This window comes from Rhizobium sp. CNPSo 3670, assembly GCF_057784555.1.
Window position 1 is genome coordinate 113542 of sequence record NZ_JBXSOL010000001.1, and the last position, 222925, is coordinate 336466.

Here is a 222925-nt window from a genome sequence, read left to right on the forward strand (position 1 = left end):
GGCGAGATGATAGGAGCCGCAGAAGGTCTTCGAACGGCCGATCGGCCAGGTAATCGGCGCCGTATCCAGCGCCAGCTTCTCTTCGACCTCATCGAGGATCTCGAAGGGATCGCGGCTTTCCCTGTCCATCTTATTGATGAAGGTGATGATCGGGATATCGCGCATGCGGCAGACTTCGAAGAGCTTCAGCGTGCGCGGCTCGATGCCCTTGGCGGCATCGATGACCATGACGGCGGCGTCGACGGCCGTCAGCGTGCGATAGGTGTCGTCGGCGAAATCCTCGTGGCCGGGTGTATCGAGGATGTTGAAGACATTGTCGTTATATTCGAAGGTCATCACCGAGGTGACGACCGAGATGCCGCGCTCGCGCTCGATCTTCATCCAGTCGGAGCGCGTCTGCATGCGATCCTTCTTCGCCTTGACTTCGCCGGCAAGCTGGATGGCGCCGCCGAACAGCAGCAGCTTTTCGGTGAGTGTCGTCTTGCCCGCGTCCGGATGGGCGATAATAGCGAATGTGCGGCGGCGGGAGACCGCCTCGGAGAGGCTTTCGGCCATGATGTGAATCCTGTGGAATTGCGGCTTAACTAGCGATTAAAGGCCGAGATTGCAATTGACCCCGGCCGCTCACGCGCAAAGTAATGGGCCATGATCATTCATCACGACCTCAGCCCGACGCTGAACCTCATCCGCCTGGCCAACGGCGAGGGCCTCGACCTGCCCGCCTATGAAAGCAAGGGGGCGGCCGGCATGGACCTGCGCGCCGCCGTCGCCGGCGGCGAACCGCTGACGTTGCTACCTGGCAAGCGGGCGCTGGTGCCAACCGGCTTCATCTTTGAAATTCCGGAAGGCTTCGAGGGGCAGGTGCGGCCGCGCTCCGGCCTAGCCTTCAAACACGGCATCACCTGCCTGAATTCGCCCGGCACCGTCGACAGCGACTATCGCGGCGAGGTGAAGGTGCTGCTCGCCAATCTCGGCGAGGAAGCCTTCGTCGTCGAGCGCGGCATGCGCATCGCCCAGATGGTGATCGCGCCGGTCACCCAGGCGCGGATTGCCGAGATCACCGAGGCGAGCGAGACGGCGCGCGGCGCGGGCGGCTTCGGCTCCACCGGCGTTTGATGGCAAAGCGCCTCGACAGCACGGGCTTAACCTTCCGACAAGGTTATTTCGGAGACCCCGCTGGTTGGGCAGCGCTGGTGCGCCTGCTTCAGGATATTTTCGGCATTGACATCGGCGCGCTGCAGCATCTCGGCGGACCCGACCCCACCAGCATGCCCTTCGGCTGGTTCGACGCCACAGGCGAGCTTGCTGCCAATATCTCCGCCTTTGCGCTGCCCTTCGTCATCAATGGCAGGGTCGTCCGTGCCGCCGGCCTGCAATCCGGCGCGGTGCGGCCGCAGTGGCGCGGCTGCGGGCTCTATCGCGACCTGACGGTGAAAGCGCTCGACTGGTGCGAGCAGCAGGGTTTCGAGGCTGTCATCCTCTATACCGACAAGCCATCGCTCTACGAACCCTACGGTTTCCGCTCGATACCGCTGCACCGGTACGAAGGGGCGGCCCCTGCTCCGTCGACACCCACAGCACCGGCCCTGCCGCTTTCGCCGACGAATGCGGACGATCTTGCCCTGCTGCAAGCGCTGCTGAAAACGCGCAGCCCCGTTTCGACGACGCTCTCGGTGACTACAAATGCGGCGATGTTTCTCATCAATACGCAGATCGATCCCGAGATCCGCGTCAGCTTCCTCGAAGACCAGCAAGCAGTCATCGCCTGGAAAATGGATGCGGCGGGTCGCTTCAGCCTTCTCGACGTCGTCGCGAGCGAGATCCCATCACTTTCCGCTATCCTCGGCGGACTCGACATCGCCTCCGCCGCCATTGACGTGTTTTTCCGTCCGGAGAAACTGGACTGGGTGGGCACTCCACAGCCTTTGGAAAGCACCACAACACTGATGCTGCTTGGGCTCGGCGATGTCACCCCGCATTTTCCGGCCATGCTCTCGCCACTGGCGGATTTCTGACCGTTTCAGCGATCCTGTTTCCCGCGTGAGAGCGGCGGCAGGCGACGTTTGACAGGCGACGATTTGATCATCGAGGTGTTGGTTTCCGCCCGTTCGGCGACCTTGTCCAGAATGCCGTCGAGCTCTGCCATCGAGCGCACCACGAGGCGAGCGATAAAACAATCCTCGCCCGTCACCTTGTCGCATTCGACGATTTCGGGAATGTCCTGGATGATGCGCTCGACAATGTGCAGCTGTCCCGGCAGCGGCCGCACCCGCACGATCGCCTGCAGGGGATAGCCGACTGCGGCTGGGTCGAGATCGATGGTGAAGGCCTTGATGACGCCGCGCTCCTCCAGCCGGCGCAGGCGCTCGGCGGCACTCGGCGAAGACAGCCCGACCTCCTGCGCCAGCTCCTTCAGCGAGATCCGCGCATTGCCGGCCAGCGCCTCCAGAATGGCCTGATCGATTTCGTCGAGCGGCTGCATCTCATTAGCCATATCAGTCACATTCCCTATTATTATTAGGCAAGATAGCCAATGATCCTTACACTTCTTATATAAAATGGCGGGACCGCGCAATATCCTGATACCATCATAAACGGAGGCGATCATGGGCAGCGACATCAAGCGAGGTTCGGCGGAAATGACGGCAGCGATGCTGATCTCGGGGACGATCGGCTGGTTCGTCGTCATGTCGGGCCAGCCCGTCAGCGGCGTCGTCTTCTGGCGCTGCCTGTTCGGCGCACTGACCCTGCTCGTCATCTGCGGCGGCCTCGGGCTGCTGCGGCCCGGCATCATCACGCTGCGCGCCTTCGCCATCGCCGTCATCGGCGGCATTGCCATCGTCGTCAACTGGCTGCTGCTCTTCGCTTCCTATTCGCATGCGACGATCTCGATCGCCACGACGGTCTACAACACCCAGCCCTTCATGCTGCTGGTGCTCGGGGCGCTGTTCCTCGGCGAGAAGATCACCGCCGCGAAACTGTTCTGGCTGACGCTCGCATTTGCAGGCATGGCGGCGATCGTCGAGGCAAAGCCTCAAGCCGGCGGAGGAACGGATGGCTACGGCCTCGGCATCCTGATGGCGCTCGGCGCGGCCTTCTTCTACGCGCTGGCAGCCTTAGCCGCGAAATGGCTGAAAGGCACGCCGCCGCATCTGATCGCGCTGATCCAGGTCACAACCGGCATGCTGATGCTGGCGCCGATGACGGAGTTTTCGCAGCTGCCCGACGATGCCGGCGGCTGGGCGATCCTGGTGACCATCGGCGTCGTCCATACCGGGCTGATGTATGTACTGCTCTACGGTGCGATCCAGCGGCTGCCGACCCATCTGACGGGGGCGCTGTCCTTCCTCTATCCAATCGCCGCGATCCTCGTCGACCGGCTGGCCTTCGGCCACGCGCTGCAGCCGATGCAGATCGCAGGCGCGGCAATCATCCTGCTGGCCGCTGCCGGCATGAATCTCGGCTGGAGCCCAAGATGGCTGCGGCCGAGGGTGCTTCAGAGCTGAGGGAGCGGCAGGCACGCGGCGGCAGGCATTCCTTCTGGTGATGCATCCATCAGCGCCGGCGGATTGATGGCAAGGCCCTGCAGATATAAAACGCAGGGGAAGAGGAGATACACATGAGCCTTGCCGCCTTGCTTACCTATGCCGGAGCGTTGTTCATCGCCGCGGCCATCCCCGGCCCGGGCATCACCGCCATCGTCGCCCGTGCGCTCGGCTCGAATTTCCGCGAGACCTTCTTCATGGGTCTCGGCCTGGTGCTCGGCGATATGACCTATCTCACCGCGGTCATTCTGGGCTTGGCTTTCGTGGCGCAGACTTTCACCGAAGTCTTCCTCATCATCAAGATCGCCGGCGCCCTTTATCTCGGCTACATCGCCTGGAGACTGTGGACGGCAGGGCTGCTGCCGCAGGATATTGCCGCGAAAAAATCCGGCAATGTCGGCCTGTCCTTCCTCTCTGGCCTGCTGGTGACGCTCGGCAATCCGAAGACGATGCTGTTTTATGTCGCGCTGGCGCCGACGCTGATCGATATCGGCAATATCACCCTGCGTGATTATGCGCTGCTGCTCGCCGTCACCTTCGTGGTGCTGATCACCGTGCTGGTGCCCTATATGCTGCTTGCCTCGCGCGCCCGCACCATGTTGAAACAGCCGCGCGCCCTGCAGGCGCTGAACCGGGTTGCGGCCGGCATTCTCGCGGGCACGGCAGCCTTCATCGCCACCCGGGCTGCGTGAAATAAACATCCGTCAAGGAACGGTTTTCAAAGCTTATTTTTTCTCCGCCACCCCAGCCCGGGACGAACGGGCTCTGGTCTCATTCCGTCTTTGACCCTATTCTCCTCCTCGATTTCAGGGACCGAAGTCCAACGGGAGAGCACCATGTCGCACAAACCCGGCCGCGGCCGCATTTATTCCTCGATCACCGAGACCATCGGCGACACGCCGCTGGTGCGCTTCGACAAGCTGGCGCGGGAAAAGGGCGTGGTGGCAAACCTGCTCGGCAAGCTCGAATTCTTCAATCCGATCGCCTCGGTCAAGGACCGCATCGGTGTGGCAATGGTCGAAAGCCTGGAATCGCAGGGCAAGATCACATCCGGCAAGACGGTGCTGATCGAGCCAACCTCGGGCAACACAGGCATCGCACTCGCCTTTGCCGCCGCCGCCAAGGGGTATCGGCTGATCCTCACCATGCCGGAAACGATGTCGGTCGAACGGCGCAAGATGCTGGCGCTGCTCGGCGCCGAGCTGGTGCTGACCGAAGGCGCGAAAGGCATGAAGGGCGCCATCGCTAAGGCGGAGGAGCTGGCAGCGTCGCTTCCCGACGCCATCATTCCGCAGCAGTTCGAAAACCCGGCCAACCCCGAGATCCACCGCAAGACGACGGCCGAGGAAATCTGGAACGATACCGAGGGCAAGGTCGACATCGTCGTCTCGGGCATCGGCACCGGCGGCACGATCACCGGCGTCGGCCAGGTGCTGAAAAGCCATAAGCCGGAGATCCAGATCATTGCCGTCGAGCCCGCCGATTCGCCGGTGCTCTCAGGCGGCAATCCCGGCCCGCACAAGATCCAGGGCATCGGCGCAGGCTTCGCGCCGAAGATCCTCGATACCGGCATCTATGACGAGGTCGTCACCGTCACCAACGACGAGGCCTTCGAACAGGCCCGCCTCATCGCCCGGCTCGAAGGCGTGCCGGTCGGCATCTCCTCAGGCGCGGCGCTGACGGCCGCGATCAAGGTCGGCAGCCGGCCGGAAAATGCCGGCAAAAACATCGTCATCATCATTCCGTCTTTTGCGGAGCGGTATCTCTCGACGGCGCTGTTTGAGGGGTTGGGGAGCTGAATAGCGAATAGCGAATAGCGAATAGGATGTGGGACGGATTGGCGTGAGGCAAGCAATTAGCTAGCTATTCGCTATTCGCCACTCCCTATTCGCTTCTACCTCACGCCGCCGCCGTCAACCTCTCACCAGCGATGCGGTAAGAAATCGCTTCGGCGAGATGCAGACGCCCGACGGTCGGTTTGTCATCGAGATCGGCCAATGTGCGGGCAACCTTGAGGACGCGGTGGTAGCCGCGGGCGGAGAATTTCATTTTTTCGGCGGCATCGCGCAGGAGCTGCAGGCCGCTGGCATCGGGTTCGGCGAGCTTTTCGATCATCGCGGTGGAGCAGCGGGCGTTGGTGCCGATATCCCTGGCGCCGGCGCTTTCGAAGCGCTCCTGCCGGATTTCGCGGGCGCGGGCGACGCGGCGGGCGACGTCGGCGCTGGCCTCGGCCGCCGTCGGCCGGATGAGATCGGCGGCGGAGACGGCCGGCACGTCGATGCGGATATCGATGCGGTCCATCAGCGGCCCGGAGATGCGCGCCTGGTAATCGCTCATGCAGCGCGGGCCGCGGGCGCAGGTATGACCCGGCTCACCGGCCATGCCGCACCGGCAGGGGTTCATCGCCGCGATCAGCTGGAATTTCGCCGGATAGGAGACGCGGTGGTTGGCCCGGGCAATGACGCATTCGCCGCCTTCGAGCGGCTGGCGCAGCGCGTCCAGCGCCTGCGGCGTGAACTCGGGAAATTCGTCGAGGAACAGCACGCCGTGATGGGCAAGCGAGGCCTCGCCCGGACGGGCGCGCAGCCCGCCGCCGACAAGGGCGGCCATGGTGGCGGAATGATGCGGGGTACGGAAGGGCCGGCGGTCGGACAGCTTGCCGCCGGTGAGCTGGCCGGCGATCGAATGAACCATCGACACTTCAAGCAGTTCGGCCGGCGAAAGCGGCGGCAGGATCGACGGCAGGCGCGACGCCAGCATCGACTTGCCGGAGCCGGGAGGCCCGACCATCAGGAGATTGTGGCCGCCGGCAGCGGCCACCTCGAGCGCGCGTTTGGCGCTTTCCTGACCCTTGATCTCGGCAAGGTCAGGCAGGTTGGCGGCATTGGCGCGGATCGACGGTTCCGGCCTGGACAGTACCTGCGTGCCGCGGAAATGATTGGCAAGGGCAATCAGGCTGCGCGGGGCGAGAATATCGACCTCGGCGCCGGCCCAGGCGGCTTCCGCGCCGCTTTCGGCCGGGCAGATCAGCCCCTTGCCGAGCGCATTGGCGCCGATCGCGGCCGGCAGCGCGCCAGCGATCGCGGCGATCGTTCCGTCGAGGTTGAGTTCGCCGACGACGACAAAATCCGACAGCGCATCGGCGGGAATGGCGCCGAGGGCGGCCATTAGCGCGAGTGCGATCGGCAGATCAAAATGCGAGCCTTCCTTCGGCAGATCGGCTGGCGCCAGGTTGACGGTCACCCGTTTGCCCGGCAGCGCCAGGCCGGAGGCATGAAGGGCGGCCTGCACGCGCTCGCGGCTTTCGGCCACCGCCTTGTCGGGCAGGCCGACGATCTGCATGCCGACCTTGCCGGGCGCGATCATGACCTGAACCTCGACCGGAACGCCTTCGATGCCCTGGAATGCTACCGTACTGACACGCGCGACCATATGCCCACCCTTGTCCCGCAAACTCTTAGAGACCGCCCCTTTGGCCGTGAAAGCCAGCGGTTGCAATCTGGCACGGAAGCAGGACTAAAACAAGAACAATAAAAGAACGCAGGCAGATAATCAGTGGCGGGCGCGGTTGTACCCGATCGCAGCCTCAGCCGCGCTTGCGCTCGATCGCGTCCCAGAGCAAGCTTGCTATATCGGCGCCGCCAAACTTCCTGACCTCGCGGATGCCTGTCGGCGAGGTGACGTTGATCTCGGTCATGTAATCGCCGATCACGTCGATGCCGACGAGCAGGAAGCCGCGCTCCCTCAGCGCCGGGCCGATGCGGGCGCAGATTTCCTGCTCGCGCGCCGTCAGTTCGGTCGCCTCGGCGCGGCCGCCGACATGCATGTTGGAGCGGCTGTCATGTTCGGCCGGCACGCGGTTGATCGCGCCGGCGAACTCGCCGTCGACGAGGATGATGCGCTTGTCGCCCTTGCGCACGTCGGGCAGATATTGCTGGGCGATGAAAGGCTCGCGGAAAAGCTGGCCGAACATTTCCAAGAGCGAGGAGAGATTGCGGTCGTCGCGGGTGGAATGGAAGACGCCGGCGCCGCCATTTCCGTAGAGCGGCTTCAGGATGATGTCGCCCATCTCATCGCGGAAGCGGCGGATTTCGGCCGGATCCTTGGTGATCAGCGTCTTCGGCATCAGGTCGGAGAATTCGGTGACGAAGATCTTCTCCGGCGAATTGCGCACCCAGGCCGGATCGTTGACGACGAGCGTCTTCGGGTGGATGCGCTCGAGGAGATGCGTCGAGGTGATATAGGCCATGTCGAAGGGCGGATCCTGGCGCAGCAGCACTACGTCCATGGTCGAGAGATCGACGCGCTCGGGCGCGCCAAGCTCGAAGTGATCGCCCTTGACGTCGCGCAGCACCATCGGCTCGACGCTCGCAAAGAGCTTGCCGTCGCGGAAGCTCAGGCGCTCGGGGGTGTAATGGAAGAGCCTGTAGCCGCGCGCCTGCGCTTCCAGGCTCATGGCGAAGGTGGAGTCACCTGCAATATTGATGCCGGCGACATGATCCATCTGGACCGCTACATTGGTGATCTTGGCCATTTCCGTCCCTCGCTGAATGCCGGACAGATGTAGGTCGGCCCGGCATTAAACGCAACGGTCATCAAGGGCTTCGGGCGTTCGCAACTTTCAGGCGGCAATGCCTTGGCTACCGCCGTTGCGCAGCATGTTGCGCAGACGGTAGGCGATCGCCAAAGGCTTCGGGAAAGGCTTGCGCAGGAAGGCGACCTTGCGGACGTAGGTGTCGACCCGCCAGCTCGCCCAGGTTCCACCGGCGAAAAAGGCGACGTCGCCGGTGCGCAAGGTTCGTTCCGTGCCATCCTCGGCGGTGATATGGACCTCGCCTTCGAGGATCATCACGGTCTCGTCCCAGCCGAAATACCAGCGGAATTCGCCCGCCGTGCAATCCCAGATTGCCGTCAGCGACGCCTCGTCATGTCCGCGCGAATGTTCGGCGGTCCGGGCTTCAGGATTGCCGCTGATGATCCAGTCGGGATTGATCGGCGTCGATTTCAGCGGCAGATGATCGCTCGCATGGGCGACGAAGGATTTTCCGGCCGGCTTCAGCGCGATATACGGCACCGAGCGCGCCGCCATGGCGACCGCGCTTGCAAACATCATCTTCCAGGCCACGCAACAACCCCCAAATCTCAACCCCTATTGCGACGGTGGGTAGCAGAGAGAGGTAAGGAGCTCGTTCAACGGGGGACTAAAATTTTAACAATCCGGAATCTCGACCGGGCTGAAAGCGCTCAGAAGGCGTCCGGAAAGTGCCGCGGCAGCCGGCCGGGCATGACCGCGACGATATCGTAGCGCTGGGAAAGGCGGGCCTGATCGGCCTGGCGGGCGAGCCACAGATCGCTTGCCGCCCGGATCCGCTTCTGAGCGGCGACGGAGACGGCGTCGATAGCCGCAGCCTCGCCATGGCGGGCCTTGACCTCGACGAAGACGGCGAGGTCGCCCTTGCGGGCGACGATATCGATCTCGCCGAGCCTGGTGCGGTGGCGCAGCGCCAGGATACGGTATCCCTTCAGCATCAGGAAAGCGGCGGCGACATATTCCGACATGCGGCCGCGGCGCAGCGCCTTCCTTTTTACGGCGGTGAGGTCTTTATCACCCATTGCCGCCCTTCATCTCCAGCAGGCGCTGGTAGAGCGCCTTGCGCGGCAGGCCGGTGAGACGAGCGGCCTCGGTCGCAGCCTTTGCTGTCGGCATCGACATCGACAGATCGGCAAGCACGGCTTCGACATCGGCCTCGGAGGTTTCTACCGGCTGCGGCGGACCGACGACGAGGACGATCTCGCCCCTGACGTTTTCCACCTGCTGGTAATGGGCGGCGAGTTCGGCCAGCGTGCCGCGGCGGAATTCTTCATAGGTCTTGGTCAACTCACGGCAGACGCAGGCCGGCCGGGCCGGGCCGAGCACATCGGCGGCGGCAAGAAGCGCGGCAGCGATGCGATGGGGCGATTCAAAAAAGATCAGCGTCGCCGGGGCTGCGGCAAATTCACCGAGACGATCGCGGCGGGCCTTATCCTTGGCCGGAAGAAAGCCGGCAAAGAGGAAGGCGTCGTTCGGCAGGCCGGAACCAACAAGGGCGGCGAGCGGCGCCGAGGCGCCTGGAATGGGAATGACGCGGTAACCGGCGGCAATCGCCTGCCGGGCCAGCCGGTAGCCGGGATCGGAGACGAGCGGCGTGCCGGCATCGGAGACGAGCGCCACCGAGCGCCCGGCTTCGAGCGCCTGGATGAGCCGCGGGCCGGCTTCGTCGGCATTGTGCTCATGATACGCGAAGGGGCGGTTCTGGATGCCGTAGCGGTCGAGCAGAACGCGGGTGACACGCGTATCCTCGCAGGCGAGCACGTCGGCGCCGGCCAGCGTTTCCAATGCGCGCAGCGTGATGTCGCCAAGATTGCCGATGGGAGTGGCGACCAGATAGAGCGCCGGCTCCAGCGGCCGCGCCGGCACCGCCATGTTGTGCAGGCGGAAGCTTCGCCTCGTGGCGTCCTCGCCTGTGGTTTGCTCGTTCATGCCCTTTGCCTTCGTGCCGCCGGCGCCTTGCCGGTTCATCGGCCTTTATGGGCGAGCGCTGCGGCTTCGGCAAGGGTTGGGGATTTCTGTGAGCATTGCTCCGGAAAACCTGAAATGCGAGGGCTCAGCCGTCCATGCCTCTTGCCATCCAATGCTGAAGTCTGCCATTTTGCCCGTCCACTCCCCCGACCTAAATCGGGAAAGCATTCTTCGGGCCTTCGATGCGCCCGGGCAGTCACGGTCGAAAGCGGTAGCATCCCATGCGTATTACTATTGAGCGGTCAAACCTTCTGAAATCGCTGAACCACGTCCACCGTGTGGTCGAACGTCGCAACACGATCCCGATCCTGTCCAACGTACTGCTCAAGGCCGATGGCCAGAACCTCGACATGAAGGCGACCGACCTCGACCTGGAAATCACCGAGGCGACGCCGGCAAGCGTCGAACAGGCCGGCGCTACCACCGTTCCGGCCCATCTTCTTTACGATATCGTGCGCAAGCTTCCAGATGGCGCCGAAGTGCTGCTGGCGACCAGCACCGACGGCGGCTCGATGACCGTCCAGTCCGGACGCTCGAAGTTCTCGCTGCAGTGCCTCCCGGAATCCGATTTCCCGGATCTGACCGCCGGCACCTTCACGCATTCCTTCAAGCTCAAGGCGACCGATCTGAAGATGCTGATCGACCGCACCCAGTTCGCGATCTCGACGGAAGAAACGCGTTATTATCTGAACGGCATCTTCTTCCACACGATCGAGAGCAATGGTGAGCTGAAGCTCAGGGCGGTCGCGACCGACGGCCACCGGCTGGCCCGCGCCGATGTCGACGCGCCGTCGGGCTCCGAGGGCATGCCCGGCATCATCATTCCACGCAAGACCGTCGGGGAACTGCAGAAGCTGGTCGACAATCCGGAAGCGATCGTCACCGTCGAGGTTTCCGACGCCAAGATCCGCATGACGATCGGCTCGATCGTCCTGACCTCGAAACTGATCGACGGCACATTCCCGGATTACCAGCGCGTCATCCCCACCGGCAACGACAAGGAAATGCGTGTCGATTGCACGACCTTCGCCCAGGCAGTCGACCGCGTCTCGACGATCTCCTCCGAGCGCGGCCGGGCCGTGAAGCTCGCGCTGTCCGAGGGCCAGCTGATGCTGACCGTCAATAACCCCGATTCCGGCAGCGCGACGGAGGAAGTCGCCGTCGGCTACGACACGGATGCGATGGAAATCGGCTTCAACGCCAAATATCTGCTCGACATCACCGCGCAGCTTTCCGGCGAGGAAGCGATCTTCCTGCTGGCCGATGCCGGCTCGCCGACACTGATCCGCGACACCGCCGGTGACGACGCGCTCTACGTCTTGATGCCGATGCGCGTCTGAACGGAACGAAGGCGGCCGCTTTCGGTTTTCCTCCTGTCGAACAGGAGGGCCCAGGATGAAAAAGACGGGAGCGGTGCGCATCGGCATTTCGGGCTGGACCTATGCGCCCTGGCGCGGGCAATTCTATCCGGAGGGACTGCCGCAGAAGCAGGAGCTTTCCTACGCCGCCCGTCACTTCCGTTCGATCGAGATCAACGGCACCTTCTACGGATTGCAGAAGCCCGAAAGCTTCGGCCGCTGGCGGGACGAAACGCCTGATGATTTCGTCTTTGCGGTCAAGGGGCCGCGCTTCCTCACCCATGTGCGGCGACTGAAGGAGATCGAGGCGCCGCTTGCCAATTTCTTCGCCTCGGGTCTGCTGAGGCTTGGCCCCAAGCTCGGGCCGATCCTCTGGCAATTCCCGGCCAACATGGCCTTCGATCCCGATCGTTTCGAAAATTTCCTGTCGCTGCTGCCGCATGATCACGATGCGGCGATAACGCTTGCCAAGCGGCATGACGAGCGCCTCAAACAAGCCTGGCTCACAAGCGACGGACACCAGCCGATCCGCCATGCGTTCGAAATCCGTAACGACAGCTTCCGCTCAGTTGAGTTCATCGAGATGCTCCGGCGACACAAGGCCGCGCTGGTCTGCGCCGATACGGTGAAATGGCCGTTGCTGATGGATATCACCGCCGACTTCATCTATTGCCGTCTGCATGGGTCCGAACAGCTCTATGTCAGCGGCTATGAAGACGAAGCGCTCGATCTATGGGCGGAACGCATCCGCGCCTGGACAAGCGGCCGAGAGCCTGACGATGCGACGCGCGTTCTGGAACCTTTGCCGGCACGCGCCAGGGGCCGCGACGTCTATCTTTATTTCGACAATACCGACAAGAAGCTGCGCGCGCCCATCGACGCCCAACACCTGGCCGAGCGGCTTGCCGATCTGATGCCTGATTCCCACCGAAAGGCCGCATGAACTGTTGATGCCGATGTTCTTGTTGCGAAAATCCTTGTCCAAGCAGCGACAAGCGGCATATTAAGACAGTCGATCAACATGCGGATGGGTGGAGAATGCGCTTACGGGTCAAGGTGAAGGAACACCTCGGGAAGAGATTTGATGAGGAAATCCGTTTCTTCCGGGGCATGATGCAGGGGCCGAAGACGGTGGGCTCGATCGTGCCGACCTCTTCGATTACCGCCAAGCGCATGGCCAGCGTCATCGATATGCATTCGGGGCTGCCAGTGCTGGAACTCGGCCCGGGCACTGGTGCCATCACCAAGGCCATCCTCGGCCGGGGCGTGAAACCGGAAAATCTGGTCGCAATCGAATATTCGACGGACTTCCACCAGCATCTGCTGCGGACTTATCCCGGCGTGCATTTCATCAACGGCGATGCCTTCGATCTCAAGACCACGCTTGGCGCATTCGGCGAGCAGACGTTCGATTGCGTCATCTCCTGCATTCCGCTCTTGAATTTTCCGATGGCGATGCGCGTCTCTCTGCTGGAAAGCCTGCTCGACCGCCTGCCGGCCGGCCGGCCTGTGGTGCAAATCTCCTATGGCGCGATTTCGCCGATCGCCGCCAATCCCGATCGTTACCACATTCAGCACTTCGACTTCGTCATGCGCAACATCCCTCCGGCGCAGCTCTGGATCTACCGCCGCGGCTGAGATGTTCGGACTTTATATCACCCACCCGCAAATCAAGATCGATGCGAATGTTCCCGTGCCCAAATGGGGCCTTTCCGATGTCGGGGCTGCGCGCGCCCGCAAAGCTGCCGAGAGCGGCTGGGCCAAACGGCTGACCCGCATCGTCTCCAGCGACGAGACGAAGGCGATCGAGACGGCCGAAATTCTGGCGGCCGCCTCCGGTATCAGCATCGAGATCGTGCATGGCATGCACGAGAACGACCGGTCGGCGACCGGCTTCCTGCCGCCGCCGCAATTCGAAGAGGCGGCCAACTGGTTCTTTGCCCATCCGGAAAAAAGCTTCCAAGGCTGGGAGCGTGCCGTCGACGCGCAGGCTCGCATCGTGGCGGCGGTCAAGGCCGTTCTCGCCACGCATGATCCGGCCGCACCGATCGCCTTTGTCGGTCATGGCGGCGTCGGCACGCTGCTCAAATGCCATCTGGCGGCGCGGCCGATTGCCCGCGACCGCGACCAGCCGGGGGGCGGCGGCAATCTCTATGCTTTCGGCCTTGCGGATCTCGGCCTAACATGCGACTGGACGCCCATCGAAGACTGGCGGGGGTGACTTCACATGGATGCACGTGAGCGGTTGATCGTCGGCCTGGATGTTCCAACGATCGGCGAGGCGGAAAGACTGGTTTCCACGCTCGGCGACGACATTCTCTTTTATAAGATCGGCTATCAGCTGGTCTTTGCCGGCGGCCTGGAATTCGCCCGCGACCTTGCCGCCAGCGGCAAGAAGATCTTTCTCGACATGAAACTGCTCGACATCGACAACACAGTCGCGTCGGGCGTCGAGAATATCGCCAAGATGGGCATGTCGATGCTGACGCTGCATGCATATCCGAAGGCGATGAGAGCGGCGGTGGAGGCCGCGGCCGGCTCCGGCCTCTGCCTGCTCGGCGTCACCGTGCTGACCTCGATGGATGCCGAGGATCTTGCCGAGGCCGGTTATAACCAAGACCCGCACAGCCTGGTGCTCAGCCGCGCCGGCCAGGCGCGCGCCGCCGGCATGGGCGGCATCGTCTGCTCGGCGGCGGAGGCGGCCGAGGTGCGCGAGGTCGTCGGCCCCGACATGGCGATCGTCACCCCCGGCATTCGCCCGGCCGGCAGCGACAAGGGCGACCAAAAGCGGGTGATGACGCCTTTCGACGCGCTGAAAGCGGGATCAACCCATCTCGTCGTCGGCCGGCCGATCGTCAAGGCACCCGACCCGAGAGAGGCGGCCCGCGCCGTCCTCAACGAGATGGTGACGGCGCTCTGGCCTGCAAACCGCTGAATTCAAAAAAGGCAAAAGGGAGACGATCATGGCCAAGGCATACTGGATCGCTCGCGTCGATGTTCGCGATGCCGAGCGCTACAAGGATTACGTGGCGGCGGCCAAACCGGCTTTCGAAAAATATGGCGCAAATTTCCTGGCGCGCGGCGGCGCCATCACCGAACTCGAAGGCAAGGCGCGCGCCCGCAACGTGGTGATCGAATTCCCTTCGATGCAGCATGCGGTGGATTGCTACAATTCGCCGGAGTACCAGATCGCCGCCAAGATCCGCCAGGAAGTGGCGGATGCGGAAATGGTCGTCGTCGAAGGCGTCTAAGCTGCGCGCATAGCCAAAAACGCGATAGGCCTTCCCGTCGCCTCGGGATTGGGCTAATACGGTGCCGACAAAGCATCCCCAAGCCTTTCGAGGAACCTGCCATGACCCTTGCCAACCTGCCGCCGCTCGTCACCGTGTTCGGAGGGTCCGGTTTCGTGGGCAGGCACGTGGTGCGGGCGCTCGCCAAGCGCGGCTATCGCATCCGCGTCGCCGTGCGCCGGCCCGATCTCGCCGGCTTCCTGCAGCCGCTCGGCAATGTCGGCCAGATTTCCTTCGTGCAGGCGAACCTGCGCTATCGCAACTCGATTGACCGTGCCGTCGAGGGCGCCAGCCACGTCGTCAACTGCGTCGGTATTCTGCATGAGACCGGCCGCAACACTTTCGACGCCGTACAGGAGTTCGGCGCCCGCGCGGTTGCCGAAGCGGCGCGCAATGCCGGCGCGACCCTCACCCATATTTCGGCCATCGGCGCCAATGCCAACTCCGACTCGGATTACGGCCGCACCAAAGGCCGCGCGGAAGCGGCCATCCTCTCCATCAAGCCGGATGCGGTGATCTTCCGTCCATCGATCGTCTTCGGGCCGGAGGACAGCTTTTTCAACAAGTTTGCCGACATGGCGCGCATGTCGCCCGTCCTGCCGCTGGTCGGCGGCGGCAAGACGAAATTTCAGCCTGTTTATGTCGAGGACGTCGCCGAGGCGGTTGCCCGCGCCGTCGATGGCAAGGTTGCCGGCGGCAAGATCTATGAGCTCGGCGGACCCGAGGTGCTGAGCTTCCGCGAATGTCTCGAGACGGTGCTGAAGGTGACGTGCCGCAAGAATCCGCTGGTGTCCCTGCCCTTCGGCCTGGCTTCGCTGATCGGCAGCATCGCCTCGCTGATCCCCTTCGTGACGCCGCCGATCACGCCCGACCAGGTGCGCCTGCTCAAGCGCGACAACGTCGTTTCCCCAGAAGCCGAGGCGGAAGGCCGCACGCTGAAGGGACTCGGCATCACACCCACAATGCCGGCATCGGTGCTCGGCTCCTATCTCGTGCAGTACCGTCCGCACGGCCAGTATACCGGCTCCGGCAAGGCCGCCTGACCATCTTTGCCGAGAAACGATAACGCCGTCGCCGGTCCCGCGGGCGGCGTTTGCTTTGCCGCAGCATGGCGTTCTTTGCGCGTCCTGAACAGCGTGCGGCTCTGCCATGCCGGCGCAAACTCGGCATGTTTTCCTGCCGGCCATATCGAGCAGCGTTGCATAAAAGGCGCAGCGGAAATTTTGTGGAATTAACGTCAAATTTAGCAGGAACGTTTATTGCTATTTGTCATTCCACTGACTACCAAACCCCGCGCCTCCCAACGGACTCAACGTCTGCGAAGGCGTGCGACAATCACTGTGAAAGGCATTTCTCGATGGGCAAGTCAATCGCGCTCCTTTTTGCGTGTGCGGCGCTGATTATCATGGCAGGTTCCTTCGTTGCGCCCGGTTCGGTCGCGGCGGTCAAGGGCGACTGCTCGCCGGCTTACGGCGTCGATCCTTGCTCGACGGCTTCGATCAGCCATTGACGAAAAGGCCGGCGCCTTGCGCCGGCATCCAAAAGACAATCCGTCGGGAACGCCGAACAAGGCGTTTCGCAATGACGGCTCGACATTGCCTGCTTCAAAGCGGCGACGAGCGTCCTTCCTCTCAAGATGTTCTGAAAACTCGACGCTTGCAGGCGAGCGGGTATCGTGCGCCAAATTCCGACAGCGCAATGCATTCGCGCCGGGAGTTGCGCGAATGCAGTTGCAGGTTGCTCAGGCGATGAAGCCGGTTGTGGCCATACCGAGCAGCAAGACACCGAGAATGATGCGGTAGATGGCAAACAGCGTGAAGCGGTTGCTCCTTATATAGGCGAGCAGCCATTTGACGGCGATGAAAGCGACGATCGTGGAGACCACGAAGGCGATGGCGAGCGCCGTCCAGTCTTCACCTGCCGCGCCGCCGTCCTTGAAGGTCTTCAGCAGTTCATAGCCGCTTGCGGCATACATTGTGGGAATGCCGACGAGAAAGGCAAATTCGGTCGCCGCGGCGCGATTGCCGGTGCCGGCCAGCAAGGCGACGAAAATGGTGGCGCCGGAGCGTGACGTGCCCGGAAAGACGCCGGCAACGATCTGGGCGATGCCGACCAGGATGGCGACGAGCCAGGTGATCTTTTTATGCGGCGGCCGGCGCGCGGCGGCCCATTCGGCAAAGATCATCCAGATGCCGCCGATGATGAGCGCCCAGGCGATCGGCGTCGCGGTCTCGGGAAGTTCGAAGCCGAGCTTCTTGACGACGAGGCCGAGAATTGCGGTGATGAGAAATGCGACGATCAGCTTGGCGGCATAGTCCCGATTCTCAGGCTCGCGCCAGCCGAGCACCAGATCCAGCAGACGGCGCCAGTAGATGATGGTGACGGCGAGGATGGCGCCCGCCTGAATGACGATATTGAACATGTCCGACCGATGGCCGAGCCATTGCTCTGCAATGATGAGATGGCCGGTGCTCGAGATCGGCAGAAACTCGGTGATCCCTTCTATGACACCGAGAATGGCGGCATTGATATAGTCCATAAATTATCTCCGGTTTAAAGGTCGTTCGGATCGATCGTTTCCTGCTGGAAATTCTCTGAGCTGCGTCTGAGCCGATCAGGCAGCCGTTATCCTCGTAGGCAACACGTGTGTTTTGTCCCTTGTCAGATGGCGTGAAAGCCGATTCGCTTGTATTGGCCGGGCCAAGCTCCTATAGCTTCAACCAATGAGTCATGACTAAGGCGCTATAAACGAGCTGCCACACAGTCCTGTAACAGCAATCATAAAGCCCGAGTATCGATGCCCACGCTTTATCATCATCCCATGTCCTCCGCATCTCGCTTCGTCCGGCTGATCCTGGCGGAATACGGCTATCAGGCGGATCTGATCGAGGAGCAGACATGGGAGAAGCGCCGCGATTTCCTGGCGCTCAACCCGGCCGGTACGCTGCCGGTCTATGTCGACGACAGCATGCGCGCGCTCTCTGGCGCCAGCGTCATTTCCGAATATCTCGACGAGACGCACGGGGTCTTGAAGCGCGACCGGCGGCTGCTCGCCGAGGATCCATTCCAACGGGCGGAAATCCGCCGGCTGACCGAATGGTTCATGCAGAAGATGGAAAACGACGTGACAAAGCCGCTCGCACGTGAGCGTGTCTACAAGTTGCAGATGACCGCCGATCAGGGCGGCGGAGCGCCGGATTCGAAGATTTTGCGCACGGCCCGCGCGAATATCCGCCAGCATATGCGTTATCTCACCTGGCTTGCCGGCTCGCGCCAATGGCTGGCGGGAGAGCGGATGAGCTATGCCGATCTTGCCGCCGCCGCCTCGATCTCGATCCTCGATTATCTCGGCGAGATCGAGTGGGCCGAAGCCCCCGTCGTCAAGGAGTGGTATCAGCGGCTGAAATCACGTCCCTCCTTCCGGCCGATGCTGACCGAGCGCGTGCGCGGCCTGACCCCCGTTTCACACTATGCCGATCTGGATTTCTGACGAGGGCTCTTCATGCCCGAAGCTTATAGAGACAACAAAGAGCGGCGGCGCCGCGACAATTTGACCGACTTCGTTCGGGCGGAATCGGTCGCCAAGGGCTTCGATCTCTGCCGCATCACGCGCCCTGACGCGATCCCCGAGGCCAAACGGCGTCTCGGTGAGTTCATCGATGCCGGGCGGCACGGCACGATGGAGTGGATGGCGGAGACGCGCGAGCGGCGCGGCGATCCGCTGACCCTCTGGAGCGAGGTGCGCTCCGTCGTCGTCTTCGGCCTCAACTACGCCCCGGAAGAAGATCCGCGCGGCATCCTCGACAAGCCCGACAAAGCGGCGATCTCCGTCTATGCCCGCAACCGCGATTATCACGACCTCATCAAAGGCCGGTTGAAGGAGATCGCCACCCGCTTTGCGGCGCGGGCCGGCGCCGATGTGAAGGTGTTCGTCGATACCGCGCCGGTCATGGAAAAGCCGTTGGCGGCGGCGGCCGGTATCGGCTGGCAGGGCAAACACACCAATCTCGTCAGCCGCACGCATGGTTCGTGGCTGTTTCTCGGCACGATGTTCACCACCGCCGATCTTGCCGTCGATGCGCCGGAAATCGATCATTGCGGCTCCTGCCGCGCCTGTCTCGACATCTGTCCGACCGCCGCCTTTCCGGCGCCTTACCAGATCGACGCGCGGCGCTGCATCTCCTATCTCACCATCGAACACAAGGGGCCAATCGACCCCGAGCTGCGGGTGCTGATCGGCAACCGCATCTATGGCTGCGACGACTGTCTCGCCGCCTGCCCCTGGAACAAATTCGCAAGCTCCGCCTCCGAAATTAAGCTGCAGGCGCGCGAAGAGCTGAAGGAGCCGTCGATCGCCTTTCTGCTGACGCTCGACGACGCCGCCTTCCGCTCCTTTTTCAGCGGCTCGCCGGTCAAGCGGATCGGCCGCGACCGTTTCATCCGCAACGTGCTGATCGCTGCCGGCAATTCCCGCGAGAGGGCGCTCATCCCGCAATGCCGCCTACTCGCCGACGACGCCTCGCCGGTGGTGCGGGGGATGGCGGTCTGGGCGCTTTCAAGGCTGATGAAGGCTGACGAATTCTCGGCCTTTGCCGGGCAAAGGGTTGATGAAAGCGATGACGAGGTACGCAACGAATGGCGCCTGGCGGGAGTGAACTGATGCATGTGATGATCTTCGGCTGCGGCTTTTCCGGTACGGCGATCGCCAAGGCCTTCGCCGGCGACGGCGTGCGCGTGTCCGGAACGACCCGTTCGGCAGAGAAGATGGAAGCGCTCCGCCGCGCCGGCATCGAGGCATTCCTGTTCGATGGCGAAACCTTGGAAGAGCAGCTCGTCCAGGCTTTGGCCGATGTCACCCATCTCGTGCAGTCGATCGCGCCTGGAAAGGCCGATCCACTGCTGCGACCGCTCGATAAGGACGGCGCGAGCCTGCTGCCGAGGCTCGAATGGATCGGCTATCTCTCCACCGTCGGCGTCTATGGCGATCACAAGGGCGCATGGGTCGACGAGGAAACACCATGCGTGCCTGTCTCCGGACGGTCGAAGGAGCGGCTCGAGGCAGAAGAGGGCTGGCTGGCAATGGGCGCGAGGCGCGGCGTGCCGGCGGCCGTGCTGCGGCTTTCCGGGATTTACGGGCCGGGCCGCAATGCCTTCTGCAACCTGGAAAAAGGCACGGCGCGGCGGCTGATCAAGAAGGACCAGGTCTTCAACCGCATCCGCGTCGAGGATATAGGCGCGGCGGCGCGCTTCCTGTCGGAGCGCGGGCTCGGCGGCATCTATAATGTCACCGACGACCAGCCTGGGCCGCCGCAGGATGTGATCGTCGAGGCGGCACGGCTGATGGGCGTCGAGCCGCCTCCGGAACAGGCTTTCGAAACCGCCGAACTGACGCCGATGGCGCGTTCTTTCTACGGCGAGAACAAGCGGGTTTCCAATGCGAAACTGAAGGCGGCCGGTTTCCGATTTTCCTTCCCGAACTATCCGATGTCGCTCGCTCAATTGTGGCAGGACGGGCGCTGGCGCGGGTAAATCCGGGCCGCTTGAGGTGACCGGGGGTTATCACCCAAATTGAGTAGGAAATTCCTACTTTGCACAGTTGGCAGAACAATTCTCGCCGCATATCATGGTTAACAGCCTTTGAATTTGCGCAAATGTGGCGGGAAATATGGCGAAGTCAGAAAAAATATTCCGTGATTTTTGTGAGGGCCGCGAAGTTTAAGGCCTCCTCGGAAAAATCATTTGAATTTTAGCTGATTTCATTGCGTTTTTTTTGTCATCCTGCCATACGCGGCAAATTCTCATATTTTATCAATGGCCTGGGAAATATTACAGAATGTAATATTCCGTGATCGCATGCGGCACTTTTCTGCCATTTTTCGACGGATTTAAGCCCCGCCGCCTGCAAGGGCGTCGAGTTCAATAGTTGAGGGATACACCGTTTTGAAGAAAATCAGCCGTTCTATTATCGCTGCCGCAACTATTGCAGCCTGCTCTTCCATGCTTCCGGCGGAAGGTTTTGCTGCTAATGGCTGTGGCGGTGCTTCGTGGTACGCTCTTCACTCCAAAACTGCTTCCGGAGAACGTATGAACCCCGCCGTCTTGACTGCCGCGCATCGTTCGCTTGCATTCGGCACCAAGGTCAAGGTCACCAACCGCAACAATGGCCGCACCGTCGTCGTCCGCATCAATGATCGCGGCCCGTTCATCCGCGGCCGTGTGCTCGATCTGTCGCGCGCCGCCGCACAGAATATCGGCATGGTGAGCTCCGGCACGGCGAAGGTCTGCTACCAAGTGATCAGCTAAGTCCGGAGCTTGCAACCGGCTGCACCGTCAGCGGCGCTTGCTCTTGCCGCCAATCGCGGTTACCACGCGATCGAAACCTGTAAACAATCCGCCCGACCTCTGGGTGCGGATCGTTCGCACGGTACGGCAACAGGAGATATGTAAATGCGTCTGGGCGGCCGCCTCGAAGGGGCGATTTCTGTGCTCGCGGACATCGATGCCCGCAAGCGACCCGTCGCCGACGCCCTCAAGGACTGGGGCCTTGCCCATCGCTTCGCCGGTTCCGGCGATCGTGCCGCGATCGGCAACATCGTCTACGACGCCCTGCGCATGCGGCTTTCGCATGCCTGGCTGATGGATGACGACAGCGCTGTGGCCATTGCCCACGGCGTCATGTTCCGTCAATGGCGTTTCACGCCCGAAAGCCTTGCCGCCGAGCTGGCCGACGACAAATTCGCGCCGGCGCCACTTTCACCCGAAGCCCTTGCCGCCTTTAGCAGCCGCTCGCTCGAAGACGCGCCGCCGCATATCCGCGGCGATATTCCCGAATGGGTTCAACCCTCCTTCGAACAGGCCTTCGGCGCCGACTGGCTCGCCGAGGCACAGGCGCTCGCCGCCCGCCCGACGCTCGATCTGCGCGCCAACATCCTCAAAGCCTCGCGCGACAAGGCCGTCAAAGCGCTCGAAAGAGCCGGCGCCCATGCCGCGAAGATCGCCCGCTACGGCATACGGATTGCCGCAGGCGAAGGCGCCTCGCGTCTTCCTAACGTGACGGCCGAGCTTTCGTTCCAGAAAGGCTGGTTCGAGGTCCAGGACGAGGGTTCGCAGATCGTCGCCGATCTGGTGCTGGCGCGCGATAGCGAACAGATCCTCGATTATTGCGCCGGCGGCGGCGGCAAGACGCTCGCCATGGCCGCCGCCATGCAAAACAAGGGCCAGGTTCATGCCTATGACGCCGATCGCAAACGGCTGGCGCCGATCATCGAGCGGCTGAAGCGGGCGGGCACGCGCAATGTCCAGGTGCATGACGACGCCAGGGGGCTTTCGGGCCTTGCCAAGCGCTGCGACAAGGTGTTGGTCGATGCGCCCTGTACCGGCACCGGCACATGGCGCCGCCGCCCCGATACGAAATGGCGCTTGACGGCGAAGAACCTCGACGAACGCACCGCCCAGCAGCAGGACGCGCTGGCGCAGGCAAGCGGCTTCGTCAAACCGGGCGGTGAGCTGATCTATGTCACCTGCTCGGTGCTGCCTCAGGAAAATGAGGAGCAGGTGCGCCGCTTTACGGCGGGGAATGCTGATTTTGAGATCGTCGGCGCCCTGCCCGCCTGGGATGCGCTCTTCGGCAAGGACGCGCCGCGTCCGCATTCCTCCGATGGCCTGACGGTGACGCTGACACCGGCTTCCACCGATACGGACGGCTTCTTCTTCTGCCGCATGCAGCGCAAGGGCTGATACCCCACGACAGCCGCAGACTGGGCTGCCATTTCGGTAAAGTGACGGTGCTGTCTTCTGGCCGAATGCAGCCGGATGAGCGGGTTTTCCCGGTCGCGCCGTGCTTAAAATCATTCCAAACTAGAGCGTTTGACACCAGTTTACTTTTGCGCGAAGAGACAGAGCCCGACGGAAGATCCGTCACAGGAGAGGATTATGAAGCTCAACAGCAAATTCCGCGCAGCCGTGCTGGCGATTGCTCCCGCCGCTCTGCTCGCCCTTCCCGCGCAGGCCGAGATCGATGCTAGCGCCGTGGTGAAACATTATGCCGAAGTGGCGCATGCCAAATACGAGGACTCGCTGACGACGGCCAAGGCGCTCGACGCCGCCATCGACGCCTTCCTGAAGGCGCCGACCGATGAGACGCTGAAGGCCGCCAGGGATGCCTGGGTCAGGGCGCGCGTGCCCTACCAGCAGACGGAAGTCTATCGCTTCGGCAATCCGATCGTCGACGACTGGGAAGGCAAGGTCAATGCGTGGCCTCTCGACGAGGGCCTGATCGATTATGTCGATGCCGCCTACGGGACCGAGAGCGACGAAAACTCGCTCTATGTGGCCAATGTCATCGCCAACAAGACGATCAAGATCGACGGCAAGGATGTCGACGCCTCGAAGCTGACGCCTGATTTCCTCTCCGGCACGCTCGCCGAAGCCGCCGGCATCGAAGCCAATGTGGCGACCGGTTACCACGCCATCGAATTCCTTCTCTGGGGCCAGGATCTGAACGGCACCGGTCCGGGCGCCGGCAACCGCCCGGCCACTGATTACGACCTCAAGAACTGCACGCACGGCAATTGCGACCGGCGCGCCGAATATCTGAAGTCCGCCTCCACCCTGCTTGTTTCCGACCTGCAGGAAATGACCGACAACTGGAAGCCGGACGGGGTTGCGACGAAGAACGTCGAAGCCGATCCGAAGGCCGGTCTTGTCGCCATCCTGACCGGCATGGGCTCGCTCTCCTACGGCGAACTTGCCGGCGAGCGCATGAAACTCGGCCTGCTGCTGCACGACCCGGAAGAAGAGCATGATTGCTTCTCCGACAATACCTACAATTCGCATCTCAACGACGCGATCGGCATCGCCGCCGCCTATACCGGCAACTATACCCGCGTCGACGGCACCAAGCTCAGTGGCCCGTCGCTGCACGACCTCGTCGCCGCCAAGGACAAGGCGCTCGATGCCGAGCTGGAAGGCAAGCTCAACAAGACGCTCGATGCGATGAATGCCATGGCCAAGCGTGGCGAGACGGTCGAGAAGTATGACCAGATGATCGCCGAGGGCAACAAGGAAGGCAATGCCGTCGTCCAGGCCGCCATCGACGGGCTGATCGACCAGACGAAGTCGATTCAGCGCGTTATTGCCGCACTCGATCTCGGCACGGTTCAGCTTGAAGGTTCCGACAGCTTGGATAATCCTAACGCCGTCTTCAAATAAGCAAAAAGGCGGGCCGCCTCGACAGCCGGAGCGGCCCGGACTCTTGAAATGTCGCATGCCCCGGCCCGCCGATTGATCGCCAGCGCAGCGCTCTGCGCCATGTTTGCCGGATTTTCCGCAGCCATCGCCGGCGGTTTCGACCTGCCAACCAAACGCACCGACCTCTCCGAGACCGATCTCAAACGCGTCGCCGACATCACGCGGCCGACGGCGGATTTTTCCAAGGCCGAGCAATATGAAGCGATGCAGGCGGGGGCCGCGACCTCGATCGATCCCGTCACTGAAGACAGCTTCTCGCATATTTCCGCCAACATCCCCTTCGAGGAAGAGCAGAATTTCAAGCTCGGCAATGCGCTCTTTCGCAAGCTCTGGGTTTCCGCTCCTTCCTCGACGCAGGCCTCCGACGGCCTCGGGCCGCTCTTCAACGCCCGCTCCTGCATGAGCTGCCATGTCAATGACGGCCGGGGCAGACCGCCGGAGGGGGCCACAAGCGCCACCTCGATGTTCCTGCGTCTGGCACACGCGGCGACCACGCCGGAGGAAGAAAAGGCGATCGCCAATGCCGACGTGGTGAACTTTCCCGATCCGGTCTATGGCCATCAACTGCAGGACCTTGCCGTCCCCGGCCTTGCCGCAGAAGGCCGGATGGCGATCACTTATGATGTCGAGACGGTGACGCTCGGCGACGGTGAAAAAGTATCGCTTCGCCGGCCGCATTATACGGCGACGAACCTCGCTTACGGGCCGCTCGACACGGCGACGACCATTTCGGCGCGCGTGGCGCCGGCGATGATCGGCCTTGGGCTGATCGAAGCCATTCCGGAAGCGGACATTCTTGCCCATGCCGATCCTGATGATGCAGACGGCGACGGCATTTCGGGCAAGGCGGCGATCGTGCGCGACCATCGCAGCGGCAAGATCGCACTCGGTCGTTTCGGCTGGAAGGCGCAAAACGCCACTGTGCGCGATCAGAGCGCCGATGCCTTCACCAACGATATCGGCATCTCGACGCCCGACCAGCCGGACGCAGATGGCGATTGCACCAAGCCGGAAGAAAAATGCCTTGAGATGCCGACAGGGGTGCAGAAACGGCTGGGTGCAGAAGAAGCCCCAGGCCCCGTTCTCGACCTCGTGACCTTCTATTCCGAAAATCTCGCCGTGCCGGCGCGGCGCAAGGCGAGCTTTCCCGAGACACTGCGGGGCAAGCGGATTTTTTACGAAACCGGCTGCATTTCCTGCCATGTGCCGAAATTCGTCACCCGCCGGGATGCAGCCGAAAAGGCGCAATCCTTCCAGCTGATCTGGCCCTATTCCGACTTTCTCCTGCACGACATGGGCGAGGGTCTGGCCGATGGGCAACAGGTCGGGCTTGCAAGCGGACGTGAATGGCGCACGCCGCCGCTATGGGGTATAGGACTGACCCGGACTGTCAGCGGACACAGCTTTTTCCTGCATGACGGCCGTGCGCGAAACGTCACCGAGGCGATTCTCTGGCATGGCGGCGAAGCTGAAAAGGCCCGCAACGCTTTCTCCTTCCTGTCGAAAGACGACCGGGCGGCCCTGATTACATTCCTGGAGTCACTTTGATGCGCCTTTGGCACCCCCTGCTCTGCCTCACTCTGATCGGCCTCGCCACATCGGCGGCCGCTGAGACCGCCGCTCCTCCGGCAGGGCTGAATGAGGATGCCGTTCCCGCCGTCATGCAGCGCGCCGTCGATGAGGTGATCCGCCCCGGCTATCGCAACATGCAGCAATCGGCCGCCCGGCTGACGACGGCGATGAAGGATCTCTGTGACGGCGGCACGCAACAGACGCTCGACAGGGCGAAATCGGCTTTCGACGACACGATCCGCTACTGGTCGATCATCGAGATCGTCCAGACAGGGCCCGTCATCCAGGACAATCTCTTCGAGCACATCCTGTTCTATCCCGACCGCAAGGGTGTCGGCCTGAAGCAGGTGCAAGCGCTGATCGCCAAGGCGGATCCTAAGGACGCGACCGTCGATGCGATCGCCGGCAAGAGTGTGGCGCTGCAGGGCCTGACGGCGCTGGAATATGTGCTCTATGGCAACGGCTCCGACGATCTCCTCGAGCAGAAGGGCGGATTCCGCTGCCTTTACGGTGCCGCGGTCGCCGGCAATATCCAACGTGAGGCAGGCGAAGTCGTCGCGGCCTGGGAAAAACCCGATGGCGTGCAGGCGAGCTGGAAACATCCGGGCCCGCAGAGCAATGATTTCATGGACAACAAGGAAGCCGTGACTGCGCTGCTCGGCATTCTCGTCCACGGCGCAGAGAATGTCCGCGACCAGCGGCTGGAGCAGTTCTACAAGGGCAAGGACACCACGCCGCGCCCGCGCATGGCCATCTACTGGCGTTCGAAGAACACCTGGAAATCGATGGCTGCCAATCTGGAAGGCCTGCGCACGCTCTGGCAGAAGGCCGGCATGGCCGAGCTTCTGCCGACGGACAAGCGGTCGGTCGCCGCCTCGATCGACGCGGATTTCAAATCGCTGCTCGACAGCGTGCCGAAGCTCAATCCCGACATTGACGTCGCCGTGAGCGATGCCGAGAAGGCCAAACTCGAAGCGTTGCTCGCCGACAGCCGCCAGCTGATTACCAGAATCAGCGACGAATATGGCTCGGCCATCGGCCTTTCGGCCGGCTTTTCCTTTTCGGACGGAGACTGAAGCGATGATACGAAGCACCACGATCGATCGACGCAGCTTCGTCAAGGCGGCAGGGATTGGCTTCCTTGCGGCCTTGACGCCAAGATCGCTGATGGCGTTGGAGCGGTCGGACGCCGTCTATGCCTCGGGCATTCGCGCCGCCGACGGCTCCTTTGCCATCGCGACGGTGACGGAGCGCGGCGAGATCGTCGATCAGGTGGCGCTTCCCGCCCGAGCTCACGGCATGGCCTTCAGCGCCGCCACCGGCAAGACCGCCGCCTTTGCGCGCCGGCCCGGCACCTATGCGATGATCTTCGATCCACGGAATAAGGGTCAGCCGATCGTCATCAGCTCCCGGGAAGACCGGCATTTCTACGGCCACGGCGTGTTCTCGCCCGATGGCCGCATTCTCTACGCCAGTGAGAACGATTTCGACGGCAATCGCGGCATGATCGGCATCTACGATGCGACCGACCGCTTCACCCGCATCGGCGAATTCGAGACCTATGGCATCGGCCCGCACGACATGACCGTGTCCGATGACGGACGCCTTCTCATTGTCGCCAATGGCGGCATCGAGACCCATCCCGACTTCGGCCGCACCAAGCTCAATCTCCGGGTGATGCAGCCGTCGCTGGTCCTGATCGATGCGGCCACGGGCGCGTTGATCGAAAAACATGTGCTGCCGGCCGAATGGTCGCAGCTGTCGACCCGCCACGTCGACCTTGACGGCGAGGGCCGCATCTGGTTCGCCTGCCAGTACGAGGGCCACCGCAAGGATCTGCCGCCGCTCGTCGGCCATTTCGCCAAGGGCGAGGATCTTTCCTTCGTCGATCTGCCGGAGGAGACGACGCGCAGGCTTGCCAATTACATCGGGGCGATCGCCGTCAATCGCAGCGAAGGCCTCGTCGGCATCACCTCCCCGAAAGGCGGCGCCTCGGTGACGATCGACGCGAGGACGGGCAAGGTGCTGGCCGAGACGGCAATTGCGGATGCCGCGGGCATCGCGCCGGCAAAAGAGGGCTTTGCCGTCTCCTCCTATGATGGCGACTTCCTGTCGACCCGCAGCGACGTCGCCTGGGATCAGCACATCGTTCGGATCTCTCAGCCGACGCGCGCATAGGCCTTCTGCTCGGCACTGATCGCCGACGCCGCAGCCCTTGCCGCTTGATGCAGCCATTCGCTCCCGCGCACCCGTAGGTCCTCCAGGATCGCCGTGGCCGCCGCCGGATCGTCGGAATGGCAGTTGGCGATCTCGAAGCCCATCAGCTCGAGCATCGTCGGCGCAAGCAGGATTTCCGGGTGCTTGTCGATCTCGATCTTGCGGCTATTCGGCGAGAGCCGGCGCACGAGGATACGCCCGGAGACTTGATAGTGGGGATCGGCCGAGCGCATCCGCCCTCCGGCAATCTTGCCTGCATTGATCGTCCCATGCTGCAGCCCGTGGCAAAGCGACCAGGCCGAGGGCACCAACGCCTTCGCCTCGCGCAGAACCGGCCCGCCTTGCCATTCGCTATAGGCGATAAAACGCGGCCGACCGAGACTGCCGGTGCCGGCGCGATGCGGCTTCGCCACGAAGCCGCCTGAGCCGGGCGGCAATGCACCGGTAAGCGCCTTGATATAGGCGGAAGGCACCGGTTTCTTGCCGGGACGCAGCGTCTCGTATTTCTGCCAAAATTCCCGGCGTTTGGCATTCGGCCGCACCAATGCCTTGCGCAGCCATTTGTGGTCGCGCTCGAGGATGACAGGCAGCGGATTTTCAAGGCCCCTGCGATAGCCGGTGAGGATCAGTTCACCGATCCTGCGAACGGACGGGCCGTTGTCGCCGCGCGCCAGGATGGCGCTTGCCGCCAGACGAACGAGGTCGAGCGCATAAGGCATGACCGCCGCGTCGTCGAAATCATTGACGCCCCAGACGAGCCGGCCCTCGACGTCGCGCCAGGTGCCGAAATTTTCCAGATGCGTATCGCCGATCGCCAGCACTTCAGGCGCGCCTGCGAGGTCCTGGCAGATGTCGAGGATGGTTTCGCACCAGCGCCAATAGGTGGCGCGCAGAAAGACGAACGCGTTGCTGCGCATCTTCTTATGCTTTTCCCGCAGGTCCTGTTTGACGAGATCGTCGCCAAGCTCACCGGCCAGCCAGTTCTCGAAATTCCGGACCGATTGCGATATCGTCGTCATGCCGCTGATGCTCCGTCATTTCGAGTTTCGATGCGAGAATACCCGTCTCGCGCGAAGCTACAATCACCATTGCACGGGGCGGGCGGCACTGACGAAGCAGGCTTGTGCAACGACGCACGGCGAAAGGTTGCCCCGGCGACACGGTTTGCGGTTTCCGGCAGCCTCGCGGCCGATTTCGGTAACGTCCAGCTTGTCGAATCCGGCTCGTCATGCCACTTTCCCGGCTTGGAGAGGGGTAGCCATGAGCGAGACTGACAGGGGCGATTTCCGCGCGCGAATCCGCCGCAATTTTGCGCGCCAGGCGGCGATGCAGACGATCGGCGCAGAGCTGACGCGCGTCGAGCACGGCGTCGTCGAGATTGAGCTTCCCTTCGACGTCAAACTGACACAGCAGCACGGCATCCTGCATGCGGGCATCATTTCGGCGGCGCTGGATTCGGCCTGCGGCTTTGCCGCCTACAGCGTCATCGACCCTGAAGCCTCGATCCTGACAATCGAGTTCAAGGTCAATCTCATGTCGCCGGGGCGTGGCGAGCGCTTCCTGTTTCGCGGGGAAATCACCAAACCCGGCTCCACCATTATCGTCGCCGACGGGCGAGGCTACGCGATCAGCGACGGGCCGGCGAAACTCATCGCCTCCATGACCGGAACAATGATGGTCATCCGCGGGAGAGAAGGAATTACAGGATGAAGTTCGAGCTGAAGTCGGTCGCAGGCAAATCCATGCTTTTCGTCATGGCGGCGGAGGCCGAATACGGCTCCTTCCTGCGTTCGCGCATCGAACCCTTGATGACAGGCGTCGGCCCGGTCGAGGCGGCAGTCGCGCTGACCAAAACCCTGGCGCGGCTGGATGCGGCCGACGACCTGCCGGATCTCGTGGTATCGCTCGGGTCGGCCGGTTCGGCGAAACTGGAGCAGACCGAAGTCTATCAGGTGAGCTCGGTCTCCTATCGCGATATGGACGCCTCGCCGCTCGGTTTCGAAAAGGGTAGGACGCCGTTTCTCGATCTGCCCGCTGCGCTCGAGTTGCCGCTGCGCATCCCCGGCATTCCCGAGGCAAGCCTTTCCACCGGCGGCAACGTCATCTCGGGTACCGCCTATAGCGACATCGACGCCGACATGGTCGACATGGAAACCTATGCGGTGCTGCGCGCCTGCCAGGGCTACAAGCTGCCGCTGATCGGCCTGCGCGGCATTTCCGACGGCGCGGTCGAACTGCAGCATATCTCCGGCTGGACGGAATATCTGCACATCGTCGACCGCAAGCTCTCCTACGGCGTCGACAGCCTGTTCACGGCGCTGGAGGACGGGGTTTTCTGGTTCTAGCCGTCGAATATACTGCGCGTCTTTCAAAGGCGTGGGGACAATCGGAACAATAAAAACCCGATGCTGCCGATTTCCCGGATTGCCAGGCGAAGCGCTTTTCTTTAAAGCCTCGCCATGACCCAGACAGCACATCCCGACTCCGTTCTCATCGTCGATTTCGGCAGCCAGGTGACGCAGCTCATCGCACGGCGCGTGCGCGAGGCCGGCGTCTATTGCGAGATCGTCCCCTTTCAATCCGCCGAAGAAGGCTTCAAGCGCCTGCAGCCGAAGGCCGTGATCCTCTCCGGCAGCCCGGCTTCCACCGTGGACGAGGGATCGCCGCGAGCGCCCCAGATCATCTTCGATAGCGGCCTGCCGGTCTTTGGCATCTGCTACGGTCAGCAGACGATGTGCATGCAGCTCGGCGGCAAGGTCGAAAGCGGCCATCACCGTGAATTCGGCCGCGCCTTTCTCGATGTCGACAAGGATTGCCAGCTGTTCGAAGGCCTCTGGTCCTCCGGCTCGCGCCATCAGGTATGGATGAGCCATGGCGACCGCGTCACGGCGCTGCCGGATGGTTTCGAGGTGGTCGCCACCTCTTCCAACGCGCCCTTCGCCTTCATAGCCGACGAGAAGCGCAAATATTACGGCGTACAGTTCCACCCCGAGGTCGTGCATACGCCCGACGGCGCCAAGCTGATCGGCAACTTCATCCACAATGTCGCCGGCATCAAGGGCGACTGGTCGATGTCTGCTTATCGCCAAAAAGCGGTCGACGAGATCCGCAAGCAGGTCGGTGACAAGCGCGTCATCTGCGCGCTTTCAGGTGGCGTCGACAGCTCTGTCGCGGCACTCCTGATCCACGAGGCGGTCGGCGACCAGCTGACCTGCATCCTCGTCGACCACGGACTGATGCGCAAGGACGAGGCGGCCAATGTCGTCGCCATGTTCCGCGAGCACTACAATCTGCATCTGCTGCACGTCGATGCCTCAGACCGTTTTATCGGCGAACTCGAAGGCGTCAGCGACCCGGAGACCAAGCGCAAGATCATTGGCCGGCTCTTCATCGAAACCTTCGAGGAAGAGGCGAAGAAACTCGGCGGCGCCGATTTCCTCGGCCAGGGCACGCTCTATCCCGACGTTATCGAGAGCGTTTCCTTCACCGGCGGCCCGTCGGTGACGATCAAGTCGCACCACAATGTCGGCGGCCTGCCGGAGCGGATGAACATGCAGCTCGTCGAGCCGCTGCGCGAACTGTTCAAGGACGAGGTGCGCGCGCTCGGCCGCGAGCTCGGCCTGCCCGACAGCTTCATCGGCCGCCACCCCTTCCCCGGCCCTGGCCTCGCGATCCGCTGCCCCGGCGGCATCACACGCGAGAAGCTCGAGATCCTGCGCGAAGCCGATGCGATCTATCTCGACGAAATCCGCAAGGCCGGCCTCTACGACGCGATCTGGCAGGCCTTCGCCGTGCTGCTTCCCGTCCAGACTGTCGGTGTGATGGGCGACGGGCGCACGTATGAATTCGTCTGTGCGCTGCGCGCCGTCACCTCGGTCGACGGCATGACGGCGGATTTCTACCACTACGACATGGAATTCCTCGGCCGCGCCGCCACCCGTATCATCAACGAGGTGCGCGGCATCAACCGGGTTGTCTACGACGTCACGTCGAAGCCGCCCGGCACGATCGAGTGGGAGTGAGGGCAGAAGCCGCCCTCCGAGGTAGCTAATTGAGCGGCAGAAGCACCTCCGCCAGCGCCTCATGCTGCGGCACTTCAAGAAGCTAAGCCGCTGGCATTGGGAAGTCGCGTCACGCGGAGCGTCCGCCAGGGATCTCGCCGGCCTTAATCGCTTCTCCATTTGCCTCGATCGGTCGGTCGACCAACACAAGCTCGCCGAAGGCGAGACGAAGTGGGGCTGAGACTGCCGGTGCATCGCTGATGTAAGCGGATCGATGCTCGATGAAGCGCCTGCCCCGATCATTTCGGACGGGCGTTCGAGTTCACCCAAAACCAATTGCAAAATAAAATCAGTTTGCCTAACTTACTCCCGCTACGCAGCCGAACTCACGCACATACTTTGTTCAAGAAGGAAGTTGGCATGGCTAAGCTCGTCTTCGGGATGAACCAGTCGCTGGACGGTTACGTCGACCACACAGCCTTCGGGCCAAGTCCCACCCTCTTCCGCCACTTCGTCGAGCAGGCTCAGAGGCAGGCGGGCAGCGTCTACGGCCGCCGGATGTACGAGGTCATGCGTTATTGGGATGAGGATCATCCCGAATGGGATACCGAGCAGCGAGCCTTCGCAGCGGCGTGGCGGAAGCAGCCGAAATGGGTGGTCTCGCGCTCGTTGACGTCGGTCGGCCCCAACGCCGGGATTGTTGGGAATGATCTCGAGGGCGCGATGCGCGCGCTAAAGGCCGAGCGTGACGGGGAGATCGAAGTTGCCGGGCCGGACTTGGCGCAAAGCCTTACCGGACTCGGGCTGATCGATGAATATCACATCTACCTGCATCCCGTCGTGCTTGGCCACGGCAAACCCTATTTCGCCGGGCCCCGGCCGCCGCTTCGTCTTGTGAGCCATGATCTGATCGACGAGAATGTGATCAAGCTGACCTATGTTCCTGCCTAGTCCAAGGAGCCGCAAGTAAACTTGTCCGATCGTGGGCGGCGCGCACCTCTCACGCCTGCAGTTATGAGCGCGGCCTTCTCCAACCTCCCTCATGCTGAGGTGCGAAGCCCATAGGCGTAGCGTCGAAGCACGCCGCAACATTGCTTCTTGCATCCCTCTGATGCCGCCTGCGCTTGCCTCAGCGCACGGACCGGCCGAGGTTTAGTCACCAGGGCCGGTCTTTGGTATGCAAGGATGTTGCGGCTCCAGAGCCGGCTTCAGCGGCCGTAAGTGACCTCGATCGAGGCCTTGTCGAGCGTGTTGGCCCTGACATAGAAGCCGACCATGGCGCCCGGCGCCGTCTCGGGAAGCGGAAGCTTGTCCACCTTGAGCGCGTAGACGGTGAACTGGTAGCGGTGCGGCTTATCGCCGGCCGGTGGGCATGCGCCGCCATATCCGGAGGTGCCGAAATCTGTATGGCCTTCCACGGCGCCTGCGGGAAGCTTCTTGTCACCGCTCGCGCCAGCGGCAATCTCCGAAGTCTTTGCCGGGATGTTGAACACCGTCCAATGCCACCAGCCGGAACCCGTGGGCGCATCCGGATCGTACGCCATGACGGCGAAGCTCTTGGTTCCCTCGGGTGCGCCCGACCAGGCCAGTTCCGGCGAGATGTTCTTGCCCGAGCAACCGAAGCCGTTGAAGACCTGCGCATCGGCCATGGCCTTGCCGGCGGTCAGATCCTTCGAGGTGAGCTTCATTTCGGCATGGGCGGCCGTGGCGCCGAAGACGGAGGCGGCCATAAGTGCTGCTGTGATCAATCGCATTGCTATTCTCCTGTGGTTGACGATGCCGGGAAACTATCGTCACCGCGCCAGCGCATCTGCCCCGCTCTGCTCAATTTCTGCCCCGATCCGCTCAAATTGTTCGGGTCCGCTGCGTACATGGCGTGGGCTGACGCCAAACCGCTCCTTGAAGCGCGCGGAAAATTGCGAAGGCGAATCGTAACCGACCTCCAGCGCAACCTGCGCCATCGGCAATGTCGTGGTCTGAATGAGCGCCAGAGCACGGTTCATCCGGGTATCGCTCAAGATCTCGCTGAAGGCTGTATTCTCGGCGGAGAGCCTGCGCCGCAGCGTCGCCTCGCTCATGTTGAACAAGCCCGCAGCATGCGCCAGCGTCCAGGCGCCGGCCGGATCAGCTTCGATCATCTGCCTCAGCCGGTCCTCAAGCCGGGGGCTTTCGCATCGGCCGAGAACCGCCCCGCAGAGCGCGAACCAGGTGACGAGTTCCATCAGACGGGCCTTGGCGATGGCGCCCGGAAGCCGCGCCAGATTGCCCGGCTGACTGCAATATTCGAACAATGCAGCAGCTTCCTCCGGCAGCCTCGAGGTGCTGGCCGGAAGAGGCCGTGATGGCACGGCGACCGATCCCATCCTATCATAAGCGTCCTCGAAAAGCTTTCGCGGAATTGCAAGCGCCAGGGTCTGATACTTCTGAGGCGCCTTGGGAATGTTCTCCATCGTCAACGGCCGGTAGTCGGGCAACAGACCGTAATCGCCCGCCTCGAGGCGCAAAGGCTTGTCATCCGACATGACGATCTTCGTTCCAGACTGGACCTGGATCAGCAGCGGGCTGGTAGTGACGAGGCGATGGAAGCAGGCTCGACCACCCTGGCGGATCACTGCCCTGGTCGGAATGGGAAAGACGTCGTCGAGCATATGTTCTCCGCCAGCGGGATGGTCAGAACGGCGACCGGAGCAGCCAGCATGACGTCGCCCGCTTCACCATCCAACTGAAGGCTCGAAATACCAAAACCACATGCTCGCAGCAACCATGCCGGCGGCACGGCACTTGAGTAGGTCTAGCGACCGGCCGACCGGCGCACATGGTCGACCAGCGCGCGCAGTTTCACTGGCTGCCTCTGGCGCCTGGGATAGTAGAGGTAGAAACCAGGAAAGGGCGGGCAGAAATCCTCCAGCAGCCGGATGAGCTCGCCGCGATCGACATAGGGCGCGAAGGTTTCCACCATGCCGAAGGTGATCCCGGCCCCGGCGCAGGCCATGCGGATCATTATTCCCATGTCATTGGTCGTGACCACGGGATCGACGGCGACATCGAAGTCGCGGTCATTTTCGGTGAATTCCCAGCGATAGGGCGCGGTATCCGGGCGCGGCCGCCATCCGATGCAGGCGTGGTTCTGCAGGTCGCGGGGATGGTGAGGCGAACCGTGACGCTCGAGATAGCTTGGCGATGCGGCGGCGCATTGTCTCTGTTGAGACGAGACCGGTACCGCGATCATGTCCTGCTCGATCACCTCGCCCAGTCTCACACCAGCATCGAAGCCGGCTTCGACGATGTCGAATTCGTCATCGGTGATGGTGATATCGAGTTTGATGCCGGGGCAGGCCTGCATGAAGCCGGCGAGCAAAGTCCCGGATAGGAAGCGCTCGGCGATGGAGGAAACAGTGACCCGCAGCAGGCCGCTCGGGCGCGCTTGCATGTCGCGCACCGTCTGCATCGCATCGCTGACCTGGCGCATCGAGGGACGAACCGCCTCAAGGAAGACTTCGCCGGCCTCGGTCAGGCTGACGCTGCGCGTCGTGCGCTGAACCAGGGGCGCACCAAGCCGGTCCTCAAGGCGCTGCAAGGCCTGGCTGACGGCGGAACGGGTCACGCCGAGGCGCTCGCCGGCGAGCCGGAAATTCCGCGCCTCCGCTATGGCGAGAAAGACTGAAATGCCTTCGAGATCATTAGCCATTGGTTAGCAATGCTAACCAAGCCATTCGGCATTGGCAACTTAATCGCGCGGCTCGCCAAGATTATGTTCTGTCGAGGGCTAGGCATGAGCTAGCCCCGAGTGCTGCCCGCGTCGAAAGGAAGAGCGATGCCAAAGTTTTACCGCAGCCCAGTTCTGCATCTCTTCACCGCAATCATTCTAACTGGCACGGCGCTCCCCACGTAGCCCGCTGACGCCTCGAACGAGCGAAAATCCAAGTTCCAACAGCCAAGCGAGAACACCATGCAGCAGCATCCCTATGTCGGAATGTGGGTCACCGACGACGGCCGCGTCCGACACGAACTCCTGCCCCACAATCGTTACGACGAGGCCCGCGGACGCCGGGAGAGCGCCTATCGCGGACGCTACGAAGTCACCGGAACACATATCGAGTATTGGGACGATACCGGCTTCACCGCCGATGGCGATTTCGTCGACGACAATACGCTCCATCATGGCGGCATGGTGCTTCGCCGTAAATGACCCCCGCACACCGAAAAGGCCGCATAGGACGGCTGGAAAGGATGAAAACCATGTCCTCCACCACACCCATCTGGTTCATTACCGGCGCATCATCCGGCCTCGGCCGGGCACTCGCCGAAGCGGTTCTGGCGCGCGGCTGGCGCGCTGCCATTACGGCGCGCAAACCCGAAACACTCGGCGACCTCACGGCAGCACATGGCGAGCGGGCGTTGGCCCTCGCCCTCGACGTAACCGACGGCCGCTCTATCGCTGCGGCGGTCCGTGAAGCCGAGGCGCAGTTCGGCGCCATCGATGTCCTCGTCAACAATGCCGGCTATGGCTATCTCTCGGCAATCGAAGAGGGCGAGGATGCCGAGATCCGCGCCCAATTCGAGACCAATGTCTTCGGCTTGATCGCCGTGACCAAACAAGTTCTGCCTGGCATGCGCTCACGCCGGCGGGGGCATATCTTCAACGTCTCCTCGCTCGGCGGGCTCGTCGCCTTCGCTGCAACCGGCTACTACCATGCCACCAAGTTTGCGGTGGAAGGCCTGTCGGAGTCGCTGGCTCATGAGGTCGGTCCGCTTGGCATCCGTGTGACGATCCTGGAGCCCGGCGGCTTCCGCACCGATTGGGCCGGCCGCTCGATGGTCGAATCCAGCACGATCCTCGAAAACTATGCGGAGACCGCGGGCAAGCGGCGCCAGGCCACCCGCGCGGTCTCCGGCAAGCAGCCGGGCGATCCCGCACGCGCGGCAAGCGCAATCATATCGGCCTTCGAGGCGGGCGAGCCGCCGCTGCGGCTGCTGCTCGGGGCAGCTTCCCTGAAGATCGCCCGCGAACGGCTCGACACGCTACGCGCCAATTTCGATGCCTGGGCTGACACGACGCTCAGCGCCGATTTCCCGAACCGATCGCCACAACAACCCTCAACCTGCACATGGAGTGTGAAATGTCTGACATCGAAGGAAAGGTCATCGCCATCACCGGAGCCAGCAGCGGCATTGGAGAGGCCACGGCAAAAGTGCTGGCCGCGGCGGGCGCCCGGATCGTGATCGGCGCGCGCCGCAGCGACCGACTGGAGGCGCTCGCCGGCGAAATCGAAGCTGGAGGTGGAACGGTGCGTCTGCGCAAGCTCGACGTCACCGACCGTGCCCAGGTGGAAGCCTTTGCCGGCTTCGCCAAGTCCGAATTCGGCCGCCTCGATGTCATCGTCAACAATGCCGGCATCATGCCGCTCTCGCCGCTCGACGCACTCAAGGTCGACGAGTGGGACCGAATGGTCGACGTCAATATTAAGGGCGTTCTCTACGGCATAGCGGCCGCTCTTCCGATCATGAAGGCACAGGGATCGGGGCAGATCATCAACCTGTCCTCGATCGGCGGCCACAGCGTCTCGCCGACTGCCGCCGTCTATTGCGCGACGAAATTCGCGGTGCGGGCAATCTCGGATGGATTGCGTCAGGAGACAGATCGTATCCGCGTCACCGTCGTCTCTCCCGGAACCACGACATCGGAACTCGCCGACACGATCACCGACCCGACGGCTCGTGACGCCATGCGGGCCTTCAGGGCCGTCACGATTAGTCCCGAGGCGGTCGCCAATTCAATCCTCTATGCCATCAGCCAGCCCGATGACGTCGATGTCAGCGAGATCGTCATCAGGCCGACGGCCAGCCCGCATTGAACGGCCACTTCCCGTGGAAATCGCGCCGCCGCTCAAAAGCCCAGCGACTGTTGGGCGGGCGGCGGCGGGGCGAGGCTAACGCCTTCAAGCTCCAGCATGCGGGCCTTCGATGACGAACCGCCGGGCGCGGAGAAGCCGCCGATCTTGCCGCCGGCGGCCAGCACCCGATGGCAGGGAATGATCAGGGCGACTGGGTTTTTCGCCATCGCCTGACCAACATCGCGGGCCGCTTCCGGCCCGACGCCAAGCTCCTTCGCCAGCGCGCCATAGGTGGTCGTGCGGCCCCAGCCGACACGCCGTGCCGCCGCATAAATATCCCGGAAGAAGTCGTTCTGGCCGGCAAGATCGAGTGGGACGCCGGAGAAATCGGTTTCCTCCCCTTGGAAATAGCGTTTCACCGCTGCGACGGTCTCGAACACCTGAGGCGTCGGCGCGCCGGGCGCACCATCGGGCAGTCGGCGCAGAAGCAGCCGCTCGGTAGCCTCCGCGGTTTTCGTCGGCAGCTGGAAACGGACGATGCCGGCGTCGCTCCAGGCGATGCCGCAGAAGCCGCCCGCGGTTTCGAAGATGAGATAGTGGTGCCTTGTCTCAGCCATGACCTAGCCTCCGCGTTTTCGATGTCCCAAAGGATCGTATGGAGCTGCCGCTGTTTCAACCCGTTTCTTGCCTAGATCGTTCTTTTTTTGTTCCTAGAGGCTTGGAAGCCGATTAAGCAGGCACTTTCGATGTTTCGTGCATTATCTCGACGGCGAGGCAAGATCAATCATAACGGCAACCTGCTTTTCTTCGGGCCTCGGTGAGGCAAGGGTAGCGGTGAGGCTTGCGCTCGCCGGTTTTCAGCGCATAAAGCTGGTCGGGCTGGTGAATGCGGAGCAAGGACAGCATGGACGTTTCGGAGATCATCATCCCAGGCGATACGCCGGGAACGGCGTGGCGGCTGCCGGTGCTGCGTTTTGCTGGCCGTGATCCGAAGGCGCCGAAGGCCTACATTCAGGCGGCGCTTCACGCCGGTGAGCTGCCGGGAACGGCGCTCCTGCATTTCCTCTCGGAGCGGCTGCGTCGGGCGGAAAGCGAAGGCGCGGTCGCAGGCGACATCACCATCGTACCGCAGGCCAACCCCATCGGCGCGGCGCAATCGCATTTCGGCGAATTGCAGGGTCGCTTCGATCTCGGTTCCCGCACCAATTTCAACCGGGATTTTCCGCTGATAAGCGTCACCGATCGGGCAATGCTGACGGAAGATTTCAACGATTATCCGGCTACCGACCAGCTGAAGCGGCGGCTTCTGCACATGGCGCTCGGGGCCGACCTCGTCCTCGATCTGCACTGCGACGACGAATCACTGCAATATGCCTATATCGATGAGGCCTTCTGGCCGGAGGCGGCCGACCTTGCCGCCGCGCTCGACATGGAGGCCGTGCTGCTTTCGGATGGCGAAAGCTCGGCCTTCGAGGAGGCCGTCGGTTTTGCATGGAAATATGCGGTTCCAGGCGAACGACAATCCCGACTGCCGGGCAAGCTTTCGGTCACCGTCGAGCTGCGCGGCAAGCGCGACGTCGATCCGCTGCTGGCGAAGCGGGATGCGGACGGGCTCTGGCGTTTTCTCGCCGCACGGGGGATCGTGAGCGACGACAGAATGGCGCCGGCCATGTTTGTCGGTCCCGCCGTGCCGCTCGACAATGTGGAGATCATCCGCGCTCCCGAAGGCGGCGCCGTGCTCTTCCATCGCACGATCGGTGACAGGATTGCAGAGGGCGAACTTCTGGCGACGATCGTCACCCGGCCGGGTCAGCCTGACGGCAGCATCGACCTGCATGCGCCGCAGGATGGGCTGGTCCTGACCCGAACCTCGGATCGGCTGGTGCGCCGGCGCGGCGACCTGATGAAGATCGTCTGCGCCAGGCCGAGCAAGGCCACACGCAAGGCCGGCACGCTGGAGAGTTGAGCAGGCGCTGCCCGGGACAAATGCCCGGGCGGCATTTGCGCCGGCTGTCGCGCATGCTATCCCGTTGCCATCACAGGGAGATCGATCGGGCATGGCCGTCACCATCTATGGCATCAAGAATTGCGACACGATGAAGAAAGCCCGTAGTTGGCTGGAAGAACACGGCGTCGCTTATGAGTTTCACGATTACAAGGCACTCGGCATCGACCGCGCCCATCTCGAAGCCTGGATCGACGAAGCCGGCCTCGATACGGTGCTCAACCGCGCCGGCACCACCTTTCGAAAACTGCTCGATGCCGAGCGCGAGAACCTGAGCCGGGAGAAGGCGATCGCGCTGATGCTCGACCAGCCGTCGATGATCAAGCGGCCGGTGCTGGAGACGGAAGGCAAGCTCTTGATCGGCTTCAGGCCGGAGAATTATTCGGATCTGTTCGGGCGCTGAGCAATGTCCAAGACCACGCGCGCGACACAGATTCTCTCCCAGGCGGGTGTCGCCTTTACCATTCACACCTATGATTATGATCCGGACGCGGAGCGCGTCGGGCTGCAGGCGGCGGAAGCCTTAGGCGAGGCGCCGCAGCGCGTGCTGAAAACGCTGATGGCGGAGGTGGACGGCAAGCCCGTCTGCGTTGTCGTGCCGTCGGATCGCGAAGTCAGCATGAAAAAACTCGCCAGCGCCTTTCGCGGTAAATCCGCCAATATGATGAAGCCTGCCGATGCCGAACGGCTAACGGGCTACCATGTCGGCGGCATCAGCCCCTTCGGCCAGAGGAAGACCGTGCCGACGGCAATCGAGGAGATCGCTCTCGCCGAGCCGCTCGTCTATATCAATGGCGGACAGCGCGGACTGCAGGTGCGGCTTGATCCGAAGGATGCACTGAAGGTGGTTAAAGCCGTCGGCGCGCCATTGGTCGCCTGATCAGAGGAAACGAGCGAGCAGACCGGAAATCGCCTTCGCCTCGTCTTCGGCAAGCTTGCTGCCGACATGGGTCTCGATCGCTGCGGCATAGACAGTCCACATCCGCGTGCGAAGCGTTCGGCCGGCATCGGTGATCAGAACCCAGCGCCCGCGGCCATCCTCGGCGAAGACCTCACGCCGGACCAAGCCCCCTCTTTCCAGCCGGTCGATCAGCCGGGAAAGATTATACTGGGCCAGCAATGTCCGCTCCTCTATCTCGTAGGGCCGCAGCTTGCCGTCGTTCGCGCGCGCCAGTTCCCACAGCACGTCATACCAGGCAAGCGGCGGCATGCCGGCCGCTTTCAGATCGGCTTCGATCGCGGCGAGCAGCCGTTCGCGAGCGCGCATGATGCTGGTCCAGGCAGAGGTGGCGGTTTCGCTCGGCTTCGGCATCTTTTCCATGATAGATGCAGATACATTTATCTTGCGCAAAGCCGCAAGCACTATTATATGCAAATGCATCTATTGAAACTGCGAGGAGACGTTCATGAGCAGGCTTACCCTCATCAGCCACCATCTCTGCCCCTATGTGCAACGCGCCGCCATCGCGCTTCACGAAAAGGGTGTTCCCTTCGAGCGCGTCAACATCGACCTTGCCAACAAGCCGGACTGGTTCCTGCAGATCTCGCCGCTCGGAAAGGTGCCGCTGCTGAGGATCGAGGAAGAGGATGGCAGCGAGGCCGTCCTCTTCGAAAGCAGCGTCATCTGCGAATATCTGGAGGAGACGCAGGCGGGACCTGCCCTGCATCCTGCCGATCCGCTTGCCCGCGCCCGCCATCGCGGCTGGATGGAGTTCGGCTCGTCCGTGCTTTCCGATCTCTGGGGCTATGAAACGGCCACGGAGGTGGAACAGCTGGAGGCCAAGCGCAAGGCGCTGATCGCCAAGTTCACGACGCTCGAAGGAGCGCTCGCGGATGGACCTTATTTTTCCGGCAGCAGCTTCAGCCTCGTCGATGCCGTCTTCGCGCCGATCTTTCGATATTTCGATGTTTTCGACAGGCTGGGGGATAGCGGCATCTTCGAGGGGCTCGAGCGGGTGACGCGCTGGCGGAGCGCGCTCGGCGAACGGCGGAGCGTGAAAGACGCCGTCGGCGAGGATTATCCGCAGCGGCTGATGGAATTCCTCGACAAGCACAAGTCGATCCTGCTCAGGCTGCCCATCGCGGCCTGAGGCGTGATGCTGAAACCGGTCGGGCATGGCGCCGGCCGGTTTCAAATCGGCGTCGGCGCGCTTCATTTTCGCCGCAAACGGGTCTAAGTCTTTCAGCCTCCTGGACCGGTTCAGCTTTTCACGGAAGCGCAGAATCGCTCTAATCTTTTGAATTACGCAATTCCCGGCAAAAGCGCTTCGCGCTTTGCCTGAGAAAACCGCTTCGCACTTTTCCTGGAATTGCTCTAGCGTCGATGACAGAAGGCAGGTTGAACCATGACTTTCATGCCCCAGAGCCAGAACACCGTTGATCCCGTCAAGCTCGATAAGCTTGCGGAAGTCGCCGTCAAGGTCGGGCTGCAGCTGCAGAAGGGCCAGGACCTGGTGATCACCGCGCCTGTTGTGGCGCTGCCGCTTGTTCGCCTGATCACCAAACACGCGTATCAGGCCGGCGCCGGTCTGGTAAGCACCTTCTACTCCGACGAGGAAACGACGCTGGCGCGTTATCAGTACGGCAGCGACGAGAGCTTCGACCGCGCCTCCGACTGGCTCTACGAGGGCATGGCCAAGGCCTATGCCAACGGGGCGGCCCGTCTGGCGGTCGCCGGCGACAATCCAATGCTGCTTTCCGAGCAGGAGGCCGGCAAGGTCGGCCGCGCCAATCGCGCCACATCAACCGCCTATAAGCCGGCCTTGGAAAAGATCTCGAATTTTGACATCAACTGGAACATCGTCTCCTATCCCAACCCCTCCTGGGCCAAGGTGGTCTTCCCCGACGACCCGGAACCGATCGCAATCGCCAAGCTCGCCAAGGCGATCTTTGCCGCCTCGCGCGTCGATGTCAGCGACCCCGTCGCCGCCTGGGCGGAGCACAATGCCAATCTCGCCAAGCGCTCAGCCTGGCTGAACGGCGAGCGTTTTGCCTCGCTGCATTTCAAGGGGCCGGGCACCGATCTGACGGTCGGTCTTGCCGACGGGCATGAGTGGCATGGCGGCGCCTCCACCGCCAAGAACGGCATTACCTGCAATCCGAATATTCCGACTGAAGAGGTGTTCACGACGCCGCATGCTTTGCGGGTCGAAGGCCATGTCTCGAGCACCAAACCGCTCTCGCACCAGGGCACGCTGATCGACAATATCCAGGTGCGCTTCGAGGGTGGGCGGATCGTCGAAGCCAAGGCGTCACGCGGCGAAGAAGTGTTGAATAAGGTGCTTGATACCGACGAGGGCGCGCGCCGGCTCGGCGAAGTGGCGCTCGTGCCGCATTCCTCGCCGATCTCAGCGAGCGGCATTCTGTTCTACAACACGCTGTTCGACGAAAACGCCTCCTGCCACATCGCGCTCGGCCAGTGCTATTCCAAGTGCTTCCTCGATGGCGCTTCACTGAGCCAGGAGCAGATCAAGGCGCAGGGCGGCAATTCCAGCCTGATCCACATCGACTGGATGATCGGCTCCGACAAGGTCGATATCGACGGCATCACACCGGACGGTGGGCGGGTTCCGGTGATGCGGCAGGGCGAGTGGGCCTGAGCGGCATCACCGTGCGCTGGCTGAGCCAGACGCTGGCAAGGACCATGGCGAAGCCGGCAAGCTGCGCCGGCGTCAGGCTCTCGCCGAGCGCCAGCCAGCCGAGAAGAGTGGCAACGACGGGGCTCAGGAAGCCGAGCGACGCCGCAGCCGAGGGCTCGATGCGGGACAGACCGCGAAACCACAGCAGATAGGTAAAGGCCGCTCCGATCAGGCCAAGCCAGGCGATTCCGAGAATATTGGCGGCCGTCGGCACCGGTAGCGCCGGCTCAAGCAGCAAGGCGACGGGCACGAGCAGGATACCGCCCGCGGTCAATTGCCATGACGTAAAGGTAAGGCTGGAAACAGGCGGCTGCCAGTGACGGGTCAGCACGGTGCCGAAGGCCATGGAGACGGCGCCGGCAAGGCCAGCCGCAACGCCCAGAGGATCGAGCGCCGCATTCGGCGTCAGCACCAGCAGCGCGACGCCTGCCATACCGATCAGGCCGGCGACGACGGCAAGGAAGCGGATCGGCTTGCCGAGGAATAGGCGCGACAAGGCGATGACAATCAGCGGCTGAACGGCGCCGACCGTGGCCGCGACGCCGCCCGGCAGGCGATAGGCCGAAACAAAGAGCATTGTCCAGAAGAACGAGAAGTTCAGCGCGCCGAGAATGAAGGCGCGGCCCCACCAGACCCCCGTCGGCAGCTTCCGGACAATGAGCAGGAGAAGCAGGCCGGCCGGCAAAGCACGCAGCATGGCGACAGACAGCGGATACCCCTGGGGCAGGAAGGACGTCGTGACGAAATAGGTGCTGCCCCAGATGGCGGGGGCGATAGCGGTCGTCAACACGTCGGCGATATGGCGGGAATTTGTCTTCATATCAAGAATCTCTATATCAAGATAAATTCAGCATAGTCCATTTTATCTTGACGTCAAGATATCCACTGCTATCGATGTGACATGAGTGAAGAGAAGCAAGATCACGTCGACCGAGTCCTGGCGCAATGGAGGCGCGAGCGGCCCGACCTCGACGTCGAACCGATGGGCATCCTCGGGCGCCTGAAGCGCCTCGGCACCCATCTCGGCCGCGAGGTCGAAGCCGTGCTCATGAAGCACGGGCTTTCCACGCCGGCCTTCGACGTCCTAGCCACACTTCGCCGTTCAGGCGCGCCGCACCGGCTTTCGCCGGGCGAGCTTCTGGAGATGACGATGGTGAGCTCCGGCACGATGACGAACCGGATCGACCAGTTGGAGAAAGCGGGATTCGTCGAGCGCATCGTCAATCCGCAGGACAGGCGCAGCGTGCTGATTGCGCTGACCGACAAGGGACTTGCGACCGTCGAAGAGGCGGTCGGCGCCCATGTCGCCAATCAGCAGCGGCTGACGTGCAATCTGACACCCGAGGAAAGGGCCACGTTCGACCGGTTGCTCAAGAAGTTCCTGTCGGACTTCGAATAGTCAGACTGCGGCGAGCAACTTACGGACGCGCTCCAAATGCGCCTTGCGCCTGGCATCAGTCGCGCGGTCCATGTCGTGCAGGCTCAGCATTCGGAAGACGAGCTTCTTCGCGCAGAATGCGGCAATGCCGCGCTTCAGCAGGCGGCGGACGGGATCGCCCATATAAAGATGCACCAGCCACCAGGGCGAGCCCGTCGTCGTCAACGCATAGAGCAGCCGGATATTGGTAAGCTCGGGCACGATGCGGCCGCCGGCGGCATCGTGCGTGAAGGCCACGCCGGGCGCGAAGATGCGATCGAAGAACCCTTTCAGCACGGCTGGAAAATTGAACCACCATTGCGGAAAGACGAGGACGAGACCTTCAGCCGCCTTCAGGCGGCCAACGATGCCGGCAACGGCCGAAGTGTCGTAGGGCATATCGAAGTAACCGCGGCGCTCGGCTTCGGAAAGGCGCGGATCAAAATCCTCAGCGTAGAGATCGATGAGATCGACAACATGCCCGGATGCTTCCAGTACCTCGCGCGCCGTGCGCGCCACCGAGGCGGCGAAACTTTCCGGCAGCGGATGGGCAAGCACCAGCAGGATCCGCATCGTCAGAACAAGCTTCCTTGCTTCGGCGTCTCGGCAGGTTTCGCGCCCCGCTTCTTCGCCCCGGCGGGCGGTACGCCGCCTTCTGTGGTCATGGCGCCGACCCGGCCGTCGGCAAATTCTATGGCGATGCCCATGCCGGGGGAGAGTGCCGCCGCCTGCGAAACCGGCCTGTTGTCCTCATCGCGAATGACGGCGTAGCCGCGCTTCAGCACATTCTTGTAGGAGAGCGACTGCAGCACGCGGTCCTGAGCGGAAAGTTCGGCGCGGGCGCGCGTCAGCTGATGGCGGATCGCCGTATCGGCATGGCGCGAAAGGTTGCCGAGCCGCTCACGACTGCGGTCTGTCTGGGTCTTCAGCCGCGCCGGCAGCGAAGCGAGGATGGCCTCGGCGCGGTCAATGCGGGATTTCGAGCGATCGAGCAGACGCTCGATTGTGCGCTCGGCCCGCGCCATGCGCTCGCTCAGAAGCTGGCGTCGCTCGGCGATGCGATTGGAGAGCACATCGGGGCGCAGATGCGAGGCCATACGCTCGAAGCCGCGACGCTTGTTGATGGTGTTGAGTTCCAGCCCGCGGCCAAGACCGACGGCCGCTTCATCGAAACGGCGGCGCGGCAAGGCGAGAAGCTGATCGAGCGAGGGCAATGCCCGCATCAGACTACGGACGGACTGGCGGCGCTGATCCATCTGCCGGTTCATGCAGCCCTGCAGGCGGGCGGCAAGCGCCGCAGCCTGCGCCTCGAGCTCCGCCTTGACGGGCACGGCCATTTCCGCCGCCCCCGTCGGGGTCGGAGCGCGGACATCGGCGGCATAGTCGATCAGCGTCCAGTCGGTCTCGTGGCCGACGGCCGAGATCAGCGGTATGCGGCTTTCGGCAGCGGCGCGCACGACGATCTCGTCGTTGAAACTCCAGAGATCTTCCAGGCTGCCGCCGCCGCGCGCGACGATCAGCACATCCGGGCGGGGGATGGCGCCGGCGGGCCCCAGCGCGTTGAAGCCGCGGATGGCGTTCGCCACCTCCTCGCCGGATCCCTCCCCCTGGACCTTCACCGGCCAGACGAGGACATGCACGGGAAACCGATCGGAGATGCGGTGAAGGATATCGCGGATGACGGCGCCGGTCGGCGAAGTGACGACGCCGATCACATGTGGCATGAAGGGCAGCCGCTTCTTGCGGGCGGCGTCGAACAAACCCTCGGCGCCGAGCCTGCGCTTGCGCTCCTCGATCAGCGCCATCAGCGCGCCGGCGCCTGCCGGCTCCAGCGTCTCGATGACGATCTGATATTTTGAGGAGCCCGGAAAAGTGGTGACCTTGCCGGTGGCGATCACCTCCATGCCTTCCTCCGGGCGGAACTTCAGCCGCGAGAACGTGCCCTTCCAGATCACGGCGTCGATGCGGGCGCGATCATCCTTCAGTGCGAAATAAGCGTGGCCGGAGGAGTGCGGACCGCGATAACCGGATATTTCCCCGCGCACGCGAACCTGATCGAAGGCGGTTTCGACGGTGCGCTTGATCGAGCCGGAAAGCTCCGAAACCGAATATTCGGCAAGGTTGGTCGGCGAATCGCTGTCGAAGAGGTTGCTCATCCCTCCTTTCTATTTCCATTGGCGGGAAACAGGAAGGTCCGCGACCGCCGGAGAGACCCGTTTTCCCGGCGGCTGAACCGTTAGCGTGGCAGAGTCGACGCCGTTCTATCAAGACTCATGCTATGGGCATTGCGTGCATGCGGTCGTTGCAGCAGAAAAAAATGACAAGAAAAACGGGAAAATCCCCTTCGCCGCGGAACGCATAGATAAAAAGCGCGTTTTACCCGAAAGGGATTGCTAACCACCGCAATACAAAGGATTTTCAGCCGAGAGAGCCGGTAAATCTTTGTTAGTTGGCGCTTCCTATTCTTCCCCTCGTTCTCTCTGGGAAGGTGCTGAAATGATTATTCTCACAGCAGCAGCATTGGGCATCAGCGCCGGGTTAATGCGCTCGGCCGCCGGGATCGCGTTGGTGGCCGCGTTGATCGGAATGAGCTTCACCCTGGCGGCGATAACCTCGCCGGGGCCAGTGTCACTTCTGGCGCTTGTTTATGCCATTCTCGGCTATAATGGCGGTCTTATCCTCTTTGTGCTCGGGCTTTATGCCAGCGACCGTCTGCGGGCCGTCCGCACGTCTCACTGACGTCAGCGCAACATAAAGGCTGCCGGCGTCAATTCGCCGTCGGCCGGTAGCGGAAGAACTGGACGCCCGTATCCGGCACTTTTGCAAGTGGTTCCAGATAGGGCGGAATATTCCCCTTGCCGAGTTCGGCATAGAGCCCATCCGGCTTCATTTTGGCAAGTTCGCGCGTCTGCAGGTCCTTCGGGCAGAAAGCAAGCGCCGTCACACCGGCTCCCTTCAAAAAGGCTTCCGCCTCCTGCGGCTTTGCCAGGCCGATATGCATTTCCGTCAGCATGCCGCCCTGATCTCGGTGATAGGGGGCGGCGAGAACCCGATTTTGAGTGAATCGGAGGATCGGCACACCCATTTCCGATGGCGCGGAGACCAGGCCGGGCGGTAGTTCGCCAAGCGGTGCCAGCGCCTCTTTCGATGTGCAGGAAAGCGCTTTTGCCGGCTCCGCCGCTTTGTTCTGCGCATCGTTCTCCATCTGCATTGAAACAAGCCCGCCGCCGACGGCCCAGACCGCCGGAACGCTTGCGAGAACACTCGTCACATAGACAAGGGCGGCAGCGACATTCTCGCTGTCGCTGTTGGAGATGCGCCTGACATCGATAATCAGCAGGGCGAGCGGCAGGATCGAAAGCAGGTTCGAGAAGGAAGAGCCGCGCACCTGGACCAGCGCGATCGCCCAGCTCGTGGCAAGCAGGAAGAGCAGGATAAGGTGGATCTGCACGCGATCGCTCTGAATGAGGCGAAAGATGCAGACGGCAATGCCGAGCAGACCTGCCGCATAGAAGGCTCCGACCAAGGTGGGATCGGTGCGCGCCAGCGCCAGGAGCGACTGGGCTTCTGAAATATGGCGCAGCCAGAGTTCGACCAGCATCGGATCGAGACTGCCCAACGGATCGCTCAGGCATTGCGGTGCGATGACGATCGCCGCACCAAAAACGCCGGCGCCGACAAAGGCGAGCGCGATAAAGCGCAAGGGTCGACGCAAGCCGCTCGCAAAAATGGCCGAAAACAACAGGAGGCCGCTGCCGATCGCCGCCAGACTGTAGTAGCCGAGCGAGAGATTATCGCAGGTAACCATCGAATAGAGCCGGGGCGGAACCGTTGCGAAGAAAAGAATGTTGATCGCAATCGTCAGCGACAGCCCGAAGGCCCGGGCCGCAGCGCAAAAATTCTCGCCTTCCCATGCCCAGAGCAGCGCGACCGTGAGGCAGACGGCAGCGACGAAAGGAGTGGTCTCGGCGCCGATGGCGATGGCGACAGCCGCCGCAACGCCGGCGACCGCGTAGCTCCAACCGCGACGCGCGGGATCCATGAGCATGGCCACCATCGTCGCGACCAGCGCCAGCTGCGCATTGTGATGATCGATGGCGCCAGGGGCGAAGCGGTTTCCGATGTAGATCGCCGGTGCAGTGAGACCGAGGGCGATATGCATACCCGCAATGCCGCCGATCCGCCGGCCGGCAACGCCCATGGCGAGCATGGCAGGAAAGATGAGCGATACGGGCCAGACGGCCAACGCCAGCGCCTCGGCGGTTTCACGCGGCGCAAACAGGTCGAAGAACCAGATCAGCGAAGCGATCGGCAGATCGATTAAACGCGACCAATGCATCAGCGTACCGCCGGCGAGGCCGAGACGATATTGCATCAGATCGAACCAGCCCTGACCGGCAAGAAAATCGCGAACCTCGACGAGACGCATGCCATCGTCATTGTCGGGACCGACATAATCCGTGGCGCCGGAGAGCTTGGTAACAAGGATGACGGCGGCGAGGATGACACTATAGGCGATGACGGCGGGCCAGAGACGCGTCAGCAGCGCCCCGAGCCGGCTCCTGCGGGCGGCGGTCACGGTCGACGCATTGGCGATCGGCTGCACGGCATTCATCGTGGTTAGCAACTCGTTTCCAGATCGCCGAACCTTAGCGGGCGCCGATCAAGAAAGTGTAAAGCCGTTTGCGCAGGCAGCCGATTTTGCCTCGGTCATAGGGTCTTATTAACGCTGCATGATTTAAGCTGTTGGCGGCTTTTCAGTGTAACGAGTAGAGTCATGGCCCGAACGCGTTCCCATCACCCGGACATTGCCGTCCTGCTTCCCTGCTATAATGAAGCTGCGACGATCGGCTCCGTGGTGCAGGGCTTCCGGGCGACGCTGCCGGATGCCGCAATCCACGTCTACGACAATAATTCCACCGACGGCACCGCGCTGCAGGCGATGCTGGCCGGAGCGCATGTCGTGCGCGAGCGGCGGCAAGGCAAGGGACATGTCGTGCGCCGCATGTTCGCCGACATCGAGGCCGACATCTACATCATCGCCGACGGCGACGGAACCTATGCACCCGGCGATGCCGAGGAGCTGGTGCGGACGCTTCTGACCGAACGCGCCGACATGGTTGTGGGAACCCGGCGCGGCGTGCATGCCGACGCCGGCCGTCAGGGCCATGCGCTTGGCAACCGGCTTTTCAACCTGCTCTACCGGACGATCTTCGGCCCCGACTTCACCGATATTTTTTCGGGCTACCGCGCTTTCTCGCGCCGCTTCGTCAAGAGCTTCCCGGCAGTATCCGGCGGCTTCGAGATCGAAACCGAGATGTCGGTGCATGCCTCCCGGCTGAAACTTCCGGTCAGCGAGCTGGAGCTCGATTATGGCCGCCGCCCGGAAGGTTCGCACTCCAAGCTTTCGACGTTCCGCGACGGCGGAAAAATCCTCTGGATGTTCGCGATGCTGATGAAGGAAACGCGACCCTTCGCCTTCTTCAGCGCGATCAGCGCCGCCTTCATGCTGACGAGCCTCGGCTTCATGACGCCGGTCCTGGCGGAATATTTCGACACGGGCCTCGTCAGCCGCATGCCGACCTGGGTGCTGTCGATGGCGCTGATGATGATCTCCTTCATGCTTTTTACCGCCGGCGTCATCCTGGATTCCGTGGCCCGGGCCCGGGCCGAGCAGCTTCGCATCCATTATATGAGCCTGGAGACCGCCAGCGCGGCCAAGGCGCCGCTCGCCGACGCAAAACCGGCATCGCGTGAACGTCCCGGAAAGGCGGATGCGGCATGAGAAAGCTCGTCCGCTTCGCGATCGGCGGCGGCATCGGCTTCCTTGTCGATGCCGGCATGCTGGCGGCGCTGCTCCATCTGACGCCGCTCGGCCCATTTCTGGCGCGGCTCGTCGCCATCGGGGTGGCAATGGCGACCACCTGGGCCTTCAATCGCAGCTTCACCTTCGATCGTTCCGGGCGGTCGCTTGCTGCCGAGGGTTTCCGCTACGGCTCGGTCGGCGTGACGGCGGCGCTTGTCAATTACGGGCTTTACTCTGCGCTGCTGCTTTCGCTGCCCACGCTCCAGCCGCTGGCGGCCATGGTGATCGCCAGCGTCGCCTCGATGGTCTTCAGCTTCTTCGGCTATTCGCGCTTCGTCTTCCGTCCGGAATGAGCGGAATGATCAGACTGGCTCCCAGCCGTCCTTCTCGCTGGCGCGGTAGATCGCATCGATCACCTTCTGGTTCAGCTTCGAGTTTTCGAGCGTGACGATCTCTTCCTTGCCGTTCTTTACCGCCCGAGCGAAGGCCTCGACCTCGCGCCTGTATTGGCGGCTGTCCTGATAGCGGAAGATGCGCGATTCATTGTGGCTGCGATCGGCCAGTTCGATCTCTTCCGGTCCCCAGCGATTGGCGTTGAAGGGCGACTTGACCTCGATGTAACCTTCGGTGCCATGGAAGACCATGACCTGGCGGTTGGCCATCTGCGTAGAGACATAGAAACTCAGCTCGAAATCGCCAAAATCAGCCTTGACGCTCGAATAGATGTCCGTGCCGAAATCCGCATCGCGCTCGGTGATCGCCTGGATCCGGAGCGGCTCCTTGCCGGTGGAAAAGCGGGTGCTCATGACGGGGTAGACGCCGATATCGGGAAGGCCGCCGCCGCCGAGTTCAGGAATATTGCGCATGTTGGCGGGGTCGCGGTTGAAATAGGTGAAGGCGCCCTGAACATGCCGGAGCGAACCGATCGCACCCTCCGCGATCAGCGAACGCACCTTCTGCCAGACGGGGGCATAGGTGACCATATAGGCTTCGGTCACCACCACCCGATTCCGGTCGCGGGCGGCGATCACCTCGTCGATATCGGCTGCTTTCAATGCCAGCGGCTTCTCACAGAGCACATGCTTGCCGGCATCGGCCGCCTTGATCGCCCATTCGATGTGCTGCGAGGTCGGCAGCGGAATGTAGACAGCGTCGATGACGTCGGAGGCGAGCATCTCCTCGTAGGAGCCGAAGGCATGCGGCACGGAAAAGCGGTCGGCCATCTCTCTCGCGCGCGCGAGATCGCGGCTTGCGATTGCGGTGACGACGCAGTTTTCCGCGTCCTGAATTGCTGGAACGACGTTGTCGCGGCCGATCTTCGCCGTTGATATGATACCGAAACGCAACATGATTCAATCTCCCAAAGCTGATTTTCCGCGAACCATATGCAGGCCTCTGCTGCGGCGCAATGGCACAAGCTGAAATCACGGAAACTTGGCTTCCCTCCCGCCCGGATCGCGCTAGGTTAGGCGAAACAACAAGCATGATGACTCCGAAAATCGTTCGCACTTTTCGGCATCATGCTCCGGGCCGGCGCCCTGCCGTATCCGCGGTTTCAATCAAATTATTCATTTTGGAGAGCGTCATGAACATGCGCCGGCTTGGGAAAACAGGTCTTTCGGTGTCGCCGATCGTCTTCGGCGGCAATGTCTTCGGCTGGACGGCTGACGAGAAAACATCTTTCGCCATTCTCGACGCTTTCTTCGACGCGGGGCTCAACACCATCGACACGGCGGATGTCTATTCCGCGTGGGTTCCCGGCAACAAGGGCGGCGATTCCGAGGAGATCATCGGGCGGTGGCTGAAGCAGGCGCGAATTTCCCGCGACAAGGCCGTTATCATTACCAAAGTCGGCTCGGACATGGGACAGGGAAAGACCCTCAAGGAGGCATACATCCTGAAGGCGGTGGAGGATTCGCTGCGCCGGCTGCAGACGGACTATATCGATCTCTATCTCGCGCACTGGCCGGATGCCGATACGCCGCACGAGGAAACGCTCGGCGCCTTCGCCAAGCTGAAGCAGCAGGGCAAGGTCCGCGCCATCGGCTGCTCGAACTATGATGCGAATCTGCTGCAGGCGTCGTTCGACGCAGCCGAGAAGGCCGGCCTGCCGCGATACGACGTGCTGCAGCCGGAATATAATCTTTACGAGCGCGCGAGCTTCGAGGGGCCACTGGCCGAACTCTGCATCAAGCAAGACATCGGCGTCATCACCTATTTCAGCCTCGCGGCCGGCTTCCTCACCGGCAAATACCGCACTAAGGCCGATACGGAAGGCCGCGCTCGGGAAGGCCGGGTTTCGCAATATCTCGATGCCAAGGGCCTGCGCATCCTCGCCGCGCTTGATCAGGTTTCGGCCGAGACCGGCGCCAAACCCGCGGAAATCTCGCTCGCCTGGCTGTTGCGCAAGAAGGGCGTGACGGCACCGATCGCGAGCGCAACCAGTCTATCGCAGCTTGAAAGCCTGGTGAAATCAGCGACACTTGCACTTTCTGAAGAAGCAATGGCGCTGCTCGACGAAGCCGGTGCCTGAAACAGGAAAGCCCATGACCGTAACGATACGCGATGCCAGCCCCGAGGACGAAGCCCGTTGGCGTGAACTCTGGGCGGCCTATCTGGCTTTTTACGAAGTGACGGTCGATGCCGACATCACCGATCACACGTGGCGCCGGGTCTTCGATCCCGCCTCGGCGATCGCGATGCGCGTCGCCGAAGTCGATGGCCGGGTGATCGGATTTGCGCTCTATCTCACCCATGAAGGCACGTGGATCCGCGGTAGAGACTGCTACCTCGAAGACCTGTTCGTCGACTCCGACGCACGGGGAAAAGGCGTCGGGCGGGCGCTGATGGACGATCTCGTCGCGCTCGGCAAGGCCAAGGGCTGGTCGCGGCTTTACTGGCATACGAGCGAAGGAAACAGGGCCGCTCGAGCGCTCTACGACAGCTATGTCGAAAGCGACGGTCATATCCGCTACCGTATCAGTTTCTGAGTGCGGGAAATCCCTCATACCATCCGGAATGGTCGCCTTCCCAGTTCGCCATGCCCTGCTTGGTGAGGATGCCGCGCGGCCTGATATAACTCTGGATCACCCGCTTCGGCCGTTCGTGCCACTGGATGTTGAAGGCCCAGAGCTTGGGGAAAAAACAAAGCGAGGCATAAGGGAGGTGATCGTGGATCCACCAGGCAAGTCGCTGCCAATCTCTTTCGTCGCGGTAATGATCAATCATCCACGGCACGACGATGCAGGCGGTCGCGCCCATGCAGCCATCGAAATCGAGCATGTCCCAGATATGATCCGCTGATGTGGCGGCATTGGTCGAACAGTTGAGATTGTTCTCGTTGCCGAACTTGTTCACCTCAGGCGAACGATAGCCGGAGCGGATGTGCAGGCGTCCGAACGTCGTCTGCAGCGGCTCCAGCAAATCGTCGCAAAGTCTTCTGCCGGCCTCGATCGCAAGGTCGGGATTCTCAGGAATATTGGGAATGCGGTAGAAATCGGCGATTTCGGAATGGAGGAAATCGCGGAAGAAGAAGTTTTGCGACAGCCGTACGCGGCCGAGATCCTCCAGACCTTTCATCGAACCCGGCTTTCGCATGAGCTTTTCTTCCTCCACATCGGCGGCAGGATGATTGCCCGGTGCGGTTTTCCAGTCCACCCGAAATCGGTCGGGAACAAATTGCGCGATCTTTGCTTCTTAGTGTGTCGCCGCGTTCGCGGCCTTTCCCAAAACAAGGATCGAGAAAATGGCCAAGGAAAAGACGTTGGAAGATCTCTTCTACGACACGCTCAAGGACATCTATTTTGCCGAGCGGCAGATATTGCGCGCCCTGCCGAAGATGGCGCGCGCCGCCCAGTCCTCCGAACTGAAGGCCGGTTTCCAGAAGCATCTCGAGGAAACCGAAGCCCAGGTCGAGCGCCTGCAGCAGGTTTTTGAAAAGATCGGCAAGCGCGCCCAGGGCAAGACCTGCGAGGCGATCCAGGGCATTATCGCCGAGGGCGAAGAGATCATGGAAGAATTCAAGGGCACACCGGCGCTGGATGCCGGGCTGATCTCCGCCGCCCAGGCGGTCGAGCACTATGAAATCGCCCGTTACGGCACACTGAAGACCTGGGCCGCAACGATCGGCCTGAAGGATGTCGTCGCCCTGCTCGACCAGACGCTGCAGGAGGAAACGGCCACCGACAAGATCCTTACCAAGCTCGCCACGACGGCGGCAAACCAGAAGGCAAAAGCCGCCTGACGAAACGAGGCAAACCGAGCGGCGGCCCTCACCGGCCGCCCGCATCCCTCTCCACATACCTGAAGAAATCGATAAAGGCGCGCAGCGCCGGCCGCATCTGCCGCCGGCTCGGATAATAGACAAACGGCCCGGGATAGGGCGCACACCAATCCTCCAGCACCCGCACCAGCCTGCCGGCCGACAGTTCAGTATGCACCCGCATATCGAAGAGATAGGCAAGACCGGCGCCGTTCAGCGCCGCAAGAAGGGCCAGCCGGTCCTCGCTGACGACAAGCGGCCCGTCGACCGCGACGATCAGTTCCTGCCCGTCCTTTTCGAATTCCCAACGATAGATGGAGCCGTTGGTGAAGCGTCGCTTGATGCAGCGATGATGGACAAGATCGCGCGGGTGCTGCGGCTTCGGATAGCGTTCGAAATATTCGGGCGAGGCCGCAATCACTGTCGTCAGATTGGGCGAGATTCTGACGGCGATCATATCGGCCTCCAGGCTCTCCTCCAGCCGGATGCCCGCGTCGAAACCCTCCTTGACGATATCGGTGAAGCCGTCCTCATTGGCGATCTCCAGCGTGATATCGGGATAGAGATTGAGGAAATCGCCAAGGCGCGGGGCGAGCAGAATATCGGAGGCGAAGCGCGGCGCTGTGATGCGCAGGTTTCCGGCCGGTTTGCCGCGCGTATCGTTGACCGCCTCCAATGCGATACCGATTTCCTCGAGCGCCGGACGCAACCTTTCGAGAAGCAGCCGGCCTTCCTCCGTTGGCGCGACACTGCGGGTCGTGCGCGCCAGGAGCCTGACGCCGAGACTTTCCTCCAGGCTAGATATGGCGTGGCTGACCGCCGACGGCGCGACGAGCAGTTCCTTGGCCGCGGCTCGGAAACTGCGATGTTCCGAGACGGCGGCGAGAACGGCGAGTTGAGAGAGTTGCCTTCTGTTCATTGATCTAAATTATAGAACAGGTTGTTAGAAACTGCATGCATTTTTTGATTGATACGGCGCCGATATAGTCTGGCCGTACCGCAATGATCTCCCAACCGGTTCGACGTCAGCTCAGAAAAGGAGCGCATCATGAAAACCAGAAAACTCGGAAACGATCTCACGGTCTCTGCCGTCGGCCTCGGCTGCATGGGCATGAGCTTTGCCTATGGCGCCAGCGACGAAGCGGAATCGGTCAAGACGCTGCACCGCGCCGTCGATCTCGGCGTCACCTTCTTCGACACGGCCGAAGTCTATGGTCCCTTCACCAACGAGGTTCTTCTCGGAAGAGCGCTGAAGCCCTTCCGCGAGCGCGTGGTGATCGCCACCAAATTCGGCTTCAAGATCGATACCAGCCAGGCCGGCGCTGCCGCCATCGCCGGTGTCGACAGCCGTCCTGAACATGTGCGTGCGGTTGCCGAAGCCTCACTGAAGCGTTTGGGCATCGAGACCATCGATCTCTTCTACCAGCACCGGGTCGACCCCAACGTGCCGATCGAGGAGACGGTCGGTGCCATGGCCCAGCTTGTGAAGGAAGGGAAAGTCCGCGCCCTCGGCCTCTCGGAAGCCGGCAGCGCCACGATCCGCCGCGCGCATGCGGTCCATCCGATCGCAGCGCTTCAGAGCGAATATTCGCTGTGGACGCGCGATCCCGAAGAGGATGTGCTTGCCACCTGCCGCGAACTCGGCATCGGCTTCGTGCCCTACAGCCCGCTCGGGCGCGGTTTCCTGACAGGAGCGATCCGCAAGGCCGACGACCTTGCCGACGACGATTTCCGCCGGCAGGTACCGCGTTTCCAAGCGGAGAATTTCGACGCCAATGCCGCGCTTGTCGCAACGCTCGAAAAGCTTGCCGCCGCAAAAGGCGTGACCGCGGCGCAGCTGGCACTGGCCTGGGTGCTGAACCAGGGCGACGACATCGTGCCGATCCCCGGCGCGCGCAAGCTTCACCACCTCGAACAAAACGTCGCCGCTGCCGATATCACGCTCAGCGCGGAGGAGCTCGATCAACTCGGCGAGGCGATCCCAGCGGCACAGGTGGCGGGCAAGCGCTATTCGGATGCCTCGCTTGCCATGACGAATATTTGAGAACGGACAAGCCCGGCCGGTCGCACAGGTCGGGCTTGCCTTCGCGGCCGGCGAAACTATCTAACGCCATCTTGGAGAACGGGATGGAAACATGTCGGACAGACAGGCAGTCGAGCAGACGGTTCACCTCTATGTCGAAGGCATGGCTTTCGCCAATGCGGCAGCCTTGAAGAAGGCTTTCCACCCGAAAAGCTCGATCATCGGCTATTACCAGAATGCCGTCGAATGGCTGACGCGGGACGAATTCATCGCCGCAATCCTGGCCGAGGAGCCGGCCCCTCCCGGCACGCAGCCTTTCATGGACATCCAGAACGTTGATGTCGAGGGTGACGCGGCAAGCGTGAAGGTCACCGACGATTTCGCCGGAATGCGCTTCACCGACTATCTATCGCTGCTGAAGATCGAAGGCCGATGGGTGATCGTCAGCAAACTCTATCATTTGCACACATGAAAAGACCGGCCGCTCGCGCGACCGGTCCAATCTATCTTCTGCAGATGAAGCTCAGCTTCTGAGGACGCCGCCGGTGAATTTCGTGACGCTGGCCACGATCTTCTGCGTCAGCGCCTCGAAATCCTCGTCCGTCAGCGTGCGATCGACCGGCTGGATCTGGACCTCGATCGCTACCGACTTCTTGCCCTCGCCGACCGATGCGCCCTCGAAGATGTCGAAGACGGTGACGCCGGTGACGAGCTTACGGTCGGCGCCGGTCGCAGCCTTGACGATCGCGCCCGATTCCACCGTCTTGTCGACGACGAAGGCGAAGTCGCGCTTGACGGCCTGGAAAGGCGACAGATCGAGCGCCGGCTTGGTGCGGGTCGCCTTCTTTTTCGGCTCCGCCATGGCATCGAGATAGACTTCGAAGCCGCAGAGAGCGCCGGAGACATCGAGGGCTTCCAGCGTCAGCGGATGGAATTCACCGAAATAGCCGAGCACGATCTTCGGCCCCATCTTGATCGTGCCGGAGCGGCCGGGATGGTACCATTCGGGGCCGCCCTGCTCGATCTGGATATTGCCCATCGGCAGGCCGCAGGCTTCGATGACGGCGAGCGCATCGGCCTTGGCGTCGAAGACGTCGACCGGCTTGCCACCGCCCTTGGCTGTATTGGACCACATGCGGCCGGCGCCGGCGAGCGATGCCGTGCCGCGGCGGATGCCGCCGGCGACGCGGCGCTGGCCTTCCGGCCGGTCGTTTTCATAGGTGCCGGAGACTTCGAAGATGGCGACGTCGGCGTAACCCTTATCGGCATTGCGCTGAGCCGCCGTCAGCAGACCCGGCAGCAAAGACGGGCGCATGTCCGACATTTCAGCGGCGATCGGATTGGCAAGCTTGAGGGCCAGCGAACCGCCGCCGAACAGCTTTGCCTGATCCTCTGGAATGAAGGACCAGGTCACGGCCTCCAGCATTCCGCGTGCGGCGAGCGCCCGCTTCGCCGTGCGGGTGCGGATCTGCAGCGTCGTCAGGATCTTGCCGTTGACGGCGGCATGGCTTTCGAGGGGCGCCGGCTTGATATTGTCGACGCCGTGGATGCGCATGACCTCCTCGACGAGATCGGCCTTGCCGTCCACATCCGGGCGCCAGGAGGGAACGGCGACGGAGACGCGCTCGCCGGAGCCGGAGACCACAAAACCGAGACGCGCCAGGATCGTGTTGCTTTCCTCATTCGAGACTTCGAGGCCCGTCAGGCGCTTGACCTCCGAATAGGGAAAATCGACAACCTTCGGTTCGTAGCCGCGATAACCGACAATCTCGGCCCTGGCAGCGGTGCCGCCGCAGAGTTCCAGCACCAGTTCGGTCGTGCGTTCGAGACCGGGAACCATATATTCCGGATCGACGCCGCGTTCGAATCGGTAGCGTGCGTCGGTGATGATGCCGAGGCTGCGGCCCGACTTGGCAATGTTCATCGGGTCCCAGAGAGCGGATTCGATCAGCACGTCGACGGTGTTGTCGTCGCAGCCGGAATGTTCGCCGCCCATGATGCCGCCGATCGATTCGATGCCGTCCTCGTCTGATATGACGACGTTGTTCGGGCCGAGCTTGTATTCGCGCTGGTCGAGCGCCAGTACGGTCTCACCTTCCCTCGCGCGGCGGACAGTTAGATTGCCCTTGATCTTGGCGGCATCGAAGACATGGATCGGCCGGCCCTGATCGAAAGTCATGTAATTGGTGACGTCAACCAGCGCATTGATCGGGCGCAGGCCGATGGCTGTGAGCCGCTGCTGCATCCAGCGCGGGCTCGGGCCGTTCTTGACGCCGCGCACAAGTCGTAACGCGAAACCGGGGCAGAGCCTGGGATCATCGAGATCGAGGGTCAGCTTGACCGGCGTCTCGCCTTCGACGGCAAAGGACGGCGCGGGGCGCATCTTCAGCCTGCCGAGACCAGAGGCGGCAAGATCGCGGGCAATGCCGTGGATGGAGGTGCAATCCGGCCGGTTCGGCGTCAGGTTGATCTCGATGACCGGATCGTCGAGATTGATATAGGCGGCGTAACTCTGGCCGACCGGCGCATCCTCGGGCAGTTCGATGATGCCGTCATGACTGTCGGAGATCTGCAGCTCCTTTTCGGAGCACATCATGCCGCGGCTTTCGACGCCGCGAATATTGCCGACGGCAAGCGTGACGTCGATGCCGGGAACGTAGGTGCCGGGTGCGGCGAAGGCACCGACAAGGCCGGCGCGCGCATTCGGGGCGCCGCAGACGACCTGTACCGGCGCGCCGGTTCCGGTATCGACCATCAGCACCTTCAGGCGATCGGCCTGGGGATGTTTTTCCGCCGAGAGGACCTTGGCGATAACGAAGGGCTTGAACGCCGCTTTGTCGTCCACATCTTCAACTTCCAACCCGATCTCGGTGAGGCGGGCGCAGATTTCATCCAGCGTGGCATCCGTTTCGAGATGTTCTTTCAGCCAGGAGAGCGTGAATTTCATCGTCCCAGATCTCCGTTCAAGCGCTCAGACCGCCGAACAGTGTCGGCATGTCGAGCGGGCGGAAGCCGTAATGCGTCATCCAGCGGACGTCGGCATTGAAGAAGTCGCGCAGGTCGGGCATGCCGTATTTCAGCATGGCGATGCGATCGAGACCCATGCCCCAGGCAAAACCCAGATATTCGTCCGGATCTAGCCCGCCATAGCGCAGCACGTTCGGGTGGACCATGCCGCAGCCGAGAATCTCCATCCAATCGGTGCCTTCGCCGAACTTGACGATCGGGCCGGAGCGGTCGCACTGGATATCGACCTCGAAGGAGGGCTCGGTGAAGGGGAAGAAGGACGGGCGGAAACGCATCGTCACGCTTTCGACCTCGAAGAAGGTCTTGCAGAATTCTTCCAGCACCCAGCGGATGTTGGCGACATTGGCCTTCTTGTCGATGACGAGGCCTTCGACCTGATGGAACATCGGCGAATGCGTGGCATCCGAGTCCTGGCGATAGGTCTTGCCGGGAATGATGATGCGGATCGGCGGCTGCTGCGCTTCCATGGTGCGCACCTGCACCGGCGAGGTATGGGTGCGCAGCACCTTGCGCTCGCCGTTCTCATCCGGATTGAAGAAGAAGGTGTCGTGCATCTCGCGGGCCGGATGGCCTTCGGGAAAATTCAGCGCGGTGAAATTGTAGTAGTCGGTCTCGATATCGGGACCTTCGGCGATCGAGAAACCCATATCGGCGAAGATCGCGGTGATCTCGTCGACGATCTGGCTGATTGGATGGATGCGGCCGCGCTCGGCGGGCGAGGAGCGCACCGGAAGGCTGACATCGACCGTCTCAGCCTTCAGACGGGCATTGACCGCCGCCATTTTCAGCACCGACTTCCGCTCGGCAATGGCGTCCGTCACCGCATTCTTCAGGGCGTTGATCGCAGCCCCCCGCGTCTGGCGCTCCTCCGGCGTCATGGCGCCGAGCGTCTTCAGGAGTTCGGAGACAGAGCCCTTTTTGCCGAGGGCGGACACGCGCACGGCCTCGAGCGCGGGCTCATCACCGGCGGCGGAAATTTCGGCAAGCAAGGTGGATTTGAGCTGGTCGATATCTGACATTGTCACTTCTTTCCGTCCAGTATCAGGCGGGGGATCGGGAGGCAGGCAGCGCCGACGGGGCGCAAGGAGTATAGAGAAAGAAAAACCCGCGCTAGCCCAAACCAGCGCGGGTTTCCCAAAATTCAATAGAGCATAGAGCCTGGGAAGCGCTGGTTACCGAACCGCGCCTTCAAACTCGTTCGCTGTGCCCGTTTCCTTGAGATATTCAAGGGCCTTCTTGGCGGCAGCAACCAGGGCGCCGAATGCTTCCGGCTCGTGGATTGCCATGTCGGAGAGAACCTTACGGTCGACTTCGATGCCGGCCTTGTTCAGGCCGTCGATGAAGCGGCCATAGGTCAGGCCGAATTCGCGGACGGCAGCGTTGATACGCTGAATCCAGAGGGCGCGGAAGTTGCGCTTGTTGACCTTGCGGTCGCGATAGGCGTACTGCTTGGCGCGATCGACGGCGGCCTTGGCGGTACGGATGGTGTTCTTGCGGCGGCCGTAGAAGCCCTTCGCCTGCTTCAGAACCTTCTTATGCTTGGCGTGGGCTGCGACGCCTCTCTTTACACGTGCCATTTCATGATCTCCTTAATCTAACGCGTTACCGGAATAGTCTCAGAGACCGTTCGGCAGATAGTTCTTCACGACCTTGCGGCCATCGGGTTCTGCGAGAACCATCGTGCCGCGTGCATCGCGAATGAACTTGTTCGTGCGCTTGATCATGCCATGGCGCTTGCCGGCGGCAGCCGCCTTGACCTTGCCGGATGCGGTGATCTTGAACCGCTTCTTGGCAGCGGACTTCGTCTTCATCTTGGGCATTTTGCTACTCCTTCTGTCCTCCCTGCGCGCTTCATCAAAAAGCCCTCCTCGCGAAGTCCGGTTCTCCGGCCGTCGCAACAAGGTGCGGGAGCGTTTGTTGTTGATCTGCGGCATCGGCGACGAACCGTTCCGCAAGCATTCGAAACTGCCACGGCATGCCCTGCCGGTCAGTTCGGACGCGCGCTTATAACCGCAGCGTCACGAAAGTGCAACGGGGCCGCGGAGGAATCTTCGGCTATGCATGTCGCGCGGAAGTGTGCGGCGGTTCCGGGATAACGACATGCATAAAACAAAGGGGCCGAAGACAGGGTGGCCGAACGCACAAAAGCCGCCCTTGCGGACGGCCTTGGGCAAAAAGTGACTGGCGCTTACTTCGGCGCCAGCACCATCATCATCTGGCGGCCTTCGAGCTTGGGCTCGGCTTCCACCTTGGCGATCTCGGTCGTATCCGCCTTGACCTGCTGCAGAAGCTTCATGCCGAGTTCCTGGTGAGCCATTTCGCGGCCGCGGAATTTCAGCGTCACCTTGACCTTGTCGCCCTCGTCGAAGAAGCGGCCCATCGCCTTCATCTTCACCTCATAATCATGGGTGTCGATGTTCGGGCGCATCTTGATCTCTTTGACTTCGACGATCTTCTGCTTCTTGCGCGCCTCGGCAGCCTTCTTCTGGTTGGCATATTTCAGCTTGCCCAGATCGAGGATCTTACACACCGGCGGTTCGGCATTGGGGGAAATTTCGACAAGATCGAGGCCGGCTTCTTCCGCCATTCTCAAGGCCTGGTCGGTGGGCACGACGCCCATATTCTGTCCGTCAGCCGCGATCAGCTGAACTTTGGGAATGCGGATTTCACGATTCGAGCGCGGTCCGTCCTTCACGGGCGCATCGGTCTTAAAAGGTCTGCGAATGGTCGTATTCTCCTCGCGTTGTTTCGGAACGTTGCAGCCGCGCGCTCCCGATCATCAGGGGCGCAAACCTATCTCGTTATCGCTGCAACGGAGTCAATATCACCCTATAGCGGAAAAATCACCCGCTGTCAGCCTGACAAGAATCTGTTTTATAGACCAAAACAACAGGAGTTTCGCTGATGTCCGATCCGATGGCCAATACCCAACCCCAGTTCATGACGGTCGGTGAAGGCGAGGCGGCGCGTGAAATCGCCATGCTCGTCCGCCCCGCCCAAGCCGGCAATACCGTCCCGTCTCTCGTTTGGCTATCCGGCTACCGTTCGGACATGAGCGGCACCAAAGCCCTGGAGCTCGACGGGCTGGCGGGCGAACTCGGGGCCGCCTGCATCCGCTTCGACTATTCAGGCCACGGTCTTTCCGGCGGCAGCTTCCGCGACGGCACGATCTCGCGCTGGCTGGAGGAAGCGCTTGCCGTCATTCGTCATCTTGCGCCAGACAGGATCATTCTGGTCGGTTCCTCGATGGGAGCCTGGATCGCGCTCCGGCTGGCGCAGGAACTCGCCCGACAGGGTGGTCTGAAGCTCGCCGGTATGGTGCTGATCGCGCCGGCGCCCGATTTCACGTCGGAACTGATCGAGCCGAACCTTAAGGCCAAGGAGCGCAAGTCGCTGGCGGAGCGCGGCTATTTCGAAGAGCGCTCGCAATACAGCCCCGAACCGAACATCTATACGCAGGCACTGATCGAGGACGGGCGCAAGAACCGGGTGCTCGACGGTATGATCGAGACGGGCTGCCCGGTGCATATCCTTCAGGGCATGAAAGATCCCGACGTGCCGCATGCGCACGCAATGAAGCTTCTGGAGCACCTTCCCGCCGACGACGTGGTGCTGACCTTCATCCGCGATGGCGACCACCGCCTTTCCCGCCCTGGCGATATCGCCCTTCTCCTTAGCGCCGTCAAAGGCATCGTTCGTTCATCAACAAATATGCAGATGCCCATTTGAACAGCACCGACCGAGAAATTCCCCTAACGCAAGCCGCCAACCCGTTGCATTTTAACCATGTTGGCGCGTCGCAACACTCTCCCAAGAAGTAACGATTGACTCTTCTCGGCCCTCTCCATTAACAATTTGTTAATAATTTAAGGGGCGATCGAGGAAAGGGCGGGCGTGCGATTCAAGGGTATCTTTGTGGCCATGACGGCCGTATTTGCGATGGCGACTGCCGCCATCCCAGCTCCAAGCAGAAATGCTTCCATGGTAACAGGCAACGCCACCTCTCAGCCGATCGGCCATTATGATTTCTGTCAGACCCACAGCAGTGAGTGCGGCGCGAACCGCAATGCGGGTCCGGTCGAGATGACGCCTGCGAAGTGGTCGCTCGTCCGCTCGGTCAACGCTACGGTCAACAGCACGATCAAACCGATGACCGACAAGGAAATCTACGGCAAGGACGAGGTCTGGGCCTATCCGACGACCGCCGGCGACTGCGAGGATTTCGCGCTCTTGAAGCGCCGCATGCTGATCCAGCGCGGCTTTTCGGCCGCCGACCTGCTGATGACCGTCGTGCGCAAGCCTGACGGTGAAGGCCATGCCGTCCTGACGCTGCGCGCAGCCGACGGCGACTTCGTGCTCGATAATCTCGCAGCCGACGTGAAGCCCTGGTTTGCGACGCCCTACACCTTCGTCAAGCGCCAGTCGAGCTACAATGCCGGCCGTTGGGTCACCATCGAGAACGGCCGCGACCTTCTGGTCGGCGCTCTTCGCTAAGAATTTTCGAAGGGGATGCGGGGGGAAAAGGCCGGCGAAAGCCGGCCTTTTGCTTTTTGGAGATTGGAGACGCGTCGTCGTTAGCTTTCGCAGTCCTCGTCCTTCGAGGTTCGTGCTGTGCACCTCATTGAGGGCTGATCGTCTGCGTGCCGCCGGAGATGAGGTGTTGATATGCCGCACCGTCTCCCGGCCCCTCGCTTTGGCTCAGGGCGTTCGTCGCTGCAATCGATTCACTGGATCGATTGCTCGGCTTCCGACCGCTCCTCACCCATTCCCGATCAAAATACCGGCGGCGAGAACCAGGCCGCCGCCGAGCACGACCTGAAAGGCGGCGCGCAGGAAGGGGGTTTCCATGTAGCGGTTCTGGATGAAGGCGATTGCCCAGAGCTCGAAGAAGACGATGATGGCGGCGGTGATCGTTGCCGTCCAGAAATGCGGGATCAGATAGGGCAGCGCATGGCCAAGGCCGCCGAGCGCCGTCATGATGCCGCAGGCAAGGCCACGCTTGACCGGCGAGCCCCGGCCGGAGATTTTCCCGTCGTCATGGGCGGCTTCGGTGAAGCCCATTGAGATGCCGGCGCCGACGGAGGCGGAAAGACCGACGAGGAAGGTCTGCCATGTGTCCTGGGTAGCGAAGGCTGCGGCAAAGATCGGCGCCAGCGTCGAGACCGAGCCGTCCATCAAGCCGGCAAGGCCCGGCTGCACATAGGTCAGCACGAATTGCCGGTGCGCCGTCTCGTCCTCGTCGCGCCTGATATCCTCAGGCGTATGTTTGTCGCCAAGCATGCGGGCGATGTCTTCGTGCCCCTGTTCGGCGAGTGCGAGGTCGCCGAGCAGCTCACGCGTCGAGGCGTCGGTGGTGCGCTTTGCCGCCTCGACATAAAATCGATAGGCCTGCTCCTCCATCGCCTCGGTCTCCTGCCGCATCGCATCGAGCGACAGGTTGGCTCGCAGCCAGTCCGGCTTGCGTTCGTAAAAGCCCTGCACATGCTCGCGCCGAATCAGCGGGATGCGCTCGCCGAAACGTTGACGATGGATTTCGAACAGCGATTTGCGGTGCGTATCCTCGACCTCGGCCATATCTTCAAAGACCTTGGCCGAAGCCGGAAATTCAGGGCGCAGCTTGTCGGCATAGGCGAGATAGATGCGGGCGTCATCTTCCTCGGAGGCAATCGCAAGGGCGAGAATCTCCTGCTCGGAGAGCGAATCAAAGGATCGTTTCGGCGACCTGAAAAAACGCGCCAGCATAAACTTCTCCAAAAAATTTAGAATAATTCTAAACCTAAGCAAGGAAGCGATGGTGGTCAAGTGGCCGAGGCGGACCGGCTGACAGATTGCCGCAATCCGCACGAGCGGCTTTGGTTCGCTGAGGTAAAGACTTATATGAGAGACGCCGCATCATGCGGCGCCGGGGTTTATGATGAACAATGACTTTCACGGCCGCCCTGCCCATGTCGCGGCGATCCGCGAAAAGGCGGAGGCCGAGATGCGGACGATAGGGGTCGACGAGGCCTTTATCGGCAGGCTGGTCGAGACTTTCTACGGGCGCGTGCTGAAACATCCCGATCTCGGCCCGGTATTCGATGCGCGGCTTTCCGGCCGCTGGCCGGAGCACATAGAGAAGATGAAGAGCTTCTGGTCGGCCGTTGCCTTCCGCAGCGGCGCCTATGGCGGCAAGCCGGTGCAGGCGCATACCGACGTTCAGAACCTGACGCCCGATCTTTTTCCGAAGTGGCTGTCGCTGTTCGCCGCCACGCTTGACGATATCGCCCCCTCGTCGGAAGCCAAGGTCTGGTTCATGGCGACCGCCGAGCGGATTGCCAAAAGCCTGACGCTGTCGCTGTTCTACAATCCCGCTCTCGACGATCCGGCGAAAAAGGCGGGCTGATCACTGCCGAGCGGAAAAGGTCGCGCCGGCACTTGCGGCGACCACCAAGGCAGTTCCGGCCATCTGCAGCAGCGTCATCGGCTGGGCCAGAATGACGAAACCGGCGAGTGCCGCGATGGCCGGCTCGAGGCTCATGAGAATGCCGAAAGATGCCGTCGGCATGCGCCGCAAGGCGATCAGCTCCAGCGTGTAGGGAAGCAGCGGCACAAGAATGGCAAGGCCGACCATTTCAACAAGGCCGTAAGCATCGAGCTTCGGGATGGCGCCGGCGATGCCGAAGGGTGTCGCGACAAGAGCGGCGGCCATCAGCGATATGGAAAGCCCCTCCAGCCCCTTGAAGCTCGCGCCGATCTTTTTTGTCAGGACGATATAGATCGCCCATCCGGTTCCGGCGCCGAGTGCAAAAAGAATGCCCTCGATATTGCCGACCCAGCCTTCACCGTCATGAGCAAGCGCCAGAACGCCAAATGCTGCAATGAGAGGCCAGAGGAGACGCCGGCTGAGTCCATAGCCGATGGTCGCAACGGAGAGCGGGCCGAGAAAATCGATCGCTACGGCAAGACCGAGGGGAATGCGCTCGATCGCCGCGAAGAAGCTCATGGTCATCAGCGCTGTGGCCGCGCCGAGGACCAGAGCGCTCGTCCATTGCGCCCTGGTGTAGCTGGCGATGCGCGGCCGCACGACAAGGGCGAGAATGATGGCCGCAAAAGCCAGGCGCAGCCAAGAGGCGCCGGCCGGCCCATAGGTTGAGATGGCTGAGGATGAGAGTGCGGCGCCGAACTGGATCGACGACATGGATAGGAGGCACATTAGCCCGCCAGTCGCCACCCCGCCAAATGCTGTTGACGCCTCTGCGGTCAGCGTGCCCGCGCCGACATTTGCTCTTTCTTCCATACCCGCCCCCTCGCCGATTGTGCGCTGTTCTTACGAAGACGGTCTGCGAGCGACAAATTCAAACTTCTGATCCGGCCAGTAAAAGGCCTTATGCAAGATCAGAGACGGCAGGCCAGGATGACCTCTTCGGCATCCTCCAAACTCATGTCGAACACCTTCCTGCCGATGTCGAAGCTGAAGCCGTTGCGGGCGAAGGCTGAAAGCTCTTTGGCCTTTCGCTTTTCGTCAAGCTCGACGCGGCGGAAGGGGCCGAAGGCGCGTTTGCGGGCAAATATCGCAGCAGCATAGAGATCGTCAGCGTCCTTAAGGGCGGCCTCTACCTTATCACCAGCGACGCCCTTGGCCGCAAGTTTCCGGGCGATGGCGCGCTTCGATTTGCCGCCGCGTAGCTGGTAACGCGTGCTGATCTCGGCATAGGCGCCATCATCGAGCGCCTTGTTGTCATAGGCGAACCTGACGGCGAAATCGGCAAGGGCCTTGAGTTGCGCCGCACCGATATCCTCGAACTTCTCTTTCGCCTTGCGGGTGATCGCGTCAAACAGCTGCTTTTCGGTCATCATCCGCCGCTCCAAGCGATAGATGGCGGAGTTGCGGGCCCAGCTCAGCATGCGAGGCGTCGGAATGTCGGATGGAACGATCTCGTCGGTCATATCAAGCAATCAGGCTTCCAGGCCCTTGAGGACATTGGCGACGTTGAGGCCAATTTCCGGCACGCCGTAACCGCCCTCCATGCAGGTGACGACGGGCAGGCCGGCGGCGGAGATCATCTCTCCCATGCGAATGAAGTCTTCCGACTTCAGCTGGAAAAAGGAGATCGGGTCGCGCTCGAAGGTATCGACGCCGAGCGCCACAACGATCGCCTCGGCGCCGAAAGCCTTGATGCGGGCGAGCGCATCGGCAAGGGCCGAAGACCAGACCTGCCAGGGCGTGTGCGGCGGCATCGGATAGTTGCGGTTGCTGCCCGTACCCTGCCCTTCTCCTTCCTCGTCGGCATGGCCGAGGAAATAGGGAAAGGCAAACATCGGATCGCCATGCAGCGAGGCGGTGAAGACATCGCCTCTGTGATAGAAGAGGTCCTGCGTGCCGTTGCCGTGATGGAAATCGACATCGAGCACGGCGACCTTCTTCGCGCCGTGATCGATGAGCCGCTGGGCCGCGACGCCCGCATTGTTGATGAAGCAATAGCCGCCGAAGAGATCGATGCCGGCATGATGGCCGGGCGGACGGCAAAGCGCAAAGGCGAACCGGTTGCCGGCATTCAGCCAATCCGCTCCGGTGATGGCGCAACGCATGGAGGCGATCGCCGCTTCATAAGAGCCCTTGGTGATGGAGGTGTCGGCGGCATTGGCATAATGGCCGATCGCTCCGACGATATTGTCGGGGACGCGATGGCTGGTGCGACGAACCGGGAATGCATTGGCGATCGCTTCGCCTTCGAAACCGGCCGCCACCCAGCGATCCCAGACGGTGGCGAGAAAATCGAGATAGGCGGGGTCATGCACCTTTCGGGCCGCTTCCAGCCCATGCGCGTCCGGCGCTGCGACATCGGCAAAACCCGCTTCCTTGACCGCCGCCAGGATCCACTCGGCCCGAAACGGCGCCTCGAAGGGCGTCACCAGCTGGCCGGCATAGAGCTCGGTCCTGGCGTCACGCAGCTTATGGTCTTCGGAATAGATGACGCGCATTTCGGATCCGTCCTTGATTGGAATTCGAGATTTACATGGGTCGGCCGCGACAAAAAAGCCGGCGCGGCGCCCTTGATCGCCAAAGTGAATGACTTCACCCTTCGCGATGTTTTGAGTCCGAAGGAAACTGCCGCATGAAAGTGCTGATGGTCGATGTCGACGGCGTGCTCATCCATGGCCGCCCGGCCGACGGGCTGCCCCACTTCACCTATCTCGAGCGCGATCTCGGCCTGCGACCCGATCTGCTGCAGCAGGAGTTTTTCCAGGTTCACTGGGGCGCCATCATCATCGGCCGCGAAGCACTGGAGCCAACGCTCGCCGGCGTGCTCGCAAAGATCGCGCCCCATCTCAGCGCCGCGGCGCTGATCGACTACTGGTTCGAAAACGATACCCGGCTCGACCGCAATCTGCTGGCGGATCTCGCCGCTCTCAGGCGAAGCGGTATCACTCTCTTCCTGGCGACCAACCAGGAGCACAGGCGGGCGCATTATCTGATGGAAGAGCTGGGGCTTGGCGCGCATTTCGACGGCATCATCTATTCCGCAGCACTCGGACACAGCAAACCGTCGCCCGATTTCTTCCGGCTGGCGACCGAACGTGCGGGGGTCCTGGCCGCTGAGATCGCCTTCATTGACGATATGGCGGCGAATGTCGAAACGGCGCGGCAGTTCGGCTGGAACGCGGCGCAATGGACGGCGGGGGCGACGTTGGCCGGGGTGCTTCCCATGTTTGCAAGGTGGGCATGAGCAGCACTGGTGCAATCAGGCGAGCCGCTTGTAGAACAAGGTGGTGTCGCAAAAGCCGCCTTCCGGCCACAGCGCATAATCGGGGATGACGCCGACGCGCTGCCAGCCGAGGCGGGGATAGATCGCCTCGGCATCGCTGCCGGTTGCCGTATCGAGCACGAGCAGGGTCTTACCGCGGGCGGCCGCTTCGCGTTCGGCAGCTTCCATCAACAGGCGTGCGAGACCCTTGCCGCGAGCGGAGCGATGCACCAGGAGCTTTTTCAGGTCGCCGCGATGCGGCTGGTTCGGCATCTGCGCGGCACCCACCTGCACCGTGCCGACGATCCGGCCATCGAGTTTGGCGACCAGCAGTAGACTGCTGCCGGCGGCGACTGCATCTGCAACGTCCAGCCAATAGGGCTCGGCATCTTCCGGTCCATAGGGCTGCATGAAGCCGACGGAAGCGCCGCCCGTGACGCAATCGGCAAGTACCTCCGAGAGGGCCGGAATTGCAGCGCGGGCCTCCGCGGCAGAAAGGATGCGAATGTCAGGCATGGTCTTCTCCTGAAATGAAGGTCGTCATCGGCCGCCGCGATCGAGCACGACGCAATAGCGCGCCGGGGCATTGCCGGGATTATGGAAGGAATGGCCCTCGCCGACGGGCATGAACAGGCAGTCGCCTGGACGCAGCCGGTAGACCGTCTCACCCGCAGTCATCTCCAGCTCGCCATCGAAGAGCCAGACATGCTGCGTCATGTCATGGGATGCCGCATGCGGTGGGAAGCTGACGTGGGCGCCGGGTGGAAATTCGACTTCGACGATATCGACGGCGGAGCCGGTGCCGGGCGCCGATACCGCGCGCCTGAGATAACCGGTTTCCGGATCGCGCCAGACCTGCTGCTCCTGCCGCCGCGCCAGCGGCGAGGCTTGCTGCCCCTCCTCTGCAAAGAAGGCTGAGAGCGACAGGCCGAGCGCGGCGCAGACCCTTGCCAACAGCGAGGCGGTCGGGCTCGCCTCCGCCCGCTCTATGCGCGAAATCATCGCGCGGCTGACGCCAGACGCCTCGGAAAGCTCATCCAGCGTCAGGCCCTTTTCCAGCCGCAAGGTGCGAATGCGGCTGCCGATCGCCTGTTCGAGTTCCTGTTCCATCGCCGATCCAAGATTCTACTATAAGAGAAATACCTTATCTCATCATGGAATCAAGCGTCTTTTTGATGCGTCGTCGCGCTTGCCTTCACCGCCGTGCCGCCGATATATGGCAGCGGCGCTTGGAGAGCGGAGGACATCATGGACGGCAGCTTGCAGAACATCGAAATCACAGGAAACTTCACGGCCGCCGCCTGGGACCGGATCAAGCCTCTCATGGCCGAGATCGAGCGATTGCCGCTCCTGGAACGGCTTTCGGGCGGCACGCTGCCGCCGGAGGTTTTCCGTCACTACATCCTGCAGGACGCAATCTATCTGAAGCATTATGCCCGGTGCCTCGCCATCGTCGCGGCAAAGGCGCCCGACAATGCGCAGGTGCTGCGCTTCCTCGGTTCGGCGCAGAAGGCGATCACCGTCGAGCAGGGCCTGCATGCAGGCTTCCTCTCGAAATTCGGCATTTCGAGCGCAGATGTGACGGCCGCGGAGCCCTCGCCTTCCTGCTTCGCCTATACGAATTTCCTTCTGGCGACCGCCTATCATAGGTCCTATGCTGTTGCGCTTTCGGCCATCCTGCCCTGCTTCTGGATCTACATGCATGTCGGCGAAGGCATCAAAGGCAGACCCGCGATCGAAGGCAATGTTTATCAGGCCTGGATCAACACCTATGGCGATCCGCAATTCGCCGCCGGCGCCCGCGAAGTGATCGCACTGACCGATATCGCCGCCCGCGCCGCATCGGAGACGGAGCGCGCCGAAATGATGGACGTTTTCGTGCGCGCCTCGCAATATGAATGGATGTTCTGGGATTCGGCCTGGCGGCTGGAGAGCTGGCCGGTCTGACGCACGCCGGGCAGACCCGCAAAATAGCGTAAACTCCCGATTAATTACCGCTTTGCGGCAGGGGGCGGCGCTGCTATATGGCGCGCATGAGCACCAATTCGACCACTCCGCTGTCCCATATCCGCAACTTCTCGATCGTGGCCCATATCGACCACGGCAAATCGACGCTGGCCGACCGCCTGATCCAGACGACGGGCGGACTTGCCGAGCGCGAAATGTCCGAGCAGGTGCTCGACAATATGGAGATCGAGCGCGAACGCGGCATCACCATCAAGGCCCAGACCGTGCGCCTGCACTATCAGGCAAACAATGGCGAGAAATACATTCTCAACCTGATCGACACGCCCGGCCACGTCGATTTCGCCTATGAAGTCTCGCGGTCGCTGTCGGCCTGTGAGGGCTCGCTGCTGGTCGTCGACGCCAGCCAGGGCGTGGAAGCGCAGACGCTCGCCAATGTCTACCAGGCGATCGACAACAACCACGAGCTCGTCACCGTGCTCAACAAGATCGACCTGCCGGCCGCAGAGCCCGACCGTATCAAGGAACAGATCGAGGAAGTGATCGGCATCGACGCTTCCGAGGCCGTGTTGATTTCGGCCAAGACCGGCCTCGGCATTCCCGACGTGCTGGAAGCGATCGTCCACAAGCTGCCGGCGCCGAAGAGCCCGGGCGGCGAGAAGGCGCCGCTGAAGGCGCTGCTGGTCGACAGCTGGTACGACACCTACCTCGGCGTCATGGTTCTCGTGCGCGTCATCGACGGCGTGCTGACCAAGGGCCAGACGATCCGCATGATGGGCACCGACGCGAAATACCAGGTTGAACGGGTCGGCGTGCTGACGCCGAAGATGGTCAATGTCGACAGCCTTGGCCCCGGCGAGATCGGCTTCATCACCGCCTCGATCAAGGAAGTGGCCGATACACGCGTCGGCGATACGATCACCGAAGACAAGCGCCCGACCGCCGAAGCCCTGCCGGGCTTCAAGCCGGCGCAGCCGGTCGTCTTCTGCGGCCTCTTCCCTGTCGATGCCGCCGATTTCGAAGACTTGCGCGCCGCCATGGGCAAGCTTCGCCTCAACGACGCGTCCTTCTCCTTCGAAATGGAATCGTCGGCAGCCCTCGGCTTCGGCTTCCGCTGCGGCTTCCTCGGCCTGCTGCATCTCGAAATTATCCAGGAGCGCCTGGAGCGCGAGTTCGACCTCGACCTCATCGCAACAGCGCCTTCAGTCGTCTATCAGCTGACGATGACCGACGGCAGCGAGCGCGAACTGCACAATCCGGCCGACATGCCCGATGTCGTCAAGATTGCCGAAATCCGCGAGCCGTGGATCAAGGCGACAATCATGACGCCGGACGATTATCTCGGCGGCATCCTTAAACTCTGCCAGGATCGCCGCGGCATCCAGACCGAGCTGACCTATGTCGGCACCCGGGCGATGGTGACCTATGAACTGCCGCTGAACGAAGTGGTCTTCGACTTCTACGACCGGCTGAAATCGATCTCCAAGGGCTATGCATCCTTCGATTATCACCTCGAAGGCTACCGCGCAGGCAACCTCGTGAAGATGTCGATCCTCGTCAATGGCGAGCCGGTCGATGCACTCTCGATGCTTGTGCATCGCATGGCAGCTGAAAAGCGCGGCCGCGACATGTGCGAGCGGCTGAAGGAGCTTATTCCGAAGCACATGTTCAAGATCCCAATCCAGGCGGCGATCGGCGGCAACGTGATTGCCCGCGAAACCATCTCGGCGCTGCGCAAGGACGTGACGGCCAAGTGCTATGGCGGCGACGCCACTCGCAAGCGCAAACTGCTCGACAAGCAGAAGGAAGGCAAGAAGCGCATGCGCCAGTTCGGCAAGGTGGAGATTCCGCAGGAAGCCTTCATCGCCGCGCTGAAGATGGGCGACGAATAACGCTTCTCAATGACGTCTTATGCGCATATGATTTGCGCATAAGACGAGGAGATCGTTATGGGTCATCAGGCGAGAAAAGCAGCGAACCTTTCACTCGATGAAGGCCTCGTTTCCCAGGCCCGCGAGCTCAAGATCAACATATCCAGGGCGGCGGAAGACGGTATCGCGAAAGCGATAAAGACGGAACGCGAGCGGTTGTGGCGGATCGAGAACGCCGAGGCTATCGCCGCTTCCAATGCTTATGTCGAGAAGCACGGCCTGCCGTTTCAGAAATATCGACAGTTCTGATGGCTCGGTTTCATGTCTACAATCTGATCCATAGCGATGCGCTCGCCCTCGATCTGCAGTCAGACCTACACGGCGAGCTGACGACGCGAATCATGGCACCGATGCTTCCGCTGGAAGCTCTTCCCAAGATCATGCGTCAGCTCAATCCGCAATTCGTCATCAATGACGTGCCATATGTGATGGCGACCCAGTTTATCGGTGCGGTTTCCATGAAAGAGATCGGCGTCGCAGCCGCGGATCTCACCTCCGACAGCGATCGCATCGTCGCTGCCGTCGATTTTCTTTTCCAAGGCTTCTAAGTCCTCACCCCCTGCTCATATACTCCTTCACCAACCCCTCATAGGCGTCCATCTCGGGTAGCGCTTCGTAACTATACACCGCGCCGGTTTCAGCAAACGACAGCTTCTCGCTCGTCCATGTCTCGATGAACGGCGTGAACCAGCTCGGGTCGTCGAGCATGGTGACGCGCAGATTGACGAACCAGTCCATGCCTTCTGGCCGGGTGAACATCCAGCTCATGCAGTGCGGACAGAAAAAATGCTTGGTGGCGCCGTGCAGGCCGCCGATAACAGGCTCGCCCTTGGTAACCTCGAAACCTTCGCTGGGGATGGCGGCACTCAGCGAATAGGCGCTCGCCGTCATCCTCTGGCAGCCTGTGCAATGGCAGGCCATGGCCAGCAGCGGCGGAGCGCCGATCTTCAAGCGCACCCAGCCGCAGCGGCAGCCGCCTTGCATGGGAAAATTCGGTGATGTCATGATATCTCTCCCCTTCCGTCCTCTGATCTAGAGGAGGCGGCGTCATTGTCGAGGGAGCGCACCGGTGCAAATCTCAAAAGCGGTTTATCGAACGCGCGGGATTGCCGATCACCGTTGCGCCCGCCGGCACATCCTTGGTGACGACGGCGCCCGCACCCACGATCGCACCATCGCCGATCGTCACGCCGCCGAGGATGATGGCGCCACCACCGACCCAGACATCGCTGCCGATTGCGACCGGCCGGGCGATCTCGATTCCCCTACTGCGAAGCGCCGAATCCTTGTGATGCTCGGCGCAATAAATCTGCACGCCCGGTCCGAACATGGTGCGATCGCCGATCGTCACGCTGCCGGAATCGAGGATGGCGCAGCCGGAGTTGATATAGACGCGCTCGCCGAGGGTGATGTTGAAGCCGTAGGAACAATGAAACGGCGCTTCGATAAAGATATCGGGGGCGGCCCGTGCAAAAAGCACCCTGAGGGCGGGGGCTGCGGCGCCGCGCTCGTCCGGCGGCAGCGTATTGTGGGCGTGGACGGCGAGCCGCGCCTGCCGGCGAAGGTGATCGAGTTCGTCGTCAAGGCAGCAATACCACTCACCCGCCGCCATCTTCTCGCGTTCGCTTGCCGTCATCGCATCGCTCTTCAAGCCGGGACCTGCGACGGCATCTCGACCTCTTGCCGTTCGATCTGCCCGACCCAGGCGCGGGCGATGGCAAGGCCGGCGGCATCGGCAGCACCAGCATGCCGCGCAGCCAGTTCGGCATAGCTTTCCAGCCAACCAGGCGCGATGCGTTCTATCGTGTCAGGGAATTCCGCCTTCCATTGCTCAACCACCCTTCTATCAGCCTCGAAATGAAACTGCGTGCCGTATACGGCGCGGCCGATGCGGAAAGCCTGATTTTCGGCGACAGGGCTGGTCGCGAGACGAACGGCGCCTATCGGCAGGGAAAAGGTGTCGGCATGCCATTCGAAGATGGTGAATTCGCCGCCAAGCGCCGAGAGCAGCGGATCGGAGCGGCCTTCATCAGTGACGCCGATGCTGTGCCAGCCGAATTCGCGGGCGGCTCCGAGATGGTTGTCGGCGCCATAGGCGCGGGCAAGAATCTGGCTGCCGAGGCAGATGCCAAGCACGGCCTTGCCGGCATCGCCGAAGCGGCGCGCGAGCCGGGCGAGCTCCGGCAGATAGGGATGCGTCTCGTCATCCAGCGCGCTCTGCTCGCCGCCGAGAACGACCAGCGCGTCATGACCAGATATGTCCGGCGGCAGGATGCCATCCCGCCAGACCCGGAACCACTCGATCTCAGCACCCGCCTCGTCGAGCGCCGTGGCAAGCGCGCCGAGGCCGGTGTTGCGCATATTTTCGACGACTGCGACTCGCATAGGTTCTCCCCGGTGGTCGGCAGTTAGAAACCATGTCGAAGAACGGCGCGCAAGATGCTTGCGCGTGCGCGATTGCGTCTGCACGCCGCAAGCGCTTAAATCACGCCAAACGAAAGGAAAATGCCATGACCGAAAAAGCCCGCGTCTCGATCCTCTACTGCACCCAGTGCAACTGGCTGCTGCGCGCCGCCTGGATGGCGCAGGAGCTGCTCAGCACCTTTTCCGACAGTCTCGGCGAGGTGACGTTGATCCCCGGCACCGGCGGTAATTTCGAAATCCGCGTCAATGGGGATCTCATCTGGGAGCGTAAGCGCGACGGCGGCTTTCCCGGGCCGAAGGAGCTGAAGCAACGCGTCCGCGACATCATCGAGCCCGACCGCGATCTCGGCCATGTCGACCGCGTCTCGCACGAAAGCTGATGAAGCCCGCTCAGCGATAGGGCGAGCGGCAGACCCTGTAGACGCCTTCATAGGTGAGGAAGTGATCCGTCCGCGGATTATAGGAACGGTATTCATTGGTGCACCAGGCGATGTGCTTGTTCATATCCCGTGCCGGCTGCACCTGGCGCACCGGCGGCGGGTCATAGGTCAGCTGCGGCCGTCCCGCCGCGCCCGGCAGGTAATAGGTCGGCCCCGCGCCGCGCGGACGGTAATTCGGCTGGACATAAGCCGGGCGATGCCATTGCTGCGGCCCAAAACCGAAACAGCCGCGAAAATCGCAGAGCGTCGATCCCGTGTTGACCGGCCCGAGACCCGGCTTCGGCGAATCAGCGCCGGCCATGACAGGCGTGAAAACGGCAAAAAGGCCGGCGAGCAGAAGCGTGCGGGCAGCAGGCATGAGGCATTCCTTTCGAGACCCCCTCTATATAGGGCGCCCGGAGCGAAGCGCTATGGCTCCCCTCCGGCCGCTCCCTCGCATGTGATCGGCTGTTTTTTGCAGACTGTCAGGAAAACTTCAAAAACCCAGTTGACAGTCACGAGCCACCCCCTTACATCGCTCTCCGTCGCCCAGATGGCGGAATTGGTAGACGCGCAGGTTTCAGGTACCTGTGCCGCGAGGCGTGGAGGTTCGAGTCCTCTTCTGGGCACCATTTCCTTTTGATCGCTGCCAAGATCAAACATTCAAATCTTTCCAAAATTGCGCACTTGGCCCTGTTGACAGAGGCCATCGACCTGCTTGTCTGGATACCGGTTCCAAGAGTTGGCGCAGGTTGAAGGCCTGTCACGCCGCCATGTGGGATGTCGTCTTGCCGCTACCCGATACGACCGACAAAGCGGTAATGCCGGCTTCCCTGGCGGCGCGAAGAAGCAATTCCCTCAATTCCTCCATCCCGGCCTCTCCCGCGACGGCATCATCGCAAGCCTTCACGGCCGCGACATATTCCTCTCCATCGTCGAATGGCCAATCCATTATCAGCACTTCGGCTGCGTCTCGGAGCGTCTTGACGACCCTACGCTGACCGCCAAGAAAGAGGACAAGAGGTGCAAAATTTGGTGATGCGTTCCATTGCATGACACTTTCTCCCCAAAGGTTAGAATATCAGTAATAATGCAAGAAGCATGCCGGGGAGCGGAAGGCGCGTTCGTTGCCCGATAGAGCAGCGCTTCATGAATGATTTCGGCAAGAGATGAAATTTTCCGAGGCTCGGCGCCAAGACGGCCGAACTGCATGTCTTCGAGAAAGGCGATTGGCCTCACCGCACCGGCTGGTAATGGCCGCGGAGCGGAACCTTTTCGCCCATGGTGACGAAGCCGTCGCGGTCGCAGACATACATCAGCGTCGGCATGCCGCCGGAGCGGAAGATTTCGTCATAGCGGCGGCGGATCTGGACGGTCTCGGTGCGGCAATTATAGGATTCCTCTTCTTTCTTGTCCGGCTGCGCCTTGACGCCGGGAAGGCCCTTGTAGGGATAGAGGGGTTGAACAGTAGAATCCATGGATTTCGTCCAGTCGACAGCGAAGGCTGGCGCCGGGGCGAGGCCGGACAGGACGCCGAGTGATATCAGAAGCATCATCAACAGCCGCATGGGAATTCTCCTGCCGGCGACAAACCGCTTCTTCCGCATGTAGGAAAATCGACGGCCCGCATCAAGCCGCCGCGGCGGGCGATTTCCTGAAATAGCCTCTGATGACGGGGTGGCCGAAGAGACCGACTAGGATGGCAAAAGCAGCGCCCAGGAAGAACCCGGCGAGGAAGCCGCCGATGATGCCGGCGACCATCAGGATCTTCTTTCCCGGCCCATCGGCCTTGACCGGCGGTTCGGCCGGCGAGATGACGCGGATGTTGCTCTGGCTGAGGTTCTGCTCCTCACTCGTCTGGCTCGAGCGCTTGAGCACCGTCTCGTAGATATCGCGCGCCGCCGTCGCCTTGCGCTGCAATTCGTTCAATTCCACCTGCTTGTCCGAGGTCGTCGCCTGCAGCGCCTTCTGAACGGCGAGCTCCTTGGCGACGCTGTCCTCGGCAGCCTTGGCCTGCTCGTATTCGCCCTTTGCCGAGGTGGCGAGGCGCTGCAATTCGCCCCTGATTTCGCCTGCTATGCTCTGCAGCGAGGAGCGCGCCGCCTGCAGGCGCGGATGACGCGTTCCCATCTGGCTTTCAAGGCTGCCGACGGCGGCGGCTTGGGCGGCATATTGCTGACGCAAGCTGACGAGCGGCGAGGTGACGCCGCCTTCCGCCTGGTTGCCGGCAACGATGTCTTCGACGCGCAGATTGGCGACGGCATCGGCGCGGGCCTTCGCCTGGATGGTCTTTTCCTGCGCCGTCACCAAGAGCGTGTTCAGCGAGACGAGACGCTGGTCGGAGATCAGATTGCCTTCGGTCGCGGCCATGTCGTTGTCGGCCCGGAAAGTTTCGACCGCCTGCTCGGCCTCCAGCACCTTCTGGCGCAGATCGGCAAGGCGTCCGTCCAGCGTCGAGGAGGTGTTTTCGTAGAGGCCGTTCGAGGCGCTGTTTTCCTCCTCGGTAAAGGAGGTGACCACCTGGTTGGCAAGCTTCGCGGATTTCTCGGGGTCGTTCGTCGTCGCGGCGAGCGAAACGACATAGGTGCCGGTCTGGCGGGTGATGACAAGCGCCTTCTGCAGGGCGCCGATCACGGCCGCGCCATCCGTCCTGCCGCCGTTGAATTCCGGATCCTGGTCGAGCTTCATCGACTCGACGACGCGGCGCAGCACATTGCCCGAGGTCAGGATCTGCACCTGGCTGTCGATCAGCGCCGAGATCATCTCCGGCGATGGGCCTGAAGATTGCGCGCCGGCCTCGGCAAGGCCGATCTGGCGCGGATCGAAATAAAGGCTGCTGACGGCGGTGAATTTCTGGCCGATCAACGGCGCCACCACGCCGCCCCCGACGGCTCCAAAGAGGGCCAGCACAAACACCAGCAGCCGGCGGCTCCAGATCGCCGCGATGCTGGAGCGGAGGTCGAGAAGCGCGGCGGCGGGCGCGGATGTGTTCTGCAGCGGCACATTGGCCACAGGCGGTTCTAGGGCCGCAGGCGGTTCGGCGGCAGCGGCGGACGGCGGCTTGGATCGACGGATATCTGCAACCCGTGCCGACGGTGGCACGAAAGGCGGTGCGGCTGGCTTGGGCTCGGGACGGGCGAAATCATCCGGACGAATAACGGGACTGCGCAGGCGCACGCCTTCCGACGCAGTCGGAGACGGCTCGTAACTACGCCAGCCGGGCAGCCGGCTTACCCTGTTCCTGTCATATTGACTCATACGCGCACTCGTGTCCCGCCCAGCGTGAAAGACTGAAGCCGAGGTGCTGCGACTTTAGAAATTCTTAGCTAACGGACCGTTAAGATAGGCGCAGCGACGTCGATGTTGCGATTTGCCGTGATTGCGAGGATAGCTATGAGGACGACACGACATCTGGCGGCGCTGCTGCTTGCGGCCGCCCTTATGCCGTCGCCGGCCTTTGCGGCCGGCGCGCCGTGTTACCGCGGCGTCAATCTTTCCGGCGGCGAATATGGCGAGCGCGGCGCCATCTACGGTACGAACTACATCTATCCGAGCAAGCAGACGATCCGCTATTTCGCCGAAAAGGGCATGACGATCATTCGGCTGCCCTTCCGCTGGGAGCGGCTGCAGCCGGCGCTCGGCGGGCGGCTGGACGAGGACGAACTCAAGCGGATCAATGATACGGTCGGCCTGATCCGAAAGCAGGGCATGGCCGTTCTGCTCGACCCGCATAACTTCGGCTATTACGATAAGGCGCAGATCGGCACCGCGCCGGCGACGGACGCCGCATTCGCCGACTTCTGGGCAAGGCTCGCGGTCGAATTCGCCAATGAGGACGGCATTCTCTTCGGCCTGATGAACGAGCCGCACGACATCAAGGCCACCGACTGGCTCGATGCCGCCAACGCGGCGATCCGCGCCATTCGCGCCGTCGGCGCTCGCAACCTTATCCTGGTGCCGGGCACCGCCTGGAGCGGCGCTCACAGCTGGGAAGAGGATGTGATCGGCGGTGCCAACGGTACTGTCATGCTCGGCGTGCGCGACCCGCTCGATTTCTACGCTTATGAGGTCCATCAATATCTCGACGTCGATTCGTCGGGAACCCATCCCACCTGCGAAGGCGCCGCCACCGCGGTCGAGGCCATCACCGGCGTCACCGCCTGGCTGAAGCGGAACCATAAACGCGGTTTTCTTGGCGAATTCGGCGGTTCCGCCGACAAGGACTGCATGAGCGGCCTGACCAAGATCTACGCCACCATGTCCGGCAATAGCGATGTCTGGCTCGGCTGGTCCTATTGGGCGGCGGGCGAATGGTGGCCGGCGGACGAACCTTTCAACGTTCAGCCGGGCAAGAGCCCTGAGCGACCGCAGATGCGGCTTCTCGCCGCGTCGGCGAAAGCGGACGCCGGCGCCTGCACCGCCGTCAAGCCTGCGGGGAATTGAACGTGGCGACAGTCGATCAGAAGGCAGCGACTTTCACGGTGTCGGGCAACCGCCTCGACGCGGCCGGGGGGGCGTCTCGCGTCGATCATGCGGTGCTCTGGCTTGGCCTGCTTTCGATGCTCTATAACGGCATTCTTGCCTTCATCAACCACAACATCATGCCGCTGTCGATGACGCATGTCGCCGCCAGCGAAGGCCTGATTCTGGCAAGCGCCATCATCTACATCCTTCATAAGGGGATCTACGAGACGGATCTGCCGGGCTTCCTGTTCCTGCTGTTCACGCTTGTCGTGACTATCTATGTCAGCGTGCTCAACCGCATGCCGTTCGTCGATCATTTCCGCAACGTGCTGATCATCTTCTGCTTTACCGGCCTCGGCGGCTGGAGCAATGAGAAAACGATGAAGCTGGCCTTCCGCTGGGCAAGCCTTGCGGTGCTGATCTTCCTGATCTTCGAGATCATCAGCGTGCCCTTCTATGTCAGCATCGTGCATCCGTCCGATTATTTCGCCAATACCCGCGGGCTGCTGCCGCTGAGCTACAACACGACAGGCCTGTTCCAGAACGCTCTCGGCTTTCCCGAGCGCTTTTCCTTCGGCATTATCGACCATCGCTCGTCGTCGATTTTTCTCGAACAAGTGTCGCTTGCCAATTTTTGCGGCGTGATCGCGATCTACCTGATTTCCATGTGGGAAAGACTGGGGCGCTGGGACCGGCTGCTCTTCATCAGCACGGCGGTGCTGATCCTGGTGACGAACGATACGCGCACAATGCTGATCTTCTGTTTTGCCTGTATCGTCGGCTATTTCGTCTTTCCGAAGATCCCGAGGAATTTCAATCTGGCGCTAATGCCGCTGATCGTCGCCGCGGGGTTCGTCGTCTATACCCTCAAACCCAATGCGACGGGCGACAATTTCACCGGCCGCATCAACCTGACGATGAAGAAGATCATGGAGCTCGATCCTCTCGCCGTACTCGGGCTTTCGGTCGACAGGGTCGCCGAGTTCGCCGACAGCGGCTACGTCTACCTGATCTACGCGGCGACGATCTTCGGCGTCATCGCGCTCTGGCTGTTCGTCTGCCTCTTCCCCGCCGGCCGTACGGCGGCGCAGCGGCGATGCGCCCATTCACTTTCTCTTTTCATTTTTCTGAATATGATGATCGGGGGTACCGCCGTTTTCTCGATGAAGATTGCCGGCCTCTTGTGGTTCGTCGTCGGATATATGCGCTTCCACGACAGCCCGCGCATCCGGCAGGGTCGTGCGGCAGATGTACTGAGTTGACCGTAGCGGCACGGTGGAAATCGGCGTCCGCGAGCCCGAGGAGCAAGACGCTTCGATGCTTGTCCAGCTTCAATATCTGCGCGCTGTTGCGGCGCTGATGGTCGTTTATTTCCATGCGATATTGCAGCTTGCCAAGGTCAATCCCGCCGTCGACGCCACGGCTTTTCTTTATGGCGAAACCGGCGTCGACATCTTCTTCGTGCTGAGCGGTTTCGTGATGTGGCTGACGACGAGCGGGCGCGCGATGAGCCCCAGCGATTTCGCCCGCCGCCGCATCAGGAGGATCGTCCCGCTCTATTGGCTGGCAACCTTGTTTTCGGCGGCCGTGGCGCTGGTGGCGCCTTCACTGCTGAAATCCACGGTGTTCGACCTTCCGCATCTCATCGCCTCGCTGATGTTTCTGCCATGGGCCAATGCCGCCGATCCAAGCACGATCACCCCTGTCGTCGTGCCGGGCTGGACGCTGAATTACGAAATGTTCTTCTATTTTGTGTTTGCGTTGCTGCTGCCGCTGTCGGAAGCCCGCCGGATTCCAGCGATGTTCGCCGTCTTTGCCGTGATCCTGATTGCCTGCCGGCTGCTGCCGGAAACGACGGCCACCCGGTTCTACGGTCAGCCGATCATGCTGGAGTTCCTCGCCGGCGTCGTGCTCGGCTGGCTTTACGGGCAGAAGGTGCTTCTGCCGAACCGCTGGGCATGGGCGGCACTGGCCACGGGTTTTGTGTTCCTCTTCGTCAACGAAGCGCTGATGCCGCCGGAGAGCCGATTCTACGCCTGGGGAATCCCGGCGATCTTCATCATCTGCGGCGCAGTTTCCATCGACTTTTCCCGGCTGCCGGTTCTGGGATGGCTGAACTATCTCGGCGACTGCTCCTACAGCATCTACATCACCCACGCCTTCACACTCGCTTTCCTGAGGGTGGCTTCGGACCGCCTGCCGATCGGCATCCTGCAGCAGCCGCTGCTCTTCGTGGTCCTGGCGCTGGTGCTTTCGTCGGTCGGCGGAGCAATCGTCCACGAAATCACCACGCCGCGCCGGAAAGTGGCGGCCGTGAGCCGTCCGCCTGCCTAACCCTTCGGAATCACTTCCCGTCCTTCACATCCTTGGTTTCCCGCCTCTCGATGTCGCAAATTGCTCATCAGCTTTCAGCGACATGCTTTAGTTTCATTCACTGAAGGCGAGAATACACATCCGTGCGGCGCTGGCGGCACAGCGTTTTGAGCAACTTCTCCTAAGCTGATGTCGCGATGAGAGAACTTGCAGGAACGTGATGGTTTATCTTGCAATTTGTCGCATAAATGAAAGTGCGCCGGCCTATTCGCGGCACGGGCTTTGATCTAAGCACGGGCTGCGGCCTTCAAGAGGGAAGAGGGAGAGACATGAAAAGCTATGTATTGACGGTATCCTGCAAGTCGACGCGCGGCATCGTTGCGGCGATTTCGAGCTATCTGGCCGACAAGGGCTGCAACATCATCGACAGCTCGCAGTTCGACGATCTCGATACCGGCAGGTTCTTCATGCGCGTCAGCTTCATTTCCGAGGAAGGACTTTCCGGTTCCGCGATCAGCGCCGATTTTGCCGCCGTCGCCGCGCCCTTCGAGATGGAATACGACTTCCACGACAGCGAGAGCCGCATGAAGGTGCTGTTGATGGTGTCACGCTTCGGCCATTGCCTCAACGACCTGCTCTACCGCTGGAAGATCGGCGCCCTGCCGATCGACATCGTCGGCGTCGTCTCCAACCATTTCGACTACCAGAAGGTCGTGGTCAATCACGACATCCCCTTCCACCACATCAAGGTGACGAAGGAGAACAAGCCGCAGGCCGAAGCACAGCTCGTCGACCTCGTCGAGCAGACCGGCACCGAACTGATCGTGCTTGCCCGCTACATGCAGGTCCTCTCCGACCAGCTCTGCAAGCAGATGTCGGGCAAGATCATCAACATCCACCACTCCTTCCTGCCGAGCTTCAAGGGCGCCAATCCCTACAAGCAGGCCTACAGCCGCGGCGTCAAGCTGATCGGCGCAACCGCCCATTACGTCACCGCCGACCTCGACGAAGGCCCGATCATCGAGCAGGACACCGCCCGCATCACCCATGCGCAGTCGCCCGACGACTATGTCTCGATCGGCCGCGACGTCGAAAGCCAGGTGCTGGCGCGCGCCATTCACGCCCATATCCATCACCGCACCTTCATCAACGGCAATCGCACAGTCGTCTTCCCGGCCAGCCCCGGAAGCTACGCCTCAGAACGCATGGGGTGAGTCGGCCGAAGCCGCGCATCTCTTTTGCTGGCGGACAACAATCTCCCGTTGCCTGCCAGCGGCAAGTATTTGATTATCGCGCTTAAGGGGTAATCGAATCATGCTGCGGGAGGGGTGTCATGACCGACGAGGCGCTTGTTGATCGCATGACGCTGCCGCGTCCCGACGTTACCGTTGGTGACGCGGAAGAAATCCTTCTTGCCCATTATAGCCTATCCGGCATTCTCTCCGAACTCGGCAGCCAGCAGGATCGGAACTACCGCCTCGACAGTGATCGCGGTCGATACGTCCTGAAGATCTGCCACGCCGCCTACGAGGCCCGCGAGCTCGAGGCGCAGAATGCCGCGCTCCATCATCTCAAGAGCCGGCAGGACGCGCCACGTGTTCCGAAGGTGATCGCCACGAATGACGGGCGGGAAATTGTCGTCCTTACGGTGCGCGGGCGGGACTATCAGGTCCGGCTGCTGGAATATCTGGAAGGCCAGGGACTGACGGAGATGAGATATGTGGCGCCGGCGTCCGTCGCGGCGCTTGGCGCGCTCTGCGCGAGACTGGCGCAGGCGCTTGCCGATTTCGACCATCCCGGCCTCGACCGTAGCCTGCAGTGGGATTTGCGACGCGCCGGCCCTGTCGCCGTACAGCTGCTGTCCGCCATCACCGACAGCGCTGCCCGCGACCGGATCGCGAAAACCATGGTGATGGCCGTTCGCCGCATCCAGCCCTTGGCGCCGTCGCTTCGGCTTCAGGCCGTCCATCACGACGTCACCGGCGACAATGTCGTCGGCCATCGCGACGCCCGTGGCCACACGATCCCTGATGGCGTGATCGATTTCGGCGACATCATCCGCGGCTGGCTGGTCGGCGATCTTGCCGTCACCTGCGCTTCGCTGCTGCATCAGGCGAATGGCGATCCGTTTCATATCCTGCCCGCCGTCACCGCCTATCAGGCGATCTATCCGCTGACCGACGAAGAACTGAAAGCACTGTGGCCGTTGATCGTCGCACGCGCGGTCATCCTCGTCGCCAGCAGCGAACAGCAGATGTCGATCGATCCCGATAACGATTATGTCCGCAGCAATCTCGACCGCGAGCGGGCGATCTTCGATACGGCAATGTCGGTTCCTTTCGAACTCATGGAAGCTGCGATCCTCAAGGCGGCCGGCGCGGATGTCGCCGCCCCGTCGGCACCAGAATGGCTTCCCCTGCTGCCCGATATCGACCCCACCACGATCGCCTATGTCGACCTTGGCGTAGGAAGTGCCCATTTTTCCGCAGGCAACTGGCTGGACGCCGACATGGATTGGCGGCTGCTTGCCCGGGCTGCAACCGAAAACGGGACGGCGGCGACGCGCTATGGTGAATATCGGCTTTCCCGCGCTGCCCTCGGAAACACGAGGGCACAGGCGACCTTCGCCCTGCATGTCGACATCTGCCTTGCTGCAGGAAGTGCGGTCGCAGCGCCCTTTGCCGGCCGCATCGGCTGGAAGGACCACCATCTGACACTGACGGACGAGAGCATGACCTTGCACCTCGATGGGCTCGCCCCCTTTATCGAGGGTGGGGTCGAGGATGGCACCGTGCTTGCCGCCGGCGATCCGCTCGGTTCGGTTTTCGGAGAGACTTCGTCGCTCGGTGGCCTGCGCCTCCAGCTCTGCAGCGTCGTGGGCCTCGAACCGCCGCTCTTTTCCACGCCGCGCGAGGCAGCGGCCTGGTCGGTGCTCTGCCCTTCGCCTTCATCCCTTCTCAGCCCGGGAGCGGATGCGCCGCAACCGGAGACCGCCGAACTGCTCGTCAGGCGGCAGGCCCATCTTGCCGGCGCCCAGAAGAACTATTATGCCGCGCCGCCGCAGGTCGAGCGCGGCTGGAGGGAACATCTGTTCGATGTCGAGGGCCGCGCCTATCTCGACATGGTCAACAATGTCACGATTGTCGGCCACGGCCATCCCAGATTGGCGGCGGCAATCAACGCCCAATGGCTGCGGCTCAATACGAATTCACGCTTCCACTATGCGGCGATTGCGGAGTTTTCCGAGCGTCTCGCGGCGCTCGCGCCTGATGGCCTCGACGCGGTCTTCCTCGTCAACAGCGGTTCCGAGGCGAACGATCTGGCGATTCAACTGGCACAGGCCCATAGCGGCGCCCGCAACATGCTCTGCCTGCTCGAGGCCTATCATGGCTGGTCGGCGGCGAGCGACGCCGTCTCCACTTCGATCGCCGACAATCCGCTGGCGCTGACCACCCGACCGGATTGGGTGCATGCGGCCGTTTCGCCGAATACCTATCGCGGCGCGTTTCGCGGACCCGACACGGCGGCGAGCTACCTGGCCGCCGTCAAGCCGATACTCGAGACGATCGACGCCGGCGGCGAAGGCCTTGCGGGCTTCATCTGCGAATCGGTCTACGGCAATGCCGGCGGCATTCCGTTGCCGGAAGGGTACCTGAAGGAGATCTACGCCGAGGTGCGCGCCCGCGGCGGGCTCTGCATCGCCGACGAGGTGCAGGTCGGTTACGGCAGGCTCGGCCATTATTTCTGGGGCTTCGAACAGCAAGGGGTCGTGCCCGATATCATCACTATTGCCAAGGGCATGGGCAATGGCCATCCGCTCGGCGCCGTCATCACCAGACGGGAGATTGCGCAGTCGCTGGAGAAGCAAGGGCCTTTCTTCTCCTCCACCGGCGGCAGCCCGGTCAGCTGCGTCGCCGGCATGACGGTGCTCGATATCATGGCTGAGGAGAAGCTGCAGGAAAATGTCCGCACGGTCGGCGATCATCTGAAGGCGCGGCTTGCCGCGCTGATCGATCGGCACGCGATCGCCGGCGCCGTCCACGGAATGGGTCTCTATCTCGGCCTGGAATTCGTCCGCGACAGAACGACGCTTGAGCCGGCGACGGAAGAGACGGCGGCGATCTGCGACCGGCTTCTCGAGCTCGGTATCGTCATGCAGCCGACCGGCGATCACCAAAATGTGCTGAAGATCAAGCCGCCGCTCTGCCTCAGTATCGAAAGCGCGGATTTCTTCGCAGACATGCTGGAAAAGGTGCTCCAGGAAGGCTGGTGATCCATGCTTTCGGACGTTAACCAAATCGGCCATTTCGAGGCATCTCGATTTTTAACGATGAGGCCCATTGCCGGAATCAGACAGACTTCCTATTTCTGCTGCGGCGTCGAAAGAGTTTCGATTCTGTCATGCGAATTTTACGAAGAGCTGATATGTTTCCTTCTGTAAGTTCGGGCCAGGATGGAATGAATTTTTTCGGATCGTCGATATTTTGACACGTTTCGGAATATGTTTCCGACAGCCTGTCGGGTAATCTCTACTAAGTTAGTAGATATTGAAGACAGCAATCACCGGCCCCGGGCTCTTCCGGGACCATCGAGCGCAACGCCAACGAAAGGAACGAGACATGATAGATATCGAAATTCTCGCCACTCTCCTTGGGCGATCTGTGCTTGGCAATGACCGTCCGGGCGCCCTCTCCCGCCCGAACTGTCGAATGTGACGTTCGTCCTCCTTTCAACGGTACCAGACAAGTCAATTCGCCATGGCTGCGCATGCCCGCGCGGCAGGAGTTCTATCTATGAAGAAGCAAGTTATCGAATACGCAGGCGTTCCCGTCGGCATCGTTATCCCCGACGAAGATCGGCTGAAGTTCATCGCCGTGAAATTCCATGTCCACGACCTCGATGAGCAGCGGTTCGGTTCGCCCGACGAGGTGCGGCTGGCCATCCACGACCTGATGACCCGCCGTCATCCGAAGCCGCTTCATGCCTGACGGCATGCGGCCGCTACCGACTTTCGCGGCTTTTCCGATGTGACCGGTCCTGCCAAAAGGGCCGGTCTTGTTTTTTGAGGGCAATTGCAGTCCTATCGGCTGTATCAGCGCCACCAGGATCAGCCCTTGCCCGATCTTCTCAATCTGCTCACCGACATCAAAGGCGTTTCCGTCGGCCATGCGACCGACCTCGTGCTGGGATCCGGCGTCACGGTCATCGTCTTCGACGAGCCGGCGGTTGCCTCCGGCGCGGTGCTCGGCGGCGCGCCGGGCGGACGTGACACCGGCCTGCTCGACCCGTCGATGACCGTCAGTGCCGTCGATGCCTTCGTACTCTCGGGCGGCTCGGCCTTCGGGCTCGATGCGGCCGGCGGCGTGCAGGCGGGCTTGCGCGAAGCCGGCCGCGGCTTTTCAGTCGGGCCAGTCAGGATTCCGATCGTACCGCAAGCGATCCTGATGGACCTGCTGAACGGGGGCGACAAGGATTGGGGCCTTCACTCACCCTATCGTGAGATGGGCTATGCGGCACTGAAGGCCGCGACCAAGGGTGAATTTGCGCTCGGCACCGCCGGCGCCGGCACAGGGGCGACGACGGCCACTTTCAAGGGCGGGCTCGGCTCGGCCAGTGCGGTCAGCAGCGCCGGTCACCGCATCGGTGCGATCGTCGCCGTCAATGCGCTCGGTTCGGCAACGATCGCCGACGGGCCGCATTTCTGGGCGGCACCCTTCGAGAAAGACGGCGAGTTCGGCGGGCTCGGCATGCCTGCGACGACCGATCACCGAATGCGGCTCAAGGGAATGAGCACGCCGGCAACGACGATCGGCGCTGTCGTGACCGACGCGCAGCTGACGAAGGCGGAAGCGCATCGGCTTTCACTTGCCGGTCATGACGGCCTTGCCCGGGCGCTGCTGCCGGCACATCTGCCGCTCGACGGCGATACCGTCTTTGCCGCTTCGACCGCCAGACATTCCAGAAACGACATGGCAAGCCTGGTGGAACTTTGCCACCTCGCCACGATCGTGATGGCGCGGGCAATCGCGCGCGGCGTCTATATGGCAAGCGCCCTTCCAGCCGAAGGCGGACAAATAGCATGGCGAGACCGCTATGCTGAACGCCATTGATTGAATAGGGTCGCAACCTGATAGAATGGCGGAGACACGTGAATGCAGATCCTGGCGCTGATGTATTTTCGACGAGCTGGTGAGAACCGAATCATGTGCCGGGGGATATGATGAACAAGGTTTCGTTTGCGTCTTCGGGGTGCTTCATCAAGCGGCTTTCCCTCGGTGCTGCGTTGTCGGCCGGTCTCGTAGTGACGGCAATGACACCGGCTGAAGCGGCCAAGACCGCCCTCAATCTCGGCATGAGCGTCGAACCAACCGGCCTCGACCCGACGATCGCCGCACCGGTTGCGATCGGCCAGGTCACCTGGCAGAATGTGTTCGAGGGGCTGGTGACGATTGATCAGACCGGCAAGGTCCAGCCGCAGCTGGCGAAAAGCTGGGAAATCTCGGCCGATGGCCTGATCTATACGTTCAAGCTGCGGACCGGCGTCAAATTTCATGACGGCGAAGCATTCGATGCCGCTGCCGCCAAGTTTTCGCTGGACCGCGCCCGCGGGGCGGATTCGGTAAACCCGCAGAAGCGCTTCTTCACCTCGATCGCCTCGATAGAGACGCCAGACGCAGAAACGCTGGTGCTGCATCTCTCGGCGCCGACCGGCAGCCTGATCTACTGGCTCGGCTGGCCGGCATCCGTCATGGTCGCCGCGAAGACGGCCGACAACGACAAAGTGACGCCGATCGGCACCGGTCCCTTCAAATTCGCCAGCTGGACGAAGGGCGACAGGGTCGAACTCGTCAGGAATGGCGACTACTGGAACAAGGATGCGGTTGCCAAGCTCGAGAAGGTGACCTTCCGCTTCATCGCCGATCCGCAGGCGCAGGCGGCCGCGCTGAAATCCGGCGATCTCGACGCCTTTCCGGAATTTGCCGCGCCTGAGCTGATGAGTTCCTTCGACGGCGATACCAGACTCATCACCAAGGTCGGCAATACCGAACTCAAGGTCGTCGCCGGCATGAACAATGCGAAGAAGCCCTTCGACGACAAGCGCGTCCGCCAGGCGCTGATGATGGCGATCGACCGCCAGACGGTGATCGACGGGGCGTGGTCCGGCCTCGGCACGCCGATCGGCAGCCACTACACGCCGAACGATCCGGGCTATAAGGACATGACCGGCGTGCTGCCCTATGATGTCGAAAAGGCAAAGGCGCTGCTTACTGAGGCCGGCTACGCCAACGGCTTCACCTTCACGATCAAATCGCCGCAGATGGCCTATGCGCCGCGCAGCGCCCAAGTGATGCAGGCGATGTTTGCCGAGATCGGCGTGACGATGAACATCGAGCCGACGGAATTTCCGGCGAAATGGGTTCAGGACGTGATGAAGGATCGCAATTTCGACATGACGATCGTCGCCCATGCCGAACCGCTCGACATCGACATCTATGCGCGCGATCCTTATTATTTCAATTACAGGAACCCGGCCTTCGACGCGCTGATGAAGAAGGTCCAGGAGACCGCCGATCCTGCCGCGCAGAATGCAATCTATGGCGAGGCGCAGAAGATTCTGGCCGAAGACGTGCCGGCGCTCTACCTTTTCGTCATGCCGAAACTCGGTGTCTGGGACAGGAAGTTGAAGGGGCTATGGGAGAACGAGCCGATTCCCTCCAATGTGCTTTCCGGTGTTTCCTGGGACGAGTGAGCGGTAGGCTCGGTAGGGGTGCGATGAGGTGATGGCCTTGGAGAGATCCGATATACATTTGGCCGATATGGCACGCAGCCCTCACCCTCCCTCACCAGGCCAGTTCAGTCCGGGCCGGCATTGTTTGGTTTTGTTGACGTATGGTATTCCTGGCATGGGCATCTGCTCGCTGATTGCCTCCTCCCGCCAGCCTCACGCTCCGTCATGCTCGGGCTTGACCCGAGCATCCACACCACATCCATCAACAGCAGTGGCATGGATCCCAGGCTCAAGGTCGGGGACGGAAAGTGAGGTTGGCGTTCTCGCCAAACTCGCCGCCGGCGCGTCTGGTGCTCCGCGTGAGGGCAAAAGGGGCGTGCCGCGTCCCGCCGCAGCCGCTCTCGACCCCATATGATCACCCTCCTCGCCCGCCGCTTCGCCGGCCTGTTCCTAACACTTCTCATCGTCTCGCTGCTGATCTTCGCGGCCATGGATCTTCTGCCGGGCGACCCCGCCTCGATCATGCTCGGCACCTCGGCAAGTCCGGAAACGCTGGCGGCGTTGCGCCACGAGCTCGGCCTCGACCAGCCGCTCATCCTGCGTTACAGCCAATGGCTCGCCGGCGTGCTGTCGGGCAATCTCGGCCAATCCTACACCTACGGCGTCCCGGTCGCCGGATTGATCGTCGAGCGGCTGGCGGTGACGCTGCCGCTGGCGCTGATGGCAATCGTGCTGTCGGTGGCGATTGCCCTACCGCTCGGCGCGCTGGCGGCTTCGCGCCGCGGCGGTGTCTTCGCCATCATCGCAACGCTCTTTTCGCAGATCAGCATCGCCGTGCCCGCCTTCTGGGTGGCGCTGCTCATGATCATCCTGTTTTCGACGCTGCTCGGACTGATGCCGGCGGGCGGCTTTCCTGGCTGGCACGAGGGGTTTCTGCCGGCATTGCAGGCGCTCGTCATGCCGACCGTCGCGCTGGCGATGCCGCAGGCGGGGGTGTTGACGCGCGTCGCACGTTCGGCGGTGCTCGAGGCGATGCATGAGGATTTTGCCCGCACCGCGGTGGCCAAGGGGCTGTCGAGCAGTGCGGTGCTGTGGCGGCATATCGTGCCGAATGCGCTGATCCCGATTCTGACGATGATCGGGCTGCAATTCACCTTTCTGGTCGCGGGCGCGGTGCTGGTGGAAAACGTCTTCAACCTGCCGGGGCTCGGGCGGCTTGCGCTTCAGGCACTCTCCCAGCGCGACGTCATCGTCATGCAGGATGTCGTGCTGTTCTTCGCAGGCTTGGTCATCGTGGTGAATTTCGTCGTCGATCTCTCCTATCTGGCGATCGACCCCAGGATGAGAAAGGCGGTCTGAAAGATGGCCCAGATCGTATCCCCCGCCATCGCCTGCCGCCGAAGAACTGCCAGAGTTAGCCGGCGAATGAACCTCATCGCGGGCACTGTCATCATTGGCTTGCTGGTCGCCGTTGCGCTGCTATCGCTCGTCTGGACGCCGCTGCCGCCGGCGAAGATGCAGATCATCCATAAACTGCAGCCGCCGCTTGCCTTCGGCTTGCTCGGCACGGATCAGTTCGGCCGCGACGTGGCATCGATGCTGATGGCCGGATGCTGGAACTCCCTGTCGATCGCCATCACCGCGGTTGCGATCGGCGGGACGCTCGGCTCGATATCAGGCATTTCCGCAGCGGCGATCCGCGGTCCAGCCGAAGCGCTGCTGATGCGCATCTGCGACGTCATCTTCGCCTTGCCGCCGATCCTGTCGGCCATGGTGCTCGGCGCCTTTCTCGGGCCGGGGCGGTTCACCGCAATCACGGCGATCGCCGTCTTCATGATTCCGGTCTTTGCACGGGTGACGCTGGCAACCTCGCTGCAGGCCTGGAGCCGCGATTATGTGACGGCGGCACGCGCGATCGGCAATACGCGCCTGACCATTTCGCTGCGCCATGTGCTGCCGAACATCATCAGCCAGATCATCGTGCATGGGACAATCCAGCTCGGACTGGCGATCCTGACCGAGGCCGGCCTCAGCTTTCTCGGGCTCGGCATGGCGCCGCCGGCGCCGACATGGGGCCGAATGCTTGCGGATGCGCAAACCTACCTGGCGTTGGCCCCCTGGCTGGCGGTCCTGCCCGGCCTTGCCATCGCGCTCACCGTGCTCGGCTTCAACATGCTCGGCGACGGCTTGCGCGATCTCCTCGATCCACGCGAGGCGAGCCGCTGATGGCCGAAACCGACCTTACCATCCGTGAACTCAGGCGACGCTTCGCCGATAAGAGCCTCTCGCCGCTCGAATACTGGCTCTCCCTCGAAGACCATATCGCCGCCTGGGAGCCGTCGATCTCAGCACTCTACCTCTACGACCCGGAGGCCGCGCGCGTGCAGGCGAAAGCTTCGACGGAGCGCTGGGCGAAGGGACGAGCGCTCGGCACGCTCGACGGCATCCCGGCAACGCTGAAAGAACTGATCGCGACGAAGGGCCAGCCGGTGCCCCTCGGCACGAAGGCGATGGAGCTGAAGCCGGCGGAGGCTGACGCGCCGGCTGCCGCGCGGTTGCGCGAGGATGGCGCGGTGATCTTCGCCAAAACCACCTGCCCGGATTACGGCATGCTCTCCTCCGGCCTGTCGAGCTTCCACCCTCTCAGTCGCAATCCCTGGGACGTGACGCAGAATCCCGGCGGATCGAGCGCCGGCGCCGCGGCCGCGGCGGCGGCCGGTTACGGGCCGCTGCACATCGGCACGGATATCGGCGGTTCGGTGCGGCTTCCTGCCGGTTGGACCGGCATCTTCGGCTTCAAGCCGAGCCACGGGCGCATTCCGGCCGATCCCTATTATGTCGGGCGCTGTCTCGGCCCGATGACGCGCACTGTCGAGGACGCCGCTTTTTCCATGGCGACATTGTCACGGCCCGACTGGCGCGACGGGACCAGCCTGCCGTCCAATGATTTCGACTGGATGGATTTCGTTGTTGACATGTCAGGCATGAAAATCGGCCTGATGCTCGATGCCGGCTGCGGGTTTGCTGTCGATGATGAGATCAGGGTCGCGGTCGAATCGGCAGCGAAACGTTTCGAGAAAGCCGGCGCGACCATCATTTCCGTTCAACCGGTGCTAACGCGCGCGATGCTTGACGGGCTCGACACGTTCTGGCGCGCCCGCCTGTGGAGCGATATCGCAGGGCTCAACGAAGAGCGGCGCGATAGCATCCTGCCCTATATCGGAGATTGGGCGAAGGCCGGCGCCGATATTAGCGGCGTCGATGCAGTCAGAGGCTTCAATCAGACGATCGAAATGCGCAGGAGTTGCGGACGGCTGTTCACCACGGTCGACGCCCTGCTTTCGCCGACCAACCCCATCATCTCCTATCCGGCCGAGTGGGCATCGCCGACCAATGATCCGACGAGACCGTTCGAACATATCGCCTTTACCGTACCGTGGAATATGTCGGAGCAGCCGGCCGCGTCGATCAATTGCGGCTTCTCCCGGTCGGGCATGCCGATCGGGCTGCAGATCGTCGGACCGCGTTTCGACGACATGCGGGTGCTGAGACTATCGAAAGCTTTCGAGGATTGGACCGGCGGCGTGAGCATCTGGCCGCAGCGGCCGATCACTTAGCCAAACGGGCGGCGATAGCCCGTCGGCCGTTGGTACAGCGAGCCGATGCGCTCGACGGCCGCCTCGAAATTCTCACGCGCCACCGTCATGCTATGGCCGTTGGCGTGGAGAATGGTTTGGGGATCTTCGAATATCGCGACATGGCCTTTCCAGAACACCAGGTCGCCGCGGCGGATCTCCGAGCGGTCGATCGGTTCGCCGAGTCCGGCCGCCTGCATGTCGGTGTCACGCGGCGCCAGTCTACCCACCATCAGCATCGCCAGCTGGATGAGGCCGGAGCAATCGATGCCAAGGCCGGATCGGCCGCCCCAGAGATAGGGCGTCTCGAGGAAACGGGCGGCGATCGCAACATAATCGACACCGTCGAGAGCGCCGATCGGTTGCACGTGCCTGGCGAAGATTGCCGTGCCGTCCGGCAGCACGACGTAGCGGTTGCCGCGCACTTCTGCCTCGCCGGTGATGTGAACGCGGCTTCCCATTGACAGAATGGCTTGGTGCGGCTTGCGCAGCTCCGGCTCCGGATAGAGGAAGGTGCGCTGGACGGTGACGATGTGGGTTGGCGCCGGCCCGGTTTGCGAGAGCGCCTCTGCCTTGAGATAGCCGACATAGCCGTCGGAGGCAGCTTTTACCCAGCACCAGCCGTCGGCGCGATCGAAAACGGTCACCTCCTCGCCAAGGAGCAGTTCCGTATCGATGCCGCGGGCAAGTTCCGGCTCTGGGCGCAGGGCAACGACGGGAACGGCAACACGCGCTGCGGCGCCTTCCACGAAGCGCGATGCCTCCACCTTGCCCTTGAGCCCCGCTTCCGCGAGATCCGGCCGATAGGCATGCAGGCGGCGGTCGAGCATCATCATTTATGTCCCTTTCAGATCGCCCTTTTAGATCGGTAGCCGCCGGCCCTGATCCCGGACGAGATCGCCGAGCTTTTCCAGGTAAAGCGCACCGCCGACGGTACGTTTGATGATCACATTACGACGGTCGGCATCGTCGCGCACGCGATCAACCAGGCCCATCTCACCCATCGTATCCAAGGCGCGAGTAATGACCGGCTTGGTGACGTTGAGCGTGGCGGCAAGCCCGCGCACAGTGTGGGGCGGCGGCACGAGGTAAATATGCAGGAGGATCGCCATCTGGCGCAATGTCAAATCGCGGTCGTCATGACGAACCTGGTCGAGCGCCACGCCATGCCAGAGCCCCAGCGCCTGCGAGGCGGTCAGTTCGATCGGCACGGCCCCTCCGGAAATCGTTACGCTAGCGTTTCATTTTCCGGCAGTTGCCGTGGACATTCAAGTGGTGGCGGGAACTGCCGCCCGGCAGGGTGAATAAAATTTTAACGATCGGCCGCCAGGCGCAGTGCGTAACAGAGTCGTGCAAATGCGCCTTAGCATTATCCAGGAGGCGTCAGCGCAGGCTGGTGCGGATATGGTGAAAGAGCGCGCGGATCGCCTGTGCCTCGCCGCCGCCTGGCGAATGTGGCCGTTCGGCCTGAGCCCAACCGTAAATATCGAAATGCGCCCAGCTCTTGGTCTTGCTAACGAAGCGCTTGAGGAAAAGCGCGGCGGTGATCGACCCCGCCATGCCGCCGGCCGGGGCATTCGTCAGGTCGGCGAATTTGGCGCGGACATCTTTTTCGTAGCCGGCATAGAGCGGCAGGCGCCAGATCGGATCATCCGTCTCCAGGCTTGCTTCGGTCAGGTCATGGGCCAGATTGGCATCATCGGTGAAGAAGGGCGGAAGATCCGGACCGAGGGCAACGCGGGCAGCCCCCGTCAGCGTCGCCATGTCGATCAAAAGTTCGGGCTCTTCCTCGTCGGCATAGGCAAGCGCATCGGCCAGGATCAAACGGCCTTCGGCGTCAGTATTGTCGATCTGGACGGTCAGGCCCTTTCGGCTGCGGTAAATGTCACCGGGGCGGAAGGCATTGGAGGAGATGGCGTTTTCGACGACCGGTACGATGACGCGCAGATCGACCTTCAGCTTGGCGTCCATGATCATCAGGGCCAGTCCCATGACATTTGCCGCGCCGCCCATATCCTTCTTCATCAGCAGCATCGAGGCGGCAGGCTTGATGTCGAGACCGCCGGTATCGAAGCAGACGCCCTTGCCGACGAGCGTTACCTTGCGATGACCCTTCTTGCCCCAGCGCAGCTCAAGAAGACGCGGCGCATCGGCGCTGGCGCGGCCGACGGTGTGAACCAGCGGGAAATTTTGGGTGAGCAGTTCATCGCCGGTGATGACCGATAGTTCCGCCTTGTAATGTCCGGCCAGGGCGCGGAAAGCGGCCTCGAGCTGGTCCGGTCCCATGTCGTTTGTCGGCGTATTGATGAGGTCGCGGGCAAGAAAGACGCCGGCGAGCTGGCGCTTGATATCGGCGCCGTCGGCATCGCGGGGGATCATCAAGGTCGCTGCCGACGACTTTTCCGATTTGTAGCGATCGAAACGGTAGCTGCCGAGCCCGAAGCCGAGGGCGAGGCGATTTGCCGTCAGCGGCGCGGTCTCAATGTGCCAGTCGCCGGCGGGCAGCGCACGGGCCAGCCTGCCGGTGATGTAGGGCTGTTCGGACGGGTTGGTCCCCAGGCCGAAAAGCGCACCGCCGAGCTGGCCGTCGGCAGTCGGGATCAGCAAGAGCGAGCCGCTTTCGGCCTTGTAGCCTGCCTTACGCGCCCAATCGAGCGCAATCGGATCGATCGTGCCGGTCTCGATATGGGCAGGGGTGACGGCAAAGATCGGCAGCGTCGAGCCGCCCTTCGTGTTGAAGGGAGTTGGTCTTTCGATGAACTGATAGGGGGCCATGATTGTCCTTCGGCGGTCGTCAGGAATCGCTCCTTAACGGTCTGTTAGGGTTAACAGACTATTGCTGGAGCGAAGATTGCGTCAAACCTTTCCCTGTTCCGCTTCGAGGTCAGGCGCCGATTTCGGAATCAGGAACGCAACATGCCTGCCTCGCGCATCACCATATCCACCAACCGTATCCTGCAGGGCGCAGCAGCTTCGCTGATCATCCTCACTCTTGCCGGCTGCTCGACGACGGCCAAGGACCGGATGACGACAGGCTCGGTGCCGAAGCTTACCAAGCCGGTCGAAGAGATGGATGCGACCGAGCTGCGCTCAGCGACGGACCGGATCGGCCAGGCCTATGAAAAAAACCCGCGCGATCCCGTCAACGGCGTCAACTACGCCAACCTGCTGCGCATGAGCGGCCGCGACGCGCAAGCGCTCGCCGTCATGCAGCAGGTGGCGATCGCCAATCCGGGCGACCGCAATGTGCTGGCCGCTTATGGCAAGGCGCAGGCGGCGGCCGGGCAGTTCCAGCAGGCGCTCGACACGATCGGCCGCGCCCAGACACCGGATCGTCCCGACTGGAGGCTGATCTCGGCCGAAGGCGCAATCCTCGACCAGATGGGCCGGGCGAGCGAGGCCCGGCAACGCTACCGCGACGCGCTCGACATTCAGCCGAACGAACCTTCCATCCTTTCCAACCTCGGCATGTCCTATGTGCTGACCGGCGATCTGCGCACGGCCGAAACCTATCTGCGCTCCGCCGCCGGGCAGCCGACCGCCGACAGCCGCGTCCGGCAGAATCTTGCCCTCGTCGTCGGCTTGCAAGGGCGTTTTGCAGAAGCCGAACAGATCGCGCGGCGAGAGCTTTCGCCGCAGCAGGCCGATGCCAACGTGGCCTATCTCAAGGGTATGCTCTCGCAGCAGAATTCCTGGCAGAAGCTCGCTGCCAAGGACAAGGCGCCGGGCGCCGCCGGTGACAGCAACACCAACTGACCTCGTCATTTTGCCGGAGGACCAGCCCTTCTCCGCCTGAGTTACCTGACGCTGAGGCCCGAAAGAATGAGCCGCAGACCAAGACCGCCCATCACCGCACCGGCGGCCCGGTCGATCCAGCCCTTGGCATGGAGATAGAGCCGCCGCGGGTGGCGGGCCGAAAAGGCGAGCGCCACGATCGAATACCAACCCGCCTCCACCGCGAAGACGCCGACCGGCAATGCGACGAGAAGATCGAGCGGCACCGTCCGCGGCAGAAGCGCCGCAAAAAGGCTGGCGTAGACGATGATGGTCTTCGGGTTGCTGAGCTGCGTCAGCAATGCGGTCATGAAGCTGCGCACGGGTGCACGATGGCCATTGACGGCATGGGAAAGCTCGATCGGCTTTGCGGCGCCTCGCCAGATATTGACGGCGATGTAGAGGAGATAAGCACCGCCCGCCACCTTGAGCAGCACATAGAGCCATTCGAATTGCGACAGCAATGCTGTCAGACCGGCGAGCGCCAGACCGGCGAAAACGACGCCGCCGGCGCCCATGCCGAATGCCGCCGCAAGTCCATCCAGCCGCGAACGCGAGATGGCGATCCTGGAGACGACGACGAAGCTCGGGCCGGGGCTCATCGCGCCGACGACCAAGGCTGCCATGATGCTGATGAAAATGCCTGCGGAAGACATCGGAACCTCTCCTTCGGAATCGGATTGCGCTGGGACGGTCACTTCCGTGCTCCCGACACCATCCCGTTTACCAGCTATGCCAGCGCCGGTCACGCGGGTCGAAGTGGCCCCTTGCGGTTCAGAACCTATCCGCGACCTGTATGCCGGCCGGGCCGAGAATGACCGCGATCAGCACCGGCAGGAAGAACAGGATCATTGGCACAGTCAGTTTCGGCGGCAGGGCGGCCGCCTTCTTTTCCGCTTCGTTCATCCGCTCGTCGCGTCCTTCCTGGGCGAGAACGCGCAGAGCCTGCGCAACCGGCGTGCCATAGCGGTCCGCCTGGATCAGCGCCTGGGTCACCGAACGCACCAGCTCGAGCTGTGTGCGCGCGGCGAGATTATCGAGCGCCACGCGACGATCCGGCAGGAAGGAGAGTTCGGCGGTGGTCAACACCATCTCCTCGGCAAGCGGCGGCGACTGCTCGCCGAGCTCCTCCGACACGCGACGCATCGCCGCCTCCATCGAGATGCCGGATTCGACGCAGATCAGCATCAGGTCCAGCGCATCCGGCCAGGCGCGCTTGATCGAGTGCTGACGCTTGCTCATGCGGTTGGAGATATAGATATTCGGCGCATAAAAGCCGAGATAGGCGATGCCGATGACGGCGAGCATTCGCATCGGCATGCCGCGCTCCGCAAGGCCGCCGAGACCGAAGACCCAGAAGGCGGCGAGCGCGAGGAAGAGAAATGGCAGCAGGAAGCGCGCGACGAGAAAGGTATTCAGCGCATTTTCCGAGCGAAAACCCGCGGCACGCAGCTTGTTGACCGTGTTTTCGTCGACAAGCGCCTTACGCAGATTGAAGCGTTCGACAATCTGGCGGACCGACCGGTTGTTCTGATTTCTGAGCGAAGCCTTGCCGGCGCCCGGTTCGGTGTTCATGCGGGCGCGTTCGCGGGCGCGGATCTGCTCGCGTTCGGTCGAGACAGCTTTCATGCGCTTGCTGAGATCGCCGCGCTCGAAGAAGGGGATGGCGATCGTGTAGAGAGTCGCGAAGACGGCGATCGCGACGAAAACAGCGATCAGCATGCTCGGATTGGTCAGCGTTGCGGCAAGATCCTGCGACATGGTGCTTCTCTCCCGCTAGATGTCGAAATTGACCATGTTGCGCATGACGAGGATGCCGATCGACATCCAGACCGCCGAGGCGCCCATGATGAAATGGCCGCGCGGATCGGTGAAAAGGACGATCATGTAGTTCGGCGAGGTGAGGTAAACCAGGGTCGCGACGATGAACGGCAGAGCACCGATGATGACGGCGGACGCCTTGGCTTCCATCGACAGCGCCGAGACCTTGGCCTTCATCTTCCTGCGCTCGCGCAGCACCTTTGACAGGTTGCCGATCGCCTCGGAGAGATTGCCGCCGGCCTGCGACTGGATAGCGATGACGATCGCGAAGAAGTTGACTTCCTGGAGCGGCATCTGGAGCGTCATGCGGGCGCAGGCGTCGGGAATGCTGAGGCCAACTTGCTGGGCTTCGATCACCCGGCGGAATTCGCTCTTCACCGGCTCAGTGCCTTCGGTCGCGATAAGGCGGATCGCATCGTTGAGCGGCAATCCCGATTTGATCGAGCGGGTGATGACATCGAGCGCATTGGGGAACTCGTTGAGGAACTTGTTCTGGCGGCGCTTGATCAGGAAACCGATGACCCAACGCGGCAGGCCGAGTCCGGCCACGAAAGCGATGCCGATCATGACCATCCACGACGCGCCGATGATGAAGGCCATGAGCAGCAGCACCGAAGCGAAGATGGCGCTGAAGAGATAGAACTGCGTCAGCGTGACCGCCAGACCGGCCTGCACCAGCCGCGATTTCATCGACAAGGTCTTCTTGGTCTTTTCGTTCTGGCGCTTTTCCAGATCCTTCAGGTTATCCTGCACCGATTTGCGCCGCTTCGACATTTCCTGCACCCGGTCGCGGGCAGCCTTGACCTTGGCGCGGTCGACCTCAGCCGATTTGACACGGTTGATGCGGCTTGCCGATTTCTTGTCGGCCTCGATCCGGGAAAACAACAGGACATAGGCGACCGCCGCAGCGGATACAGCGGCGAGGACGACGATTGCCAGGACTAGCGGATCGAATCCGAACATCACCCTATTCCTTCGATTTCGCTTCCATCGCGTCGAGGGCAGCGGCCAGGCGCTTTTCCTCGTTGAAGTAACGAGCCCGATCCCAGAAATGCGGTTTGCCGACGCCGGTCGACATGTGCCGGCCGATCAGTCGGCCGCCCGCATCCTCGCCCTCGATCTCGTAGCGCATCAGATCCTGGGTGATGATGACGTCGCCTTCCATGCCGATCACCTCGGTAATCTGTGTGATGCGACGCGAACCGTCGCGCAGGCGTGCCGCCTGGATGATGACGTCGACGGAGGTGGAGATGATCTCGCGGACCGTCTTTGCCGGCAGCGTGAAGCCGCCCATCGCGATCATCGATTCGATACGGCTCAGGCATTCGCGCGGCGTGTTGGCGTGGATCGTGCCCATCGAGCCGTCATGACCGGTGTTCATCGCCTGCAAGAGGTCGAAGACTTCAGGTCCGCGCACTTCGCCGACGATGATGCGTTCGGGACGCATGCGCAGGCAGTTCTTGACCAGATCGCGCATGGTGATCTCGCCCTCGCCTTCGATATTCGGCGGACGCGTTTCCAAACGCACGACATGCGGCTGCTGCAGCTGCAGTTCGGCCGTGTCCTCGCAGGTGATGACGCGCTCATCCCGGTCGATATAGTTGGTAAGGCAGTTCAGGAGGGTCGTTTTACCGGAGCCCGTGCCGCCCGAGATGATGACGTTGCAGCGCACGCGCCCGATGATCTGCAGCACGGTCGCGCCTTCCGGCGTGATCGCGCCGAAACGGACGAGCTGATCGAGCGTCAGCTTGTCCTTCTTGAACTTGCGGATGGTGAGCGCCGGCCCGTCGATCGACAGCGGCGGCGCGATGACGTTGACGCGCGAGCCATCGGGCAGGCGCGCATCGCAGATCGGGCTCGATTCATCGACGCGACGGCCGACCTGGCTGACAATGCGCTGGCAGATGGACAGAAGCTGCGCATTATCGCGGAAGCGGATTTCCGATTCGATCGTCTTGCCGCCAACTTCGATGAAGGTCTGGCCGGCGCCGTTGACCATGATGTCGGCGATGTCGTCGCGCGCCAGCAAGGGCTCCAGCGGACCGTAGCCCAGAACGTCATTGCAGATATCCTCGAGCAGTTCTTCCTGCTCGGAGATCGACATCGCGAAATTCTTGATGGTGATGATGTCGTTGACGATGTCGCGGATTTCCTCGCGCGCGCTTTCGCCATCGAGCTTGGAAAGCTGCGAGAGATCGATCGTGTCGATCAGCGCGGAAAATACCTGCTGTTTGGTATCATAATATTCGTCGGTGCGAACGGGCCGCTTGCGCTGCGGCGCCTGAGTCGGGGGCGGCGTCATCTGCTGGCGCAAGGGTTCGCGCTGGGGTTCGACGAGGACGGCAGGAGAAGAAGCCACGGGGGCGGCGGCCGGGGCCGGCGGCGGCGGAGGAGCTATTGCGCCTCCGGCCTTTCCGAAACCTTCGTTTCCGCGTTTTCCAAACATGCCGCTTAATCCGATCTCTTCATTCTACATCTACTTCCGCTTCAGGAGGCCGAGCAGGCCGCCCTTCTTCGCCTTCTTGATGGCGACCCGGCCGGTGACGATGTGCGATATCTGCGAAAAGGTTTCGGCCGTCGGCGACTTCGGATCGACTTCCGAGATCATCCGGCCGCTGTTGGCGGCGTTGCCGAAGAGATTGATGTCAAAGGGAATGATCGCGATCGGATCGATCTCCAGCGGCTCACAGAAATCCGACGGCGATATCTCCGGACGTTTCGGCATGCCGACCTGATTGAGGATCAGATGCGGCGGCTTGTCATTCGGCCGCATCTTGCGCAGCGCGTCCAGCATGTTTTTGGTGTTGCGCAGGTTGGCAAGGTCGGGAACCGCGGTGATGACCACCTCGTCGACACTCGCCAAAACCGTGCGCGTCCACTCCGACCACGCGTGCGGAACGTCGAGCACGGTGACGGGCGCGCTGCGCTGCAGGACATCGAGCACCGGCTGGAAAGCCTGGCCATCGAAATCATAGGCGCGGTCGAGCAGCGAGGGTGCGGCAAGCAGGGAAAGGTGTTCTGAGCATTTCGTCAGCAGGCGGTCGAGGAAGACCTCGTCGAGCCGATCGGGCGCAAAGACCGCTTCGGCTATGCCCTGTGCCGGATCCTGATCGAAGTCGATATTGGCCGTGCCATAGGGCAGGTCGAGATCGGCGAGGATCGTCTCGGTGGAGAAAAGATTGGAAATACCAAAGGCGCAATTATGCGCAACGGTCGAGGCGCCGGTGCCGCCTTTCGAGCCGATGAAGGCTATGCTGCGGCCGAGCGGCTCGGCTTCCGGATCGACGAAGATCGAGGCCATTGCCGCCAGAATGTCGGGCATGGCAACCGGCTGAACCATATATTCGGAAATGCCGTTGCGGATGAGTTCGCGATAGAGCCCAATATCATTGTAGTAGCCGACGATCACGACCTTGGTCGTCGGATCGCAGACGGCGGCGAGCGGCGCAAGTTCGCCCAGCAGGCTTCCGGAATTGGCTTTGGTCTCGAGGATGATCAGGTTCGGCGTCGGAGCGCCGGCAAACATGTTGGCGGCAGCGGCTATGCCGCCGCTGGTGATGCGCATGCTCACCTTCGCCATGCGCCGATCATTGGCGCAGCGTTCCATGACATGCTGCAGGGCCTCGCTTTCGCAAAAAGCGTGAACCGAGATGCGCGGCAACGGCCGCATATTTTCCAGATCCGCCATCCGCACGGCCTCTTCGGCGTGGCGAAGTTCGCTGGGGTTCCTGATTTCGTATTCGATTGCGCTCATCGTCCCGTTCCGCCTCAGAATCCGCTATCGCTGGCATCTTCGATCGTCGTCGACGTCGTCCGGTATTCTTGGATGGCGTTGTTGCGCCGCTGTGCATCGATCGGCGTCATGCCGCGGGGCGCCACCAGGTCCTCCGGATTGGCGATCTGGGCGGCAAGGTTGTTCTGAGAGGCGCAGCCGAAGTTATAGTAGTTCTGGTTGGCGAAATCGTTGGAGATATCCTTCGGCCATTGGCCGCATTGCGTCGTGACCGCGGTCGTGCCGGTAAAGCTCAACCGGATCGGCGCCGCATCGCCGGCACCGGCAGCGGCATAGGACGTATTGATGATTTTCGAGCTTGCGATCCCTCTCGCCGCCAGCTCGGCGCGGACCTGGTTGCGCAGTTGATAGGCTGCTGCGGAATTGGGCGAACCTTCCGGCGACAGGACGTAAACCAGGCCCGAGGCGCGTGATATGTAGTTTGCAGCAAAGCCGCGGATGAGGTCGCGCTGCGCGATGGTCAGGCGGCGGTCGGTCGAGGCGACGGGTATATCCACCGTCTGCTCGGCCTCCGTAACGATGATCGGATGGCGGGCGCGGTAGTCGTCAGGGATCCCGCCTGTCGTCAGCTGGTCATGCGGACCGGCGCATCCGGACAGGATCGCCACCGACATGACGGCCGCGGCAAAAAGCGCCCTGGAGTAACCGAGGCGGTGTGTCGTCGCATTGATATGGGCCATCGCCTGATCTCTGTTCTGTGCCATTGCTGCCGACCGTGCCCCGCTCATTTGTAGATGAACCCGATCGAGCCGTGGAACTGCGCGTCGGCGACAGGCGCCTCGCGGCGGCCATAGACCTTGTTCACACGGTTGAGGAAGAAAGTTGCACCGTCATTCTCAGGGCTGAAATTGTCATCCGGCCGGTTGAGCTGATTGCGCGCCACCGGACGCACCAGGTAGGGTGTCGCGATGATCACAAGTTCGGTTTCCTGACGTTCGAAACCTTTCTGGCGGAACAGCGTGCCGAGAAGCGGGATCTTGGAGACGCCGGGCGTGCCGCCCATCGTCTGGGAAACATTGTCGCGGATGAGGCCGGCCAGGGCGATCGAGCCGCCCGAGGGCAGTTCCACCGAAGTCTCCGCCGAACGGCGCTGATAGGTGGCGTTGCCGCTGCCGGCCACCGGCTCGGAGACGTTCGTCTTGATCTCCAGGCTGATGCGCCCGGACGACAGCACGACCGGTTTGAAGGCAAGGTTGATACCGTAGTTGAAGGGAACGACAGTGACGTTGCCGTCGTTGTCGGTCGTCGAATACAGCTGCTGGCCGCCGGAATTGAAGGTCGCCGCCTGGCCGGATATCGCCGTCAACGTAGGCTCTGCAAGCGTCCTGACGACCTTGGCCTGCTCCAGGGCGTTAAGATAAGTCGAAATGTCGTATTTGCCGATCGAGCTTTTGAAGAGCGCCGCCAGGCCGCCGCCGACGGTGGCTGTGGCGCTGTCGGCGCTCGGAGCGCCAAGCTGAGCGACAGTCATGCCGGAGGAATTGGAGACGAGGTTGTCGAAGCCGAGCTGCTTCAGCACCTCGCGGCGAACCTCGGCGATCGTCACCTTGAGGGTGACCTGGTCCTCACCCTGGATCTGCAGCAGGTTGACGACCTGCGACGTCTGGCGGCCTTCGGCGAAGAGCGCCACCGAGCTGTCGCCGCCGGTGCCGGATGCCGTCTCGGTTCTCGTCGTCGCTTCGCCGCCCTTCAGGAAGACCTGCGCCAGATCGGCCGCTTGCGTCGCGTCCTGCGGCGTGCGAACGGTGCCGGTCAGCACAATATTGTCGGAGACGATTTCGACCTTGATGTTGGAGTCGGGAATGAAACGGCGGAGATTGGTTTCAAGGCCCGAGACATCGCGCTCGATCTCGATATCGAGATTGACGATCTCCTGCCCGCCGGCGCCGAAGACAAAGATATTCGTCTGGCCGACCTTCTTGCCGAACAGGTAGATGCGCCGCGAAGTGCGGGTCACGGCATCGGCCATGGTCGGATCGGAGACGAGGATATCATGGGCATCCTCCGGCAGATCGACGACGACGGCCTTGTTGAGCCCGAGCTTCAGCCGGCGATGGGCCTCGGGGCCGGTCTGCGAGATACGCACAAGGCTTTCCGCGGCACGCGCCTCACTGACAGCAAGAAGGGGCCCGAAAGAGGCCGGCGCCATGCCGGTCGCGCCGATTGCCAGCGACAGGCAGCCTGTCAGGAGAAGCTTGGCGCGCCGCGTTGAATTACCCATTTGCACGTCCTTTACTCCGCCTTCGGCGCCGCGCCGGCATCCGTCACGATGGAGCCCGACTTGATGACCTGAATGATCGCGCTGCCGTTGTCGCCGCTCAGCAGATAGTCCGCCGCACTGGTATCCTGCTCCTGCGCATCGGCGACGGAGCGCAGAGCGAGCGAAAGCCGGTCAGCCATCTGCTGGGCAACGGCGAGAACTTTCGTCTGGTCTGGGGTCAGTTCCAGCGTTGCGGTCGTGCCGACCACGGTCTTGGATCCGTCATCCTTTTCCTGGATCTGCTGGTCGATGGCGAGAACGCGTACATTGCTCAGCACGGTCTCGGTGATGAGCTTGTTGGCCTCGGTGCCCTTGCGGACCATGATGACATCGACGCGATCGTTCGGCAGGATGAAACCACCGGCGCCCGTTGCCACAGATATCTCAGTCGCGACGGCGCGTTTGCCGGCCGGCAACAGCGAGGACAGGATGCGGCTGCTGGAATCGGCGACTTTTTCGGGCCGAATCGGCTCGCCTTCGAAGATCGGCAGACGCACGACGGCGCCCTGCAGGTCCTTGATAGCATCCGGCTTGTCGGCTTCGGTGATGAAGCCTTGAACGACGCCTTCTTTCGGCCAGGCCATCCAATGCACCGTGTCGTCGCCCAGTCTCGCTCCGACCGGCAGATTTTTGCTCGATACGAGGATGTTGACGGTGGGTTCTTTCTCGATGACCGACTGCACCTGCGTGACGACGCCACCGCTGCCGGCCATGCGCATTGCCAGGAGCCCGGCTAGGCCGGCTGCCACCAAGGCGACAGCTAGAATTATAAGGCGGGCCGGTTTCATCGATCATTCCTCAAGGCACGATATGTTCGCCCTGCAGAATGCTCAGGAATTGGTATAATTATGGTTAATGGAATGCTTACATTTTAAGTTAATGGGCATTTAAAATGCCGTTATTTCAAGCTTTCCAGCGCAGCGATGAAGAGCGGCGAGGACGGGAAGGCCATGAAGCCGCCGATCGCGATGGCGATGCCGTAGGGGATCTTCTTGGCGAGCAGCAAAGAGTTGGGCACCGGCAGGCCGATCGCAAGGATGGTATTCGACTGCGCCCTCACCAGCAGGATGAGCAGGGTGATGAGCCCGCCGATAATGGCAACATCGGTCATCAGGAAAAGCAGGGATTCGTTCACGCCGAACCAGAGGGCGGTGGCGCTCAACAGCTTTGCGTCTCCACCGCCCATCACATTGAAGGCAAACAGAGCGAAGCATGCCGTAAAGACGATAGCGCCGGCGGCAAGATGCATGCCGATTGCCTGCAGGCCGAGACCGCAAAGTGGTGCGAGAATGAAGAAAGAGGCGATGAGGATCAGGGAAACACGGTTCGGGATCGTCATGGTGAACAGATCCGAGAAGGCCGCGAAGGCGAGGCAGAGTGGCAATATCACAAAGACTGCGGCTGTGATCATGCTTAAACCCGATCCTGACATGATGCGAAAAGGCTCACGGCCGTTCAGCCTGTGAGCCCGCTCGATGTATCAACCAATCAAAAGGCCGTTATTATGCGGGTGCCGTTGGGCGGCACTCGGTCTCAGCCGCCGCTCGCAGTTTCGGCATTGCCCATCTTGGTGCTCAAGCCGTTGAACGTGTTGCCGATCTTCTGGCCGAGGGTCGTCGCGCCGGCGATGAGTGCTACGGAAATGAGGGCTGCGATCAGACCGTATTCGATTGCGGTCGCGCCGGATTCGTCCTTCAGAAAACGGCTAAAAAGCTTGGTCATGGGTACTCCTAACTCCAGTTGATGTTCAGCACGTCCGCCAACTGTTGCCGTTGATCGGATGAACCGCAATCTAATGAATGGCCGTTTCCATCGGCTTAAGAAAAAGAGTTAACAGCGTGTGAAGGGCGCCGGAGGCTCCCGCAGGGTAAGCTTTACCTTATTCATTTAGTTCAATATTTAATGATATTCAGAGGTTAACAACTGGATTTATCTGGAAATAGTACAGGCACCGCATCCAGCCGCAACCTACACCGCCCGGCGCCAGTGCCAAATCAGGTCATCCTGCTTCACCGCGAAACAGGATGGTGAGCTTAAGGCTTCGTTCACCATTTTTTTCCATTCTATGCGCTATTGCGCTGTGATCGTGAAAGAGGACCCAATGTCATCGAGCGGCAAAACCATTTTCTTTGCCGGCATGATCGCCGTTTCCGGTGTTTCGGGAATTTCCTCGGCCGCAGACGATGACATGCTGCGCGTCTATATGGATCATGCGCGCGTCTTGAAGCTCGACCGCCCCGTCAGCAAGGTCATCGTCGGCAATGCCCAGGTCGCAGACGCGACCGTGGCCGATGCCAAGACCATCGTGCTGACAGGGCGCAGCTTCGGCACCACCAATCTGGTTCTTCTGGATGCCGACGGCAACGCGATCCTGGACGAGCGCATCCTTGTATCGATAGACGAGGGCAACACGGTGCGCGTCTACCGGCAGACCGAGCGCTCCGTGCTGTCCTGCACACCCAATTGCGAGCAGCATGCGCAGCAAGCGGCCGCCGGCGCCACATCACCCTGATCGGTCCGGCTTCGGATCTTCTACCATTCGTTAAAATCGTCGTATCGGCCTGAAACGGAAAATCAACGAACGGACCCTAGTGTGGCAGGCAGAGATGTCGCTCGGGTCCAGGCAATGACGGTAGTTGATCAGAAGACGGATAGGGAGCGCGCCTTCGCGCCGTACCGTTTCTCCATGTTTCGCGCTGTCGCCCGCTCGCGCGATGGCGCAGCGGCGATCGAATTTGCCTTGCTTGCCATCCCATACTTCCTGGTGATCTTCGCGATCCTTGAAACCTTCATCGCCTTCGCCGCCGAAGAACTTGTCTCCAACGCCGTCGATACGATGAGCCGCCGGATGCGGACCGGGCAGATCACTTACAATCTCGGCCGTACGACCGATATGAGCCAGACGCAATTCCGCCAGGCGTTCTGCAACGAGATCTCGATCCTGATCAGCTGCTCGACCAGCGAAGCCGCCACGCCGAGCAAGCTTTACGTGGATGTGCAGACGTTCAGCTCCTTCTCGGCCATTCCGACGACGATCCCCAAAGTTTCCAGTGATCGATATGCCGACATCAACACCGCGGCCTTCAAATATACGCCTGGCGGTGCCGGCACAATCAACATGCTGCGCGCCTACTATCGATGGGAAATCATCACGGATCTGATCCGGCCCTATATCACGACGATCCGTCCGTCCGACGGTTCGATGCCGACGCAATATCTGATTATCGCCACCTCGGTCTTCCAGAACGAGCAGTATCCATAATGGCGTTGCGCAACCCGTTCTCCAGACTGGTACAGCAGGCGCGTCGGCTGGCGCGAGAGCGCAATGGCGCCGGAGCGATCGAATTCGCAATCCTCTTTCCCGTGCTCATCATGCTCTACATCGGCGCTTTCGAGATCACGATCGGCCTCAGCGTCAGCAAGCGTGCGACACGAGCCGCTGGTGCGATCGCCGACCTCGTCACCCAGCAGCAATCCGTCACGAAGAGCGCGCTTGCGCAAATGCCATCGGTGGCAACCGGGATGTTCGTACCTTACAACACGACATCGCTGACACTGAAAATCACCGGAATTTCAATCGACGCCAGTGCCAATGCGAAAGTGCTCTGGTCCTGGGCCCAGGATGGCACGACGCCTTACGCCAAGAATGTGACGGTGAGCGACGTGCCGGCCGACATGAAGACGGCAAATAGCTTCCTCGTTCGGACCGAACTCAGCATCCCCTATAGGATGTTCCTGTTCGCGCCGAACTTCATGCCGGATGGGATGCGCACGATCACCATCAGCCGCAGTTTCTTCTACCGCCAGCGGCAAGGCGACTCGATACCCTGCGGCGACTGCTGACCCCTTCCCCATCTCGAATTTGCCAAGCCAGACGCGGCGCTATATGCGTGGGCTTCAGCCTCCGACGGTTCGGAGGCCGGCGATCGGTCCTTTCGGGGGTAAAATGGCGCGCGCCTTTCTTTTCGTTCTCGATTCCTTCGGCGTCGGCGGGGCGCCTGATGCGGCAGCCTATGGCGACGAGGGCGCCGACACACTCGGCCATATCGCCGAATTCTGCGCGGCCGGTGCCGGAGACCGCGCCGGGCTGCGCAGCGGGCCGCTTTCCCTGCCTAACATGTCGGAACTCGGGCTTCTGCACATCGCCCGGGCGGCCTCCGGCCAATTTCCGGCCGGCATGCCCCTGCCGGAAAAGGTCTACGGCATTTATGGCGCGGCCAGCGAAATCTCCCGCGGCAAGGACACGCCATCGGGCCATTGGGAGATCGCGGGGACACCTGTCAGTTTCGATTGGGGATATTTTCCGACGGAAGGCGATGCCTTTCCCCCGGAGCTGATCGAGACATTATGCCGGGAGGGCGACATTCCCGGCATTCTCGGTAATTGCCACGCCTCGGGAACGGAAATCATCTCCAGGCTCGGCGAAGAACATATCCGCACCGGCAAGCCGATCTGCTATACGTCCTCGGATTCGGTCTTTCAGGTCGCGGCGCACGAAGCGCATTTCGGCCTGGACCGGCTGCTTGCCTTCTGCCGCACGGCTCGCGCCCTTCTCGATTCCTACAATATCGGCCGCGTCATCGCCCGGCCCTTCATCGGCCAATCCGCCTCCACCTTCCAGCGCACCGGAAACCGGCGCGACTTTTCCGTTCTGCCGCCGGAGCCGACGCTGCTCGACCGGCTGGTCGAGCACAACAGGCACGTACATGCCGTGGGAAAGATCGGCGACATCTTCGCCCATCAAGGCATTTCCAAGGTCATCAAGGCCAGCGGCAACGAGGCTCTGATGGATGCGTCGCTCTCGGCAATCGACGCGGCCGAGGACGGCGATCTCGTCTTCACCAATTTTGTCGATTTCGACATGATCTACGGCCATCGTCGCGACGTGCCCGGTTACGCGGCAGCGCTCGAAGCCTTCGATGCCCGTCTGCCTGAGGTCCACAAAAAGTTGAAACCCGGCGACCTCGTCGTGCTGACCGCCGACCATGGCTGCGACCCCACCTGGCGCGGCACGGATCATACGCGCGAGCGCGTGCCGATCATTGCCTACGGCCCCGGCATCCGGTCGCGTTCCATCGGCGTTCGTCGCACATATGCCGATATCGGCGAAAGCATTGCGCGCCACCTCGGCATCCCCGGCGGAGCGCATGGAAGGAGTTTTTTGTGACATCGCATTTGAAGAAGGTCGAGCTGCACTGCCATCTGGAGGGTGCGGCACCGCCTGTGTTGACAGAGGCGCAGGCGCGGAAATACGGCGTCGACATCAGCGGCGAGCTTCGCGACGGCGCCTATGTCTGGCACGATTTCGCAAGTTTTCTCGAGTGTTACGACAAGGTTTCCGAGGTCTACAGGACGGAGGAGGATTATGCGCTTCTGACGGAAACCTATCTCGACGAACTTGCAGGCATCAATACCATCTACAGCGAACTCATCGTGTCGCCCGACCACGGCAAGCGCATCGGGCTCGGCGCAGACGCCTATATATCAGGCGTCTGTGAAGGCATCCGGCGGGCCAAGGCCAAAAGCGGCATCGAGGCTCGGCTGATCGTCACCGGGGAACGGCACTTCGGTCCCGAAAGCGTGATCGGTGCGGCGGAATATGCGGCAAAAGCTGGCAACCCTTTGATATCAGGCTTCAATCTCGCCGGCGAGGAGCGCATGGGCCGTGTGGCCGATTATATCAGAGCTTTCGACATCGCCCGCGATGCCGGCCTGGGATTGACCATCCATGCCGGCGAAGTCTGCGGCGCCTTCAGCGTTGCCGACGCGCTCGATGCCGTGCGGCCCGCGCGCATCGGCCATGGCGTGCGCGCCATAGAGGATACCGATCTGGTGAAGCGGCTTGCCGATCTCGGTACCGTGCTTGAAGTCTGCCCGGGGTCCAACATCGCACTCAGGGTCTTTCCCGACTTCACTTCGCATCCGCTGCGGCGCTTGAAGGAAGCGGGTGTGCGGGTGACGATCAGCTCCGACGACCCGCCGTTTTTCCATACATCGCTGAAGCGGGAATACGAGCTTGCCGCCGATGTTTTCGGATTCGCCGATGCGGAAATCAACGCCATGACGCGCACTGCAATCGAGGCTGCCTTCGTCGACGATGAGACGCGCAAGGCGCTGCTTGCCCGCCTTTAAGGCGAGAGGCTGGGGAAGACCGACGCAAATTCGGCTCCACTCTTGCGGTCGAGCCGATTTCCGTGAAAGAAACATTCGATAGAAAGAATGAAAGGCTTCCCCATGGACGGCGTCACGGTCATCGATCACCCGCTTGTGCAGCACAAGCTCACCATCATGCGGCGCAAGGAGACATCGACGGGAAGTTTCCGGCGCCTGCTGCGCGAAATCTCCACGCTGCTCTGTTACGAGGTCACCCGCGATCTCGAATTGACGATGGCGACGATCGAGACGCCGCTGCAGACGATGGACTCGCCGATCCTCGAGGGCAAGAAGCTGGTCTTCGCCTCGATCCTGCGCGCCGGCAACGGACTGCTCGAAGGCATGCTCGACCTCGTGCCATCCGCGCGCGTCTCGCATATCGGCGTCTACCGCGATCACGAGACGCTGCAGCCGGTCGAATATTATTTCAAGGCGCCGGAAGACGTGGCCGAGCGCCTGATCATCGTCGTCGACCCGATGCTGGCGACCGGCAATTCGTCGATTGCGGCAATTGACAAGCTCAAAGAACGCGGCGCCCACAATATACGCTTCCTCTGCCTGCTTGCCGCTCCGGAAGGCATCCGCAACTTCCGCGCCGCGCATCCCGATGTTCCGGTCTTCACCGCAGCGATCGACAGCCATCTCAACGAGAAGGGTTACATCATGCCCGGCCTCGGCGATGCCGGCGACCGCATGTACGGCACCAAATAATTTCAGCCTTCCTATACCAAATCGAAAGGCTTTATGGCCCGGACGGTTCGCTCCGGGCCTTTTTGTTATCCATATTAGCAACTTATCAGGATTTGAGGCTTAGCAAGCTGGAAGCATGAGGCCCTGCATGAAGCGGGGTTTATACAGGAAGGATTTCTGTTTCATGCTCGTGCGTACCGTCATATTCGCCAGCATCGCCGCGGTGCTGGCCACGCAGGTACCTTCTCTCGTTGGAAGCGTCAGCCAGCAACCTGCCGACGTTCTCTCCGCCAATTACGTATCTGCCGACGCCCGCCAGTCCGCGGCACCGGCGCCCGCTTCCGGCAATAGTACGATCCGCCTGCAGGCGGATGCGCAGGGCCACTATACCGGCAGCTTCAAGATCAACGGCAAGCCTGTGCTAGGGCTGATCGATACCGGCGCCACCTACGTCGCCCTCAACGAGACACTCGCCCGCCGGCTCGGCTATACCGCAAACCAGCTCGACTTTCGCTATGGTGTCAACACGGCAAACGGCCAGACGAAGGCCGCGCATTTGACCCTCGATCGGGTCGAAATCGGCGGCATCCGCGTCCGGAATGTCGAGGCCTTCGTGCTCAGGGACGACGCGCTCACGACCACCCTGGTCGGCATGAGCTTTCTGCAGAAACTCGCCTCCTATTCCGTCGCCGACGGCTCGCTCAGCCTCAAACAGTAAACCGCATCAGACCCGGCCTGCAATGACGGGGGCCAGTTCCGGCCTGTCGTCAGCAATCCGATAATGCACGGCAAGGGCCGCAGCAGCTTTTCCCGCCGCGGCTTCGTCGGCAGCGTGAACGACAGCGATCGGATCGCCCGCATTGACTCGGGTGCCAAGCGGCAGGAGGCCGGAGAAGCCGACGCGGTGATCGATTCGATCTGCCGGGTGCCGGCGGCCGCCGCCGAGATCGATGACGCTGATGCCGATACCGCGCGCGTCGCAGGCGGCAAGCCAGCCCGATCGGGCGGCCGGGACTTCTTTTTCGACCGGCGCCCTCGCCAGGTATCTATCCGAATTCTCGACGAGATCGGCCGGTCCGCCGAGCATGGATACCATACGCCCGAAGCTTTCGGCCGCCTCGCCCGATGACAGCGCTCGGCGCGCCATCCCATTGGCTTCTTCAGAGGAGGCGGAAATGCCCGATTTCAACAGCATCTCGGCGGCGAAGGCAAAAACCACGGTCTCAAGCCGCGTGCCGCTCTTCCTGCCCGCCAGGAACTCCAAACAGTTGCGCATCTCGACCGCATTGCCGGCGCAATCGGCGAGCGGCTCATTCATGTCGGTGATCAGGGCGGAGGTCTTCACGCCGGCGCCGTTGGCCACCTCGACCAGGGAACGCGCCAGCATCTCCGCCTGACGGCGATCAGCCATGAAGGCGCCGTTGCCGAGCTTGACATCGAGCACCAGCGTCTCAAGCCCGGCCGCGAGCTTCTTCGACAGGATGGAGGCAGTGATGAGCGGAATGGAATCGACGGTGGCGGTCACATCGCGCACGGCATAGAGCCTGCCGTCGGCAGGAGCCAAGGTTCCGGTCTGGCCTATGATGGCGCATCCCGCCTCCTTCACCACCCTGCCGAAGAGCTCCGCATCAGGGGTGATCGCATAGCCGGGAATGGATTCGAGCTTATCCAGCGTGCCGCCGGTATGGCCGAGGCCGCGCCCTGAAATCATCGGGACGGCGAGGCCGCAGGCAGCGGCGATCGGCGCCAGCATCAGCGAGACATTATCGCCGACGCCACCGGTCGAATGTTTGTCGGCGATCGGACGGTCGATGCCAGCCCATTGCAGCTTGTCGCCGGAATTGGCCATCGCCAGCGTCAGCGCCACGATTTCCTCGCGTGACATGCCTTTGAACCAGACGGCCATGGAGAAGGCGCCGATCTGGCCTTCGGACAGCTGCCCGGCGGCGAGTGCCGCGATGAAGGAGCTGATATCGGCGGCGTCGAGTTCCTCGCCATCGCGTTTACGCCGGATGATCTCCTGCGGAATCATCTCAATAGCTCGACGCCGCAGCCGCTGCCGGCTGCGCTCCGCTCAGAACGGCCAGTATGTCGTCGAGCAGGCCGGAAGCGCCGAAGCGGAAGGTCGAGGGCATAGCCCAGTCCGGCGCCATGATCGTTTCAGCAAGGCTGAGATAGAGCGCCGCATCCGTCACCGAGCCGATGCCGCCAGCCGGCTTGAAGCCGACCTTGCGTCCGCTCTCACGAATGGCCCGGATCATGATGTCGGCGGCTTCGAGCGTCGCGTTGACGGCGACCTTGCCGGTCGAGGTCTTGATGAAATCAGCGCCGGCTTCAATAGCCAGTTCGGAGGCACGGCGGATCAAGGCCGCATCCTTCAACTCGCCAGTCTCGATGATCACCTTCAGCAGGACGGGGCCGGCGCATTCGGCGCGCACCGCCTTGACCATGTCAGTCACCGCCTTCTCATCGCCTGATATGAGCTTGCGGTAGGGGATGACCAAATCGATCTCATCTGCGCCATCGGCAATCGCCTCACGGGTTTCGGCGGCGACATCGGCCACTTCCATATCGCCTGCTGGGAAATTGACGACCGTTGCGATCCGCACGGCATGGCCGGCGCCGAGGATGTTGCGGGCATGGGCGACGAAACGCGGCCAGATGCAGATCGCGGCGCTGTTACCGTAGGGCGTCTGCGCGCGGGCGCAGAGCGTATCGATCTGCGCCTCGGTGCAATCGTCCTTCAGATTGGTGAGGTCGAGAAGGGAAAGGGCGACCGCCGCCGTTTCCCGGATTGAATGGCTATTCATTTTCGCTTTCTCCCGCAATCATCTCTTTCAATATGGCGGCGAGACGGGCGCCGCCGACGGGCGCCATGTCCTTGGTTTCTTCATGGCTGAGCTCATTGCCGGTCATGCCTGCTCCATAGTTGGTGATAACGGAAGCGGCCGCAACCCGCAGACCCAGCATTCTTGCGATGATCACCTCCGGCACCGTCGACATGCCGACGGCATCGGCGCCGAGGATGCGCGCCATGCGGATTTCGGCCGGCGTTTCGAAGCTCGGACCGGAAAACCACATATAGACGCCCTGCCCCAGCTCGATCTTGAGTTTTGCCGCCGCCTTCCGCATTGCCGCGGCGAGGCCGGCGTCATAGGCATTGGTCATGCCGACGAAGCGATGGTCGCTTTCCTCGCCGATCAGCGGGTTCATGCCGGAATAGTTGATGTGATCGGTAATCTGCATCACCGAACCAGGCGGCATGTTGTCGCGCAGCGATCCGGCCGAATTGGTCAGGATCAGCGCCTCGACGCCGAGCGCCTTCAAGACCTCGATCGGCAGGCGCATGGCGTTGGCATCGCCCTTCTCATAATAATGGACGCGGCCGGAGAGCATGATGACCGGCTTTCCACCGAGGCGGCCGGCGACAACTTCGCCGGCGTGGCCGGAGACGGCGCTGACGGGAAAGCCCGGCAGATCGCGATAGGGAATACGGACGGCGCCTTCCAACTGGCCAACGAGGGAGCCGAGACCAGAGCCGAGCACGATGCCATGGCGCGGCTTGATCGCCCCGAGCAATGCGGCGAGCAGGTCGACCGTCGTCCTCATCCGAGTTCCGTCTCGAAGCTGAAGGGAAGAAGCTCTTCCATTGTCATGGTCTTCTTCACGCCCGCCTCATCGCAGAGATAGATCTTCGTGTCCTTGGCGGCGAATTCGGAGATCTTCTGGCGGCAGCCGCCGCAGGGCGGGCAGAGTGGCAGCTTCTCGGCGATCACGGCCATTTCGACGATCTTCCTGGCGCCACCCATGATCATGGCACTGATCGCGGTCGGCTCGGCGCACCATCCTTGCGGGAAGGAGAGGTTTTCGATGTTTGCGCCGGTATAGACCTTGCCGTCCTCGGCGCGGATCGCCGCACCGACCGGGAATTTCGAATAGGGCGCATGCGCAAAGGCCATAGCGCCGCGAGCGGCCTCGAACAGGTCGTGGGACATGATCAACGCTCCTTCGTATAGGGCACGCCGCCGGCCTTCGGCGGGATTGCGACGCCGATGAAGCCGGCAAGGAGGATGCAGGTCAGGATATAGGGCAGCGCCTGGAAAACCTGGACCGGCACCTCACCGACCAATGGTACCTGCTTGCCCTGCATGAAGTTCGCCAAAGCATCGAGGAAGCCGAAGAGCAGACAGGCAAACATCACCGGTACCGGCTTCCACTTGGCGAAGACCAGCGCCGCCAGCGCGATATAACCCTTGCCGGCCGACATGTCCTTGATGAAGGCGGCGGACTGGGCGATCGCGAGATAGGTGCCGGAAAAGCCGCAGAGGATGCCGGCGCACATGACGGCGCGGTAGCGCAGCCAGGCAACCGAAATGCCTGCCGTATCGACTGCGCCCGGATTTTCGCCGACGGCGCGCAGCCTGAGGCCGAAACGCGTGCGATAAAGGACCCACCAGGAGAAAGGCACGGCGAGGAAGGCAAGATAGGTGAGGATATTGTTGCCCGATATCACGCTTGCATAGAGCGGGCCGATGATCGGTATGTCGTGGACGGCATTGGCGCCCGGCAGGATGATCGGCGCGAAGCGGGATTCAGGCGCCAGCTGCGGCGTGCGTCCGCCCTGGCCGAACCAGGCTTGGCCGAGCACGATGGTAATGCCGGCGATGAAGAAGTTGATCGCCACACCCGAGACGATCTGGTTGCCGCGGTTGGTGATCGAGGCGAAGCCATGCACCAGGCTGAGCGCCACCGAGCAGACGACGCCCGCGCCGAGCCCTAGCCAGGCCGAACCAGTGAGATAGGCCACGCAGGCGGCGGCGAAGGCCGAGCCCAGCATCTTGCCTTCCAGGCCGATATCGAAGATGCCGGCGCGCTCCGAAAACAGTCCTGCGAGCGCAGTAAAGATCAGCGGAATAGACAGCCTGACCGTCGAGCTCAGGACGTTGATGAAGATTTCGTAGTAATCCATCGTCCGTTCCTCAGGCTCGTTTGAATTGCTGGTAAATGTGCACCATTGCCGGCCGGAACATGTATTCCAGCGCGCCGGCAAAGAGGATCACCAGTCCCTGAATGACCAGGATCATTTCGCGGGTGATATTCGGCATCTCGAAAGAGATCCAGTCGCCGCCCTGGTAAAGGGTGCCGAAAAGGATTGCGGAAAAGATGATGCCGAGCGGATGGTTGCGGCCCATCAGCGACACTGCAATACCGACGAAGCCGGCGCCACCCACGAATTCAACCTGCAGACGGGCGGAAGAGCCCATGACCGGATTGAGCGCCATCATGCCGGCGAGCGCGCCTGAAATCAGCATGGCGATGATGACGATGCGTGCATAGGGTATGCCGGCATAGGCAGCGGCTGTCGAGCTCACGCCGAGTGTACGCATCTCAAAGCCGAGCTTAGTGCGCCAGATGAGGATCCAGACAAACCAGGCGGCAAGGAGGGCGATGATGAAGGAGACGTTGAAGGGTGCTGCACCCAATTTGGCTCCGAAAATGCTCATGATCCAGCCAAGCTTCGGAAGCTGCCCACCCTCGAGAAAGGTGCGGGTTTCCGGCGCCATCTTGCCCGGCACGATCAGCACGTGCACCAGCAGATAGACCATGAGAGCGGCTGCGATGTAATTGAACATGATCGTCGTGATAACGATATGGCTGCCGCGTTTGGCCTGCAGGAAAGCGGGAATGAAGGCCCATGCCGCACCGAATATCCCGGCGCCGACAATGGCGATCGGCATCGTCACATACCAGGGCACGTAATTGTCGAGCGCAAGCGCTACCAGCGCACAGCCGAGACCGCCAATATAGGCCTGACCTTCGGAGCCGATGTTAAAGAGACCGGCGTGGATGGCGACTGCTACGGAAAGGCCAGTGAAGATGAAACTCGTTGCATAGTAGAGTGTGAAGCCTATGCCTTCGCCGCTGCCGAAGGCACCCTCGATCAGCAGCGAAAGAGCGGCAAGCGGGCTTTCGCCGATCAGCCAGACGACGAAACCCGAGATCAAGAAGGCAACGACGAGATTTAAAAGCGGGATCAGACCGTAATTGATCCATCTCGGAAGCGGAACGGAAGCAGTGCTCATAAAGGCCTCACGCGGCAATGCCGGCCATCATCAGGCCGAGGGTCTGTTCACCGGCATCGGGCGTCTTCTCACCGACGACATGGCCGGCGAACATGACAAGGATACGGTCGGAAAGGGCGCGGATCTCATCGAGCTCGACGGAGACGAGCAGGATCGCCTTGCCCGCGTCGCGCATCTCGATGATCCGGCGGTGAATGAATTCGATGGCGCCGATATCGACGCCGCGCGTCGGCTGGCCGATGATCAGCATCTTCGGATCGCGTTCGATTTCGCGCGCGACGACGATCTTCTGCTGGTTGCCGCCGGAGAAATTGGCCGTCTTCAGCCGCGGATTCGGCGGGCGGATGTCGTATTTTTCGATCTTCTCCATGGCATCCTGGCGGATCGCGTCGAGATCGAGCAGCGGCCCTTTGCTGTAGCCCGGACGGCGGTGATAGCCGAGGACGGAGTTTTCGTATTCCTCGAATTTCAGCACCAGCCCCATATGGTGCCGGTCCTCGGGAATATGGGCAAGCCCGAGGTCGCGCAGGCGGGCGGGATCGGCCTTGTCGATCGTCTGGCCGTCGAGAAGGATTTCGCCGGAGACGGGCTTGCGGATACCGGCGATCGCCTCCAGCAATTCGGACTGGCCGTTGCCGGCGACACCGGCGATGCCGACGATCTCGCCGGCACGCACCTCGAAGGAGACATTATCGACCATGGTGACGCCGCGATTGTCCCTGACCGTCAGGTTGCGGACAGAGAGCACGGCGGCGCCCGGATTGGCTTCGCCCTTCTGCACGCGCAGCAGCACGCGACGGCCGACCATCAACTCGGCAAGCTCCTCCACCGTCGTTTCCGCAGTCTTGCGGGTGGCGACCATCTCGCCGCGGCGCATGACGGAGACCGTATCGGTGATCGCCATGATCTCGCGCAGCTTATGGGTGATGAGGATGATCGTCTTGCCCTGGTCGCGCAGCACCTTGAGGATGCGGAAGAGGTGGTCGGCTTCAGCCGGCGTCAGCACGCCTGTAGGTTCGTCGAGGATCAGGATCTCGGCGCCGCGATACATGGCTTTCAGGATTTCGACGCGCTGCTGCAGGCCGACCGGGAGCTCTTCGATCAGTGCGTCCGGATCGACCTCGAGGCCGTATTCGGTTTCCAGTCGCTTGAGCTCGGCGCGGGCCGATGCGACGCCTCTGGCCAGTAGCGATCCACCTTCGGCGCCGAGCATGACGTTCTCGAGCACCGTGAAATTATCGACCAGCATGAAATGCTGGTGCACCATGCCGATGCCGGCGGCGATCGCCGCCTGGCTGTCACGGATGGTGACCGGATTGCCGTTGACGCGGATCTCGCCGCTGTCGGCGTGGTAGAAACCATAGATGATCGACATCAACGTCGATTTGCCGGCGCCGTTTTCACCGATGATGCCGTGGATCGTTCCCTTGGCAACGGTGAGATTAATGTCCTTGTTGGCATGGACGGCACCGAATTTCTTATCGATGCCGACAAGCTCGATAGCGGGCTTATCTGTCACTGCAGGCTCCAAATAAGAAAAGGGCGTATGGCGAAAATCCCTCCGCCATACGCCCGATCTCGATATTACATCAGGGCGCTGATCACTTCGGGCAAGCGTTGTCCGAGGTGTAATCGTGAACCTTGACGGTTCCGGCGATGATATCGGCCTTGGCCTTGTCGACCGCAGCCTGCATTTCCGGCGTGATCAGCGACTTGTTGTTGTCGTCGATCGCGGCGCCAACACCATCTTCCTTGACGCCGAGGGCCTGAACGCCCGCGGTGAACTTGTCGTTCTTGGTATCGGTGTAGGCGTTGTAGACGGCGAGGTCGACGCGCTTGACCATCGAGGTCAGGACCGAGCCCGGATGAAGATGGTTCTGGTTGGAGTCGACGCCGATCGACAGCTTCTTGTTGTCGGCGGCGGTCTGCAGAACACCAAGGCCGGTGGCGCCGGCTGCCGCGTAAATAACATCCGCGCCCTGGTCGATCTGGTTCTTGGTGAGCTCACCGCCACGAACCGGATCGTTCCAGGCAGCACCGGTGGTGCCGGTCATGTTCTGGAACACCTCGATATCGGCCTTGGCGGCACGCGCGCCTTGCTCATAGCCGCATTCGAATTTGCGGATCAGCGGAATGTCCATGCCGCCGACGAAGCCGACCTTGCCGGTCTTGGAGGCCATGCCGGCGAGAATGCCGACGAGGTAGGAGCCTTCTTCTTCCTTGTAGACGACCGAGCGGACGTTCGGCTTGTCGACGACGGAGTCGACGATGATGAATTTGGTATCCGGGAATTCGGCTGCGACCTTCTCGATAGCCGAGGTCCAGGCGAAGGACACGGCGACCACCGGGTTGAAACCGCGGCTTGCGAAGTTGCGGATGGCCTGTTCGCCCTGGGTGTCGCCGGTCGGCTCGAAATCGCGATAGGCGATGCCGGTCTCGGCCTTGAACTTCTCGGCGCCGTTATAGGCCGCTTCGTTGAAAGACTTATCGAACTTCCCGCCGGTGCCGTAAACCAGCGCCGGCTTGACATCGGCGGCAAGCGCCGTCGTCGACATGGCAGCCACGGCAAGGAGAGTGAGAAGGGATTTTTTCATTGTGCAGCCCTGTTGTTGCTATTCATTAGGGGTCCTCCCGCAAGCCCTTTTGGGCATGTCTGCGGAACCACCGACCTCCCCCCGGAGGCCTGGCTGCGCGCATCCTTGCATGGCTCACAGAAAAATTCACCAGAAATTTTTCAGGCGGTAAAGATTTGCAGCGATTGCTGAAAATCAGTTCTCTCGGGCTGATTTTTGGACATTTCCGCTGCCGGGATGCAAAATTTCCCGGCAATCCGACAGCCATGTCGGGGTCACGGAAAGACCGGCGGCGACCGAATCTTCGGCCGAGCCGCAGCGGCAAGACCAACTTGCCTATGCCGTAAAACGGCCGGCCACCGGCGGCTTCTTGTAGCCGACCATCCAAAGAAGCAGCGCGATCACAAGAAAAACCGCAAAGGCCGGCTGGAGCATCAGCCACTGAAAGATGAAGGCATAGAAGCGCGGGTGGATATAGTAGGAAAGCGCGGATTGCAGCGACGTCAGTGTGTCCGGGCTCACATCCTGCCAGGCATCCGACATCGGCGTCATGATCACGGCGGAGGCGGCAACCGATTGGATCGAATCGATGGTCCCGGCAATAACGGCTGCCGCAAGTGCGACAAGACTCGCCAGACGCAACAGGAAACGCATCAATCCCTCCGACGCTTCGATATGCCGGACAATTCCGGCGAGCCCGCGCCATTCTCCACCTTGAGAATTACATAGTCATCGCTGAGGTGAAGCACAATGGGATGGGCCGAGCGGAGTTTTATCGGAAGAAGTCAAAAAACTGTTAGATTTGGGTTGATCGGCAAAAATTCATCGGTATATATCGCGCCGTTCCGACGATTTGCTCCTATCCGGGCGCGAACGCCAAAGGACAGGTGGCCGAGTGGTTTAAGGCGCACGCCTGGAACGCGTGTGTACGTGAAAGCGTACCGAGGGTTCGAATCCCTCTCTGTCCGCCATTTTCGTTAAAAACCGTTGCTGCTTTCTCTTTAGCAGGCCGTCAAGTCTCGCGAGAATCCAATTGCATGCGGTGCAGCCGAGACTGCGTGCCCGCCGACATCCACCGCGATGAACTACCCGTAGCTTGGGCGTCGGAAGAGACCCATTCCCTCCCAACCACGGCCTGATCGACACCAGACCGGAAGTTGGCAGGCACTTGAGCAGCCGAACCTATGTAGTTGTACGGTCGCCGATGCTGCCGACGAAGGGATCAGCGTGATGATAGCCAGACTCTATTCGAATATCTCCGAGACGTTTGTCGCTGGGACTGTCCCCGCTTGAGGTCCTCCTTCGGACATCTGAAATTTGTGAGCCAGAACCGTGGAGGCATAGCAGATTCCAAATGTCTGCGTGCTTTGCGAAACAATAAGGAGCGCCAATGTAATGAGGCTTATTTTACCACCCTGAAAGACAGCATCCGCTTCGTATGACATCGACGCCGCTATGGCTATCAATAGAAACGAAACAATGGGAGGAAGAATCATCCCCGCAAACAGGCGCAAAAAGGTTGGAAGGAAATTACGCCGCCCCCCGGCAAAGGCCTCTGCAAGCCCGCTAGTTGAGCCCGCTATTCCAGCAGTCGGCCAAGTTCCGACAAGAGCGAGGAGCAACGGATAGAAAATTGCGAACAGCCCGCCGCATAGCAGTACCAATGCACCCCTCGAGAAAGAAACAGCGCCGAATGCAAGAGGAACGCCGATTCCGATACCTATTACGACAAGCAGGATAAGAATATTTTTCCAGATGTAGCTGCCAAACCCGGCCATGCCCCGGTTGAGTTGCACTCGCCCGGTTCCGCTCAATATCGCATTTTGGACACAAAATCCTGTATATAACGCAATAAAGAACTGAGTAGAACCAACACCACTACTTTCGTTGTACTCTGAAAATAATATTATTCCGCAGCTTATTGTGACAAATAAACAAACGAGAAATAAATTATATCTTATGAAGGAAATCGTTTCACGTAGCATTATCACCCCTGCCATCCGCCGTCGCTGCTGAGTCGAAGATATCGTCATCAAAATATACGGCTGTCAAATGCGGGACGGTCATCAAACGTGCTGGGGAACCAGGAATATGTCGGAGGTTGACAGCACACCGCAAGATTCCTGTTTTTTTACCATGCGAATTCACCGCGTCTTTGCACGTTTGGGTTTAGGGTCTGCCAAACCAAAAAACAGAGGTAAAACAGGTGGAAGAACTTTCGGTACAGTCGAAGATCATCAAATCCGTCTATTTCAGCCAGGAAGACGGGCGGCTGAGGATTTGCTTCAAGAACGGCGAGGAGCGTCTGTTCGAAGGCGTGCCCTCTTCGGAAGCCCATGCGATGACGGCGGCGTCATCTCCCGGACATTATTATCTCGACCGGATCAGGACGCGGTTTCGCAGACTGGCTGCCTGACACCGTCGGCCCGGCCGGATTGCGTCGGATTGAGACAGTGCCGGTGGATATTAATCCCCGGTTAACTCTCGCCTTCATCACAGTTGGATCAGCCCGAGCAGAAAGCGGCACTCTATCAGTGCTGCCGCTTTCAGAGATTCGGTCAGCCGGGAGGCTTGGTGGCGGACCCCAGCCAGGAAGCCGAGCCTCCCCGTCACCCCATCCGTTTCGCCGGATCGATCCGACGTCGGGCTGTAATCGCCTCGAAATAGCCAATTGGGGCTAATCCTGTGAAAAACCGGAATGCTCACATCCGGACTCGACAATGCTTCATTAGCATGATTGCATAAACCCATGGAACGGGAGGCCGGGGTCATGATGTTCGAGAATCTGCTTGAGATGCAGGAGCGCGGCGTGCGCGACCGTGCTCGTGGCCGCAGCCTGGCCGACAATCCGATGTCGAAGCCGGATGTGCTGCCGATCACCGATTTTCAGGAATGGTATTCGATGTTCGACGCCTGGCGCTTCGGCTGGTCGATCGAGGATGCGATGGCGGGGCACATCGAGGTACCCCGTGATGGCCGCGCTTCACCTCGAGCCTATACCAGGACGGTCTGATCGACCCTATCTTCGGCGCCGAAGAATTTCAGGTAGCGTTCGACTTCGGCCGGCTCGCCCGTCGCCTTCTGCGGGTTGTCGGAGAGTTTCACCGCCGGGCGGCCGTTGGCGTCGCTGACCTTGCAGACGATCGAGATCGGATTGAGGCCTGAGATTTCCGTCGGCGCACAGCCGGCAAAATCATTCGTCAGGTTGGTGCCCCAGCCGAAGCTCATGCGCACGCGGCCTTCGAAATGCCGGTAGGTATCGATGATGGCGTCGACATCGAGGCCGTCGGAAAAGATCAACAACTTCTGGCGCGGATCGCGGCCCATCTTCTTCCACCAGTCGATGATCTTTTCACCGCCTTCGATCGGCGGCGCGCTGTCCGGACGGAAGCCGGTCCAGTCGGCGACCCATTCGGGGGCGTCGCGCAGGAAGGCCGCGGTGCCGAAGGCGTCCGGCAGGACGATCAGCAGGTTGCCGCCATAGAGCTTGTTCCAGTCGCGCAGGATTTTGTAAGGGGCGTTGCGCAGCTGCTCATCGGTTTGCGCCAGGGCGGCTGCCACCATCGGCAGCTCGTGGGCATTGGTGCCGACCGCCTCGAGATCGGAATCCATCGCCAGCAAGACATTGCTGGTGCCGGTGAAGGCCGGACCGATACCTTCCTTCAGCGCCTCGACGCACCAGCGCTGCCAGAGAAAACTGTGACGGCGGCGAGTGCCGAAATCGGAGATGCGCAGGCCCGGCAATTCCTTCAGCCGTTCTACCTTCGACCACATCTTTGCCTTGGCACGCGCATAGAGCACATCGAGGGTAAAGGGACCGAGCGCCCTCATCGCCGAGCGCGAACGCAGCTCGTTGACGATGGCAAGCGCCGGGATCTCCCACATGGTGGTTTCCTTCCAGGACCCATGGAAGTCCAGCACATATTGCCCCTCCTTCTTCGATAGCTCGTATTCGGGAAGTTGGAAGTTGGACAGCCAGGCAAGGAATTCCGGCTCGAAGATCTGCGCGCGGCCGTAGAAACTATTACCCGCCAGCCATATCATCTCCTTCTTGGAGAGCCGCAGCGTGCGGGCGTGGTCGAGCTGTTCGCGTAGTTCGCCTTCATCGATCTCTTCGGCGAGATGCACGCGCTTGGTGCGGTTGATGAGGGTGAAGGAGGCGTTCACATCAGGATAGAGCTTCCAGATCATCTGGAGCATCAGCAGCTTATAGAAGTCGGTATCGATCAGGCTGCGGATGATCGGGTCGAGTTTCCAGGCGTGATTGTAGACGCGTCTCGCGATATCGGTCTTGGCCATGAGATTCCTGCCCTGTCCACTCCGGTCAGGTGCTGCCAAGTTCCGGGCCGGCGCACGAAACCGGCTCGTGCGCCTTCTTATCGAAAAATCGGCAGAGAAAGTCCAGACAAAACATAAACATCCCGCCGCAGCGTGGCGGCGGGATGCGGGAGATCGTCTGCCAAAGGCCTATTGGGCCGGTGCCGCAGGCTGGGTCGGTGCCGCAGGCGCGCTAGGGGCAGGCGCCGTTGCCGGCGTCTCGGTTGGACCCGCATTGCCATTCTGCATCGTCGGCGCGGGTGCTGCGTCGGATTGCTGCTGCTGGAGCTGTTGGCCGGGCTGCTGCGGCGCCACCTCGTTCGCCTCGCGGCGGCCCCAGATCTCGACTGGAATCCAGACCACGAAGGCAAGGATCAGCGCCACGAGCAGCACGGTCAGGATACGGTAACCCATACGCCCCTGCTTTGCCTTGACCGGCGGGATTTGCTGTTCCTTGTGAAGCTTTCCGTCGGATTTTTCCCAGCGTGTTTCGGTCTGATGCGCCATCATCGTCTCCTTCCGCTGCCTTGGCGGCCGATCTGGCCGCAAAGAACTTCGCAAGGAAAACGGGTGGCCGTCTGGAAGGTTCCGGGCTCAAGCGTGCCGCGATCTTGAAATAGCCAAACCGCCGCAGCTTTGGCGCGAGATGCCGCTTAGAGCCTTTCCGGGTTAGATTGAAGCATTCTGTTGGCTCAAACGGAGCCGGATGGTCGACCGGCCGGCGCGTGTCGTAGCCCAGTTCTACGGCCAAGCCGGCCGGTCGATCAGGCGGCCCGTTTCAGCCAACCCTCCCGCAGATTTGCCTGGCAAATCTGCAAGACTTCAGAATCGCCGGACGCACTTATCGCTTCGCCACCGCGAAGCGGTGCGGGCCGGTGGGCCGGGCATCTTTCCGCCAGGATCAAAGGCGATCGGCTCGGACGTACCTGGGGGTATGCCCTTCGCCAATCGCCTTTGCCCTGACGCAAACTTGCGCCAGCAGAATGCTTCAAGCTAATCCGGAAAGGCTCTAATAACCGGCGGCACGATCGATCACGAACTGCAGCGGCTCGCCGCGTTCAAAACGGGCGATCTGCATCTCGACATGGCGGAACAGCGCGTTCTCTTCGGAGACCGCCGCGTCATGCGGGGTGATGAACACATTCTCCAATTCCCACAACGGGCTGTCGGCGGCGAGCGGCTCCACTTCGAAAACGTCGAGAGAAGCGCCGCCGAGGGTCCCTTCCCTGATGGCCGAGACGATGTCGGTCTCGATCTGGCTCTTGCCGCGCCCGGCATTGATGAAGACCGGCTGTCCGAGCGCACCGTCGCGGCGGAGCTTCTTAAATAGTCCGCTATTATAGAAGCCGGTCGTCTCAGGCGTCAGCGGCAGCAGGCCGACCAGAATGTCGGTTTTGGCAACAAACCGGTCCAATTCGCCCGCGTCGAATGTCTCGACGCCCTCAATTGTTTTGCGGGTGCGCGACCAGCCGATGACGTTGAAACCCATCACTTTCAGCTTGGCGACCGCATCCAGGCCCAGAATGCCGAGTCCCATGACGCCGATGGTCACCTCCGCCGCTTCCGGCGCAATCAATTTGGCCCATTCGCGCCGCCGCTGCTTGACGTCATGGGCATATTGACCGCGCAGATGCATCAGGCACTGCATGACGATCCATTCGCTCATGCGGGTGGTCAGGCTGCGGTCGACGAAACGGACAATCGGAACGTCAGGCAAGCCGGCCATACCGATGATGTGATCGACGCCGGCACCACCCGAGAAGATCACCTTGAGGTTCGGCGCGCGTCGAAAGAGATCGGCATCCGGCTTCCAGAGAAGCGCGTATTCCGTTTCGCTGAAATCACGCTCGCGATTGGCGGGATCGGCCAGATTGATGCTGCCGCGGTCGGCAAAGGCCGTTTTCAGGACGCGGGCGACACCTTCGGGGTTGAACTTGATATCGACGAGGACGGGAGGACGAACTGACATGATCTTCTTTACTGCTGCACGGCGGGCGTCGGCACCGCCTCAATGTTGAAGGCGGCCGCCATGAGTGCCTTGGTGTAATCGTCCTTCGGCGCGCGGAAGATTTCCGCGGACGGTCCCTGCTCCACCACCTTGCCGAAACGCATGACGATGACGTCGTTGGCGAGCGCCTTCACCACCTTCAGGTCGTGGCTGATGAAGAGATAGGCGAGGTCGTGCTTCTTCTGCAGATCGCGCAACAGGTCGACCACCTGCGCCTGCACGCTCATGTCGAGCGCGGATGTCGGCTCGTCGAGCATGACGAAACGGGGCTTCAGCACCATGGCGCGAGCTATGGCGATGCGCTGCCGCTGGCCGCCTGAAAATTCATGCGGATAGCGCCAGCGGGTCAGCGGATCGAGGCCTACCTCCTCCAGCGCCCAGCAGACACGCTGGTCGCGCTCCTCGGCGCTCAAGGCGCGCTCATGCACCTTCAGCCCTTCGGCAATGATATCGCCGACCGACATGCGGGGGCTGAGCGAACCGTAGGGATCCTGAAAGACGATCTGCAGCTGGTTACGCAACGGCCGCATTTCGCTGAACGAATAGCCGGCTATATCCTTGCCAACGAAGGCGATCCGTCCCTGCGAAGAGATCAGCCGGGTGAGCGCCAGGCCCAGTGTGGTCTTGCCGGAGCCGGATTCGCCGACGACGCCGAGCGTCTGGCCGGCGCGCAGCGAAAGATCGATGCCGTCGACCGCCTTCACATGATCGACGACGCGGCGCATCAGCCCCGCCTTGATCGGGAACCAGACACGGATATCCGAGCCTTCCATCACCACCGGCTTCGACGGATCGGCGAGCGGCGGCTCGCCGCGCGGTTCCGAGGCAAGAAGATGGCGGGTGTATTCATGCTTCGGACTGGCGAAGACCTCTTCGACAGTCCCGGTCTCGACGATTCGCCCCTTGGTCATGACGCAGACGCGGTCGGCGAATTTGCGCACGATGCCGAGATCATGGGTGATGAACAGCAGCGACATGCCGTGTGCCGCCTTCAATTGCCGGAGAAGCTCGAGGATCTGCGCCTGTACGGTGACGTCGAGGGCCGTGGTCGGCTCGTCGGCGATCAGCAGTTCCGGCCGGTTGGCGAGCGCCATGGCGATCATGACACGCTGGCGCTGACCGCCGGAGAGTTCGTGCGGATAGGCCTTCAACCGCTTCTCGGGCTCGCGGATGCCGACCTGGTTCAACAGTTCCAGCACCCGCGCGCGCGCCGGCTGTCCGATGAGCCCCTGGTGCAGGGCGAGGATCTCGGCGATCTGCTTCTCGATCGTATGAAGCGGATTGAGCGAGGTCATCGGCTCCTGGAAGATCATGGTGATGTCGTTGCCGCGCACCTCGCGCAGCGCCCGCTCCGATGCCTTCAGAAGGTCCTTGCCCTTGAACAGGATTTCCCCGGAGGGGTGGCTTGCCGAGGGATAAGGCAGAAGCCGCAGGATCGAGTTGGCCGAGACCGATTTGCCGGAGCCGGATTCGCCGACGAGCGCCACGACTTCGCCCTTGGCGATATCGAAGGAGATCCGATCGACGGCAATCGACGTTTCGCCGCCCTGATGAAAGGCAACCGAGAGATCGCGGACGGAAAGGAGTGGTTCTGTCATGTCACTCATTGAAACGTCTTCCTCGGATCGAAGGCGTCGCGCACGGCTTCGCCGATGAAGATCAAAAGAGAAAGCATGATCGACATGGTGAAGAAGGCCGTCAGCCCGAGCCAAGGCGCCTGCAGGTTGGTCTTGCCCTGGGCGATCATTTCGCCGAGCGAAGGGGAGCCGGGCGGCATGCCGAAGCCGAGGAAATCGAGCGACGTCAGCGTCGTGATCGAGCCTGAGAGAATGAAGGGCAGAAAGGTGAGCGTCGCCACCATGGCGTTCGGCAGCAGGTGGCGCCACATGATGGTGCGGTTGTTGACGCCGAGCGCACGCGCGGCGCGGACATATTCGAAATTGCGGGCGCGCAGGAACTCTGCGCGCACGACGCCGACAAAGCTGACCCAGGAGAAGAGCAGCATGATTCCGAGCAGCACGAAGAAGCCGGGCGGCAGGATGGCGGCGATAATGAGCAGGATATAAAGCACCGGCATCGACGACCAGATCTCGATGAAGCGCTGCAGCAAGAGATCGGTCAGGCCGCCGAAATAGCCCTGCACCGCCCCTGCCGTGACGCCGATAATCGCCGAGCAGATGGTCAACGCCAGGCCGAACAGCACCGATATGCGGAAGCCGTAGATAACGCGCGCCAGCACGTCACGCGCCTGGTCATCGGTGCCGAGCCAGTTGAGATTGCCGAGCGTGCAGCCGGGATCGTTCGCGCCTTGCGGATAACCTGAGCAACGCTCCTCTTTGGTCATCAGCCAGAAGGGGGGAGTCGGAGCCGAATGCGGAATGTTCGAGTTGACCGAGCGGTAGGAATAATGGATCGGCGGCCAGATCATCCAGCCATTGGCATTGATCTCATCTGCTATCACCGACGAGCGGTAGTCGGTTTCGGCGAGGAAGCCGCCGAATTTCTCCTCGGGATAGTCGATCAACACCGGAAACAGGATCTCGCCCTTATAGGAGGCGATGATCGGCCGGTCGTTGGCGAGGAATTCCGCGAAAAGGCTCAGCACGAACAGCAGCAGGAAAAGCCACAACGACCAATAGCCGCGGCCGTTCGCCCGGAAATTCTTCCACCGACGGATATTGGTCGGCGACAGCAGCCCCTTGCGCGGCGGTTTGACCGGGTTTGCGGTGGCAGGATTTGCGGCGGCGTCCATCAGACATCCCTCCGCTCGAAATCGATGCGCGGATCGATCCAGGTATAGATCAGGTCTGAGATCAGGCTGACGAAAAGACCGAGCAGCGAGAAGATGTAGAGTGTCGCGAAGACGATCGGATAATCCCGGTTGACCACCGAGAGATAGCCGAGGCGGCCGAGGCCATCGAGCGAAAAGATGTTCTCGATCAGCAGCGAGCCGGTGAAGAAGGCGGAGATGAAGGCGCCAGGAAAACCGGCGATGATGATCAGCATGGCATTGCGGAAAACATGGCCGTAAAGCACCTGCCGCTCGTTCAGGCCCTTGGCGCGGGCTGTAACGACATATTGCTTCTTGATCTCCTCGATGAAGGAATTCTTGGTCAGAAGCGTCGTGGTGGCGAAGGCGGCGAGTGAAAGCGAGATCAGCGGCAGGGTGAGGTGCCAGAAATAATCGAGCGGTTTCTGCCACCAGGCGAGCTCACCGAAATTGTCGGAAACGAGGCCGCGCAGTGGGAACCAGTCGTAGAAAGAGCCGCCGGCGAAAAGCACGATCAGCAGGATGCCGAAGAGGAAGCTCGGAACGGCATAACCGACGACGATGACGCCCGAGGTCCAGACGTCGAAGGTCGACCCGTCCCTGACCGCTTTGCGAATGCCGAGCGGGATGGAAATCGCATAAGAGAAGATCAGGATCCAGATGCCGAGCGAGATCGACACCGGCAGTTTCTCCTTGATGAGGTCGAGCACGGAGGTATTGCGGAAGAAGCTCTCGCCGAAATCGAAGCGGATGTAATTCCACATCATCTCGCCAAAGCGCGTCAACGGCGGCTTGTCGAAGCCGAACTGTTTTTCGAGCTTGGCGATCAGCTCCGGATCGAGCCCCTGGGCGCCGCGATATTTCGAGCCTTCGTCGCTGCCGCCGCCACCTAGCAGATCTCCGCCGCCGGACAGGCGCTGATCGGCGCTGTCCGCCTGGCCGGTCAGCTGGGCAATCACCTGCTCGACCGGGCCGCCGGGGGCAAATTGCACGACGATGAAGGAAATCGCCATGATGCCGATAATGGTCGGTATCATCAAAAGCAGGCGGCGAATGACATAGGCGCCCATCAGCCTTCAGCCTCCGGGAAAGTATTTCTTGTCTGCACGCCGTTCAGTCCAATGCCGCTCAATCCGCCAGCCTTCCCTTGCCGGCCCCGCCGGCTTTTCGTGATTCGCTCGTGCCATTTGGAGCCCAGTGCCCCAGTATTGCAAGCCCGCTCATTTTGCCGAGGTCGACCACCAGGCATCGGGGAAGCCAAGGCTGTAGGCCGGGAACTCGGCAGGATGCGTTACTGTGTTCCAATAGGCGATATTAACGGTATCGCGGTAGAACAGGGGGATGACGTAATGGTTTGCGAGCAAGACTCGGTCCATTGCCTTGATCGCAGCGACCTGTTCATCGCGGTTCGGCGCGAAGATAATCATGCGGATGAGCTCATCGACGGCTGGATTGGCGATGCCCGCGTAGTTGCGAGAACCCTGCTGGTTGACAGAGCCGGATCCCCAATAGTCGGCTTGCTCGTTGCCCGGATTCATTGTCTCCGCCCAGACATTCCAGATCATATCGAAGTCAAAGCTGCGTTCGCGGTTGACAGCTTGCGAAGCGTCGACTGTCCGAACTCGCGCATCAATGCCGATTTTCTTGAGATTGCTGGCATAAGGCACTGCCCAGCGCTCCAACATGGGGCTCGACAATAATATCTCGAAACTCATTGGCTGGCCGGTCTTGGTATTGACCATGCGATTGCCCTTCAGCTCCCAGCCGGCTTCTTTCAGAAGAGCAATCGCCTTTCGGAGGTTGTCGCGGCTTTTCTGCGGATCACCGCCAACGGGATTGGCATAGGGTGTCGTGAAAACCTCCGGCGGAACCTTGTCCTTCATGCTCTGCAGTATTTCCAGTTCACGACCCTGGGGCAGGCCGGAGGAGGCGAGCTCGGTGTTCCAGAAATAACTGTCGATGCGCTTGTAGCTGTTGAAGGCAACCGTGCGGTTCAGCTCCTCGAAATCGAAACCGTAATTCAGTGCCTCGCGGACGCGCTCGTCCTTAAAGAGGTCACGCCGCATATTGGGTACCAGAGCCTGCAGAATGCCGGTGGAGCGCAGCGGATTTGCAACCTCTTCCTTCTTGAGGCGACCTTCCTTGACGGCGGGGAAATCATATCCCGTCGCCCAGCGGGCAGCCGTCGTCTCCTGCCAAAAGTCGCTGTTGCCGGCGCGAAAGGCTTCGAATTCGACGTCCCGATCACCGAAATAGGTGTAGATGACGTTGCGGAAATTGTTCTGGCCGACATTCACATTGAGATCCTTGCCCCAATAGTCGTCACGCAGTTCATAACGGATCGTCGCTCCGGGCGAGAAGGACGCGATCTTGTAGGGCCCTGAACCCATCACTGGTTCGAGCGTCGTCTTTGAGATGTCGCGCGGCTTGCCGTCCGGTCCCTGCCCCTCCCACCAATGTTTCGGCACAACGACCAACTGGCCGAGAATATTCGGAAGCTCGCGGTTGTTCTTCTCGTCGAAAGTGAAGGTGACGTCGCGATCGCCGGTCTTTTCGGCCTTTACCACGTGGCGATAGTAGTTTGCGGTGGCGGGATTGTGCTCCTTGGTCTTATCCAGGCTGAAAATGACATCTTCGGGCGTCACCGGCTGCCCGTCCGCCCATTTCGCCTCTTTGCGCAGGCGAAAGGTCGCACGCGAAACGTCTGCGGGAAAGGACAGTCCTTCGGCGAGCAGGCCGTAGGACACAAGCAGCTCGTCATCGGCGGGCTTCATCAACGTGTCGAATACCAGCGTCAGGCCTACCGCCGTCTGACCTTTTGCAAGGAGCGGATTAAAGGTGTCGAAGGCGCCGCTCGCGGAAAGGCGCAGATCTCCGCCCTTTGGGGCATTTGGATTGACGTAGTCGAAATGAGCAAAGCCCGGCTTGTATTTCATTTCGCTGATGACCGAGCTTCCGATCTGAAACGGCTGCTCTTCACCCATTGCCGTCAAAGGCGTCAAAGCACCCGCAAGCGATAGAAACAGACCGATTTTCGACCACAAAGTCGCCATTCACGCATTCCCCTGAATATTGAGCGATTAGACAATACGAGAAATAGGGGCGAAAAACAGGAGAGAGTTTGGTTTTTGGCCGGCTCGCGAAATTTTGAGCCGCCAGTTCCCGTCAGGAACGCCAGTGCTTGGGCGCCGCGGCGATCCGTCACCGGCTCGTGCTGCATCCGTCCGCCAAATCATCGATTCACCAAAATCGCTTTTCACGATAGATTCGAACGCAAATCACTTCAGCAGCGGCTCAAGGGAACAGCATGGCATTCGGCTTCGCTCAAGCTTTCAGGACATTCGGCAAACTGGCAATTGCCGGCGCGATCGGTGCCGGCCTTGCGGCCGGCGACGTCGGCGCCGAGCAGAAGACGCCAAGCCCAGGCAGCGCCAAGGCGCTGTTCGCAGGCGTCAGCCTGCCGACGCAGGGGCCGGCGCAGCCGATCGGCTTTTATGCAAAGGGCTGCATGACCGGCGCGGTGGCGCTGCCGACCGACGGGCCGACCTGGCAGGCGATGCGGCTTTCGCGCAATCGCCGCTGGGGCAACCCGGCGATGATTGCGCTCCTGGAACGGTTTTCGCAGGATGCGGTCAAATATGCCGGCTGGCCGGGCATCCTCGTCGGCGATGTCGCCCAGCCGCGCGGCGGGCCGATGCTCAACGGTCATTCCTCGCACCAGATCGGCCTCGATGCCGATATCTGGTTCACCCCGATGCCGGCGCGCCGCATGACGGCTGAGGAGCGCGAGGACCTGCCCTTCACAAGCATGCTGCAGAAGGACAAGTTCCTCACCGTCAACCCGAAGGTATGGACGGAATCGCGGGCGCGGCTCCTGATGCTGGCGGCGAGCTATCCCGAAGTGGAGCGCATCTTCGTCAATCCGGCGATCAAGAAGAAGATGTGTGACACCTGGACCGGCGACCGTACCAACCTTGGTAAGCTCCGGCCGATATACGGCCATGACTCGCATTTCCACATCCGCATCAAATGCCCGCCCGGTGCTGCCGGATGTACGCCGCAAGCCCCGGTGCCCGCCGGAGACGGCTGCGACAAGTCGCTCGCCTATTGGTTCACACCGGCGCCTTGGGCGCCACCGAAACCGCCCAAACCCGGCGCCAAGCCGCCGAAGCCGCCGCGTGAGATGATGGTGTCCGACCTGCCGAAGGCCTGCGCCGCTGTGCTCGATGCCGCTTCCGTCGCTTCGATGCAAGCCGCCACCTATGGCGGGCCTTCCGCTGCAAGCGCGCTCGCCGCCGTTCCGGCAGCCGCGCCGGCTGATGACGACGAGGGGTTGCCGGATGTCGGCCCGTTGCCAAACGACAAGCCGGCGGTCCAATGAAGGGGCAGAGGCGCTGTCTTTCAAATCGCAAACACTTGGTATAAAGCGATCAAATCGATTGAATTGTTGGGGCGGAGATTCACTTCATGGCCGGCAGCAAATGCCTTGCGCTGATCGCGCATGACCAGAAGAAGGACGACATGGCGGCTTTCGCCCGCGCCAATCAGGACCTTCTTTCACACTGGAAGATCGTCGCGACGGGTACCACCGGCGGTCGGGTGCTCGATGCTGCTCCCGATCTCGACGTCATCAGGCTGAAAAGCGGGCCGCTCGGCGGCGACCAGCAGATCGGCGCGCTGATCTCGACCGGCGAAGTCGACGCGCTGATTTTCTTCGTCGACCCGCTGACGCCGATGCCGCATGATGTCGACGTGAAGGCGCTGATGCGGCTCGCCATCGTCTACGACATTCCGATGGCGCTCAACCTCGCGACCGCTATAAAGCTCCTACCCACCCTCGAAGCCTGATCAGCACGGAACCGGCCATGCCCAAACCCAGCCACAGCACCGCTCCGCTTCCCTTCCCGATCCTGATCGGCGATATCGGCGGCACCAATGCCCGCTTCTCTATCCTCAGCGATGCCTATGCCGAGCCGAAACAGTTTCCGAACGTGCGCACGGCGGATTTCGCCACGATCGACGAAGCGATCCAGAAGGGCGTGCTCGACAAGACGGCGGTGCAGCCGCGCTCGGCGATCCTCGCTGTCGCCGGCCCGATCAACGACGATGAGATCCCCCTGACCAATTGCGACTGGGTGGTGCGGCCGAAGACGATGATCGAGGGCCTCGGCATCGAGGATGTGCTCGTCGTCAACGATTTCGAGGCGCAGGCGCTGGCGATTGCCGCCCTATCGGATGAAAACCGCGAACGCATCGGCAGCGCCAGCGGCGATATGGTCGCCTCGCGCGTTGTGCTCGGTCCCGGTACCGGCCTCGGCGTCGGCGGGCTTGTGCATGCCCAGCATACTTGGATCCCGGTTCCCGGCGAAGGCGGCCATATCGATCTCGGGCCGCGCAGCAAGCGCGATTATGAGATCTTTCCGCATGTCGAGACCATCGAAGGCCGTGTTTCGGCCGAACAGATCCTCTGCGGACGCGGCCTCGTCAATCTCTACAACGCCATCTGCGTGGCAGACGGCATCCAGCCGACGATGAAGGATCCGGCCGAGATCACCTCGCACGCGCTGGCGGTTAGCGACAAGGCGGCCGTTGAGACCGTTTCGCTGTTTGCCACCTATCTCGGCCGCGTGGCAGGCGACATGGCGATGGTGTTCATGGCGCGCGGCGGCGTCTACCTCTCCGGCGGCATCTCGCAAAAGATCCTCCCGGCGCTGAAGAAACCGGAATTCCGCCAGGCTTTCGAGGACAAGGCGCCGCATAGCGCGCTGCTTCGCACGATCCCCACCTATGTCGTGACCCATCCGCTGGCGGCGCTCGCAGGGCTTTCGTCCTATGCGCGCATGCCTGCTAATTTCGGGGTATCGACGGAAGGCCGCCGCTGGCGGCGCTGAGCCTAGCGCGCGTCCCTCGGGATGCGCCGCGCTCTAGCCAAACCAGTCCCAACTCTTTATAGAGCCGGCCACGGTGCGCGCCACGTCCACGACGCGCCCATTCTCGGACAGGAAGCTTGATATTTGGAAGCCGTGGAAAGCAGAAAGCAGAGCGTCAGCAGCGATACCGTAACCGGCATCCTGAAGCGCATCATCGCTGAAAACGGCCGCGACCATCTCTGGGGTTATGTCTTCGCGATCGCCTGCCTCGTGGTCGTGGCGCTTTCGACGGCATTCACCGCCTGGATCATGCGGGCGATCATCGACGAAGCCTTCGCCAACCGCCGCGCCGATGTCGTCTGGATCATCTGTCTTTCGATCTTCGTCGCCTTCGTGCTGCGCGGCTTTGCCAGCTATGGCCAAGCTGTGGCGCTTTCCAAGGTCGGCAACAATATCGTCGCCCGCTATCAGCGCCGCCTCTATGCGCATCTGATGACGCTTTCCGTGGGCTTTTTCAGCGAGGCACGCTCGGCTCACATCGCAGCGCAGGTGAGCCAGAACGTCAGCGGCATCCGTGACGTGCTCAACCTGACGATCACCTCGACGGTGCGCGACCTCCTGACTTTCGTTTCGTTGATCGGCGTGATGGTCCTGCAGGACCCGCTGCTCAGCCTCGCCGTGTTCGTCATGGCGCCGCCGCTGCTCTATGCACTGCGTTATGTTTCCAAACGTCTTCGCTCGGCGACCCGTGAGGCCGTGCATCTGAACAGCCACGTGCTGGGGGCCATGCAGGAGACGATCCAAGGTATTGCCATCGTCAAAGCCTTTACGATGGAAGAGGAACTGGAGAACAAGGTCAACAAGCTCATCACGGCCGCCGAAAACCGGGCGAACCGGATTGCCCGGCTTTCCGAGCGAACCTCGCCGCTGACGGAGAGCTTCGCAGGCTTTGCCGTCGCCAGCGTGCTCGCCTATGCCGCCTATCGCTCGATCTATTACAATGTCGCCCCGGGCGCCTTCTTCTCCTTCGTAACGGCCCTGCTGCTTGCCTATGACCCGGCCCGCCGCCTTGCCCGCCTGCAGGTGCAGATGGAACGCGCCGTCGTCAATGCGCGGATGATCTACGAATTGCTCGACATGGAGCCGCGCCAGCGCGATCTGGCGGATGCCCGGCCGTTGACGGTGACACAGGCGCGCATTGAATTCCGCAATGTTTCCTTTGCCTACGGCAATGAAAGCGTGCTGAACAACGTGAGCTTTGTTGCCGAGGGCGGGGCGACCACGGCGCTCGTCGGCCCTTCGGGTGCGGGCAAATCCACCGTCATCAGCCTCATTCCGCGCTTCTACGATCCGCGCGAAGGCGAAATCCTGATCGACGGACAGGATATTGCCCACGTCACCAAGAAGTCGCTGCGCCACCAGCTCGCCTATGTCTCGCAGCAGCCCTACCTGTTCGAGGGCACGATCCGCGACAATATCCGCTACGGCCGGCCGGAAGCGACCGATGCCGACGTGGAAGGGGCGGCCCGGCTGGCCTATGCGCATGACTTCATCTCAGCGCAGCCGCAGGGCTACGATACCCCTGTCGGCGAAAACGGCGTGACGCTTTCGGGCGGCCAACGCCAGCGGCTTTCGATCGCCCGCGCTTTGGTGCGCAACGCGCCGATCCTGCTGCTCGACGAAGCGACCTCCGCCCTCGACACCGAATCCGAGGCCGCCGTGCAGAAGGCGCTCGACGAGGCGATGACCGGACGCACCGTCGTTGTCATTGCCCATCGACTTTCGACCGTGGTGCGCGCCGACAAGATCGTCGTCATGCAGCAGGGCCGGGTCGTCGAGGAGGGCAATCATGAGACGCTTGCGAAGGTCAGCGACGGTCTTTACGCTCGCCTCAACAACCTGCAGAGGCCCTCGGCCTCGGATTCATACTAACATGGCGAGACTGACATGAGCGATGCTGCGATGAAACTGGTGGTGGTCGGCGCAGCTGGACGCATGGGGCAGACGCTGATCCGGCTGATTCATTCGATCGAAGGCGTGACGCTGCATGCCGCGATCGAGCGCGCCGGCTCCCCATTCGTCGGCAAGGATGCCGGTGAGATTGCCGGACTCGGGCCGACCGGCGTCATCATCGGCGACGACCCGCTCCAGGCCTTCCTTCATGCCGAAGGCGTAGTCGACTTCACCGCGCCTGCCGCCACGGTGGAGTTTTCCGGTCTCGCCGCTCAGGCCCGCATCGTTCATGTTGTCGGTACGACGGGCTGCTCGAGCGAGGACAACGCGAATATCGCCGCCGCGGCCCGCCATGCCCGCATCGTCAAGTCGGGCAATATGAGCCTCGGCGTCAATCTGCTGAGCGTGCTGACCCGGCAGGCCGCGCGGGCGCTCGAGCCCGCCGACTGGGATATCGAGATCCTGGAAATGCACCACAAGCACAAGGTGGACGCGCCTTCCGGCACCGCCCTCCTCCTCGGCGAGGCCGCGGCCAAGGGGCGCAACATCGACCTCGCTTCGAAATCGGTCAGGGTGCGCGACGGCCATACCGGCGCCCGCGAGGCGGGCACGATCGGTTTTGCGACGCTGCGGGGCGGCTCGGTCATAGGCGAGCATTCCGTGCTTTTCGCCGGAGAAGGCGAAATCGTCACCCTGTCGCACAGCGCGGCCGACCGTTCTATCTTCGCGCGCGGCGCCATCAAAGCCGCGCTCTGGGCGCGCGACAATAAGCCGGGTCTCTATTCCATGCTCGACGTGCTCGGGCTTTCTTCCCAATAAGGATACTACGGAGGCATATTCATGAGCGGTACCCTCGTCCTCGTTCGCCACGGCCAGAGCGACTGGAACCTGAAGAATCTCTTCACCGGCTGGAAGGACCCTGACCTGACGGAACTTGGCGTCCAGGAAGCCAAGGACGGCGGCGCTGCGCTTGCCGAATACGGGATCAAGTTCGACGTCGCCTATACCTCGGCGCTGGTGCGCGCGCAGCACACGCTGAAGCTCATCCTCGACAAGGTCGGCCAGCCCGATCTCGAAACCATCCGCGACCAGGCGCTGAACGAGCGCGACTACGGCGATCTCTCCGGCCTCAACAAGGACGATGCGCGCGCCAAATGGGGCGAGGAACAGGTGCATATCTGGCGCCGTTCCTACGACGTGCCGCCGCCCGGCGGTGAAAGCCTGCGCGATACCGGCGCCCGCGTCTGGCCCTACTATCTCACCGAGATCCTGCCGCGCGTGCTGCGCGGCGAAAAGGTGCTGGTGGCCGCACACGGCAATTCGCTGCGTTCGCTGGTCATGGTGCTCGACAAGCTGACCAAAGAAGGCGTGCTCGCCCTCAACCTCGCGACCGGCGTTCCCATGGTTTACAAGCTGAACGCGGATTCCACCGTCGCCTCCAAAGAAGTGCTGGGCGATATGTCCGGCGCACACTGAATTCTGTGAGGCGTGCCACCGAACGGGTCGGCGCGCCTTGTCTCAATTCCTGGCCTCAGTTCTCGATCGTGAACTGCACTCGGTCGGCTGCGAAGCGGCTTATCGAATATTGCACCGGCACGCCGTCGAGATCGGTGTTCATCGCCTTGGCGATCAGCAGGATCGCGCCGGGAGTGAGTTCCAGATCTGCAAGGTCGGCTGTCGCAGCATGGGCGGCTGTTATCTCGGTCGTCGCCCGGACGTAGTCCCCGAGGCCGAGCTCGGCGAAAGCCTTGGTGATCGATTCGTGCTTGCGGTAGGACTCACCGATCCCGGCGAAACGTTCGGCGGGAAACCAGCTCGTCGCCTTTGAAACCGGCCGCCTGTCGGCATGGCGCAATGTTTCCAGCCGGATCACTTGCTCACCCTGTTTCAGGCCCAGCCAACGGGCAACGTCGGCGCTCGCCTCCTCCTGCGCCTCATCGAGCAGAAGGCCGCGCATCTCGCGCGCCTGATCGCCGATGCCGGCGGTGAAACGCGTGCGCCGGGTGATCGGGAAATTCAGCCGCTCCTTGCGCTCGATCAGCGTGCCGCGACCTTGCACAGCACGCACGATTCCCTCCTGCGCCAGCGCAGCCAGCGCACTGCGAACCGTATGGCGGTTGACGCCGAATTGCAGCGCCAGCACCATTTCCGGCGGCACCATTCCGGTTTCGTCATAGGCTCCGTTGCCGATCGCCTCGCGAATCCGATCGGCGATCTGACGCCACAGCGCCACACCCGTCTGCCTCTGCACCTGCTTCAGTCCTGCCATTCCGCCCTGCCCTGCTCACAATGTCACACGCTTGTCACGACACCGATTTAAGGCTAGGTATAGCTTGTATGGTTGTCTATATCAATGGACATTTCGAGGAAGAGCAGCGATGATATCAGCGGACAAGACAGACGCCGCCTCACAGACGGTCTTGGAGCGCAAACGCGCCGCCGATCTGCTGGCGCGTGCGGAACGGAGCGAACTCCAGGCGGCCTGGGACGCGTTGCCGCAAAAGCCCGTGACTTATCCGGTGCGCGGACCGGAGACGGGACTGGTGATGGTGCGCGGCCGCGTCGGCGGCGGCGGAGCTCCCTTTAATCTCGGCGAGGTGACGGTGACGCGCGCAACGGTGCGGCTCGAGTCCGGCTCCATCGGTCATGCGCAGGCGCTCGGCACCGACCGGGAGAAGGCCCGTCTTGCGGCGATCTTCGACGCGCTCTGGCAGGAAGAGGCGACCAGAGATTTCGTCGAACAGGCGCTGCTTTTGCCGATCGAGGAAAGGATCGCCACCACCGAACGTCGCAAGGCGGATGAGACGGCGGCAACCCGCGTCGACTTCTTCACCGTGGTGCGGGGGGACAACTGATGGGTCTGACGACAGAAGTTTTTACCGGTGGCTTTACCGATCCGGTTTTCCACGCGCAGAGCGTCTTCAAGATGCTGATGGACGGCATGGCCCGCCCCGGCACCGTCCAGACCGTTGAGCCCGAGATCGACCCGCCGGCGCCGCTCGGTGTTGCCGCCGGCACGATCGCGCTCACTCTTTGCGACCATGACACACCAGTCTGGCTGACCTCGGGACTGGCGAAAGCCGCTATGCCGGACTGGCTCGGCTTCCACACCGGCGCCCCGCTGACCGCCGAAAAGGCGGATGCGCGCTTTGCCTTCATCGAGGCGGGCACTGCACTTTGCTCCTTCGGCCTGTTTGCGTCAGGCACGCAGGAATATCCCGACCGCTCGACGACTGTCGTCATCGAGCTTCCCGACCTCGAAGGCGGACGCAGGCTGGCGCTGATCGGCCCCGGCATCCAAAACGTGACCGAGATCGCGCCGGCCGGCCTGCCGGAGACATTCCTGCGGCTCTGGACCGAGAACCGCGCGCTTTTTCCGCGCGGCATCGACATCGTGCTGACATCGGGCAAGCGCTTTGTCTGCCTGCCTCGCACCACCAAGATCACAGCAACGGAGATCTGAGCTCATGTATGTTGCCGTCAAGGGTGGCGAGGCCGCCATTGCCAATGCCCACCGTCTGCTCGCCGACCGTCGCCGCGGTGACCGGTCGCTGCCAGCGATCGGCATCGACCAGATCGTCGAACAACTCGCCCTCGCCGTCGACCGCGTCATGGCCGAGGCCTCGCTTTTCGACCGGACTCTCGCAGCGCTGGCCGTCCGTCAATCGCGCGGCGACATGATCGAGGCGATCTTCCTGCTGCGCGCTTACCGCACGACGCTGCCGCGCTTCGGTTATTCCAGACCGCTCGACACGGCTGGCATGGCGATCGAACGCCGTATCTCGGCGACCTACAAGGATCTGCCGGGCGGCCAGCTGCTCGGCCCCACCTTCGACTATACCCACCGGCTGCTCGATCCCTCCCTGCTTGAGGACGAAGCGGTCGAGGCGCCGGCCCAGCGTCCGGCCGAGACCGGCCGCGTCATGCGCGTCTCCGAAATCCTCGGCGAGGAGGGCCTGATCGAGGCCGACGGCGACATGCCCGAGGACAACGAGATCGGCGACCTGACCCGCGAGCCGATGGAATTCCCGATGACCCGCGATCTGCGCCTACAGGCGCTTGCCCGCGGCGACGAGGGCTTCCTGCTGGCGCTCGGTTATTCAACCCAGCGCGGCTACGGCCGCAACCATCCTTTCACCGGGGAGATCCGCATCGGCGAAGTCGAGGTGGAATTCGACGTGCCTGAGCTCGGTTTCGCGGTCTCGCTCGGCACGATCCAGATCACCGAATGCCAGATGGTCAACCAGTTTAAGGGCTCGGCGAAGGCGCCGCCGCAATTCACCCGCGGCTACGGTCTGGTCTTTGGCCAGAGCGAACGCAAGGCGATGGCAATGTCGCTGGTCGATCGGGCCCTTCGCGCCGAAGAGCTCGGCGAGGATATCACCGCGCCGGCACAGGACGAGGAATTCGTCATTTCACACTCCGACAACGTTCAGGCAACGGGTTTCGTCGAGCATCTGAAGCTTCCGCATTATGTGGATTTCCAGGCCGAACTCGATCTCGTCCGCCGCATGCGTCGCGAATTTGAAGCCGCCCGCAACGGCGGCGAAGAGATGAAGGAAGCCGCCGAATGAGCGATCTCGCCAGCTACAACTTCGCCTATCTCGACGAACAGACCAAGCGGATGATCCGCCGCGCCATCCTGAAAGCCATCGCCATTCCCGGCTACCAGGTACCCTTTGCCAGCAGAGAAATGCCGATGCCTTACGGGTGGGGCACCGGCGGCGTGCAGGTGACCGCTTCGATCATCGGGCCGGATGACGTTCTGAAAGTCATCGACCAGGGCGCCGATGACACGACCAACGCTGTCTCCATCCGCGCCTTTTTCCAGAAGGTCGCCAATGTCGCGGTGACGACGCGCACCAGCGATGCGACGATCATCCAGACGCGCCACCGCATCCCGGAAGAGAAGCTCGGGCCCGGCCAGGTGCTCGTCTATCAGGTGCCGATCCCCGAGCCGCTGCGCTTCCTTGAGCCGCGCGAGACCGAGACGCGCAAGATGCATGCGCTCGAGGAATACGGCCTCATGCATGTGAAGCTCTATGAGGATATCGCCCGCAACGGCCGCATCGCCACGACCTATGCCTATCCGGTCAAGGTGCATGGCCGCTACGTGATGGATCCCTCGCCGACGCCGAAATTCGATAATCCGAAGATGCACAAGTCGGAAGCGCTGCAGCTTTTCGGCGCCGGCCGCGAAAAGCGAATCTATGCGGTGCCGCCCTATACCGATGTCGTCAGCCTGGATTTCGAAGACCATCCCTTCGAGATCCAGCGCTTCGACAGGCCCTGCGCGCTCTGCGGCGCAGAGGATGTCTACCTCGACGAGGTCATCCTCGACGATAAGGGCGGGCGCATGTTCGTCTGCTCCGATACCGACCATTGCGAAGACCGCCGAGCCCAGGGGCATGCCGGCGAAATGCTGGCCCGGGAGGCTGCAGAATGACCGATATACCGCTTCTCAAGGTCAACGACCTCTCGAAGTTCTACGGCAAACGCATCGGCTGCCGGAACGTCTCCCTCGAGCTCTGGCCCGGCGAAGTGCTGGCCATCGTCGGCGAATCCGGCTCCGGCAAGACGACGCTGCTCAACTGCATCTCCACCCGGTTGATGCCGACGACCGGCAGCGTCGAATACCACATGCGCGATGGCAACTACCGCGACCTCTACCGCATGAACGAGGCGGAGCGCCGATTCCTGATGCGCACGGACTGGGGTTTCGTGCACCAGAACCCGGCCGATGGATTGCGCATGACCGTATCGGCGGGTGCCAATGTCGGTGAACGGCTGATGGCGATCGGCGACCGGCACTACGGCAAGATCCGCTCTACCGCCATCGACTGGCTCGAACGCGTCGAGATCGACGCTGACCGCATCGACGACCAGCCGCGCGCCTTTTCCGGCGGCATGCGCCAGCGCCTGCAGATCGCCCGCAATCTCGTCACCGGTCCGCGCCTGGTCTTCATGGATGAACCCACAGGCGGCCTCGACGTATCGGTGCAGGCGCGCCTGCTCGATCTCGTGCGCGGCCTCGTCAACGATCTCGGCCTCTCGGCCATCGTCGTCACCCACGATCTCGCCGTCGCTCGCCTGCTCTCGCACCGCATGATGGTGATGAAGGACGGCTACGTCATCGAACAGGGTCTTACCGACCGCGTGCTCGACGATCCCAGAGAGCCTTACACGCAGTTGCTCGTCTCCTCGATCCTGCAGGTCTGAGCTAGAAACCAGGAAACCCAAATCATGCCAACGCCCCTCGTCGTCTCCGAAGTCTCGAAGAGCTTCACCATGCACCTGCGCGACGGCATCAGGCTGCCTGTCGTCTCGGATGTCGCCTTCTCGGTATCTGCGGGTGAATGCGTCGTGCTCGGCGGCCCCTCGGGCATCGGCAAGAGCTCGCTGCTCAAGATGATCTACGGCAATTATGCCGTCGACACCGGTCAGATCCTCATTCGCCACCACGGGCGGATCGTCGATCTCGCCTCCGCCGATCCACGCACCGTGCTCACCGTTCGCCGCAATACGCTCGGCTATGTCAGCCAATTCCTGCGCACTGTGCCGCGCGTGGCGACAATCGACGTGGTGGCCGAGCCGCTCGTGGCGCGCGGCGAAGATGTCGTCGTTGCACGGGAAAAGGCAGGCGCCCTGCTCGCCAGGCTCAACTTGCCGGAAGCGCTGTGGCAGCTGCCGCCCGCCACCTTCTCCGGTGGCGAGCAGCAGCGCGTCAACATCGCCCGAGGCTTCATCACCGAGCATACGATCCTGCTCCTCGATGAACCCACAGCCTCGCTCGATGCGAAAAATCGCGCCGTTGTCGTCGGCATGATCGCGGAGAAGAAGAAGGCGGGCGTCGCCCTTCTCGGCATCTTCCACGACGAGGAAGTGCGCGAGGCCGTCGCCGACCGCATCCTCGACGTCCAGCAGTTCTCTCCTCGGAAGATCGCCGCATGAGCCGCCAGTTGGGTACCGAGCCCTATATCCACGAAACGGCTGATGTCAGCGACTCTATCTTTGGGCGCTACACCGAGGTCTCAGAACGCTGCCGCATTAGCGAAGCCACCTTCGGCGACTATTCCTACATCATGCAGGACGGGGCCGTCTGGTGCGCGACGATCGGCAAGTTCGTCAATATCGCCGCCGCCGTGCGCATCAACGCCACCAACCATCCGACCTGGCGCGCGACCCTGCATCATTTCACCTATCGCGCCGCCGACTACTGGCCCGACGCCGACATGGAGACGGACTTCTTCGCCTGGCGGCGCGCAAACCGGGTGACGATCGGCCACGACGTTTGGATCGGCCATGGTGCGACCATCTTGCCCGGCGTCAAAGTCGGCAACGGCGCCGTTATCGGTGCCGGGGCCGTCGTATCGAAGGACGTTGCGCCATACACGATCGTCGGCGGTGTGCCGGCCAAGCTCATCCGCGAACGTTTCGCGAAAGAGATCGGCGAACGCATGGACAGACTTTCCTGGTGGGATTGGCAACACGACCGGTTGCGCCTGGCAAGATTTCCGCAACTTAAGCGTGGAAGATTTTCTAGCCCGCTACGAGGGCTAGACACCGCCTCCGCAGCGCGGAGATTTGTGACACTTCTTACACAAATCTGACATTTGAGGTTCATCAAGCGGGACTAATGCGGTGCTGACCAAGGCCTGAAGTGCAAGGGACCAGCATGATGTTCGAGCTGAAGGATGTCACCCGTCGTTTCGGAAAAAAGCTCGCCGTCGATGCCGTGACCCTCACCATTCCCCAGGGTCAGATGGTCGGCATCATCGGCCGCTCCGGCGCCGGCAAGTCGACGCTGCTGCGCATGATCAACCGCCTGCAGGAGCCGAGCTCCGGCTCCATTCATTTCGCCGGCGTCGAGGTCTCCGGGTTTCGAGGCCAGGCATTGCGCAACTGGCAGCGCGACTGTGCGATGATCTTCCAGCAGTTCAACCTAGTGCCGCGCCTCGATGTCCTGACCAATGTCATGCTCGGCCGCCTCAATCACCGCCCGACGCTTCTGAGCCTCCTCAACGTCTTCACCCGCGAGGAGCGCGTGCATGCGATCGCGGCACTCGAACGCCTCGGCATCGAGCAGACGGCGCTGCAGCCGGCCGGCACGCTTTCCGGCGGCCAGCAGCAGCGCGTGGCGATCGCCCGCGCGCTGATGCAGAACCCGAAGATGGTGCTCGCCGACGAACCGATCGCCTCGCTCGATCCGCTGAACGCCAAGATCGTCATGGATGCGCTGCGCGACATCAACGAGCGTGAGGGCATCACCGTCATCACCAATCTGCATACGCTCGACACCGCCCGCAACTATTGTGAGCGCATCGTCGGCATGGCCGGCGGCCGCGTCGTCTTCGACGGCAAGCCCTCGGAGCTGACGGCCGAAGCAGTGAAGGAAATCTACGGCACGGACAAGGACGGCGCCGGCATCGACGAAACGATGACCTCGACCTCCATCAATATCGCTCCCGAGGGCGCCAACAATCAATCCGCCGGCGTCCAGCGGCTGGCGTTGGCTGGTCTCTGACAGAGGCGGCCGCGATCGAACGCCCGCGTTAAGGGCACACTTCTTCGTAACGGGAAGGCCGGAGACACCGGTCGATAGGAGAGAACGCATGTTGAAGAAAGCACTCTTTGCGGCAACGGCGCTGTTTGCGCTCGCCGGCGCCGCCAATGCCGCAGACCTCAAGGAATTCCGCATCGGCATCCTTGGCGGCGAAAATGAAACTGACCGCCTGCGCAACTATGCCTGCCTCGCCGACCACCTAAAGCAGGAATTCGGCTTCGAGAAGGTCTCGCTCTTCCCGGCCGCCGATTATGACGGCGTTATCCAGGGCCTGCTCGGCGGCACGCTCGACTTCGCCGAACTCGGCGCTTCCGGTTACGCCTCCGTCTACCTGAAGGATCCGAAGGCTGTTACGCCGATCCTGACGACGCAGCAGAAAGACGGTTCGACGGGTTATTACTCGATCGGCCTCGCACTGAAGTCCTCCGGCATCAAGACCATCAAGGACGCCAAGGGCAAGAAGCTCGGCTACGCCGATCCGGACTCCACCTCCGGTTACCTCGTGCCGCTGACTCAGATCCCGAAGGACACCGGCATGCCGAACGACAAGTTCTTTGCCTCGACCCAATTCAACGGCGGTCACGAAAACAACCTGCTTGCCGCCTATGACGGCAAGGTCGATGTCGCCGTCGACGACTCGTCGGGCATCGGCGACTTCAAGGATGGCTACACTTCCGGCACGTTCCGCAAGGAAGTCGACAAGGGCGCCGTCGATCCGAACAAGCTCGTTGAAGTCTGGCGTTCGCCGCTGATCCCGAACGGCCCGTTGGTCGTGCGCAACGCTCTCGGCCAGGAGTGGCAGACGAAGCTCGCAGCCTTCTTCACGGCCCTGCCGGAAAAGGATCACAAGTGTTTCTCGGCTGTCGAAGGCGGCGACTACAAGGGCTACGCTCCCGTCAAGCACGACTTCTACAAGGCCGTCGTCGAAGTTCGCAAGGCGGCCATCGGCGGCTGATCGCCTTTTGAATACGGGGGCGGCTGACAACGGCCGCCCTTTGTTTGTTATCCGCGGAGCGTCCATGACCATTGCCGACACACAGCCGCACATGCAGAGCACGCAGGAGATCGGCACCGCCTGGGACCGGATGGTCGCCAAGCGCCGCTTCTACACCGTGCTCGGCCTGGTTATCCTTATCGCGGCTTTCGTGAGCTCCGTCCGCTTTGCCGATGAGAGCAATGCCGGCCATTTCTTCGAACGCCTGCCGCACCTATTCGACTTCCTGAGCTGGCTCATCCCCAAGGATTGGAACGACGTCTGGCGCGCGATCTTCGACATAGCGAGCGTCAACGACAAGGGCGGCGAGGAATTCAACTTCATCAAAGGCCGCGTCTATATCTGGGGAGACTTCTACATCCCGGAATATTTCGAGCTGATGATCATCACGATCAACGTGGCGCTGATCTCGACTGTCATCGCCTTCGTCTTTGCCGTGCCCTTGAGCTTCTTTGCGGCGCGCAACCTGACGAGTTCGTGGCCGCTGCGCGTCTTCACCAAGCGGCTGATGGAATTCCTGCGCGCCTTCCCGGAAATCGTCATCGCCGGCCTGTTTTCGGCGATCCTGTCGATCGGGCCGGTCGCCGCCATCATCGCCATCACCCTGCACACGATCGGCGCGCTCGGCAAACTCTTCTACGAGGTTGCCGAAAACATCGACATGAAGCCGCATGAGGGGATGAAGGCCGTCGGCGCCAACTGGTGGGAGCGGGTGCGCTTCGCCGTCCTGCCGCAAGTGCTGCCGAATTTCACCTCCTATGCGCTGCTGCGCCTGGAGATCAACGTGCGCGCCTCGACCATCATCGGCGCCGTCGGCGGCGGCGGCATCGGCGAAGAGCTGAAGCTTTCGATCTCGCGCGGCTTCGGCGCAAAGACCGTTGCCCTCGTACTCCTGTTGTTCGTGACGATCATCGCCGCTGACCAGTTCTCCGCCTGGCTGCGCCGCCGTCTCGTCGGCGAACACGCCTTCCTTCTGCAACATTGAGGCCGCCATGACGGTGATCGACGCAAACCGCATGCATGAGATTGAAGCGCGCTATCCAGAATATTTCCACCGGTCGTTCCGCCAGCGTTTCGGCGGGCTGATGATCCTCAGTGCGAGCCTCCTCTACGGCCTCTACGCCGTCTGGTTCTTTGACCTGCCCAAGCTTCTTGCCGAAGCCCACTGGGAGCGCGTTGGCATCTATCTCAGCCAATGGGTGAGTTATGATGTGCAGCCGGACTTCCGCATCCAGGATGACGGCTCGATCGAGGTGCGTTATCCCCGCTTCTCGCCGCTCGGCGACAATCCGCATCCGGACTGGGTGGTCAACAATCCCGATGGCAGCATCACCGTTTCCGTCAGCGGCACCAGCCGCAGCATCACCGTTTCGAAGAGCGAAACGATCGTGACCGCGCACGGCGTCAGCGTCCCGGTCAACGTTTCGAGCGGCGCGCCCGAGGTGGTCGGCCCGGTGCCGAGCTGGATGACGGTCTATGACGACAACGTGCTCGCTGATCTCGGCTTTGCCGGCGACGTCAGCATTTCCGTCGATCGCGTGAAAGTTCGCAAGCGTTTCCTCGGCTGGGCAAATTTCCTCTTCGACACGCAATCGTCATTCTTCGACAAGCCGGTCGGCGACGTCCTTGGCCTCATTGTCTCCGGCCCGCGCATCAAGCCCGACCAGTCCAACCTGTCGCTCGCTTTCGATGACATCTGGAACAACAGCGAATGGCAGCACGGCGACGTCTGGACCAAGCTTTTCCAGACGATCGTCATGGCCTTTCTCGGAACGCTGCTCGGCTCCCTCGCCGCCTTCCCGCTCGCCTTTCTGGCGGCACGCAACATCACGCCGAACCGCATCATGAACCAGATTCTCAAGCGCTTCTTCGATTTCCTGCGCTCTGTCGACATGCTGATCTGGGCGCTTTTCCTGACACGCGCCTTCGGCCCAGGGCCGCTTGCCGGCAGCGGCGCGATCTTCCTCACCGAGACCGGCACGCTCGGCAAGCTTTATTCCGAGGGGCTCGAGAACATCGACAACAAGCCGCGAGAAGGCATCAAATCGACCGGCGCCCAGACGGTGCTCGTCCATCGTTACGGCATCATGCCGCAGATCGTCCCCGTCATCGTCAGCCAGACGCTCTACCAGTGGGAATCGAACGTGCGCGGCGCCACGATCATCGGCGCTGTCGGCGCAGGCGGCATCGGCCTCAAACTCTGGGAGGCAATGCGCACCAACGCCAACTGGGAAAACGTCGCCTATATGGTCATTCTGATCCTGATCGTCGTCTTCCTGTTCGACGCCGCATCGAACGCGCTGCGCCATCGGCTGATGGGCAAGAATTCGCACTGAGCACTCGATGAAGGCGGTGGCGGCGCGGCCGTCATCATCATTCTGTCACGGAAATCTTTTAGCCGGGAGCCTGCTTGCGGTTCGCCGCCAAATCACTGCACATTGCGCTCCCCGTTTCGACGATCCCCAGGACAAAAGCCTTGCGCTACGCTCTCTATTTTTCGCCGCCGAAGGATGATCCCCTGACCGGCGCGGCTTCGCTCTGGCTCGGCCGCGATGCTTTCACCGGCGAAACCTATCCTGCACCCGAACATCAGAGGCTGAGTGCGGCAGAGCAGTTCGAGCTGACCGCCGACCCGCGACGCTACGGCTTTCACGCGACGATCAAGGCGCCGTTTTCGCTTGCCGGTTCAGTCACCGAAAGGGATCTCATGGCCTTTGCCGAGGAGTTTGCCGCCCGGACCCCGGCCTTCGAGATACCCCAGCTCGTCCTCGGTCAGCTCGGTCGATTTTTTGCCCTTGTTCCGGCTTCTCTTCATCAACCTCTTCAAGATTTCGCAGCGAAGGTGGTAAAGTCCTTCGAGCCGTTCCGCGCAACGCTGTCCGAGGCCGATATCGCGCGCCGCAATCCGGAAAGGCTCAGCGACAGCCAGCGCGCCAATCTGCAGCGCTGGGGCTATCCTTACGTCATGGAGGATTTCGGTTTCCACATGACACTGAGCGGGCAGGTGCCTGCAGAGCGCGCCGAGGTCATGAGAGCAATCCTGGCGGAACGTTTTGCCGGTTTCACCGGCCGGCCGCTTTCGATCTCCGGTCTCGCCGTCTTCATCGAGGAGACGCGCGGCGCCCCGTTCAAAGTTCGTTCCTGGCTGCCCCTTGCCGGCGCCAAAAACTGAAAGACCTGACAATATGAGCAAAGAGACCGTCTTTTCCAACGCCCGCATCGTTCTCGAGGACGACATCCTTTCAGGATCGATCCTCATCCGCGACGGCAAGATCGCCGATATCTCTGAAGGCAATTCGGTAGCCGGCGAAGATTTCGAGGGGGATTACGTCATTCCCGGCCTTGTCGAACTGCATACCGACCATCTCGAAGGCCATTATCAGCCGCGTCCGGGCATCCGCTGGCACAAGACGGCTGCCGTCCAGGCGCATGACGCCCAGATCGTCACATCGGGCATCACGACGGTCTTCGACTGCCTGCGCATGGGCGCGGACGAGGACGGCGGGTTCGAACATGGCGAGATGCGAGAGATGGCCGACGCCATCCAATCGGCGGAGAAGGAAGGCAGGCTGCGCGCCGAACACCTCATCCACCTGCGCTGCGAGGTATCGGCCGACAATGTACTTGAACATTTCGCCGATTTCGAAAATGATCCGCATGTGCGGCTCGTCTCGCTGATGGATCATGCGCCCGGCCAGCGGCAGTTCCAGACGATGGATCAATACATCTTCTACTATCAGAAGAAGCGGGGCCTGAGCGACGAGGCCTTCGCCCGTTTCGTCGCCAAGCGCCAGGCGGAATCGGCGCGCAATTCGACGCCACATCGAAACGCCATCGCCAAGGTCTGCGCCGAGCGCGGCATCACGGTCGCAAGCCATGACGACGCCACACTCTCCCATGTCGACGAGGCGATCGACAATGGCGTGCGCCTTGCCGAGTTTCCGACCAGCTTCGATGCCGCCCGGGCATCGCACGAGCACGGCATGAGCGTGCTGATGGGGGCGCCGAACATCGTGCGCGGCAAATCCCATTCCGGCAACATCGCCGCCCGCGATCTCGCCGAAATGGGCGTGCTCGACGTTCTGTCCTCCGACTACGTGCCGCTGAGCCTGCTGCATGCACCCTTCATCCTTGCCGACGAGGTGGAAAGCATCACCCTTCCGAAAGCGATCGCGATGGTGACGTCGACGCCTGCCCGCACTGTCAGCCTCAATGATCGCGGCCGGATCGCGACCGGGCTGCGCGCCGATCTCGTCCGTGTCCACCGCTCGCACGGCGTGCCGGTGACACGCTCCGTCTGGCGCCAGGGACGCCGTGTCGCATGACGCCACACGAACCCCATGCGGCAGCAGGAGCCGAACGCGGCATCATGGTCGTCGTCGTCGGGCCGAGCGGCGCCGGCAAGGACACGCTGATGAACCTCGCTGCGCGGCGTTTTTCCGGCCGCGACAACGTCCATTTCGCCCGCCGCGTCATCACCCGCCACCGCGATGCCGGCGGCGAAGATCATCTTTCCGTCTCCCTCCAAGGCTTTGCCGCCATGGAGCAATCAGGCTCCTTCGCCGTGTGGTGGGAGGCGCATGGCCTGAAATACGGCATTCCGGCCGAAGTATCGGTGGCGCTGTCGAGAGGCCATATCGTCGTGGCCAACGGCTCGCGCTCGGCGCTTCACCGCTTCCAGGCCGCTTTCCCGCGGCTGAAGGTCATCAATGTCACGGCCCGCCCGGAAGTGCTCGCCAGCCGGCTGGAAGCGCGCGGCCGGGAGACACACGAGGACATCATGGCCAGGCTTGCCCGCGGCCCGCTGACCGTGCGCGGCGACTATGACGTGACGGAACTCGACAATAGCGGTTCGCTGGAAGAGGCCGAACAGAAGATGATCGCAATTCTGGACGAATTGCTGGCCGAAGTGCAGCGACCACAGTAGGGAGGCCAGGATGCGCCATCAAAGTCGTCGATTACGACACTTCCTGGCCACTGCTCTTTGCCGCAATCAGCGCCGAGGTCTCCGTCCTGCTCGGTGATCTCGTGCAGTCCATCGACCACATCGGCAGCACATCTGTGCCTGGACTTGCAGCCAAGCCGAAAATCGACCTCGATGTCGTCGTGGTATCTGACGACGCCTTACCGGCAGCGATAGAATTGGTACGCGCTGCCGACTTCGCATTTCACGGTGACCCTCACAGAGACGGCCGTTGGGTCTTTACCCGCAACCGCGAGGCTTGCGGGTACAGGCTCTATGTTTGCGCACCCGATAATCCCGCGCATCGGCAACGCATCCTGTTTCGCAACTACCTCAGAGACCATCCCGCAAAGGCCAAGGCCTATGCCGACCTCAAACGCCGCCTGGCCGCTGAGGCGGACGGCGATTGGGATTTCTATACCGGCGGCAAGTCAGCCTTCGTCGAGGAAACGATAAGATTGGCTACGTTGAAAACATGAAACCGGAATGCGCCGCGCACTCCGGCCATCGTCGATCAATCGCCCTCGCCGCGTCCGGATACGATCTCGCGTTTGCCGACGTGGTTTGCCGGGCCGACGAGACCTTCCTTTTCCATGCGCTCCACCAGGGAGGCGGCTCTGTTGTAGCCGATGCCGAGGCGGCGCTGGATATAGGAGGTTGAGCACTTCTTGTCCCGCATGACGACCTTGACGGCCTGCTGATAGAGCTCGTCACCGTCCTCGGCGCCCATAGCACTCTTGTCGAAGACGGCGCCGTCTTCTTCATTCTCGACGTCTTCCTCCTCGTCGGCCGTGACCGTATCCAGATATTCAGGACGGCCCTGCGTCTTCAGATGCGCGACGACTTTTTCGACCTCGGCATCGGAGACGAAGGGGCCATGGACACGGGCGATGCGGCCGCCACCCTGCATATGCAGCATGTCACCCTGTCCGAGCAGTTGCTCTGCGCCCTGCTCGCCGAGGATGGTGCGGCTGTCGATCTTCGAGGTGACCTGGAAGGAAATGCGGGTCGGGAAATTCGCCTTGATCGTGCCGGTGATAACATCGACCGACGGACGCTGGGTCGCCATGATCAGGTGAATACCGGCGGCACGCGCCATCTGCGCCAGACGCTGGATCGCACCTTCAATCTCTTTGCCGGCGACCATCATCAGATCGGCCATCTCGTCGACGATGACGACGATGTAAGGCATCGGCGCAAGATCCAGTTCCTGGCTTTCTTCGATCGGCGCACCGGTTCCCCTGTCGAAGCCGGTCTGAACCATGATATGGATGGTCTCGCCCTTTTCGCGCGCCTGGGAGACGCGGCCGTTATAGCCGTCGATGTTGCGCACGCCGAGGCGCGACATCTTGCGATAACGCTCCTCCATCTCGCGCACCGCCCATTTCAGCGCCATGACAGCCTTTTTCGGATCGGTGACGACGGGCGTCAGCAGATGCGGAATACCGTCATAGACGGAGAGTTCGAGCATCTTCGGGTCGACCATGATCAGCCGGCATTGCTCCGGCGTCATGCGGTAGAGCAGCGACAGGATCATCGTATTGATGGCGACCGATTTGCCCGAACCGGTGGTGCCGGCGACGAGCAGATGCGGCATCTTTGCGAGCTCGGCGATCACAGGCTCACCGCCGATGGTCTTGCCGAGGCCGAGCGCCAGCTTATAGCCGCTCTTGTCGAAATCCTGGCTCTCGATCATCTCCCGGAAATAAACGGTTTCACGGGTGACATTCGGCAGCTCGATGCCGATGACGTTGCGGCCCGGGACCACGGCGACGCGGGCCGAAAGCGCCGACATCGAGCGGGCGATATCATCGACCAGGCCGATGACGCGCGACGACTTCACGCCGGGCGCCGGCTCGAATTCATAAAGGGTGACGACGGGGCCGGGGCGGACATGAATGATCTCGCCCTTGATGCCGAAATCCTCAAGCACGCTTTCCAGAAGACCGGCATTCTGCTCCAGCGTCTCCTGCGACATGATCTCGCCGAGACGTTCGGGCGGCTCCTGCAAAAGAGCGCGCGGCGGGAATTCATAACCTGATGCATCGATCTTTTCAGGCCTTGCTGCAAGGCGCGGCGACGGCAGGACTGCGGCGACCGGGGGCGTAGGCCGAGGCACAGAGGCGGCCTGAGGGACCGCCGTGACCTGAGGCATCGGCGCAGTCTGGGGCGCGACCTGAGGCGCAGGTGCAATCGCCGCCTCGCGGGTCCGCACGGGCCTTTCCAGGGAAATCGCCGCCGGCGGGCGCAGAGCCGCCGGCGCGGGCGCTGCAGCCTGCGGCTGGACCGGTCGGGATGCGGCCTGAGCGGGCTTCAGCGCGCCCGGACGCCATTCCATGACGCGAAACAGCGAGGTGATCGATTCGGGCGCGGTCTCGATCTTCGGAAGAATGATCGAGGGCGCGCGCACCGGTTCGCCCTCCTCGAACGCCATGACTTCCCAGAAGGCAAAATCGGAAATCGAAGACAGTTCGGAAGCAACGCGCAGGGTAGGAGCCTCCACCGCGGCTGCCGGCGGCTGCAGCGTCTCGATCTCAGCCTGCACTGCGGCAGGTTCAGCGGGCTCCGGCAGGTAGATATCGAAGGGCACGTCGACCGCGACCGGTTCTATCCGTATCGCCTGCTGTTCCGCTTCCGGTTCACTGCGAACGGGCTCGTTCGACGGGCGGCGGCGGCTGATCAGCGTTTCGGGCGTGCGGGTGAAGCGAACATTCGGCGCGAGCGAGAAGTTGCTCTGCCAGATCGGTGCCGGCGGCCTCTCGCCTGGATTTTCCTCCGGAAGCTCCGTTTCAATGCCGCTGGAAAAATCTGAGGCATCCGTCAAATTGGTTCTGGGAAAACGCATGCGTCCGCTACTCACTCATGCCTAACAAATTACGACCCTACCGGGATAGAAAAGGAAGGTTAATAAGTTCCTTCCAACCGTATCGTTCCGATACAGCCGAGGGAGGTACATGGCCGTGATTTCAATGAGTTAGGAGAAGCGGAAAAATCTTTTTCGTTGGGGGAGGCGGTTAATGCGCCTCGTCCCAATTGGTGGCGGCGCGGGCATCGACCTTGAGCGGCACGCGCATTTCGAGCGCCGGCATCGTGGCGTTTTCCATGACCGAGACAATGACCGGCATCGCCTTTTCGACATCCTCGTCCTCGACCTCGAAAATCAACTCGTCATGCACCTGCAGCAACATGCGCACACGCTCGGCAAGACCGGCTTCGGCGAGCGCCGGCTCCATCTTGATCATCGCCCGGCGAATGACGTCGGCCGCAGAGCCCTGGATTGGCGCATTGATTGCCGCCCGTTCGTTGAAGGCGCGCACCGAAGGGTTGGAAGAGCGGATTTCGGGATAGTTGATGCGGCGGCCGAAGATCGTTTCGACATAACCCTTGTCGCGGGCCATTGCCTTGCGGCTTTCCATATAGTCGCGGATGCCGGGGAAGCGCTCGAAATATTTTTTGATGTAGTCGCCGGCCTCCGAGCGTTCGATCGAAAGTTGGTTGGCGAGGCCGAAGGCGGAGATGCCGTAGATGATGCCGAAATTGATCGCCTTGGCACGGCGGCGCACTTCACCCGGCATGCCTTCGACCGGCACGCCGAACATTTCCGAAGCGGTCATGGCGTGAATGTCGACGCCGTCCTCGAAGGCCTTGGTCAGCTGCGGGATCTCGGCCACATGGGCAAGTACGCGCAGTTCGATCTGACTGTAATCGGCGGAAATCAGCTTGTGACCCGGCGTCGAGATAAAGGCGGTGCGGATTTTGCGGCCTTCTGCGGTGCGCACGGGAATGTTCTGCAGATTCGGCTCGGACGAGGACAGGCGCCCCGTGGTCGTCGAAGCCAGCGAATAGGAGGTATGGACCCGCCTGGTCTCCGGATGGACATAGCCCGGAAGCGCGTCGGTATAGGTGGATTTCAGCTTGGTGAGCTGGCGCCAATCGACGATCTTGCGCGGCAGCTCGAAACCGGCGGCGGCGAGATCCTCGAGCACCGAAGCGGAGGTCGACCATTGTCCGGTCTTCGTCTTGCTGCCGCCGGCAAGGCCCATCTTGCCGAACAGGATGTCGCCCAGCTGCTTCGGCGAACCGATATTGAACCGCTCGCCGGCGAGCTGGTAGATCTCGTCTTCCAGGCGCGCCGCACCCTGAGCCAGTTCGCCGGACAGCCGCGACAGGATCTGCCGATCGACCGTAATGCCACGCGCTTCCATGCGCGCCAGCACCGGCAGCAGCGGCCGCTCCAGCCGCTCGTAAACACTGGTCAGCCCCGCCGCCGTCAGCCGCGGCTTCAGCACCAGCCAGAGGCGCAGCGTCACGTCGGCGTCCTCGGCGGCATAATGGGTGGCGCGGTCGATATCGACCAGGTCGAAGGTGACGTTCGCCTTGCCGCTGCCCGCCACATCCTTGTAGGGGATCGGCGTATGGCCGAGGAATTTTTCCGAGAGCGGATCCATGCCGTGAGCGCCGGTGCCGGCGTCGAGCACATAGGAGATCAGCATCGTGTCGTCGAAACTCTTCGTCTCGATGCCATAGCGCTTCATCAAGAGGTAGTCGTATTTCAGGTTCTGGGCGACCTTGAGGACCGATTCGTCCTCCAGCAATGCCTTCAGCCGCGGCAAGGCTTCACCCATGGAAATCTGGTTTTCGGCCAGGCCGCCGCCGAGCAGATCGCCGACGCCATTCTTGTGGGCGAGCGGCACATAGGCGGCGCGAATCTTCGTGCCGGTGGGATCGCTGACATTGTCGGCGATCGCCATCGCAAAGCCGACAAGCTCGGCCTGCATCGCATCCAGCGACGTGGTCTCCGTGTCGAAAGCCATGAGGCCGGTGTCGCGCGCATCGGCGATCCATCGGTCGAGCGTCGCGAGATCGCGGATCGTCGCATAGTTTGAATGATCGAAGGGCAGCGCCGCAAAAGCCTCGGCCCGCGCCTTGGCGAGATCGGCCGGCGAAAAAGCGCCTTCGACACCGGCCTTCGCCTTCGCGCGAGGCGGCACGGGCACCGATTCGCCCGAAAAGTCCGGTATGCCGCCGGCAACAGGCTCCGGCTCGGCCGCATCGAGATCAGGACCATGGGCCGCCTTGCCCCACTCGATCGGGACCACCGCCGGTTCAATGGCGCTCGCATCGCAATCGCAGACTTCGGCGACGCGTCGGGTCAGCGACGTGAATTCCATCGTCTTCAGGAAGCCGATCAGTTTCGGGCCGTTTTGCGGTTCCAGTACCAGCGCGTCGAGATCGAGATCGAGCGGCACATCGGTGCGCAGGCGGACGAGTTCGCGCGAAAGCCTCGCCATCTCGATATTGGCAAGGATCATCTCACGCCGCTTGACCTGCTTGATCTCGGTGGCGCGCTCGAGCAGCGTGTCGAGATCGCCATATTCCTCGAGGAGCTGGGCTGCGGTTTTCGGGCCGATTCCCGGAATGCCGGGAACATTGTCCACGGAATCGCCGGTCATCGCCTGCAGGTCGATCATCTTTTCCGGCGGCACGCCCCATTTCTCGATGACGTCGGGAATGCCGATCTGCTTGTCCTTCATGCTGTCATACATGTGGACGTTCGGGGTGACGAGCTGCATCAGATCCTTGTCGGAGGAAACGATGGTGACGTCGGCGCCTGATGCTTCGGCCTGGCGGGCGTAGGTGGCGATGATGTCGTCGGCCTCGAAGCCTTCGGTCTCGATGCAGGGCAGATTGAAGGCGCGAGTCGCCTCTCTTATGAGGCCGAACTGCGGGATAAGCTCTTCCGGTGGGGCCGAACGGTTTGCCTTGTAGGCGTCGTAGAGATCCTTGCGGAATGTCTTAGCGGAATAGTCGAAAATGACGGCAAGATGGGTCGGCGTTACCCCTACATCTGTGTTGCGCGCATCCCTCAAGAGCTTCCACAGCATGTTGCAGAAACCGGAGACGGCGCCGACCGGAAGACCGTCGGTCTTGCGCGTCAGCGGCGGTAGTGCGTGAAAGGCCCGAAAGATGAAGCCGGAACCGTCGACTAGGAAGAGATGATCGCCTTTTTTCATGCGTGCATGGATAGCGCGGGCAGGAAACGAGGTCCATATAAAGTTCGGTGCGCCAAGAGCGGAAAGAATTTCCGCTCACCAAACTGTTACCGATTTGTAACGTACCGTGACCCTTGAAAAACCACATTCGTAGCTACAAATGCATGTCACCGGCGCTTGATCGCGTCGCGGGTCTGATTACCGGCTTGTCCCCCGCCGCATCAGGCTTGGACAAAGGCCTTATCCCCCTCTCCGGGCCTTTGTCCCCATTTTAAAGTCGCCATGGCCAACCTCCAGGTCATGGCGACTTTTGTTTTTCGGGTTCGCGCAGTTCTGATCGCAGCTTGCATTTTTTTGCAGCATCCTCTGCGATTTGCTGCATTGTCTCCGGCACGGTTTTGAGCCTAACTTGCGATCATGGCATTTAACCGCATGGATTCGGGAGCTTACCTTGCCAGCCAGCTGGCGAAGGGTTTTGCCCGCTCGCTGAACCAGCGTGCGATAGGGCTTGGTTTCTCCCCCGGCCAGTTTCCCATCCTGCTGGAACTCTGGGCCGAGGACGGGCTGACCCAGAAACAGCTTCTCGACCGAGTCGCTATCGAGCAGGCGACCATGGCCAATACGCTTTCGCGCATGGTCCGCGACGGGCTGATCGAGCGCCGGCCGCATCCCTCCGACAAGCGGGCGCAGCTGATTTTCCTGACGCCGAAGGCGCGTGCAATGGAGGCTGAGGCGATCGAGACCGCGCGTGAGGCGGACCTCGCGCTGTTCAAAGGCTTTCGCGGATTCGAACGCGAGCTGACGCTCGAATATATCCGCCGGCTGCTGGAAAACGCCAAGACGCTCTGATCGAGATTATTCACCGGCAAGACGCGTAGATCGCCGCCACGGAGGCGGCGACGCGTCAGCGTCGGCCGTCGAGGACAGAAGGCTTTTGGCGGCGAGCTTGATGCTCGGCTCGATATCCGGCTTGCCGAGCAAAAAGCCCTGCACCTGCGAGCAGCCTTCTTCGAGGACGATCTGGCGCTGCGTCTCGGTTTCGACGCCCTCCGTCACGACAGGCATGCCGAGGCTGTGGCCGAGACCGATGATGGCGCGCACGATCGAACGTGACGCCGCGTCATGTTCCAGCATGCCGGTGAAGCTGCGGTCGACCTTGATCTTGTCGAAGGGGAAGGTTCGCAGGTTGGAAAGCGAGGAAAAACCGGTGCCGAAGTCGTCCATGACGATGTGAACACCGAGGCTGCGCAGGCGCAGCAGCGTGGCCATCACCCGATCGCGGTCACGGATGAGAGCGGCCTCGGTGATTTCGATTTCCAACCGGTCGGGCGCGAGCCCCGTTTCCTCGAGGATTGCCTCGATCCGCTCGCAAAGGTTCGGCAGCATGAACTGCACCGGCGAGACATTGACGGCGATCGTCAGCGGATGCGGCCAGCGCGCAGCTTCTGCGCAGGCCTCGCGCAGCACCCATTCGCCGAGCTGGACAATCGATCCGCTTTCCTCGGCGATCGGAATAAAGACATCCGGCTCGCTGATGCCGTGCCCCGGCCGGTTCCAGCGCATCAGGGCCTCATAACCGCTGACCTCGCCGCTCAGTGCGCCGTAAATCGGCTGATAGCTGACATGGATCTGATTGCGGGTGATGGCGTGGCGCAGTTCGCTTTCGATCTGGCGGCGGGCGCGCGTGGCTTCGTCCATTTCCGCGTCGAAGAAACAGGCCTTGCCGCGACCGCCGTGCTTGACCCGATAGAGTGCGATATCGGCATTGTTGCAGATCTCGTCCACATCACGTCCGTCGGCCGGATAAAGGGCGACGCCGAGGCTGACGCCGACGGCTGTTGGGTCGCGTGCCGTATCCATTTCGGCGGCGAATTCGTCGAGGATCGCCGCTGCGAGCTTCTGCGCGGCCGCCGGTTGCTGTCCGGCGGGCTGGATGATGGCAAATTCATCGCCACCGAGACGGGCGATCGTATCGCTTTCATCGGCGACGCGCCGGAGGATCGAGGCAACCTTGCGGAGAATTCGGTCGCCCTCGGCATGGCCGAAAATATCATTGACGCTCTTGAACCGATCGAGATCGATATAGAAGAGGGCCACCTTGCTGCTCTTTCGTTCGGCCATCTGCAGCGCCTGACGGATGCGCGTATCGAACAACGACCGGTTCGGAAGATCGGTGAGAACATCGTGGTGGGCGAGATGTTCGATCATCTCCTCGGCCTGCCTGCGCTCCGTCAGATCGCGCACCGCCAGCACGTCACAATTGTGCCCGCGATAGACGATCCTGCTCGTATTGACTTCGACGGCGATCTCCTTGCCGCTGCTGGTGCTGAGCAAGGTCTCGCCGGGCCTATTCTGCCCCTGTATGGCGGTCAAAGCAGCGGACGGCGCCTTGCCGACAAGATCGGCAAGCTTCCAGCCGGAAAGAGCCTGGAACCGTTCATTGGCATCGATGACTCTGCCTTCGCGCAGGATCAGCAGCCCTTCCTGCGAGGCATTGGCGAGCCCTCTCAGATCCGTCAGATGGCTGTCGATAAAGACCACCGCGATAGCGGTCAGAATGAGAGCCGTCGCCGCTACCACCACGATCGCTGCCAGCAGGCTGGTATCGAGCACCATCGCCGGGACCTCTTTGCCGGGATCCGGCACAAGCGTGATGCTTGCCATCGAAATGAAGTGGAGAGCGCAGATTGCAAGGACAAAGATGACGGACGAGGTGAGGAGCCGCCTCAGGCCGCTCCACTGGAAGAAGGCGTAGAAGGCAGCGCTCGACAGCAGCGCCCCCGCGAGAACCGCACTCAGCGTCATGTAGGGATCGTAGACGATCACCGCCTGTGTCTCGATCGCCTGCATACCGGTCAGGTGCATCGAGGCGATGCCGAGCGCCATCAGGACGCCGCCGCGGATGCGCGAAAACCTGCCGCGGCTCTCCGAAGCGACGACGATCGCCGCCCACGAACCGGCAACCGACAGGAGAAAGGAAAGCGCCGTCAGCCCCAGTTGGTAGCTGATCGGCATGCCGCCGTCATAGGCCAGCATCGCGATGAAGTGCGTTGCCCATACGCCGGTGCCGAAGGCGAAAGCCGAGGCGCCTATCCAGAGCTTGCGGCGCCCGGCATCGCATCCTTGAGCGCGTGAAAGCGGCAGCATCGCTGCCATCGCGCCGATCAGACAAACCGCCGCGGCCGCGAGCACCAGCCGCCAATCATGATCGTCGCGAATACATGTAATGACCGAAAACATCCGCTCCCCCGAACAGCTGAATACGGCCAAGTTATTTGGGTTCTACTAAATAACTGTAAATTGAATTAGAAGGTTCTTCTATATCGCCGAAGTAATCTTCTTGCACCCGATCCGGACGCGGCCGCTTTCGCGCCGCCCATTTGCTTTTCCGCCTCGCCTGCTCTCCTCGTTTGGTCTATCGTCCGGCCAAATTTCAAAAAGGAGTCGAAAATGACGGATCTACAACAAGTGCTTGCGCGCGCGGATCAGAACCTTTCCTCAAGCCTCGAAAAGCTGTTCGAGCTTCTGCGCATTCAGTCGATTTCCACCGATCCCGTCTACAAGGCCGAATGCCGGAAGGCAGCCGAATGGCTGGTCGCCTATCTCGAAGGCCTCGGCTTTACCGCCTCGGTGCGGGACACACCCGGCCATCCGATGGTCGTCGCCCACCATGGCGGCGCTTCCGCCGACGCGCCGCATGTGCTTTTCTACGGCCATTACGACGTGCAGCCGGTCGACCCGATCGAGCTCTGGGAAAACGATCCCTTCGAGCCATCGATCAAGGATGTCGGCGATGGCCGCAAGATCCTGACCGGGCGCGGCACCTCCGACGACAAGGGCCAGCTGATGACCTTCGTCGAAGCCTGCCGCGCCTATAAGGAGATCAACGGCGCACTTCCCTGCCGCATCACCATTCTGTTCGAGGGCGAGGAGGAATCGGGCTCACCGTCCCTGAAGCCTTTCCTCGAAGCCAACGCCGCCGAACTCAAGGCCGATTATGCGCTTGTCTGCGATACCGGCATGTGGGACCGCGATACGCCGGCAATCGCCGCGGCACTGCGCGGCCTCGTCGGCGAAGAAGTGGTCGTGACGGCCGCCGACCGCGACCTGCATTCCGGCCTCTTCGGCGGCGCTGCGGCCAATCCGATCCATATTCTCGTCGAGGCGCTTGCCGGCCTGCATGACGAGACCGGCCGCATCACGCTTGATGGCTTTTACGACGGCGTCGAGGAAACGCCCGACAACATCAAGGCGTCATGGGAGACGCTCGGCAAGACGGCCGAGAGCTTTCTCGGTGAAGTCGGCCTTTGCATTCCCTCCGGCGAAAAGGGCCGGTCGGTGCTGGAACTCACCTGGGCCCGGCCGACGGCCGAAATCAACGGCATTTGGGGCGGATATACCGGCGAAGGCTTCAAGACGGTCATCGCCGCCAAGGCCTCGGCCAAGGTTTCATTCCGGCTCGTCGGCACGCAGGATCCGGCTGCCATCCGCGAGGCTTTCCGTAGCTATGTCAGGTCGAAAATTCCGGCCGACTGCTCGGTCGAATTCCATCCGCATGGCGGCTCGCCGGCGATTCATCTCTCTTATGATTCGCCTGTTCTGACCAAGGCGAAGACGGCGCTTTCCGACGAGTGGCCGAAACCTGCCATCGTCATCGGCATGGGCGGCTCGATCCCGATCGTCGGAGATTTCCAGAAGATGCTCGGCATGGAATCGCTGCTCGTCGGCTTCGGCCTCGCCGATGACCGTATCCATTCGCCGAACGAGAAATACGAGCTTGTCTCCTACCACAAGGGCATCCGCTCCTGGGTGCGGATCCTTCAGGCGCTCGCCGGCTGAAGGGCAATTGCGCGCAGTGTCGGCGCGCCAAAATCAAAAATACAAAAAGGCCGGTCGCCCGGCCTTTCGTCATCCGCTCGGCTCAGTGCCAGTTCATCCGTGGTCAAGGAGCAAGCGGGTATTGATGTCAGACTGCCGCCGAAAGGTTAACAAAAGGTTAACCTTTCGGTCGGGACCAGACCTCAATTGCCGAACAGCCTGACGTGCCGGAGATGCTCCGCGCTTCTGTCAGTTCATGTGCCCTGTAGCAGCGCATGAGAGCACAAATCTCCCCCCGTTCAAGCTACGTTCATCGCGCTCGGCCTATAAAGTATTGAAAGAAAAGCGAATGGTGACGCCCTAACAAATGCCGGCGATCGCTCTATCTTTTGTTCCAAATGGCATATGCCAAGGAAAGGCAGTCGAGCGCTGCCAGAAAACACGCCAACGAGGAGTGAGAAGCGTGAAAAAACTCATCGTCAAAATAGCCGCGGCCACACTGCTTGTGCTGGCTCCGGCAATAGCGCAGGCCGCCGAGGGTTACTCGACGGCAAACGTCAACATGCGCGCAGGGCCAAGCACCCGGTATCCCGCCGTCGCCGTCATACCCGCCGGTTCGTCCGTCGAAATCCGTGGATGCCTTTCCAACGTCAACTGGTGTGACGTCGAATTCTACGGCGGCCGCGGCTGGGTTTCGGGCCAGTACGTGCAGGCAGTCTACGAGCAACGCCGCGTCTATGTTGGCCCGGAATATTACCGTCCGCTCGGCATTCCGCTGGTCACCTTCAGCGTCGGCAATTATTGGGACCGTTACTACCGCCATCGCGATTTTTATCGCGAGCGTGACCGCTGGAGCCGCGGCCCGGACTATTATTACCGTGACCGCGACTATCGGGATCGGGATTACCTGGATCGGGACTACCGGGTCCGCGAGTATCGTCGGGATCGCGACCGGGACCGGGACTGGCGCGACGAGGATCGACGGGACGACCGCAGAGATGAAGCTCGCAGGCGGGAGCGTCGGGACAGGGATACCAGGAGCTCGGATTTCCGTGACCTGCCGCAGTTCAGAGGCGGCAAAGCCGACACCTACAATCATCCGGACCCCAGGGCCTCGCCCTTCGTCTGCCGTCCCGGCGATCCCAAGTGCGACTGAAAGAGCAGGGCGGCAGCGATGTCGCCCTTTTCTCAACAGCACTCATCGTGAACGGAGCCGAGAAAAAGCCCGGCGCTCCTTGGGGGGATGCACCGGGCCTGATGTCGATCGGCGCGCGTTGAGGGGAGACGGCCGATCATTCGCGGGACGTGAGGGGCTGTCCCGCTTCTCCATAAACAGCCGTCGAGCCTATTGGTTCCAGTCGGTGCATAATTCTTAAATCAGCAATTCCATTTTATTGTTACACCGCCTCCCGGGTCTGTGGTCATGACCCGCGCGCCTCGACAGCGCGACCACTCACTCGTCGTCCTTTAACACCCCGTTAAATCGCCGCAATTACAGTTCACTCGGATGATCGCGTCGCCCGCTGTATGGTTCCTTAAATCGAAATCAGTTTAAGGACAAAATTATGCAGCACTTCAAAGTGCTACAGCGTCCTTCTCGCGTCTGAAGAGACGCCCGGCGCTATAACAGGGCGCCGTTATGCGAAGTGGGCTTCGCGATCGAACAGGGGATGCGACCGGTCCGCGATGGCAGGCAGAGGCAAATCAGGCGACAGAATCGAACCGTCCTTCAGCGGCCGCCCGGCCCGCGAAGATGATGAATTTTCGCTCGACGCCGATGACCGCGTCATCGGAAGCAGATCCGCGCGTCGCGGCGGCTCCAGGCCCCCGCCGCAGCGTGCCGCCCGCCAGCGGCGGCGCGAGCCGCGGGAGCGTGAAGGCGGCGGCCTTTTCGGTTTCCTGCGCGGCGTGGTCTACTGGTGCGTCGTGCTTTTCATCTGGGCCGGCATCGGTGTTGCCGGGCTCGTTCTCTATTACGGCTCGCGCATGCCGAGCGCCAGCACATGGGCGATCCCCGAGCGTCCGCCGAACGTCAAGATCACCGCCGTCGACGGCAGCGTCATTGCCAATCGCGGCGCCACCGGCGGCGAGGCGCTGTCGCTCGAAAACATGTCGCCCTATATTCCCGAAGCCGTCATCGCCATCGAAGATCGGCGTTTTTATTCGCATTTCGGCGTCGATCCGCTCGGCCTTGGGCGGGCGATCGTCACCAATTTCACGGCCGGCCACATGGTGCAGGGCGGTTCGACGCTGACGCAGCAGCTTGCCAAGAATCTCTTCCTCTCTCCCGAGAGAACGCTGGAACGCAAGGTGCAGGAGGTGCTGCTCGCGCTCTGGCTGGAGCAGAAATACACCAAGGACCAGATCCTTGCGATGTATCTCAACCGGGTGTTCTTCGGATCGAACGCCTATGGCGTCGAGGCGGCCTCTCGCCGCTACTTCAACAAATCTGCGCGGGATGTGAACCTCGGTGAGGCAGCGGTGCTGGCGGGCCTGCTCAAGGCGCCGTCGCGGCTTTCGCCGGCCCGCGACGCGGAAGCGGCGAATGCGCGCGCCCAGCTCGTGCTGGCGGCGATGCGCGAGCAGGGGTTCATCACCGATTCCGAGGTCAAGACAGCGATGTCGCAGACCCCGGCTTCGGCCAAGAGCTACTGGTCGGGCGCCGGGCACTATGTCGCCGATATGGTCATGGACGATTTGCCGGGACTGATCGGCGACGTCAAGGAAGACATCATCGTCGATACGACGATCGACAAATCGCTGGAGAAGAAGGCTGAGCAGTCGCTGGTCGACGTGCTCGACAAGGAGGGCGGCAAGCTCGATGCCTCGCAGGCGGCCCTGGTCTCGATCGATGGCACCGGGGCGATCCGGGCGCTCGTCGGCGGCAGAGACTATGCGACGAGCCAGTTCAACCGCGCCGTCAAGGCCAAGCGCCAGCCGGGATCTTCGTTCAAGCCCTTCGTCTATACGGCGGCGCTGGAAAAAGGGCTGACGCCATTTTCGGTGTTTAACGACGCGCCGATTCGCATCGGCGACTGGACGCCGGAGAATTACGAGAAGAAATACAATGGCGAAGTGACGCTGGCGACCGCACTCGCCAAGTCGCTGAACACGGTGGCCGCGCAGCTGGTCATGTATGACGGGCCGGATCAGGTGATCAAGCTCGCCCACCGGCTGGGGATCGAAAGCGAGTTGCAGCCGAACGCCTCGATTGCACTCGGGACGTCCGAAGTGTCGCTGATGGAACTGACCGCCTCCTATGCAGCCTTCATGAACGGCGGCTACAAGGCGACGCCGCACGTCATCCGCCGAGTGACGACCGCCGAGGGCAAGGTTCTCTACGAAAATACCTATGACAGTCCGCCGCGCGTACTTTCCGAGCAGATCGCCGCGCAGATGGATGCGATGATGATGGGAGTCATCGAAAATGGCACCGGCAAGAGTGCCAAGATTCCCGGCTGGCAGGCGGCGGGCAAGACCGGCACGACGCAGAATTCGCGCGACGCGCTGTTCGTCGGCTTTACCAGCAACCTCACGACAGGCGTCTGGTTCGGCAATGACGACGGCAAGCCGATGAAGAAGGTGACCGGCGGCGGTCTTCCAGCCAAAGCCTGGAAGGAATTCATGGTCGCCGCCCACAAGGGTCTTTCGCCGGCGCCGCTCTTCGGCAACGGCCAGCTCATCGACGATCCGAACAGCGGCCAGCCGATGGCGCAGGCAGCGCCCGACGGCGGGCAGCCGGTCACGGCCGAAGTGCCGCCACAGACGACGATCGGCGGCATCATTTCCGGCGTCTTCGGCGGCGGCGAGAATGCAGAACGGTATCCACAGGCGCCTGTCCGGCAACAGCGGGCAAGCCCCGGCAACGGCCCTGTTCCTCCTGCAGACGTAGCCGACGGCGGCAGTTCAGGCTACGACGGCATCGTGCCGCCCGGCGATGTCGGTGGGTCGCAGACGACCTCTTCGGTGCAGCCTCGGCGCACGACCCTGCTCGACCTGATCATGGGTCAATGAGATTCCGTGCTGCATGCCCGGCGCAAGCCATCTATCCTAGAAATCGTACGCTTTCCGCGGATCGGGCGGCCTCTTTCCCGGCTGCTGCGAAAATTGAAGGCAACACATTCGTTTTGCCGGATTCGGGGCCATTTCCCGCCTTGCAGTCGAGAAAACCGCTCCTTATATACGCCGCATCACCGCAATCACGATTGCGTAATCGCAAGTAGACCCATCCCGTAAGGGGCTGTCAGGGAAATGCCTTCTGGGGGTTCCGACAGCTTGCTTCAAGGAGAGAATGACATGGCAAAAGTAATTGGTATCGACCTTGGAACGACGAATTCCTGCGTCGCAGTCATGGACGGCAAGGACGCAAAGGTCATCGAGAACGCGGAAGGTGCGCGCACGACCCCTTCCATGGTGGCCTTTTCCGATGATGGCGAGCGCCTCGTCGGCCAGCCGGCCAAGCGCCAGGCGGTCACCAACCCGACGAACACGCTTTTTGCGGTGAAGCGTCTGATCGGCCGCCGCTACGAAGACCCGACCGTCGAGAAGGACAAGCATCTCGTTCCCTTCAGCATCGTCAAGGGCGACAATGGCGACGCCTGGGTCGAAGCCAATGGAAAGGGCTACTCGCCCGCACAGATTTCCGCGATGATCCTTCAGAAGATGAAGGAAACCGCCGAATCCTATCTCGGCGAAAAGGTCGAGAAAGCCGTCATTACCGTTCCGGCGTACTTCAACGACGCGCAGCGCCAGGCAACCAAGGATGCCGGCAAGATCGCCGGTCTTGAAGTCCTGCGCATCATCAACGAGCCGACCGCTGCCGCTCTCGCCTACGGTCTCGACAAGAAGGACGGCAAGACGATCGCCGTCTACGACCTTGGCGGCGGCACCTTCGATATTTCGATCCTCGAGATCGGTGACGGCGTCTTCGAGGTGAAGTCCACCAACGGCGACACCTTCCTCGGCGGTGAAGACTTCGACATGCGCCTCGTCGAATATCTCGTTGCCGAATTCAAGAAGGACAACGGCATCGATCTGAAGAACGACAAGCTTGCCCTGCAGCGCCTCAAGGAAGCCGCGGAAAAGGCCAAGATCGAACTGTCGTCGTCGCAGCAGACCGAAATCAACCTGCCGTTCATCACGGCTGACGCCTCCGGCCCGAAGCACCTGACGCTGAAGCTGACCCGCGCCAAGCTCGAGAGCTTGGTTGACGATCTGGTCCAGCGTACGATCGCGCCCTGCAAGGCAGCCCTCAAGGACGCCGGTGTCACCGCTGCCGAAATCGACGAAGTGGTTCTCGTCGGCGGCATGAGCCGCATGCCGAAGGTGCAGGAAGTCGTCAAGCAGCTGTTCGGCAAGGAGCCGCACAAGGGCGTCAACCCGGATGAAGTGGTTGCGCTCGGCGCCGCCATCCAGGCCGGCGTTCTGCAGGGCGACGTCAAGGACGTTCTGCTGCTCGACGTCACCCCGTTGTCGCTCGGCATCGAAACGCTCGGCGGCGTCTTCACCCGTCTGATCGAACGCAACACGACGATCCCGACCAAGAAGAGCCAGACCTTCTCGACCGCCGAAGACAATCAGCAGGCCGTCACCATCCGCGTTTCGCAGGGCGAGCGCGAAATGGCTGCCGACAACAAGCTGCTCGGCCAGTTCGACCTCGTCGGCCTGCCGCCGTCGCCGCGCGGCGTGCCGCAGATCGAAGTCACCTTCGACATCGACGCCAACGGCATCGTGCAGGTTTCGGCCAAGGACAAAGGCACCGGCAAGGAACAGCAGATCCGCATCCAAGCTTCCGGCGGCCTCTCCGACGCCGACATCGAAAAGATGGTCAAGGACGCCGAGTCGCATGCTGCCGAAGACAAGAAGCGTCGCGAGACCGTCGAAGCCAAGAACCAGGCCGAGAGCCTGATCCACTCTACGGAAAAGTCGCTGAAGGATTACGGCGACAAGGTCTCCGAAGCCGACCGCACCGCGATCTCGGATGCGATCGCCGCGCTGAAGTCCTCGACCGAGGCAACCGAAGCCGACGCCGAAGACATCAAGGCCAAGACCCAGACGCTCATGGAAGTTTCCATGAAGCTCGGCCAGGCGATCTATGAAGCACAGCAGGCCGAAGGCGGCGCTGCGGCCGATACCTCAGCGGAAGGCGGCGACAATGTCGTCGACGCCGACTACGAGGAAATCAAGGACGACGACCGCAAGAAGTCCGCGTAATCCGCGGCCGCGTGGTTATGCTTCAACACCTGATCCGGCTGCTCACCATGGCAGCCGGAAATCCATTTCCGGGGTTTAATCCTTAATGGCAAAAGCGGACTTTTACGAAACTCTGGGTGTAGCCAAATCGGCGGACGAGAAAGAGCTGAAGAGCGCCTTCCGAAAGCTGGCAATGAAATATCATCCGGACAAGAACCCGGATGACAAGGAAGCCGAACGGAAGTTCAAGGAAATCAACGAAGCCTACGAGATGCTCAAGGACCCGCAAAAGCGGGCAGCCTATGATCGTTATGGCCATGCGGCCTTCGAACATGGCGGCATGGGAGGCGGTGGCGGCGGCTTTGCCGGTGGCGGCTTCTCCGACATCTTCGAGGATATTTTCGGCGAGATGATGGGCGGCGGCCGGGCGCGCCAGCGCTCCGCGGGAGGCCGGGAACGCGGCGCCGATCTTCGCTACAATATGGAAATAACGCTGGAAGAGGCTTTCTCTGGCAAGACGGCGCAGATCCGCGTTCCCACTTCCATCACCTGCGACGTCTGTTCGGGTTCGGGCGCCAAGCCAGGCACCCAGCCGAAGAACTGCGGCACCTGCCAGGGCTCGGGCCGCGTGCGCGCGGCCCAAGGCTTCTTCTCGATCGAGCGGACCTGCCCGACCTGCCACGGCCGCGGCCAGATCATTCCCGATCCGTGCCCGAAGTGCCACGGCCAGGGCCGGGTGACGGAAGAACGGTCGCTCTCGGTCAATATTCCCGCCGGTATCGAGGATGGTACACGCATCCGCCTGCAGGGCGAGGGCGAAGCCGGGGCTCGCGGCGGACCGGCTGGCGATCTTTATATCTTCCTGTCGGTTAAGCCGCATGAATTCTACCAGCGCGACGGAGCCGATCTCTATTGCGCCGTGCCGATCTCGATGACGACGGCTGCTCTCGGCGGAACCTTCGATGTCGCGACACTCGACGGCACCAAATCGCGGGTGAGCGTGCCTGAGGGCACGCAGGCCGGCAAACAGTTCCGTCTCAAGGGCAAGGGTATGCCGGTGCTGCGTTCGGCGCAGACAGGCGACCTTTATATCCAGATCCAGATCGAGACACCACAAAAGCTCACCAAGCGTCAGCGCGAACTGCTGCAGGAATTCGAGCAGATTTCCTCCAAGGAGAACAATCCCGAGTCGACCGGCTTCTTTGCCCGGATGAAGGAATTCTTCGAAGGCTGAGCGGTCGATCGATACGCAATCGCGAGAGCCGGGGATGGAAACGTCTCCGGCTTTTTTGGCTCGCGCAAATCCTGATTTGAGACATGGTAGTTGATGCCGGGCGATCTGTTCCAGATCGACACGGCGCCCGATCGGAACAGGAACTTGCGTTAACGCAGCCCGATGATGCCGCTTGCAAGTTTTTAAAATGACTCCAATCTCTGCCGTCAGCGCATGACCAGTATCTCGGCATCGATGTCAGGAGGGTGATGCGCAGTTTCAGAGCGACAGAGCGTTTCCGGCGCGTCCCCTTTGGATGCAGACGCTCTAACGGGGACCACGAAGCAAGAGTATCCATCATGGCGCCAGCCTTTTCCTCTCAGTCCGAAGATGTCGACGTTCTCGCCGGCGCAATCTACACATGGTGTGCCGAGCGCAATATCAAGCTTCGCAGCCAGCAGGGCCTTTCCATCGCCAGTATCGCGATCGACCTCTACCACGCCGGCCACCAGACGCAGGACGACCTGCTGACGGCGTTGCATGGGTGCGAGATTCACTGATTCACCAGCGCGTCGCGAAATGCGTCTACTGCTACGGACAAGCCCGACATGATTCGGTGATCGTCCCTGTCTGAAGAAGTGTTGCTTTTCCGAGATCAGCTGACCGCTTCGGCTGAGTCAGGCGGCGCTCTCGACCACGTCGCCGCTCATGAGTGTAAGGATGGTCTTGACCGCTTCCTTGCCCGCAGCCGAGTTCAACCTGTCGTAGCTCAGCGCAAGGGCATAGGCATCAGGGCTGAGTTCGATACGGCCGCCGAATTCCGATATATCCGTCCCCTCGAAGAGGGCGGAGATCTCGACGCCGAGAAAAACCGCGATCTGATGCAGCTTGCTGGCTGAAACGCGGTTCGTCCCCTTTTCATATTTCTGGATCTGCTGAAAAGTCAGTCCGAGCGCTTCACCAAGCTCGAGCTGGGAAACACGACGAATGGCGCGAAGCTGTCTGATGTTGCGACCAACAATGATATCGACCGGATCTGGCACTTCACCACTCTCTTATACATGAACCTTTTGTTCACCATATCGTTTTCCCGGGATAACGCAACCCGGCAGTTGCAAAATTCAACCGACTTTTTCTGGGCATTACGTTACGTCAGCAGCCATGGAGGAAAGTCGCAGAAGCCCTGCTATACAGGCTATCCGAGAACTCCGACGGTGACCGTCGTCGGTGAGGACTCCCGATGTCGGAGGCCTCTGATGCGGTTGTATTTTCCAGAATTTGGGAAAACGGTACCGAAAAGTTCCGGAATCGATCGTGTTTGCGATGCTTCTGGTAAAGTGCGCGCGATCCGCGGCGCGAAGCGGCGCGCTTGCCAACCGCGCCGCTTCGGCTTAGCTGTCACGCTTCACGAACCCGGATACGCAATGCCGCATAAGGTTTCTCTTTCCCGTCTGAAGCTGACAGACTTCCGCAATTATGCCGCCGCGAGCCTTAGTCTCGATGGTCGGCATGCCGTGTTGACCGGAGACAATGGCGCCGGCAAGACCAATCTCATGGAGGCGATCTCGCTGCTTTCGCCCGGCCGCGGTCTGCGCCGAGCCGCCTATCGCGACATTACCCGCGTCGGCGCGGCCGGCGGCTTTTCGATCTTCGCGGCGCTTGACGGCATGGAGGGCGAAGTCGAGATCGGAACCGGCATAGAAACGGGCGAGGACACCACAGCCCGCCGGCTTCGGATCAACGGCACCCCGGCTAAGACCGCCGACGAGCTGACCGATCATCTGCGTCTTCTCTGGCTGACACCGGCGATGGACGGGCTCTTCACCGGCGCCTCCGCCGACCGCCGACGCTTTCTCGACCGCCTGGTGCTGTCGCTCGATCCCGCCCACGGCCGCCGCGCGAGCGATTTCGAGCACGCCATGCGCAGCCGCAACAAGCTGCTGGACGAAGGTCGCTTCGACCCTTCCTGGCTTGCCGGTATCGAAGAACAGATGGCAAGCCTCGGCATCGCCATGGCGCTCGCCCGCCAGGAGATGCTCGGCCTCTTGACCCGACTGACCGAGGAAACACTGGAGAGTTCACCTTTCCCGTCAGCCTCGCTGCAGCTCTCAGGCTTCATGGACGGCCAGTTCTCGCGGCCCTCGGTCGACCTCGAGGACGACTACGCGGCGATGCTCGCCGAGAGCCGTTACCGCGATGCCGGCGCGGGGCGCACGCTGGAGGGGCCGCACCGGACCGACCTCATCGTACACCACCGCGAAAAGGCGATGGAGGCGGAGCGGTGTTCCACCGGCGAGCAGAAAGCGCTGCTTGTCGGCTTGGTGCTTGCCCATGCGCGGCTCGTCGGCAATCTCACCGGTCATGCGCCGATCCTGCTGCTCGACGAGATCGCTGCGCATCTCGACGAGAACAGGCGCGCCGCGTTGTTCGACCTTATCGACGGACTGGGAGGTCAAGCCTTCATGACCGGAACGGATCGGGGAATGTTCTCGGCCCTCGGCGACAGGGCGCAGTTCTTTACGGTTGCGGACGGAAGGGTGTTCGGATGAGGGAGACAGCTTTTCCCGATGTCGCTTTTGCCGATGTCGGCGGCCATGCTACGATCGCCGCCATGGAACCTCTCAGCCCCGATGAAATCGCCCGGTATCAACGCCATATCCTGCTCCCCGAAATCGGCGGCGCAGGCCAGCAGAAACTCAAAGCCGCCCGTGTGCTGGTGATCGGCGCCGGGGGGCTCGGTGCGCCGATCCTGCAATATCTCGCCGCCGCCGGTGTCGGCACGCTCGGCATCGTCGACGACGACCGGGTGTCGCTGTCCAATCTGCAGCGCCAAGTGATCCATGATTCCGGCACGATCGGCGAGCTGAAAACCGAAAGCGCCGCCTTAGCCATTGCCAGGCTCAACCCGCATGTCCGGCTCGTCCGCTTCGAGGAACGCTTTTCTCGCGAGACTGCCCGGCGTCAATTATCCGGCTTCGATTTCCTGATCGACGGCTCCGACAATTTCGATACCCGTTATGCCGCGGCCGATGCGGCGGAGGAAGCACGTATCCCGCTCGTCACCGGCGCCGTCGGTCGTTTCGACGGTTCACTAACCGTGCTAAAACCTTATGAGACGGCCGAGGATGGAGCGCCCAACCCAGGCTATCGCGACCTTTTTCCCGAGGCGCCTCCGGCGGGTCTGATTCCCAGCTGCGCTGAAGCCGGCATTATCGGCGCGCTCACTGGCGTCATCGGCACGATGATGGCGATGGAGGCGATCAAGCTCATCACCGGCGCCGGCGAGCCGCTGATCGGGCGGCTGCTGCTTTACGACGCACTCTCGGCCCGGTTCGAAAGCGTGCGCTATAGGCGCCGCCGCGCCAGGCAGGCCGGATGAGGATTATCCGCCTCGATCAGAACTTCGCGCGCTGGGACGAACTGCTCGCCCTCATCCTCGCGGCCTTCGCTTCGATGAACGGCAAGATCGATCCGCCGTCCTCGGCGCTCAATCTCACGGCGGAGGCGCTGGCAGCAAAGGCCGAGGCCGAGATCGGCCATGTCGTCATCGACGATGGCAAACTGACCGGCTGCCTGTTTCTGCGGCCGGAGGCCGATTGTCTCTATGTCGGCAAGCTCGCCGTTCTGCCGGAAGCGCAAGGCAAGGGCCTCGGGAGGCGTCTGCTGGCAGTTGCCGAGGAGACGGCTGCAGAACTGGGCTTGGCTGCTTTGCGGCTGGAAACACGCATCGAGCTTACCGAAAATCACGCCGTCTTTGCCGCCCGGGGATTTTCCAGAACCGCCGAGAAGGCCCATCCTGGATTCACCAGGACGACCTTCATCGAGATGCGGAAGATACTCGCTCGCTGACGCGCATCGAACAATTCGCCCCCGAATTCCTCAACGACCCGGAAGCACCCGATTCGGCGGCCTGTGGCCATCGATGAAGGTGCGGATATTGATGATGACCTTGTCGCCCATGTCGATGCGGCCTTCGATCGTCGCCGAGCTCATATGCGGCAGCAGCACGACCTTGCCCTCATTGGCGAGCTTGACGAGCTTCGGATTGACGGCAGGCTCGTTCTCGAAGACGTCGAGGCCGGCGCCGGCGATCCTGCCCTCCCTCAGGCATTTTATCAGCTGGGTTTCATCGACGACGTCGCCACGCGCCGTATTGACGAGATAGGCCGTCGGCTGCAGCAGCGCCAGGCGGCGCGCCGAAATCAGGTGAAAGGTCGCCGGTGTCGAGGGGCAGTTGATCGAGACGATGTCGACGCGGGCCAGCATCTGGTCAAGACTTTCCCAATAGGTTGCCTCCAACTCGTCCTCGACGGCCGGATTGACGCGCTTGCGGTTGTGGTAGTGAATCGAAAGACCAAAAGACTTGGCGCGGCGGGCCACCGCCGTGCCGATTCGCCCCATGCCGACGATGCCGATCCGCTTGCCGTGAATGCGCCGGCCGAGCATCCAGGTGGGAGACCAGCCGGCCCACTCGCCCGGCTTGTCGGTCAGGACCCGCGCCCCTTCGCCGAGCCGCCTCGGAACCGCGAGAATCAGTGCCATCGTCATATCGGCAGTGTCCTCGGTCAGGACGTTCGGCGTGTTGGTGACGGTGATGCCCTTGCGCGCCGCCGCCTCGACGTCGATGTGGTCGGTGCCGTTGGAGAAGCTGGCAATCAGCTTCATCTGCGGTCCCGCCTCATCGATCAGCGCCGCATCGATGCGATCGGTGACCGTCGGCACCAGCACGTCCGCATTCCGCACAGCGGCAATGAGCTCGGGAACGGAGCGCGGCGTGTCATCGATGTTCAGCTCGGCATCGAAGAGCTCCCGCATTCGGGTTTCGACGGCATCCGGCAGCTTGCGGGTGATGTAGACCTTCGGTTTTTTCTTCGCTGTCATGGCTGCCTGCGGTGCCTTGTTCAGAGGTCTTTAACCAAGAGGGGTGATAATTTTCCCGTTCCGGGCAATTTCTACCAGACCCGCACGCGAAGACAAACAAAACTCGTGGTGCAGCCGTGGAATGTAAAAGCCCGGACCGCGCGCAGGCCGTGCCTGGCGCGAATTCGAGCAAACGGAAGCCTCCATGCGCAGCAAAGTCCTGAAGTCCTGCCTCGCCCTTGCGATTGCTCTGGCCGCATCCATGGGAACCTTAGAATTTGCTCATGCGCAGGCGGCCAAGGGGCCGAGCGGCCTGCCATTGCCGCGCTTCGTCACATTGAAATCGAAGCGCGTCAATTTGCGCATCGGCCCGGGAACGGACTTCGCCGTATCGTGGATGTATCTGAAATCCGGCCTTCCGGTGGAAATCATCCAGGAATACGACAATTGGCGCCGCATCCGCGATGCCGATGGTACTGAAGGCTGGGTCAATCAGTCGCTGCTATCAGGCCAGCGCGCAGCGATCGCCGCGCCCTGGATGAAGACGAAGGGCAAGGGCGTCTATGTCAATCTGCGCCGTGAGGCGCAGCCCTCCGCCTCGATCGTCGCCAAGCTGGAACCCGGCGTGATGCTGACGATCGGCGAATGCAACGGCGATTGGTGCCACGCAGAAACCGACGGCGCCGCGGGCTGGGTGGCGCAGTCGGAAATCTGGGGCGCCTATCCCGGCGAAGCCTTCAAATAAGCCCCGCCTGTTTGGCGGCCTCGGAAAGCGAGGTCATCGGGCGCGGGCCGATCTGCTGGATGACAATGCCGGCGGCGAGACAACCGAGCTTGCCGCAATCCTCGAGGGACCGTCCCTGCGTGTAGCCGTAGAGGAAGCCGGAGGCAAACAGGTCGCCGGCACCCGTCGTATCCACAACCTCCCGGATCCTGATCGCATCGACATAATAACGCTCCCGGCCCTTCAGGATGACGGCGCCGTTCTCGCTCATCGTCACGGCGGCGATCTTGCAGTCCGCGGCGATGCTGTTCAGCGCCTCTTCGAAATCGTCGGTCTCGTAAAGCGACAGCGCCTCCTGGCGATTGGCAAAGACGATATCGACCTTGCCGGAGCGCATCAGATCGAGGAACTCGCCGCGGTACCGATCGACGCAGAAACTGTCGGACAGCGTCATCGACATTTCCCGGCCGTTTTCATGGGCGATGCGGGCGCAGTCGAGAATCGCCTCCTTGGCGCGCGGCGGATCCCAGAGATAACCTTCGAAATAGGTGACCTTGGCATCGGCAACGACATCGGCCTCGACATCCTCAGGACCGAGTTCGACGCAGGCGCCGAGATAGGTATTCATCGAACGCTCGCCATCCTCGGTGACGAAGATCATCGAACGCGCGGTAGGCGGGAAGGTGCCTTTCGGCTTCGTCTGGTAGTGAACGCCCTGGGCGCGAATATCGTGGGTGAAGATGTCGCCGAGCTGATCCGCAGCGACATTGCCGAAATAGGCCGCCCTGCCGCCGAGGTTGGCAACGCCCGCCGCCGTGTTGCCGGCGCTGCCGCCGGAGGCTTCGAGAGCCGGCCCCATGCGTGAATACAAGAGTTCGGCGCGTTCGGCGTCGATGAGGTTCATCGCCGCCTTCGTGATCTGGTTGTCAATGAGGAACTGGTCGTTGCAACGGGCGATGATATCCACGATTGCGTTGCCGACCGTCAGAACATCGAATCTTGTCATGAAATGGGGGGTCCCGGATTTGTGATAGCCGGGGTTCGGTCTTAGCGAAATTTCCGCGGTTTGGAAGGACAAATGGTGAATGGCGCATCTATTTCTTCGCAAAAGTGCCGCTCATTCGTCACGCCCCTGTCATCTTCGAAACCTAGAAATATTCGCAGGAAGACCGGCATGAGCAGCTTTCAGTTGCAGCCGGGCGCCCGAGGGATGACCCCTTCGATCTTACCGGCGCGATGCTGACCACGGATGAACTGGCAGCTTCGCGATTCGGGCAGCCGGAGCGGGCGGCGCTTGCCTTGCTGCTCGAGCGCCGTGCGTCCGTTCGGGCGCGCAAAGGACGCTCTCACTCTTTAGATCTACGCATCGGGCTTACCGAAAATCGATTCCGATTTTCGGGCCGATGCTGTAGAGGTCGGATACTCCCCTCCCCGCAGAGCATCCCGCCTCATGTCAGCCATCATTCTCGACGTCCTTCCTATCTTCATCCTGATCCTCATCGGCTGGGTTATCGTTCGCAGCGGCCTGATGGCGTCGAATGTCGGTGACGCGCTCAGCGAATTCGTCTTCAAGATCGCCGTGCCGCTTCTGCTCTTCCGCACCATCGCCGAAGCCGATTTCCACGGCGCCTCCCCTTTCCGGCTCTGGATTGTCTATTTCTCCGGCGTCGCAATCACCTGGACCGCCGGGCATATCGCCGCCACCCGGCTTTTCGGCCGCGATGAACGGATCGGCGTACTTGCCGGGGTTTCCTCAGCCTTTGCCAACAACGTCTTCATCGGGCTGCCGCTCGTTCAGCGGACCATCGGCGACGAAGGTCTGGTGGCGCTGTCGATCCTGCTTGCCGTGCATCTGCCTGTCATGATGGTCGCCGGAACAGTGCTGATGGAGCACGCAGAGCGCAAGATCGCCGGCAAAAGCGACCGCAGCATGGTGTTCGTGCTTCGCCAGATCGTCATCAATCTCATACGCAATCCGCTGGTCGTCGGGCTTGCGGCCGGCATGGCCATGCATCTTTCCGGCCTTACCATGACGGCGACGCTGGCGACGGTCGTCAATCAGATCGCCGGCATTGCCGGTCCGGCGGCGCTGATCTCGCTCGGCATGGCACTGGAGAGATACGGCGTCTCCGGCAATTTCGGCATTGCCAGCGTCACCTCGAGTTTAAAGCTGCTGCTGCTGCCCGGTTGCGTCTGGGCGGCGAGCCATCTCCTCGGCCTCAGCCCTGCATGGACGGCAGCGATCGTGCTGACCTCGTCGGTGCCGACAGGCGTCAACGCCTGGCTGATCGCCAACCGGTTCGGCGTCGGCCACAGCCTCGCCGCCTCGACGATCACGGTGACAACGGCGCTCGGCGCCATCACGGTCTCGCTCTGGGCTTATTTCCTGGGCGCCTGAGCGGGTCTCGGCATAATAAGAAAAGCCCGGCTTGCGAGCCGGGCTTTTCCATGAATGCGATCATCGTGCCGTTCACTGCGTGGCCGTTTTCGGATCCGGAAGCGGCACCGGCGAATCAGCGAGCGTGTGCAGGTAGAGGATGACGTTGGCGCGATCCTGATCCTTCGCCAGACCGGCGAAGCCCATCGCGGTGCCTGGAACGTCCTTCTTCGGCGCCAGCAGGAACTTGTTGAGGTTCTCGAAAGTCCACTTCTCGCTGCCGCCCTTGGAGAAATCCTTCATCGCAGCGGAATAGGCAAAGCCCTCATGCGAGGCGATCGGGCGATCTACGACACCAAAGAGGTTCGGACCGACCTTGTTCGGTCCGCCTTTTGTGCCGTCATGACAGGCCTGACACTTCTTGAAGATCGCTTCACCGGCCTTGGCATCTGCAGAAGCGAGCAACTGGGCGATCGGAACGGCAGCAGCCGGCGCAGCTTCACCGCCGGCGGCAGGCGCCTCTTCGGCAACGATCGCGAAACCTTCCTTCTCCGGCGCTTCGGAATGGAAGATCCCCTCGGACGCGATGGAGACCGACATCAGAACGAAAATCGTTCCGAGCAGTGCCCCCACGGCCGTATTGACGTATGAATTCATCTGCAATGCTCCCCTTGCAGCCGGCAGACCAGAACCGGACCATCTTGAAATCGCGCGGAACCTATGTCTTTTGACTGTTCGTTGCAACTGTCTAAATGGTCTTATGCGTGAGACTTTTTGACACTTTTCAGCCCGGAATAGAAGGCCCGAACAATGCGTGATTCAAATTTCGACGACGTGCTCGTATTGATCCCGGCACGGATGGCCTCCACCCGGCTTCCGGGCAAGCCGCTCGCGGATATTTGCGGACTGCCGATGATCGTGCAGGTGGCCATGCGCGCAAAAGAAGCCGAAATCGGCCGCGTCGTCGTCGCCGTCGACGATCCGCAAGTGTTCGATACGGTGGCCGCCGCCGGTTTCGAAGTCGTCATGACCAGCAAGGATCATCAATCCGGCTCGGACCGCATCTTCGAGGCGTTGAAGAAGGTTGATCCGGACGGCAAGGCGAAGTTCATCGTCAACGTCCAGGGCGACCTGCCGACGATCGAGCCGGAAACGGTGCGGGCGGCCTTGCGCCCCCTCGAGAACGAAGCGGTCGATATCGGCACGCTCACCATCGAAATCGACAACGAGGAGGACAAGACTGCGCCGCACATCGTCAAGGTCATTGGCTCGCCGATTTCTGACACCCGCCTGCGCGGCCTCTACTTCACGCGCGCGACGGCGCCCTACGGCAAGGGGCCGCTGTACCATCATATCGGTCTCTATGCCTATCGGCGCGCGGCGCTCGAACGGTTCGTGTCGCTCGGCCCGTCGACGCTTGAAAAGCGCGAATCGCTGGAGCAGTTGCGGGCACTGGAGGCCGGCATGCGCATAGATGCCGAGATCGTTGACACGGTTCCGCTCGGTGTCGATACTCCGGCCGACCTCGAAAAAGCGCGACGCATCCTCTCTGCACGGCAGAACTGACGGGACTATCATGAACATCAAGACCAACAGGATCGCCTTCCAGGGCGAATTCGGCGCCAATTCCGACATGGCCTGCCGCGACATGTTTCCGACAATGGAGCCGCTGCCCTGCCAGACTTTCGAGGATGCCTTCACGGCGGTCGACAATGGCGACGCCGATATCGCAATGATCCCGATCGAGAATACCATTGCCGGACGCGTCGCCGACATCCATCATCTGCTGCCGGAATCGCGGCTGCATATCATCGGCGAATATTTCATGCCGATCCGCTTTCAGCTGATGGTTCTGCCCGGGGTCACCAAGGATGAGATTCGCACCGTCCACAGCCATATCCACGCCCTCGGACAGTGCCGCAAGATTGTGCGCGCTCACGGCTGGAAGCCTGTCATCGCCGGCGATACGGCAGGCGCTGCAAAACTCGTGAAGGAAACCGGCGATCGCTCGATGGCGGCGCTTGCTCCGCGCCTTGCCGCTGATCTCTACGGGCTGGAGATCGTCGCCGAGAATGTCGAGGATACGGAAAACAACGTCACCCGTTTCGTGATCCTGTCGCGCGATGAGGAATGGGCGCAACGCACTTCGGCTGAGGAAAAGGTCGTCACCACCTTCGTCTTCAACGTTCGCAACATTCCGGCTGCGCTCTACAAGGCGCTCGGCGGGTTTGCGACGAACAACATCAACATGACGAAGCTCGAAAGCTATCAGCTCGGCGGAAAATTCGTGGCGACGCAATTCTACGCCGATATCGAGGGCCATCCGAACGATCCGAACGTTCGCCGAGCATTGGAGGAGCTGCGTTTCTTCTCCGAAAAGGTGCGCATCCTCGGGGTCTACAAGGGGCATGTGATGCGAGGCCTGCTTTAACAGGCCTCGCGCTCTCTCATTATTTATCCGGCTCGCATACGCGGAGCCGATGCCCGTCCGGGTCGAGCACGACGAAGGTCGGGCCGAAATCGAGTTCAGTCAGTTCCTGGGCAATCGGCAGGCCACGCTGACGCCAGTCATCATATTGCCTGGCCACGGCATTTTCTCCGGCCAGCATGAAGGCCACTTCGCCTCGATTGCCGATGGCCGAGGGCTGCGGCTCGACCTTGCTGCGCCGCCAGAGACCAAGGGTGAAGCCGCCATCGAGCGGGAAGGCGACGAAATTCGGCGCTTCGACGGCCGGCTCGCGGTTCAGGAGGTTCCGATAGAAGCTCGCGCTCTCTGCCGGATCCTTGACATAGAGAATTATCAGATTGGGGCTGGTCATTTCGGTTCTCCCGTTGCTGTAAGTTGGGTCCGCGAGATCTCCTGCTGCCAATTTATGGCAGGAGGAAATAAAGGGCGCTGCGAAGGCAACGCCCGTTCTCGGCAAGTGGATGAGTTGAACAATCAGATGTTTAAAGCGGGAACCGGTCCTGGAGGCGCGGGTTGCGCCCATCCATGAAACCGAGGTCGCGCTTGCGGGAATCCGGTATGGCTTCGATACCGAGTTTCGAGCGGTTGCTCTCGGAGAACCGGAAAAAGCTCATAGCCAGGCGCAGGAGGCCGGAGCGTGCCGACTGCCGGACGTCGGCAAAAGTCTCGGCGGAAATGATGTCGGCAAAGCTATCGGAGGCGAAGCGATCACCGGCCTGTTGAATGACTGGAGGCGTTACCATGATCAGTACTCCTTCCCAAGCGCATCGGCACGATGCGCTAAACCTGGATGTCACAGCGTCCTTGCGCGTCCGAAGACGCGCGGCGCTGTAGTGAAGTGAGACTGATAATAACTCTCCCTGCTGACAGTTTATGGCAGCAGCGTTCAAGTCTCCAGCGGCACGTCCTGCGTCTCGCGCCATTCCTTTAGGAGCGCTGTGCGGCGACGGGGATAACGCATCTCATGGACCGCCATATCAATGATGCGATCGGTGCGGAAATGGCGGAAATCCTGGCGCAGTTCGCACCAGGCCATGATGATGCGCACATGCTCGAAATAGCCGAGCGCGAAGGGCCAGACACGGCGACGGGAGATACGGCCCTGCTCGTCGCCGTAATGCAGTTCGAGCACGCGCTCCAGACGGATCGCTTTGCGGATAGCCGAAACATCGGCCCTGTCCTCGTCCTGGCGCTTGCGGCCGACGAAGAGTGTCGCCGAATCGACCATGTCACGCATGTCGGCCGGCAGCACGGCGACGATCTTGGCGAGCGCATCGGCGCCGGCGCCGGCAAGGCGCGGCTCGGCCGCACGGGCCACCCAGCGCGAACCGAGCACCAAGGCTTCCAGCTCTTCTTCGGAAAACATCATCGGCGGCAGCATGAAGCCGGGCTTCAGCACATAGCCGATGCCCGCTTCGCCTTCGATCATCGCGCCCTGGGCCTGCAGGCTGGCAATATCGCGATAGAGCGTGCGAAGGCTGACGCCGGTTTCCTGGGCAAGAACAGTTCCGGTCACCGGCCGCCGATAACGCCGAAGCGTCTGCAGCAGCGTCAGCAGCCGTTCCGAGCGGGCGACCGGCATGGTGTTACCGCTTCCACTCCGCCCAGTCGCGCATCAGGCGGTGGGCGATCGCCCCTTTCGGCGGAGAGGCCTTGCCCGTCGCACTCGGGCGTTCCAGCATCTCAATTGTTTCCTCGCGGGTGAACCAGCGGCAATCCTCGAGTTCCGTCTCGTCGCGCGTAACTTCGGTCGATTTGGCCTCAGCGTAACAGCCGATCATCAGCGAATGCGGCATCGGCCAGGGCTGCGAGGCATGATAGCGGATGCGGCCGGTGCGGATGCCCGATTCCTCCAGCGTTTCGCGGCGCACGGCATTCTCGATCGTCTCGCCGGGTTCGACGAAACCGGCAAGGCAGGAATACATGCCAGGCGCGAAATGCGGGCTGCGCCCGAGCAGGCAGAGGTCGCGCGTCTCGTCGACCGTTAGCATGATGACCACGGGGTCAGTTCGAGGGAAGATCATGTGTTCGCAGGCGGTGCAGACGCGTTTGTAGCCGCCGATATGAATCTCCATCGCCGCGCCGCAACGGCCGCAAAAGCGGTTGTCGCCATTCCAGCGGATGAGGCTTGCGGCCTGAGCGAATTCGCCGAGCAAGACTTCGTCGATCAGCATCTCGCGAAACAGCGTGCGGCCGTCGGCCGGCTTGTATTGGCTGGCGAGATCTTCGACGTCGATGCCGACGGGAACGGCAAGGCGCGGCTCGCCTGATTTGCGGTAGCCGAGCAGCACCGTCTCGTCCCAATCCGGCTGTAATTCCTGCAATTCGTAACGGGCAAACAGCGGATCGAGCACCTGGCCGTCATGTTTCAGCACCAGCTTGTCCCGGGCGAAGGCAAAGATATGGGTGCCGTCCTTGGCCAGCGCCCTTTCGACGGAATGTTCGTCACGATGTTCGGAATCGCGATTGAGGTCGTTGGCGGCAAAGGCAGTGAGATTGCTGGGTTCCGGATGGGGCACATCCGAATCGAAAAGCGAATGGTTCATGATGAAAGGGCTTCCCGCAGCTTTGCTGTGAATTCGTCTCTCCTTGCGTCCTCGTAAAGCTCAGCGCGCCCGAAACCCCAAACGGGACCCGGCCAGTTGGCGTCGCCTTCGAAGCGGGCAATGACATGAACATGAAGCTGGCGGACGATATTGCCAAGAGCCCCGATATTGATTTTTGTCGCGCCGGTGATGTCTTTCAAGGCCTTGGCGACAAGCTCCGTCTCGAAGGCGAGCAGCACCTGATCGAGCGGCGTCAACTCGAAGATTTCGGTAATTCCAGCCCGGCGCGGGACCAGAATGAGCCACGGCCAGCGGGCATCCTTGGATAATCTAAGATCACAGAGACCGGTGACCATGATGCTGACGCTGTCGTTTTCCAGCCGGGGGTCGAGCACAAAACCGTCCAAGGGACATTCCTCCTGTCTTTTCCTAGGACTAGCAGTTTTTTTGGATGTTGGCTTGCTTTTGATGACGATATTGCCGATATGTGCATCCGGGAGGTTGGTGGTGGACGAGCCACTCGCCAACCGGGTCAGGTCCGGAAGGAAGCAGCCCTAACGAGCCCGGCACGGGTCATCGTGCCAGCCTCCCACCTTCTCTCCACGAAATGCTCGACGATTCGGGCGACAAGCAGGGCGATGAGCGATACCGAGCGACAATCAAAAGATGCCGCCTCGACGGGCACCGGATACCGGGTGCTGGCTCGCAAATACCGCCCCAAGGATTTCACGGACCTGATGGTCGGCCAGGAGCCGATGGTCCGCACGCTCACGAACGCCTTCGAGACCGGCCGCATTGCCCAGGCTTATATGCTGACTGGCGTGCGCGGCGTCGGCAAGACGACGACGGCGCGCATCCTGGCGCGCGCGCTGAATTATAAGACGGCTGATATCGACAAGCCGACGATCGACCTGCGCGTGCCTGGCGAACATTGCCAGGCAATCATGGAAGGCCGGCATGTTGACGTGATCGAAATGGATGCCGCCTCCCATACCGGCATCGACGATATAAGAGAAATCATCGAGCAGGTGCGCTACCGGCCGGTTTCGGCGCGCTACAAGGTCTATATCATCGACGAAGTGCACATGCTGTCGACCCAGGCCTTCAACGGCCTGCTGAAAACGCTGGAAGAGCCGCCGGAGCATGTGAAGTTTATCTTCGCCACCACCGAGATCCGCAAGGTGCCGATCACCGTGCTGTCGCGCTGCCAGCGCTTCGACCTGCGCCGCATCAGCGCGTCGGATCTCGTCGGGCTGTTTTCGACAATCGCGGCCAAGGAGGGCATCGAGGCGGAACCGGACGCGCTGGCGATGATCGCGCGCGCCGCCGAAGGCTCTGCCCGCGACGGCCTGTCGCTGCTCGACCAGGCGATCGCCCATGGCGCAGGCGCCGTGCAGGCGGAAGCGGTGCGCGGCATGCTCGGCCTTGCCGACCGCGCCCGGATCGTCGATCTCTTTCAGCAAATCGTCAAAGGCGATGTGGCCGGTGCACTCGGCGAGTTCCAGAGCCAGTACGAGGCCGGCGCCAATCCGGTGGTCGTGCTGACCGATCTTGCCGATTTCACCCATCTGGTGACGCGACTGAAATATGTGCCGGATGCGGCAAACGACCCTTCTCTGAGCGAGATCGAGCGCACCAAGGCGGCGGAATTCGCTAGGGGTGTTGCGGTGACGACGCTGTCGCGCATCTGGCAGATGCTGCTGAAGGGCATTCCCGAAGCGGAAGGCTCGTCGCGCACGGCGGGGGCGGCCGAAATGGTGCTGATCCGGCTCGCGCACGCCGCGCATCTGCCGGCGCCCGAGGATGCGGCGCGGCGGCTTGCGGAGTTTTCCGGCGATAATGCCGGCCAGCGCCCCTCCTCACCCTCCGGCAATGGCGGCGGCAACGGAACGCGGGTTCCCTATCAGAGCAGCGTTGCCGCACGGGCGACGGAGCCGACACCACGGCCGCAGCCCTCGGGGCCGACCGCGATGCTGCGCGCCGTGCCTAATCCGGAGCCGCAGAATATCGGTCGTACCGAGGCAAAGCCCGCAGAGGCTCCGAAGCCGCTCGTGCGTGTCAATTCCATCGCCGATATCGTCGAGCTTGCGGCCGAGAAGCGCGACGTCAAATTAAAGGCGCTGGTGCGCAACTTCGTGCGCCCGGTCCGTCTGGAGCCCGGCCGGCTTGATGTGAACCTCACCGAAGGCGCGCCGAATACGCTGCTCAACGAGCTCGCCGTCAAACTCAAGGAATGGACCGGAATCCATTGGATCGTCAGCACCAGCCGCGAAGAAGGCGGGCCGACGATGGTGGAGGCAGAGGCCAAGGCGCAGGAACAGCGCGTCAGCGATGCGCGTCAGGATCCCGATGTCGCGGCAATCCTGGCTCTTTTCCCCGGCGCCAAGATCATCGACGTGCGCGTGCGGGCGCCTGAACCGGAGGAGGAAGGCGAGTTGAAGCCGCCGGCCGCCGCCGAATCCGAGGAAGGTGACATCCTACCCGGCGACGACATAGAATTTTGACGTTTCAACAAGGAGCGAGACGATGCGCGACATCATGGGCATGATGGGCAAAGTCAAGGAAATGCAGGCGAAGATGGAGCAGATGCAGGCGGAGATCGCCGAGCTCACCGCCGAAGGCAAGGCGGGCGGCGGCCTCGTCACCGTCGTCATCTCGGGCAAGGGCGAGCTGAAAAGCCTGAAAATCGACCCATCGCTGTTCAAGGAAGACGATGTCGAGATCCTCGAGGACCTGATCGTCGCCGCCCACAAAGACGCCAAGGACAAAGCCGAGGCGCTCGCCGCCGAAAAGACCAAGGCGCTCACGGCCGGCCTGCCGATCCCGCCCGGCTTCAAGCTGCCGTTTTGATAGCAGGCAATTCGGTCTTAGACTTTCCGCTTTCTTCGAATTGCGAAGACAAGCGTGTCGCATCAATTTGATTCATGCGATGCGCTTTGTTTGTTTTGATGCATATCGTTACGGCGGAGCCTTTGCTTATTTCCCGGTGACACGAATGAACTCTTTATTTTCAAGTAATTTTTGACAAAAAACCGAGCCATAATTTTGCTGGAATTACTCATATTTTTCAGCAAATATTTTCACAGGTCTTACAGGATTTTTTATGAAGATCGTCGGCGTTTTTCGCCTTTGCGTCGCCGCTATTCTGGTGCTGCCAACAGTTGTCAATGCAGGCCAATGCGACCGCAGCAAGCGCGTTTATGTCTTTGATCAGCCCAATCCGGGCGACCCAGACGACGACACCAAAATCTTCTATAAGGTGCGCGCTGGAGAACACCCAATCTATGCGGAACCGATAAGGTTTGAAACTTGGCGAAAATCCAAACTGGTTTGGTCTGTCGACGGCGTTGTAATTTGCAGCGATGTTATACCGCTATGCAGCCTAGACTTGGAGTCTTCAAAAAAAAATAGTGATAAAACAGTGGCTTACGAATGCTTAAAGGAAAACAATGATCCGGCGGCAGCCGATCAACCGGTCCCGTTCCCCATCCCCGTCACTGAAATTTTCTCTGGCGATCAAACGCCGTACATCGCCTTCGGCAATTTGACCGCTTTGTCCATCGCCTGCAGCAAGCACATGGGCGTCCATGTTAAACGCAAGGAATTGCTAACCGAGGACGAACGCCAAAATGGATTCATGTTGCCTCCTTTTGTCCGGCTAGATTCATGCCAGAAGTAGATGTCCGTCCGCCAGTACCGATGCAGTCGCCCGGTTCCACCGCCCTTATGTCTCGGCTTCCAACAACGCTCGCAGTTTATAGTGGATCGGTGACGCGAGATATCGCGTCCGATCTGGCTCTGAAAGCCGCCGGCCAAAGGTTCTCATCAGCTCCGGCATCGAGACTTTCTCTCCAACAAACGCTTGACGTTTCACCGGCATTCCGGGCTCGGCCACACCGCCTCTGATCACGCGGCAATAGATCCCGGGGCGGCCAGCGACGGTATAGCGTTTGACGAATTGCTGGTCGTTCATCCTGGCGGCAAAGGTGGCGCAGGGGATGCGGCACGATGTGACTTCGAGGATGAGATCGCCCGATGTGAACCGGTCGCCGACGGCAACGTCGCGATTATCGAGATCCGAGATCACCATATTTTCACCGAAGGTGCCCGGCTCGTAGGGCCGGCCGAGCTCACTGCTCCACCAGTCGAGCGTAAGCGATCCCTCGATATAGACTGCCTGATCGACGCCGCCGTGATGTTTGCGGTTGCAGATGGCATCGCCGACCAGACCCTCGGCATCGATCATCACCGCGCCGTTGACGGCATGTTTGAAAATACCGGTCTTGTAGCTCTTGCCGGCCAGCTTTTCCGCATTGCCGATGCACAGCGCCAGGATTTTCATGGGACGGCCGATCCTTCCGCGATTCCGTTTTCGTTCCATATCAGTTAAGAACGGCGCATGGCAAAACGAGTCACCGGCCCCGAAATCGAAAAACTCATCCAGCTTCTGGCGAAAGTGCCGGGCCTCGGGCCGCGCTCGGCGCGCCGGGCGGCACTGCATCTGATCAAGAAGAAGGACCAGTTGCTCGGCCCGCTGTCAAACGCCATGGGCGAAGCCTACGACAAGGTGAAGATCTGCTCGCGCTGCGGCAACGTCGATACAACAGACCCCTGCACCGTCTGCACCGATACGCAGCGAGATCAATCCGTCATCATCGTCGTCGAGGACGTGTCGGACCTCTGGGCGCTGGAGCGGGCGCGCGCGATGAACGCCGCCTATCACGTGCTCGGCGGCACACTGTCGCCGCTCGACGGGATCGGGCCCGACGATCTCAATATCCGCGGACTGATCGACCGGATCGGCGAAGGCGGCATCCGCGAGCTGATCATCGCGGTCAATGCGACCGTCGAGGGGCAGACGACGGCGCATTACATTACTGACCAGTTGCAGGGGCTCGACGTGAAGATTACGCGATTGGCGCATGGCGTGCCTGTGGGCGGCGAGCTCGACTATCTCGATGAGGGCACGCTCGCGGCCGCGCTGCGGGCACGGACGGTGATATGAGGGGATTGTTTATGCTGCGAATATTCGCGCTGGCCATAACGGCCGCGCTCCTCCCCCTCACCTCCCACGCAGCCCCTTCCAAAGCCGATGTCGAGGCACAATTCCAAAAATGGGTGCAGAGCGACCTCTGGCCCGAAGCAAAAGCGGGCGGTGTTTCCGAGAAGACCTTCAAGGCCGCTTTCTCAGGCATCACGCTGAACTGGAACCTCCCGGATCTTGCTCCGCCTGGTTTCCCGCCGCCGAGGGAGCAGAAGCAGACGCAGGCGGAATTTTCCTCGCCCGGCCCCTATTTCAACGAGGACCGGCTGAAGAAGCTCGCCGCGACAGGGCGCGGCTTTGCCGCACAATATGGCTCGACGCTGAAGAGGATCGAGAAGACCTATGGCGTGCCGGGCTCGATCGTGCTTGCCATCTGGGGCCGCGAGACGGGGTTCGGGGCCGCGAAGATCCCGGAATCGGCGATCGAAGTGCTGGCGACCAAGGCCTTCATGTCGACTCGCAAGGAGATGTTCCGCACCGAGCTGGTGGCGGCACTGCATATTCTCGACGGCGGCGACGTCACGCCTGCCGACTTCAAGGGCTCGTGGGCCGGGGCGCTCGGACAGCCGCAATTCATGCCGACTAGTTATCTGAAATATGCCGTGGATTTCGACGGCGACGGCCACCGCAACATCTGGACCTCGGTGCCGGATACGCTCGCCTCGATCGCCAACTATCTGGTCAAGAAGGGCTGGCAGCGCGATCGCGACTGGGGCTTCGAGGTGTCGATACCCGAAGCGGTCTCCTGCGCGCAGGAGGGGCCTGATCTGGCAAAGCCGCTTTCGCACTGGGCCTCGCTCGGCATCGAGCGCATCTCCGGCAAGGCCTTTCCCTCAGGTGAGATGAAGGCTCAAGGAATGATGCTGGTGCCGGCCGGCCGCGACGGCCCGGAATTCATTGTCACGCCGAATTTCTATATCATCAAGGAGTATAACAACTCCGACCTCTACGCGCTTTATATCGGCAATCTCGCCGACCGGATCGCCTCGAACGGCGGCGCCTTCGAGGGCCAATGGGGCGATGTCGGCAAGATGCTGCGTTCGGATGTCGCCGCCATGCAGAAGGCGCTGGAGCGGCAGGGTTATGACGTCGGCGGCACCGACGGACTGCCGGGCTACAAGACGCGGCGCTCGATCGGCCAGTGGCAGGCAAAGAACGGCATGAAACCGACATGCTTTCCCGAAGCCGGCATGAAGGGCAAGCTGAAGTAGACGGATTCACAGGTTGCGCTTCAGTCCTTCGTGGCTGGCGACAAAACCGAGCTTCTCGTAGAAGCGGATCGAGTCTTTCCGTGTCTTGTCCGATGTCAGCTGCACGAGGCCGCAACCGCGCTCGACGCATTGGGCGACCGCCCATTCGATGAATTGCGCGCCGAGGCCGGCTGCCCGAAACTCTCTTGCGATACGCACGCTTTCGATCTGCCCGCGCCACATACCGGTTCGGGAGAGGCCGGGAAGAAAGCTCAGCTGCAGGCAGCCGACGACCTGGTCGGAGGCGTCGGTTGCGACAGCCAGCAACTGGTTGGCGTCCGCCTCGATCGCCGCGAAGGCCGAAAGATAACGCGCATCGACGGGATCGGAGACGATTTCCCTGGCGGCGCCGAGATCGTCATCGGCGAGAAGCCTTACGATGGCTGCGAGATCGGATAGACGGGCGAGCCTGAAACTGTACATGGCTGCTCTCAATGATGCAGATCGATCGGCGCTTTATGGAAGACATCATCGCCTGGCGGGATGGCCTGGCGCTCGATCATGCGGTGGACATGGGGCGGACCTTCACCGCGATGGAGCGCGCGCAGCCTGTCGATGTTTTCAGCATCGGCCTGCGTGCGCCGCTGGTTGTGTCTGATGTACTCGACCCAGGTCGGCGTATGGTAGCTTTCCGTCCAGAGGCCAGGATTTTCGAGATCGCGCATCAGCGCCCAATGCCGGGCGCCGTCGCGGATGCGGATGCGGCGGCGCTCGCCCATCAGCGCCATGAATTCCGCCAGATCGTCGTCGGCGATCTCGTAATCGACCTGAATGACGATCGGGCCGCTGCGCGGGGTGATGTCGAGGCTTAAGGCCGGCGCGGTGAAGCGGTTCAGCGGATCGAGATTGAGCGAGGCGAAGGCCGGCATCGAAAACCGCAGCCCGATCGCAATGCCGAGCAGCAGTACGACCGACGCCATCAGCAGCGCATCGGCGACCCCATAGCGGTCCGCCGCAACACCCCAGAGCCAACTGCCACCGGCAATGCCGCCGAAGGTGACGGTCTGATAAAGCGACAGCGCGCGCCCGACCACCCAGCGCGGCGTCGACAGTTGGACGATGGTGTTGAAGAGCGAAAGTGCGGAGACCCAACAGGCGCCCGAAATGAGCAGCCCGGCTGATGTGAGGACGGCGCTCGGACTGATGGCGGCGATGACGGCGCTCAGCGCAAAGCCGGCAAAGGCGAGGCGGATGATCGTCTCGCTGGACAGCGCCTGGCGAATTCTTGCACTCAGCACCGCACCGCCGATCGCGCCGATACCGAAGGCGCCGAGCATGAAGCCATAAGTCAGCGGACCGCCAGCAACGAGATCAAGCGCGACGACCGGCAGCAGCGCCAGGATCGAGCTCGCGCCGACGCCGAAAACCAGTCCTCGCACGAGGACCTTTTCGAGATTGGGCGACATCGAGACGTAGCGCAGGCCGGCAAAGATGGCGCTGCCGAGCGCCTCCCTCGGCAGAGTCGAGACCGGTGTGCTCGGCCGCCAGCGCAGCAGGGCGTAGATCAGAGCGAGGTAACTCAGGGTGTTGACCGCGAAGGCCGCGGCAGCACCCGCAGCCGCCACAATGACGCCGCCGATCGCCGGGCCGACGCTGCGGGTGATGTTGAAACCCATGCTGTTCAGCGTGACCGCACCCGGCAGATCGGCGCGCGGCACCATATCGCCGACGGAGGCCTGCCAGGAGGGATTGTTAAGCGCTGTGCCGCAGCCGATCAGGAAGGTGAAGAAGAGCAGCAGCCAGGGCGTGATCCAGCCGAGAAGGGCTGACGCCGTAAGCAAGGCCGAAACCGTCAGCATCATGCACTGCGCCGTCAGCATGACCCGGCGGCGATCAAAATTATCGGCCAACGCCCCCGATACCAGCGAAAACAGCATGATCGGCAACGCCGTCGAGGTCTGCACCAGCGCGACCATATCCTCCGAAGCGGTGATCGTCGTCATCATCCAGGCAGCACCCACCGCCTGGATGAGGCCGCCAAAATTCGAGGAAAGGCTGGCAAACCAGATGGCACGGTAGGTATCGTGCCGCAACGGCGCCAGTGTCGCTGAGGTGTAGGCCACGATTTCTCCCGCTTTTGTTTTTGAGCCCCACAGGCAATATATGCGCAAGACGTTCGCTGGCCATAGGCTCGTTCGCCTTGCCGGAAGCGAAATCGCGGAATCGGTCGCAGACCTTGCAATTTCGGAAAAACCCGACTATATGGCTCTCAAATTCTTGATCGCTTGATGAAGAGTGGGCCGCAAGGACCCGCTCTTTTTTATTAGCTCGATCGCCCGAACAGCTTGAAATTGCGAGGAGCGCCGCTTGTCGGACATGACAAACGCAGACAACGAACTTGAGCCGCGGCTGATTACCGAAACCGGGCTCGACCAGCGTCTTGCCGATATCATCGAACCCGTTCTCGTCGGCATGGGCTTCCGGCTCATCCGCGTGCGCATGCTGAACCAGAACGGCGCGACGATGCAGGTGATGGCCGAGCGCAATGACGGCACGATGACGGTTCAGGACTGCGAAGAAGTCTCGATGGCGATTTCTCCCGTCCTCGATGTGGAAGATCCGATCGATAAAGAGTATCATCTTGAGGTGTCTTCGCCCGGCATCGACCGTCCGATGGTGCGGAAATCCGATTTCGTCCGCTGGCAAGGCCACCTTGTAAAGTGCGAGACGTCGATCATGATCGGCAACCGCAAACGCTTCCGCGGCAAGATCGTCGAAGCAGACGCCGATGGATTCACGCTCGAGCGTGACCAGGTCGCCTACGGGGAAGAGCAGAAGGTCATCATTCCCTTCACGGCGCTTAGCGATGCGAAGCTCATTCTGACCGACGATCTGATCCGCGATGCGCTGCGCGCCGACAAGCTGGCGAAAGCGCAGGCCGCCAACCAGAACGAAGCAGACGACCAGGAATAACCGATCAACAGACCGCTCCCAGGGACGGGAACCCTGGAGTAAAGACGGAGAAACAAGACAATGGCAGTCAGTGCGAACCGGCTCGAACTTCTGCAGATCGCAGATGCAGTGGCGCGCGAAAAAGTTATCGACCGGGAGATCGTGCTTGCCGCAATGGCCGATGCCATCCAGAAGGCGGCGCGCTCCCGTTACGGCACCGAATCCAACATCCGGGCCGACATCAATCCGAAGACCGGTGAAATCCGTCTGCAGCGCCTGCTCGAAGTGGTCGACAAGGCGGAGGATTATTCGACGCAGATCCCGCTGGAGCTTGCCCGCGACCGCAATCCGGACGCAGCCCTCGGGGATTTCATCGCCGATCCGCTGCCGCCGATGGATTTCGGCCGCATCGCCGCACAATCCGCCAAGCAGGTGATCGTGCAGAAGGTGCGTGAAGCCGAGCGCGACCGCCAGTTCGACGAATTCAAGGATCGCGTCGGCGAAATCGTCAACGGCACCGTCAAGCGCGTCGAATACGGCAACGTCATCGTCGATCTCGGCCGTGGTGAAGGCATCATCCGCCGCGACGAAATGATCCCGCGGGAGAACGTGCGCTATGGCGATCGCGTGCGTGCATACGTATATGATGTTCGTCGGGAGCAGCGTGGTCCGCAGATTTTCCTGTCTCGCACGCATCCGCAGTTCATGGTGAAGCTCTTCACCATGGAAGTGCCTGAGATCTACGACGGCATCATCCAGGTGAAGTCGGTCGCCCGTGATCCGGGCTCGCGCGCCAAGATCGCGGTGATTTCGAACGACTCGTCGATCGATCCGGTCGGCGCCTGCGTCGGTATGCGCGGCTCGCGCGTCCAGGCCGTCGTCGGCGAACTCCAGGGTGAGAAGATCGACATCATCCCCTGGAGCCAGGACCCGGCGACCTTCGTGGTCAACGCCCTGCAGCCGGCCGAAGTGGCCAAGGTCGTTCTCGACGAGGACGCCGAGCGCATCGAAGTCGTCGTTCCCGACGAGCAGCTGTCGCTTGCGATCGGCCGCCGCGGCCAGAACGTCCGCCTTGCTTCGCAGCTGACCGGCTGGGATATCGACATCATGACGGAGGCCGAGGAATCGGAACGCCGTCAGAAGGAATTCAACGAACGCACCAACCTGTTCATGGATTCGCTCGACGTCGACGAAATGGTCGGCCAGGTTCTGGCGTCCGAAGGCTTTGCCGCCGTCGAAGAACTGGCCTATGTCGATCTCGACGAGATTTCCTCGATCGACGGTTTCGACGAAGAGACCGCGCAGGAAATTCAGCAGCGCGCCCGCGAATTCCTCGAGCGTCTCGAAGCCGAGATGGACGAGAAGCGCAAGGCGCTCGGCGTTGAAGACGAGCTGCGCCAGATCGACGGCATGACCGCCCAGATGATGGTGGCGCTCGGCGAGGACGGCATCAAGACGATCGAGGATTTCGCCGGTTGTGCGGCCGATGATCTCGTCGGCTGGAGCGAACGGAAGAACGGCGAAACGAAGAAGTTCGAAGGCCTGTTCTCGAAGTTCGATGTCTCGCGTGTCGAGGCCGAGCAAATGATCGTCCAGGCCCGCCTCGCGGCTGGCTGGATCACCGAAGAGGACCTGGCGAAGGGGACCGAAGAAGAGGTCACCGAAGCCGAACAGGAAGCATGATGACCGCGCATGAGCCGAACGTTCTTCCCGAGGACGACGATCTTGCAGGGTATGACGTGAACGGACGCATGTGCATCGTGACGCGCGAAAGCGGATCGCCGGAAGAGCTGATCCGCTTCGTCGCGGCTCCCGACGGAACCGTCGTCGCCGACCTGAAGCGCGAGCTTCCGGGACGCGGCTGCTGGGTGAAGGCCGACCGGTCGCTGGTCGACAGGGCGGTGGCGAAAAAGCTGTTCGCCCGGGCGCTGAAAGCGGAAGTGAAAGCGGCGGACGATCTCGGCGCAAGCGTCGACCGGCTGCTGGCTGCGCAATTGATGCAGATGATGAACATGGCGCGCAAGGCCGGCCAGTTCGTCAGCGGCGCCTCGAAAGTGGATGCCGCGGTCAGAAGTGGAGCAGCCCTTGCGGTGTTCCACGCAACTGACGCAGCGGATGATGGAGTGCGAAAAATCGACCAGGCCCGCAAGGCCTGGCACCTCGGAATGGAGACCGAGGAGGAGATACCTTCCTACCGTTTCTTCTCGGAGAGCGAAATGGAAGGCCTGATGGGCCAGAATGCTTTTATCCATGCCGCAGTGCTTGCAGGGCAGGCGGGTGAGGGTGTAGTGAAGCGCGCAAAGATGCTCGAACAGTACCGTATTGGCGGTCAGTCCCGGGCAGCGGGCGGCGCTGGCCGGCAAAAACAATGAGGCGGTCACCGGCATCGGCCGGTTTCATTCTCATTGATCGACAGTATTTGAACGACAGGGTCTGATCTAGTCATCGCTCCCTGTCCGAAGGAACGGGAACGAATGACCGATAGTAACGACGACAAGACACTCAGCGTAACGGGCAAGAAGACGCTCACCCTGAAACCATCGGGGATGAGCCAGGGTACCGTTCGCCAGGATATGGGTCGGGGTCGCACCAAGGCGGTCGTGGTCGAGACCCGCAAGCGGCGCCCGATGCGCCCGGAAGACGAAAAGCCGATCACGCCTGCGGCCCCCGCAGCCCCGGTTCGCGCAGCCGAACCGGCGCCGGCACCTGCTCAGGCGCGTCCGCAGCAGTCGACGCCGGCACCCCGGATTCATCAGCCCGGTGGCGGCCAAGCCAACCAGCGTCCGCAGCAGTCCTTTCAGCAGCCGCGTCCGAACGATCGCCCGCGCCCTGTCGTGCTGAACCATCTGTCGCCTGAGGAAATGGATGCGCGCCGCCGTGCGCTCGCCGAATCCCAGGCGCGTGACGCCCAGGATGCGATCCGCCGCGCCGAGGAAGACAAGCGCCGCGCCGCCGAAGAGGCTGTCCGCAAGGCAGCCGAAGCGGAGGATGCCGCACGCAGGGCGGCCGAAGAGGCAGCCCGGCAGGCCGAAGCGGCCGCTGCTGCTGCCGCCGAACCGGCAGCCGCTGCAGCCGCGCCGGCTCCGGCAGTGACCGAAGCCCGTCCGAGCACGCCGCGGCCGGCATCATCGGCTCCGGCTGCCCGCCGGCCTGATGGCGCAGCGCCCGCTGGCGCCCGTCCGACCCCCGGCGCCGCCACACCGGTCGGCGCCCGTGGCCGCCGCGATGATGATGGCGACGACGATCGGGGCGCCGCGCGCGGCGGTCCGGCCCGTGGCCGCATCGTCCGTCCGGAACCCGCAAAGCCGGTAACCACGCGTCCGAAGACGGATGACGAGCGCCGCCGCGGCAAGCTGACGATCACCACTGCCGATGTGGACGGCGAGGACGCCGGCCGCAGCCGTTCGCTTTCGGCGATGCGCCGCCGGCAGGAGAAGTTCCGCCGCAGCCAGATGCAGGAGACTCGCGAGAAGATTTCCCGCGAAGTCGTCCTGCCTGAGACCATCACCATTCAGGAACTGTCGCAGCGCATGTCCGAACGCGCCGTCGACGTCATCAAGTACCTGATGAAAGAAGGCCAGATGATGAAGCCGGGCGACGTCATCGACGCCGACCTTGCCGAACTCATCGCCGGCGAATTCGGCCATACCGTCAAGCGTGTCTCTGAATCCGACGTCGAACTCGGCATCTTTGACATCGCCGACGTTGAAGGCGACCGCGTTTCGCGTCCGCCCGTCGTCACCATCATGGGCCACGTCGACCACGGCAAGACCTCGCTGCTCGACGCCATCCGCCATGCCAACGTGGTTGCCGGCGAAGCCGGCGGCATCACGCAGCATATCGGCGCCTATCAGGTGGAGCAGAACGGCCAGAAGATCACCTTCATCGACACCCCCGGCCACGCCGCCTTCACGGCGATGCGTGCCCGCGGCGCGCAGGCGACCGACATCGCGATCCTCGTCGTGGCAGCTGACGACAGCGTCATGCCGCAGACGATCGAATCGATCAATCACGCCAAGGCAGCCGGTGTTCCGATCATCGTGGCGATCAACAAGATCGACAAGCACGAAGCCGATCCGCAGAAGGTGCGCAACCAGCTTCTGCAGCACGAAGTCTTCGTGGAATCGATGGGCGGCGAAACACTTGACGTCGAAGTGTCGGCCAAAACAGGCAAGAACCTCGACAAGCTGCTCGAAGCCGTTCTGCTGCAGGCGGAAATCCTTGACCTCAAGGCCAATCCGAACCGCACCGCGGAAGGCACCGTCATCGAAGCCCAGCTCGACCGCGGCCGCGGCTCGGTTGCCACGGTTCTCGTTCAGAACGGTACGCTGAAGCCCGGCCAGATCATCGTCGCAGGCGACGTCTGGGGCCGTGTGCGCGCCCTCGTCAACGACAAGGGCGAGCATATGAAGGAAGCGCCGCCGGCGATGCCCGTCGAAGTGCTTGGCCTTTCCGGCACGCCGCAGGCGGGTGACAAGTTCGCCGTGGTCGAGAGCGAAAGCCGCGCCCGCGAAATCTCGGAATACCGCCAGCGTCTTGCCCGGGACAAGGCGGCCGCCCGCCAGTCGGGACAGCGCGGTTCGCTGGAACAGATGATGACGCAGATGCAGAGCACCGGCATCAAGGAGTTCCCGCTCGTCATCAAGGGCGACGTGCAGGGTTCGATCGAAGCGATTGCCGGCGCGCTGGAAAAGCTTGGCACCGACGAGGTCCGTGCCCGCATCGTCCATTCGGGCGCAGGCGGCATCACGGAGTCGGATATTTCGCTCGCCGAAGCCTCGAACGCGGCCATCATCGGCTTCAACGTTCGCGCCAATGCGCAGGCGCGCCAGTTCGCCGAACGCCAGGGCATCGAGATCCGCTACTACAACATCATCTACGACCTCGTGGATGACGTGAAGGCAGCGATGTCGGGCCTGCTGTCGCCGGAACGGCGCGAGACCTTCATCGGCAATGCCGAGATCCTGGAGGTGTTCAACATCACCAAGGTCGGCAAGGTCGCAGGCTGCCGTGTCGTCGAAGGCAAGGTCGAGCGCGGGGCGGGCGTCCGCCTTATCCGCAACGACGTCGTCGTTCACGAAGGCAAGCTCAAGACCCTCAAGCGCTTCAAGGACGAAGTCTCCGAAGTGCCGATGGGCCAGGAGTGCGGCATGGCCTTCGAAAACTACGAAGACATGCGCGTCGGCGACGTCATCGAGTGCTTCCGCGTCGAACATATCACGCGCACGCTATAATCCTCTGCGTTCCAGCAGCTTGACAAAAGCCATCCGCTCTCCGGCGGGTGGCTTTTCTACCTGCCGGCTTGACCTTTTCAGCCAAAAGAGTCATGGACGCTCTCCTTTGACGGGTTCGATTCCCAGCCGCATCGGCAAACAGAGATAACAATGACCAGACCAACATCCTCCGCGCCTTCGCAGCGCATGCTGCGCGTTGGCGAACAGGTCCGCGCCGCGATCACCCAGGTGCTGCAGCGCGGCGAAGTGCGTGACGACATCATCGAGGCAACCGTGATTTCGATCTCCGAAGTGCGCATGTCGCCCGATCTCAAGATCGCCACGGCTTATGTGACACCGCTCGGCGTTTCCGACCACAGCATCGTCATCGAGGCATTGAACCGCCATGCGAAGTTCATCCGCGGCCGGCTCGGGCCGCAGCTTCGGCAGATGAAATACATGCCGGAGGTGCGCTTCCGGGACGACACCAGCTTCGACAACTACAAGAAGATCGACGAGCTCTTGCGTTCGCCCGAGGTGAGCCGAGATCTCGACGGCGACAACGACGAACAATAATAGAAGAGACTGATGTCCAAACCACGCAAACCCAAGGGCCGGCCGATTTCCGGCTGGCTGATTCTCGACAAGCCGGTGGATTTCGGCTCGACGGAAGCCGTTTCCAAGATCAAGTGGCTCTACAAGGCGCAGAAGGCCGGCCATGCCGGCACGCTCGATCCGCTCGCCTCCGGCATGCTGCCGATCGCGCTCGGCGACGCGACCAAGACGGTTCCCTATGTAATGGACGGCCGCAAGATCTATGAATTCGCGGTGAGCTGGGGAAAGGAGCGCGCGACCGACGACCTCGAAGGCGAGGTCACGCAGACATCCGACAAGCGTCCGACCGAACAGCAGATCCGCGACATCCTACCAAAATATACCGGCACGATCAGCCAGGTCCCGCCGCAGTTTTCCGCCATCAAGATAGCGGGTGAACGCGCATACGACCTGGCGCGCGAAGGGGAAGCCGTCGAGATCCCCTCGCGCGAGGTGGAGATCTTCCGGCTGACCCTGCTTGCCTGCCCGGACGCCAATACCGCGCATTTCGAAGTGGAATGCGGCAAGGGCACCTATGTCAGGGCGCTGGCCCGCGATTTCGGCCGCGAGCTCGGCTGCTACGGCCATATATCAGGGCTGCGGCGCACGTTTGTCGCGCCCTTTTCGGAAGACGCCATGGTGCCGCTCGCAAACCTCGTGGCACTCGAAGCGATCGAGGATATGGACGAGCGGCTTGCCGCCCTCGACGCGCTGCTCATCGACACCTGCGAAGCATTGTCGGCCCTGCCCCATCTCGTCATCAACGAAGATCAGGCGCACCGGCTGAAGATGGGCAATCCGATCCTGGTGCGCGGCCGCGATGCGCCGATTGCTGAAAGCGAAGCCTATGCGACGGCACGCGGCAGGCTGATCGCGATCGGCGAAATCGGCCAGGGCGAGTTTCGACCGAAGCGGGTTTTCGCCTGAGTCCGTTACCACTGACGATTGTCAGGCGCTAGCGATGCGATATCTTCCTTTCGGGCCATAGCGCCCGAGGGGCCATGGTGGCCCGACAAGGGGATGAAAATGCGCGCAACCGCTATCGGAGTACTGACGTTCTTTTCGATGTTCCTGACCATCGCCGGCGCTCAATCCGCCGAGCGCTGGGCCGAGCTGCCGGCCTTTCCTTCGATGCCCGCGGCGACGACGAGCGGCGTGGCCGATGTGAACGACATCAAGATGTATTATGCCGAATATGGTGAAGGCGAGCCGATCCTCTTCATCCATGGCGGCCTTGGAAATGCCGACGTCTGGGGTCACCAGATCGCCGATTTCGCCAGGGATCACCTGGTCATCGTCGCCGACAGCCGCGGCCATGGCCGCTCGACGCGCAGCCAGCAGCCTTTCGGATACGATCTGATGACATCGGATTACGTGGCCCTTCTCGACCATCTGAAGATCGGCAAGGTGACGCTGGTGGGATGGTCGGACGGCGGCATCATCGGCATCGACATGGCAATGAAACATCCGGAAAAGCTGACCCGCGTGATTGCCCAGGCGGCAAACGTCACGACCGACGGCGTCAAGGCCGACGTCATGGAAAACCAGACCTTCAAAGCCTACATCGATGTCGCCGGCGATCAGTACCGAAAGCTTTCGCCGATGCCGGACGAGTACGATGCCTTCGTCACGCAGATCTCCCACATGTGGGAGACCCAGCCGGCCTGGACAGCCGCCGATCTTGCGAAGATCTCGGTTCCCGTCACGCTTGCGATTGGCGATCACGATGAAGCCGTCAAGCTCGACCACACGGAAATGATGGCAAAGGAGATACCGGGCGCCAAACTTGTGATCCTTAGGGATGCGAGCCATTTCGCCATGCTGCAGGATCCTGCCGGTTACAACGGGATGATCCGGGATGCGATGGCCGGCCGTTGAAGCCGCCGGGAATACTCCCTCTTTCCATCGCTGCGTATTTGGTTTATAGGCAGCGCCAGCGTCAGGTCCGCCTGCTCGCATTCACGGCCAAAGCTGGACGGCATCCCGGCTTTTGGCGACCTCTTCTCCTCTCATAGAAAGGAACATCCGATGTCGATCACTGCTGAGCGCAAGGCTGCGCTGATCAAGGAATATGCGACTGCCGAAGGCGATACCGGTTCTCCGGAAGTCCAGGTCGCAATCCTGACCGAACGCATCAACAACCTGACCGAACACTTCAAGGACCACAAGAAGGATAACCATTCCCGCCGTGGCCTGCTGACGATGGTTTCGAGCCGCCGCTCGCTTCTTGATTATCTCAAGAAGAAGGATGAAGGCCGTTATTCCAAGCTGATCAACAGCCTGGGTATCCGCCGCTAAAATTGTCCGGCGGGCGCTTTTAAGCGTCCGCCGGATCTGTTTCGGGACGACGTTCCCGATGAAATGTTCCGCCCGCGCCCTATCTCAAGCGGTGGAACGACCGGCAGGCCCGGATGGGCCGGTTCTGCCAAACCAACCGCTGACCTGTCATGGGGCAGGATTGCCGGATGCTTTCGGCCAAAGCTCTCCAGGCTTTGGCCCAAGTTTCTCAGGAACTCTCAAGTTCGGGAAACTGCCGATGAAAAGCCTCCCGTTGTCTTGCCCGTGATACGTCACATTGATTGCGGTCGACTGTGCGCTGCGCCCTGATATCGGCGATGGCGCGTGCTCCCGCATTGAAGGACAAGATATGTTTGATACACACACAGTGGAAATCGAGTGGGCCGGCCGCCCGTTGAAGCTCGAAACCGGCAAGATCGCCCGTCAGGCCGACGGTGCGGTTCTCGCCACTTATGGCGAGACCGTCGTTCTTGCCACCGTCGTCTCGGCCAAGGCGCCGAAGCCCGGGCAGGACTTCTTTCCGCTGACCGTCAACTACCAGGAAAAGACCTACGCGGCCGGCAAGATTCCCGGCGGCTATTTCAAGCGTGAAGGCCGTCCGAGCGAAAACGAAACGCTCGTCTCCCGCCTGATCGACCGCCCAATCCGCCCGCTCTTCCCGGAAGGCTACAAGAACGACACGCAGGTCGTCGTCACCGTCGTCCAACACGACCTTGAAAACAATCCCGACATCTTGTCCATGATCGCCTCTTCGGCGGCGCTGACGCTTTCGGGCGTTCCTTTCATGGGCCCGGTCGGCGGCGCGCGCGTCGGCTACATCAATGGCGAATATGTTCTTAACCCGCATCTCGACGAGATGGATGAGTCGAGCCTCGACCTGGTCGTCGCCGGCACCTACGACGCCGTGCTGATGGTCGAGTCCGAAGCCAAGGAACTGCCCGAAGACGTCATGCTCGGCGCCGTCATGTTCGGCCACAAGGGCTTCCAGCCGGTTCTCGACGCGATCATCAAACTCGCCGAAGTCGCCGCGAAGGAGCCGCGCGACTTCCAGCCGGAAGACTATTCCGAGCTCGAAGGCGAGATGCTGAAGCATTTCGAAGCAGAACTCCGCGAAGCTTACAAGATCACCCAGAAGGCCGATCGCTACGCCGCCGTCGACGCCGTCAAGGCAAAGGTCAAGGCGCATTTCCTCCCCGAGGAAGGCGAAGCCAAGTATACGGCCGAGGAAGTCGGCGCGATCTTCAAGCACCTGCAGGCCAAGATCGTCCGCTGGAACATCCTGGATACCAAGAGCCGCATCGACGGCCGCGATCTTGAAACCGTTCGTCCGATCGTTTCCGAAGTTGGCCTTCTGCCGCGCACGCACGGTTCGGCGCTCTTCACGCGCGGCGAAACGCAGGCGATCGTGGTTGCCACGCTCGGCACCGGCGAAGATGAGCAGTATGTCGACAGCCTGACCGGCATGTACAAGGAGCGCTTCCTGCTCCATTACAACTTCCCCCCCTTCTCGGTTGGTGAGACCGGGCGCATGGGCTCCCCAGGTCGCCGCGAGATCGGCCACGGCAAGCTCGCATGGCGCGCGATCCGTCCGATGCTGCCGTCGGCTGAGCAGTTCCCCTACACGCTGCGCGTGGTTTCCGAGATCACCGAATCCAACGGCTCGTCGTCGATGGCAACCGTCTGCGGCACGTCGCTGGCGCTGATGGATGCAGGCGTCCCGCTCGCCAAGCCGGTTGCCGGTATCGCCATGGGCCTGATCCTCGAGGGCGATCGCTTCGCCGTCCTCTCCGACATTCTCGGTGATGAAGACCACCTCGGCGACATGGACTTCAAGGTTGCCGGCACGGCCGATGGCATCACTTCGCTGCAGATGGACATCAAGATCGCCGGCATCACCGAAGAGATCATGAAGGTCGCTCTCGGCCAGGCCAAGGGCGGTCGCGCCCATATCCTCGGCGAAATGGCCAAGGCCATCACCGAAAGCCGCGGCCAGCTCGGCGAATTCGCTCCGCGCATCGAAGTCATGAACATCCCGGTCGACAAGATCCGCGAAGTCATCGGCTCCGGTGGCAAGGTCATCCGCGAAATCGTCGAAAAGACCGGCGCGAAGATCAACATCGAGGACGATGGCACCGTCAAGATCGCCTCCTCTTCCGGCAAGGAGATCGAAGCGGCCCGCAAGTGGATCCACTCGATCGTCGCCGAGCCTGAAATCGGCCAGATCTACGAAGGCACTGTCGTCAAGACCGCCGACTTTGGCGCTTTCGTCAACTTCTTCGGCGCCCGCGACGGCCTCGTCCACATCTCGCAGCTCGCTTCCGAGCGCGTCGCCAAGACGACTGATGTCGTCAAGGAAGGCGACAAGGTCTGGGTCAAGCTGCTCGGCTTCGACGAACGCGGCAAGGTTCGCCTGTCGATGAAGGTCGTCGACCAGGCTACTGGCCAGGAGATTCCGAACGAGAAGAAGAAGGAAGAAGCGGCCGAATAAGCCGCCTCTGCCAGCTTCAATTCCGGGCGCGGAATCTTCCGCGCCCTTTTTCTATTCTAAATGAGACGATATCCATGAGCCGCGAAACGCTGAAGACCCTTTTCCATCCCTTTGCCAGCGGCACAATCGCGGCGCCCGGCGAAGGCGAGCGTGTGCTCTTCCTCGGCGCCGAAGCCGGGTTTGCGCTGCCGGAAGGCTTCGCCGCCTCGCTCAGCGCCGTCCAGGGCTTCCGGCCGCTCTACCGCCAGCTGCTGGCGCAGCGGATCGAAGCGACGCCTGAAATCAACGGCGAGGATTATGACGCAGCACTCGTGCTCTGCACCAAGCACAAGGGCGAGAACGAGGCCAACCTCGCCGCCGCAATCGCCCGTACGCAAGCCGGCGGGCTGATCGTCGTCGCCGGCGCCAAGGAAGACGGCATCCAGCCGTTGCGCAAGCGGATGGAAGGTTTCGGCTTCGCCATCGACCATATGCCGAAATATCACGGCGTCGCCTTCTGGTTCGGCCGGCCGGCCAATGCCGACGACGTCATCTCGAAACTGGCAAAGGCGCCGGTGCGCGTCGACAATCGCTTCCATGCGACGGCCGGCATGTTCTCGCACGACCGGATCGATGCCGGATCGGAACTGCTCGCTTCGCGCCTGCCGCAGGATTTTGCCGGCGACGTTGCCGATTTCGGCGCCGGATGGGGTTATCTCTCGGTCGAGATGGCGCAGAGATCGCGCGGACTGGCCCGCCTTGACCTCTACGAGGCCAATCACGCGGCCCTGGAGGCCGCGCGGGATAATCTGGCGGAGAACTGCCCGAACGCGCCGGTGCGCTTCTTCTGGCATGATCTGGCGGGCGAGCCGATCAAGGACAAGTACGATCTCGTGATCATGAACCCGCCCTTCCACGAGGGCCATGCGGCCGAGCCATCGCTTGGCCAGGCGATGATCAAGACAGCCGCCTCCGCCCTTCGCGGCGGCGGCCGGCTGATGCTCGTCGCCAATCGCGGCCTGCCCTATGAGCCGGTTCTGGCGGTGAACTTCAGGGAAAGCGGCGAAACCTGCCGCAATGCACGTTTCAAGGTGCTGTGGGCGAAGAAATAAGGCTCAAGCCGCATTTGAGCCGACTTGCAGGGAAAACAAAAAGGCCGTGCGCAGGATCTGCGCCCGGCCTTCGAATTTCAATCAGCTGCGTTTATTCCACGTCCGCCGTACGCAGGGCATCCAGTGTCGGCATCGAGGTGATGTTGAAGCCGGCATCGACGAAGTGGATTTCGCCGGTGACGCCGGCTGAGAGATCGGAGAGCAGGTAGAGCGCCGAACTGCCGACCTGATCGATGGTCACGGTCTTGCGCAGCGGCGCATTACGCTGGTTCCAGGACAGGATCGCGCGTGCGTCCGATATGCCGGCGCCGGCAAGCGTGCGGATCGGGCCCGCGGAAATTGCGTTGACGCGGATGCCGCGCGGGCCGTAGTCGGCAGCGAGATAACGCACCGAAGCCTCGAGCGCCGCCTTGGCGACGCCCATGACATTGTAATTCGGAATGACGCGCGTCGAGCCGTTATAGGTCAGCGTCAGCATCGCGCCACTGCCTTCCATCAGCGGGGCGCAGCGCTTGGCGATCTCGGTGAAGGAGAAGCAGGAGATGACCATGGTGCGGCTGAAATTCTCCCGCGTCGTATCGGCGTAGAGGCCCTTCAGCTCGTTCTTGTCGGAGAAGCCGATGGCATGGACGATAAAATCGAGCTTGCCCCAGCGCTCGCCGAGTGCGTCTACGACGGCATCGACGGACGCAATGTCCTCGACGTCGCAAGGCAGCACGAAATCCGAGCCGACTTCGGCGGCCAGCGGCCGGACGCGCTTGCCGAGCGCATCGCCCTGATAGGTGAAGGCGAGGTCCGCACCCTGCGCGGCGAGCGCTTTTGAAATCCCCCAGGCAATCGAATGGTTGTTTGCGACGCCCATGATGAGGCCGCGCTTACCCTGCATGATTCCAGTCATGTTGTTATCCGTTGTAGCGCTGGAAGACGAGCGTGGCGTTCGTCCCGCCGAAGCCGAAGGAATTGGAGAGAGCGATATCGATCTTCGCATCGTCGATACGCTTGCGCACGATCGGCACGCCTTCGAATTCGGGATCGAGCTCGGTGATATGGGCGCTTTCGCCGATGAAGCCTTGCTGCATCATCAGCAGGGAATAGATCGATTCCTGCACGCCGGCCGCACCCAGCGAATGGCCGGTCAGCGATTTGGTCGACTGGATATGCGGGATCTTGGCGCCGCCGAATACCTCGCGGATGGCGCCGATTTCCTTGCTGTCGCCGACCGGAGTAGACGTGCCGTGAGTGTTGATATAGTCAACATCGCCTTTGACGGTGGAAAGCGCCTGGCGCATGCAGCGGATAGCGCCTTCGCCCGAGGGGGCGACCATGTCGTAACCATCGGAGGTCGCGCCGTAGCCGACGATTTCGGCGTAAATTTTGGCGCCGCGGGCCTTGGCGCGCTCCAGCTCCTCCAGCACCAGCACACCGGCGCCGCCGGCGATGACGAAACCGTCGCGGTTGGCGTCATAGGCGCGCGAGGCAGTCTCGGGCGTATCGTTATATTTGGAGGACATGGCGCCCATGGCATCGAAGAGATTGGACATCGTCCAGTCGAGATCCTCGTGGCCGCCGGCAAACATCACGTCCTGCTTGCCCCACTGGATCATCTCAGTGGCGTTGCCGATGCAATGGGCGGAGGTCGAGCAGGCCGACGAGATCGAATAATTGACGCCGTGGATCTTGAACCAGGTGGCAAGTGTGGCCGAAGCGGTGGAGGACATCGCCTTCGGCACGGCGAAGGGACCAATGCGCTTCGGGCTGTTGTTCTTGGTGGTGATCTCGGCCGCCTCGATCAGCGTGCGCGTGGACGGTCCGCCGGATCCCATGATGATGCCGGTGCGCTCATTCTGGGCATAGTCCTTCTCTTCGAGGCCGGAATCGGCGATCGCCTGCTTCATGGCGACATGGTTCCAGGCGCCGCCCTGCGACAGGAAGCGCATGGCGCGGCGATCGACCAGTTCGGCAAGTTCCGCCGGGCCGAGCTTCGGGCTGCCCCAGACTTGACACTTGAAGCCGTGTTCGGCGAAATCGTTGGAAAAGGAAATGCCCGACTTTGCCTGGCGCAAGGATTCGGTGACTTCGGCCGCATCGCTTCCGATCGAGGAAACGATACCCAGACCCGTGACAACTACCCGTCTCATCTGATCAAACCTTTGTTGTTTTCGTCAGCCGCTCGAAATGCCGTCAGGCGGTCTTGTCTTTCGATAGACCGACGCGAAGGTCGGACGCCTGGTATATGGTCTCGCCGTCCGCCTTCAGCCAGCCGTCGGCCGTGCCGAGCACGAGGCGACCGCGCATGACGCGCTTGAAGTCGATGCCGTATTCGATCAGCCTGGTATGCGGCCGGACCATGCCCTTGAATTTCACTTCGCCGGTTGAAAGCGCCATGCCGCGACCTTCCTCGCCGAGCCAGCCCAGGAAGAAACCGGTCAGCTGCCACATGCCGTCGAGGCCGAGGCAGCCCGGCATAATCGGATTGCCTTCGAAATGGCAGGGAAAATACCAGTCGTCGGGGCGTACGTCGTATTCGGCCCTGAGATAACCCTTGTCGAAGGCGCCGCCCGTTTCGGAGATGTCCGTGATGCGGTGAACCATCAGCATGGGCGGAAGCGGCAGCTGCGCATTACCGGGTCCGAACAGCTCGCCATGGGCGCAAGCGATGAGTTCTTCATACGAGAAGCTGGACTGTCTGGTGGTCATAAAATTTCTTTTTCCCCCCGCGTGAAGCCGATGGATGTGAACGTGTAGTCCAAGTTCTTCAGAAAATGAAGCACAAGCAAGGCAGCTTCATTCATCGGTTTGGACCAGGCTTACGCCGTTATTTGGTGGTCGCATACAGGAAGGCCAGAGCTGCGACCAGACCTATTTGCATCAAAAGCCCGTTTTTGCCGCGTTTATCAGGCTCCTGTCCCCACTGAACTATTGAAAGGCTCCGATGCAAAAGTTATACCGCTTGAAGAAACATGATTGCTTTATGCAGGAATAATCGGAGTTCGTGTTGATGACGGGTACACTCCCGATCGCAATAGAGGTAAGGCTGCGCGGCGCGGGCCTGCGCCCTACACGCCAGCGCGTCGCGCTCGGCGACCTCCTGTTTGCCAAGGGCGACCGGCATTTGACCGTCGAGGAACTGCACGAGGAGGCGGTTGCCGCCGGCGTGCCGGTTTCGCTGGCGACCGTCTACAATACGCTGCACCAGTTCACCGAAGCCGGTCTCATCCGCGTTCTCGCCGTCGAGAGCGCCAAGACCTATTTCGACACCAATGTTTCCGACCACCATCATTTCTTCATCGAAGGCCATAATGAGGTGCTCGACATTCCCGTCAGCAACCTGACGATCGGCAATCTGCCGGAGCCGCCCGAAGGCATGGAGATCGCTCATGTCGACGTGGTGATCCGCCTGCGGCCCAAGCAAGGCTGACGGCACCTAAAAGATTCACATCACATCGTCTGGATGCCGACCGGGCTTATGTTTGTAGATCGGGAAGGTCCAACCGAACCAAAGAGCGCCGCCGCGAACAGCAAAGGCCGCCACGACACCGCAGCCCGAAGCCAGATAGAGCGGCATCCCCAGAGCGTTGGCGAGCGTAAACACGCCGGCGCCGATCAGCGCCGCCGTCACATAGATTTCCGGCCGCAACAGCACCGAAGGCTCGTTTGCCATCAAATCGCGCAGGATGCCGCCGAAGGTTGCCGTCAATGTACCGGTGACGATCGCGATGGTCGGCGAGCCGGTGGCGGCAAGGCCCTTGGCGGCGCCGAGCACGCAATAGGCGGCAAGACCGATCGCATCCAGCCAGATCAGCAGGCGATAACGCGATTCCAGCAGGTGGGCGGTGAAGAAGACAATCACGCCCATGATGCAGCAGACGAGGATATAGGCGGGGTTCAATACCCAGAAGACCGGCACGCGGCCGAGCACGATGTCGCGCACCGTGCCGCCGCCGGTTCCCGTCACCATGGCGAAAAACAGAAAGCCGATCAGATCGAGCTGCTTGCGCGAAGCGGCGAGCGCGCCTGTCGCGGCAAACAGCGCAATACCAGCATAATCGAGATAGACAAGCAAGGACATGCGGACCCCGAGACCGGCGAACAGTTTCCGGAAAGAACCATGGCGGCAAGGGCGGCGCAAGGCGGCGCGGCCATAAAGCATCGGTCTTTATTCGATGCATGTCACTATCCGGAAACTGCTGCACAGTTTTGGGCGGCATGCATGGACTACGGAGCCTTTGTCCAAAAGAGGAAAGCTTGTGAAAACGCTGGTGCTCGCCGTTCTCAACATCGTCCTGTTGCTTGCCATGCCGGTTGCCGCGCTTGCCCAGCAATCGCTGATCTCCGATCCCGAGATCTACGAGAAGAAGCATTTCCAGGAACAGTGCAAGGCGGCCGAATTCGCCGACGGCTTCATCACCCGGCAGGACATCAACAATGACGGGCTGATCGACGCCGTGGTCAATGAAGGCCAGCTGACCTGCGACGGGCAGAAGGGGCCGCAATGCAACGACGACGGCTGCACCTATAACTTCTATCTGCAGGTCGCAGAAGGCGGTTATTTCATGATCGCGACGGCGCAGATCTACGGCTACGACTTCGTCCAACGCTTCGGCAACATGGTGCTGGCGATGAAGATGCATCCGCGTTTCTGCGACCGCACCGAAGGCGATCCCTGCATCGTGACCGCGCGTGTGCGCGGCACGAAATTCGTTACCATCTCGAAGAAATAAGCTTAGCGCGGATAAAGCTCCGCCGTCCGGCCGGCGAGATAGTAGCCGACCAGGCCGTACCATTCGCGGATCGCCGTTGCCATATTCTGGGCATTGAGGTTCGGCTGGGTGAAATCCAGGCCCGGTCTCACCCGCCCGTCGGTGCGGTAATCGGTCGGCCAGGGCACGATGTCGATGCCGAGCTTGCGGAAGATGCCGACGGAACGCGGCATATGGAAGCCCGAGGTGATCAGCAGGCAATTGGAAAGCCCCTGGCTCGTCAGGAATCCCTTGGTATTGATGGCATTTTCGAAGGTTGTGCGCGATTGCCGCTCCTCGATCAGGCGATCCCTCGCGATGCCGAAGAGCGGGAAGAAGCGCTCGGATGCCGCCGCATCGCCTTCGTAAATGCCTGAGAGTGAGCCGTCGCCGCCCGAGATCAGAATGCGCGACTGCGGAAATTTCTGTGCGAGCCGCAGGGCTTCGACGAAGCGGTCGGCCGCAGCGTTGAATTCAATGCCGTGGCGCGCCGTATTCACCTCGTTTTCGAAGGCGCCGCCGAGCACGATCATGCATTGCAGGCTATCAGGGTCGGCTGCGGGTTTTGGAAACCGCTCTTCGAGATCCTGCATCAGAAGGTTTCCGGCCGTGGTGTAGAGCGTGACGAAGAGGATCACGACTGAAGCCATCGCGCTGAGAATGCTCAAGCTGCGCCAGCGCAGGAGGCTGGCGGCAAAGGCGAAGAAGACAAGAATGAATGCCAGCGACAGCGGCTGGGCAAGAATCCAGACAAGCTTCGAAAGAACGAACAAGACCTACTCCCTTGAAGATCGGCGGCGGTCCTTCCTATCCGATTCGACGGTAACAGGAATGCGACGGGTCATATCTCTAGCGCAGGGCGCCCGTGTGGTGCGGCGCGAGCTTCTGGTTGAAGCGCCGCTGAAGCGGCCGGGGAATGAACATGGTGGCAAGCGCCAGAGCCATGGCAAAGATGGAGACCAGCCACAAGGCATGGGCGCCGCTCAGCCGCGTCAGGACCGCACCGGCGATCGCGCCGAGCACCATGCCGCCCCAGGGCACGATCTGGATCGTCCATTCGATACGGCGATCGCCGATGATCCAGCGGCCGATGCCGCGGCCGAAACGCGACAGTGCGCCTGTCACATAAGTCAGGCCGATCGGCAGGCCTTCGATATGTTCGACGGCGGCATTCACCATGCCCATGGATAAAACGATCATGTAGAACCGCGCGAGCATCAGGCCCTCAGCCGTCGTCATCGAAGCAAGCGCCAGAAGGGCGCCGACGCAGCCGAGCACGACGAAGATGCGCCGCTCGGAGACATGGGCGATGACGATGCCGGCCGCATTGCCGAGCACGAAAATGAAAATGGCGGAGATCAGCACCGCCGCATGATAAAGATTGCCCTGGCTCAAGGCGAGTGCGGCGCGCGTCGTATTCCCTGTCATGAAGGAGACGAAATCGCCGGTCAGCAGCAGCCCGGTCGCATCGGTCATGCCGGCCAGAAACGAAATTGAACCGACGAGGGCGAGCCCGGTCAGAGTTCGTCGTGTACGAATGATACGGCGGCGTCTTGCTCTGGTCATTGGTCGAAGGTCCTGAAGCCGAATCACTGAGATTCTTGCACGAAGGATAAGTCCTCTTCTTGAGGAATTGGCAAAGGGTTGGCCGAGACGGGCGCTTGCACGGCCGCACTTTTTCGGCGATAAAACGGCGTCGCTTCAGACCGAAGCTCCGTAAGCGTTTACGTCAATCAACGCGCAACCCGCCGGTCGGCGCTGCGCGATTGTTCGATCGGCATCTTACGGAGATTAAAATGCCCAAAGGCAAACTCCCCAAGCGTTACAACTCAATCGTCATGCCGCTCATCCTCTCGCTGCTGATGACATCCATCGTCTCGGCGATCAGCATCGTCAGAGCACAAGGCCTCACCATGGCTGCACTTGCCATGTGGCCATCCGCGTGGGCTCTCTCTTGGGCAATCGCCTTTCCCGTGCTGCTCCTGGTGCTGCCGGTGGTGAAGCGGTTGACGGCAGCGATCGTGGAGGCTTGAGACGAAAGACGCCGGCAGGCTGTGGGGGCGGTCTGCCGGAGTTGGCGGGCTGGGTTAAAGTCTTTTCTTTGCGAATGCGCCATGCATATCGCGTGGCCCGGCTTTCGGTTTTCCCACGCGCCGGCGCATATTGGGAGTCAATCTTCCGGTTGGCGAATCAGTTTGAATTCACGTTCGGCTGGACTAATCTCTTGCCGGCAAAAGCCCTGCCGGAATGCGATTTCAAGTATTTTTCGAATTCAAGAGCTTTGTGCTTGTCAGGAAAGGCGCAATACCAGAGCAACTTCCATGGTGCGAACTTCGCGGTATGGGCGGATTTGCCGGAATTATGAGCCAAAAGGCGCTGCTTCAGATCTGTGGTACACCCGGTGTATTCCTGATCGGGAAAATCGGCGCTTCGGAGAATATAGACATACCACATCAGCGTTTCAGCCCGTCGTCGCCCTTCGGGCTATGCCGGGCACTGCTTCGGCCTAACGGTTCCTCGCGGCTGCGCCACGCGAAGCCCGTAAGGGCGAAGCGTGGTGGAGCTAAGCGGGATCGAACCGCTGACCTCTTGCATGCCATGCAAGCGCTCTCCCAGCTGAGCTATAGCCCCATCAAGGCGGTCCGGCGTGGCCGGTCCTGGGATGCTCCGGAGGGCGTTTCCTCTGGAGTGGCGGCTTCTTACTTGCGGTTTTCGCAGATGGCAAGCCTAAAAAATCCGACCCGGAAATTTTTTGTCATCCGGGCCGGCATTTGTCCGATCAGACTTCGTCTTCGTCGCCGGTCACGCCGATGATGTCGCTCATGTCGTCGTCATCGTCGTCTTCGTCAGGCGTGAGGAAGGTGTCGTCATCGTCGTCGCCTTCGATTTCGACATCGTCATCGCCGATATCAGGGATGTCGTCGCCGCCGGCGGCGTCATCGGCATCCTCGAGCGAAACCAGTTCGACTTCGGTGTTTTCGGTATCGACTTCCGCGACCTCGTCTTCTTCGGCAACATCAGCGATCGCCGAGGTTTCCTCGAAGAAGGACAGGGGATAGGACTTGCCGGTATAAGGGGAAACGATCGGATCCCGGTTCAGATCATAAAACTTCTTGCCGGTTTCCGGATCGGTGCGCTTGGTTCCAAGTTCCGCTTTCGCCACTATAAGCCTCGTGAGAATGGCCGAATCCGCGATTCGGCAAAATGCCGTGCAAGCCGGCGTTCCATCGGAATTTATAAGCCGGTCCCCTTAATCGCTGTGGCTTCCCATGTCAAAGCCAAACTTTATCATCTCCGTGCGGCCGTTTTCGCCGGCTGGCGGATGACCGCTGACGGCGTTTGTGGTAACGAGCCGCGGCGGTAGAAGAAGCGGACGAAGGCAGCAGCCGGCCAGGCCGACGCTTCAGAAGAAATGCGCTGCAGTTACAGAGGATTACGCGATGCATGGCTCTGCGCCGCAGCCCGCCGCCAGCTTCCAGCTGTTCCAGCCGCATCCGCGCAGGATGACCCCTTCGGCGCCTCGCGGCGCATCATTGCAGGATTGATCCCCATGGCTACAAAGAGTTTCACCATCGCCATTGACGGTCCGGCGGCGGCCGGCAAGGGGACGCTTTCGCGTCTTATCGCTGCACGATACGGCTTTCACCATCTCGACACGGGCCTGACTTACCGCGCGACCGCCAAGGCGCTGCTCGATGCCGGCCTGCCGCTCGACGACGAGGCGGTGGCGGAAAAGATCGCGCGGGAGGTTGAACTTGCCGGGCTGGATCGCGATATACTTTCCCGACACGAGATCGGCGAAGCCGCCTCGAAAATCGCTGTCATGCCGGCGGTGCGCCGGGCCCTGGTCGAGGCGCAGCGTCGGTTTGCGGCAAAGACGCCGGGCACGGTGCTCGACGGACGCGATATCGGCACGGTCGTATGCCCGGATGCGCCGGTCAAGCTCTATGTGACGGCGTCGCCGGAGGTGCGCGCCAGACGGCGTTACGATGAGATCCTCGGCAAGGGGGCGACGGCGGATTTCGATGCGATTTTCGAGGACGTCAAGCGGCGCGACGAACGCGACATGGGACGGGCCGACAGCCCTTTGAAACCAGCCGATGATGCGCACTTGCTTGATACGTCGGAAATGAGTATAGAGGCCGCGTTCCAAGCCGCTCAATCGATCATCGATGCGGTCTTGAGCCGAAATGCCTAAATTCAAGCGATTTTGCATGCTCAGACGCATGGATCGCTTTAATGCAGCCTGAAATTCCGTCCAAGCGCCGGATTGCCTTCGTGAAAGAGGGCGGACTGGGTTCAGGCCCATTCAACTCGAACCAACCGGCGCATACGTGGGCCTTGAAGCTATCGAAGGCCACGCAGGAGATTTTATGTCAGTAGCAACTCCCTCTCGCGAGGATTTCGCGGCCCTTCTCGAAGAGTCCTTTGCCAAGAACGATCTGGCTGAAGGCTATGTCACCAAGGGTATCGTCACGGGCATCGAAAAGGATGTCGCCGTTGTCGACGTCGGCCTCAAGGTCGAAGGCCGCATCGCGCTCAAGGAATTCGGCGCACGCGCCAAGGACGGTTCGCTGAAGGTCGGCGACGAAGTCGAAGTCTATGTCGAGCGCATCGAAAACGCGCTTGGTGAAGCCGTTCTGTCGCGCGAGAAGGCTCGCCGCGAAGAAAGCTGGATCAAGCTCGAAGCCAAGTTCGAAGCCGGCGAGCGCGTCGAAGGCGTGATCTTCAACCAGGTCAAGGGCGGCTTCACCGTCGACCTCGACGGCGCGATCGCCTTCCTGCCGCGTTCGCAGGTCGACATCCGCCCGATCCGCGACGTCACGCCGCTGATGCACAACCCGCAGCCCTTCGAAATCCTCAAGATGGACAAGCGCCGCGGCAACATCGTGGTTTCGCGCCGTACGGTTCTCGAAGAGTCCCGTGCCGAGCAGCGTTCTGAAATCGTTCAGAACCTCGAAGAAGGCCAGGTTGTTGACGGCGTCGTCAAGAACATCACCGATTACGGTGCGTTCGTCGACCTCGGCGGCATCGACGGCCTGCTGCACGTCACCGACATGGCATGGCGCCGTGTGAACCATCCGTCGGAAATCCTGAACATCGGCCAGCAGGTCAAGGTTCAGATCATCCGTATCAACCAGGAAACCCACCGCATCTCGCTCGGCATGAAGCAGCTCGAGAGCGATCCGTGGGATGGCATCCAGGCGAAATATCCGGAAGGCAAGAAGATTTCCGGTACCGTCACGAACATTACCGATTACGGTGCGTTCGTCGAGCTGGAGCCGGGCATCGAAGGCCTGATCCACATCTCGGAAATGTCCTGGACCAAGAAGAACGTTCACCCCGGCAAGATCCTGTCCACGAGCCAGGAAGTCGAAGTCGTCGTTCTCGAAGTCGATCCGTCCAAGCGCCGTATTTCGCTCGGCCTCAAGCAGACGCTGGAAAACCCGTGGGCAGCATTCGCCCGCAGCCATCCGGCCGGCACTGAAGTCGAAGGCGAAGTCAAGAACAAGACCGAATTCGGCCTGTTCATCGGCCTCGACGGCGATGTCGACGGCATGGTGCACCTCTCCGACCTCGACTGGAATCGTCCGGGCGAGCAGGTCATCGAGGAGTACAACAAGGGTGACGTCGTCAAGGCTGTCGTTCTCGACGTCGATGTCGAGAAGGAACGCATCTCGCTCGGCATCAAGCAGCTCGGCAAGGACTCGGTTGGTGAAGCAGCAGCTTCGGGCGACCTACGCAAGAACGCCGTTGTTTCCTGCGAAGTCATCGCCATCAACGACGGCGGCATCGAAGTGAAGCTCGTCAATCACGAGGATATCACTTCCTTCATCCGTCGCGCCGATCTCGCCCGCGACCGCGACGAGCAGCGCCCTGAGCGCTTCTCGGTCGGCCAGATCGTCGACGCCCGCGTCACCAACTTCTCCAAGAAGGACCGCAAGATCATGCTGTCCATCAAGGCTCTGGAGATTGCGGAAGAGAAGGAAGCCGTCGCTCAGTTCGGTTCGTCCGACTCGGGCGCTTCGCTCGGCGACATCCTGGGCGCAGCCCTGAAGAACCGCGGCGGCGAATAAGCCCCGCAGTCACGTCTGAAATATGGAACCCGCCGGAGCGATCCGGCGGGTTTTCTATTTTCAGGTAATGAAAACCGCTATTCCCAGCCGACCATGCGCTGATAGAGCGCGTAGACCGGATCGGCTGCCGTGTCGGGCCGATACGCCGACGGCTCGGCATCGATCATCCTCGGCGTCCTGCGCTCGGGTGCCGCTTCCGCCCCGTCAGCATCGGGCTCGGCATCCTCACAGCCGGATTTCGCCTGCTGCTCGTCCTGCGGCGCACCGTCCTGGTGATGGTGATGCTGGTGACTCGTTTCACCGGCGTTTTCGTTCGACGGCGTATCCTTGGCGAACTGATAGGGCAGCTGGGCATAGGCAAAGCCCTCCGGCACCCTGGCCGCGAGCGGCACATAGGAGGCCTCGGCCATCTCGGGAAGCGGCATCGGTCGCGGCTGTGCGGCAATTTCTTTCGGCTGTCGGAGGACCACAGCCGTGGCCCCGGTTTCCATCGGCGACGGGTGAGGCGTTGCGGACTGTCGAGCGCCGGCGGCCAGATCTGGCGGCTGTCTCGTCAAGGTCTCCTTCGCTTCGCTGATGATGGCCTCGTCGAGAATGGCATCCACCTCCACCGCCGCCTCGACAGCACCATCCCCCATCACGTTTTCCAAGTCCTGCTCGCGGATGATGGTGACGATCATCTCGGAGACCTCTTCGGTCATCGAGGCGACGATTCCCGTCCAGTTCCGGGGAATGACAGGATCGGCTTTTTCCGACGTTGCGCGAGGCTGAATGACCGGCAGCTGCGTCACCTCGGCCGTGTCGTCACCTGGCTCCGCCGGCCCCGATTGCCTAGCTTCGACCTTCGGGGCAACCTCTGCTTTTGTCGCCGAAGCGGAGTGAATCCGGTTTTCAGGCTGCGAAATTTCAGGATCAGCGGCTTCCACGGTTGCGGCGGTCACCGCTTCCTCGGTTGCCGCAAGCAGGGCGGTCTCGAACAATTTGCCGGCTGGTTCGGTTCGCTTTTCCGCCGGCTGGCGGATCGTGGCGGGCAGGCTGTCTTCATGCAGCTGGATCTCGGGCCGGGCTTCGGCACGCATCGGCGACGCGTCGTTCTGACCATAGGAGCGGACAACGGCACGGGCGGCAAGATCGCGATCCTTGTAACGCACCATTTCCAGATAGGCGATGATACGCGCCGCCTCAGGCCCCGCCGGGTTCTTCAGGGCTTCGGCGATCATCCGGAGCGGCAGGTTGTGACCTTGCTCGTTCAGCTGGCGTTCGACCTCATCGATTCTGGCGGCCGGCAGCCGCTGAATGGCGTCGGCAAGCCGAGAGGCGAAGGCCAGATTGGTCTCGTCTCCACGGCGATCGAGGGAAATGGAACGGCCGGCCGCATCGATGACATCGAAAAGGGCTTCGACCATACGCTCGCGTGCCGCAAGGAGCAGGATATTGAGCTTGCCGGCAATGGCGGAATTCAGGTCGGCGGCTTCGACCGCGTTGACGGGCGCGGGGGCAATCACCGAACGCTCAAGACCGCCGGCAACGATCGCCGCAGTCTGGCCCTGAGATGAAAAGCTTGCATTGGACGCTGCACGAACGGGGGTCAACATGGCATGCCCTTTCGTAAAGTGACGATGAAAGCAGGCTCTATGAAAGGACCGCGCTCATCCGGTCCCTTGCATCCCGAGCAGATCCTCCTGTCCGCATGACGCAAGCGGCGCCATCGAATGCCTAAAAATTAAATCGAATATTAAGAAACAGAGATTAACCAATCGCTAACGCCCGCGGATAAGTTCATCCGCGGCTGCGGACAGTGGAGACTGACGGCAATTCGCTTAGCTGTGAGCGAAGATATCGGCCTCTTCCCAGCCGAGAAGGTCGAGCTTGGCGCGGGTCGGCAGGAATGCGAAGCAGGCCGTAGCGTGGTCGAAGCGGCCGTCGCGGATCAGGCGGGCCGTCAGCTTGTCGCGAAGTGCGTGCAGATAAAGCACGTCGGATGCGGCATATTCGAGCTGGGCCGGCGACAGTGTCTCGGCCGCCCAATCGGAAGATTGCTGCGCCTTGGAGACGTCGACATCGAGCATCTCCTTGAGATTGTCCTTGAGGCCGTGGCGATCGGTGTAGGTGCGGCAGAGGCGCGAGGCGATCTTGGTGCAGAACACCGGGTTCGTCGTGACGCCGAAAGTATGGAAGAGCACGGCGATATCGAAGCGGCCGTAATGAAAGATCTTCTGGTGCGTGGGATCTTCGAGCAGAGCGACGAGATTGGGGGCCTCTGTCTGGCCGGCGGCAATGCGGATGATGTCGGCGGTGCCGTCGCCCGGAGAAAGCTGGACGACGCAGAGACGATCCCGCCGCGGCACCAGGCCCAGCGTCTCGGTATCGATCGCGATCGCGCCGGTATAGCGGGCCGCATCGGTCGCGGAAATATCGCCTTCGTGATAACGGATGGTGGCGGCCATGAGACTGTCTTTCGTTCGGATATTCTCCACTCGCGCTATAGCGCAAAGGCACACATTGCGAAACTGCTTCCTGCTGCGGCTGGTTCAGAATGTCGGCGGCGTGTTGATCCAGAGGAGCACGGTTTCGCCATCGTGGCGGTTGCGCCAGGAATGGTAGCGGCGGCTTTCGAAATACAGTGAATCGCCCGGGCCGAGATCGAAGAACTGGTCGCTGTCGAGCACGAGTTCCAGCCGGCCGGACAGGACATGCATGAATTCCTCGCCTTCGTGGCGATAGGCGCCCTCGCTGGCGGCGCCGGGCGCCAGCACGAAACGGTGGCAATCCATCATCCTTCGACCTTCGGCAAGCAGCTGCACCGTGACTCCGGGGGTCGTTTCCGGCCAGGTGCGCCACTCGCCGGCGCGTATCACTGCCGGCACCTCCTCGCTTTCCGCGCCGGAGAGGCGGGAGACGGTGGTGGCGTAATATTCGGCGAGGTCGTGAAGCGTCTTGAATCCGACGCCTTGCGAGGTGCGCTCCAGCGTCGAGAGCGTCGAAGCGGTGATGCCGATATCACCGGCGACCTGATCAAGCGTTTTGCCCGCGGCGTGGCGGAGGCTCCGCAATTTACGGCCGAGGCCGGAATCCTGGCCGGGTTCGGCACCGTCGGCGGAAGGTTCCTCGCTCTCCAGCGCCTCGCGAATGGCGGCGGGATTGAGACCGCGCTCGGCCCGATACCAGGAGATGCGCTTCAGCCGCGCCACGTCTTCGGCGCTGTATTGGCGATGGCCGGTTTCGGAGCGGCCGGGAACGACCAGACCCTGGCTTTCCCAGAGGCGCAACGTCGAGGGGGAGACGCCCGCCAGCCGCGCGGCCTCCGCCACCTTGTAGCGCACAGGCCCGTTGTCACTCATCAGCCAATACCCCGATTCTCGTTGCGCGAGCATTCATCAAATCGCGTGATGTTTGAAGCAAAAAATGCCGCTTGTTTTCTTGCAGAAAAAATGTAGGAATTTCCAGAGCATCTTACAGAACTTATGTAAGATAAATCCAAAAACGTCAAACGGGAGCAGATCGATGACCGCGACACACCTTACCGACCGGAAGAATGCCGCGATTTCGCGCGGTGTCGGCATGACCACCCAGATCTATGCGGACCGCGCAGAGAATGCCGAAATCTGGGACAAGGAGGGCCGCCGCTATATCGATTTCGCCGCCGGCATCGCCGTGCTCAACACCGGTCACCGCCATCCCAGGGTTATCGCAGCCGTCAAGGAGCAACTCGACCACTTTACCCACACCTGCCATCAGGTCGTGCCCTACGAGAACTACGTCAGCCTTGCCGAACGGTTGAACGCGCTGTTGCCCGGCAATTTCCAGAAGAAGACGATCTTCGTCACCACTGGCGCCGAGGCGGTCGAGAATGCCGTCAAGATCGCACGCGCGGCAACCGGCCGCTCGGCCGTCATCGCCTTCAGCGGCGGTTTCCATGGCCGCACCTTCATGGGCATGGCGCTGACCGGCAAGGTCGTGCCCTACAAGGTCGGCTTCGGCGCGATGTCCGGCGACGTGTTCCATGTTCCTTTCCCGGTAGAACTTCACGGCGTCTCCGTCGACCAATCGCTCGCAGCGCTGAAGAAACTCTTCGCCGCCGATGTCGATCCGCAGCGCGTCGCCGCCATTATCCTCGAGCCGGTGCAGGGCGAAGGCGGATTCTATCCGGCGCCCGTAGCCTTCATGAAAGCACTGCGCGAACTCTGCGACCAGCACGGCATCCTCTTGATCGCTGACGAGGTGCAGACCGGTTTTGCCCGCACCGGCAGAATGTTCGCGATGGAACATCACGAGGTGGCCGCCGACCTGACGACGATGGCGAAAAGCCTTGCCGGCGGCTTCCCACTTGCTGCCGTCACCGGCCGCGCCGAAGTCATGGACGCGCCGGGACCGGGCGGGCTCGGCGGCACATACGGCGGCAACCCGCTCGGCATCGCAGCCGCCCATGCCGTCCTCGACGTCATCGCGGACGAAGACCTCTGCAGTCGCGCCAGCCAGCTCGGCGGACGGCTGAAGCAGCGGCTTGAATCCTTGCGCGAGAAGGTGCCGGAGATTGCCGATATTCGCGGACCTGGCTTCATGAACGCCGTCGAATTCAATGACCGGACGACGGGATTGCCGAGTGCTGACTTCGCCAACAAGGTGCGGCTGACAGCGCTCGACAAGGGGCTGATCCTGCTCACCTGCGGCGTCCATGGCAACGTCATCCGCTTCCTCGCGCCGATCACCATTCAGGACGAGGTCTTTGGCGAGGCGCTCGACATTCTCGAGACGTCAATGCTGGAAGCAAGCACGGGCAAGTGACCGCATCGGAACCGCACTCAATCCCCAATGAGGATATGACATGGCTTTCACGACCGCATTGACAAAGCACGTTCCTTTCTCTTCTCCCTTGCTTCGCGACGCCGGCTACATCAACGGCGTCTGGACATCAGGCAATGCTGCTGGAACTTTCGACGTGCTCAACCCGGCAACCGGCGAGCTGCTCGCCTCCCTGCCCGATATGGGCGCAGCCGAAACGCGAACGGCGATCGATGCGGCCCATGCCGCCCAGCCGGCCTGGGCTGCCCGCCCGGCCAAGGAGCGCAGCGTCATCCTGCGCAAATGGTTCGACCTGATCGTCGCCAATGCCGACGAACTCGCGGCGATCCTGACGGCCGAAATGGGCAAGCCCTTCCCGGAAGCACGCGGCGAGATCCTTTATGCCGCCGCCTATATCGAATGGTATGCGGAAGAGGCCAAGCGCATTTACGGGGAGACGATCCCGGCGCCTTCCAACGATAAACGCATGATCGTCATCAAGCAGCCGGTCGGCGTCGTCGGCACGATCACGCCGTGGAATTTCCCGGCGGCGATGATTGCCCGCAAGATCGCGCCGGCGCTTGCCGTCGGCTGCACTGTCGTGTCGAAGCCGGCCGAGCAGACGCCGCTGACGGCGATTGCCCTTGCCGTGCTCGCCGAACAGGCCGGCATTCCCGCCGGCGTCTTCAATCTCATTGTCGGGCTCGATGGCCCGGCGATCGGCCGCGAGCTCTGCGGCAATGAAAAAGTGCGCAAGATCAGCTTCACCGGCTCGACCGAGGTCGGCCGTATCCTGATGCGGCAATGCGCCGACCAGATCAAGAAGGTGAGCCTGGAGCTCGGCGGCAATGCGCCGTTCATCGTCTTTGATGATGCTGATCTCGACGCTGCCGTCGAGGGCGCGATCGCTTCGAAATATCGTAATGCCGGCCAGACCTGCGTCTGCGCCAACCGCCTCTATATCCAATCAAACGTCTATGACGCCTTTGCCGCCAAGCTCGCCGCCGAAGTCGCCGCAATGTCGGTTGGCGACGGGTTCAAGCCGGGTGTCGAGATCGGGCCGCTGATCGACGAGCAGGGGCTCGCCAAGGTGGAGGACCATGTCGGCGACGCGCTTGCCAAGGGCGCCAATGTTCTGACCGGCGGCAAGCGCCTCGACGGCACCGGCACCTTCTTTGCGCCGACAGTGCTGACCGGCGTGACCCGCGGTATGACGGTGGCGCGCGAGGAAACCTTCGGGCCGGTAGCGCCGCTCTTCCGCTTCGAGACGGCCGAGGACGTCATTGCTCAGGCCAACGAAACGGAATTCGGCCTGGCCGCCTATTTCTATGCCGGCGACCTTAAGAAGGTCTGGCGCGTGGCGGAGGCGCTGGAATATGGCATGATCGGCATCAATACCGGCCTGATGTCGTCCGAGACAGCGCCTTTCGGCGGCATCAAGCAATCCGGCCTCGGCCGCGAGGGCTCCCGCCACGGCGCCGACGATTATCTGGAGATGAAATATCTCTGCATTGGCGGCGTCTGATCGGCCAGCCTCGATCCTTGACCAGGGTAGGTGCCGGTAGCGAGGAACACGGCCGGCATGCTGGTTTTCGTGTGGAAGCCGGTCGATCTCCGGCCGGGTATCCCGACCGCGTACTTGAGCCTCTCTGTGTCGAAGAGGCTCTGTTGCTGGCGCGTCTCTAAGCGGACCGGGATTGACCTGGCCGAAGGCGCCGGTGCCAATAGTGCGTATCCGGCAGTGTTTCACGTTCTCAAAGTGCCGCCTGCGGTTGCCACGGGCTGACGACAGTTGCTCCAAGCGTGATCTCCCTTCTCAGTTTATTATGGGAAAACAGCTAGCCGACATGGACATTTTTTCGCGCGCGATCCAAGGCTATCGGAAGTAGCTCTACCCGTGGATGCGCCATGACGATTTTAAAGCGTTTACTTAAGCGTCCGCTCACATCGGCGGACCTGCACCGGCTGACCAGGCAAAACATGATGAAGCCGCCTTTACCAAAAGGAATGTATGAAGCCGCTGCGGGCCTTGTAGGAAAGTCAGGCCTCTCACTGTGGGATTACTGGCGCAAAACTTTTTCGATGCAATTGGACGAAATCGCTGCCCAGAAGACGTGGCAAGGTCAACGGGCAAGGCTCTTAGAGCTGTTCTTAGCTGAACAAGGATGGTGCGATATTTGGGCGTCCGCCAAAGACGTTGAAGCGCCGGTATGGGGACACCTAGTTTCCGAGGTGGAACCTTTCGCCGCCATTCCAAAAGAACATTGGAATGGGC

The 222925-nt window shown here is 61.7% G+C and carries 223 protein-coding genes, 3 tRNA genes, 1 other RNA gene and 5 pseudogenes (1 of these 232 cut by a window edge); 134 read left to right on the forward strand and 98 right to left on the reverse strand.

The features are described 5' to 3' along the window. On the reverse strand, window positions 1-555 hold the 5' portion of the coding sequence (locus AC13QO_RS00540) for a peptide chain release factor 3 (protein WP_488539668.1). It extends 1029 nt beyond the left edge of the window; the window shows 555 of its 1584 coding nt (coding positions 1-555); its start codon is at window positions 553-555; its stop codon lies beyond the left edge, outside the window. A gap of 90 nt (window positions 556-645) precedes the next feature. On the opposite strand from AC13QO_RS00540, the gene dut reads away from it, so the two are divergent. Beyond that, entirely contained in the window at window positions 646-1116 is a 471-nt protein-coding gene (gene dut / locus AC13QO_RS00545; protein WP_488539669.1) for a dUTP diphosphatase, read from the forward strand. Further along, entirely contained in the window at window positions 1116-2015 is a 900-nt protein-coding gene (locus AC13QO_RS00550) for a GNAT family N-acetyltransferase (RefSeq protein ID WP_488539670.1), read from the forward strand. Before dut ends, AC13QO_RS00550 begins: the two co-directional genes overlap by 1 nt. Window positions 2016-2020: 5 nt before the next feature. Here the strand turns inward: AC13QO_RS00550 and AC13QO_RS00555 are convergent, their stop codons facing one another. Then, entirely contained in the window at window positions 2021-2494 is a 474-nt protein-coding gene (locus tag AC13QO_RS00555) for an Lrp/AsnC family transcriptional regulator (protein WP_285191936.1), read from the reverse strand. A gap of 112 nt (window positions 2495-2606) precedes the next feature. Here AC13QO_RS00555 and AC13QO_RS00560 point away from each other — a divergent pair, with 112 nt between their 5' ends. From AC13QO_RS00560 to cysK, 3 genes are all read left to right on the forward strand, one after another. Continuing rightward, on the forward strand, window positions 2607-3506 hold the full coding sequence (locus AC13QO_RS00560; RefSeq protein WP_488539671.1) for a DMT family transporter: 900 nt from the start codon (window positions 2607-2609) through the stop codon (window positions 3504-3506). A gap of 113 nt (window positions 3507-3619) precedes the next feature. Continuing rightward, window positions 3620-4237: a LysE family translocator gene (locus AC13QO_RS00565; protein WP_285191938.1), complete on the forward strand. Its 618-nt coding sequence runs from the start codon at window positions 3620-3622 to the stop codon at window positions 4235-4237. Window positions 4238-4381: 144 nt separating this feature from the next. Next, entirely contained in the window at window positions 4382-5344 is a 963-nt protein-coding gene (gene cysK, locus AC13QO_RS00570; protein ID WP_488539672.1) for a cysteine synthase A, read from the forward strand. A 100-nt stretch (window positions 5345-5444) separates the two neighbouring features. On the opposite strand, the gene AC13QO_RS00575 is transcribed toward cysK, so the two are convergent. The 5 genes from AC13QO_RS00575 to rsmI all read right to left on the reverse strand — a co-directional run bounded on the left by AC13QO_RS00575 (window position 5445) and on the right by rsmI (window position 10065). After that, window positions 5445-6977, reverse strand: coding sequence for a YifB family Mg chelatase-like AAA ATPase (locus tag AC13QO_RS00575; RefSeq protein WP_488539673.1), 1533 nt, complete (start codon window positions 6975-6977; stop codon window positions 5445-5447). 154 nt (window positions 6978-7131) lie between these two features. Continuing rightward, window positions 7132-8079 carry a glutathione synthase gene (gene gshB / locus AC13QO_RS00580; RefSeq protein WP_285191941.1) on the reverse strand — a complete coding sequence of 316 codons (948 nt, stop codon included), beginning with the start codon at window positions 8077-8079 and terminating at the stop codon, window positions 7132-7134. Window positions 8080-8166: 87 nt separating this feature from the next. Next, window positions 8167-8670 (reverse strand): cupin domain-containing protein, encoded by a 504-nt coding sequence (locus AC13QO_RS00585; RefSeq protein WP_285191942.1) that lies wholly within the window; start codon window positions 8668-8670, stop codon window positions 8167-8169. A 119-nt stretch (window positions 8671-8789) separates the two neighbouring features. Beyond that, window positions 8790-9158, reverse strand: coding sequence for a YraN family protein (locus tag AC13QO_RS00590; protein ID WP_085776674.1), 369 nt, complete (start codon window positions 9156-9158; stop codon window positions 8790-8792). After that, complete coding sequence (rsmI, locus tag AC13QO_RS00595; protein ID WP_488539674.1) at window positions 9151-10065, reverse strand: 16S rRNA (cytidine(1402)-2'-O)-methyltransferase; 915 nt, start codon at window positions 10063-10065, stop codon at window positions 9151-9153. The genes AC13QO_RS00590 and rsmI overlap by 8 nt, the downstream gene beginning before the upstream one ends. A 260-nt stretch (window positions 10066-10325) precedes the next feature. On the opposite strand from rsmI, the gene dnaN reads away from it, so the two are divergent. The 8 genes from dnaN to AC13QO_RS00635 all read left to right on the forward strand — a co-directional run bounded on the left by dnaN (window position 10326) and on the right by AC13QO_RS00635 (window position 16262). After that, a complete protein-coding gene (gene dnaN, locus AC13QO_RS00600; protein WP_430958195.1) occupies window positions 10326-11444 on the forward strand; it encodes a DNA polymerase III subunit beta in 1119 nt (372 codons plus the stop codon). Between the two features lie 55 nt (window positions 11445-11499). Beyond that, complete coding sequence (locus AC13QO_RS00605) at window positions 11500-12405, forward strand: DUF72 domain-containing protein (RefSeq protein WP_285191946.1); 906 nt, start codon at window positions 11500-11502, stop codon at window positions 12403-12405. Window positions 12406-12500: 95 nt separating this feature from the next. Then, the gene (pmtA, locus tag AC13QO_RS00610) at window positions 12501-13100 is read left to right on the forward strand and encodes a phospholipid N-methyltransferase PmtA (RefSeq protein WP_183700606.1); all 600 of its coding nucleotides are present in this window, start codon (window positions 12501-12503) and stop codon (window positions 13098-13100) included. 1 nt (window position 13101) lies between these two features. Continuing rightward, window positions 13102-13683 carry a histidine phosphatase family protein gene (locus AC13QO_RS00615; RefSeq protein WP_488539675.1) on the forward strand — a complete coding sequence of 194 codons (582 nt, stop codon included), beginning with the start codon at window positions 13102-13104 and terminating at the stop codon, window positions 13681-13683. Between the two features lie 6 nt (window positions 13684-13689). Beyond that, window positions 13690-14397 (forward strand): orotidine-5'-phosphate decarboxylase, encoded by a 708-nt coding sequence (gene pyrF / locus AC13QO_RS00620; protein WP_488539676.1) that lies wholly within the window; start codon window positions 13690-13692, stop codon window positions 14395-14397. Window positions 14398-14425: 28 nt separating this feature from the next. After that, window positions 14426-14713 carry a DUF1330 domain-containing protein gene (locus tag AC13QO_RS00625; protein ID WP_064800384.1) on the forward strand — a complete coding sequence of 96 codons (288 nt, stop codon included), beginning with the start codon at window positions 14426-14428 and terminating at the stop codon, window positions 14711-14713. 101 nt (window positions 14714-14814) lie between these two features. Beyond that, the gene (locus AC13QO_RS00630) at window positions 14815-15795 is read left to right on the forward strand and encodes a complex I NDUFA9 subunit family protein (RefSeq protein WP_488539677.1); all 981 of its coding nucleotides are present in this window, start codon (window positions 14815-14817) and stop codon (window positions 15793-15795) included. Between the two features lie 314 nt (window positions 15796-16109). After that, window positions 16110-16262, forward strand: a complete 153-nt coding sequence (locus AC13QO_RS00635; protein WP_041678526.1) for a hypothetical protein — start codon at window positions 16110-16112, stop codon at window positions 16260-16262. 231 nt (window positions 16263-16493) lie between these two features. Here AC13QO_RS00635 and AC13QO_RS00640 read toward each other — a convergent pair whose 3' ends face one another. Further along, entirely contained in the window at window positions 16494-17291 is a 798-nt protein-coding gene (locus AC13QO_RS00640; RefSeq protein ID WP_285191950.1) for an undecaprenyl-diphosphate phosphatase, read from the reverse strand. Between the two features lie 258 nt (window positions 17292-17549). Between AC13QO_RS00640 and AC13QO_RS00645 the strand changes: the two genes are divergently transcribed. The 9 genes from AC13QO_RS00645 to AC13QO_RS00685 all read left to right on the forward strand — a co-directional run bounded on the left by AC13QO_RS00645 (window position 17550) and on the right by AC13QO_RS00685 (window position 27751). Beyond that, window positions 17550-18242 (forward strand): glutathione S-transferase family protein, encoded by a 693-nt coding sequence (locus AC13QO_RS00645; protein WP_285191951.1) that lies wholly within the window; start codon window positions 17550-17552, stop codon window positions 18240-18242. 12 nt (window positions 18243-18254) lie between these two features. Next, the gene (gene queG, locus AC13QO_RS00650) at window positions 18255-19412 is read left to right on the forward strand and encodes a tRNA epoxyqueuosine(34) reductase QueG (RefSeq protein ID WP_285191952.1); all 1158 of its coding nucleotides are present in this window, start codon (window positions 18255-18257) and stop codon (window positions 19410-19412) included. Then, entirely contained in the window at window positions 19412-20281 is an 870-nt protein-coding gene (locus AC13QO_RS00655; protein WP_488539678.1) for an SDR family oxidoreductase, read from the forward strand. Before queG ends, AC13QO_RS00655 begins: the two co-directional genes overlap by 1 nt. 411 nt (window positions 20282-20692) lie before the next feature. Then, window positions 20693-21055 (forward strand): septal ring lytic transglycosylase RlpA family protein, encoded by a 363-nt coding sequence (locus AC13QO_RS00660; protein ID WP_085776661.1) that lies wholly within the window; start codon window positions 20693-20695, stop codon window positions 21053-21055. A 144-nt stretch (window positions 21056-21199) separates the two neighbouring features. After that, entirely contained in the window at window positions 21200-22489 is a 1290-nt protein-coding gene (locus AC13QO_RS00665; protein ID WP_488539679.1) for an RsmB/NOP family class I SAM-dependent RNA methyltransferase, read from the forward strand. A gap of 195 nt (window positions 22490-22684) precedes the next feature. Then, window positions 22685-23962: an imelysin family protein gene (locus tag AC13QO_RS00670; RefSeq protein WP_488539680.1), complete on the forward strand. Its 1278-nt coding sequence runs from the start codon at window positions 22685-22687 to the stop codon at window positions 23960-23962. Window positions 23963-24010: 48 nt separating this feature from the next. Next, window positions 24011-25549: a di-heme oxidoreductase family protein gene (locus AC13QO_RS00675; protein ID WP_488539681.1), complete on the forward strand. Its 1539-nt coding sequence runs from the start codon at window positions 24011-24013 to the stop codon at window positions 25547-25549. Continuing rightward, window positions 25549-26649 carry an imelysin family protein gene (locus AC13QO_RS00680; RefSeq protein ID WP_488539682.1) on the forward strand — a complete coding sequence of 367 codons (1101 nt, stop codon included), beginning with the start codon at window positions 25549-25551 and terminating at the stop codon, window positions 26647-26649. The genes AC13QO_RS00675 and AC13QO_RS00680 overlap by 1 nt, the downstream gene beginning before the upstream one ends. 4 nt (window positions 26650-26653) lie before the next feature. Beyond that, window positions 26654-27751 (forward strand): DUF1513 domain-containing protein, encoded by a 1098-nt coding sequence (locus tag AC13QO_RS00685; protein ID WP_488539683.1) that lies wholly within the window; start codon window positions 26654-26656, stop codon window positions 27749-27751. Here AC13QO_RS00685 and AC13QO_RS00690 read toward each other — a convergent pair. Then, window positions 27733-28809 (reverse strand): DUF2252 family protein, encoded by a 1077-nt coding sequence (locus AC13QO_RS00690; protein WP_488539684.1) that lies wholly within the window; start codon window positions 28807-28809, stop codon window positions 27733-27735. The genes AC13QO_RS00685 and AC13QO_RS00690 overlap by 19 nt on opposite strands. A gap of 241 nt (window positions 28810-29050) precedes the next feature. On the opposite strand from AC13QO_RS00690, the gene AC13QO_RS00695 reads away from it, so the two are divergent. The 3 genes from AC13QO_RS00695 (at window position 29051) to guaA (ending at window position 31812) form a co-directional block, all read left to right on the forward strand. Beyond that, on the forward strand, window positions 29051-29500 hold the full coding sequence (locus AC13QO_RS00695) for a PaaI family thioesterase (RefSeq protein WP_085776653.1): 450 nt from the start codon (window positions 29051-29053) through the stop codon (window positions 29498-29500). Then, window positions 29497-30135, forward strand: coding sequence for a 5'-methylthioadenosine/S-adenosylhomocysteine nucleosidase (locus AC13QO_RS00700; RefSeq protein WP_285191959.1), 639 nt, complete (start codon window positions 29497-29499; stop codon window positions 30133-30135). The genes AC13QO_RS00695 and AC13QO_RS00700 overlap by 4 nt, the downstream gene beginning before the upstream one ends. Before the next feature lie 114 nt (window positions 30136-30249). Next, the gene (guaA, locus tag AC13QO_RS00705) at window positions 30250-31812 is read left to right on the forward strand and encodes a glutamine-hydrolyzing GMP synthase (RefSeq protein WP_085776651.1); all 1563 of its coding nucleotides are present in this window, start codon (window positions 30250-30252) and stop codon (window positions 31810-31812) included. 25 nt (window positions 31813-31837) lie between these two features. Here the strand turns inward: guaA and AC13QO_RS00710 are convergent. Then, window positions 31838-31990 (reverse strand): annotated as a pseudogene (locus AC13QO_RS00710) (AraC family transcriptional regulator); the annotation flags it as partial. A gap of 221 nt (window positions 31991-32211) precedes the next feature. Here AC13QO_RS00710 and AC13QO_RS00715 point away from each other — a divergent pair. Next, entirely contained in the window at window positions 32212-32742 is a 531-nt protein-coding gene (locus AC13QO_RS00715) for a dihydrofolate reductase family protein (protein WP_488539685.1), read from the forward strand. Between the two features lie 257 nt (window positions 32743-32999). On the opposite strand, the gene AC13QO_RS00720 is transcribed toward AC13QO_RS00715, so the two are convergent. From AC13QO_RS00720 to AC13QO_RS00730, 3 genes are all read right to left on the reverse strand, one after another. Next, complete coding sequence (locus AC13QO_RS00720; RefSeq protein ID WP_488539686.1) at window positions 33000-33545, reverse strand: YbhB/YbcL family Raf kinase inhibitor-like protein; 546 nt, start codon at window positions 33543-33545, stop codon at window positions 33000-33002. 39 nt (window positions 33546-33584) lie between these two features. Beyond that, window positions 33585-34439 (reverse strand): helix-turn-helix domain-containing protein, encoded by an 855-nt coding sequence (locus tag AC13QO_RS00725; RefSeq protein ID WP_085776648.1) that lies wholly within the window; start codon window positions 34437-34439, stop codon window positions 33585-33587. Window positions 34440-34582: 143 nt separating this feature from the next. Next, a complete protein-coding gene (locus AC13QO_RS00730; protein ID WP_488539687.1) occupies window positions 34583-35479 on the reverse strand; it encodes a LysR family transcriptional regulator in 897 nt (298 codons plus the stop codon). Between the two features lie 126 nt (window positions 35480-35605). On the opposite strand from AC13QO_RS00730, the pseudogene AC13QO_RS00735 reads away from it, so the two are divergent. The 3 genes and pseudogenes from AC13QO_RS00735 (at window position 35606) to AC13QO_RS00745 (ending at window position 37646) form a co-directional block, all read left to right on the forward strand. Continuing rightward, window positions 35606-35980 (forward strand): annotated as a pseudogene (locus AC13QO_RS00735) (Atu4866 domain-containing protein). A 41-nt stretch (window positions 35981-36021) separates the two neighbouring features. Continuing rightward, a pseudogene (locus AC13QO_RS00740) lies at window positions 36022-36870 on the forward strand (oxidoreductase); the annotation flags it as partial. Window positions 36871-36911: 41 nt separating this feature from the next. Then, complete coding sequence (locus tag AC13QO_RS00745; protein ID WP_488539688.1) at window positions 36912-37646, forward strand: SDR family oxidoreductase; 735 nt, start codon at window positions 36912-36914, stop codon at window positions 37644-37646. A gap of 32 nt (window positions 37647-37678) precedes the next feature. Here the strand turns inward: AC13QO_RS00745 and AC13QO_RS00750 are convergent, their stop codons facing one another. Then, a complete protein-coding gene (locus AC13QO_RS00750) occupies window positions 37679-38242 on the reverse strand; it encodes a methylated-DNA--[protein]-cysteine S-methyltransferase (RefSeq protein WP_488539689.1) in 564 nt (187 codons plus the stop codon). A gap of 287 nt (window positions 38243-38529) precedes the next feature. On the opposite strand from AC13QO_RS00750, the gene AC13QO_RS00755 reads away from it, so the two are divergent. From AC13QO_RS00755 to ybaK, 3 genes are all read left to right on the forward strand, one after another. Beyond that, complete coding sequence (locus AC13QO_RS00755) at window positions 38530-39591, forward strand: M14 family metallopeptidase (protein WP_430958173.1); 1062 nt, start codon at window positions 38530-38532, stop codon at window positions 39589-39591. 91 nt (window positions 39592-39682) lie between these two features. After that, window positions 39683-40033 carry an ArsC family reductase gene (locus AC13QO_RS00760; RefSeq protein ID WP_488539690.1) on the forward strand — a complete coding sequence of 117 codons (351 nt, stop codon included), beginning with the start codon at window positions 39683-39685 and terminating at the stop codon, window positions 40031-40033. Window positions 40034-40036: 3 nt separating this feature from the next. Further along, complete coding sequence (gene ybaK / locus AC13QO_RS00765) at window positions 40037-40510, forward strand: Cys-tRNA(Pro) deacylase (protein WP_285191971.1); 474 nt, start codon at window positions 40037-40039, stop codon at window positions 40508-40510. Here ybaK and AC13QO_RS00770 read toward each other — a convergent pair whose 3' ends face one another. Continuing rightward, complete coding sequence (locus tag AC13QO_RS00770) at window positions 40511-40951, reverse strand: MarR family winged helix-turn-helix transcriptional regulator (RefSeq protein WP_488539691.1); 441 nt, start codon at window positions 40949-40951, stop codon at window positions 40511-40513. It lies immediately after the preceding gene. Window positions 40952-41036: 85 nt separating this feature from the next. Between AC13QO_RS00770 and AC13QO_RS00775 the strand changes: the two genes are divergently transcribed. Continuing rightward, the gene (locus AC13QO_RS00775; RefSeq protein ID WP_488539692.1) at window positions 41037-41720 is read left to right on the forward strand and encodes a glutathione S-transferase family protein; all 684 of its coding nucleotides are present in this window, start codon (window positions 41037-41039) and stop codon (window positions 41718-41720) included. Between the two features lie 255 nt (window positions 41721-41975). Beyond that, window positions 41976-43229, forward strand: coding sequence for an aminopeptidase (locus AC13QO_RS00780; protein ID WP_488539693.1), 1254 nt, complete (start codon window positions 41976-41978; stop codon window positions 43227-43229). Here the strand turns inward: AC13QO_RS00780 and AC13QO_RS00785 are convergent. Then, complete coding sequence (locus tag AC13QO_RS00785) at window positions 43177-44088, reverse strand: EamA family transporter (protein WP_285191975.1); 912 nt, start codon at window positions 44086-44088, stop codon at window positions 43177-43179. The genes AC13QO_RS00780 and AC13QO_RS00785 overlap by 53 nt on opposite strands. 81 nt (window positions 44089-44169) lie before the next feature. On the opposite strand from AC13QO_RS00785, the gene AC13QO_RS00790 reads away from it, so the two are divergent. Further along, a complete protein-coding gene (locus AC13QO_RS00790) occupies window positions 44170-44667 on the forward strand; it encodes a MarR family winged helix-turn-helix transcriptional regulator (protein ID WP_488539694.1) in 498 nt (165 codons plus the stop codon). Here AC13QO_RS00790 and AC13QO_RS00795 read toward each other — a convergent pair whose 3' ends face one another. Then, window positions 44668-45258: an NAD(P)H-dependent oxidoreductase gene (locus tag AC13QO_RS00795; protein WP_488539695.1), complete on the reverse strand. Its 591-nt coding sequence runs from the start codon at window positions 45256-45258 to the stop codon at window positions 44668-44670. A 2-nt stretch (window positions 45259-45260) separates the two neighbouring features. Then, window positions 45261-46841 carry an exodeoxyribonuclease VII large subunit gene (xseA, locus tag AC13QO_RS00800; RefSeq protein ID WP_488539696.1) on the reverse strand — a complete coding sequence of 527 codons (1581 nt, stop codon included), beginning with the start codon at window positions 46839-46841 and terminating at the stop codon, window positions 45261-45263. 340 nt (window positions 46842-47181) lie between these two features. Here xseA and AC13QO_RS00805 point away from each other — a divergent pair, with 340 nt between their 5' ends. Beyond that, entirely contained in the window at window positions 47182-47424 is a 243-nt protein-coding gene (locus AC13QO_RS00805) for a hypothetical protein (protein WP_020920162.1), read from the forward strand. 28 nt (window positions 47425-47452) lie between these two features. On the opposite strand, the gene AC13QO_RS00810 is transcribed toward AC13QO_RS00805, so the two are convergent. Continuing rightward, entirely contained in the window at window positions 47453-49300 is a 1848-nt protein-coding gene (locus AC13QO_RS00810) for a hypothetical protein (protein ID WP_285192130.1), read from the reverse strand. 162 nt (window positions 49301-49462) lie between these two features. Between AC13QO_RS00810 and AC13QO_RS00815 the strand changes: the two genes are divergently transcribed. Together AC13QO_RS00815 and AC13QO_RS00820 are read left to right on the forward strand one after the other, a co-directional pair. Further along, the gene (locus AC13QO_RS00815; protein WP_285191980.1) at window positions 49463-50470 is read left to right on the forward strand and encodes a glycosyltransferase; all 1008 of its coding nucleotides are present in this window, start codon (window positions 49463-49465) and stop codon (window positions 50468-50470) included. Beyond that, complete coding sequence (locus AC13QO_RS00820; RefSeq protein ID WP_097599529.1) at window positions 50467-50844, forward strand: GtrA family protein; 378 nt, start codon at window positions 50467-50469, stop codon at window positions 50842-50844. Before AC13QO_RS00815 ends, AC13QO_RS00820 begins: the two co-directional genes overlap by 4 nt. Before the next feature lie 9 nt (window positions 50845-50853). Here the strand turns inward: AC13QO_RS00820 and AC13QO_RS00825 are convergent, their stop codons facing one another. Next, complete coding sequence (locus AC13QO_RS00825) at window positions 50854-51840, reverse strand: Gfo/Idh/MocA family protein (RefSeq protein WP_221127898.1); 987 nt, start codon at window positions 51838-51840, stop codon at window positions 50854-50856. Window positions 51841-52076: 236 nt separating this feature from the next. Here AC13QO_RS00825 and AC13QO_RS00830 point away from each other — a divergent pair, with 236 nt between their 5' ends. Together AC13QO_RS00830 and AC13QO_RS00835 are read left to right on the forward strand one after the other, a co-directional pair. Beyond that, window positions 52077-53024: an aldo/keto reductase gene (locus tag AC13QO_RS00830; protein ID WP_285191981.1), complete on the forward strand. Its 948-nt coding sequence runs from the start codon at window positions 52077-52079 to the stop codon at window positions 53022-53024. A gap of 13 nt (window positions 53025-53037) precedes the next feature. Then, window positions 53038-53481 carry a GNAT family N-acetyltransferase gene (locus AC13QO_RS00835; RefSeq protein ID WP_285191982.1) on the forward strand — a complete coding sequence of 148 codons (444 nt, stop codon included), beginning with the start codon at window positions 53038-53040 and terminating at the stop codon, window positions 53479-53481. Here AC13QO_RS00835 and AC13QO_RS00840 read toward each other — a convergent pair. Continuing rightward, a complete protein-coding gene (locus tag AC13QO_RS00840; protein WP_085779928.1) occupies window positions 53471-54088 on the reverse strand; it encodes a hypothetical protein in 618 nt (205 codons plus the stop codon). The two genes, AC13QO_RS00835 and AC13QO_RS00840, sit on opposite strands and share 11 nt — an antisense overlap. Window positions 54089-54236: 148 nt before the next feature. Here AC13QO_RS00840 and AC13QO_RS00845 point away from each other — a divergent pair, with 148 nt between their 5' ends. Next, the gene (locus AC13QO_RS00845; RefSeq protein WP_085776628.1) at window positions 54237-54734 is read left to right on the forward strand and encodes a YciE/YciF ferroxidase family protein; all 498 of its coding nucleotides are present in this window, start codon (window positions 54237-54239) and stop codon (window positions 54732-54734) included. A 28-nt stretch (window positions 54735-54762) separates the two neighbouring features. Here the strand turns inward: AC13QO_RS00845 and AC13QO_RS00850 are convergent, their stop codons facing one another. Next, window positions 54763-55671, reverse strand: a complete 909-nt coding sequence (locus tag AC13QO_RS00850) for a LysR family transcriptional regulator (protein WP_183700665.1) — start codon at window positions 55669-55671, stop codon at window positions 54763-54765. A gap of 129 nt (window positions 55672-55800) precedes the next feature. On the opposite strand from AC13QO_RS00850, the gene AC13QO_RS00855 reads away from it, so the two are divergent. Together AC13QO_RS00855 and AC13QO_RS00860 are read left to right on the forward strand one after the other, a co-directional pair. Then, a complete protein-coding gene (locus AC13QO_RS00855; protein WP_488539697.1) occupies window positions 55801-56796 on the forward strand; it encodes an aldo/keto reductase in 996 nt (331 codons plus the stop codon). A 91-nt stretch (window positions 56797-56887) separates the two neighbouring features. Continuing rightward, window positions 56888-57247: a nuclear transport factor 2 family protein gene (locus AC13QO_RS00860; RefSeq protein WP_011423650.1), complete on the forward strand. Its 360-nt coding sequence runs from the start codon at window positions 56888-56890 to the stop codon at window positions 57245-57247. 51 nt (window positions 57248-57298) lie between these two features. On the opposite strand, the gene pheT is transcribed toward AC13QO_RS00860, so the two are convergent. The 5 genes from pheT to infC form a co-directional block, all read right to left on the reverse strand. Next, a complete protein-coding gene (pheT, locus tag AC13QO_RS00865) occupies window positions 57299-59722 on the reverse strand; it encodes a phenylalanine--tRNA ligase subunit beta (protein WP_085776625.1) in 2424 nt (807 codons plus the stop codon). A gap of 16 nt (window positions 59723-59738) precedes the next feature. After that, the gene (pheS, locus tag AC13QO_RS00870) at window positions 59739-60821 is read right to left on the reverse strand and encodes a phenylalanine--tRNA ligase subunit alpha (protein ID WP_488539698.1); all 1083 of its coding nucleotides are present in this window, start codon (window positions 60819-60821) and stop codon (window positions 59739-59741) included. A gap of 153 nt (window positions 60822-60974) precedes the next feature. Further along, entirely contained in the window at window positions 60975-61379 is a 405-nt protein-coding gene (rplT, locus tag AC13QO_RS00875; RefSeq protein ID WP_064693455.1) for a 50S ribosomal protein L20, read from the reverse strand. 39 nt (window positions 61380-61418) lie between these two features. Next, window positions 61419-61622, reverse strand: coding sequence for a 50S ribosomal protein L35 (rpmI, locus tag AC13QO_RS00880; RefSeq protein WP_011423646.1), 204 nt, complete (start codon window positions 61620-61622; stop codon window positions 61419-61421). Between the two features lie 368 nt (window positions 61623-61990). Further along, window positions 61991-62527, reverse strand: a complete 537-nt coding sequence (gene infC, locus AC13QO_RS00885; protein ID WP_073990355.1) for a translation initiation factor IF-3 — start codon at window positions 62525-62527, stop codon at window positions 61991-61993. 179 nt (window positions 62528-62706) lie between these two features. On the opposite strand from infC, the gene AC13QO_RS00890 reads away from it, so the two are divergent. Together AC13QO_RS00890 and AC13QO_RS00895 are read left to right on the forward strand one after the other, a co-directional pair. Then, window positions 62707-63531: an alpha/beta hydrolase gene (locus AC13QO_RS00890; RefSeq protein WP_488539699.1), complete on the forward strand. Its 825-nt coding sequence runs from the start codon at window positions 62707-62709 to the stop codon at window positions 63529-63531. A gap of 165 nt (window positions 63532-63696) precedes the next feature. Continuing rightward, complete coding sequence (locus AC13QO_RS00895) at window positions 63697-64296, forward strand: transglutaminase-like cysteine peptidase (RefSeq protein WP_097599539.1); 600 nt, start codon at window positions 63697-63699, stop codon at window positions 64294-64296. Window positions 64297-64560: 264 nt separating this feature from the next. On the opposite strand, the gene mbfA is transcribed toward AC13QO_RS00895, so the two are convergent. Beyond that, window positions 64561-65544 carry an iron exporter MbfA gene (gene mbfA / locus AC13QO_RS00900; protein ID WP_097599540.1) on the reverse strand — a complete coding sequence of 328 codons (984 nt, stop codon included), beginning with the start codon at window positions 65542-65544 and terminating at the stop codon, window positions 64561-64563. A gap of 172 nt (window positions 65545-65716) precedes the next feature. On the opposite strand from mbfA, the gene AC13QO_RS00905 reads away from it, so the two are divergent. Continuing rightward, window positions 65717-66184, forward strand: a complete 468-nt coding sequence (locus AC13QO_RS00905; protein ID WP_488539700.1) for a group III truncated hemoglobin — start codon at window positions 65717-65719, stop codon at window positions 66182-66184. Here AC13QO_RS00905 and AC13QO_RS00910 read toward each other — a convergent pair whose 3' ends face one another. The 3 genes from AC13QO_RS00910 to AC13QO_RS00920 all read right to left on the reverse strand — a co-directional run bounded on the left by AC13QO_RS00910 (window position 66185) and on the right by AC13QO_RS00920 (window position 68763). Continuing rightward, complete coding sequence (locus AC13QO_RS00910; protein ID WP_285191989.1) at window positions 66185-67078, reverse strand: EamA family transporter; 894 nt, start codon at window positions 67076-67078, stop codon at window positions 66185-66187. Window positions 67079-67176: 98 nt separating this feature from the next. Next, window positions 67177-67728, reverse strand: coding sequence for a recombination regulator RecX (gene recX / locus AC13QO_RS00915; protein WP_285192131.1), 552 nt, complete (start codon window positions 67726-67728; stop codon window positions 67177-67179). Window positions 67729-67737: 9 nt separating this feature from the next. Next, entirely contained in the window at window positions 67738-68763 is a 1026-nt protein-coding gene (locus AC13QO_RS00920; protein ID WP_488539701.1) for a histone deacetylase family protein, read from the reverse strand. Between the two features lie 134 nt (window positions 68764-68897). On the opposite strand from AC13QO_RS00920, the gene AC13QO_RS00925 reads away from it, so the two are divergent. Continuing rightward, the gene (locus tag AC13QO_RS00925; RefSeq protein ID WP_488539702.1) at window positions 68898-69509 is read left to right on the forward strand and encodes an HAD-IA family hydrolase; all 612 of its coding nucleotides are present in this window, start codon (window positions 68898-68900) and stop codon (window positions 69507-69509) included. 15 nt (window positions 69510-69524) lie between these two features. Here AC13QO_RS00925 and AC13QO_RS00930 read toward each other — a convergent pair whose 3' ends face one another. Together AC13QO_RS00930 and AC13QO_RS00935 are read right to left on the reverse strand one after the other, a co-directional pair. After that, window positions 69525-70043: a GNAT family N-acetyltransferase gene (locus AC13QO_RS00930; RefSeq protein WP_285191992.1), complete on the reverse strand. Its 519-nt coding sequence runs from the start codon at window positions 70041-70043 to the stop codon at window positions 69525-69527. Between the two features lie 24 nt (window positions 70044-70067). Then, a complete protein-coding gene (locus AC13QO_RS00935; RefSeq protein WP_285191993.1) occupies window positions 70068-70637 on the reverse strand; it encodes a helix-turn-helix domain-containing protein in 570 nt (189 codons plus the stop codon). A gap of 138 nt (window positions 70638-70775) precedes the next feature. On the opposite strand from AC13QO_RS00935, the gene tenA reads away from it, so the two are divergent. From tenA to AC13QO_RS00955, 4 genes are all read left to right on the forward strand, one after another. Beyond that, on the forward strand, window positions 70776-71474 hold the full coding sequence (gene tenA, locus AC13QO_RS00940) for a thiaminase II (RefSeq protein WP_488539703.1): 699 nt from the start codon (window positions 70776-70778) through the stop codon (window positions 71472-71474). Between the two features lie 77 nt (window positions 71475-71551). Continuing rightward, window positions 71552-73384: a translation elongation factor 4 gene (gene lepA, locus AC13QO_RS00945; protein WP_085776615.1), complete on the forward strand. Its 1833-nt coding sequence runs from the start codon at window positions 71552-71554 to the stop codon at window positions 73382-73384. A 57-nt stretch (window positions 73385-73441) separates the two neighbouring features. Further along, the gene (locus AC13QO_RS00950) at window positions 73442-73672 is read left to right on the forward strand and encodes a type II toxin-antitoxin system CcdA family antitoxin (protein WP_285191995.1); all 231 of its coding nucleotides are present in this window, start codon (window positions 73442-73444) and stop codon (window positions 73670-73672) included. Beyond that, window positions 73672-73971, forward strand: coding sequence for a CcdB family protein (locus AC13QO_RS00955; protein WP_488539704.1), 300 nt, complete (start codon window positions 73672-73674; stop codon window positions 73969-73971). The genes AC13QO_RS00950 and AC13QO_RS00955 overlap by 1 nt, the downstream gene beginning before the upstream one ends. 4 nt (window positions 73972-73975) lie before the next feature. On the opposite strand, the gene AC13QO_RS00960 is transcribed toward AC13QO_RS00955, so the two are convergent. The 3 genes from AC13QO_RS00960 to AC13QO_RS00970 form a co-directional block, all read right to left on the reverse strand. After that, window positions 73976-74428, reverse strand: coding sequence for a GFA family protein (locus AC13QO_RS00960; RefSeq protein WP_285191997.1), 453 nt, complete (start codon window positions 74426-74428; stop codon window positions 73976-73978). Window positions 74429-74501: 73 nt separating this feature from the next. Continuing rightward, entirely contained in the window at window positions 74502-75059 is a 558-nt protein-coding gene (locus AC13QO_RS00965; protein ID WP_488539705.1) for a sugar O-acetyltransferase, read from the reverse strand. Between the two features lie 11 nt (window positions 75060-75070). Next, window positions 75071-75808 (reverse strand): type 1 glutamine amidotransferase, encoded by a 738-nt coding sequence (locus tag AC13QO_RS00970; RefSeq protein WP_285191999.1) that lies wholly within the window; start codon window positions 75806-75808, stop codon window positions 75071-75073. Window positions 75809-75933: 125 nt separating this feature from the next. On the opposite strand from AC13QO_RS00970, the gene AC13QO_RS00975 reads away from it, so the two are divergent. Continuing rightward, window positions 75934-76227, forward strand: a complete 294-nt coding sequence (locus AC13QO_RS00975; RefSeq protein WP_285192000.1) for an Rdx family protein — start codon at window positions 75934-75936, stop codon at window positions 76225-76227. A 10-nt stretch (window positions 76228-76237) separates the two neighbouring features. Here the strand turns inward: AC13QO_RS00975 and AC13QO_RS00980 are convergent, their stop codons facing one another. Continuing rightward, window positions 76238-76645, reverse strand: coding sequence for a BA14K family protein (locus tag AC13QO_RS00980; RefSeq protein ID WP_488539706.1), 408 nt, complete (start codon window positions 76643-76645; stop codon window positions 76238-76240). 168 nt (window positions 76646-76813) lie between these two features. Between AC13QO_RS00980 and AC13QO_RS00985 the strand changes: the two genes are divergently transcribed. After that, window positions 76814-76898: transfer RNA gene (locus AC13QO_RS00985), tRNA-Leu, on the forward strand. 131 nt (window positions 76899-77029) lie between these two features. Here the strand turns inward: AC13QO_RS00985 and AC13QO_RS00990 are convergent. From AC13QO_RS00990 to AC13QO_RS01000, 3 genes are all read right to left on the reverse strand, one after another. Continuing rightward, on the reverse strand, window positions 77030-77320 hold the full coding sequence (locus AC13QO_RS00990) for a DUF982 domain-containing protein (RefSeq protein WP_488539707.1): 291 nt from the start codon (window positions 77318-77320) through the stop codon (window positions 77030-77032). 181 nt (window positions 77321-77501) lie between these two features. After that, the gene (locus tag AC13QO_RS00995; protein ID WP_085776609.1) at window positions 77502-77834 is read right to left on the reverse strand and encodes a hypothetical protein; all 333 of its coding nucleotides are present in this window, start codon (window positions 77832-77834) and stop codon (window positions 77502-77504) included. A 61-nt stretch (window positions 77835-77895) separates the two neighbouring features. Next, window positions 77896-79524, reverse strand: coding sequence for a GumC family protein (locus tag AC13QO_RS01000; RefSeq protein WP_488539708.1), 1629 nt, complete (start codon window positions 79522-79524; stop codon window positions 77896-77898). Window positions 79525-79659: 135 nt separating this feature from the next. Between AC13QO_RS01000 and AC13QO_RS01005 the strand changes: the two genes are divergently transcribed. From AC13QO_RS01005 to AC13QO_RS01055, 11 genes are all read left to right on the forward strand, one after another. Then, window positions 79660-80709 (forward strand): glycoside hydrolase family 5 protein, encoded by a 1050-nt coding sequence (locus tag AC13QO_RS01005; protein ID WP_085776607.1) that lies wholly within the window; start codon window positions 79660-79662, stop codon window positions 80707-80709. Window positions 80710-80711: 2 nt separating this feature from the next. After that, the gene (locus tag AC13QO_RS01010; RefSeq protein WP_085776606.1) at window positions 80712-81992 is read left to right on the forward strand and encodes a hypothetical protein; all 1281 of its coding nucleotides are present in this window, start codon (window positions 80712-80714) and stop codon (window positions 81990-81992) included. A 55-nt stretch (window positions 81993-82047) separates the two neighbouring features. Further along, the gene (locus tag AC13QO_RS01015; RefSeq protein WP_085779923.1) at window positions 82048-83064 is read left to right on the forward strand and encodes an acyltransferase family protein; all 1017 of its coding nucleotides are present in this window, start codon (window positions 82048-82050) and stop codon (window positions 83062-83064) included. A gap of 308 nt (window positions 83065-83372) precedes the next feature. Continuing rightward, window positions 83373-84257 carry a formyltetrahydrofolate deformylase gene (gene purU, locus AC13QO_RS01020; protein ID WP_488539709.1) on the forward strand — a complete coding sequence of 295 codons (885 nt, stop codon included), beginning with the start codon at window positions 83373-83375 and terminating at the stop codon, window positions 84255-84257. A 119-nt stretch (window positions 84258-84376) separates the two neighbouring features. Next, a complete protein-coding gene (locus AC13QO_RS01025) occupies window positions 84377-87316 on the forward strand; it encodes an aminotransferase (RefSeq protein ID WP_488539710.1) in 2940 nt (979 codons plus the stop codon). Window positions 87317-87836: 520 nt separating this feature from the next. After that, the gene (locus tag AC13QO_RS01030) at window positions 87837-88031 is read left to right on the forward strand and encodes a hypothetical protein (RefSeq protein ID WP_003544544.1); all 195 of its coding nucleotides are present in this window, start codon (window positions 87837-87839) and stop codon (window positions 88029-88031) included. A gap of 126 nt (window positions 88032-88157) precedes the next feature. Continuing rightward, on the forward strand, window positions 88158-89153 hold the full coding sequence (locus AC13QO_RS01035) for a P1 family peptidase (RefSeq protein ID WP_085779922.1): 996 nt from the start codon (window positions 88158-88160) through the stop codon (window positions 89151-89153). Between the two features lie 110 nt (window positions 89154-89263). Further along, window positions 89264-90793, forward strand: a complete 1530-nt coding sequence (locus AC13QO_RS01040) for an ABC transporter substrate-binding protein (protein WP_488539711.1) — start codon at window positions 89264-89266, stop codon at window positions 90791-90793. A 390-nt stretch (window positions 90794-91183) separates the two neighbouring features. After that, entirely contained in the window at window positions 91184-92131 is a 948-nt protein-coding gene (locus AC13QO_RS01045; RefSeq protein WP_085776602.1) for an ABC transporter permease, read from the forward strand. Between the two features lie 3 nt (window positions 92132-92134). After that, window positions 92135-92998 carry an ABC transporter permease gene (locus AC13QO_RS01050; RefSeq protein ID WP_085776601.1) on the forward strand — a complete coding sequence of 288 codons (864 nt, stop codon included), beginning with the start codon at window positions 92135-92137 and terminating at the stop codon, window positions 92996-92998. Continuing rightward, window positions 92998-94389 carry an amidase gene (locus AC13QO_RS01055; protein ID WP_085776600.1) on the forward strand — a complete coding sequence of 464 codons (1392 nt, stop codon included), beginning with the start codon at window positions 92998-93000 and terminating at the stop codon, window positions 94387-94389. The genes AC13QO_RS01050 and AC13QO_RS01055 overlap by 1 nt, the downstream gene beginning before the upstream one ends. Here the strand turns inward: AC13QO_RS01055 and AC13QO_RS01060 are convergent. The 3 genes from AC13QO_RS01060 to AC13QO_RS01070 form a co-directional block, all read right to left on the reverse strand. After that, window positions 94386-95243 carry a C40 family peptidase gene (locus tag AC13QO_RS01060; RefSeq protein WP_085776599.1) on the reverse strand — a complete coding sequence of 286 codons (858 nt, stop codon included), beginning with the start codon at window positions 95241-95243 and terminating at the stop codon, window positions 94386-94388. The genes AC13QO_RS01055 and AC13QO_RS01060 overlap by 4 nt on opposite strands. Window positions 95244-95267: 24 nt before the next feature. Further along, a complete protein-coding gene (locus AC13QO_RS01065) occupies window positions 95268-95618 on the reverse strand; it encodes a MarR family transcriptional regulator (protein WP_011423607.1) in 351 nt (116 codons plus the stop codon). A 172-nt stretch (window positions 95619-95790) separates the two neighbouring features. Next, window positions 95791-97182, reverse strand: coding sequence for a leucyl aminopeptidase family protein (locus AC13QO_RS01070; RefSeq protein WP_085776598.1), 1392 nt, complete (start codon window positions 97180-97182; stop codon window positions 95791-95793). A 141-nt stretch (window positions 97183-97323) separates the two neighbouring features. Here AC13QO_RS01070 and AC13QO_RS01075 point away from each other — a divergent pair, with 141 nt between their 5' ends. Then, window positions 97324-98163: a tetratricopeptide repeat protein gene (locus AC13QO_RS01075; RefSeq protein WP_085776597.1), complete on the forward strand. Its 840-nt coding sequence runs from the start codon at window positions 97324-97326 to the stop codon at window positions 98161-98163. A gap of 41 nt (window positions 98164-98204) precedes the next feature. Here AC13QO_RS01075 and AC13QO_RS01080 read toward each other — a convergent pair whose 3' ends face one another. The 10 genes from AC13QO_RS01080 to AC13QO_RS01125 form a co-directional block, all read right to left on the reverse strand. After that, window positions 98205-98837 (reverse strand): LysE family translocator, encoded by a 633-nt coding sequence (locus tag AC13QO_RS01080; RefSeq protein WP_085776596.1) that lies wholly within the window; start codon window positions 98835-98837, stop codon window positions 98205-98207. Between the two features lie 118 nt (window positions 98838-98955). Further along, window positions 98956-99942 carry a type II secretion system F family protein gene (locus tag AC13QO_RS01085; RefSeq protein ID WP_085776595.1) on the reverse strand — a complete coding sequence of 329 codons (987 nt, stop codon included), beginning with the start codon at window positions 99940-99942 and terminating at the stop codon, window positions 98956-98958. A 15-nt stretch (window positions 99943-99957) separates the two neighbouring features. Then, on the reverse strand, window positions 99958-100965 hold the full coding sequence (locus AC13QO_RS01090; protein WP_085776594.1) for a type II secretion system F family protein: 1008 nt from the start codon (window positions 100963-100965) through the stop codon (window positions 99958-99960). Window positions 100966-100969: 4 nt separating this feature from the next. Next, window positions 100970-102448 (reverse strand): TadA family conjugal transfer-associated ATPase, encoded by a 1479-nt coding sequence (locus AC13QO_RS01095; protein WP_085776593.1) that lies wholly within the window; start codon window positions 102446-102448, stop codon window positions 100970-100972. Window positions 102449-102478: 30 nt separating this feature from the next. Beyond that, on the reverse strand, window positions 102479-103756 hold the full coding sequence (locus AC13QO_RS01100; RefSeq protein ID WP_085776592.1) for a CpaE/TadZ family protein: 1278 nt from the start codon (window positions 103754-103756) through the stop codon (window positions 102479-102481). 14 nt (window positions 103757-103770) lie between these two features. After that, the gene (locus AC13QO_RS01105; RefSeq protein ID WP_085776591.1) at window positions 103771-104523 is read right to left on the reverse strand and encodes a CpaD family pilus assembly protein; all 753 of its coding nucleotides are present in this window, start codon (window positions 104521-104523) and stop codon (window positions 103771-103773) included. After that, entirely contained in the window at window positions 104520-106016 is a 1497-nt protein-coding gene (locus AC13QO_RS01110; RefSeq protein WP_488539712.1) for a type II and III secretion system protein family protein, read from the reverse strand. Before AC13QO_RS01110 ends, AC13QO_RS01105 begins: the two co-directional genes overlap by 4 nt. Before the next feature lie 11 nt (window positions 106017-106027). Beyond that, window positions 106028-106843: a Flp pilus assembly protein CpaB gene (gene cpaB, locus AC13QO_RS01115; RefSeq protein WP_085776589.1), complete on the reverse strand. Its 816-nt coding sequence runs from the start codon at window positions 106841-106843 to the stop codon at window positions 106028-106030. Window positions 106844-106953: 110 nt separating this feature from the next. Continuing rightward, window positions 106954-107466: an A24 family peptidase gene (locus AC13QO_RS01120; protein WP_085776588.1), complete on the reverse strand. Its 513-nt coding sequence runs from the start codon at window positions 107464-107466 to the stop codon at window positions 106954-106956. Between the two features lie 122 nt (window positions 107467-107588). After that, on the reverse strand, window positions 107589-107777 hold the full coding sequence (locus AC13QO_RS01125; RefSeq protein WP_085776587.1) for a Flp family type IVb pilin: 189 nt from the start codon (window positions 107775-107777) through the stop codon (window positions 107589-107591). A gap of 379 nt (window positions 107778-108156) precedes the next feature. On the opposite strand from AC13QO_RS01125, the gene AC13QO_RS01130 reads away from it, so the two are divergent. The 7 genes from AC13QO_RS01130 (at window position 108157) to AC13QO_RS01160 (ending at window position 113616) form a co-directional block, all read left to right on the forward strand. Then, on the forward strand, window positions 108157-108567 hold the full coding sequence (locus AC13QO_RS01130) for a pilus assembly protein N-terminal domain-containing protein (RefSeq protein WP_085776586.1): 411 nt from the start codon (window positions 108157-108159) through the stop codon (window positions 108565-108567). A gap of 114 nt (window positions 108568-108681) precedes the next feature. After that, window positions 108682-109317: a TadE/TadG family type IV pilus assembly protein gene (locus tag AC13QO_RS01135; protein WP_085776585.1), complete on the forward strand. Its 636-nt coding sequence runs from the start codon at window positions 108682-108684 to the stop codon at window positions 109315-109317. Next, window positions 109317-109898, forward strand: coding sequence for a TadE/TadG family type IV pilus assembly protein (locus AC13QO_RS01140; protein WP_085776584.1), 582 nt, complete (start codon window positions 109317-109319; stop codon window positions 109896-109898). Before AC13QO_RS01135 ends, AC13QO_RS01140 begins: the two co-directional genes overlap by 1 nt. Window positions 109899-110001: 103 nt before the next feature. Further along, complete coding sequence (locus AC13QO_RS01145) at window positions 110002-111222, forward strand: phosphopentomutase (protein ID WP_085776583.1); 1221 nt, start codon at window positions 110002-110004, stop codon at window positions 111220-111222. Next, window positions 111219-112187: an adenosine deaminase gene (locus AC13QO_RS01150; protein WP_085776582.1), complete on the forward strand. Its 969-nt coding sequence runs from the start codon at window positions 111219-111221 to the stop codon at window positions 112185-112187. The genes AC13QO_RS01145 and AC13QO_RS01150 overlap by 4 nt, the downstream gene beginning before the upstream one ends. A 102-nt stretch (window positions 112188-112289) precedes the next feature. Further along, window positions 112290-112919 carry a uracil phosphoribosyltransferase gene (gene upp, locus AC13QO_RS01155; protein ID WP_020920114.1) on the forward strand — a complete coding sequence of 210 codons (630 nt, stop codon included), beginning with the start codon at window positions 112290-112292 and terminating at the stop codon, window positions 112917-112919. A gap of 127 nt (window positions 112920-113046) precedes the next feature. After that, the gene (locus tag AC13QO_RS01160) at window positions 113047-113616 is read left to right on the forward strand and encodes a TIGR02281 family clan AA aspartic protease (RefSeq protein ID WP_085776581.1); all 570 of its coding nucleotides are present in this window, start codon (window positions 113047-113049) and stop codon (window positions 113614-113616) included. A 6-nt stretch (window positions 113617-113622) separates the two neighbouring features. Here AC13QO_RS01160 and deoA read toward each other — a convergent pair whose 3' ends face one another. The 9 genes from deoA to AC13QO_RS01205 all read right to left on the reverse strand — a co-directional run bounded on the left by deoA (window position 113623) and on the right by AC13QO_RS01205 (window position 122208). Beyond that, window positions 113623-114930 (reverse strand): thymidine phosphorylase, encoded by a 1308-nt coding sequence (gene deoA / locus AC13QO_RS01165; RefSeq protein WP_085776580.1) that lies wholly within the window; start codon window positions 114928-114930, stop codon window positions 113623-113625. A gap of 1 nt (window position 114931) precedes the next feature. Further along, window positions 114932-115708 (reverse strand): deoxyribose-phosphate aldolase, encoded by a 777-nt coding sequence (gene deoC, locus AC13QO_RS01170; protein WP_085776579.1) that lies wholly within the window; start codon window positions 115706-115708, stop codon window positions 114932-114934. Then, complete coding sequence (locus AC13QO_RS01175; RefSeq protein WP_085776578.1) at window positions 115701-116507, reverse strand: purine-nucleoside phosphorylase; 807 nt, start codon at window positions 116505-116507, stop codon at window positions 115701-115703. The genes deoC and AC13QO_RS01175 overlap by 8 nt, the downstream gene beginning before the upstream one ends. Continuing rightward, complete coding sequence (locus AC13QO_RS01180) at window positions 116504-116893, reverse strand: cytidine deaminase (protein WP_064800281.1); 390 nt, start codon at window positions 116891-116893, stop codon at window positions 116504-116506. The genes AC13QO_RS01175 and AC13QO_RS01180 overlap by 4 nt, the downstream gene beginning before the upstream one ends. 2 nt (window positions 116894-116895) lie before the next feature. After that, complete coding sequence (locus tag AC13QO_RS01185; protein WP_085776577.1) at window positions 116896-117867, reverse strand: ABC transporter permease; 972 nt, start codon at window positions 117865-117867, stop codon at window positions 116896-116898. A 10-nt stretch (window positions 117868-117877) separates the two neighbouring features. Next, window positions 117878-118981, reverse strand: a complete 1104-nt coding sequence (locus AC13QO_RS01190; RefSeq protein ID WP_085776576.1) for an ABC transporter permease — start codon at window positions 118979-118981, stop codon at window positions 117878-117880. Between the two features lie 7 nt (window positions 118982-118988). Beyond that, entirely contained in the window at window positions 118989-120500 is a 1512-nt protein-coding gene (locus tag AC13QO_RS01195) for an ABC transporter ATP-binding protein (RefSeq protein WP_488539713.1), read from the reverse strand. An 82-nt stretch (window positions 120501-120582) separates the two neighbouring features. Next, entirely contained in the window at window positions 120583-121575 is a 993-nt protein-coding gene (locus AC13QO_RS01200; protein WP_085776574.1) for a BMP family lipoprotein, read from the reverse strand. 315 nt (window positions 121576-121890) lie between these two features. After that, window positions 121891-122208, reverse strand: coding sequence for a hypothetical protein (locus AC13QO_RS01205; RefSeq protein ID WP_085776573.1), 318 nt, complete (start codon window positions 122206-122208; stop codon window positions 121891-121893). A 227-nt stretch (window positions 122209-122435) separates the two neighbouring features. Between AC13QO_RS01205 and AC13QO_RS01210 the strand changes: the two genes are divergently transcribed. Further along, window positions 122436-122525, forward strand: a tRNA-Ser gene (locus AC13QO_RS01210). Between the two features lie 273 nt (window positions 122526-122798). Here AC13QO_RS01210 and AC13QO_RS01215 read toward each other — a convergent pair. Then, window positions 122799-123539 (reverse strand): hypothetical protein, encoded by a 741-nt coding sequence (locus AC13QO_RS01215; protein ID WP_488539714.1) that lies wholly within the window; start codon window positions 123537-123539, stop codon window positions 122799-122801. 221 nt (window positions 123540-123760) lie between these two features. Between AC13QO_RS01215 and AC13QO_RS01220 the strand changes: the two genes are divergently transcribed. Together AC13QO_RS01220 and AC13QO_RS01225 are read left to right on the forward strand one after the other, a co-directional pair. After that, on the forward strand, window positions 123761-123970 hold the full coding sequence (locus AC13QO_RS01220; RefSeq protein ID WP_085776572.1) for a KTSC domain-containing protein: 210 nt from the start codon (window positions 123761-123763) through the stop codon (window positions 123968-123970). A gap of 357 nt (window positions 123971-124327) precedes the next feature. Then, the gene (locus AC13QO_RS01225) at window positions 124328-124567 is read left to right on the forward strand and encodes a CrpP-related protein (protein WP_085779920.1); all 240 of its coding nucleotides are present in this window, start codon (window positions 124328-124330) and stop codon (window positions 124565-124567) included. Here AC13QO_RS01225 and pncB read toward each other — a convergent pair. The 7 genes from pncB to AC13QO_RS01260 all read right to left on the reverse strand — a co-directional run bounded on the left by pncB (window position 124549) and on the right by AC13QO_RS01260 (window position 133702). Further along, window positions 124549-125853 carry a nicotinate phosphoribosyltransferase gene (gene pncB, locus AC13QO_RS01230; RefSeq protein ID WP_085776571.1) on the reverse strand — a complete coding sequence of 435 codons (1305 nt, stop codon included), beginning with the start codon at window positions 125851-125853 and terminating at the stop codon, window positions 124549-124551. The genes AC13QO_RS01225 and pncB overlap by 19 nt on opposite strands. 168 nt (window positions 125854-126021) lie before the next feature. Continuing rightward, window positions 126022-126381 carry a hypothetical protein gene (locus AC13QO_RS01235; protein WP_085776570.1) on the reverse strand — a complete coding sequence of 120 codons (360 nt, stop codon included), beginning with the start codon at window positions 126379-126381 and terminating at the stop codon, window positions 126022-126024. 499 nt (window positions 126382-126880) lie between these two features. Next, window positions 126881-127840, reverse strand: coding sequence for a 2-hydroxyacid dehydrogenase (locus AC13QO_RS01240; RefSeq protein WP_085776569.1), 960 nt, complete (start codon window positions 127838-127840; stop codon window positions 126881-126883). A gap of 8 nt (window positions 127841-127848) precedes the next feature. Then, a complete protein-coding gene (locus AC13QO_RS01245) occupies window positions 127849-129486 on the reverse strand; it encodes an ABC transporter ATP-binding protein (protein WP_085776568.1) in 1638 nt (545 codons plus the stop codon). Beyond that, window positions 129483-130631 carry an ABC transporter permease gene (locus AC13QO_RS01250; protein WP_085776567.1) on the reverse strand — a complete coding sequence of 383 codons (1149 nt, stop codon included), beginning with the start codon at window positions 130629-130631 and terminating at the stop codon, window positions 129483-129485. Before AC13QO_RS01250 ends, AC13QO_RS01245 begins: the two co-directional genes overlap by 4 nt. Continuing rightward, the gene (locus AC13QO_RS01255) at window positions 130631-131719 is read right to left on the reverse strand and encodes a microcin C ABC transporter permease YejB (protein ID WP_085776566.1); all 1089 of its coding nucleotides are present in this window, start codon (window positions 131717-131719) and stop codon (window positions 130631-130633) included. The genes AC13QO_RS01250 and AC13QO_RS01255 overlap by 1 nt, the downstream gene beginning before the upstream one ends. Before the next feature lie 150 nt (window positions 131720-131869). Then, a complete protein-coding gene (locus tag AC13QO_RS01260) occupies window positions 131870-133702 on the reverse strand; it encodes an extracellular solute-binding protein (protein WP_085776565.1) in 1833 nt (610 codons plus the stop codon). Between the two features lie 254 nt (window positions 133703-133956). Here AC13QO_RS01260 and mepA point away from each other — a divergent pair, with 254 nt between their 5' ends. From mepA to AC13QO_RS01290, 6 genes are all read left to right on the forward strand, one after another. After that, window positions 133957-135030, forward strand: a complete 1074-nt coding sequence (gene mepA / locus AC13QO_RS01265) for a penicillin-insensitive murein endopeptidase (RefSeq protein WP_085776564.1) — start codon at window positions 133957-133959, stop codon at window positions 135028-135030. A gap of 86 nt (window positions 135031-135116) precedes the next feature. Then, window positions 135117-135497, forward strand: a complete 381-nt coding sequence (locus AC13QO_RS01270; protein WP_085776563.1) for a methylglyoxal synthase — start codon at window positions 135117-135119, stop codon at window positions 135495-135497. A 17-nt stretch (window positions 135498-135514) separates the two neighbouring features. Beyond that, the gene (locus AC13QO_RS01275) at window positions 135515-136540 is read left to right on the forward strand and encodes a glucokinase (RefSeq protein ID WP_085776562.1); all 1026 of its coding nucleotides are present in this window, start codon (window positions 135515-135517) and stop codon (window positions 136538-136540) included. Between the two features lie 123 nt (window positions 136541-136663). After that, entirely contained in the window at window positions 136664-138451 is a 1788-nt protein-coding gene (locus AC13QO_RS01280; RefSeq protein ID WP_488539715.1) for an ABC transporter ATP-binding protein, read from the forward strand. A gap of 15 nt (window positions 138452-138466) precedes the next feature. Beyond that, window positions 138467-139291, forward strand: coding sequence for a 4-hydroxy-tetrahydrodipicolinate reductase (dapB, locus tag AC13QO_RS01285; RefSeq protein ID WP_085776560.1), 825 nt, complete (start codon window positions 138467-138469; stop codon window positions 139289-139291). 21 nt (window positions 139292-139312) lie between these two features. Beyond that, a complete protein-coding gene (locus tag AC13QO_RS01290) occupies window positions 139313-139948 on the forward strand; it encodes a 2,3-bisphosphoglycerate-dependent phosphoglycerate mutase (protein WP_085776559.1) in 636 nt (211 codons plus the stop codon). 55 nt (window positions 139949-140003) lie between these two features. Here the strand turns inward: AC13QO_RS01290 and phnF are convergent, their stop codons facing one another. Beyond that, the gene (gene phnF / locus AC13QO_RS01295; RefSeq protein WP_085776558.1) at window positions 140004-140741 is read right to left on the reverse strand and encodes a phosphonate metabolism transcriptional regulator PhnF; all 738 of its coding nucleotides are present in this window, start codon (window positions 140739-140741) and stop codon (window positions 140004-140006) included. Window positions 140742-140850: 109 nt separating this feature from the next. Here phnF and phnG point away from each other — a divergent pair, with 109 nt between their 5' ends. The 15 genes and pseudogenes from phnG to AC13QO_RS01370 all read left to right on the forward strand — a co-directional run bounded on the left by phnG (window position 140851) and on the right by AC13QO_RS01370 (window position 153471). Then, window positions 140851-141327 (forward strand): phosphonate C-P lyase system protein PhnG, encoded by a 477-nt coding sequence (gene phnG, locus AC13QO_RS01300; RefSeq protein WP_085776557.1) that lies wholly within the window; start codon window positions 140851-140853, stop codon window positions 141325-141327. Then, window positions 141327-141935, forward strand: a complete 609-nt coding sequence (phnH, locus tag AC13QO_RS01305; RefSeq protein ID WP_085776556.1) for a phosphonate C-P lyase system protein PhnH — start codon at window positions 141327-141329, stop codon at window positions 141933-141935. The genes phnG and phnH overlap by 1 nt, the downstream gene beginning before the upstream one ends. Window positions 141936-141939: 4 nt before the next feature. Beyond that, on the forward strand, window positions 141940-143046 hold the full coding sequence (locus AC13QO_RS01310; RefSeq protein WP_085776555.1) for a carbon-phosphorus lyase complex subunit: 1107 nt from the start codon (window positions 141940-141942) through the stop codon (window positions 143044-143046). After that, window positions 143043-143918, forward strand: coding sequence for an alpha-D-ribose 1-methylphosphonate 5-phosphate C-P-lyase PhnJ (locus tag AC13QO_RS01315; protein ID WP_085776554.1), 876 nt, complete (start codon window positions 143043-143045; stop codon window positions 143916-143918). Before AC13QO_RS01310 ends, AC13QO_RS01315 begins: the two co-directional genes overlap by 4 nt. Further along, window positions 143915-144691 carry a phosphonate C-P lyase system protein PhnK gene (gene phnK, locus AC13QO_RS01320; RefSeq protein WP_085776553.1) on the forward strand — a complete coding sequence of 259 codons (777 nt, stop codon included), beginning with the start codon at window positions 143915-143917 and terminating at the stop codon, window positions 144689-144691. The genes AC13QO_RS01315 and phnK overlap by 4 nt, the downstream gene beginning before the upstream one ends. A 24-nt stretch (window positions 144692-144715) precedes the next feature. Continuing rightward, window positions 144716-145423: a phosphonate C-P lyase system protein PhnL gene (gene phnL, locus AC13QO_RS01325; RefSeq protein ID WP_085776552.1), complete on the forward strand. Its 708-nt coding sequence runs from the start codon at window positions 144716-144718 to the stop codon at window positions 145421-145423. Beyond that, window positions 145420-146032, forward strand: a pseudogene (locus tag AC13QO_RS01330) (DapH/DapD/GlmU-related protein). Before phnL ends, AC13QO_RS01330 begins: the two are co-directional and overlap by 4 nt. A 118-nt stretch (window positions 146033-146150) precedes the next feature. Then, window positions 146151-146996 (forward strand): phosphonate ABC transporter ATP-binding protein, encoded by an 846-nt coding sequence (gene phnC, locus AC13QO_RS01335; RefSeq protein ID WP_198175523.1) that lies wholly within the window; start codon window positions 146151-146153, stop codon window positions 146994-146996. Window positions 146997-147084: 88 nt separating this feature from the next. After that, on the forward strand, window positions 147085-147990 hold the full coding sequence (phnD, locus tag AC13QO_RS01340) for a phosphonate ABC transporter substrate-binding protein (protein ID WP_085776549.1): 906 nt from the start codon (window positions 147085-147087) through the stop codon (window positions 147988-147990). A gap of 64 nt (window positions 147991-148054) precedes the next feature. Further along, on the forward strand, window positions 148055-149014 hold the full coding sequence (gene phnE, locus AC13QO_RS01345; RefSeq protein WP_085776548.1) for a phosphonate ABC transporter, permease protein PhnE: 960 nt from the start codon (window positions 148055-148057) through the stop codon (window positions 149012-149014). Between the two features lie 7 nt (window positions 149015-149021). Next, window positions 149022-150365 carry a phosphonate ABC transporter, permease protein PhnE gene (phnE, locus tag AC13QO_RS01350; RefSeq protein ID WP_085776547.1) on the forward strand — a complete coding sequence of 448 codons (1344 nt, stop codon included), beginning with the start codon at window positions 149022-149024 and terminating at the stop codon, window positions 150363-150365. A gap of 140 nt (window positions 150366-150505) precedes the next feature. After that, window positions 150506-151201, forward strand: a complete 696-nt coding sequence (locus tag AC13QO_RS01355) for a DUF1045 domain-containing protein (protein ID WP_085779919.1) — start codon at window positions 150506-150508, stop codon at window positions 151199-151201. 13 nt (window positions 151202-151214) lie between these two features. Beyond that, window positions 151215-152354 carry an alpha-D-ribose 1-methylphosphonate 5-triphosphate diphosphatase gene (locus tag AC13QO_RS01360; protein WP_085776546.1) on the forward strand — a complete coding sequence of 380 codons (1140 nt, stop codon included), beginning with the start codon at window positions 151215-151217 and terminating at the stop codon, window positions 152352-152354. Continuing rightward, window positions 152351-152956 carry a phosphonate metabolism protein/1,5-bisphosphokinase (PRPP-forming) PhnN gene (gene phnN, locus AC13QO_RS01365; RefSeq protein WP_097600430.1) on the forward strand — a complete coding sequence of 202 codons (606 nt, stop codon included), beginning with the start codon at window positions 152351-152353 and terminating at the stop codon, window positions 152954-152956. The genes AC13QO_RS01360 and phnN overlap by 4 nt, the downstream gene beginning before the upstream one ends. After that, window positions 152926-153471, forward strand: a complete 546-nt coding sequence (locus AC13QO_RS01370; RefSeq protein WP_488539749.1) for a GrpB family protein — start codon at window positions 152926-152928, stop codon at window positions 153469-153471. Before phnN ends, AC13QO_RS01370 begins: the two co-directional genes overlap by 31 nt. Before the next feature lie 35 nt (window positions 153472-153506). On the opposite strand, the gene AC13QO_RS01375 is transcribed toward AC13QO_RS01370, so the two are convergent. Then, complete coding sequence (locus tag AC13QO_RS01375; protein ID WP_488539716.1) at window positions 153507-155837, reverse strand: DNA translocase FtsK; 2331 nt, start codon at window positions 155835-155837, stop codon at window positions 153507-153509. A 169-nt stretch (window positions 155838-156006) separates the two neighbouring features. Further along, the gene (gene polA, locus AC13QO_RS01380; protein ID WP_488539717.1) at window positions 156007-159006 is read right to left on the reverse strand and encodes a DNA polymerase I; all 3000 of its coding nucleotides are present in this window, start codon (window positions 159004-159006) and stop codon (window positions 156007-156009) included. A 411-nt stretch (window positions 159007-159417) separates the two neighbouring features. Between polA and AC13QO_RS01385 the strand changes: the two genes are divergently transcribed. After that, a complete protein-coding gene (locus AC13QO_RS01385; RefSeq protein ID WP_085776541.1) occupies window positions 159418-159834 on the forward strand; it encodes a MarR family winged helix-turn-helix transcriptional regulator in 417 nt (138 codons plus the stop codon). Window positions 159835-159840: 6 nt separating this feature from the next. On the opposite strand, the gene AC13QO_RS01390 is transcribed toward AC13QO_RS01385, so the two are convergent. Continuing rightward, window positions 159841-162225 (reverse strand): bifunctional diguanylate cyclase/phosphodiesterase, encoded by a 2385-nt coding sequence (locus AC13QO_RS01390; RefSeq protein WP_085776540.1) that lies wholly within the window; start codon window positions 162223-162225, stop codon window positions 159841-159843. Window positions 162226-162435: 210 nt separating this feature from the next. On the opposite strand from AC13QO_RS01390, the gene AC13QO_RS01395 reads away from it, so the two are divergent. The 6 genes from AC13QO_RS01395 (at window position 162436) to AC13QO_RS01420 (ending at window position 171768) form a co-directional block, all read left to right on the forward strand. Further along, a complete protein-coding gene (locus AC13QO_RS01395) occupies window positions 162436-163824 on the forward strand; it encodes a M20/M25/M40 family metallo-hydrolase (RefSeq protein WP_488539718.1) in 1389 nt (462 codons plus the stop codon). Between the two features lie 442 nt (window positions 163825-164266). Next, a complete protein-coding gene (locus AC13QO_RS01400; protein WP_434711801.1) occupies window positions 164267-164959 on the forward strand; it encodes an SH3 domain-containing protein in 693 nt (230 codons plus the stop codon). A 530-nt stretch (window positions 164960-165489) separates the two neighbouring features. After that, a complete protein-coding gene (locus tag AC13QO_RS01405; RefSeq protein ID WP_488539719.1) occupies window positions 165490-167817 on the forward strand; it encodes a transglycosylase domain-containing protein in 2328 nt (775 codons plus the stop codon). A 282-nt stretch (window positions 167818-168099) separates the two neighbouring features. Beyond that, entirely contained in the window at window positions 168100-170016 is a 1917-nt protein-coding gene (dnaK, locus tag AC13QO_RS01410; protein WP_488539720.1) for a molecular chaperone DnaK, read from the forward strand. A gap of 85 nt (window positions 170017-170101) precedes the next feature. Beyond that, window positions 170102-171229 carry a molecular chaperone DnaJ gene (gene dnaJ, locus AC13QO_RS01415; RefSeq protein WP_085776535.1) on the forward strand — a complete coding sequence of 376 codons (1128 nt, stop codon included), beginning with the start codon at window positions 170102-170104 and terminating at the stop codon, window positions 171227-171229. Between the two features lie 338 nt (window positions 171230-171567). Beyond that, on the forward strand, window positions 171568-171768 hold the full coding sequence (locus AC13QO_RS01420) for a hypothetical protein (RefSeq protein ID WP_085776534.1): 201 nt from the start codon (window positions 171568-171570) through the stop codon (window positions 171766-171768). 117 nt (window positions 171769-171885) lie between these two features. On the opposite strand, the gene AC13QO_RS01425 is transcribed toward AC13QO_RS01420, so the two are convergent. After that, window positions 171886-172251, reverse strand: coding sequence for a helix-turn-helix domain-containing protein (locus AC13QO_RS01425; RefSeq protein ID WP_488539721.1), 366 nt, complete (start codon window positions 172249-172251; stop codon window positions 171886-171888). Window positions 172252-172632: 381 nt separating this feature from the next. Here AC13QO_RS01425 and recF point away from each other — a divergent pair, with 381 nt between their 5' ends. Genes recF through AC13QO_RS01440 form a run of 3 tightly spaced genes read left to right on the forward strand, consistent with a single transcriptional unit; the run spans window position 172633 to window position 175057 of the window. Next, a complete protein-coding gene (gene recF, locus AC13QO_RS01430; protein WP_488539722.1) occupies window positions 172633-173757 on the forward strand; it encodes a DNA replication/repair protein RecF in 1125 nt (374 codons plus the stop codon). Next, window positions 173754-174587 carry a molybdopterin-synthase adenylyltransferase MoeB gene (locus AC13QO_RS01435; protein ID WP_488539723.1) on the forward strand — a complete coding sequence of 278 codons (834 nt, stop codon included), beginning with the start codon at window positions 173754-173756 and terminating at the stop codon, window positions 174585-174587. Before recF ends, AC13QO_RS01435 begins: the two co-directional genes overlap by 4 nt. Then, the gene (locus AC13QO_RS01440; protein ID WP_488539724.1) at window positions 174584-175057 is read left to right on the forward strand and encodes a GNAT family N-acetyltransferase; all 474 of its coding nucleotides are present in this window, start codon (window positions 174584-174586) and stop codon (window positions 175055-175057) included. The genes AC13QO_RS01435 and AC13QO_RS01440 overlap by 4 nt, the downstream gene beginning before the upstream one ends. A 30-nt stretch (window positions 175058-175087) precedes the next feature. Here the strand turns inward: AC13QO_RS01440 and AC13QO_RS01445 are convergent, their stop codons facing one another. Next, window positions 175088-176089 (reverse strand): 2-hydroxyacid dehydrogenase, encoded by a 1002-nt coding sequence (locus AC13QO_RS01445; protein WP_285192067.1) that lies wholly within the window; start codon window positions 176087-176089, stop codon window positions 175088-175090. A 184-nt stretch (window positions 176090-176273) separates the two neighbouring features. On the opposite strand from AC13QO_RS01445, the gene AC13QO_RS01450 reads away from it, so the two are divergent. Then, a complete protein-coding gene (locus tag AC13QO_RS01450; protein WP_011423530.1) occupies window positions 176274-176813 on the forward strand; it encodes an SH3 domain-containing protein in 540 nt (179 codons plus the stop codon). Here AC13QO_RS01450 and AC13QO_RS01455 read toward each other — a convergent pair. Beyond that, the gene (locus AC13QO_RS01455) at window positions 176806-177798 is read right to left on the reverse strand and encodes an adenosine kinase (protein WP_285192068.1); all 993 of its coding nucleotides are present in this window, start codon (window positions 177796-177798) and stop codon (window positions 176806-176808) included. The two genes, AC13QO_RS01450 and AC13QO_RS01455, sit on opposite strands and share 8 nt — an antisense overlap. 444 nt (window positions 177799-178242) lie before the next feature. Between AC13QO_RS01455 and AC13QO_RS01460 the strand changes: the two genes are divergently transcribed. Then, the gene (locus AC13QO_RS01460; RefSeq protein ID WP_488539725.1) at window positions 178243-179190 is read left to right on the forward strand and encodes an AEC family transporter; all 948 of its coding nucleotides are present in this window, start codon (window positions 178243-178245) and stop codon (window positions 179188-179190) included. A 72-nt stretch (window positions 179191-179262) separates the two neighbouring features. On the opposite strand, the gene AC13QO_RS01465 is transcribed toward AC13QO_RS01460, so the two are convergent. Next, entirely contained in the window at window positions 179263-179826 is a 564-nt protein-coding gene (locus AC13QO_RS01465; protein WP_085776528.1) for a c-type cytochrome, read from the reverse strand. A gap of 153 nt (window positions 179827-179979) precedes the next feature. Here AC13QO_RS01465 and AC13QO_RS01470 point away from each other — a divergent pair, with 153 nt between their 5' ends. Both AC13QO_RS01470 and AC13QO_RS01475 read left to right on the forward strand, forming a co-directional pair. Continuing rightward, a complete protein-coding gene (locus tag AC13QO_RS01470) occupies window positions 179980-180735 on the forward strand; it encodes a 3-deoxy-manno-octulosonate cytidylyltransferase (RefSeq protein WP_064800235.1) in 756 nt (251 codons plus the stop codon). Between the two features lie 10 nt (window positions 180736-180745). Continuing rightward, entirely contained in the window at window positions 180746-181600 is an 855-nt protein-coding gene (locus tag AC13QO_RS01475) for a prephenate dehydratase (protein ID WP_097600445.1), read from the forward strand. 19 nt (window positions 181601-181619) lie between these two features. On the opposite strand, the gene AC13QO_RS01480 is transcribed toward AC13QO_RS01475, so the two are convergent. The 5 genes from AC13QO_RS01480 to AC13QO_RS01500 all read right to left on the reverse strand — a co-directional run bounded on the left by AC13QO_RS01480 (window position 181620) and on the right by AC13QO_RS01500 (window position 184589). Continuing rightward, window positions 181620-181988 carry a VOC family protein gene (locus AC13QO_RS01480; protein ID WP_085776525.1) on the reverse strand — a complete coding sequence of 123 codons (369 nt, stop codon included), beginning with the start codon at window positions 181986-181988 and terminating at the stop codon, window positions 181620-181622. Between the two features lie 130 nt (window positions 181989-182118). Continuing rightward, window positions 182119-182379, reverse strand: coding sequence for a hypothetical protein (locus AC13QO_RS01485; RefSeq protein ID WP_488539726.1), 261 nt, complete (start codon window positions 182377-182379; stop codon window positions 182119-182121). Between the two features lie 143 nt (window positions 182380-182522). After that, the gene (locus AC13QO_RS01490) at window positions 182523-183218 is read right to left on the reverse strand and encodes a helix-turn-helix transcriptional regulator (protein WP_085776523.1); all 696 of its coding nucleotides are present in this window, start codon (window positions 183216-183218) and stop codon (window positions 182523-182525) included. A gap of 4 nt (window positions 183219-183222) precedes the next feature. After that, the gene (gene nudC / locus AC13QO_RS01495) at window positions 183223-184182 is read right to left on the reverse strand and encodes an NAD(+) diphosphatase (protein WP_488539727.1); all 960 of its coding nucleotides are present in this window, start codon (window positions 184180-184182) and stop codon (window positions 183223-183225) included. Further along, a complete protein-coding gene (locus AC13QO_RS01500; RefSeq protein ID WP_285192073.1) occupies window positions 184179-184589 on the reverse strand; it encodes an HIT domain-containing protein in 411 nt (136 codons plus the stop codon). The genes nudC and AC13QO_RS01500 overlap by 4 nt, the downstream gene beginning before the upstream one ends. 89 nt (window positions 184590-184678) lie before the next feature. On the opposite strand from AC13QO_RS01500, the gene ffs reads away from it, so the two are divergent. The 4 genes from ffs (at window position 184679) to AC13QO_RS01520 (ending at window position 187861) form a co-directional block, all read left to right on the forward strand. After that, an RNA gene (gene ffs, locus AC13QO_RS01505) (signal recognition particle sRNA small type) lies at window positions 184679-184775 on the forward strand. 45 nt (window positions 184776-184820) lie between these two features. Next, complete coding sequence (locus AC13QO_RS01510; protein ID WP_488539728.1) at window positions 184821-186686, forward strand: DNA polymerase III subunit gamma/tau; 1866 nt, start codon at window positions 184821-184823, stop codon at window positions 186684-186686. Window positions 186687-186708: 22 nt separating this feature from the next. Next, window positions 186709-187032 carry a YbaB/EbfC family nucleoid-associated protein gene (locus AC13QO_RS01515; protein ID WP_004676719.1) on the forward strand — a complete coding sequence of 108 codons (324 nt, stop codon included), beginning with the start codon at window positions 186709-186711 and terminating at the stop codon, window positions 187030-187032. Window positions 187033-187285: 253 nt separating this feature from the next. Further along, a complete protein-coding gene (locus AC13QO_RS01520; RefSeq protein WP_488539729.1) occupies window positions 187286-187861 on the forward strand; it encodes a hypothetical protein in 576 nt (191 codons plus the stop codon). A gap of 45 nt (window positions 187862-187906) precedes the next feature. Here the strand turns inward: AC13QO_RS01520 and AC13QO_RS01525 are convergent, their stop codons facing one another. Then, entirely contained in the window at window positions 187907-188524 is a 618-nt protein-coding gene (locus AC13QO_RS01525) for an MOSC domain-containing protein (protein ID WP_488539730.1), read from the reverse strand. 57 nt (window positions 188525-188581) lie between these two features. Between AC13QO_RS01525 and recR the strand changes: the two genes are divergently transcribed. Together recR and AC13QO_RS01535 are read left to right on the forward strand one after the other, a co-directional pair. Further along, complete coding sequence (gene recR / locus AC13QO_RS01530) at window positions 188582-189187, forward strand: recombination mediator RecR (RefSeq protein WP_285192076.1); 606 nt, start codon at window positions 188582-188584, stop codon at window positions 189185-189187. A gap of 11 nt (window positions 189188-189198) precedes the next feature. Further along, entirely contained in the window at window positions 189199-190437 is a 1239-nt protein-coding gene (locus tag AC13QO_RS01535) for a lytic murein transglycosylase (RefSeq protein WP_285192077.1), read from the forward strand. Between the two features lie 6 nt (window positions 190438-190443). Here the strand turns inward: AC13QO_RS01535 and AC13QO_RS01540 are convergent, their stop codons facing one another. After that, window positions 190444-190899 carry a GNAT family N-acetyltransferase gene (locus AC13QO_RS01540; RefSeq protein ID WP_285192078.1) on the reverse strand — a complete coding sequence of 152 codons (456 nt, stop codon included), beginning with the start codon at window positions 190897-190899 and terminating at the stop codon, window positions 190444-190446. An 8-nt stretch (window positions 190900-190907) separates the two neighbouring features. Beyond that, on the reverse strand, window positions 190908-192587 hold the full coding sequence (locus AC13QO_RS01545; RefSeq protein ID WP_285192079.1) for an MFS transporter: 1680 nt from the start codon (window positions 192585-192587) through the stop codon (window positions 190908-190910). 196 nt (window positions 192588-192783) lie between these two features. Between AC13QO_RS01545 and rimP the strand changes: the two genes are divergently transcribed. The 10 genes from rimP to AC13QO_RS01595 all read left to right on the forward strand — a co-directional run bounded on the left by rimP (window position 192784) and on the right by AC13QO_RS01595 (window position 205052). Next, entirely contained in the window at window positions 192784-193389 is a 606-nt protein-coding gene (gene rimP / locus AC13QO_RS01550; RefSeq protein ID WP_041678513.1) for a ribosome maturation factor RimP, read from the forward strand. A gap of 60 nt (window positions 193390-193449) precedes the next feature. Beyond that, the gene (gene nusA, locus AC13QO_RS01555) at window positions 193450-195051 is read left to right on the forward strand and encodes a transcription termination factor NusA (protein WP_064800221.1); all 1602 of its coding nucleotides are present in this window, start codon (window positions 193450-193452) and stop codon (window positions 195049-195051) included. Continuing rightward, a complete protein-coding gene (locus AC13QO_RS01560; RefSeq protein ID WP_176536342.1) occupies window positions 195048-195740 on the forward strand; it encodes an RNA-binding protein in 693 nt (230 codons plus the stop codon). The genes nusA and AC13QO_RS01560 overlap by 4 nt, the downstream gene beginning before the upstream one ends. Before the next feature lie 102 nt (window positions 195741-195842). Further along, complete coding sequence (gene infB, locus AC13QO_RS01565) at window positions 195843-198602, forward strand: translation initiation factor IF-2 (protein WP_488539731.1); 2760 nt, start codon at window positions 195843-195845, stop codon at window positions 198600-198602. Window positions 198603-198752: 150 nt separating this feature from the next. Next, window positions 198753-199157, forward strand: a complete 405-nt coding sequence (gene rbfA / locus AC13QO_RS01570; RefSeq protein WP_009993666.1) for a 30S ribosome-binding factor RbfA — start codon at window positions 198753-198755, stop codon at window positions 199155-199157. A 12-nt stretch (window positions 199158-199169) separates the two neighbouring features. Further along, complete coding sequence (gene truB, locus AC13QO_RS01575) at window positions 199170-200102, forward strand: tRNA pseudouridine(55) synthase TruB (protein ID WP_488539732.1); 933 nt, start codon at window positions 199170-199172, stop codon at window positions 200100-200102. Window positions 200103-200201: 99 nt separating this feature from the next. Continuing rightward, window positions 200202-201053, forward strand: coding sequence for an alpha/beta fold hydrolase (locus tag AC13QO_RS01580; RefSeq protein ID WP_488539733.1), 852 nt, complete (start codon window positions 200202-200204; stop codon window positions 201051-201053). Between the two features lie 150 nt (window positions 201054-201203). Continuing rightward, window positions 201204-201473, forward strand: a complete 270-nt coding sequence (rpsO, locus tag AC13QO_RS01585) for a 30S ribosomal protein S15 (RefSeq protein WP_009997779.1) — start codon at window positions 201204-201206, stop codon at window positions 201471-201473. 349 nt (window positions 201474-201822) lie between these two features. Beyond that, a complete protein-coding gene (gene pnp / locus AC13QO_RS01590; RefSeq protein ID WP_011423507.1) occupies window positions 201823-203961 on the forward strand; it encodes a polyribonucleotide nucleotidyltransferase in 2139 nt (712 codons plus the stop codon). Window positions 203962-204035: 74 nt separating this feature from the next. Further along, window positions 204036-205052 (forward strand): class I SAM-dependent methyltransferase, encoded by a 1017-nt coding sequence (locus AC13QO_RS01595; protein WP_488539734.1) that lies wholly within the window; start codon window positions 204036-204038, stop codon window positions 205050-205052. Window positions 205053-205143: 91 nt separating this feature from the next. On the opposite strand, the gene fabI is transcribed toward AC13QO_RS01595, so the two are convergent. Genes fabI through fabA form a run of 3 tightly spaced genes read right to left on the reverse strand, consistent with a single transcriptional unit; the run spans window position 205144 to window position 207749 of the window. After that, window positions 205144-205950 (reverse strand): enoyl-ACP reductase FabI, encoded by an 807-nt coding sequence (gene fabI / locus AC13QO_RS01600; protein ID WP_285192084.1) that lies wholly within the window; start codon window positions 205948-205950, stop codon window positions 205144-205146. Window positions 205951-205954: 4 nt separating this feature from the next. Next, a complete protein-coding gene (gene fabB, locus AC13QO_RS01605) occupies window positions 205955-207190 on the reverse strand; it encodes a beta-ketoacyl-ACP synthase I (protein WP_488539735.1) in 1236 nt (411 codons plus the stop codon). A 43-nt stretch (window positions 207191-207233) separates the two neighbouring features. Next, on the reverse strand, window positions 207234-207749 hold the full coding sequence (gene fabA, locus AC13QO_RS01610; RefSeq protein WP_488539736.1) for a 3-hydroxyacyl-[acyl-carrier-protein] dehydratase FabA: 516 nt from the start codon (window positions 207747-207749) through the stop codon (window positions 207234-207236). A gap of 301 nt (window positions 207750-208050) precedes the next feature. Between fabA and irrA the strand changes: the two genes are divergently transcribed. After that, window positions 208051-208470 carry an iron response transcriptional regulator IrrA gene (gene irrA / locus AC13QO_RS01615; RefSeq protein WP_488539737.1) on the forward strand — a complete coding sequence of 140 codons (420 nt, stop codon included), beginning with the start codon at window positions 208051-208053 and terminating at the stop codon, window positions 208468-208470. Window positions 208471-208485: 15 nt separating this feature from the next. Here irrA and AC13QO_RS01620 read toward each other — a convergent pair whose 3' ends face one another. Next, a complete protein-coding gene (locus tag AC13QO_RS01620) occupies window positions 208486-209121 on the reverse strand; it encodes a trimeric intracellular cation channel family protein (protein ID WP_064805816.1) in 636 nt (211 codons plus the stop codon). 178 nt (window positions 209122-209299) lie between these two features. On the opposite strand from AC13QO_RS01620, the gene AC13QO_RS01625 reads away from it, so the two are divergent. Continuing rightward, on the forward strand, window positions 209300-209773 hold the full coding sequence (locus tag AC13QO_RS01625) for a hypothetical protein (protein WP_097600460.1): 474 nt from the start codon (window positions 209300-209302) through the stop codon (window positions 209771-209773). 2 nt (window positions 209774-209775) lie between these two features. Here the strand turns inward: AC13QO_RS01625 and AC13QO_RS01630 are convergent, their stop codons facing one another. Next, window positions 209776-210564 carry a YdcF family protein gene (locus AC13QO_RS01630; RefSeq protein ID WP_488539738.1) on the reverse strand — a complete coding sequence of 263 codons (789 nt, stop codon included), beginning with the start codon at window positions 210562-210564 and terminating at the stop codon, window positions 209776-209778. Window positions 210565-210640: 76 nt separating this feature from the next. Beyond that, window positions 210641-211357, reverse strand: a complete 717-nt coding sequence (locus AC13QO_RS01635; RefSeq protein WP_488539739.1) for a YoaK family protein — start codon at window positions 211355-211357, stop codon at window positions 210641-210643. A 230-nt stretch (window positions 211358-211587) separates the two neighbouring features. Here AC13QO_RS01635 and AC13QO_RS01640 point away from each other — a divergent pair, with 230 nt between their 5' ends. Next, window positions 211588-211824: a DUF2798 domain-containing protein gene (locus AC13QO_RS01640; RefSeq protein WP_488539740.1), complete on the forward strand. Its 237-nt coding sequence runs from the start codon at window positions 211588-211590 to the stop codon at window positions 211822-211824. A 157-nt stretch (window positions 211825-211981) separates the two neighbouring features. Here the strand turns inward: AC13QO_RS01640 and AC13QO_RS01645 are convergent, their stop codons facing one another. The 3 genes from AC13QO_RS01645 to AC13QO_RS01655 form a co-directional block, all read right to left on the reverse strand. Continuing rightward, window positions 211982-212245: a GIY-YIG nuclease family protein gene (locus AC13QO_RS01645; RefSeq protein WP_285192090.1), complete on the reverse strand. Its 264-nt coding sequence runs from the start codon at window positions 212243-212245 to the stop codon at window positions 211982-211984. A 101-nt stretch (window positions 212246-212346) separates the two neighbouring features. Beyond that, a tRNA-Ala gene (locus tag AC13QO_RS01650) sits at window positions 212347-212422 on the reverse strand. 148 nt (window positions 212423-212570) lie between these two features. Beyond that, complete coding sequence (locus AC13QO_RS01655) at window positions 212571-212954, reverse strand: TIGR02300 family protein (protein ID WP_085776500.1); 384 nt, start codon at window positions 212952-212954, stop codon at window positions 212571-212573. A gap of 387 nt (window positions 212955-213341) precedes the next feature. Here AC13QO_RS01655 and cmk point away from each other — a divergent pair, with 387 nt between their 5' ends. Both cmk and rpsA read left to right on the forward strand, forming a co-directional pair. After that, on the forward strand, window positions 213342-213989 hold the full coding sequence (gene cmk / locus AC13QO_RS01660; protein WP_221113868.1) for a (d)CMP kinase: 648 nt from the start codon (window positions 213342-213344) through the stop codon (window positions 213987-213989). A gap of 175 nt (window positions 213990-214164) precedes the next feature. Continuing rightward, window positions 214165-215868: a 30S ribosomal protein S1 gene (gene rpsA / locus AC13QO_RS01665; RefSeq protein WP_221113867.1), complete on the forward strand. Its 1704-nt coding sequence runs from the start codon at window positions 214165-214167 to the stop codon at window positions 215866-215868. Between the two features lie 77 nt (window positions 215869-215945). Here rpsA and AC13QO_RS01670 read toward each other — a convergent pair whose 3' ends face one another. The 3 genes from AC13QO_RS01670 to AC13QO_RS01680 all read right to left on the reverse strand — a co-directional run bounded on the left by AC13QO_RS01670 (window position 215946) and on the right by AC13QO_RS01680 (window position 219209). Next, window positions 215946-217463 carry a hypothetical protein gene (locus AC13QO_RS01670; RefSeq protein ID WP_488539741.1) on the reverse strand — a complete coding sequence of 506 codons (1518 nt, stop codon included), beginning with the start codon at window positions 217461-217463 and terminating at the stop codon, window positions 215946-215948. A gap of 225 nt (window positions 217464-217688) precedes the next feature. After that, on the reverse strand, window positions 217689-218315 hold the full coding sequence (locus tag AC13QO_RS01675; RefSeq protein WP_285192094.1) for a ribonuclease D: 627 nt from the start codon (window positions 218313-218315) through the stop codon (window positions 217689-217691). A gap of 84 nt (window positions 218316-218399) precedes the next feature. Next, window positions 218400-219209 (reverse strand): MerR family transcriptional regulator, encoded by an 810-nt coding sequence (locus tag AC13QO_RS01680; RefSeq protein WP_488539742.1) that lies wholly within the window; start codon window positions 219207-219209, stop codon window positions 218400-218402. 163 nt (window positions 219210-219372) lie between these two features. Here AC13QO_RS01680 and AC13QO_RS01685 point away from each other — a divergent pair, with 163 nt between their 5' ends. From AC13QO_RS01685 to AC13QO_RS01695, 3 genes and pseudogenes are all read left to right on the forward strand, one after another. Then, window positions 219373-220653 carry a 4-aminobutyrate--2-oxoglutarate transaminase gene (locus AC13QO_RS01685; protein ID WP_488539743.1) on the forward strand — a complete coding sequence of 427 codons (1281 nt, stop codon included), beginning with the start codon at window positions 219373-219375 and terminating at the stop codon, window positions 220651-220653. A gap of 40 nt (window positions 220654-220693) precedes the next feature. After that, complete coding sequence (locus AC13QO_RS01690; RefSeq protein ID WP_488539744.1) at window positions 220694-222175, forward strand: NAD-dependent succinate-semialdehyde dehydrogenase; 1482 nt, start codon at window positions 220694-220696, stop codon at window positions 222173-222175. 383 nt (window positions 222176-222558) lie between these two features. Then, window positions 222559-222925: pseudogene (locus AC13QO_RS01695) on the forward strand (hypothetical protein); the annotation flags it as partial.

Bases quoted from the DNA above. Each gene is read 5' to 3' on its own strand.
- dut (WP_488539669.1), top strand. From the start codon at position 646: ATGATCATTCATCACGACCTCAGCCCGACGCTGAACCTCATCCGCCTG.
- AC13QO_RS00550 (WP_488539670.1), top strand. From the start codon at position 1,116: ATGGCAAAGCGCCTCGACAGCACGGGCTTAACCTTCCGACAAGGTTAT.
- AC13QO_RS00555 (WP_285191936.1), bottom strand. From the start codon at position 2,494: ATGGCTAATGAGATGCAGCCGCTCGACGAAATCGATCAGGCCATTCTG.
- AC13QO_RS00560 (WP_488539671.1), top strand. From the start codon at position 2,607: ATGGGCAGCGACATCAAGCGAGGTTCGGCGGAAATGACGGCAGCGATG.
- AC13QO_RS00565 (WP_285191938.1), top strand. From the start codon at position 3,620: ATGAGCCTTGCCGCCTTGCTTACCTATGCCGGAGCGTTGTTCATCGCC.
- cysK (WP_488539672.1), top strand. From the start codon at position 4,382: ATGTCGCACAAACCCGGCCGCGGCCGCATTTATTCCTCGATCACCGAG.
- AC13QO_RS00575 (WP_488539673.1), bottom strand. From the start codon at position 6,977: ATGGTCGCGCGTGTCAGTACGGTAGCATTCCAGGGCATCGAAGGCGTT.
- gshB (WP_285191941.1), bottom strand. From the start codon at position 8,079: ATGGCCAAGATCACCAATGTAGCGGTCCAGATGGATCATGTCGCCGGC.
- AC13QO_RS00590 (WP_085776674.1), bottom strand. From the start codon at position 9,158: ATGGGTGATAAAGACCTCACCGCCGTAAAAAGGAAGGCGCTGCGCCGC.
- rsmI (WP_488539674.1), bottom strand. From the start codon at position 10,065: ATGAACGAGCAAACCACAGGCGAGGACGCCACGAGGCGAAGCTTCCGC.
- dnaN (WP_430958195.1), top strand. From the start codon at position 10,326: ATGCGTATTACTATTGAGCGGTCAAACCTTCTGAAATCGCTGAACCAC.
- AC13QO_RS00605 (WP_285191946.1), top strand. From the start codon at position 11,500: ATGAAAAAGACGGGAGCGGTGCGCATCGGCATTTCGGGCTGGACCTAT.
- pmtA (WP_183700606.1), top strand. From the start codon at position 12,501: ATGCGCTTACGGGTCAAGGTGAAGGAACACCTCGGGAAGAGATTTGAT.
- AC13QO_RS00615 (WP_488539675.1), top strand. From the start codon at position 13,102: ATGTTCGGACTTTATATCACCCACCCGCAAATCAAGATCGATGCGAAT.
- pyrF (WP_488539676.1), top strand. From the start codon at position 13,690: ATGGATGCACGTGAGCGGTTGATCGTCGGCCTGGATGTTCCAACGATC.
- AC13QO_RS00625 (WP_064800384.1), top strand. From the start codon at position 14,426: ATGGCCAAGGCATACTGGATCGCTCGCGTCGATGTTCGCGATGCCGAG.
- AC13QO_RS00630 (WP_488539677.1), top strand. From the start codon at position 14,815: ATGACCCTTGCCAACCTGCCGCCGCTCGTCACCGTGTTCGGAGGGTCC.
- AC13QO_RS00635 (WP_041678526.1), top strand. From the start codon at position 16,110: ATGGGCAAGTCAATCGCGCTCCTTTTTGCGTGTGCGGCGCTGATTATC.
- AC13QO_RS00640 (WP_285191950.1), bottom strand. From the start codon at position 17,291: ATGGACTATATCAATGCCGCCATTCTCGGTGTCATAGAAGGGATCACC.
- AC13QO_RS00645 (WP_285191951.1), top strand. From the start codon at position 17,550: ATGCCCACGCTTTATCATCATCCCATGTCCTCCGCATCTCGCTTCGTC.
- queG (WP_285191952.1), top strand. From the start codon at position 18,255: ATGCCCGAAGCTTATAGAGACAACAAAGAGCGGCGGCGCCGCGACAAT.
- AC13QO_RS00655 (WP_488539678.1), top strand. From the start codon at position 19,412: ATGCATGTGATGATCTTCGGCTGCGGCTTTTCCGGTACGGCGATCGCC.
- AC13QO_RS00665 (WP_488539679.1), top strand. From the start codon at position 21,200: ATGCGTCTGGGCGGCCGCCTCGAAGGGGCGATTTCTGTGCTCGCGGAC.
- AC13QO_RS00670 (WP_488539680.1), top strand. From the start codon at position 22,685: ATGAAGCTCAACAGCAAATTCCGCGCAGCCGTGCTGGCGATTGCTCCC.
- AC13QO_RS00675 (WP_488539681.1), top strand. From the start codon at position 24,011: ATGTCGCATGCCCCGGCCCGCCGATTGATCGCCAGCGCAGCGCTCTGC.
- AC13QO_RS00680 (WP_488539682.1), top strand. From the start codon at position 25,549: ATGCGCCTTTGGCACCCCCTGCTCTGCCTCACTCTGATCGGCCTCGCC.
- AC13QO_RS00685 (WP_488539683.1), top strand. From the start codon at position 26,654: ATGATACGAAGCACCACGATCGATCGACGCAGCTTCGTCAAGGCGGCA.
- AC13QO_RS00690 (WP_488539684.1), bottom strand. From the start codon at position 28,809: ATGACGACGATATCGCAATCGGTCCGGAATTTCGAGAACTGGCTGGCC.
- AC13QO_RS00695 (WP_085776653.1), top strand. From the start codon at position 29,051: ATGAGCGAGACTGACAGGGGCGATTTCCGCGCGCGAATCCGCCGCAAT.
- AC13QO_RS00700 (WP_285191959.1), top strand. From the start codon at position 29,497: ATGAAGTTCGAGCTGAAGTCGGTCGCAGGCAAATCCATGCTTTTCGTC.
- guaA (WP_085776651.1), top strand. From the start codon at position 30,250: ATGACCCAGACAGCACATCCCGACTCCGTTCTCATCGTCGATTTCGGC.
- AC13QO_RS00715 (WP_488539685.1), top strand. From the start codon at position 32,212: ATGGCTAAGCTCGTCTTCGGGATGAACCAGTCGCTGGACGGTTACGTC.
- AC13QO_RS00720 (WP_488539686.1), bottom strand. From the start codon at position 33,545: ATGCGATTGATCACAGCAGCACTTATGGCCGCCTCCGTCTTCGGCGCC.
- AC13QO_RS00725 (WP_085776648.1), bottom strand. From the start codon at position 34,439: ATGCTCGACGACGTCTTTCCCATTCCGACCAGGGCAGTGATCCGCCAG.
- AC13QO_RS00730 (WP_488539687.1), bottom strand. From the start codon at position 35,479: ATGGCTAATGATCTCGAAGGCATTTCAGTCTTTCTCGCCATAGCGGAG.
- AC13QO_RS00745 (WP_488539688.1), top strand. From the start codon at position 36,912: ATGTCTGACATCGAAGGAAAGGTCATCGCCATCACCGGAGCCAGCAGC.
- AC13QO_RS00750 (WP_488539689.1), bottom strand. From the start codon at position 38,242: ATGGCTGAGACAAGGCACCACTATCTCATCTTCGAAACCGCGGGCGGC.
- AC13QO_RS00755 (WP_430958173.1), top strand. From the start codon at position 38,530: ATGGACGTTTCGGAGATCATCATCCCAGGCGATACGCCGGGAACGGCG.
- AC13QO_RS00760 (WP_488539690.1), top strand. From the start codon at position 39,683: ATGGCCGTCACCATCTATGGCATCAAGAATTGCGACACGATGAAGAAA.
- ybaK (WP_285191971.1), top strand. From the start codon at position 40,037: ATGTCCAAGACCACGCGCGCGACACAGATTCTCTCCCAGGCGGGTGTC.
- AC13QO_RS00770 (WP_488539691.1), bottom strand. From the start codon at position 40,951: ATGGAAAAGATGCCGAAGCCGAGCGAAACCGCCACCTCTGCCTGGACC.
- AC13QO_RS00775 (WP_488539692.1), top strand. From the start codon at position 41,037: ATGAGCAGGCTTACCCTCATCAGCCACCATCTCTGCCCCTATGTGCAA.
- AC13QO_RS00780 (WP_488539693.1), top strand. From the start codon at position 41,976: ATGACTTTCATGCCCCAGAGCCAGAACACCGTTGATCCCGTCAAGCTC.
- AC13QO_RS00785 (WP_285191975.1), bottom strand. From the start codon at position 44,088: ATGAAGACAAATTCCCGCCATATCGCCGACGTGTTGACGACCGCTATC.
- AC13QO_RS00790 (WP_488539694.1), top strand. From the start codon at position 44,170: ATGAGTGAAGAGAAGCAAGATCACGTCGACCGAGTCCTGGCGCAATGG.
- AC13QO_RS00795 (WP_488539695.1), bottom strand. From the start codon at position 45,258: ATGCGGATCCTGCTGGTGCTTGCCCATCCGCTGCCGGAAAGTTTCGCC.
- xseA (WP_488539696.1), bottom strand. From the start codon at position 46,841: ATGAGCAACCTCTTCGACAGCGATTCGCCGACCAACCTTGCCGAATAT.
- AC13QO_RS00805 (WP_020920162.1), top strand. From the start codon at position 47,182: ATGATTATTCTCACAGCAGCAGCATTGGGCATCAGCGCCGGGTTAATG.
- AC13QO_RS00810 (WP_285192130.1), bottom strand. From the start codon at position 49,300: ATGAATGCCGTGCAGCCGATCGCCAATGCGTCGACCGTGACCGCCGCC.
- AC13QO_RS00815 (WP_285191980.1), top strand. From the start codon at position 49,463: ATGGCCCGAACGCGTTCCCATCACCCGGACATTGCCGTCCTGCTTCCC.
- AC13QO_RS00820 (WP_097599529.1), top strand. From the start codon at position 50,467: ATGAGAAAGCTCGTCCGCTTCGCGATCGGCGGCGGCATCGGCTTCCTT.
- AC13QO_RS00825 (WP_221127898.1), bottom strand. From the start codon at position 51,840: ATGTTGCGTTTCGGTATCATATCAACGGCGAAGATCGGCCGCGACAAC.
- AC13QO_RS00830 (WP_285191981.1), top strand. From the start codon at position 52,077: ATGAACATGCGCCGGCTTGGGAAAACAGGTCTTTCGGTGTCGCCGATC.
- AC13QO_RS00835 (WP_285191982.1), top strand. From the start codon at position 53,038: ATGACCGTAACGATACGCGATGCCAGCCCCGAGGACGAAGCCCGTTGG.
- AC13QO_RS00840 (WP_085779928.1), bottom strand. From the start codon at position 54,088: ATGCGAAAGCCGGGTTCGATGAAAGGTCTGGAGGATCTCGGCCGCGTA.
- AC13QO_RS00845 (WP_085776628.1), top strand. From the start codon at position 54,237: ATGGCCAAGGAAAAGACGTTGGAAGATCTCTTCTACGACACGCTCAAG.
- AC13QO_RS00850 (WP_183700665.1), bottom strand. From the start codon at position 55,671: ATGAACAGAAGGCAACTCTCTCAACTCGCCGTTCTCGCCGCCGTCTCG.
- AC13QO_RS00855 (WP_488539697.1), top strand. From the start codon at position 55,801: ATGAAAACCAGAAAACTCGGAAACGATCTCACGGTCTCTGCCGTCGGC.
- AC13QO_RS00860 (WP_011423650.1), top strand. From the start codon at position 56,888: ATGTCGGACAGACAGGCAGTCGAGCAGACGGTTCACCTCTATGTCGAA.
- pheT (WP_085776625.1), bottom strand. From the start codon at position 59,722: ATGAAATTCACGCTCTCCTGGCTGAAAGAACATCTCGAAACGGATGCC.
- pheS (WP_488539698.1), bottom strand. From the start codon at position 60,821: ATGTCAGATATCGACCAGCTCAAATCCACCTTGCTTGCCGAAATTTCC.
- rplT (WP_064693455.1), bottom strand. From the start codon at position 61,379: ATGGCACGTGTAAAGAGAGGCGTCGCAGCCCACGCCAAGCATAAGAAG.
- rpmI (WP_011423646.1), bottom strand. From the start codon at position 61,622: ATGCCCAAGATGAAGACGAAGTCCGCTGCCAAGAAGCGGTTCAAGATC.
- AC13QO_RS00890 (WP_488539699.1), top strand. From the start codon at position 62,707: ATGTCCGATCCGATGGCCAATACCCAACCCCAGTTCATGACGGTCGGT.
- mbfA (WP_097599540.1), bottom strand. From the start codon at position 65,544: ATGCTGGCGCGTTTTTTCAGGTCGCCGAAACGATCCTTTGATTCGCTC.
- AC13QO_RS00905 (WP_488539700.1), top strand. From the start codon at position 65,717: ATGAACAATGACTTTCACGGCCGCCCTGCCCATGTCGCGGCGATCCGC.
- AC13QO_RS00910 (WP_285191989.1), bottom strand. From the start codon at position 67,078: ATGGAAGAAAGAGCAAATGTCGGCGCGGGCACGCTGACCGCAGAGGCG.
- recX (WP_285192131.1), bottom strand. From the start codon at position 67,728: ATGACCGACGAGATCGTTCCATCCGACATTCCGACGCCTCGCATGCTG.
- AC13QO_RS00920 (WP_488539701.1), bottom strand. From the start codon at position 68,763: ATGCGCGTCATCTATTCCGAAGACCATAAGCTGCGTGACGCCAGGACC.
- AC13QO_RS00925 (WP_488539702.1), top strand. From the start codon at position 68,898: ATGAAAGTGCTGATGGTCGATGTCGACGGCGTGCTCATCCATGGCCGC.
- AC13QO_RS00930 (WP_285191992.1), bottom strand. From the start codon at position 70,043: ATGCCTGACATTCGCATCCTTTCTGCCGCGGAGGCCCGCGCTGCAATT.
- AC13QO_RS00935 (WP_285191993.1), bottom strand. From the start codon at position 70,637: ATGGAACAGGAACTCGAACAGGCGATCGGCAGCCGCATTCGCACCTTG.
- tenA (WP_488539703.1), top strand. From the start codon at position 70,776: ATGGACGGCAGCTTGCAGAACATCGAAATCACAGGAAACTTCACGGCC.
- lepA (WP_085776615.1), top strand. From the start codon at position 71,552: ATGGCGCGCATGAGCACCAATTCGACCACTCCGCTGTCCCATATCCGC.
- AC13QO_RS00950 (WP_285191995.1), top strand. From the start codon at position 73,442: ATGGGTCATCAGGCGAGAAAAGCAGCGAACCTTTCACTCGATGAAGGC.
- AC13QO_RS00955 (WP_488539704.1), top strand. From the start codon at position 73,672: ATGGCTCGGTTTCATGTCTACAATCTGATCCATAGCGATGCGCTCGCC.
- AC13QO_RS00960 (WP_285191997.1), bottom strand. From the start codon at position 74,428: ATGACATCACCGAATTTTCCCATGCAAGGCGGCTGCCGCTGCGGCTGG.
- AC13QO_RS00965 (WP_488539705.1), bottom strand. From the start codon at position 75,059: ATGACGGCAAGCGAACGCGAGAAGATGGCGGCGGGTGAGTGGTATTGC.
- AC13QO_RS00970 (WP_285191999.1), bottom strand. From the start codon at position 75,808: ATGCGAGTCGCAGTCGTCGAAAATATGCGCAACACCGGCCTCGGCGCG.
- AC13QO_RS00975 (WP_285192000.1), top strand. From the start codon at position 75,934: ATGACCGAAAAAGCCCGCGTCTCGATCCTCTACTGCACCCAGTGCAAC.
- AC13QO_RS00980 (WP_488539706.1), bottom strand. From the start codon at position 76,645: ATGCCTGCTGCCCGCACGCTTCTGCTCGCCGGCCTTTTTGCCGTTTTC.
- AC13QO_RS00990 (WP_488539707.1), bottom strand. From the start codon at position 77,320: ATGCAATGGAACGCATCACCAAATTTTGCACCTCTTGTCCTCTTTCTT.
- AC13QO_RS00995 (WP_085776609.1), bottom strand. From the start codon at position 77,834: ATGCGGCTGTTGATGATGCTTCTGATATCACTCGGCGTCCTGTCCGGC.
- AC13QO_RS01000 (WP_488539708.1), bottom strand. From the start codon at position 79,524: ATGAGTCAATATGACAGGAACAGGGTAAGCCGGCTGCCCGGCTGGCGT.
- AC13QO_RS01005 (WP_085776607.1), top strand. From the start codon at position 79,660: ATGAGGACGACACGACATCTGGCGGCGCTGCTGCTTGCGGCCGCCCTT.
- AC13QO_RS01015 (WP_085779923.1), top strand. From the start codon at position 82,048: ATGCTTGTCCAGCTTCAATATCTGCGCGCTGTTGCGGCGCTGATGGTC.
- purU (WP_488539709.1), top strand. From the start codon at position 83,373: ATGAAAAGCTATGTATTGACGGTATCCTGCAAGTCGACGCGCGGCATC.
- AC13QO_RS01025 (WP_488539710.1), top strand. From the start codon at position 84,377: ATGACCGACGAGGCGCTTGTTGATCGCATGACGCTGCCGCGTCCCGAC.
- AC13QO_RS01030 (WP_003544544.1), top strand. From the start codon at position 87,837: ATGAAGAAGCAAGTTATCGAATACGCAGGCGTTCCCGTCGGCATCGTT.
- AC13QO_RS01040 (WP_488539711.1), top strand. From the start codon at position 89,264: ATGAACAAGGTTTCGTTTGCGTCTTCGGGGTGCTTCATCAAGCGGCTT.
- AC13QO_RS01045 (WP_085776602.1), top strand. From the start codon at position 91,184: ATGATCACCCTCCTCGCCCGCCGCTTCGCCGGCCTGTTCCTAACACTT.
- AC13QO_RS01050 (WP_085776601.1), top strand. From the start codon at position 92,135: ATGGCCCAGATCGTATCCCCCGCCATCGCCTGCCGCCGAAGAACTGCC.
- AC13QO_RS01055 (WP_085776600.1), top strand. From the start codon at position 92,998: ATGGCCGAAACCGACCTTACCATCCGTGAACTCAGGCGACGCTTCGCC.
- AC13QO_RS01060 (WP_085776599.1), bottom strand. From the start codon at position 95,243: ATGATGATGCTCGACCGCCGCCTGCATGCCTATCGGCCGGATCTCGCG.
- AC13QO_RS01070 (WP_085776598.1), bottom strand. From the start codon at position 97,182: ATGGCCCCCTATCAGTTCATCGAAAGACCAACTCCCTTCAACACGAAG.
- AC13QO_RS01075 (WP_085776597.1), top strand. From the start codon at position 97,324: ATGCCTGCCTCGCGCATCACCATATCCACCAACCGTATCCTGCAGGGC.
- AC13QO_RS01080 (WP_085776596.1), bottom strand. From the start codon at position 98,837: ATGTCTTCCGCAGGCATTTTCATCAGCATCATGGCAGCCTTGGTCGTC.
- AC13QO_RS01085 (WP_085776595.1), bottom strand. From the start codon at position 99,942: ATGTCGCAGGATCTTGCCGCAACGCTGACCAATCCGAGCATGCTGATC.
- AC13QO_RS01090 (WP_085776594.1), bottom strand. From the start codon at position 100,965: ATGTTCGGATTCGATCCGCTAGTCCTGGCAATCGTCGTCCTCGCCGCT.
- AC13QO_RS01095 (WP_085776593.1), bottom strand. From the start codon at position 102,448: ATGTTTGGAAAACGCGGAAACGAAGGTTTCGGAAAGGCCGGAGGCGCA.
- AC13QO_RS01100 (WP_085776592.1), bottom strand. From the start codon at position 103,756: ATGAGCGCAATCGAATACGAAATCAGGAACCCCAGCGAACTTCGCCAC.
- AC13QO_RS01105 (WP_085776591.1), bottom strand. From the start codon at position 104,523: ATGAGCGGGGCACGGTCGGCAGCAATGGCACAGAACAGAGATCAGGCG.
- AC13QO_RS01110 (WP_488539712.1), bottom strand. From the start codon at position 106,016: ATGGGTAATTCAACGCGGCGCGCCAAGCTTCTCCTGACAGGCTGCCTG.
- cpaB (WP_085776589.1), bottom strand. From the start codon at position 106,843: ATGAAACCGGCCCGCCTTATAATTCTAGCTGTCGCCTTGGTGGCAGCC.
- AC13QO_RS01120 (WP_085776588.1), bottom strand. From the start codon at position 107,466: ATGATCACAGCCGCAGTCTTTGTGATATTGCCACTCTGCCTCGCCTTC.
- AC13QO_RS01125 (WP_085776587.1), bottom strand. From the start codon at position 107,777: ATGACCAAGCTTTTTAGCCGTTTTCTGAAGGACGAATCCGGCGCGACC.
- AC13QO_RS01130 (WP_085776586.1), top strand. From the start codon at position 108,157: ATGTCATCGAGCGGCAAAACCATTTTCTTTGCCGGCATGATCGCCGTT.
- AC13QO_RS01135 (WP_085776585.1), top strand. From the start codon at position 108,682: ATGACGGTAGTTGATCAGAAGACGGATAGGGAGCGCGCCTTCGCGCCG.
- AC13QO_RS01140 (WP_085776584.1), top strand. From the start codon at position 109,317: ATGGCGTTGCGCAACCCGTTCTCCAGACTGGTACAGCAGGCGCGTCGG.
- AC13QO_RS01145 (WP_085776583.1), top strand. From the start codon at position 110,002: ATGGCGCGCGCCTTTCTTTTCGTTCTCGATTCCTTCGGCGTCGGCGGG.
- upp (WP_020920114.1), top strand. From the start codon at position 112,290: ATGGACGGCGTCACGGTCATCGATCACCCGCTTGTGCAGCACAAGCTC.
- AC13QO_RS01160 (WP_085776581.1), top strand. From the start codon at position 113,047: ATGAAGCGGGGTTTATACAGGAAGGATTTCTGTTTCATGCTCGTGCGT.
- deoA (WP_085776580.1), bottom strand. From the start codon at position 114,930: ATGATTCCGCAGGAGATCATCCGGCGTAAACGCGATGGCGAGGAACTC.
- deoC (WP_085776579.1), bottom strand. From the start codon at position 115,708: ATGAATAGCCATTCAATCCGGGAAACGGCGGCGGTCGCCCTTTCCCTT.
- AC13QO_RS01175 (WP_085776578.1), bottom strand. From the start codon at position 116,507: ATGAGGACGACGGTCGACCTGCTCGCCGCATTGCTCGGGGCGATCAAG.
- AC13QO_RS01180 (WP_064800281.1), bottom strand. From the start codon at position 116,893: ATGTCCCACGACCTGTTCGAGGCCGCTCGCGGCGCTATGGCCTTTGCG.
- AC13QO_RS01185 (WP_085776577.1), bottom strand. From the start codon at position 117,867: ATGGATTACTACGAAATCTTCATCAACGTCCTGAGCTCGACGGTCAGG.
- AC13QO_RS01190 (WP_085776576.1), bottom strand. From the start codon at position 118,981: ATGAGCACTGCTTCCGTTCCGCTTCCGAGATGGATCAATTACGGTCTG.
- AC13QO_RS01200 (WP_085776574.1), bottom strand. From the start codon at position 121,575: ATGAAAAAATCCCTTCTCACTCTCCTTGCCGTGGCTGCCATGTCGACG.
- AC13QO_RS01205 (WP_085776573.1), bottom strand. From the start codon at position 122,208: ATGCGTTTCCTGTTGCGTCTGGCGAGTCTTGTCGCACTTGCGGCAGCC.
- AC13QO_RS01215 (WP_488539714.1), bottom strand. From the start codon at position 123,539: ATGCTACGTGAAACGATTTCCTTCATAAGATATAATTTATTTCTCGTT.
- AC13QO_RS01225 (WP_085779920.1), top strand. From the start codon at position 124,328: ATGTTCGAGAATCTGCTTGAGATGCAGGAGCGCGGCGTGCGCGACCGT.
- pncB (WP_085776571.1), bottom strand. From the start codon at position 125,853: ATGGCCAAGACCGATATCGCGAGACGCGTCTACAATCACGCCTGGAAA.
- AC13QO_RS01235 (WP_085776570.1), bottom strand. From the start codon at position 126,381: ATGATGGCGCATCAGACCGAAACACGCTGGGAAAAATCCGACGGAAAG.
- AC13QO_RS01240 (WP_085776569.1), bottom strand. From the start codon at position 127,840: ATGTCAGTTCGTCCTCCCGTCCTCGTCGATATCAAGTTCAACCCCGAA.
- AC13QO_RS01245 (WP_085776568.1), bottom strand. From the start codon at position 129,486: ATGAGTGACATGACAGAACCACTCCTTTCCGTCCGCGATCTCTCGGTT.
- AC13QO_RS01250 (WP_085776567.1), bottom strand. From the start codon at position 130,631: ATGGACGCCGCCGCAAATCCTGCCACCGCAAACCCGGTCAAACCGCCG.
- AC13QO_RS01255 (WP_085776566.1), bottom strand. From the start codon at position 131,719: ATGGGCGCCTATGTCATTCGCCGCCTGCTTTTGATGATACCGACCATT.
- AC13QO_RS01260 (WP_085776565.1), bottom strand. From the start codon at position 133,702: ATGGCGACTTTGTGGTCGAAAATCGGTCTGTTTCTATCGCTTGCGGGT.
- mepA (WP_085776564.1), top strand. From the start codon at position 133,957: ATGGCATTCGGCTTCGCTCAAGCTTTCAGGACATTCGGCAAACTGGCA.
- AC13QO_RS01270 (WP_085776563.1), top strand. From the start codon at position 135,117: ATGGCCGGCAGCAAATGCCTTGCGCTGATCGCGCATGACCAGAAGAAG.
- AC13QO_RS01275 (WP_085776562.1), top strand. From the start codon at position 135,515: ATGCCCAAACCCAGCCACAGCACCGCTCCGCTTCCCTTCCCGATCCTG.
- dapB (WP_085776560.1), top strand. From the start codon at position 138,467: ATGAGCGATGCTGCGATGAAACTGGTGGTGGTCGGCGCAGCTGGACGC.
- AC13QO_RS01290 (WP_085776559.1), top strand. From the start codon at position 139,313: ATGAGCGGTACCCTCGTCCTCGTTCGCCACGGCCAGAGCGACTGGAAC.
- phnF (WP_085776558.1), bottom strand. From the start codon at position 140,741: ATGGCAGGACTGAAGCAGGTGCAGAGGCAGACGGGTGTGGCGCTGTGG.
- phnG (WP_085776557.1), top strand. From the start codon at position 140,851: ATGATATCAGCGGACAAGACAGACGCCGCCTCACAGACGGTCTTGGAG.
- phnH (WP_085776556.1), top strand. From the start codon at position 141,327: ATGGGTCTGACGACAGAAGTTTTTACCGGTGGCTTTACCGATCCGGTT.
- AC13QO_RS01310 (WP_085776555.1), top strand. From the start codon at position 141,940: ATGTATGTTGCCGTCAAGGGTGGCGAGGCCGCCATTGCCAATGCCCAC.
- AC13QO_RS01315 (WP_085776554.1), top strand. From the start codon at position 143,043: ATGAGCGATCTCGCCAGCTACAACTTCGCCTATCTCGACGAACAGACC.
- phnK (WP_085776553.1), top strand. From the start codon at position 143,915: ATGACCGATATACCGCTTCTCAAGGTCAACGACCTCTCGAAGTTCTAC.
- phnL (WP_085776552.1), top strand. From the start codon at position 144,716: ATGCCAACGCCCCTCGTCGTCTCCGAAGTCTCGAAGAGCTTCACCATG.
- phnC (WP_198175523.1), top strand. From the start codon at position 146,151: ATGTTCGAGCTGAAGGATGTCACCCGTCGTTTCGGAAAAAAGCTCGCC.
- phnD (WP_085776549.1), top strand. From the start codon at position 147,085: ATGTTGAAGAAAGCACTCTTTGCGGCAACGGCGCTGTTTGCGCTCGCC.
- phnE (WP_085776548.1), top strand. From the start codon at position 148,055: ATGACCATTGCCGACACACAGCCGCACATGCAGAGCACGCAGGAGATC.
- phnE (WP_085776547.1), top strand. From the start codon at position 149,022: ATGACGGTGATCGACGCAAACCGCATGCATGAGATTGAAGCGCGCTAT.
- AC13QO_RS01360 (WP_085776546.1), top strand. From the start codon at position 151,215: ATGAGCAAAGAGACCGTCTTTTCCAACGCCCGCATCGTTCTCGAGGAC.
- phnN (WP_097600430.1), top strand. From the start codon at position 152,351: ATGACGCCACACGAACCCCATGCGGCAGCAGGAGCCGAACGCGGCATC.
- AC13QO_RS01375 (WP_488539716.1), bottom strand. From the start codon at position 155,837: ATGCGTTTTCCCAGAACCAATTTGACGGATGCCTCAGATTTTTCCAGC.
- polA (WP_488539717.1), bottom strand. From the start codon at position 159,006: ATGAAAAAAGGCGATCATCTCTTCCTAGTCGACGGTTCCGGCTTCATC.
- AC13QO_RS01385 (WP_085776541.1), top strand. From the start codon at position 159,418: ATGGATTCGGGAGCTTACCTTGCCAGCCAGCTGGCGAAGGGTTTTGCC.
- AC13QO_RS01390 (WP_085776540.1), bottom strand. From the start codon at position 162,225: ATGTTTTCGGTCATTACATGTATTCGCGACGATCATGATTGGCGGCTG.
- AC13QO_RS01395 (WP_488539718.1), top strand. From the start codon at position 162,436: ATGACGGATCTACAACAAGTGCTTGCGCGCGCGGATCAGAACCTTTCC.
- AC13QO_RS01405 (WP_488539719.1), top strand. From the start codon at position 165,490: ATGGCAGGCAGAGGCAAATCAGGCGACAGAATCGAACCGTCCTTCAGC.
- dnaK (WP_488539720.1), top strand. From the start codon at position 168,100: ATGGCAAAAGTAATTGGTATCGACCTTGGAACGACGAATTCCTGCGTC.
- dnaJ (WP_085776535.1), top strand. From the start codon at position 170,102: ATGGCAAAAGCGGACTTTTACGAAACTCTGGGTGTAGCCAAATCGGCG.
- AC13QO_RS01420 (WP_085776534.1), top strand. From the start codon at position 171,568: ATGGCGCCAGCCTTTTCCTCTCAGTCCGAAGATGTCGACGTTCTCGCC.
- recF (WP_488539722.1), top strand. From the start codon at position 172,633: ATGCCGCATAAGGTTTCTCTTTCCCGTCTGAAGCTGACAGACTTCCGC.
- AC13QO_RS01435 (WP_488539723.1), top strand. From the start codon at position 173,754: ATGAGGGAGACAGCTTTTCCCGATGTCGCTTTTGCCGATGTCGGCGGC.
- AC13QO_RS01440 (WP_488539724.1), top strand. From the start codon at position 174,584: ATGAGGATTATCCGCCTCGATCAGAACTTCGCGCGCTGGGACGAACTG.
- AC13QO_RS01445 (WP_285192067.1), bottom strand. From the start codon at position 176,089: ATGACAGCGAAGAAAAAACCGAAGGTCTACATCACCCGCAAGCTGCCG.
- AC13QO_RS01450 (WP_011423530.1), top strand. From the start codon at position 176,274: ATGCGCAGCAAAGTCCTGAAGTCCTGCCTCGCCCTTGCGATTGCTCTG.
- AC13QO_RS01455 (WP_285192068.1), bottom strand. From the start codon at position 177,798: ATGACAAGATTCGATGTTCTGACGGTCGGCAACGCAATCGTGGATATC.
- AC13QO_RS01460 (WP_488539725.1), top strand. From the start codon at position 178,243: ATGTCAGCCATCATTCTCGACGTCCTTCCTATCTTCATCCTGATCCTC.
- AC13QO_RS01465 (WP_085776528.1), bottom strand. From the start codon at position 179,826: ATGAATTCATACGTCAATACGGCCGTGGGGGCACTGCTCGGAACGATT.
- AC13QO_RS01470 (WP_064800235.1), top strand. From the start codon at position 179,980: ATGCGTGATTCAAATTTCGACGACGTGCTCGTATTGATCCCGGCACGG.
- AC13QO_RS01475 (WP_097600445.1), top strand. From the start codon at position 180,746: ATGAACATCAAGACCAACAGGATCGCCTTCCAGGGCGAATTCGGCGCC.
- AC13QO_RS01480 (WP_085776525.1), bottom strand. From the start codon at position 181,988: ATGACCAGCCCCAATCTGATAATTCTCTATGTCAAGGATCCGGCAGAG.
- AC13QO_RS01485 (WP_488539726.1), bottom strand. From the start codon at position 182,379: ATGGTAACGCCTCCAGTCATTCAACAGGCCGGTGATCGCTTCGCCTCC.
- AC13QO_RS01490 (WP_085776523.1), bottom strand. From the start codon at position 183,218: ATGCCGGTCGCCCGCTCGGAACGGCTGCTGACGCTGCTGCAGACGCTT.
- nudC (WP_488539727.1), bottom strand. From the start codon at position 184,182: ATGAACCATTCGCTTTTCGATTCGGATGTGCCCCATCCGGAACCCAGC.
- AC13QO_RS01510 (WP_488539728.1), top strand. From the start codon at position 184,821: ATGAGCGATACCGAGCGACAATCAAAAGATGCCGCCTCGACGGGCACC.
- AC13QO_RS01515 (WP_004676719.1), top strand. From the start codon at position 186,709: ATGCGCGACATCATGGGCATGATGGGCAAAGTCAAGGAAATGCAGGCG.
- AC13QO_RS01520 (WP_488539729.1), top strand. From the start codon at position 187,286: ATGAAGATCGTCGGCGTTTTTCGCCTTTGCGTCGCCGCTATTCTGGTG.
- AC13QO_RS01525 (WP_488539730.1), bottom strand. From the start codon at position 188,524: ATGAAAATCCTGGCGCTGTGCATCGGCAATGCGGAAAAGCTGGCCGGC.
- recR (WP_285192076.1), top strand. From the start codon at position 188,582: ATGGCAAAACGAGTCACCGGCCCCGAAATCGAAAAACTCATCCAGCTT.
- AC13QO_RS01535 (WP_285192077.1), top strand. From the start codon at position 189,199: ATGCTGCGAATATTCGCGCTGGCCATAACGGCCGCGCTCCTCCCCCTC.
- AC13QO_RS01540 (WP_285192078.1), bottom strand. From the start codon at position 190,899: ATGTACAGTTTCAGGCTCGCCCGTCTATCCGATCTCGCAGCCATCGTA.
- nusA (WP_064800221.1), top strand. From the start codon at position 193,450: ATGGCAGTCAGTGCGAACCGGCTCGAACTTCTGCAGATCGCAGATGCA.
- AC13QO_RS01560 (WP_176536342.1), top strand. From the start codon at position 195,048: ATGATGACCGCGCATGAGCCGAACGTTCTTCCCGAGGACGACGATCTT.
- infB (WP_488539731.1), top strand. From the start codon at position 195,843: ATGACCGATAGTAACGACGACAAGACACTCAGCGTAACGGGCAAGAAG.
- rbfA (WP_009993666.1), top strand. From the start codon at position 198,753: ATGACCAGACCAACATCCTCCGCGCCTTCGCAGCGCATGCTGCGCGTT.
- truB (WP_488539732.1), top strand. From the start codon at position 199,170: ATGTCCAAACCACGCAAACCCAAGGGCCGGCCGATTTCCGGCTGGCTG.
- AC13QO_RS01580 (WP_488539733.1), top strand. From the start codon at position 200,202: ATGCGCGCAACCGCTATCGGAGTACTGACGTTCTTTTCGATGTTCCTG.
- rpsO (WP_009997779.1), top strand. From the start codon at position 201,204: ATGTCGATCACTGCTGAGCGCAAGGCTGCGCTGATCAAGGAATATGCG.
- pnp (WP_011423507.1), top strand. From the start codon at position 201,823: ATGTTTGATACACACACAGTGGAAATCGAGTGGGCCGGCCGCCCGTTG.
- AC13QO_RS01595 (WP_488539734.1), top strand. From the start codon at position 204,036: ATGAGCCGCGAAACGCTGAAGACCCTTTTCCATCCCTTTGCCAGCGGC.
- fabI (WP_285192084.1), bottom strand. From the start codon at position 205,950: ATGACTGGAATCATGCAGGGTAAGCGCGGCCTCATCATGGGCGTCGCA.
- fabB (WP_488539735.1), bottom strand. From the start codon at position 207,190: ATGAGACGGGTAGTTGTCACGGGTCTGGGTATCGTTTCCTCGATCGGA.
- fabA (WP_488539736.1), bottom strand. From the start codon at position 207,749: ATGACCACCAGACAGTCCAGCTTCTCGTATGAAGAACTCATCGCTTGC.
- irrA (WP_488539737.1), top strand. From the start codon at position 208,051: ATGACGGGTACACTCCCGATCGCAATAGAGGTAAGGCTGCGCGGCGCG.
- AC13QO_RS01620 (WP_064805816.1), bottom strand. From the start codon at position 209,121: ATGTCCTTGCTTGTCTATCTCGATTATGCTGGTATTGCGCTGTTTGCC.
- AC13QO_RS01635 (WP_488539739.1), bottom strand. From the start codon at position 211,357: ATGACCAGAGCAAGACGCCGCCGTATCATTCGTACACGACGAACTCTG.
- AC13QO_RS01640 (WP_488539740.1), top strand. From the start codon at position 211,588: ATGCCCAAAGGCAAACTCCCCAAGCGTTACAACTCAATCGTCATGCCG.
- AC13QO_RS01645 (WP_285192090.1), bottom strand. From the start codon at position 212,245: ATGTGGTATGTCTATATTCTCCGAAGCGCCGATTTTCCCGATCAGGAA.
- cmk (WP_221113868.1), top strand. From the start codon at position 213,342: ATGGCTACAAAGAGTTTCACCATCGCCATTGACGGTCCGGCGGCGGCC.
- rpsA (WP_221113867.1), top strand. From the start codon at position 214,165: ATGTCAGTAGCAACTCCCTCTCGCGAGGATTTCGCGGCCCTTCTCGAA.
- AC13QO_RS01670 (WP_488539741.1), bottom strand. From the start codon at position 217,463: ATGTTGACCCCCGTTCGTGCAGCGTCCAATGCAAGCTTTTCATCTCAG.
- AC13QO_RS01675 (WP_285192094.1), bottom strand. From the start codon at position 218,315: ATGGCCGCCACCATCCGTTATCACGAAGGCGATATTTCCGCGACCGAT.
- AC13QO_RS01680 (WP_488539742.1), bottom strand. From the start codon at position 219,209: ATGAGTGACAACGGGCCTGTGCGCTACAAGGTGGCGGAGGCCGCGCGG.
- AC13QO_RS01685 (WP_488539743.1), top strand. From the start codon at position 219,373: ATGACCGCGACACACCTTACCGACCGGAAGAATGCCGCGATTTCGCGC.
- AC13QO_RS01690 (WP_488539744.1), top strand. From the start codon at position 220,694: ATGGCTTTCACGACCGCATTGACAAAGCACGTTCCTTTCTCTTCTCCC.